This window comes from Bradyrhizobium sp. 41S5, assembly GCF_011516665.3.
In the GTDB taxonomy this organism is placed as follows: domain Bacteria; phylum Pseudomonadota; class Alphaproteobacteria; order Rhizobiales; family Xanthobacteraceae; genus Bradyrhizobium; species Bradyrhizobium quebecense.
On the sequence record NZ_CP083721.1, the window covers coordinates 1,074,854 to 1,304,986 of the forward strand.

Sequence of the window (230,133 nt, forward strand, 5' to 3'; positions counted from 1 at the left end):
AGGCCGGTGGTCGAGTTTTCCAGGAAGCTCGGGATGAACAGCGTGTAGAGCCACGTCGCGAAGCCGACCAGCATGCCAGCCATGGCGCCGCGTGCGGTGGCGCGGCGCCAGAACAGGCCGCCGAAAAACGCCGGCGCGAGCTGGGTGATCGCGGCAAAGGACAGCAGGCCGATCGCGACCAGCTGGGTGTTGCCGAGCGCGCGGTAGTAGAAATACGCCATCACCATGATGGCGAAGATCGAGAAGCGGCGCGCCTTCAGCAGGAAATCGCCAAAGTCCTTCTGGCCGGCGCGGGCGTCGTCGCTGCGCGGCAGCACCAGCGGCAGCACGATGTCGTTGGAGACCATGATCGACAGCGCGACGCATTCGACGATCACCATCGCGGTCGCCGCCGAAAGTCCGCCGACGAAGACCGCGAGGCTGAGCAGTGGCGAATTGCCCTCGATCGGCAGCGCCAGCACGAACATGTCGGCATCGACGGCGCCGAACGGGAAGATGACGAGGCCCGCGATCGCGATCGGAATCACGAAGATATTGATGACGACGAGGTAGAGCGGGAACAGCCAGCGCGCCCGGGTGACCTCGGCGCCGGTCGAATTCTCGACCACGCTGACATGGAACTGGCGCGGCAGCAGCATGACCGCGCAGAACGACAGCAGCGTCATGATCAGGAAGTTGCCGATCGACGGGACATATTCGATCGCGCGTACCGCCTCCGGCGTCTTCAGGGCGCGCTCGTAGAGCTCGACCGGCGAGAACATCCAGAAGGTGACGAAGGCGCCGGCGGCGATGAAGGCGACCAGCTTGACGATGGATTCGGCGGCGATCGCCAGGATCAGGCCGTGCTGGTGCTCAGTCGCGTCGGTGTGGCGGGTGCCGAACAGCACCGCGAACACCGCCATTGCCAGCGTCACCATCAGCGCGATGTCGCCGATGATCGGGATTTTCGAGAACGCCTGATCCTCGCTCAGGATGGTTTCCAGCGATGAGGCCATCGCCTTGAGCTGCAGCGCGATGTAGGGCACCGAGCCGATGATCGCGATCAGTGCCACGGTGGCCGCGACCGCCTGGCTCTTGCCGTAGCGCGCGGCGATGAAGTCGGCGATCGAGGTGATGTTCTGCGACTTGGCGAGCGCGATGACGCGACGGAGCAGTGGGGTGCACAGCCCGATCATCACGATCGGGCCGACATAGATCGCCAGGAAGTCGACGCTGGTGCGGGTGGCGAAGCCGACCGAGCCGAAGAAGGTCCAGGAGGTGCAGTAGATCGCCAGCGACAGCGGATAGATCCACTGGCTGGCACGGCCGCGCGCACCCGCCGACCTGCGGTCGCCGCGGCTGGCAATGAAGAACAACAATCCGATGTAGGCGAACGCCGTGGCGATGACGCCCCAGTCGTGCAGCATCGCTGCTCATCTCCTGTCCCGGCCGCTGGGAGGGCCGGGTGCCAGGATTATAACGCAAAGGGCCGGCCGCGCGATGCACGGCCGGCCCAAATTCGGGGGTAGGAAAGGATAGGGTTACTCGGCGGCCAGCGACTTCTGGTGCAGGGGCAGGCCGAGCCGGTCCCAGACCTGGAGCAGGGCCTCGGCCAGCGCGTCGATCAGGCCGTCGTCATGGTACGGCGAGGGCGTGATGCGCAGCCGCTCGCTGCCCTTGGCGACCGTCGGATAGTTGATCGGCTGGATGTAGATGCCGTGGTCCTCCAGCAGCAGGTCGGACGCGCGCTTGCACTTCTCGGGATCGCCGACGAACAGCGGCACGATATGGGTGTCGCTCGACATCACAGGCAGCCCGGCGGCGGTCAGGATCGCCTTGGTGCGGGCGGCGCGGTCCTGGTGGCGCTCGCGCTCCCAGTTCGAGGTCTTCAGATGGCGGATCGCAGCGGTGGCGGCCGAGCAGATCGCCGGCGGCAGCGCGGTGGTGAAGATGAAGCCCGGCGCGTAGGAGCGCACCGCATCGATGATCTCGGCGCGGCCCGCGATATAGCCGCCGAGGCAGCCGAACGCTTTCGCAAGCGTGCCCTCGAGCACGTCGATCCGGTGCATCACGCCGTCGCGCTCGGCAATGCCGCCGCCGCGCGGGCCGTACATGCCGACCGCATGCACCTCGTCGACATAGGTCATGGCGCCGTATCTCTCGGCGAGATCGCAGATCCTGGCGAGCGGCGCGACGTCGCCGTCCATCGAGTAAAGGCTCTCGCAGATGATCAGCTTCGGCCGGTCGGGGCCGGCGGCGATCAGCAGCTCTTCGAGATGCGCGACGTCGTTGTGGCGGAAGATCTGGCGTTCGCAGCCGGCCTGGCGCACGCCCTCGATCATCGAATTGTGGTTCAGCGCGTCCGACAGGATCAGGCAGTTCGGAATCAGCCTGGCGAGCGTCGAGATGCCGGTCTGGTTCGAGACGTAGCCCGAGGTGAACAGCAGCGAGGCTTCCTTGCCGTGGAGATCGGCGAGCTCCGCTTCGAGCTGCACCAGCGGATGATGGGTGCCCGCGATGTTGCGGGTGCCGCCGGCGCCGGTGCCGACGCGGGTCGCGGTCTCGACCATGGCGCCGACCACCTTGGGGTGCTGGCCCATGCCGAGATAGTCGTTGGAGCACCAGATCACGACATTGCGGCTGCCCTTCGGCGAGTGCCAGGTCGCGTGGGGGAAGCGTCCCGCGATCCGCTCGAGGTCGGCGAACACCCGGTAGCGCCGCTCGTCATGCAGGCGGTTGAGGGCGGTTTGGAAAAACTGGCTGTAATTCATTGGCGAACCCAGAAAGCGGAACCTGACCGGAAAAGCTGCCCCTTCTTAGAGCTTTTCCAGCTCTAATGTCCATGCATTGGCCCACATCTGGGCATGCGCGACAGTTGGGCAAATTGCCCTAGCGGCCGTCTATCCGGCTTGATTTCGGTCAAATTGCCCGGGGCATTAGGCCCGGCCGGTCTCAGGTCGTCTTGAAGCGCAGCATGCCGTCGTCGTGCATCTCGGCCGTCAGTCGGCCCTCGACCAGCATGTAATTGACATGGGCGACCAGTTCGCCGGCGGCGAAGCCCATCTGGTGCTCGTCCAGCACGTGCTTGTGGAACACCACCGGGACCAGTTCCTTGGAGGTCTGCGGCACCTCGCGGCAGGCGTCGGCGATCAGCCGGCAGCGCTCCTCATGGTGATCGGCAAGCTGCTTGATCCGGGTCTTCAGCCCGTAGAACGGCACGCCATGGCCGGGCAGCACCATCACGTCATAGGGCAGGGTGGTGGTCAGGCTCGCCAGCGAGGCCAGATATTCGCCGAGCGAGTTCTGCTCGGGCTCGACCGCCCAGACGCTGACATTGGGCGAGATCTTGCTTAGCACCTGGTCGGCGGACAGGAACAGCTTGTCGGCCGCGCAATACAGCATCACCTGGTCGAGCGCGTGTCCGCCGCCGGTGATCACCTTGAATCGCCGCGTGCCGATCACGACCTCGTCGCCATGGGTGAGGCGGTGATAGGACGGCGGCAGCACCGACACGCGCTTCAGGTAGTCCTGGCCGCGGCCGAGCAGCTTCTCGGTCAGGTCCTCGTCCATGCCGTGGCGGCGGAAGAACAGCCGCTGCGCGTTGCGCCGTTCTTCGGTGCCGCGGTTCTGGTGATAGACCGATTGCAGGTATTCCACCTGCGACATGAACAGCGGGCAGTCGAAGCGCTCGGTGATCCAGCCGGCGAGACCGACATGGTCGGGATGCGAATGCGTCACGATCAGCCGCCTGACCTTGACGTGCTTGAGCGGGCCCTCGAACAGCGTGGTCCAGGCCGCGATCGATTCCTCGTTCCCGAAGCCGGCATCCACCATGGTCCAGCCGTCGCCGTCGGCGAGCAGATAGATGTTCACATGGTTGAGGCGGAACGGCAGCTTCAGCCGCGCCCACAGCACGCCGGGAGCCACCTCCACGACCTGGTCGTGGCCCGGATGGTTTTCCCAGGGGTATCGCAATGCCTCCGCCGAGGAGGGAAGGCTGTCGGTCTTCGTATGCATGCTACCGACTTAGCGGGACCCGGGCCGCCGCGCCAGCCGAAAAATCAGATAGCCGTCCGGAGAAAAGGGGACCGCCTGAGCCCGAATTCCGTAGCCCGGATCAAGCGAAGAGCCTTTCTCTTCTCCTTCCCCCTGAAAGGGGGAAGGTCGGGATGGGGGTCAGCCGCAGGCAACGGCGCATGTGGAGAGAGCAGATCCCCACCCGCTTTGCTCTCACGAGCAAAGCGACCTCCCCTTTTCAAGGGGAGGTTGGGGCGCGTAAGCGGCGGGCCTACGCCGCCCTTATGTTCGACAGGAAGCCGTCGATCTCGGAGCGCAGCACGTCGGCCTCGCGGCGCAGCGCGTCCGAGGCGCCGAGTACTTCGCCGGCCGCGGCACCCGCCTCGGCCGAGGCGGTCGAGACGCCGACGATGTTGCTCGACACCTCGCTGGTGCCGCCCGCCGCATGCTGGATGTTGCGGGCGATCTCGCGGGTCGCCGCGCCCTGCTCCTCGACCGCGGCGGCGATCGCTGTGGTGACGTCGTTGATCTCGCCGATCGTGCTCGAGATGTTGCGGATCGCGGTAACCGCCGTCGTCGTCACCTCCTGCATGCTGACAATCTGCTGGCGGATTTCCTCGGTCGCCTTGGCGGTCTGGCTCGCCAGGTTCTTCACCTCGGAGGCGACGACGGCAAAGCCGCGGCCGGCCTCGCCGGCGCGCGCCGCCTCGATGGTGGCGTTGAGCGCGAGCAGATTTGTCTGCGAGGCGATGGTCTGGATCAGGTCGACCACGACGCTGATCCGCGCGGCATTGTCGGCAAGGCCCTGCATGGTGGTGTCGGTGGCACTGGCTTCCTCGACCGCCTTGCGGGCGATCTCCGCCGAGGTGACGACCTGGCGGCCGATCTCGGAGATCGACGACGACAGCTCCTCGGTGCCGGCCGACACCGTCTGCACGTTGACCGAGGTCTCCTCGGCGGCCGAGGCGACCGCGTTGACCAATGCGCTCGACTGGTCGGCGGTTGCCGACATGCTCTGCGCCGTCGACTGCATCGAGTTCGCCGCGCTCTGCAGGCTGCCGAGCGCGGTGCGGACCGTCGATTCGAACGTCGCGATCTGCTTCTCCATGCGCGAGGCGCGCTCCGCCTTGGCGGAGCGGTCCTTGTTCTGGTTCTCGGTGAGCTCGCGGCCTTCGATCATGCTCTCGCGGAACACCTGCAACGAGTCGGCCATGACGGCGATCTCGTCACGCTGGCGGCTCTGCGGGATCTCGGTGTCGAGGTCGCCGTCGGACAACAGCTGCATCGAGCGCTGCAGGCCGCGGATGCGGCGCAGGATGTTGCGCCCGACATAGAGCCAGACGAACAGGAACGAGCCGACCAGCGTCAGCGCGCCGAGCCCGACCATCACCGTGGTCGCGAGCGAGATCTGCTGCCGCGCCTGGAAGGTTGCGGAGTCGGTGTCCTTCTGCACGGCGTCGACCAGCTGCTGGACGCTGATGCCGAGCCCGACATTGAGCTTGCGGGTCTCTTCCAGGATGGTCTGGCCGTAATCGATCGAATCGAGCTCCTTCTGTCGGATCTTGAACACGCCGGTCTTGCCTTCGCCGAGCACGAGCAGTTTCTCCGCGGTGTCGCGCACGGCAACGATCGCCGGATTGTTCGGCAGGTCCTCGAGGTTGGACTTGACGCGGTCGCGGCCCTTCTTGAACTCCGCCTCGATCGCATCGAGCGTCTCGCTGGAATTGGCCGACAGCGCCGCGGTCATGTCGGCGGCCATCAAATTGCCGGCAGCGAGCACGTTGCTGATCTGGCCGACGGTGCGGGCGGCCTCGGTGGCAGCGTCAGCGGAGACTTCGGCTGCGGCGAGGATGGCGTTGAGCCGGGTCTGCGCGTCGAGCATCGCGGGACCGGCGGCGGAGACGAAAGCGCCCTGCGCCTTGCGCAGTGCGTTGTACTGCTTGTCGCGCAGTGCGCCGACGTCGAGCCGCTCATGCGCGGCGGAGATCAGGCTCTTGGTCGCCTCGTCGGTGTTCTTGACGTTCTCCTGCAGCGCGCTGACGACGGATTTGTCGGCGCCGAGTTCGATGATCTCGCCAAGCTTGGCATTGGTTTGCTGCGCGACCTCCTGCACCTTCTTGGTGCGATCGTTCAGCGCATCCTCGCTTTGCACGGCGAGCAGGCCGGGCCCCTGGGCTGCGAGCGAGGCGCTCTGCGCGGAAAGCTGCAGGCTCGCGGCGAGCCGCGGAATGTCGCGGCCAGAGAGATCGCTCATGGTGCCGCCGAGCTGATGCAGCACGATGCCGGCGCCTGCGCTGATCACGAGCGCCATGCCTGCGATCACGGCGAATGCTGCGAACAGGCTGCCCCTGACGCCCATCTGCGGCAGATGGATACGCTTGAGATTTGGTTTGCCGAGCTTGAACCGAAACGCCATTGCCCCGTACCCCCTGGCCCACTACCGCTGGCCACTACTCTTGGATGTTTCCCCGGCGCGGGAGTATCAATGCGGCGGGTTAACAAAATCGGGAAAATTGCGACGATCTGCGGGATTTTTCGGGGCTGCCGCGCGTCAGTGCCGTGTTGGTTCGCTGTGCGGAATCGATGCGCGCGATCGGACGCAAAAAGGCCGGCGTGAACCGGCCTTTCCACTCTCGGTTGCGGTGGTCGATAACCTCAGTAGCGGCCGTAGGCGGGACCGCCGACGTTGCCGAGGTTGAAGCGGTAGTTGAGGCCGGCCTTCACCCTTGGCCGACCAGTTCGGCGCGAACATGCATTCGCCGCCGCCGCCGATGGTCCAGCCGTTGTTTTGCTGTGCCTAACGAACGCTTAAGCCGGAAATGAAGGAAAGCTTAACGCTCCGCGCGCGACACCCGTCTCAAAGCCGCCTGCTAACCAAGTCGCCGCGCACGTCGTCCCGCATCTGTTCGCGAACGGCCGCCGAGGCTCATTACGAGGAAAGCTGGAATTGTGCTTTGGCTCAAGTGCTGGTCGTGCCGCGCACTTCCGAGGCGGTACCGGAGAGATCGGCCTTCCAGCTCGCCTCGCATTCCGTCAGCATGAATTTGGCCACGGGATCGCCGGGAAAGGCCATGAGGATAGAGTGATAAGCCCGCTGCGCTGCCGCAACATCACCAGCCTCGAAACAGCGCGAGGCTAGCCACGTCATCGCACAGAGCTGCTCGTCCCGGTCGCGAGCCCTCAGCTCCGCGTCAGAGCTGGCGCGCAAGGCAAGCAATTCAAAGATCATGAACTCGGTCTTGCGGCCCTTGACCTGAACCCGCTTCAAGGGTCGCGCCAATATCTCCGCCCCTACCTGGTCATAGATGCTGTCGCTGATGCAGATCGTCGTGCCAAACTGCTTGTTAATGCCTTCGAGTCGCGCCGCGACATTTACGCCATCCCCTAAAGCGGTGTAGCTCAGCCGGGCTGAGGAGCCGACATTGCCGACCAATACGTTGGCACAATTGAGCCCGATCCGGATGCGGATTCGCGGCCGTCCTTCCGCTTCCCAGCTATCGTTCACCCGCTCCATGCGCCGCGCCGCTCGCAACGCGCCCGCGCAGGCGCGCAGAACATGGTCGGGACACTGAATCGGAGCATTCCAGAACGCCATGACACCATCGCCAATGAATTTGTCGACGGTCCCGCCTTCGTCCGAGATCGCGCCGGAAACCTGCTCGAGATAGGTCGAGATCTGCACCAGCAAGTCTTCCGGGGCCAGGGTTTCCGAGTGTGTGGAGAAATTCTCCAGGTCGGAAAAGAACACGGTGAGGAACCGCGGCTCGACGCCCAGGGTCAGCGGAATGCCCGACTTGATGAGTTGGCGGACCACATCGAGCGGAACGAAGGAGGAAAACGATTTCAGCGAGTTGCGAAGTAGCGCGGCTGCCGATTCAAGCCTTGCGATTTCCCTGATGTTGGATGGCCGCGATGCCGGCGCGTCGAATTGCAGACTTTCGATGGCTTGCAATTGCTGCGATACGTTTTCTACTGGCCGCGACAGCCGGCTGGCCGCGATATAGATGAAGAACAGCTCGATCGTGGTGAGGATAATGATGACCACCATGATCAACCGATTGGTCGCCTTCAACGTCCCCACGAAATCGTCGATTGGCGTCAAGGTGAGCACCTGCCAGGGCTGGCCAAAGCCATCCGGGAAATTGGCGAAGGCCGCAATCAGATCCCGTCCGTTTGCAGGGGACCGAAAAACGAAACGGTCGGTATCGGCACCGGCGTGTCGGCGAGAAGCCTCACGGACATCCGGATCGTCGATATCGGCCAGGGTCGCGATCTTGAGTTTGCCGTTCTCGACGCGCACGCTCTTCTGCATATGCGGGAAGGCGATGATCTCGCCGCTATTGCGGTCGGCGATCAGGGTGACGCTGTGCGCGCTGGCGCGGTGCTTGTCGAGAAACCGCGACAACACGTCCATGGTGATATTGGCCGTTGCGCAGCCGAGAAAATTGACGCCGTGGAAGATTGGAACGCGCAAGAAGAGAATAGGGAACCCGGTGTCGGGATTGATTGCGGGCTCGGTCACCGCAAGGGTCCGTGTCGTCTTGGCCGTCTGATAGCCGGGTAAGGTCCTGATGTCCATGTCGGTTGCAACATCGTACCCGCCGATTAAATGCGGCCAGACGTCAAAAAATTTGCGATGCCGAACCCGCGAGAGCGCAAAGGTGATCGCATCGATATAGCTGGCGTGCCAATTCGCAGCCGCCGGAATACGGGGGTCGTTACGTCTGCGATCGTCGTCCATGCGGGTGACGACCCTATGATAACCATCCTCGAAACTGACATAGACGGCGTCGATATGCGCTGCTGAGGTCAGCGCGCGGTACAACAGATCATTGCTTTGCTCGATGCGAAAATAGCCGGGATCCGCGGCAGCCACCTCGGCGAGAAAGCGCAACGGGGTTTCGGTGCTGTCGATCAAGTTCTCGGCGCGCTCGACGCCGGAGCGGCTGGTCTGCGCGACCGCGTCGTTCAGGATCGATACCATGCCGGCGGAATTCTTGTTGTAATTGTAGATCAGGATGAAAATGAGAACGGGAATGCTGAGGCACATGAACAGCAACGACATGACAAGACTCAGCCTCGGCCGCCCTATCGTGGCGACCGGCGGAAATGCCCCGAACCGGGCTAATGCCGTCCGCAGGGAGCGGCTTCGGTACAAAGCCAGCGCCATAATCGCCAATCCGGCAACCACAAACAAAACTGCGATCAGCCAGTGCCCTTCGATGTCGTCTTCGCCAGTCCATATCAGTCCCGCGGGCAGCGTATCGTCAGCCAGCAGCCCGAGCTCGTGATAGGTCGTGGCGATGAGTCGCCAATGGGCAGCATCCTGCTCACCGATCCGGCCGGGGCCCGGCCTGACCAGGGTATCCATGCGGGCAGCTTCGAACAGCAGGGCCTCGCGGCTCTTCTTTGCCGAATAGGTCTTAAGGATGAGATCGACCGTCGCCTCCTTGTGCGCCAGCGCATAGGCCCAGCCCTTCAGACTCGCAGTCCTGAATGCCGCCACACGTTCTGGGTGGGCCTTCACCTCGGCTTCGGAGGTGCACAGATTGTCGCCGTAGAAATCGACCCCGTATGCCGCGGGCGAGAAGGTGCGATACGCGGCGCCGAGCTGTTCAAGGACGAATGGCTCGTTGGTGTTGTAGGCGACCATCGCGTCGGCCTTGCCGGCCAGGAGATCGCGTGGATCGCCCCGGTGGTCAATGCGCGGCATCGCCGCATAATCCACACCTTCGTGCTTCAACATGGCAGCGATTTCATCGCTGCCCGGCGTGTCCATCAGCGTGCGGCCCCGCAAGTCCGAGACGCTTCTGATGTCGGCCCGGCGCGGCACCAGAATGATCGCTGGGGACTGCTGGAAGATGACGGCCAGCACGACCAGGTGGCGGCCCATCACCCATTCGCGCAGCACGCTGGAGGTGCAGACGCCGAAATCCGCTTGGCCGCCGGCAACCGCTGCGGCGGCGTCGATATCGGGACCGCCCTCGCGGATTGTTACGTCGAGACCGGCGTTGCGGTAAAAGCCCTGCTCGACGGCTGCATAGTAGCCAGCGAACTGAAACTGATGCTTCCATTTGAGCTGCAGGGACACTGGATCGAGCGCAACGGCAGGATGCGATGCAAGCAGGATCAGGCAAATGGCCATGGCCAGCTGTCTCAACATGTTCGGCTGCCGCGCAAGCGCGGCGAGCGGCCAAGCTGCCGCTGCACCGCCCAAGCGTTTGATGAACTCGCGCTGTCGCATCGGACCCCACTGAGGACATGCCTTGCGCAATCCCCGAACTATAACAGCCTAGAGCCGTCCGCGGTAATAAATGGCAGCTTCAGTCCCACGCCGATCAGGTCTCATTTCGGGATTGGGTCTTGGTCGTGTGAAAACGGCTTGAGAGGGACGTCAGTACCGGAACGAAAACCCGAGTGGGTCTCAGGCCGTGATCGCGGCTATCAGCGGCCTATCGCATCGTTTAGACCGCGCGTCGGTCATCCCTGGACAGCGTTACAAGTGAAACGGGTGCAATCCTGATAAACGCCCCGACACTCGGAAGATGGTATTTGTTTCGTGGCGAGGCAGTCGCGATATCGCGCACGACAGGTATTCACGCATTGCCGCTTGGCGGTCTGAGCCGCCGCGAACACGCGTGAGGAGAGATCGGTGTCGCGTGCATCAAGTGTTCCCATACTTGCGACCGGCGAAAGCAATGACAGAAGCACTGCGCAGAGAGCGCAAACGGCGTTGTTCGATCTCATAACTTGTTTCCTCCCTGCACAACGCACCTGAATGGTTATCGGTTCAGTGATGGCGTCTCACCGGCATATGGCTCGTCGCACAGCAATCGAGCGGCTTGCATTGTTGCTTCATTGATTACACGGTTTGTTTGCTTCGCCCGCCACCGAAATTCTCTCGGCAGTGGTATGGCCTCTTTTGCAGCCTGCAAGCAGGTCAGGCCACGAGACGCTTGTCATGACGGGCGCGCAGGAACGCGGCCCGCCCGCCATGACCCTCAAGCGTACCTACTTGGCGATGGCTGCCTGGGCTGCTGCGATTTTCGCTTTCACGGCATCGAGATTGAAGCTCGCGCCCCTTTGCATCGGCGGAAACTCGATCGCCGTCATGGCCAGTTTTTCCACCTGCTGCTGGACAAACACGAAGCGCCAGAACTCGTATTTGAACCAGTCGAAGTATTGCTGCGCGCCGTATTTGGTCCCGCTGTCGGGCCAGCCCGTGCGCTCGAAAGGATCGAGGCGAAGGTTGATCAAATAGGGCACATCAGGTTTGGTTTTTTCACCAAGCCAGCCTGCGGGCTGGTCGATGAAACGATACTTGAAGTCGTCGATGCGCACGGCACCGAGTTCGCTTTCGCCGAAGTAAAAGATCTCGTGCCGGTTCGACGGGCCCTTTCCGGTGATCATGTCCATCTGGTTATAGCCGTCCAGGTGACACTTATAGGTGGTGTCACCAATCTGTTTGCCCTTCTTCAGCTCCTCCGCGATGTTCGGGTTGCCGGCCGCCGCGACGAAGGTAGGGAACCAGTCCAGCCCGGAAATAATGCCGTTCTCGACCCTGCCGGCCGGCACTTTGCCCGGCCAGCGGATCATGCAGGGCACGCGGAAGCCACCCTCCAGGACAGTGCCCTTGCTCTGCGCGAATGGCGTCTGCCCGCCGTCCGGCCAGGTGAAGACCTCGGTGCCGTTATCGGTCGTGAACACCACGATAGTATTGTCGTCGACACCGATGTCCTTGAGTTTCTGCATCACGATGCCGACATCGTCATCGAGTTGCGCCATGCCGGCCTCGTGGATGGTCCAGCCATTCTTGGAGTTGCGCAGCGCCTCGTACTTCGGCGACAGATGCGTGACGATGTGCATGCGCGTCGGATTGAGCCACACGAAGAACGGCTTGTTGTCGGCCTTGGCCTTGTCGATGAACTTCAGGGCGAGGTCACGGATTTCGTCGTCGACGGTTTCCATCCGCTTGGGATAGAGCGTGCCGGCGTCCTCGATCCTCTGCTTGCCGACCTTGCCCCAGCGTGGGTCCACGGTGGGATCGTCGACATTGGTCGCATAACAATGGAGCATGTTGCGTGGACCGACGGTGTTCAGCAGCTCCTGCGGATAGCCGGGATGTGCAGGGTCCTCCATCGCGTCGAGGTGATAGAGATAGCCGAAGAATTCGTCGAAGCCGTGCACCGTCGGTAAAAATTCGTTCTTGTCACCAAGGTGGTTCTTTCCGAACTGGCCGGTAGCGTAGCCCATACCTTTGAGTGCGGTAGCGATCGTTGCTGCCTGTGCGGGTATGCCTGTGGATGCGCCGGCCTGACCGACCGTGGTCATGCCGGTTCGGATCGGCAGCTCGCCGGTGATGAAGTTGGCGCGACCCGCTGTGCAACTCGCCTCTGCGTAGTAGTCGGTGAACATCATGCCTTCCGCGGCGAGCTTATCGAGATTCGGGGTCCGGCCGGCCATCAAGCCGCGGTGGTAGGCGCCGATATTCCACATGCCGATGTCGTCACCCATGATGACGACGATGTTGGGCCGTTGCCCCGTGGGCGCAGGCGCTGCCGTTTGTTGCGCTTGCGCGGGGCTTGTTAGCCCGGCAGCAGAGAGTGCTGAAGCCGCGACGAGGGAGCTGGCACTCAACAAGAGTTCGCGGCGCTTCAATCCGTCGCCGACTGGCTCTGTGCTGGTTTCGGACGTTCCTGGAAACTTATCCTTGGTCATGACGTGATCCTCTTGTTACGCATCTGAAGCCGAGATGACTGGTCGAGGTATCCACCGCCTCGGCATGGCGCGCGGCCGGGCGGTAGCGTCGGCAGTAATTCGGCGCGCACAAATGCGAGCCGCCTTTGATGACCTTGCGGGGAATCCTGATTCGCTGCTGGCAGGGGTCGTAGCTCTCCTCCTCGCGCCCGCCGCGTGGATTTTCCGGAACGCAGCACGCCTTCGGCGCGTCGGCTTCGTGCTTGGGCGCGTACCAATCGGATGTCCATTCCCAGACGTTGCCGATCATGTCGTAGACGCCGTAATTGTTAGGCGGGAAGGCGGTCACCGGCGAGGTCCGCTCGTAGCCGTCGAGTGCAAGGTTCTCGTGCGGGAATATACCTTGCCAGGTGTTGGCCATCTGCCGGCCCTCAGGCGTGAATTCCGCACCCCACGCGAACTCGGCGCCGTCCAATCCGCCGCGGGCGGCGCGCTCCCACTCAGCTTCACTCGGCAGTTCTTTCCCGGCCCATTTGGCGTAGGCCTGCGCATCGCGATGACTGACGTGCACCACAGGGTGGTCGCCTAGGCCGCTGATTGACGAGCGCGGTCCGTAGGGGCGGCGCCAGTCGGCGCCAAACTTGAACTTCCACCACTGGCTCCAATCGGTCGTGTCGACGGCATGCTTGGGCGGCGTGAACACCAGCGAGCCGGCCTTGAGCATATGCGGCAGCGCGCCCGGGTAATCCCTGGGGTCGGGCGCGATCTCGGCAAAGGTGACGTAACCGGTGGCATTGACGAACTTCCGAAATTCGTAATTGCTGACCGGCGTTCGATCGATCCAGAAGCCGTTGATTGCGACGCGATGCGCGGGGCTCTCCTCCGGATAGTGCTTGTCGGACCCCATGCGAAACGTCCCGCCGGGAATCCAGATCATGTCCGGATGAGGTGCAGGCTCCCCCGGCCGCGGCAGTGCAGCGTCCACCTCACTCATGGAGCAGTTCCTTCCAGAGATCAGGTAAGACGCTTTCGCCGGCGGATAGACATCGCGGCGTTGCGAGAGACCTAGCGGTGCGGTCTCGAATCCTTCGGAGGCATGGGTGGGCTGATCCGGCGCCTGTCGCGCCGTTGACGGTCGTAGGTGCGCAGCCCCCTCGACAAACGAGGATCGTGATTGCCGCTTGCATTGCCGGGCCCCTGCATCCTGCACGCCGCGTCGTTGATCCGCGCGGCGACGGTATCGGCCAGCATCTCTTATCGATTATCTCGATTATCGCTCACGCAGCTTCATCCGTTCCCTTTGGGCGGTCAACCAGTAATTGATCGGAAGCCGAAGCGGATTGTGACACGCCCGGTGCGTTCATGGCTGAAATTGCGTTCACAAAAATGGCAAAAATGTCTTTGAGTAAATAAGGCTAGCTGTGGCCGATCGGTTATGGATTTCGACGTCATTTGTGGCCTGCTATCTTGGGGTAGTCCAATAGAACTCCGATGCGCAAAAAGGCCGGCGCGAGCCGGCCTTTCCACTCTCGGTTGCGGTGGTCGGTAACCTCAGTAGCGGCCGTAAGCGGGACCGCCGAGGTTGCCGAGGTTGAAGCGGTAGTTGAGGCCCGCCTTCACCGTGTGCTCGTCATTGTGGAAGCTGCCGACCGGCACCAGCGCGCCCGGTGCGGTGAAGCGGCTGTCGCCGAAGTCGTAGTACTGGTACTCGACCTTGGCCGACCAGTTCGGCGCGAACATGTATTCGGCGCCGCCGCCGATGGTCCAGCCGTTGCTGTGGTTGTCGCTGAGCGCGAAGGGTACCTGCGCGCCGCCCAGCGTCACCGTTTCGTTGTTGTCGGAATAGGCGTAACCGCCCTTCACATAGATCAGGCCTGGACCCCAGGTGTAGCCGACCCGGCCGGTGATCGAGGCGATACCGCGCTGGTTGTTGTTGTAGACGTAACCGCCCGGGAAAATCGCGTTGAGCTGGTGGCCGCCGACCCAGGAATACTGGCCTTCGAGGCCGATCACCCACATCGGCGACAGTTGCCAGTCGTAGCCGCCCTGGACGCCGCCCATGAAGCGGGCGCTGGAGTCGGACAGCGCGAGGCCGTTGAACGTGTTGTTCTGCGAGAACGCGCCGCCGAGATGGCCGCCGAGATAGAAACCGGTCCAGTTGTAGAGCGGCGCGGCGTAAACAGGCGCAGGCGCCTTCTGGTAATAGCCACGGGAGCCGAGGTCGGCGGCCTGGGCGGTCGCGCCAAAGGCGGCGACGGCAACAGCTGCGGCTGCGGTTGCGAGCAGGAACTTCTTCATGGGGCAGTCTCCGGACAAGTCATGAGGCGCAGCGTGAATGGCGCCATCCATGGCGATGCGTTAGACGGCATTTGAATAAAATTTCTCACCGAAAGGCGGCTTGGAGCGTTAAGTCGCACCCTTTGCGGCGAAACGTTTTGTTGTGCCTAACGAACGCTTAAGCGGGAATGACGGAAGGCTTAACGCGCCGCGCGCGACGCGCTTGATCCGTTAACCAAGCCCTCTGCTAGTCCAATCGCTTGCGCACGTCGTCGCGCATCTGCTCGCGAAACGCCTGGCGGCGTGCGGCGCGATCCCCGACCGGAACGTCGTGGCGATCGAACACGTCGAACTTCTCCAGGATCGGATAGTGCTCGCTCGCCATCGCCAGCACGCGCAGCAGCGCGGCGACCTTCGGGGTCGGGCCGGTGACCTCCCACTTGCGGAGCTTTTCGGCGCCGCCGGCCGCCGGCAACCCGCACAACTTCGCCATGTCCGCCGCCGTCAGATTGCGGCCAAGTGCCTCGCCGAGATGTTCGCGCAGTTTCTTCAGTTCTGGGCCAGTCACTCTTGGGTCCGTTCCGCGACTTTGAAGTGTGAAGTGAGTCACATGAGGTGATCGAGGTGCAGGCTATACGCCGCGCATGCGACTTCTCAAGGAAACCATCATGCACGGCATCATCGAAAGCCTCAGCCCCGAGCACGGACAGATCGATTGGAAATGGGTCGGCAGTGTGTTCGCGATCTACGTCGTGCTGATGATCGGCGGAGTGAGCCTGCTGCTCGGGCGCTGATCCGTGGCACGGCGCACTGCGTGCTGACGACGACCATCGTTTGCAAAAAGATCCTGGTGCTGCCAGACAGGATTGAACTGAGGGCGAGATCCTGTGCAGCGTTGATTTTATTGAATTTTTCGGTCCGACGATCTGTTCTTGTGTGGCACTTTTGAGCGGCGCTGCGCAACGAAATTTATCACATTGGGAGCGAGTTCGTCACGTCCGAATCTCCCGTTTAGTTGGCGTGTCCGCACTTCTCCCTTAGGGGAAAAGCGGACTCGGGCTGGGTCTCGTGGGCCAGCCACGGGCCAGAACCTCAGCTGGTTGAGTGCTCGACTCCTAGTCGAAGAAATTATCGATCACGTGCAGGTTCAGCTGCTGTTGGGTTTGCGCCGGGGTGAGCAGTCTTTTGATGTCATCAAATACGGCCTTCATGTCGGCCAGATCCTTGTCGGTGTAGATCAGCACGATGATTCCGAATTTCTTGAAGTATGCCTTGTGCTTCGCCATCTCCTTTTCGAAGTTCGCCGCAACTTCTTCGTTGATCTCCTTCTGCGTCTTCGATTTCGTACCTGTGATAGCGGTATGCGACGACGAAGGGGAGAATTCGAAGCCGATGCGCTCCAGTGTGATGCTGTCGATAATGCAATAATCGAGGCGATACTTGTGCTTAGCATCGCGGCCGCCGTGCCGAAGCTCGGGGATCAACAGCGGAACCGCAAGGGGGTCGGGGGCATCGAGCACAAATTTGCGGTAACGCGCCGCAATATCCATCTGGTACTTCGACTTGCTGTGACGAACGATCACATGCTCGAAGAAGTCGAGGTACGCCTCGATGGTGGCGAAGGACATGATTTTGTTGGCGCCGGGAATAACCAGCCCCGTCTCGAGCACATGGCCGATTGACCAGTATCTCGGCTTGAAATGCCTAATTTCGCTCTTGTCGTTCTCCCATTCGCCCTTCGCGAACCGAGGCGAGACCAGCAAGCCATAGTCGGCGGCATTTTGGCCAATCCAAATCGCGGCTTCTTCCACGCTTGGACGATGCTTCGAAAGTTCCTCGAAGTGTTTGAGGTAGCTGCGTTCGAGGAAAAGCATAAAATATTGCTGTGCGGCCTTGGAGGCCTTCAGCGTGTCGTACAATTCGTCGTAAGCGTTCTTGTAAAACTTGGTTTTGCTGCGGCGACGCGCGAAACCCTCAAGGTACTTGGCCGCATAGTCGGTTGGCGAGTGAATGATTTCGTTCTTAAGATCGATGAAGTCGTCCGCTTTTCCACCAATCTTGGCGTTGAGCGACGCTTCATCCGCGAACCCTGTTTCCTTCAGAACCGTCGGCAACAGCTTGCGCAGTTGCTCCTTCATATCCTTGATGCGTTTGTTGCGCGCTGTCTTGGCAGGATCACGTTTCGCCATGGCGTGTCTTCACTCTTCGTCCACGAAGGCCGACGAGGCGCGGAGCGGATCAATGACGATCTGCTCCCATACCGCTGCAACCTGCGCCTCAGTCTTCTGAGCGGCGGTCATCGCCGCTGGGTCGTTTTCGAATTGATCTTGGAAGATCGAGGAGACATCGACCCGATAACCGGCGCCGCCGCCGTAGCGGGCTTCACACTTTTCCCACATCTCGCTGGCCTGCCCGAGATAGGGAGAGAACATGTTGCGACCGGCGAGCGCGACGCGCGTCAGGAATTCCTTGCGCCATTCCTCCACGTCCTCCTTCAGGTTTTGCAGGAACTGGACAATATCATTGAGGTGCGAGAAATCGTCTATGAGACGCTCGATCGCCTCGTCGATCCGGATGAATGTGTCCTTGGTACGAAGGTTCGCGTCGATACGCGCGCCCTGTCCAAGAATGTGTGCGATGGGGAAGTTCTCCCAGTTCCCCTTGCGGTTAACAGACGCCGCGATTGAATTTTGATGCGTCTTTTTGGCCTCCGCGACGAGATTCAGGTGGGCTGGGCGTATGATGCTGCGTAACGGCCGGAAGCGCTCGGCCGCCTTCGCCACTGCGTCCGCGATCGTCCGGCGTGCCTCGCGCGTTTTCGCCACATCGGCGTGGGTGACGAGGTTCTCGGCCGCCGCGACATGACGTTTGATGCGCTCGACCTTGGCGACGCGGACGGCCTCGATGCGTGAAGTGAGCCAGTGCCACACGTCCTCGGGTTCATCCGCACCAACCTGGAAGAAGTTGACCGGAATGCTCGGCAGGCCGTCAGTCGCGAATTGTTGGTCGATCTGCCCTTCGCGGATCGCGTAACCCTCGCTTCGGTCTGCGGGCGTGTCACCGGCATCATTTACTATCTTCAGTGCTTCGTCGTTGCGCGGCAACACAAGGAGGCAAAGTCGATCGGCATCGATGGCGTCGGAACCGGCGTCCAGTGTTTCGCGAATGATGGAGAGGGGAACGCTGCCGGGAGCATCAGGAAAACTGCAGCAGAGGACGGTGACGGTTCTCGGGTCTTCGATCTGCGCCATCAGATCCGGCCGCTGGGTCGTGCCTTCAACGCCCTTTGTATCGATCACGCTGATTAGGAAGGGGGTGTCACGAAGTGCTTCGAGCGGCAGCAGGACGGTAATGCGATGAGGCACCGAAAATTTGGGGTGCTGCCCATAATTGATCTTGCTGATGTTACTAGACAGCCATTCCATACTTCCTTCGGTATCCTGCGACATGATCATCTGGTTTTCGGTGCGGCTATCGAGCTTCATCCGTGCCATCACTTCGCCGATGACGGTGTCGACATCCGCGGACTTGTCGATCAAGTTCTTGAGATGATCGACCGTCGTCGGCTTTTCAGATGGCTTCTTCGCGCGGACGGTAACGCGACGGAGGTCGGCCATGCTACGGATGACTCGCTCAATTTCGCTGGGCAGTCCGCTCTTTCCGTGTTTCAGGCCGGTGACGAGATCGGTGACCAGCCGGCGAATTTCGTCTTCGGTGAGGCAGTCCACCGCGATGCCAAATGCCGGGGCTATCTTGATCGCAACTTCGCACACTGTGGTGCGGCCGCTGCCAGTTGGGAAGATGCTCTTGGTCTCTTCGTCCTTGCTCTTTGTGATCAGGTTCGTCACGAACGAGAGCGCCGTTGTCTTGCCGACGCCGATCTCGCCGATGAAAGCGATGCCGTGTTCCTTCTGACGAATAAAGTCGACTTCCGAAACGATGCGGTTGCGCAGCTTCGTCAGTGGGTCTTGCAGGATTGGGTCAAATTCGTTGCTCTTTTCGAACGCTTCGAGCGTTTGTAACGCGCACTCGGCGTTCCAAAGCACTGCTCGGTCGGGATGTAGGAAGTCCGGTCGTTCGATGTGTCGCCAGCGGTCGGAATAGAAGGCAATGATCTCGTTCGCAAAATCCGACTTCAGAGCGACAAGATATCGCTCCGCCATTTTGCCGTCAGCGTGCTCCGAGGCCTCCAGGCGGGAGACCACGCTGGCGTTAACCCCCAGCTCAGCTGCGAGAACCGTCTGGTTCACTCCAGCCTTCTCCCGAGCGAGCTTCAAAAGATGGGTGGGAATTTGACCGTTCATCGCCTAGTTCCTCTGATGGGGGCATTTATGACAACAAAATATGATAAGTCAAATCATTTATGACCAATGTGTGCCGTATTTATGCGTCATTTATGACGTAACACGCGAGGCGTGTGTTTGGTTTTGTTCATAATTTTATCGGATATGTGAAACGATTGTGCTACAATCAAAGTCCTGCAGAGATGAATTTCTTCGTTTGAGATGCGCGGATGTCTTGCCATGAGGCAATACGCTTTTCTGCACGCTTTTCTGCGAGCCCAAGGCAAGCCGCCAATGCCAATTGGCGGCCACGTACGACGGCGATCTTGCGCACAGACTTTTACGAAAGCGCTGAGCCGGCGCGGTGTGGCCAGCTGCAACCTCTTGCGACCCCGCACCACGTTGGCGCCCGGTCAAAGACCACTCAGCCACCCGAGGTTGCAGGTCCGCGCACACCCGTGGTGATGTTTCCGGGAAGTTGAGACCGATTCGTCGGCATACCGTCGGTCGCAAACCTGTGCCCGTTGTTGGGCTCCGATCATACGACCTGCGAGCTTGACTGTTTTGTCTCTTCTGATCCTCAAGTCTCCTCCTAAAGGCCTGTTTTGGGCTGCTCCCCCCGATGGAGATACTGACTTCACGCCGGAGGATCCGCTTGCGCTGGACTATCTCGGGCAGCAAGTCGGGCTGTGGCTTTTCCGGGACCTCACCACGCGCACTAACCGTGCGCAGAACTATGCTGTCGTGCTCTACGGCCTGTATCTCGCCGATAAAGCCGTGAGTGAATATGGCTATCGCGGCGATGACGAAACACGTGTCCGACTTTTCGAACGCTGGGAAAAATTCTGGGCTCTGGCGACGCTGGAATATCGAAGGGGTAACATACCTCTAGGCGATGCGGACTCGATGAGAGGTATATTGGGTGCGAAACGGAATTGGACGCCGGGTAACAAGCCACTGCCTCTCGATTTCACCCTCATATCCCGCCAGAGCGAACTGGGCGGACTCGGCGCTTACCTGTCGTCGCTGCGACGATACGGCCTGGTCGGCGAGGGATCTCTACGAGTCACGGACAGGGCACGCGCTATCCTCGACAGCTTCTGGTCTGAACAGGGATCCGCGAAGCTCTACGAAGCCTACGCGCTGCAAGCTTTAGATATCAGCCAGACCGTCATTGGCCGTGCAAGCGGGTCTCTCACGCTCGAGGGACTGGGTCGTCGGTCTCGGTTGTCGGCGCTAGTCGAGTCCGGCCGGACGCAGCAGCAGGACCGGCTATGGGACGCCCTATTCGAGCAAGCAAGGGACGGAACTACGCTCCCTCTGGCGCAACAACTGATAAAAGCGAGCGGGCACGGTGTTATCGATACCGAGACGCTGATCGAGGGGATGCTCGCTGAACGCTGGGGCCCTCTCGCTGCCGGCGTGTCGGCCAAGCTGCAAGCCGCGCGCGCTTTCGGAAGATTGGCAAAAGAGGTGCTCGGCAGATTCAACCGAGCTTATGGATACGTACACGACCACGGTTGGACAGCCGACGCGGCAGATGTCGCGCTCGAGGCGTTTCCGAGCGGCGAGACGGGAAGGCTACATTCCCTCTGCGCAGACATGCTTTCGGTCGCGGATGTCGCACGCTTCAGAAAGCTGCAATTCCACGGACCGGACTTCGTCACGCTGATCGGAAAGCTGGCCAGCGCGTCGGATCCGTCCAGTGCGCTCGATCACCTCCTTACTTACCATCGCGTGGTACAGCGGACCCGCAGAGGCGGCGGTGCTTGGCTGCGGGACCAACAGGGGAAGCTTCTCCTTCAGATCGCAGACTACGGCGGGTACAGATATGGGACCGTGTTTCCGGACCTAAAATTTGGGGTGGTCCGAAGGCTGCTCTCCGACCTGGGGAGGATCGCATGAAGATCGAGAGCGGCCGCGTGCTCGATCGACTTCCGGCCGAAGAACGATGCCGCGGCGCGATATTCACCTCCTACAGCTTCGATCCGGCTTTCTTCGAGGAGAACGTGCTACGAGCGGTTCTCCGGTTGACATCAGATCCCATCGAACAGGCTGAGCGTTACCATAACGAAGCGCGTCGCGCGCTACAGGAGACGCCCGTCGCCGTCGTGGTAGATGCCGGCGAGCGTAGAGCCGGCCGCCGGCTCCCGTACGACCTTCTTGAAGTCTCCGAAGTCGTCTTCCACCCCAAATCCGTCCTACTCCTCTATCGCGACTTCGCCCGGCTGCTCATCGGATCGGGCAATCTAACGCGACCTGGCTTCGGCGAGAATACGGAGCTTTTCGTGAGCACCGACCTCATCTACGCGAGCAACGCCGACATGTCGTTATTGGACGGCTTCGACCAGCATCTCGGAAGGATAGAGGCGCTGGTCCGCCGGACCGGGACGCAGCTTCAGCAGATCAGGGATGAAATTCAGAGAAAATCGCGCTCGGCTTCCCCGAGTCCATCAGCCGGATTGGCATTCCTCGATTCCACGACCGGTCCCATCATGGATCAGTTCGCCGCACTCATCCCCGCTGACGCTCTCGTTACCTCCGTCGGAATGTTGGCTCCATTCTACGAGACGGACGATGTGGAGGATGCTGGCGTTCCGGACGAGAGTTCGGTCTTCGGTGCGTTCGCGGGACGCATCGCCCCTGAGTCGACGCTCGACGTCGGCCTTCGATGGGAAAACCCGCAAATCCAGCCCACCGCACCTGCGGATCTGAATAATGGCTTGAACCGCATCTGGGCTTTCAAGAGTAGTGAAAGCGATAACGTTCTCGCATTTCGAATTCCGACAGAATTGACGCGGAACACGATGTTTTATCTCGACGGAGCGGGTCAGCGCCGGCGCATGCCTCTCGAAGAGGCGATCGCTTCAGTCGAAAACCGGACGTCCTGGATGCAGCCCGATCCGCTCGTGTTCGCTCCTCGCCAAACGATCGCGAACGCAGCAAAGCGATTTTCGAAAGTGCTCTATTGGCTACATCCTGCCAGTCGGATTGCCGACGGGCGGGTCGCCCATCGGCCGCTGCATGCCAAGATGTTGGCGGTGGCATATCGGGCGGGTACGGATGAGGCGACTCTTATCTTGATGGGGTCGCCCAACATGTCGCGACGAGCGCTTCTCCTGCAATCGGGCAAGGGGCTCGGTAACGTCGAAATCGGGCTCGCCTTCTCGATCGAGGGGCGCTTTGAATTGCGCGACTTCGTTCCGGACCTCGTCCATGTGCCGCCTTCGGCGTGCACTCCAGCGGAGCGAGAGTTTCCGGCCAAGGACCGGAACTTCGCGCTCGCGATCGACGAAGCCAGCCATGATCCGGGGGCCAAAACGCTTCGTGTTTCATGGGCATCGTCGGCAACGGGACTTCCGCCGTGGCGCCTATCTTACGATGGCCGCGACATCGCGTCCTCTGTCGAGCCGCCATCTGCAACCGTCCACGTCGGCGATTTCACTCTCAAACCCTCGACAGCCGAAGTCGTGCTTCACGTGAACGGGAAGGAGTATCCTGCGCCCATACTCGTGACCGACCTCGTCGGACTACCTGTTACAACTTCGGGAACCCGCGTCGGGCTTGATGAACTTCTGATGCTTCTGTCCCGCCGCGTAGGCACCGAAAGGGCCTTGCTTATTGCCGAACGCCGGAACTCCAAGAGCGAAGACGGCCTGACGGCCCTTTTCGGCGAAGGCTTCAGTCCGACGGATGTCTTCAAGGCCTGGTGGTGCGCGGCCGAAGATATTGCGGATGCGGACCTCTCCGTACAAGGGTTCCGTCTGCGTCTCGAAGGTGCGCTCGGGATCGGGGCCGCATGGTCATGTATGCTGGACGCGGTACAGCACTCGACGATGGCACGTGAGGAGGCGTGGCTGTTTGGGGCAGAACTTCTTCGGAGCCTATCCGAATTCAACTTGCCGCAGTCGCCAGAGCTTGATGCGAAGATGCTGATAATGACCGCTTTCAAAGCTCGCGTTAGGTCGGATATGGAGGCGTTCCACCTATCGGCGGGAACACGATCCTGGAAGGATCTCGTCCTCCGCTTCTATGGGGAGACGACGGCGTGAACACGATGACACGTGAAGACCTGCGGGCATTCCTCCAGCTGGGAGCGCGAGCGCAGCGCGACGGGATCACAGCTTCCGAAATCGAACGGCAAGAAGACACAGTCATCCGTGCGCTCGGCATGCTCGATGACCGACCCGGCATCCTCTTGGCCGATGAGGTCGGAATGGGAAAGACGTTCGAGGCGCTGGGAATAATCGCAGCATTCAAGCATCGCGAACAGCGCAGCAAGATCGTGATCGTCACTCCCGGACCGGACCTGAACCAGAAATGGTTCTCAGAGATTGAACGGTTCGGCGAAATGTTCGACTTCCGCGGCGAAGCGTGCAAAGCGGGTACGCTCACCGAGCTCATAGAAGGAATCCGGAAGCATTCGATAGTCGTCGCGCCCGTGACGGTCTTCCAGAGCGGCCGGGGGACAGGGGATCAGACCTATCTTCTGTCGCTTTACTGCTGGTGGAAGGAGCTTCACGGCCATACCGCAAATGCTATCCTCTCGCGATTCAGGGATGGCGAGCACGACCGGGTCGATGTGACCGATGAGAAGTTTCTCGGCATATTCGATTTAAAGCGTCTGGAGCCGCATCTGCGCGCCGCCTTCCGAAGAGGCAAGTCGGTGGGCGCGGCCGGCCTCGACGACCTCTTCGAGAGTGGGAAGCTTTCGGCCTTCGAAAATCGATACGCCGTTCAACAAGCGCTTTATCGCGCCCGTTTTGTGCTGAGCGGAAAGCTGCTTCCTAGCATCGATCTCCTGATCGTCGATGAAGCCCATAAGCTCAAGAATCCCGGATCGCTGCGGACTAGGGCGATGCGGAGCGTGTTTGACCACCGCTTCCGGAAGGCCCTCTTTCTAACCGCGACCCCGTTTCAACTGGACGTCACCGAACTACGAGAGATTTTTTCCTTGTTTTCTGGTGCGAAGGACGCTCCAGAAGATCTCGCATCTCGCATCGAAACGCTCCTCGCATCAGTAAACGACTATCAACGGCAATACGACGAGTTCCAGCGAAGTTGGTCTGCGCTGGATCGGGAAGCGGCTGCACGTTTCTGCGCTGCCTACGATGGCGGTGCCGACGTCCTCACCGCGACCGACGATCCCGCCCTGGAGATTGTGATCAAGCAAGTAACCGCGCTGACGAAGCTAAAGGCTGAAGCCATCGAACCCGGCTTTCGGGAATGGATGATACGGAGCCTTCGCGAAGACAAGCGTATCTACCGGCGGCAAGAACGGAAGCTCGTCGCCCCCTCCGGCGCGAACGCCCTCCCTTTCTTGATCTATGAGCGCTACATAGCCGAACTATTCCGGAGAGGTCGCTCGACGCACAAGGCCGCCGTCGAGATCAACATGGTTTCGTCTTTCGCGGCTGCGCGTCAGGGAAGCCTCCTCGCGGAGGAACCAGAACACATTCCTGCGGAGGCCAAGCCCTACAAGACCCTTTTGGGCGAAATACTCGGCGAAGTAGACGACGACGAGCATGAACATCCCAAACTCATGGCTACGGTCAAGGAGGCACTCGACGCGGCAGACAGGGGCGAGAAGACGCTGATCTTTTGCTCGCGGGTCGCAACGCTGGCGCAGCTGCGCAAGGACCTCGAGGCCATCTGGGAGAGACGTATCCTGGAGCGATGGCGTCGTGTCTACCCGGGCGCCGCAGCCTCCGAAATCTTCGACACGCGCGAGGGGGACGAGAAGCGGCACATTGGCCGCCATTCGTTGTTGCAGGCGCGCTTCCGACGGTCGCAGGACGTGCTCTATCTCGCTCTGCGCGAGTCGTACCTGGGTGACGCACCCTTCGGTCAATCGACATCCGACGACCTTGGCCGCGTCGTGAAGGAAGCCAACGTCATTCTGCAGATGCAGACGACCGGAAAGACAATTGCAGAACGAATCGACTACCAATTGGCGAAATATTGCGTCGAGCTCGCCGTGCTTCGACTGCGCAGTCCGGGAGGCGGCCCCGAGATCGACAGGCGCGAGCAAATCGAAACGCTCCTGAAGTTAACCCAAAATCGCCGCGGAACGGATTCGGGCGAAGAGCCTATAGCGCAAGACGGTGCCCGTGAACGGCCCCGCTGGACCATCTCAGAGCGCATGGCCGAAACCGTACTCGGTCGTGCGGGCTCGCTTTGGGCTGCGCTGTCCGACCTGCTCGGGCAATTGCGCTTACCTCTAAGGATCGCTGTGACCGAACAGCTTGCTAGATACCTGACCTACAAGCAGGTGCCTTTCTTCGCTGACCTTTTGGAGGCAGCTGGGTCGGCGGGAATTGCGACGGATACCGTGGAATCGGCCGCCCTGCTTGACCACCTTCCTCAATTTTGGAAGTCCCAGTCAGGCATTCACTGGTCGAGCCTTGTCCGGACATTCCTCGCGTACTTCGTCGAGCGGACAGAACAACAACAAGCGGACATTCTCGACGGGCCAATAAAAAGCGCCGATTTCGCGCGACATACCCTAGACGTAGAGCATCGTGATCGGCTGCGCGAGGCGTTCAATACGCCGCTCTACCCGATGATCCTCATCGCGAACGAACTCATGCAGGAGGGTATTGATCTGCACAAGCACTGTAGGAGAGTCGTCCATCACGACCTCACCTGGAACCCCGCACAGATCGAGCAGCGGATCGGACGAATTGACAGACTGGGATCGCTTACGAGCCGACTACGGATGGACAATCCGGAAACGAAACTTGACGTGATCTATCCGGTGATCCGCGGCACAATCGACGAGCGATTGTACCGGACCGTCAAGGCTCGGGAAAAATGGCTGGAGTTCCTGCTCGGCGCCTCGCCCGATTTCAGTGAGTTCGCCTTCGGCGATGAAGATCCTCCTCCTCTTCCCGACCGACTAGGAAAAGAGTTGTCGGTCGATTTGGCTCCCAAGCCGTCGCAGGTCGCTGACGAGAATGGGACGAGCCAACGACGAACCATCGGGAGGCCTCTCGATGAGGCAGAGATTTGACGCGTTTGTCACGTTCGCAACAGGTCTGGACGTGCGAAGTAGTTGATGAGGCATCAGGCCGCTCGCGCACGCCGCTTCTGACGAAGATATCGGGTGATCTCCGGCAAATCCATCGCGTTCAGGATCCGGTCCGCCGGCACGCCGCCCTTGCGAGCCATCTCGATACCCCTGTGTATGTGGTCGAGCTGGGGAGCTGACTGCTCGTCCGAATTGATGCTCATCATACAGCCGAATTCGAGCGCCGCTTGGTGCCAGCGCAAATCAAGGTCGAGTCGCCATGGATGGGCGTTGATCTCGATAACCACGTCATTCTCGACGTCGATTTCGTAACCTGGCCGCCGCTTGAGCTGTCGCCCGGTGAACGCAAGCAGGACAGCGGCCGGCCGTCGAAATTTTGAAGAATTCATCGGACGGAAAGCGCAAGACGTAGCAGGGCAGCCCCCAAGTTCTTATTGCCCACCGCGATGCACGATCTCCGCAACCGGATCGGAATCTTTCGCAGAGCGGATACCTGTTTTCATGCGAACTTGTAAAGGACGCTCGTTGTGACGTCGCTATCACCAGTCCAGAGAACCATCACAACGGACGCGGTCGGCTCTACTGGTGTGCCCGCTGAGAATTCAAAGCCCCAGCTTTTGCTTGATCAGCGTTATCCGTACCGCGCGGTTCTCACCCGTCCAGCGCGGTTCGTTGCTGAATCCGAAGTGGTGCAGGCCAAGGACTTCATAGTCTTCGGAAAGGACGGGCGAACCCGAACTGCCACCTAACGTGTCGCATTTGTGCCCCAGATCGCTCTGCGATTTGCGCCCATCGGCCAGGAGCGTCGTAATCGAACAATCGAGACGCGAGACCTGTTTCGGTTCGCCGGCTGGATGCTCGACCACGATAACGGGCTCGCTTTGAGAAGGCTCTCTGGAGGCTAACTTCAGCGTCCCCCACATCAGGCCAGGTTTCCCGGACAGCTTCAAGAGCGCGAAATCGAGATCCGCGTCCGAGGAGATCAATTGCTCGCATGCATATCGCCGGCCGGGACTGGTGGATCCAGTATCGGTATCTTCATATCCGAAGGTGGAAGCGGCGGTCTCGCAAATCGCGGCGGAATTGACGCAATGTTCGTTGGTGATGAACTGGTCTTCGGAGATCAGAAAGCCGGTGCAACTATAGGGGACGTCGTCGGCGATAAAGGTGAGCTTTCCGACCGCTCGTCCCTTGTCGTAGAGCGCGGGCAGGTCCTTCTTGTATTTTATGATGGCTTCGCGGTCGTCAGGTATGGTGATTGAGAAGGGAACACCCGACGTTCTCTGGAAAACGTATTTGTCGATCGTGAAAGTGAGGCCGACGGGACGTTTTCCTGAAATCTCGACGCGCGCAAGACTGCTGGGAATCGGCACCGACCAGAACGACGATTTGGCGGAGAACTCGGCCTTCGTGAACGTTTGCACCACGGCATTGTTACGGTCGAACACGCTGACGACGAAATCCTCGCTGGACTTGTCTTCAATGCCGCTGAAATGCAGCCGCAAAAATCTGCTGCCCGGTCGTTCGACGGTACGTGCCCAGACCACGGTGCCTGGAACCCCGGCCTCGGTTTCAAACGACGCTTTCAAGTCGAGATTTGCGCCGCCTCCTTCCAAGAGGCGCTGCGCATGCGCCGGTATCGATAGTAAGGCAGTGAAAGCGAAACAAAAGGTCAACAGGCGCCTCAACATCCGCGCTCCTCTAATTGATGGACGAAACGTACTTGTCAATGTCTTTTACGAAAACCTGTACGGATTGAACGCCGGGGCCTGCATCTGTTCGATCGAACGTGACCGTTTGGCCGACACCGTCCAGGACCAAATTGTCTTGACGAAGTAGCGCGGTCTTGGAGTCGCTGCGGTCGAAATTGTAAAACACGATAAACTTGTCGTCGCCGGCTGCGTGCAACGCGCGGATCTCGGTCGCTTTGAACACGTAGGGTTTACCTGAGACCCTGTGCTTGAACGATATGCTGTCTGCTGCGTTCAAGGTGCCCTTCATCGGTGGTGGATCCGGCGGATCGCTTTTCCTTTTTAGCCTCGCGTTCCTATAGTCGAGCACACACTCCGCATTAATGCGGCCACCAAGGAGTTGGTTTTCGAATTGGTCGACGAAGTCGGAACACGCTATGAACCGGTTCTTCACCTCGATGGGATCAAACCGCTTCGCCGAAAAAAGAAGGGATGCGATCGCTGTGACTTGCGGCGCGGCCTGAGAAGTCCCTGAAAGGCGGCCGTATCTGTCGTAAGAGATCGTACTGAATACACCTTCTCCAATCGCACCCACATGAATTTTGGTCCCATAGTTAGTCTTCTTGTTGTCGCCATCGGCGAGCAACTTTGGAGGTGTTTTGGCGTCGAGAGCCGCGACCGAAATTACGTTGGGCAAATCGAAGCAGGCCGGCCGCACATCGCATATGTAGCTAAGCCGTTCGCCTTCGTTACCCGCTGCCACAACGAACAGTATGCTGTTGGCGCTCTCGAACGCCTCACCAAGATGGTCGATGATCTTGATGTCCTTGAAATAGCCCCAACTGACGTTGACGGCGACGGGAGCATCCGTCGCGGCCAATTCGTCAATCGTGTTCTTGATCTTTTCGACGTTCTCTGGATCTTCCGTGTTCAGATCGACCTGCCTCACCAGCACTTTGGCGTATGGGTTTAGACCAAGGACGCCGTTCACAGCGTCCCGCGCACCGATGATTCCCGCGACATGCGTGCCGTGGTCGAAATCCGGATTGGCGGCGTCGTCCTGGCGGTCGCATGGATATTTCGGCGCGCCGGCCCGCGGAGGCGCATCGATGTTTACGATGTCGTAGTTGGCCGGCACGGCGAAAGCGCAATGTTCTTTATCGACCCACTTGTCCAATACGGCAACATTGAGCTTTTGCCGCATGTTGTTCGGATATTCTCCCATTGTCTTCCATGGGAATTTGATCAGGTCGACCAGTTTCGCGTTCTGGAATTCCGTGGGCGTTATTTTCTTTGTGGTGAAGGGGCTCGCGATCAGTTTGCCGATCAGATTCTTGTCCAACGAGCGGATAGTCGTTTCGATGTTGCCATTGACGCCGTTTGCGATGGAGGATTTTTGGGCTTCGCTGGCCGGAAACTGCCGGAGCTTGTAGTACGCTTCGTTTGATCCGCTCGTATTTCGATTGTCGAGTGGTTGCAGAACGGGACCAGAGCCGTAGGGATTGCTCTCCAACTGCGTCTTTTGCTCGGCGGCAGTGGAAAGGTCGACCCGCGATCGCACGCCAAGGACAGGTAGAGAAATTCTTCCCCCGAATTCCGGATCGAACAAAGTGTCCTCAGGGACCTTCGCGTTGAATTTCGCGATACGGCTCCTGCAACTATCGTCAAACTCCGCGCATCCACCAAGTTCGTTGACAACCACATCCTTGATCAGCGTCTTCGGTAATTTGTCATACAGCACCCAACGTTGAGTTCTCTCCAGGCGGGCATCCGGGAGCAGTAATGTGCCGTCGATAGGGAAATGCCATTTTCCCGGGGAAGGAATGTATCCTGACACGTGCGTGGTGACCGCGCTCAGCTGCGAAGGTGGAACGCTATCCTTGACCCTGGAGCAGAGGGGAACGGGGCTTACGATCGGACTCTCGTTTAGATCGCAGACCAAGCTATCCATTTCGAGCGAGAGCTTGTCGCCGAAAAGCAGGTTATTCTGCCGAAGAATTGAATCGAGGCTGCGACCTTCCGCAGCCACCTTTCGCACCGACAGGCGCCCTGTGTTTACGAGTGTTAGATAGAGATCAGTGACCTGCTTATCGAGTTCAACCAAGTTCTTGTTCGTGGAAACGAAAAGAACGGCGGCCGATTCCGATGTCTCCGGAGCCTTGCCGGCATCGCTGGGCTTCAAGAAATCCGATGGCGCTTTTACGGGAAGTTCACCCGCAATGGTCCTCGCTATCGATAGCGCGACCAGCATCGCGGATCCGATGGCTCCCCGCACGATCGGTAGCGGAAATCTTCGGTGTTGGCTGCCGCGAATAAGGGGGGCATTCGTCATCTCAATGAGCCTAAAACAATAGTTGGGCCCTTTACCGATGGGCAATCTATGGTAGTATCAGCGCATAATATGCCTAACGCATTTCTTGTAAAGCAGGACCTGGACATTCGCTCGCCGATCGATACGGGATCGCAGCACGCGATCGCGCTCGGGCTGGCACAGGATCGATAGCAATCTTATTTTTTAGCGAGGAACATTCGTGGCCAGCAGCTGGAGACGAAGATTTCTTTCCACCGTTTTCTGCTTCATTGCCGCGCAATGCCTCGACCCCTTCGAAGCGCGGGCGGACGATATTCCCCTTCCAAAGGCTTACGTCGCGCTAATAGCCAGTACTAAGGCGCTGTTGGCATCCAGCGATGAATTCAGCGACATGCAGCGGACGACCGAGAGACTAAAAGTTATTCGGATCGAGTTTGCGACGAAGCTTCGCGCAGCGGCTGGGACGAGCAAGTTCCAACTGAACGGACTATCCGATGAAAGAAAGTTGCTGTGCGATCCGCGCGTCTCGCGCCTGACGACATTGGCGCAGTCAAATTACCTGAAGTCCCTGTTGTCGCAGCTTGATGAAACTAGCAAGCAAACGAAACCCGACGGGCTTCTGTCGGCTGTGAAGCTTTTGTTTGCCAAGTATTCGATCGATGGCTCGGCGAAGGCGCTCGATCCCGCGATGTTGTCCGCGCTCGGGGATAGGACGCGCGGTCGGTGCGAACAGGACATAAAGGGGTTCGACGTTGCTTACTACGGGATCGAAATAAAGCCCACGTTAGCTGCGGGGCCTACTGAATCGACCAAGGAAGCCGAATCGACTGAATCGATCAAGGAGGAAAGTTTCCCTGGCCTGGCGGCGCTGGGGCCGCTGGGTGTGCTGATAGATACCTTTCTCAGCACGATAGAACCCGTCATCATTGGCGCGGCCGCGATCGTGGATGAAGCAAAACGCGAACAAGCGGTCCAAGAGTTTCTCAACTCTCCCACAAACCAGGCGAACCTTAAGAAGTACGGTGAGCAAATCGGCGCTGCCGCATCGCGGTTCAATTGGGATAAGCGGCTCGAGCGGGCAGGGCAGTTCGTGGAAGGTGTCCGGCTCCTACAGACGAACGAGATTGATCTTTCGAAGATTGATGAATGTAAGAATTTGAACGGTGCCAGTCTTCCGCGAGCCGATAGCGGCGCCCCTAACGCGGCGTTCATGCTCTGTTGGAAGAAGGCGTGGGCCCAACTGGAGCCGCTCGTTCTATCGACGCTCAAAGCCGGCGCAGACTATGATCAGCTGGCGGACGCCGGAGATAGCGCGACCGCCCTCAACGGCTTCAAGAAGGTGACGAGCGACTTGAGCGCGATTTCCAACAACGCGATCACGGATCCGGCCGTGCTCTGGTCGTTCGTAACGCAGGTGCTTACCTTCGCGACGACTGTTCAGACCGCATTCTCGCAGGAGAACCGCGATAAGCTCCACAAGGCGATCGATGCGGTTGTGAAATCGCAGTAATCGTTGCCGGCGGCGAAGAGATGCTAGGAGAGGGGCGGGATGTATGCTTCGATGAGCCGCTTTGTTGCGGTGGTGGGGCTGTTTCTCTGGTCAGCTCATGCTGTTGCCGCGACGTGTGGCCAGGATCTGGGGCAAGGCTGGACCAAATGCGACCGCGAGTGGTGGTACACGGTATCGCAAGGTTCGCGGTTGTTGCCGCTCGACTGGATGCAGGCGCTTGAGATTCCCGGCGCCACGGACAAGGTGCTGTCTAAACCGAACATAGTGAAGTTCAACTACCTGCCGAATGACAAGGTGGATGGGTTGCCCGTCGGATTCGCGATCGACAAGGGGGTGACTGGCCATGCGCCGGCTATGTGCCGCACTTTTCCAAGCTTGTGCGCTAACGGAACGATGGCACGGCCTTGGGTTGGCATGAACTGCTCCGCATGCCACAGCAACGAGATCACCTATAAAGGGAAAAGTCTCCGTATCGACGGCGCGCCGTCTCTCGCCGATTTCCAAGGGTTCTTTGAGCAAATTCTGGCGAGTTTGACGCAGACGCGGTCCGACCAAGTGAAATTCGACAGATTCGCGAAGTCGGTCCTTGGAACGCAGGTCAATTCCGCGGCAGTCGCCAAATTGCAACAGGAGCTCGACGAGGTCATAGCTTGGGAAACGCGGCTCGCGAAGAAGAATGACGCTCCAATTCGCTACGGCTTTGGAAGACTCGACGCGCAGGGGCACATCTTGAACAAGATCGCGCTATCCGTGGGCGCGGCGGATCCGCTCATCGATACTCCGGCAAACGCACCGGCGAGTTATCCGCATATCTGGAACGCGCCCCAACACGATCTCGTTCAATGGAATGGTATCGCGCCGAATAGGACAGAGTACTCGATCGCGGGCCTGAAAACCAATGTCGGTGCGCTGGCGAGGAATACGGCGGAAGTCATCGGCGTTTTTGCCCAGATCGACTCCAACAGCAGCGACTGGCTTGGCGGCTATTCGTCGAGTCTTCAGCTGCAGAACATGGTCGACATCGAGCGGAAGTTGGGGATGCTTCGCTCGCCCAAATGGCCCGAAGATATGCTGGGGCGGATCAATGCCGAACTCCTGCCTCGGGGCAAGCAAATCTACGAGTCGGCTTGCTCTGGTTGTCATACGGTCATCGAGAGTAATGACCTGAAGACGAAGATCACGGCCGACATGAGATCGTTGTGGTCGTCCGGGACCGATCTTGCGCTCGCCTGCAATTCATTCTTCCATCGATCGAAGTCCGGGGACGTTGTAGGTCGGCCTACTTGGGTCGTCTTGGGGGAGCCTATCAAGTCTGAGGATTCGACCCTTACTCTGCTGAAGCACATGACCGCGGGCGCGATCGTCGAACAGCGCGGCGAGCTCGCCAAGAAGGCGCTCGCCGACCTGCTGACGCCACTCAGCCCTTTCCGGGAGTTTTTCGAGCAGTCTGTGACCACCGGTGAAATTGAGTTTCTGCCTGGTGTGAGCGACGCGGAGCTCAAACAACGCGCTAAAAGGTGTCTCCTGGAAGCAGGGCCAGACTTCAAGCAGAAAAACTTGGCTTATAAGGCGAGGCCGTTGAACGGTATCTGGGCGACGGCTCCCTTCTTGCACAATGGGTCCGTGCCAACACTTTACGATCTTCTCCTGCCATCAACTGTGCGCAATACGATTCGACCGGGAGAGACAGGTCCCGCGAACGGTCAACCGGTTCGTCCCGAGCTGTTTTACGTCGGTAGCCGCGAATTCGATCCGGTGAGGGTCGGCTTTGTCCAAATGCCGAGTGAGTCTCAGTTCAAGTTCAGAGTCCGAGATGATGCGGGCGTTCCGATCATGGGTAATTATAATTCGGGACACGACTACGGCACTCAAATGAATGAGGCGGACCGCCGTGCCTTGGTTGAGTACTTGAAGACGCTTTGATTACCTCCTTAGCTTTGGGAGGACGGTTAGAGAGCTGACGTTTAAATTGTCGGTCGGAAGGAGCGAATTCCATGCAAGGCACGCCGACGCTTACAAGACCGTCGATGAGGCGCGGCATATCTCGGCGCCGTGCTTTACGAAATTTGGTATCGAGCGGGCTCGCATTCGCGGTACTGCCGGACCTAGCCATAGCGCAAGAAGTCCCCGACGATTTCAATGAGGCTCTCCTGCGGTTTACCCCGTCTGTGGTGGAGGCGACGCGCGAGTACCACGATCAAGAGTTCATTCCGGCCGAGCTCGGACTTGAGCGTCAGCCGATCCGGGCGCGAAAGTCCGACACGGAGATCTCTTCCAAAGCTATCCAACTGATTATCAATAGCGAGGTCAGCGGTGAAGCGGCATACAAGAATGCTTATCGAAGGCCGACTTGGCCCGAAGGTCGTTCGGGCATAACGATTGGGATCGGGTATGATGTCGGGTACGTCGACGCGTTTTCCCTCGAGCAAGATTGGAAGGATTATACGTCAGCGGAAAACATAAAGCTCCTGAGCAACTGTTGTGGCAAGGTAGGCGAAATCGCGCACAAACTGATGCCGGATGTGCAAGCTGTCGTCATCGACTATGAGCCAGCGAGGGACGAGTTCTTAACGAACGAAAAGAAAAGATATGTCGGCTTGACGGAGGACTCGTTGCCGAACAGCAAATTGCTACGGCCTGACTCGCTTGGTGCGCTCGTCTCTCTCGTCTACAACCGGGGAGCTTCCTTCAGCATACCACCGGAAAGGGACCCGGAGGGTCGATACGCCGAGATGCGGGCGATCAAGGCACATATGGCGAACAAGGATTGGAAGAAGATTCCGGGCGAGTTACGTTCGATGCAACGGATCTGGAGGGGGACGGGCCTCGATGGCCTGCTTATCCGGCGCGAACTCGAAGCCAGACTCTTCGAACAGGGAATGCCAACGGGCTAGGTCAGGTTGCGGTCGAGTATGCGAGCATCCTTTTTTTCGGTCCTAAAGCCGTTTCTCTGGCGAATGCAACTCAATCTGCGGCCAAGTTGCCGTTCGATCGTCATTCTTGTTTGCGCGCTTGGTGGGGCGACCTACGCATCCGATCAGTCTCAGCAACAAGACAAGGAGTCGCTCGGATCGCCGCCCACTGCTGGCTATGAACAGATCGAGAGATTTGCAAAGCAGTCGCCCTTCTATCGCGCGTCGGAACCGGTCGGAGAGATTGTTGTAACTCTCAAGGATGGTTCGAGCCTTCCGCGATGCACCGGGATCGTGCTGAGCGAAGACGTCGTTCTTACCGCTCGCCATTGCTTTGATAACGTGGAATTCGCGATGACGGAGGTAACGTTCCTTTTGGACTACCGGACAGTTTATTCCGGTGTACCGCACAAAATGAATCTTAAGCCGCGCGAGGTCGGTAGGGCTCAACAGGACGATTATATGCTCCTGAGCGCGATTGATCGTTTTGACGTCTCGAAGATTAAGATACCGAAAATCGGCGATGACCCGTATCCGAAGCAGGATCTCATCATCTATCATCATCCTGTTGGACAGAGCCTTATGATTTCACTTCAAGGATGCCGGGCGGCCGTTGAGCCGACTGATGGCGTGGCTCTGCTGCATTATTGCGATACGGATAAAGGTAGTTCGGGGGCTCCGATCTTGGACCTTGAGTATAACCTTGTGGGCATCCACGTGAGTGGCGGTCGACGTCCAAAGGAGGAAGCCAGCACCAACCGCGGTCTACTAATCTCCGAGGTGTCGAAAGCCAGTCCCCTTTTCCGTGAGGTGATGGCTCGTCAAGCAGGTTCTAATCGGCCCACGGTGGCCGTTGCGCCTCCTACGTCGACCAAGACTTACGTTTTCAACGACGGGAAGAAGATCACTGTTGCTGATGGCAAGTGGTTCTACTCGGAACGGGGCGGGGACGATCTTGGTAAGAACCTGACGCCGCAATTGGGCGGCGGCGCATCGCAGATACTGTGGGACTCGACCACAGACTCTTTGTTTGAGATCCCAAAAATCGGAGGGCCTGTTCGAATGAAACACGGGAATGACGAATGGCTCGCCTTCGGTACGGTTTCAGTTCGATGAGACGACCTGATGCTCCTCCATCGCGCTGTCTCTATCTGACGCTCGTCATGACAATTGCCTTGATCGCTGTCGCGTCAGCGGCCCCGACAAAGGCTGAACAAGTTGGACCGAATGACTATTTGTTCAAAGGAAATATCAAGGACACGGACCTGCCCCCTGGATTGTCGAAGCGTCCACCTCCAGGCTCGAGCGCCGAACAGGTCGATGAAATTCTAAAGGCCCAGCCGAACATCGTCCTCGATGGTGCGACATTGGAGATCACGGCGCCAGCGGCCGGATCGACGCGCACACTTATGATCAACACTCTCGAACTCCGTAATGGGGCCGCGATCAGATTGCGTGGGACGAGCCTAGAGCTTGATGCGCATCTTTTGGTCTCGGACGGTGGAAAGTTTGAAGGGTTCTCCAACGCTGATGATTTTCCAGCAGTCGCGCCGGACGGTCAGGCCGGCATGACGGGCCTTAGCGCGGGGACACTCGTGCTGGAAACTGCGATCAACCGCAACGACCTCGTGTACGTTTCCCTTGGCGGTCAGAATGGTCAGCCGGGCGGGAAGGGGTTGAGAGGAACGCAGGGGGCGAAAGGGCCGCGAGGTGATAACGGCGCGGATCATCTCTTCGATTGCGCTCGCGGCGGCGGCTCTGGCGGTACAGGGTCTCGAGGCGGCACAGGTGGGACCGGAGGAAGGGGAGGTTCGGGCGGAAACGGTGGCAAGCTCATTTTGAGGGGGCAAGTCGCGGCGCAGCGGTCCCAAATAACGTTCACCGCGCCGGGTGGTCATGGGGCCAAGGGTGGTCTTGGAGGCTCGGGAGGACCCGGTGGTCCTGGCGGCGACGGAGGAGGGGGCACTACTTATTGCCGCGGCGGTGCTGCGGGCAATCCGGGTGTAGAGGGTCCAAGTGGAGAAGAGGGGCCCAATGGCGAAGAAGGTGAAAGAGGCTCGATCTTTGCCGGATAACCCAGTTATGGTCACCCTGGAGCGCGTTTGCTGCTATTCGATAGCCAACGCCCGCGAGGTCCCGAGCAGGCGCGGTCATCCAGGTGTCGACCTCTTCGGCGGTCGTTAGGATCAGTAGCCTTCGCCTTCCGATGGATTGGGATGACTTCGGCATTCGCCTCCGTCGTAAGGAATCCGTAGAGACCGTTGGTCGTGTCGCCTTCGTTGACCTTTCGGACCGAGTCCAATTAGCCCAAATGCCGGCAAAGCAGGCGAGTGCCGGATCTCTTCCACACGAACTAAGTGCCGCCGCCTTCAATGTTGTAGTCGCTGTAGCTATTGAACGGCACCACCCAGTGGTGCTCCCGACCGAGCCAGCGCGTCCAGCGCTTCGAGTTCACGTTTCGGATGTTAGTGGTGCCATTGTCCACCCACCATGTGTGGGGCGGCGATGCAGCTGGCGAAAAAGGGGCGGTCTATTGCCTTGACGCGAGGCAAACGCTGCCTTGGACAGCCAGCTGCCAGCCAGTATTGAACTAATGTGGCAACCCTGGATGATACTGATTTTATTGTATTTTTCGGCCCGGCGATCTGTTTTTGTGTGGCACCCTTAAGGGGCGCCGCGATGCATCTAACACAATCATGTATGGTCGTCGCGGTTTTGTTGCTTGTGGGATGATCTCCGAGAGACGCGCGGCGGAAGTGGTGGGGACCTTGCGCCAAACGAGAATTGCGAAGAAGACGAACTCGCCTTCGTCTCATTGCATCCCAAACAGCTGGTCTTAACCAGCGGGGTTCGCAAGCGGTTGCGGCCACCGGGAAAGGTCCATGTCAAGGTGCAGACTCGACGCGGCGAGAAGTTCCTTAATTTCGTGCAGGGACTTCCTTCCGAAATTGGGCTTCCGGAGCATCTCGGCTTCGGACTTTTGCACCAATTCGCCAACGTAATTGATCCCGTCGTTCTTCAGGCAGTTCGCCGATCGCACGGACAGTTCGAGTTGGTCTATGCGCTCCAGCAATTTGGCGGCCTGCTTAGACAGAATCTCGATGTCCGACGGGGGCCAGCCCGGGATCGCCAGGCCGAGATGCAGCCCGAATTGCGCCAGGACCTCCTTCAATTCATTGAGCGACTTGCGTCCGAAGTTAGGGATGCGGAGTAGTTCGGCCTCGCTCATCCGCGCGAATTCGCCGAGAAAACGGATGCCTTCGTTCCGCAGACAAAGGTATGTCCGGACCGAGAGCTCCATCTGTTCGATATCTCGGTAGAAGTGGACCGTCGTCGGGATTCCGACCGGTGGCGCATAGGGCGGTGGATCGAGTGCGGGCGGCGGAGGCGGGCTCCATCCGAATTCGTACTCGCTCGCCCGCCACGACTTGGTGCCGTCAGCGCGCTGCGCCTCGTCGAGCAGGCCGGTCAGCGCCTCGAGCGCGATCCCGAACCTGCAATTGACGATCTCACGCCCCTTCTGGCGATGGCCCTCCTTGTTGTACATCCGAAGTTGGCGGTAGCGCTTGAGGGCGCGCCGGGCGTCATGCTCGATCCGACCTCCCTCGTCGACCCACACGTAGTACAGCAGGACCCAGTCCGCGATGCCGCCGTACGCTGTCCTTCGCAGCCGCCGTTCCTGCTGCAGGATGTTCACGGTGGTGCCAATCTTCAACACGCGATGGGAGAGCGACCCGGCGATGTAGACGTAGCCGGGGTCGTAGTATCTGTCGCGGAAGGTGTCCGACCAGTCGGTCATGGTCGATCTCAATCGTGGAGGTGCGATGCCGGTATCCTAGTCGCGCTTGGATCAGAAAGCGGTGACGTCAATGGAATGAGTTATTTCGGGGAATTTGTACTCGCTCCTCCGCACGATCTCCACCGAAAGGAGCGCTTTCGGGGAGGATGGGTACGCGAGCCATGAAGGCGGAAGAAGACGCTACTCCACTTGCCGCCCAGTATCATCGTGTTTCGTCATTGCGCTGATATTACTTGGTCGGCCCGAACTGCCAGGTCGCAGTACGCGGGGCGCGGCACATGATCTTGGCCTTTTACAGAAGCAGTTCCGCGCCAGCTGCCGCAGCGAGACCTCGGGCTGCGGGCCATGGGCGTGAGGTGTCGCCGTCGCGGCAGCTGGGATTAGCAGCCTTGGAGGTGCTGAGGGCAACATCGAACGCTCATTCAGGGCACCCATCAATGAGCTTCAAGCCATGGCCGGCGAGCGCTTCCTGCAGTAAAAGCACCTATTCAGCGTGGGGGCTATGATGAAGGTGATCTTTGCGGCGGTGGCGGCAATCGCGTTGAGCGGAGTCGTCCGAGCAGCTGACGACGTGACCGAGGAGCAGACTCGGGGAGTAGTGCGGGCGGTGTGCTTCGCCGGTCGCGTGGGGATGAAGATCACCGAGGTGATGGAAGACATGCATCTCACCAAGGCGAACTTCCCGCAACGGTTCAGGGACATTTGGGAAGGATGTCGTCAGGAGTCGGTCAAGGACCTCTCCTGCTACCCCTTCACGATCAACGGCAATGACCGGACGATCTTCCTGCCAGGTGATCAGCCAGCCGATGCGCGCATCGAGCCGCTGACCGCCGATTGCAAGGGCCGCATCGGCCGCTGGCCGATCTGGAAGCCGGCGAGGGAGGACAAGGCTGAGACGATGCGTATGGGGATTTTCTACGCGAAGAACCCGCCTGGCGAATTGCCGGAAGGCGCTTCGCGCTGACAGGAAGACAGGGCGATGAAAACAATCGGATGGCTCACGGTAATTGCTGGCCTGCTCATCGGCCTGCTTGGCCTGTTCGTGCTGGTCGTCACTGTGATCATCTGGTTTAAGTTTGGCACCTGGAGCCCGCTTGGTTTGAACGCCTTGTGGGGCGGCGGTGACCTCTCAACCGATTGGGTCGGCCTAGACCGGTTGGCCAAGATGTTCCACAACTTCCCGATCGGGATGCTGATCTTCTTCGCAGGCCTGGGCATCGTCCATCTCGGCATCAGCCTGGTCGAACGGGCCGACTGGATCGCGACGAAGGAATGGCGAAGTCGCATTAGCCAGTGAGTAGCGAGCGAACCGCGCTTACCTCGCAACCGTTCCGGCTGGTCACCATATTCGCTGCCTGGATTTCATAGGAGTTCCATATGTCGCTGAGCAATGAGTGGACGGACTGGCACCTGACCCCGAAGGGCTGGGAGCGCGGTACCGAGAAGGAGGACTTTCGGACGGTCGAGCGTGAGCCGCCGCCCGATCGCGTCAAGACGGTTCGCTGGCACGACCGCCTGTCGTCCAGCTTCTCCAAGCCCGACCGGTATCACAGCGAGATCTGGGTCTCGCCCGACACGGCGGCGATCGCAACCCTGGTGGCTAAGTTCGGAGACCCGCCGAGCAACCTGTAGATTGGCGCCGCCGGTAGCGAGGGCTTCGCCCTATTTCTGCAGGCATGGCATCTTGCTTTCTTCCGGGTACTCGCATGGGTGCATGACCTTGTAGCGGTAGTCTCGCTGCGGCAGCCCGCTGTCGGGGGTCGAGGTCACGGCAACGAATATCCCGACCGCCACGATGGCTACGGCAACGCAGCTCAGTCCGGTGACGTCGACCCGGGTCAGGCGATCCCGCTTCACACGGCACCTTGGCCGAAGGCGACGTTCGAGGACTACAGCATCGTCGCCGAGCAGCTCGAACTGGCCGGCAACCGAGTCGACTGGGAGGCCGAGAAGTTCTCAGACGAAGAGGTCGACGCCTGCGAATAGCGGCGAGGGCTTCGCCCTGAAGAGTCCCAGGTACGCGCCGACTGCCGCAGCGAGACCTCGGGGCTCGGGGCCGTGGGGTTGAGGTCTCGCCTTGTGCGGTAGTTGGGATTCTCAGCCTTGGAGTGCTGAGGATCTGATCGAATGCCCTTTCGGGCCGTGCGTCAATGGCCGTGGGTAGCGAGGGCTTCGCCCAAGACAGTCCCAATCAGGCTGCGACGGCCGGCAGGGCGCGCCCTGGTCTCAAAGCTGTGCTGCGTAAGTGGCCATTGGGAAGCGCTTGCGGTATGACGGAGCGCGCGGCCAGTCGCCGCCGACCCTGATGGAGTTTCAACAGTGAGATTGCACCTCGGGATCCTTGCTGCATCTGCGGTTTGCTCAAGCTTGGCATTTGCCGGAAAGCTGGATCTGTACGGCTTTCAGCCGGGCGAAAGCGAGGAGCAAGCGATGCAAACAACAACGGTCATCTGTTCGCCTGGCGGTCCTCAGACGACCAAGGGCATGATCGAGCCCATTGGGCAGAAGCTCTGCAAACATCGAGAAAATAATGGCCAGGTTGACCTGTACTTCGCCATGGACCTACCTGGGAGACCGCTGGTCAGGGTCAGAGCTATCGTTTCCGGCATGTCAGACCGACTGCAGGATGCGGTGACAGAGCAGTACGGCGTCAAGCTAAAGCCCATCGGGAAACCCGGGACGCTCACAGCAGGTACGTTCGCCGACACGCTCTCCAATGGAACGACGCTCGAACTCCAAACGGGTATGTTGTCGTTGACGGATTATCGATTGATGGAGCAGGCCCAAGAGGCAACGCGGCGCAAAAGCATCCAGCAAAACCCAGTGCCGAAGTTCTGAATTGGCGAGACCGGAGAGTGCCTGCGGCACGAAGAGTCCAAGTTCCGCGCCGGCCGCCATGTCGATCAGCAGGACGAAGTCCGCCGGTGGTGAGCGCTCCGCGCTCCCTTACTGACCAGGTGGCCTGCGGAATGGGATCACGTCACCGTCCGCCGCCCGCACCACCACCCGCGCCAGCTCCATGACGTCGAAGCCGAGGTTAGCCACAGCTTCCGCGACACCTTGACGATCCATCTCTCGAACGATCGCCTCGGCGATCTTCATCAGTCGGGCCATCTCGGCAGTGTGGTCGATCATGGGGCATGGTCTCGGTGAGACCGAGAGCATATCGACGGCGGGCGTGGGTAGCGAGCGCTACGCGCTGAGGACAGTCACATCTGCGGCCGTGAAGCCCCAACGCTTCCAGTCCGCCTCGGGGACCTTGATCTCGAGTCGCGGCCCGTCGCGTTCGATGGTCGCGTTGTCGAACAGGTCGATGTGCCGCCAGCCGGCGCGCTGCCGCTCAGACGTGATCCGCTTGATGGCCGCCTTGATGGTGTCGACCGTGGCCGCGGTGACCGGCTGGCCGTGAAACTGCTTCCTCAGTCCCTCGATCAGGTCCTCGACTAAGGCCTCGGCTTCGATCAAGGCCTGCGAGGGCTTCGATCAAGGCCTGCGAGCGCTCGGCGCTGATCTCACTGACCCGCAGCCCCCGCGCCGCGGCGTGCTTGAGGGCGGGGGCCTTAGTCTCCTTGATCGAGCCGAACGTCAGCATTGAGCGAGCCCGCCGCAGGGAGTCGCCGGACCTTGTCGCACACCTCGTCCCCTTCTCCGCTCGCTTTGTCCAAGACCTCACGAGCCGAAGAAGCCAGAGAAGACTGCGATGTCGCCGCAGGTGTAGTCGTCGAAGTGCGGGTTCCATATGCCGGTGGTCATGCGCCGACACCTCTGCCGGGGCGACGCAAGCGACCGAGTCTCGTCGAGCCGTAGCTTCAGCACCAGCTCCCGACGCTTGTCGGTCCGCCTTGTCTAAGCGCCGCCATGCGGGCCGCTTCGGAGTTGGCTGACCCTCGAACGGGATGAAGTCGGCCGCGCACTCGGCTCACGAGGCGACCGGTCTGCCAACAAGCCATGGCGGCTGCGCCACCAGACGCCTGCGCCCAGCTCGCACTCGCGCATGCCTCGCATCAAAGCGCGGCAGCATCCGCTCGGCAAACTACCAATCCGTTGGGGCCCCGGCAGTCCTGCGACATAGCTGTGGTCCGGGTGTTGGTAGCGGATGCCGCACGCGCAGCAGAGGCGGTCCTAAGCGACCGCCTTGCCCGAACTGCCCTCGCGCTCTAGTCGGGACTTGATCATCTCGTTGATCTGGCGCGTCGAGTTGACCACCCTCAGGCGGTGCTTCAATTCCGCCAAGGGCCACCTTGTGAGCAACTGCACGAAAGCAAGGTTGGCAAACGACGACGTTGCGGTGGTGATGCTCTGAAAATCCAGCTCGACGACAGCATCCCGCCGCGCCAGTGCGGTGCACAGGGCGTCGTAAAGGCGGCTGCCTTGCTCGGCAGTATCTGCGCGGCCCGAAGTGCGAGCTACTACTATACGCTCTCGCATTTTCATCACCATTCGAGGTCTTCCCGGTCATCGGGAAGGCGTTCAATCGTATCCGTTCTGAGCACAATGTCGATAGTCGTCCCCGGGCAGAATCCGACGTTCGGGACGATGAACGGGCCACCTTGGGGCGGGAACCGAACTATCGCATTGAGCGAGTAAATCGAGACAGTTCCGCCGTTAACCTTGACGGCGTTGAGCAGGTAGGCAAGGCCGATCCCTTGGTTTCCGGGGGTCGTCTTGGTGGTGAACCCGGCCTCGGTTGCCTTGATGATGGCCTGCGCGTCCGACAACTGCGGCAACTTGGTCCGGACCCGGCCGGGGATGCCGAGCCCCATGTCCGACAACGATATGTAGACCAAGGACTCCCGGGGGAAGTGCTGCGCGCAGATGGTGCCTATGTCGAGCTGGGTGTGGTCCTGAATATTGTTGAACAGCTCGGCCACGCAGTTTTTGAACATGTAGAGCGACGAGGGAGAGATCGACAGCCGCGAGACAAGCCAAGGAACGAGGTTGTGCTCTAGCCAAGCGTGGGAATTCTGGTGGGCGATCCGCATCAGCGGCTGCGTTGTCGACCTCGGCGATGCGTCGGGGCGGAGCTTCGCCCCGCAATGCTGTTCGAAGAAAAGCGAGTCGTCCAAGAACCTGACCGCGTCACCATTGCCGCCGACGTTGACGAGTGTGATCTTGGTGCCCTTTGCCTGCATCCACGCGAACAGGTTGCTGAGAAACACGATGCCCGCCGGTCGGACAAAGCCGAGATTGCCGAAATCGATGTTGACCTCCGGCGGCCATCCGTTCACGGCATGCGCCGCGAGATCGGCTGCAACCTTCGACAGGGACAGTCCATTGAATTGATACGGCAGCCTTACAATCGGCGCAGGCAACACGACCTCGAATCGAGCTTTAAAAACCGCGGTAGTATAATCGTGACTCAGCAACCTGCGCCAGCGCATTAGAGAGGGAAGGGCTTGCGCAACACAAGTGAAAACACCGGGCCGAACCTGACTGCCTCCGGCGTGGTGGCCACCTTGATCACGGTCGAGGACAGCATAGCAGCGCTCTCTGTTGACTTTGACCCAAAGCGGCCTTGACCTTCTGGCTCCGAGAGGAGGGCGCTCTTGGTGTCTCCCGGCGGCGAGGCGGCATGCTGGCGATCGGCCCGATGTCGCGCCGTGGTGGCAACGGTCCGGCAAGCTGCATCGGATCAAAGCGTGGCGCTAACTGAGCACGTGACGCCGCTCAAATGGCCATCCAGCGGCTCGCGTAGCAGGTGGTCGAGCACATCTTGTCGGTCAACAGTTTTGTAATGGTTGAGTCTATGCTTCTTCGAAGAAATCTTCATCCAAGCGCCTGAACTCAATGGTTCGGCTCGTTCGAACTCCAATGCCGTGCTCGATCATCAGATCTGCGAGACTCGCGCCGTCGAGAAGGACGACGCGCTGCGAAAGATGCTTCACAAAATCGCGTGCCTGAGCGCTGAAAGTGGAGGTGGTGACGAAAACACCCTTGCTTGCGCCGAGCCCTACAAGGCTGCCCACAAAAGCCTGCACGTCCGGCCGACCAACTGCATTCCCGGCCGCGTAGCGCTTGGCTTGAACGTAGACGCGATCGAGCCCAAGCCGATCCTCATTGATCACGCCATCAACGCCTCCATCGCCAGATCGGCCAAGCTGAGCGGCGGCGTTCTTATGCGATCCGCCGTATCCCATAGCGACGAGGAGGTCGACAATTAATTGTTCGAAGAAGGCTGGACTGTTCTTCGCTATCCTATCGAGGAGGTCGGCGCGAAGGGTGCCTTCAAGAGTTTGATAGGCAGCCTCTATCTGCTCTTCAGGCGTCGTCGTCGCGGTGTCGGTCGAGCCCGTCCCGGAGGCTGTCTCTGCGGTACTCGATGCCGGACCCTCATTTCGATAGAATTCTCGGAACTCGGGTTGCTTCATCAGCACGGAGACATCAATCCGAGTCGGCTTCTTGTCGAGCAACGCCTTGCCAGCTTCAGTAGCGGAGAACCGTCCGCGTCCCGGGGAACTAAGGAATCCTGCTTTGGTCAGGTAGAATTTGGCCCAATGGATACGATTGTGCAGAATGCGCTGGCGCCCACTCGGCAGAAGCTTCTGCCTCTCCTCCTCAGTCAATCCAAGCCGGTCCGCGAGAAGATCGACTACGTCGGCGACGCGCTGCTCACCCTCGCTTGCAAGCTCCAGCACCGGCAGCATCAGGGTTTGGTAATCTGGGATAGCCATGTCACAAAAATCTCAATTGAAAGTCGTGTTCCGTTGTAAGGCACCTAGGTCCTGATGAAAACACGATCGATCAGGTCCGAAAGGCTATCACAGCGGTCGGTGGTCAGCGGGGATTGTGGCCGACTCCCTCTTGCGCCTGCGTCGACAAGTCGACAAAGTGTTTTTCATGTCGACTCAGGCAAATGAACGAGATCGTAAGGGCACCCGGCAGATAGTCGGCATCAGCCTCTCGCCGGACATGGCGCGAGAGGTAAAGGCTGAGGCTGCGCGTCGCGGGATCAGCCTTCGCAGATTGTTCGAAGAGCTTTGGGCACTCTACGAAAAGAACAAGCCGACAAAGGCAGCACCATGATTGCGAGCGAGAGCGAACTAGCGGCACTTGCCGGTGCGCTGATCGGCAAGGCCAGACTTCCCGCGCCGGAGCGCCGTCTGGTGCTGCCGTCCGTCAAGGTTTCGCGTGAAGAGCTTCGGCAGGTCCGGACTCTCATTCGCGCCGGTCAGGACCCGCTCGGCGACTATTTCAGTGAGGTGCGCAGTTCGGAGGCCCGTCGCGAGCAGGGTCAGACCTACACCCCCAACGCGATCGTTGACGCAATGGTCGCTTGGGCCGCAGCGGAGGCTGTAGGCCCTCGGCGCGTGGTCGATGCTGGCGCCGGCAGCGGTCGCTTCCTCATGGCTGCCGCCAAGGCGTTCCCCGGAGCTGAGCTGATCGCGGTTGAGGTTGACCCCTTGGCAGCTCTCATGGTGCGCGCCAACGCGACCGTGCTGGGCTTCGCGGATCGCCTCACGATCGAATCCATTGACTATCGTTCGCTTGACCTGCCGCCGATCGACGGCCCCACGCTCTTCATCGGCAACCCCCCTTACGTCCGGCATCATGAGATCGGCCCCAAGTGGAAAAGCTGGTTCTCGAATGCTGCCCGAGAGTTGGGATTCGAGGCGAGCGCGCTGGCCGGCCTGCATGTCCATTTCTTTTTACGCACGCGGCAAATTGCCAAGCCCGGAGATTTCGGCGCGTTCATCACCGCGGCCGAGTGGCTGGATGTGAACTACGGCAAGGTGCTGCGTCGGATGCTGGCCGATGGCTTGGGCGGCACGGCTCTGCACGTCATCGACTCCAAGGCGCTTCCGTTCAATGGAACGATGAGCACCGGCGCGATCACGTGTTTCCGGGTCGGTCATAGGCCCGATCAGTTCACCGTTCGCCATGTTGACTCCATTCAGGACCTGATGCCGCTTTCGGCTGGCCGCAGTGTGCCGTGGAGCGAGGTCGCAGGCGCTTCACGTTGGTCTATCCTGGTGCGAAATACGCCCCACGTTCGCCACGGAGAGATCGAGTTGGGCGAACTCTTCCGCGTCCACCGCGGACAGGTAACCGGCTGCAATGAGGTTTGGATTGCAGGCGACGAAGCGGCTGATCTGCCGGCGCGTTTCCTGTTCCCTTCGATCACCAAGGCGAGAGAGCTGCTGGCTGCCGGAGAGAACCTCACCACTGTCGCCGGGCTCCGCAAGGTCATTGACCTGCCAGTCGATCTGGACGAGCTGAACAGCGACGAGCGCCGCAGGGTTGACGCCTTTCTCGCTTGGGCGAAGCAGGCGAAAGCACACAAGAGTTACGTCGCCACGCATAGGCCCGCTTGGTGGTCGGTCGGGCTCAAGCATCCGGCCGCGATCCTCTGCACCTACATGGCGCGGCGTGCGCCGGCATTCGTGCGCAACCGAGCGAAGGCGCGGCACCTCAACATCTCGCATGGCCTTTATCCGGTGCAGCCATTGTCTGACGGTGTGCTCGATGCCATCGCCAAGCACCTCCGCGAGACGGTTTCGCTCGCTTCCGGTCGGGTCTACGCGGGCGGTCTGGTGAAGTTCGAACCGGGCGAGGTCGCCCGCCTGCACATTCCGGAACTGGCGTCACTGGACGTGCAATGACGGTCTCCAATACAAGCCCGACGCCGCGGGTCTGGACTGATATAGAGCTGGCTGAAGAGGCACAGAAGGCCCTTGAGGAGTTTGTTGATCGCCGACTGGCTGAGCCGGGCGGGAAATATCTTGCACACATCAAGGCGCGGCGCTCGGCGATCTTGAAGCTGTTCAAGAGGTTGGCCGGCGTTGATCCCAACAACCCTGATGCGAAGATCGTCCAAAGCGTGCTGCTCGATGAAGAGCTGTTCGATGCATTGCGCTACGTGACCGGACCTCCCGTCTCTGAAGACGACCTCGGTGTGCTAGTCACGCGCAAGATCGAGGGCATCAGTAAGACCGAGCTGGCAGGGAACAACGCCCTGCCGGTCCAGGTGCTGAACCTAATCTGCAAGCTGGCCGATCCACTTCGCTTCCCCTGGGTCGCAGCGAAACGACCACCGACGCGGCGCGAATTGGCGTCTGCGATTGCCATGACTACCGCTCTGCACGCGACCCAGTCCCTCCAGACCGAGCGTCGCGGTCATGGCAAGGTCGTCGAACAAAGGTTGGTGGCACGCCTAACAGAACTCGGCTTCGTGAAGGTCACCGGGTCGAAAAGCAAAAAGAAGGACGTGACCACCGCGACCAATTTTCCACCGAAAGGACGGATAACACAGCCGAGTCATCATCCGACTTACCCCCACTTCTATGGCGAGTGCGTGGTCTACAGCCGCAAAGTGGACCTCTTCATCGCTCTTGCCACGGGCCGCATGGTGGCGCTTGAAGCCAAGGATTCCAGCTCGGGTCTCAACAGCACAAAGCGACTGTTGAACGACACCGCCGCGAAGGCGGAGGCATATCGGAACGAGGCAGGGAAAAACATCATCAGTGTCGCGCTGCTGTCTGGCGTGTTCAAGCTCGCCGATCTGCAAACCGCTCAAAAGCGGGGTCTGTATTTGGTGTGGGCGCACGACATGGATGGCTTTATCGACTGGATCAAATCGCAGGCAGCATAACGCCGATCGGGCGCAGCTCTGCCGCAGCGACGAGCGCCCCGCCCCATGCCGGGGGGATGCAGAACACACCCTGCTCACCCCCTCCCGACAGACTGAAATTGTAAATACCAAAAGATGCAACCTATAGTTTATTGACGCGGGCCGGGGGATGGGGTAGTACAAAACAAGAACATGGGCGGGCACCAAGCGCCGCCGTCTGTAGTTTTTGAAACGCCTCGCGGCTCTGCTGTGGGGCGTTTTCCATTTCGGAGAACGAGAACCATGGCGAAGATCGATCCAAACTCCAAGTTCGGCACGATCACCTCATATCGAATTTCGCAAGGAACCCGGGCCGCACTTGACGCAGCAAGTCTCCGGCTAGGAGTCAGCCGGTCACGACTGATCGATCAGGCGATCATCGCCTACCTGGTAGCCGAGGAGCGCTCCGCAGCAAAGTAGACCAAAAAAGGAAAAGCCCCCGGCGTTGGCGCGCCATGGGCTTCAAATCTCAATCCACACATCCGACCGACCAAGATCGAACTTCACAAATGACACTACACGAAAAAACCGAAAAAGAAAACAGCAAGAGCAAGTTCTACATCTCGCCCACCGAGCGCCTGGACCTGCTATCCGCTCTGACGAAGGCGCAGGCGAAAGAAGAGGCGAAGGGCAAGAAACAGAGGAAACTCCTGCAAGTTGACCTGTTCGTCATGATGGCTCTGATCGGCCATCGCAACAACAAAACCGGTCAGTGTGACCCGTCCCATGCGCAGATCGCCCGTGAGATTGGGGTCGCGGAGTCGACAGTGAAACGTTCGTTCAAGCGACTCACCAATGCCGGCTTCATCACCACGGCCGCCAAATACTTCAGGGGTCTCAAGACCAGCAGCCAAGTCGATATCCAATTCCAGAAGGGTGAACCATGGATCACCAAGCCCTTTAGCGATGGGTCAATGACGACCAATCGATCGGTCACCGACGACCCAACGATAGGTCATGGATGCTCGTCACGCTCGGTCACCGATGACCTCAACGATAGGTCACCGATGACCCATAAACACAGTGAATTGAACCCAGGGAATGAACACAGTGAAGAGAACACACAGAACGCCCCGCGTTGGGATGGGCCGGCTGGTGTTTTGGATGTCGAGATCAAGCAAGGCAGCGTAGCCCAAGACAACGAGCCGGCCGATTGGCCCACGGACTGGCGCGATAAGTTTTGGAACGCCTTGCCGGAACGCAAGAACGTAGCGGCGACGGAGAAAGAGCTGGGTGTCATCGCTAAGGCCGGAGTAAAGTTCGAGTCGGTCCTGACTGCCGCTCGGCGAAAGTGTCGCACGGAGACCGTGGGTTATTACCGCGATCCGGTGAAATGGTTGGCCGATGAACCGTGGAAGGATAACGGGAAGCCGGCACTGAGGCCCAGAAGTAAAAAGGGGGTTGCGATCTGACCAGCGTGGACCCGCCGGTCAACTTTCCATGGTGGTGCCGGCGGGATCTGATCTAGGGTGGCTCAATAAGCCCCATCCGGATCGCCCTGGCGCGCGTCGCCACTTCCGTATAGCGCTGCGCAGCCTTGATGGCACGACGCCGGTCCGGGTCGTTCGCCTCGATGTCGGGATCGTTCATCAGACGTTGAAGTCGAGCACGGCGCCATGCCTGCACTCTACGCAGTCGGGCGAGCAGCGGTTGCTCGTCTGGATGTCGCAGGACTCGCTCATTCGGATTGGACATAGCCCCTCCCTCTTGGGTTGTGAGACTAGCTCACCTCCCCCGGCTTGTCCTGTTAGCCGCAGTGCGACCAGTCCCGTCCCACAACTGACCGTAGGGTGGAACAAGGCCACGCCATGGATCAGCCGCGACCGTAGAGCGCGATAGTCCATACGGGCATAGGGTATCTACCCGCCACACAGCAAATCCTCTCCAGCGCCCTCCCTGGGGCTACTAGAGCCATGCGACATTCCGACATCGTGCGATGGGGATCATGAAAACAAGGTACGATCAGGGAGAATGAAGTCGTGTTGGCTGATGCGTCGAACCTGTACACCCCTTAAAAGGACAGGATTATTTTCCGACTCCGACACAAGGTACCCTGATATGGTTGACATATACCCCCTGGGGGTAGTACGTAGTTCGGCAGGATAGCACTTCTATACACCAGCCCCCACGCTCCCATGTGGGGCCACAATCATATCTAGACAACCGCAGCCCGCTTGGCATCCGCCTTGCGGGCTTTTGCTTTTTGGAGACCACCCTATGAAGAAGAACGAGCCTTTCGCGGCGGACGAGTTGATCACGTCGCCAATGACTCACGTCGCGCTGCGACTGCCCAAGGTCCTCGTTGACCGGATCGATGCAGCTGCCGCTGTCGATGATCCGAGTTCGCCCAATCGCAGCAGCCTTGTGCGACGCTTCATCGTTCAAGGCCTGCGCCGCCAGGTGGAGGCAGCGTGATGTCAGACGATCATCTGGAGGATGCGTTCATTGCGGAATGCCGCCGGCAGGGCTTCCAGCCCAACCAGAACGTCATGCGAGAGGCCGCAACCATCCTTGCTGGCGCCACCTTGACCCATGGCCTCATCACCTTGCCGTCCAAGGGTAGCATCAGCCCGGCTGACCTCGCTCGTTCACTCCGTGCTGCCATGCCGGAATCCTTCGACGGAGTCGAGGACAGGCCGGACAGCAAACCCACCGTCAATCTGACCGAGTCCATGCGTCGGGAGCTAGAGGCGCACCCCAGCAAGCGAGCGTTACCCAGCGATTGGCAAACCGTTCGGTCGAAAGCCACGGGAGTTACGGCTGAGCACCTCGCTGAACGTGAAAGGCATTGGAAGTGAGCAAGCGCCATCTGCCGCAATTCGATGCCCCAACCCTATCGAAAGGGCCGCGTGTTGAGCGTCTACAGGAGCGCCTTGCCGCAGCCCGGGTAGCCGCGGTCACCGCGCCCCCGGAGCGACTGCGAGAGGTTGCCGACGAAATCGACTTGATCGAAACTCTCTGGAATGAGGAAAATTAGAAATGAAGCCTGGAATTATCGCTCGCCAGCACGCCGCTCGGCTGAAGGCTGAGCAATATCTCGTTGACGACGATGTGCGAGAGGCGCGCACAGCCGCGTTGCTAGACCTTGATCGGCGTCGCCGCCTATCGAGCGCTGAGCAGGCTGTGTCGGAGGCAGAGGATCGATTGCGGTACGCCCGTCGCGACTTTACCGCACAGGAGGTGGCGCTGGCCGATGCACAGGCTCGCTTAAAGTCTGTTCGGGACGAAATGGCCAGCTAAGATCGGACGGTAGTGTGGATCGCTACACTGCCGTTCATAGGGAGGCGCGACACATGGTTTTGAGACGACTCGCCGGCACGATCGCGTTGGCTCTCATGATCGCGCCTCCCGCCGTTGCCGACCCCTATCCAACACCGACCCGCGAGGGCCGAGAGCGCATCCCGCGCACCGGCACTTGCCCCACGGGGTTTGTAGGCCTTGGCAACTTCTGCGAGGCGCTGCACCGGGACACGCCCCGCGCCTACCCGCACATCCCTGGTACAGCCTGCCCCTCCGGGACGTTCCGGAGCGGCGACGCCTGCAAGGAGTTCCGGTGAACGATCAGGCTGCCTTGAGGACACGCCAGACGGTCGGCTCCGATACCTCATACTCGCGGGCAAGTTCCGCCATAGTCTCACCATTCGCGTAGCGCTCCGCGATCTTGCGGCGTTGTCCTGCATCGAGGGCCTTGGGGCGTCCGAACGTGGTGCCCTTGGCCTTAGCCCGCTCTATGCCAGCCTCGCACCGGGACCGGATCAGCCCCCGCTCAAACTCCGCGATGCCGCCCATGATCGTCAGCATCAGCCGGCCGACATCGGTCGTGGTATCGCACCAAGACTCACCCAACGAGACGAGGCCAGCGCCCTTCTCTTGCAAGGTATGGAGGATGTTGTGCAGGTCGCGGCTGGAACGGGCGAGTCGGTCGAGTTTGGTCACCACGATCACGTCGCCGGCTCCGATGGACTTCAAGAGCCGTTCGAACTCGCGGCGCCCGGTTACAGACTTGCCCGATTGCTTCTCTGCAAAGACCCGCTCGCAGCCGGCGGCCTTCAAGGCCTCGATCTGAGACTCATGGTCCTGTGTGGTCGAGGAGACGCGGGCATATCCGTATTTCATGGTCCGAAATCTCACTTTTGAAAGTCTAACTTATGAAAGTTCTAAAGCCTTGGTTTTCAGTGGTCAAGAAAAACTTTCACAAGGTACACTTTTTGAAAGTCCGGACCTGTTTGGTCACCGCCCTGCTGCGCGGTGGTCCTGCCTGCCTCCTGTGCTGGCTGCACCATCGCGAGGGCTGCTGCGAAGCCACAGCCATGGCTGCACCGCGCTCGGTCGTAGCAAGCAGCTCTCGACCAGTCGGTTAGCACGTCACCGCCCGCGTGCTGGCTCTCATAACCCTAGGCGCGGTGCAGTCGTGCCGGGCAGGTGACAGCCATCCCCCGACCGTCCAGGTCCCCGACGCGGGGCAGGTCCCGCACAGGTGACAGACCACGAGCCGGCCGGTGCGCCTGCATCGCGGCACCGTGATGGATCACGATCACCATCGTCCTCACCGTCTCCGCCACGCCGCGGTCTGGCGAAGGTTTCCCAGCACCGAGAATGCCGCGTGGGGCGAAACTTTTGTACGGCATGGCCGCCACCATCGGTCACCAAGCTCAGATTATTTTTCCGGAAAAAGCGAATTCCTCCGGACCCCTTCCGATGTACCGCCTTGACGTTTGGGAGACCCCCACCCCCAAAGAAATCGGGCGGGTGCATTCGAATGCATTTTCTCAGCCGCAACGCCAAAAGGGGCCTTTTCCCTCCGTTGCTCCAAACCACAACCACAAGAGACCTAAATGTCCGAGAACCTCGATATCCGCGCCAGACTCATTGGCTCGGACGAATTGTCACCCGTGCTCAAGAAATTCCTTTCGAACCTGCGAGAGGTCGAAAGCGTAACGAGGCGCTTCAACGCCAACATGGCCGGCCTGGGCCGCGTTGGCCAGCAATCGTTCGACGGCGTTGGCCGTGCGGCGAAGGCGGTTTCCGCTCAGATGCAAGGCCTGCAGAATCTCAGCCGGTCCGCCGCTCGCGGCTATTCGGCGGATTGGGGCAAAGCGTCCAGCCAGCGCCTCAATGACGCTCGGCGGCTCTATGCCAACCTGGAGCGGCTCGAGTCCTCATATCAGCGCCAGATCGAACGCCGCGTTGCCGCAGAACGTCGGGCCGCATCCGGCAGGTCCTACGGTGGTGTTCGTCTGCCCGCGCCGAACATCCGCACCATTGCTGCCGGCGCCGCCATCACTGGAGCCGGCGTTGTGTCCGCACTCCGAAAGCGGATGGAGACGCAAGCCGCTGAAGTGCGGGCACAGATGTTCGGAGACCTCAGCAGTGGCGAGGTCGTAAAACTCCGGAAGGACTTCGCGGACAAGGCCGGCATCAAATACGGCATTGGTACAACCAAGGTTCTCGACACGGCGATCGAGGGACTCAAGGCCGGCGTGGCACGGCAGTACGCTGCCGAATTTGCAGACCTCGCTCTGAAGGCGCAAGCTGGTCTGGACGTGAACCCGGAAGCTGTTGGCAAGCTGCTGGGCCGCCTCTCGACTCAGATGCCGTGGGACACCGGCCGCTTCAGCAAAATCTTGAATGCTGTCGCGGTGGCGAACAACTCGACGGCCGCCGATGGAAACGAGATCATCGAGGCCATGCGCCGCAGTTTGTCTGCGCTCGCGACCACGAAGATGACGCCGGAGCAGCTTGCTGCACTCGACGCAACGCAAATCAGTCTGGGAACTCAGAGTTTCAAATCTGGCACTTTCGTTTCTTTCTTGACCTCTCAGCTTGCCGGTGCCGACTCCGCTCGTGGTCAGCAAGCGAAGGACCTTGGCTCCGCCGCGAACACCCTAGGCTTTGGTAGTCGTGGTGCGATGGCGAAGGCCATGCGTGAACGGCCGATGGAAGCAATCCAGCAAATCCTTGATGGTCTCGCCCGCCTCCCAGAGAAGCTGCGGACGAAGGTAGCAAAGCAGATCGGTGGTCGCGAGTGGATGGACGAGTTGTTAACTTTGGTCCTCGGTCGCGACAAACTGAAGGACGTAGTACGGGATATCGAAAGCAAACCGGGTTTCCTCGACCGCACGGCGTTGCAGAAAATCCGTTCGATGCAGGGCCGGTGGGCCTCGATCAGCGCCGCGCTAGGTCTCGTTTGGGAGCGTGTCGGTGCGGGCCTTGAGGACTGGTTCGAAAAAATCTCCGACTCCATCATCAGCCTCGCTGACAAGTTCAACTTCGACACGATCCGGGAACACGTCGCAGCGCTGATCGATGGCGCTCGCGAGGGCTTCGGACTCAAGGATTGGGGCGAAATCGTCAAATCCGTGGCCGACAACTTCGATGCCGGGACCGTCGCGAAGTGGCGCGAGTTCGGCAAAGGATTCGCGGAAGGGGTTCGCGAATTTGCCAGCGGACTGAAGACAGCATTCTCAGCGCTTGGAATCCTCGCCGGGAAGAATCCGGCGGATGCGCGAGAGATGGGCAACTTGGTCGCGCAGCTGACTGGCCTCACCGTTGCCTTGGCAGCGCTGTCGCCAGTGCTGAGCGTCGTCACGACGCTCGCCCTTGGACTGACCGGCCTTGGTCAAGCGCTCACCTTCATAGGCAGCAGCGCCGCCGCTGTTGGGTTGCTCAGCCTGTTCGCTGCACGGAATCAGGATCGGGGTGTTGCAGACGAACACATCCGCAGAACTGATCCCAAGACCGGCCGTCGCGAGTCCTACAAAGATTGGCAGGAACGCATTGAAGAGAAGAAGAAACTTCGAGGCTACAAGCCATCAGGCGATCCGCTGTTCCAGCCGACGAGCTTCGGCGGAGCGACCGACTTCTCTGGCATGCGCCGTACTAGCGACCTGTCGGATAACCTGAACAAGTTCACCGGCAAGATCGAGCGCGCGGCGTTCGTCAGCAACGGCACCGGCGGGTTGCAGTATGCGGCCCTTGGTGGCGGCTCCCGCCGTGGTCTGTCTGGTGGCGGATACATCGGTGGTTTGCCGGCGATTGTGAGGAGTGTTCCTGGCCAAGCCCTTCCGGATTTTGGTGTCGGTCGCAGCGGCAGCATCATCAGTCGCGACAAGATCCCGTCCTTCGGCGATGGCGGTGCGGCACCTCGTGGTGGCTCTGGGTTCACCGGCTCTAGCATGAGTGTGGCGAAGAAGGCCGCGATGGACCAGCTCCGTAGGGAGGGAGTCCCCGAGGCGAACCTGAACCATGCGGCCTCACTGCTGGTGGGGCAGGCAATCGCTGAGAGCGGTCTCAACCCGAACCTCGTCCACGATCGTGGCACGGGCTACGGCATTTACGGCGCCCGATTGGGACGTCGTGACAAGATGCTCAAGTGGTTGAGCGCCAACGGCTATGCCAAGAACAGCTTGGAAGGCCAGATGCGTTATATGGCTCACGAGGCCATGACCGATAAGGCCTACGCGCCGTCTCGCAGCGCTCTGATGGGCGCAAGCGACGATAACATGCGCCGGGCCACCTCCACGCTGACCAATAACTTCGAGTCTCCCAAGGTCGACAACTCGCCAACCAGGTATGGAAACAGCCTGGACGCGCTGAGGTACAAGCTGGACGGAGATGCCGGTGCGGCTGGCGGAGGTGTTGGGACTGGCAAGATCGTCAAGGGTGTGGATCGTCGTTTGCAAGAGATCGTGAACGCTGCATCGACGCACTTGCCGGCCGGGTACAGGGTCGAGATGTCCTCGGGCTTCCGAGGCGCCGGACAGCTCAACCACAACGGCAGTGCAGCCGACTACAAGATCATCGGCCCGGACGGGAAAGCAATCTCGAACCGCGGCGAAGATCCGACCGGCATGTACACGCTGCTCGCTCGCCACTCGTACGGAGAAATGCTCGCTCGGTACCCGAACCTGAAGGGCAAGTTTGCCTGGGGCGGCGCCTTTGGAACGCAGCTCGGCGGCGGCGGTCGGCGCGACCTAATGCACTTCGATGTCAACGGAGAGCGCGGTCGTTACAGTCAGTACCAGTTGCACAACATGGGCTCCGTTCCGGGGACGAAGTACGGCATCACCGACAACGTGCCGTCCAGCGTGATCCAGAACGTTCCTGCGGCTCAGGCGCCTCCGAGGCTCGGTCCGGGACAGATGCGTGGGGGCTCGACAGGACCCATCAACATCCACATCAACGGTACATCTCACGATCCGGAAGCACTGGCGACGCTGGTGCAGCGCCGGATCGACGAGTCGATGAACTGGCGCACCCACGACACCGCGTCCGAGTACACTTGATCAGAGTGAGGTGCCTGCGGCGTCTGTTCACTTCCGCGACATTTGCGTCAATGCAAATGGCTACGCAAAGCGTAGCTGAGTATCGTCGGCATCGTCTGATTTGGCCCAAGCGAAGGCGACGATGCCGACGACGCACTTGTCGAATTTGATAGTCCAGCCCGCAAAGCTGGACACGTTCGCAGAAGCTCTCAGGCTGCAGATCGAGCGCCACGGAGAAACGCCGTACAGCCTCCATCGGGCTATGACATCAGTGGGATACACCCTGGACAAACGCGCATTTATTCGATGGGCGACCGGCGAAAAGGTTCCGCGTTCTGTCCAGAGCATGGAGATTTTGAACTGGATCGAGCGCCGCTATCAACTTGCGCCAGGCTATTTCAAAGCCAAGATTCCGAACCAAGTGCGAGCCGCACGCGGGCATATTCTCAAAGATAGATCAGCCGCTGAGCGAAGACGCCTTTCATGGCATTTGCCAGATGATTTCAATTTTCGGACTCCTGAGGAGCAGGCGGAAATCCTTAGTTGGATTCATAAGGTTATTATTACCGGATCGACTGGTTATCGAAAGTTCCATGCTGCAGCGATAAAAACAAGATACGCTGTGAGATTTGGAGCGCTGCAATTGCGCCGTCGACGGGTATCGGTTGAAAAGTCCGAGGATGTAGAATCCGATATCAACGAAGAATTAGTTTCGTCAGTCGTCGATGCACCGGCGGCCCTCGACGAAGAGATGCGGGACTTGTTGTGCTTTAAGACATCGACGCTCACCCACCGCGGGCTTCAACGCAGCGGCGTCTGGAATGAAGAAACCGCGTCGCAGAAACTGGAACATTTGGGTCTGCTGTTCGGTGCTCTGACGGCCTCGCCCAAGGCAGCTGTGCGCGGCTTCGGTGCAGGTCTTGATTGTGTCTGCTTCGCCATGTTGGTCTTTCCGGCGGTATGGGATTGGTATCTTCGATGGCGTGAGCGCAGACGTGGTTTCTACACGCATTGGGAGCTCGATATGCTCGGTGTCGCTCTCGCTATGGTGCGAAAGGAGACAGGTTGGCTTCGACAAAATCCTTCGCTCGCTGATCGGCTCAAACCCATTCCGGGTTTGGTTTCTGAAGGCGACATCGTAGCCGCAAAATGCGATTGGGACGACGTCTGCGATGTCATGAGCAAGCACGGTAAAAACCGTGTCAAGGAGATCAGCCGTGTAGTTCGGATTCATCGTGACCCGTTTGAGCCGATCTTGACGATACTTGAGGCTGAGAGTCCGGTGGGCGAATATAAGAAGATCACGGAAGAAATCGCTCGTTTGACTCCTGATGAACGAAGGTACCCTCGCTCCGCAGCAGAAATGGTGCGATCGTTCCTGATGTTGAGGCTAGGTCTTCATTTAGGGTTACGGCAGAAAAACCTTCGCGAACTTCGCGTGTGTTTCCGTGGGCGAATACCAACCTCTGAAAGACAACTTGAGGATATGAAATGTGGCGAACTGCGCTGGAGCGATAAAGATTGCGGATGGGAAGTTTTTATTCCGTCCGTCGCTTTCAAAAATGCCTCATCCTCTTTTTTCGGGTCGAAGCCGTTCAGGCTAATATTGCCGGATCTGGGTGGCCTCTATGAGCGTATCGATGCCTATCTTGATCGCCATCGAGCGTGGCTGCTTGGTCCCGCCGCCGATCCCGGGACCTTCTTCGTAAAGACTGCTAAGAAAAGCAGCACGAGCGCCGCATACGATCAGTATACCTTCTATGAAGCATGGCGGCTGATTATACAGCGGCATGGGATTTATAATCCTCATACCGGGCGTGGCGTGATAAAAGGACTTCTGCCGCACGGGCCACACAACGTGCGAGACGTTCTGGCTACCCATATCCTAAAACAGACGGGCTCGTACGAGCAGGCGAGCTACGCAATCCAAGATACGCCCGAGATGGTGGCGAAACACTATGGGCGCTTTTTACCACACGATAAGTCCGCGATTGCCGCGCGCATACTGAAACGCGTCTGGGAGGTGTCCTAGGCGGTTTGGGTTAGGTTGAACGTTTGGTTGTAATCCGCGGAATCGCGGCAATTGCGCGAGCCATCGCCTGGATCGAAACGTCTCCATAATCCTCACCAGCTGTTCGCGGCGCGTGCCCTTGGATGCAATCAACGATGCGGTGATCCATCCCAAGATTGCGGCTGATCGTTTTGAAACGGTGCCGCCAGCCGTGATTTGGCTGGACACGTCCGTCCGTCACCACTGTTCGGACGAAGTCAACCACGCGCTTGTAGCTGCCCTTTGCGAAAAGAGCGCCATCACCAGACTCCTCGACAAACCGCAGCAGGCCCAAAGCGATTAAGTGTTGATGTACTGGCACAAGCCGGTACGTCCCTGATTTGATGCTGCCGGCTAGTGGGTTGAGATCGAAAACGTGGTGCCCGGCCTCCTTACGAATGTCTTCCTTCCGAAGCTGCAACGCCTCGGCAATCCGGCAGCCTGTGTATGCCGCTATAAGCGGAGCCCATCTCTTAGCTGCTGCGGTCTTTGCGTCCTCTTTCGGCTTCTGAGCGTAGCTGAGGCAAGAGTTGAAAATTGCTCCAGCTTCCTGATCCGTGAAACCCTTAGACCGTGTCCGGATTTTCTTCTCGGCCTTGATCTTGATGACATTAGCCGGATTATTGGACAGCTTGCGATTATCAACCGCCCATCCGAATACTGATCGTATGCCAGGCAGATCACCATCCTTCAAGCTCTTGGCAGTCACCACCTCCAGCCGGGCAGCCTTGAACGACAGCATGTCCTGCTCTGTCACGCGGCCGGCATCGTCATGACCCAAATGTTTGATCAGTCGGTCTATGGCGCCCTTATAGACGTCGTGGGTTTTTTTGGAGCGGCCGGTGGCCTTGGCCTCCTGCCACCACGCACCAAATAGCTCGGTGATTTTTAATTTTGGTTTGATCGCCGTTACGGTTTCGATGGACGGGAAGCGTTGCGCCTTTGGATCGGGCGAGTAATCGCCTTCAGCGTTACGGCGTAGCTGCCAGCCTGCATCCAGCGCAGCGGTGCCGACAAGATGCAGGAATCGGCGTCGGTCACTCTGAGCGAGATGGATGCGCTGTCGGATCAATACCCAATCACCGATCAACCCAAACCGCTCCTCCAGGCTATCAAACTGGCCTGCTGGAAGGGCATTCACAGCCGCGGTGAGATCGCCTTCGCCAAACACCGCCAGTGCGGTCATCGCTTCATTCGGCATAAGCGCGGCTGGTGGCGGGGACTGTATGCGGCCCTCCAGAGCCGCGCGATGTAGGGCCTTGTGAAAGCTCCACGGACCCGGGTCGCCAGGACTATCGGAATGGATTTCGTTGTAAATCCGGTACGCCTCGCCAGACAGAGCGACCAGCGCCTTGTGCGAGAGGGTGACGGGCTCAGCTTCGGTCAGTTCGAACAGTCGGCGGAGATGATCCAGTGCGTTCGCCTGCCGAGCCGCGGCAAGGAGTAGATCATCCGTTTCTAGGCTGAACGAAACGTCGCTCCCGATCTTCACCACCTTGATGAAGGGTCGTTCGGTGCCAAGACTGAGCAGCACGCGCTTGCCGCGCAGCGGAGCGACGACTTTGGTGGGGACGCGAACACGGAACTGGGGGATGCTGGATCGGGCGCGAGTGGACATTGAGAAGTTCAAGGAAACCATTGGTCTGTGTGGCACTTTCGTGTGGCACTCAGGACCGAATTTCCAATAAAATCAACACATCCAATAGGATAGATGGTGCTGCCAGACAGGATTGAACTGTCGAAGGAAGTCCCTCTTTCACTGAAATAGTCGAGCTTTTCGCTCCGGCCATTGCTTGCTGAACATCAGCCGAGTAAGCGCCCGTCACGTCGCGGTCGGTTCGCGCCAAGCATCCTTGCAGGTCAGTGATAGGTGCGGCTTGAAGGACTTTGCGCCTCCCCCTTTGCCTGCTTGGCTGCGCTAACGAGCTGCTTTGCCAGCATCCCGTCCAGCAGTTCTTCCAATGCGCTCACGTCTGTTGCTCCCTCAGTGAGGCGTTGATCAGCCGCTTCAAGGGCATCGTAATAAGGCTTCTTGTTTCCAGCGATCTGTTCGGGAATTGTCGGAGCGCCTGGTAGTAAACTGTCCAGTTTGATGCTCATCACGACGTACGACACAGCACGGGCTGTGCGACCGTTGCCGTCGGCAAAGGGATGTATCCAGTTGAGCCGCCACAAAACATACGCAGCGAGATGCACAGCACTCATCGACCAGTTATCGTTTACGTAGTCGCAAAGATGCTCGATCTCCTCGGAGACGAACGGAGCTTCCGGCGGTTGATGCTTGCTGCCATGGATTGTCACATTCGTGTTGCGCCACGTCCCCGCCAAGGGATGGATGCCGTTCAAAGCAGCTTGATGCAACTTAAGGACTAAGCTGGATCGCAGACGGAACGGGCGTTCCGGTTCTTTGACAAATGACCGGATCATCTCAAGCGCGAGATCAAACTGGCGTATGCCATTTTCCGCTTCGCGCCGCGCAACTTCATCTGGATCGCTAAGAAGTGGCGCTGTCTCGGCTACGCTATGCCGGTCATCTGCCACGCTTCAGCTACTCGCTCGAATGGAGCTTCTTGTCGAGCGCTGCAACCATCTCCCGCGTGATCCGCTCGTTCTCGATGTGGGTGTTGCCGTACGCGAAGCTGCGGCGCTGCTCGCCCAATTGATCCGGAGTCATCTCGATGTGGCGAGCTCGCTCAATCAGTTCCTTAAGGTCATCAGTCATCGAGCCACTCCCCTTGTCGAAGCGATCATAGCGAACGGCTCACGTTCCTGTAAAGTTCCTAATCGCTGGTAAAAGTACGTATCGTTTCCGATGCGGCGTTTAGGTGACTCGTGCAGTCGTGTCGAGCTGCCAAGGACGATTTCAAGTCGTCGTGGCCCTCGACCACGAGCAGTCGGCCACGTACGGAGATGTGGCCTCTGAGCGTGCGTGTGGCAAGGGGCTGTACACGATGAGTTCTGGTATTGGCGGTCAACGCTAAGCGAGGGGAGAAAAGAGATGGCAGTAGGTCCTGTAGAACCGTTCATGTTGGAGTATGAGAGCGAAGTAGACGAATATCTCAACGACCTTCTAAAGCGTCCTGAGTGCCGTTCGATGGAGGAAGTCGAGAGGCGTGCGAACATGCTTACCAAAGACACTGCCCTCAGAGCATACTTCATCAATAGGGCGAGGCAGACTTCGGGGTGACTCCGATGCGCCCTTCGTGACGGGCTGGCGCATTGCGTTGCCGGTGCCCCGCAGTGCGCGTTTGCCGCGGCTCTCGTCAGTGGAAGGTCCTGGTGCTGCCAGACAGGATTGAACTGTCGACCTCTCCATTACCAATGGAGTGCTCTACCACTGAGCTACGGCAGCGTGCCCGGGAAAAATTGAATCGGCCCCATGGGCCCGTCCAAGCGGGCGGTTCTTGCCACAGGCCTCCCGTTGGTGCAAGCGAAACAGCGCCCCTGTTGGCGGCGAAATCGGCAGAAATCGGCGTTCCTCGCCAGTGATTCCGTCCAATCCGGCCGATTTCGGTCCGATCGGGTTCCGTTCCAGCCGGAAAGCTCCTGATCCGTCCCGCCGCCGAATCATGGCATCGCGCGCAACTGGCCGACCGGGCAGGGTGCGCGGGCGGCGGCCATTGGCTATGGTCGGCCTCGCGCAGGACGTCGGCGGTTTGAGAGTTTCGGGAATGACAGGCGATCAAGGCAAGGGCGGCGGGCAGGCCGGAGCCCGCGTGAAGGATTCACGACAGGATCGTCTCAAGCTGGCGCTGCGCGAAAATCTGAAGCGGCGGAAATCGCAGGCGCGCGGTCGCGAGGATGGGGCCTCTTCCGAACCGGCCCATGGCTCACTAGATGGCGGCTCGCTAGATGACGCCGATGGAAACGAGTCGGGCCGCTAAGCCGGCTCGTGTGTGTTGCAACAAGAAGCGAGTCGCCGAGATGGCCATGGATGAGACGACGATCGATCGGCTGAACGCCACCGCCACCGCCTTCCCGCGCCATGAGCAGACCTTTCCGACCCTGACCGCGCATGAGATCGAGCGAATGCGCCGCTTCGGCGAGCCGCGGTCGTATGGGGATGGCGAGGCGCTGTTCGAGACCGGCAAGCCGGGGCCCGGCATGTTCGTGGTGCTGTCGGGCCATGTGTCGATTACCCAGCGCGATGGTCTTGGCCGTGTCACGCCGATCATCGACCAGGGGCCGGGGCAGTTCCTTGCCGAGATCGGCCAGCTCTCCGGCCGCGCCGCGCTGGTCGACGGCCATGCCGAGGGCCCCGTCGAGACGCTGTTGCTGCCGCCCGAGCGGCTGCGCGCGCTGCTGGTCGCCGAGGCTGATCTCGGCGAGCGCATCATGCGCGCGCTGATCCTGCGCCGCGTCAGCCTGATCCAGGGCGGCGCCGGCGGGCCGGTGCTGATCGGCTCCGCGTCGGTCGGCAACATGGCGCCGCTGCAGAATTTCCTGGCGCGTAACGGCCAACCGCATCACGTCCTTGATCCCGGGACTGACAAGGATGCCGCCGACCTCGTCGCGCGCTATTCGCCGACGCGCGCCGAGCTGCCGCTGGTGGTCTGTCCGAACGGCACGGTGCTGCGCAATCCGTCCGAGACCGCGCTTGCGATGGCGCTCGGCATGATCGGCAACAGTGCGCAAGACAAGGTCTACGATGTCGCGGTGGTCGGCAGCGGGCCGGCCGGACTCTCCACCGCGGTCTACGCGGCTTCCGAGGGCCTGTCGGTCGCGGTGTTCGATTCCCGCGCCTTCGGCGGCCAGGCCGGCGCCAGCATGCGGATCGAGAACTATCTGGGCTTCCCGACCGGCATCACCGGCCAGGCGCTCGCCGGGCGCGCCTTCAACCAGGCGCAGAAGTTCGGCGCCGAGATGCTGATCCCGGTCTCGATCAAATCGCTCGACTGCTCGAAGGCGTCGGGCGCGTTCACGCTGGCCACCGGATGCGGCCACACGCTGCGCGCCAAGTCGGTGGTGGTCGCGAGCGGCGCGCGCTATCGCCGGCCGGCGATCGACAATCTCGAGAGCTATGAGGGCCGCGGCGTCTGGTACTGGGCCTCGCCGATCGAGGCGAAGCTCTGCGCCCAGCAGGATGTCGTGCTGGTCGGCGGCGGCAACTCCGCCGGCCAGGCCGCGGTTTATCTCGCGGCGCATGCGCGCCGGGTCAACATGATGATCCGCGGCGGCGGGCTCGGGGCCAGCATGTCGCGCTATTTGATCGAGCGCATCGAGGCGACGCCGAACATCGAGTTGATGTTCAACACCGAGGTGATCGGGCTCGAAGGCGCGGAGACGCTGGAGCGCGTGCGCTGGCGCAGCCGGCTCGCGCCCGAGGAGTTCATCATGGATATCCGCAATCTCTTCCTGTTCGTCGGCGCCGATCCGGCGACCGGCTGGCTCGAGGGCTGCGGCGTGCAGGTCGACCACGGCGGCTTCGTGATGACCGGTGTGCAGAAAGGCGACGGCGCGCCCGCCGTGCCGCTGCTCGAGACCACGGTGCCCGGCGTATTCGCGGTCGGCGACGTCCGCTCCGGTTCGGTCAAGCGCGTCGGCGGCGCGATCGGCGAAGGCGCGCAGGTCGTTGCGGCGCTGCACGGGTATCTCGCCGATGACGGCAGCCCGTCGCTGTAGGGATGTCGATACGACACTATCCCCGTCATCCTGAGGAGCGGCGAAGCGGCGTCTCGAAGGATGAATCGGCCATAGTGCGGCCGTGCATCCTTCGAGGCTCGCCCAGCGGCGCAATTGCGCCGCAAGGCTCGCGCCTCCAGCGACAAAGGCGAAGCCTTTGCGCGGGGATGACGGGTCAAAAACGGCGGACAAGGTAAGAGGTCGCAAATGACAAAAGGCTGCACCCATATCGCCGGCATCCAGGACGTCACGCCGAGTGCGCTTGGCTGCGAGGAATGCCTGAAGAGCGGCAGCCGCTGGCTGCATTTGCGGATCTGCCGGACCTGCGGTCATGTCGGCTGCTGCGACGACTCGCCGAACCGGCATGCGACGGCGCATTTCCACGCCACCGGCCATCCCGTGATCGAGGGGTACGATCCGCCGGAAGGCTGGGGCTGGTGCTATGTCGACGAGGTGCTGTTCGACCTGTCGAAGCGCAAGACGCCGCATAACGGGCCGATCCCGCGCTATTATTGATTCAATTTCTCACGAGGCGCACGCGTCGTCGGCGCGTGACGGACGCAAGGACCATCCCCGTCATCCCCGCGCAAAGGCTTCGCCTTTGTCGCTGGAGGTGCGAGCCTTGCGGCGCAATTGCGCCGCAAGGGCGCGCACCTCAGGATGACGGGGCAACTAAAATCCGGCGCCGGCCAATTTCGCATGACATGTCGGCCATCCTGCCATCGAACCATGTAGCAATTTTCAAAGACGCATCGTAACGTGGTGCGGGTTTCTCAACGGGGAGTGGGCCACATGACGACGCTCGTGCTTGTGCACGTCATTATCAGCCTGATTGCTATCGTCGCCGGTGTGATCGTGATGTTCGGCCTGCTCGGCTCGCGCGCGATGCCCGGACTGACCTCGATCTTCCTCATCCTCACGATCCTGACCAACGCCACCGGCTTCGTGATCCCGCCTCTGGTGACCGAGAAGCTGCTGCCGTCGCACATCATCGGCGGCCTCTCGCTGGTGCTGCTCGCGATCGCCTGCATCGCGCTGTATGCGATGCAGCTCAAGGGCGCCTGGCGCCCGATCTATATCGTGACCGCGATGGTCTCGCTTTATCTCAACGTCTTCGTGCTGATCATCCAGAGCTTCCTCAAGGTGCCTGCGCTGCAGGCGCTGGCGCCGGCCGTGCCGCCGAACCCGCCGTCCGGGCCGGTATTTGCCGTGGTGCAGGGCATCGTGCTGGTGTTCTTCGCCGTGGTGATCATCGGTGCCTGGCGCCGGTTCAGGCCGGTCACGTTCGCCTGATCCGGGCCGGATGACATCATTTCGCGGCGACGCACGGCATAGAAGATGATGTGCGGTGGCGTGTCCGGGATGCGCCGTCGCCCGAGGTGCGCTCACGCCTGGCGTGGGCGGACCAAAAAATCAGCAACAAGAGGAGCAATCAAATGCCCACCATCACCACCAAAGACGGCGTCGAGATCTTCTACAAGGATTGGGGTTCGGGCCAGCCGATCGTGTTCAGCCATGGCTGGCCGCTGTCGTCGGACGACTGGGACACCCAGATGCTGTTCTTCGCGAGTCACGGCTTTCGCGTGGTCGCCCACGACCGCCGTGGCCACGGCCGCTCCGCCCAGGTCGCCGACGGCCATGACATGGACCACTATGCCGACGACCTAGCGGCCGTCACCGCGCATCTCGACCTGAAGAATGCCATCCATGTCGGCCATTCCACCGGCGGCGGCGAGGTGGTGCATTACATTGCCCGCCACGGCGAGAGCCGGGTGGCGAAGGCCGCGCTCCTGAGCGCGGTGCCGCCCCTGATGGTGCAGACGGCGGCCAATCCCGGCGGTCTGCCGAAGTCGGTGTTCGACGGCTTGCAGGCCCAGCTCGCGGCCAACCGCTCGCAGTTCTACCGCGATCTCCCGGCCGGCCCGTTCTATGGCTACAATCGGCCCGGCGCAAAGCCGTCGGAAGCCGTGATCCAGAACTGGTGGCGGCAGGGCATGATTGGCGGCGCCAAGGCGCATTACGACGGCATCGTCGCGTTCTCGCAGACCGACTTTACCGAGGATCTGAAGAAGATCACCGTGCCGGTGCTGGTGATGCATGGCGACGACGACCAGATCGTGCCCTACGCCGATTCCGCTCCGCTGTCGGCCAAGCTCCTGAAGAACGGCACGCTGAAGACCTACAAGGGTTTTCCGCACGGCATGCCGACGACGGAAGCGGAGACGATCAACAAGGATCTGCTGGCGTTCATCAAGGGGTGAGGCGGCTGGCGCTGCGCGTCGTACCGCTTGTCTCAACGCCGCGCAGCTTCATCCCCTCCAAAGTGAGGCTGCCACCGACGGCAAGGTTCCCGCCTTGGCGGGGCCATTGCGAGCGAGGAGAAATTTCGGAATAATGGAAATTTATCCCTGATTTGCCCGGCGTGTCAAGTTGCCTTGCCGATCCCGGGTGCCGTCGGCATGCTTTGCATGGGGTTGTTTTCGATATTTTGCCTGTGCGCTTGCCGGTTCCCCTGAGCGGGGGGGGGCCTTGAGGCCATGCGGTACCGCCGGCGGCCGCAAGGCGTTATAAGGACCGTCATGTCCCCGCCCGCCCCCCTGAAACTGATCGCCCTCGATGCCGATGACCTCGCGGTCATCTCCGCCCATGTGCAGGACGCCCGCGTCCAGCCCGCCGACATCGTCTGGCGGCAGGACGAGAAGCGCCTCGTGGTCGGTCTGAACCGGCTGGACTGGGAGCAGACCCTGGCCGGTGCCACTTCTTCGCGCCGGCTGATCGCCGCGCTCAGGTTCGACCGGGTGCTGGCATGCAAGGCGCGCAATATCGACCTGGAGGCGCCGGAGGCCACCCTGGAACTGCTCGGGATCGAATTCCATGCCTCCGACCCGCCGGGCGGCAGCGCGCTGCTGATGTTCGGCCAGGGTGCGGCGCTGCGGCTCGATGTCGAGTGCCTGGAGTGCGAATTGACCGATCTCGGGCCCGACGATCTCGGGGTGGGGCCGGCGTAAATTTGGTGTCGTCCCGGCCTGGTGCGCAATTGCGCACGACGGGGAGATTGCGCGCCTGCCAAGGGTTGACGGCCATTATCCGCCGCGCCATTGAGCAGGGACCCAAAGTCCTCTTCAGAAAGCCGCCATGCCCGTTCGCCTGGACCGACAGAGCGCCGATTTCGAGCAACGCTTCCGCGAATTCCTGGCGGCCAAGCGCGAGGTATCGGCCGACGTCGAGCGCGCCACCCGCGCAATCGTCGACGATGTGGCCGCCCGCGGCGATGCGGCGCTGCTCGAGGCGACCAAAAAGTTCGACCGGCTCGAACTCGACGCCGCCGGCCTGCGCATCACCGCCGCCGAGATCGACGCCGCGGTTGCGGCCTGCGACGCCAAGACCGTCGAGGCGCTGACATTCGCGCGCGACCGGATCGAGACCTTTCACCGCCGCCAGCTGCCGAAGGACGAGCGCTTCACCGATGCCGCCGGCGTAGAGCTCGGCTGGCGCTGGAGCGCGGTCGATGCGGTCGGGCTTTACGTGCCCGGCGGTACCGCGGCCTATCCGTCCTCGGTGCTGATGAACGCGGTGCCGGCCCGGGTCGCCGGCGTGCCGCGGGTGGTGATGGTGGTGCCGGCGCCGGACGGCAAGCTCAACCCGCTGGTACTCGCAGCCGCCCATCTCGGCGGTGTCTCGGAAATTTACCGCGTCGGCGGCGCCCAGGCGGTGGCGGCGCTGGCCTATGGCACCGCAACGATCGCGCCGGTCGCCAAGATCGTCGGCCCCGGCAACGCCTATGTCGCCGCGGCCAAGCGGCAGGTATTCGGCAAGGTCGGTATCGATATGATCGCCGGCCCTTCCGAGGTGCTCGTGATAGCCGACGACACCGGCAATGCGGACTGGATCGCGGCCGATCTCCTGGCGCAGGCCGAGCATGACGTCAGCGCGCAGTCGATCCTGATCACCGACAGTGCGCGGCTCGCCGCCGACGTCGAGCGCGCGGTCGAGGCGCAGCTGGCGACGCTGCCGCGCGCCGAGATCGCCCGCACCTCGTGGAACGACTTTGGTGCCGTAATCAAAGTGACAAGACTCGACGACGCGGTCGAGCTCGCCAATGCGATCGCGGCCGAACATCTGGAGATCATGACCGCGGACGCCGAGGGCCTGTCGAAAAAGGTCCGCAACGCCGGGGCGATCTTCCTCGGGCCCCATACCCCGGAGGCGATCGGCGACTATGTCGGTGGCTCCAATCACGTGCTGCCGACCGCGCGCTCGGCCCGGTTCTCCTCGGGCCTCGGGGTGCTTGACTTCATGAAGCGAACCTCGATCCTGCGGTGCGGGCCGGATCAGCTTCGTGCGCTCGGGCCTGCCGCGATGACGCTCGGTCAGGCCGAGGGTCTCGATGCTCATTCACGTTCCGTCGGATTGCGCCTCAACCTCTCATGAACAAGCCACCAGACGACGAGGATTCCGACAATCGCATCGTCGCGGTGACGCTCGACGAGGAATCGATCGGCCGTTCCGGGCCCGACATCGAGCATGAGCGGGCAATCGCCATCTACGACCTGGTCGAGCAGAACCTGTTCGCGCCCGAAGGCGCAGCCAGGCCGGGGCCCTATACCCTGCATATCGCGATCACCGGCAACCGGCTGATGTTCGATATCAGGAGAGAAGACGGCACGCCGGTGGTGGCGCATCTGCTGTCGCTGACGCCGTTCCGCCGCGTCGTGAAGGACTACTTCATGATCTGCGACAGCTACTACCAGGCGATCCGGACCGCGACACCGGACAAGATCGAGGCCATCGACATGGGCCGCCGTGGCATCCATGACGAAGGCTCGCGCACGCTGCAGGAGCGGCTCAAGGGCAAGGTACGCGTCGATTTCGAGACCGCGCGGCGGCTGTTCACGCTGATCACTGTGCTGCACTGGAAGGGTGAGGGCGGGCAATGATCGGAATGACACTTGACGGGGGCGTACCCCGGTCGAAAAAAGCCTGATCGCATGGAAGCGCCGCGCGCGCGCACCCCGCAGGCCGTGCTGTTCGCATGCGGTCACAACGCCGTGCGCTCGCCGATGGCCGAAAGCCTGCTGCAGCAGATGTTCCCGCAAGGCGTCTATGTCCGCTCGGCCGGCGTGAAGAAGGGCGAGCTCGATCCGTTCGCGGTCGCCGTGATGGCCGAGTTCGGCCAGGACATTTCCGGCCACAAGCCGCAGACGTTCGAGGAGCTCGAGGATTGGGAGGGGCTGAACTTCGACCTCATCATCACGCTGTCGCCCGAGGCGCACCACAAGGCGCTGGATCTGACCCGGACGCTCGCCGCCGATGTCGAATACTGGCCGACCCATGATCCGACCGGCACCAGCGGCAATCGCGAGCAGAAGCTCGCGGCCTATCGCGAGGTCTGCGACGGCCTGTTGCTGCGCATCCGCCGCCGCTTCACCAAGGCCGGCGCCGCGAATTTGTGAGGCTCCGCGCAGGGACCCGCGTGTTCCGATTCGCACGGTCCGCCCCTTGTCGCCAGACTGACAAACAGCTGTGCTTATGGGGCCTTGTCGCCCACGGGGAAGCGCGATTCGCGGCCGGTTCCAAGGTTGTGCATCCATGCCCCATCCGATAGGTTCCGCCCGCGTCCGTCCCCCCGATTCAGCCCAAAAGCCCGCATGCTAGGCCGTCCCAAATTCGTTCTTGCTTCCGGTTCGCCGCGGCGGCTGGCCCTGCTCAACCAGGCCGGCATCGAGCCCGACGCGCTGCGCCCGGCCGATGTCGACGAGACCCCGCGGCGGGGCGAGTTGCCGCGCGCCTGCGCCAACCGCCTGGCGCGTGCGAAAGCGGACGCGGCGCTGAAGTCGGTGCAGCTCGACGACGATCTGCGCGGCTCCTTCATCATTGCCGCCGACACCGTGGTGGCGGTCGGCCGCCGCATCCTGCCCAAGGCCAATCTGGTCGATGAAGCCGCGCAATGCCTGCGGCTGCTGTCGGGCCGCAATCACCGTGTCTACACCGCGATCTGTGTGGTGACGCCGCGCGAGGCGTTCCGCCAGCGCCTGGTCGAGACCCGCGTGCGCTTCAAGCGGCTCAGCGACGACGATATCCAGGCCTATATCGGCTCCGGCGAATGGCGCGGCAAAGCCGGTGGCTACGCCGTGCAGGGCATCGCCGGATCCTTCGTGGTCAAGATGGTCGGCTCCTACACCAACGTCGTCGGCCTGCCGCTCTACGAGACCGTGACCTTGCTCGGCGGCGAGGGTTTTCCGATCCGCCACGGCTGGCTCAACGCCGTCGCGGTGTGAGATCAATCCTGATGTATCGGCATTCGCGGTGCACCTCTCCCCTTGTGGGAGAGGTCAAATCGCATCGCCGGATGCGATTTGGGTGAGGGGTCTGTTTCCGCGGATAGAGACCCCCTCATCCGGCGCTGCGCGCCACCTTCTCCCACATCCGCCTCCGTCAAGGCTTCGGCGGACAAGAGGGGAGAAGGGAAGAGGAGCCGGAGCATAGCGGAACAAGCGATCGCCTCCTCAATTGCCAACTGGTGTAAACTCCGTCCCAGCCATGACTGACCAAGCCCGAACACCCCCGGCCACAGCGCGCACCTGCCCGATCTGCGGCAAGCCCGCCCAGCAGTCCTTTCTCCCGTTCTGCTCGTCGCGCTGCCGCGACGTCGACCTCAACCGCTGGCTCAGCGGCCGCTATGTCGTTCCCGGCCGCGAGGACGACGTGGAGGACCCGGAATAGCCAAGATTTCCCAACAAGTTGGGGAAACAATGCCAGGCGGGGCCGTCGCGCCGAAGCCTTTGGCGAAGGCGGGTGGACACAGCGCCCCGACCTCTCTATAAACCGCCCGCTCGCTGCGGCCTTTTCGGCCCCGCGGGTTTGCCCAGGTAGCTCAGTTGGTAGAGCATGCGACTGAAAATCGCAGTGTCGGTGGTTCGATCCCGCCCCTGGGCACCATTCCCCTCATGGCAAGCTTGATCGGCTCGTAGCCCGGATGCACGGGGCGCCGCATCGACATCGGCGTGAAGCGACCTAGAGCATTTCATTGCTTAACTGAATCGGAGGGGATTCCGGTTTTTGGCGGTTTGTGATTCAAGATGCTGACTGGATTGGAGGCCAGCATCGCATGACCCGACCTCTTTCCCTGGATCTTCGCGAGCGTGTGGTGGCGTCGGTTTTGGCGGGCGAGAGCTGCCGATCTGTGGCGGAACGGTTTGGTGTTGCGGTCTCGTCGGTTGTGAAGTGGTCACAGCGGCAGCGGGCGACCGGCTCGGTTGCGCCCGGCAAGATGGGCGGTCACCGCAAGCCCTTGCTTGATCCGCATCGTGCCTTCATTGTCGAGCGGATCATTCAGACGCCGCACCTGACGCTGCATGGTCTGAAGGCGGAACTGGCAGCTCGTGGGGTCAAGGTCTCACACAACGCGGTCTGGCTGTTCCTGCGCCGGGAAGGGCTGCGGTTCAAAAAAAACACTGTTCGCCCTCGAACAAGCGCGCGCCGACGTCTCTCGTAGGCGCCAGCGTTGGCGATCCTGGCAGGCCGGACTTGATCCGGGCCGGCTCGTCTTCATCGATGAGACTTGGATCAAGACCAACATGGCCCCTTTGCGGGGCTGGGGCCCCAAGGGCGCACGCCTGCGCGGCTTCGCCCCGCACGGTCACTGGCGTACCCTCACATTCCTCGGCGCGCTCCGCCATGACCAACTCACGGCACCCTGCGTCTTCGACGGCCCGATCAACGGCGAATGCTTCTGCGCTTATGTGAAGCACCTTCTCCTGCCAACCCTGCGCGAAGGCGACATCGTCATTCTCGACAACCTCGGAAGCCACAAGTCGAAAGCTGTCAGGCAAATGATCCAGGCTGCTGGCGCCAGGCTCTGGTACCTGCCGCCATACTCGCCCGACCTCAACCCGATCGAACAGGCCTTCTCCAAGATCAAACACTGGATGCGGCAGGCTCAGAGGCGCACCGTCGAAGACACTTGGCGCCACATCGGTCACCTCGTTCAGGACATCCAGCCTCGCGAATGCGCAAACTACTTCGCAAACGCCGGTTATGCTTCAGTCAAAATGTGAAACGCTCTAGCGATAGTCCTTGTTGTCGATCACCTTGCCGTCCTTGCCACCACCAGCGTCGGTCGGCATGCATTCGACCTGCACGAGGTCGGGATAGAGCTCCCAGGTTCGCACCAGGAATTTCCTGCGGATGCCGTAGGAGGTGATGACACAGCGGTTCAGCACCGGGCTGACCGCCGCAGCGACGTAGCCGGGATAAAACAGCGAACCATGGTGGAGGACGCTCCAGATCTCGTTGAACCAGGTCGAACGCACCCGGAACGTCACGGTGTTCTGCTCGGTGCAGGGCAGGGTCTCGCAACCGTAGACCTCGTGGATCTCCAGGCCTTCGGTTTGCGAGCCTGAGAGGTTCTGCGAGTTGGAGAGATACAGCTGCTCGTCGTGCCGCACGGTGGCAAGGTACCAGGGCAAGGTCGCTGCGACCGTCGCTGCGCCGTAGACGAGGTAGCAGACGGCGATCGTCGCCAGGATCATGATTCCGCCGCGCGCCTTGCTGAATTCCGGATCGCCATAGGCGTCCTTGGCGTAGACGGAGCGCGCCCACAGCGCGCGGTATCGCGCGAACGCCCATCGCACGAAGCGGTAGATTCGCCAGGTGACCGGCGCGATCAAGGTCAGATAGATCCACCCGCAGGAACGGACGAACTGCGACCAGAACCGGCCGAGCATGCTCAGTTCCCGGTGGGCGCGTCCGAGATCCGACTGGTCATAGGACTTCTTGGCCTCATAGGCCTTGGTCTTGAAGTCGGACAGCGTCTTGTCGATGCCGTCCAGCAACGCGTCGGCGTCGTTATGCGGCTTTTCTGTCATGGGGCATCCAGCTCGACGTGAAGTTGCGGCTCGTAGCGTCGAAGCCGATGTCGAGCGTACCGCTGAAGGCGGCGTCCGCCATCGTCTTCTCGACGATCATGGCCTCGATGCGCTTGATGCGGCCCGGCAGTCCGCGGGCTCCGATCTCGGGCGAATAGGTCTTGTCGCAGAACTCCCGCAGCTGCACCTCGGGGAAGCGCACCTCGATCGATTGCGCCGCGTAGAAGGCGTTGATCCGTGAGATTTCGCGGAACACGATCTTCTCGATCGTGTCCATATTGAGCTTGTGGAACAGGATGATGTTCTCGCGTCCCTCAAAGCGGTTCAGGAATTCCGTCCGGAAGGCCTTCTTCAGGTCGCGGATGGTGAGTTCGTAAGCCTCATCCTGGGTCAAATCGCCGGGACCGGTGCCGACCCGCAGCGCATGATCCGCGCCGATGTTGGTGGTCATCGGCATCACCACGTCGCCGAACTCGACCTTGCGGCCCAGATTGTCGCGGCAGCGTCCGTCATCGAGGATGTTGAGGCAGATGTTGAAGATGTCGGGGTGAGCCTTCTCGATCTCGTCCCACAGCATGACCTGATACGGATTGGCCCGCACCGAATTGGTCATCTCGCCGCCGGCAGCGAAGCCGTCATAGCCCGGAGGCGCGCCGATCAGCTTGGTGACGTCGTTCTTCTCCATGAATTCGCCCATGTCGTAGCGGTTCAACGCCTTGTCGGTGTCGAACAAGGCCTCCGCCAACCCCTTGGCGACCTCGGTCTTGCCGACGCCACTGGCGCCGCAGAACAGGAACGGCAGCGGCCTGTCGGTGCGCCGTCCCCGCCGCCAGACCTTGACGGCACGATCGACGTGATCGAGCACCGCGTCCTGACCGAACACGCGCCGCTTCAGCGAGCCGTGGAGATTGAGCAACTTGACGGCGTCGTTCTGCTTGAGCTTGGAGGCGCCGATGCCGGAGATCAGCGAAAATTCATCGATCACCATAGCTGCGGTGAACAGCAGCCGATCGTTGATCTCCTTGGTGACGGCTTTGTATTTCACCCGATTTTCGTCGACGGCCGCCTGGGTCCGCGCGATGTCGCCGCGCAGTTGGAGAATTTCGGGCGTCGCATAGCCGGACGCCCTGGCGATCAGATCGAAGTCGGCATCGCTTGCTGAGGCCTTGTCGGCGGGCTCATCGAGGTGCCGCTTCTTTTCTTCTTCCTCGAGCCCGCGCAGCTGGGCCTCCATGTGCGCGATCGACTTCTCGCCCTCGCGTTGTGCAGCATAGTAGCCCTTGATCTTGGCCTGGTATTCGGCGAACTCGGCCTTATGGCGCGCGATGGCGGCGCGCACAGCAGCGGCTTTTTCCTCGTTTCCGGAAGCCGGCCCGCTGGCCGCAAGACGCGCGAGCTCCGCCTCCAGCTCCGAGAGCAGCGGCGGCGTCGAGTGCGCCCGCAACAAATAGCGCGCCATGCCGCGATCGAGCAGGGTGCGGGTGCGCGCAGGCTGCGCCGCGGTGAGCCCGGTGTCGAGCGAACGATACTTGCTCGACATGTCGATGGCGGCCTTGACCGCCGCCGGATCGATTCGGACCTCGTAGTTCTCCTCGATATCCCTCGCGCCATGCAGCGCGATCTCCTCGAGCTCGGCGCCGACCGGCTCGGTCAGATCCATCAGCGTGAAGTGATCGCGGAAGTCGGAATGGCATTTGAGGACCTGTGTCAGGTCGGCCTCGCGCACCTCGAGGAAGACCTGCGTCTTCTTCGCCTTCACCATCGCCGTCAACGCGTTGACGATGTGCATCAGCCCGCTGTTGCGCAGCGCATCGATCAGATCGAGCGTATCCTCGACAATCAGAACGCTATCGGGGGTGCGGTTCAGGATGGCAAATATCGCCTTGAACTGCTTGACGATCGCGTCGTTGTCGCCGAGGCCGAACAGGCCGTCGGTGTCGAGCCAGAACAGCCGCTTGTTGACGATGTCGAACGGCGCGTCGGGGTCGGCCTTGCGCGCCTGCAGCGCCAGCGCCAGCGTGGTGATGCCGACGCCGCTCGGACCGGAGACGATCACGCTGTTCGCTTCCATCCGCGTCAGGATGGTGCACAACTCCTCGAACTTCTCCGCGCGGCCAACCAGCTTGAAGTTCTTCCGGCTGGCGAGCTTGTCGCTGCCGGTGATCAGGAAGTTGTCGGCCATTTGGGGATTTCCATCAGTCAGGCTTGCGGTCAGTCAGGCTTGCGGTACGGAAGGCCGGACCGGCAGTCCCGGTCCGGGGCGGGCCTCAGATCTGCCCGAAAGTGATTTCCTTGTCGTCGACCGGTTTCGGCGCCGCGGAAGCGGCCGACGCGCCGGGATCCTTGGCGTCCATGCCGATGCTCTCCTGCAGCCGCGCACGTACGGTGGCGGTGACGTCGGTGAGCTCCCCGAGTCGGCTCTGGATGTTGGACAGCCCGTCCTCCCGCAGCTTGTTGGCGGCCTGCAGCGATTCGGCGATGTTCGACATCGACTCGACCTTCTCCATGATCCGCTTGGATTGCTCGTCGACCTGCAGCGCCTGGCGGATGACCTCCTTGTTGGCGACGTCGTCGGTCACCGCATTCATCGCCCGCATCGAATCGCGCACGCTCTCCGAGGCCTCATTGAGCGCCGAGTTGTTGAGCGCCTGAATGGTGGTGTTCAGGCTGGTGGCGACACTCGCGATACCGTCGCTGGAGAGTTCACGCAGGTTGACATTCTGCTTGCCGAGGGCGTCGTGGAAGGTGTTGGCATCGACCGCATCCTTCCCTAGATCGGCCACGGTCTTCTTGGTGCCGCGCCCGCTGTCGAGCAGAGCGGTGACGTGGCGCTCGAAATCGTTCTTCTTGCGCTCGCGCTCGAGCCGGGCAAGGGTGTCCTCGCCCTCTCGCGCGGTCGACAGTGCCTGCACCTTGTCCTTGTTCGCCGCGCAGGCGAGGTCTATGCCCTTGTCGAGAATCGCGACCACCGTGATCATCTGCGAGTTGATCTTGACCAGCTTGTCGGCTTGCCCTTCGATCCCGCCGAGTTCGTCGCGCAGCTCCGAGACCGTGACCTGCGACTTGTCGATGTAGTCGAGCGCCGCCTTGATGATGCCTTCGACGCGCTTGACGTGCTCGGGACCGGAGATGTCGAGCATCTTGCGGACCTGGTCCTTCTCGGCTTTGAACTTGCCCTGCTTGGCGTCGCGCTCGGCCTTCTCCACGATGATCGCCTGCGCCTTGTCGCGGCAGGTCTTGAGGTCATCGATCCGCTTGGCGATCAGGAGTTCCTTGGCGGCGATTTCGGCCTGTGCGGATTTCTTGATGCCGCCGAACAGGCCGGTCTGCGTCTTCAGCTTGGCGATGTCGCGCTCGAGCATCTCCTTGTCCGAGGTAATCTGCCGCGCTTCGGATTCGACTCCCGACGTGCGGCGGTCCCAATCGGCCTCGCGCTTGCGATCCTCCTCGATCTCCGCGAAGGTATCCAGCACGACATTGTCGCCGGCGGTGCGCAGCGTGTAGAGCGCATCGAGATTGTCGACCAACGGCCGGATCATCTCGCGGAAGTCGAGAACGCCCTTGTTCATGTCCGCAAAGGTCTGCTTCATCTTGGCGAAGACGGTCGTCGACGACAGCTCGATCAGCTTGCGCTGCATCAGCGTGCGCTGCTGCGCCAGATATTCCTTGTAGGCCTCGAGCTGCTTGATCGACGCCTTGCACTCCTCGGCAAGGTCCGGCGAGAGCAGGGCACCGATCTGGCGGCTGCGCTCTTCCGGCGCGGCCTCGGGATTGAAGACGATCTTGGCCACAGGATTGGCGGTGATGTCGACGGGCGCGGCCTGCGTCGCCTGCTTCGGCGCCATCCGCGCCTTGATGGCTTCGTTGACGGCGGTCGATTCCGCGAGTTTCGGGGATGCAGGGGTAGACATTGCAGTCGTCTCCAGGTCTGGCGACTCCGGAAAAGGAGCCGCATGGGCGGCGCAGGCGTCAGGCCGCGTCGCGGGAAATTGTCCTTAGGGGGCTTGCATCAAAATCCGGCTGGCGCCGACGCTAGATGCGACTCCTTAGCCGCACAACCATAGGGAGGCTCAATTCGGACCGTCAACCAAACGAAATCGTGACATTCTTTACGCATCGTTCTGCGCTTGCTGTAAGTTTCAGCCCGGAAGGAAGCTCATTGTTTTCAATCGGCGTTTTGTCCCTTCATGACCGGCTGGCTCGATCGAGCCTGGGCGGGAGGCCGGCCCCGACGTAGGGTCCTTCGCATTCGTCGCATGAGGTGGCCCTTAGGTTGACGTCCGCAAGGTTCGCACGGTGATTTGAACTCAAGGGTGCCGCGATACGAAGAAAGCGAGCCTCTTCACGGCCTAAATATTTGAACCTTCTCTTGAAATGCCCGGTCCCCATGACGAGTCTGGCCGCGCGTGATCGCGTTCTCACCATTCGCAGTTTGAAAAATCCGATAGCAATTTCAATAGTATGCGAGCTCGGAATTTCCTTCCGAGTGACTAGACTAGCTTCCCACTTCCCAGCCGCTTTTTGACCCTCCCTGCTCGCCGCTCGCAGGGAAGAAAGCAGCCGCAACCGCGGGGTCAGCTGCCCGGCCGCGCCTTCAGACAGGGCTGGAGCACGTGCCTCAGTCGCCGCGCGACCGCCGGCGCGTCCTGTTCGGCCACGTTCGTGAAGCCGACCAGCAGTGCCTCGACAGACTGCTGCGTGATGGTTCGTGCCGACAGCGCCTCGGCGCCGAAGCCGGCAGCTTTCGCAAGCTCCGCCAGCGCGACGTCGCGCACGCCTGCGGTGAACTGAACGACGAGATGCATGCCGCCCGGCTTGAGCGCGATCGCGATCTCTTCGCCGAATTCGGCCTCGAGCGCATCGACCAGGGCGGCACGGCGGGCGGCATAGAGCTTGCGCATGCGCTTCAGGTGCCGCGAGAACTGTCCCTCGGCCATGAAGGCCGCGACCATGCGTTGCTCGAACAGGCCGTGTCCCGCGGACCGCGTGGCGCTGGCGTCAACGAAATTTCCGAGCAACCGGTCGGGCAACACCGATAGCCGAGCCGCAGGCCGGGAAACAGCGTCTTGCTGAAGCTTCCCGCATAGATCACCCGCTGCTCCCGATCGAGACTCTTCAGCGCCGGCAGCGGGCGGCCGACGAAGCGGAATTCACTGTCGTAATCGTCCTCGATCACATAGGCGTCGGCGGTGTTGGCCCAGCCGAGCAGTGCCAGCGGCCGCGGCAACGAAGTGCCGATCCGAGCGGAGATTGATGCGATGGTGTGACCACGACGATGCGGGCCTTGCGCGCCTGCCTCATTCCATCGGCAACCCGCATCCCGTCAGCGTCAACGCGAACCGGAATGAGCCTGGCGCCCGCCATGTCCAGCGCGGCGCGAACCGGCGGGAAGTAAGGGTCCTCGATCCAGGCCCGGTCATGGCGTCGTAGCAGCACCCGGAGCGCCAGATCGAGGCCGTCCTGAAAGCCGCTGGTGATCACGATCTGCTGCCACTGGCAGACGATCCCGCGCGAGGATGCGAGATAGGCGACCTCCTGGCGCAATGGCTGGAGGCCGGCCGTATCAGGATATGTCATGTCGGCGGACGAGATCCGGCGGCCGGATCGCGGCGGCTTCGGCTTCGGGCTGGCGGTCGCGGTGCGCACCAGCGAGGGGCTGTCGTCGGTGCCGGGCAATCCCGGCGAGTTCACCTGGAACGGCGCCTACGGCACGCAGTTCTTCTGCGATCCGAAGGAGCGCCTCGTCGTGGTGGTCGGAACCGCAGCGCCCGGCGAGCTGCGCAAATATTATCGCGAGAACGTGCAGGACATCGTCTACGGCGCGATGGTGAAGTGATCGTCCTCCAAATTTCTGGAGAGTCGTTCACAGATGTCGGCTCGCCGAAATAGCAAAAGGCCCATCGCTCAATCCGGGCGACTGGCCTTCAAATTTGCGTGGGCTACCACTGCCGGTAGACGCCGGTCAGCGTGCCGTTGTTGTTCCCTTCCGGACCAACGTCGCCCTGTGTCGAGCTGGACGCCGGATGGTTGCTGCCGTTCATCGCGCCATACCAACCGGGTTCATTGTACATGACCGGCGGCTGATAGGTCTCGTAGCGCGGGCCGCCGTAGCATCGCGGGCCGGGGTTCCCGTAAGGATGGTAGCCCTGCGCGAACCCACCGGCCGTCGTTGCGATCAGCGAGCCGCGGCCAGAGCCAGGATCTTGGTCTTCCGTTGCATTCATACACTCCTTGCTGGTGTCACGACCAAGGCCGCCGCGGACCGGCGTTCCTGATCCGCCATGCAGCTGACGAAGGTGAATTTGCACGGAGGTCGATCAGGATTTGGTGAAGAGCCTTGCGCTGTGGGATCGGCGCGCCGGCTCTGCCCGGTCGCATGCATTCGCTGGATCGCTATGCTTTTCCAGCTATAACGGTCCACAGCAGGCTGCGCCCAAGCCGGGCGCTTCGTAAAAGGAAGCCCGCCGACCGGGGCGGGCAAGGTCTCAGGGAGGAAAACGCTCTGACAAGGGAGCGTACAGCCAGTTTCGTTGATTCGATGGCGGCTGCGAAGATCGTATAACTACTGTCATCAGGGCCGGCATTATGCGAATGCTCGTGCGGGCCGCAGGCGGAAATGCGTAGCAACACGGCGCAATTACAGGGGAAGTTCATGAGCACGTCTGGAGTTTTTGCGCGCGTCGTCGCGGCGATCGGAGCCGGCGCCGTGGCGTGGCGGCGGATGCAGGGCGCCGAGCCCGCGCCGGCCTGGGGCAGCGCGCCGCAAATCCCGGCGGCGAAGTCGCAGGGCGCGATCCCGACGCTGAAGATGCCGACCGCACGGGGGTGGGACAAGGGCCAGCTTCCGACCGCTGCGCCAGGGCTCAAGGTGAACGCCTTTGCGGCCGGGCTCGATCATCCCCGCTGGATCAACGTGCTGCCGAACGGCGACGTCCTGATCGCGGAGGCGACGCAAATCGCAGGCACCCCGCGCAGCGTCTTCCACTATGCAATGCAGGCGACGATGCGCCGCGCCGCAGCCCTCGGCGTCAGCGCCAACCGCATCACGCTGCTGCGCGACCGCGACGGCGACGGCGTTGCCGAAAGCAGCAGTGCCTTCATGGAAGGATTGCGCCAGCCGTTCGGCATGGCGCTGATCGGCGACACGTTCTATGTCGGCAACACCGACGGGGTGGTCGCGTTTCCCTACGCCGCGGGCGCGGATCGCATCACGGCGGAGGGACGCAAGCTCGTCACGTTCAAGCCCGACGGGCACTGGACGCGCAGCCTGCTGCCGAGCGCCGACGGCAAGAAGCTCTACGCCGGCGTCGGCTCGCTCAGCAACATTGCCGAGAACGGCATGAGGGTCGAGGAAGGCCGTGCCGCGATTTACGAGCTCGATCTCGCAGCCGGCACCAGCCGCATCTTCGCCGGCGGCCTGCGCAACCCGGTCGGGCTCGCATGGGAGCCGACCACCAATGTGCTGTGGACCGTCGTCAATGAGCGCGACGGCATCGGCGACGAGACGCCGCCGGACTATCTGACCTCGGTACGCGACGGCGGCTTCTATGGCTGGCCCTATTGCTACTGGGGCAAGACGGTGGACGATCGCGTGCCGCAGGATCCGGCGATGGTCGCCAAGGCGATCCAGCCGGACTACGCGCTCGGCGGCCACACCGCCTCGCTCGGCCTGTGCTGGATGCCCGCGGGCACGCTGCCGGGTTTCCCCGATGGCATGGCGATCGGCCAGCACGGCTCGTGGAATCGCTCGACGCTGTCGGGCTACAAAGTGGTGTTCGTGCCGTTTACGAACGGCCGCCCCTCGGGGCCGGCACGCGACATCCTGTCGGGCTTCCTCGCGCCCGACGAGAAGGTGTCGTACGGCCGCCCGGTCGGCGTTGCGCTCGGTCCCGACGGCTCGTTGCTGGTGGCCGACGATGTCGGCAACGTGATCTGGCGCGTCACGGGAGCGTAGTGGCAAGCGAGCTAGTTCTTGGGCGGCGTGTACCCGTCCGTCAGCGCTTGCATGAACGCGACGAGCGCATTTTCCTCCTGGTCGGTGAGGCCGAGATGGCCGGTCTTGCTGGTGTTCATGTTGTCGGCGGTCTCCGGCACTGGCCAGCAGCCGGTGCCTTCGCGCGGATCATGCACGGCGCAACGCGGCAGCACGTCGCGCGTGTTGTAGAAGTGGACGATCTCTTTCAGGCTCTTGAAGTAGCCGTTATGGCCGTAGGCCTTGACGAAATCGGGCGACGGCCGCTTGTCGACATTGCGCAGTGTCGGCACCTGGAATCGACCGCGGGTCTGCGGCGCCAGCGGTTTCCAGCGCGCGTCGACTGCGGAGGGCTGACTGAGCGGATGACCGTTCGCCAGGAAGGCGCCGACCCCGCCATCGACGAACGCAGCGCCATCCTTGTTCGCGACATAGCCGCGATCATCAGGCGTGTTTTCCGCGTAATATGGCAGCTCCGGGTTCGCGGGCGTCCCGATATTGCTGGCGGTGAAGTCGGTAAACAGCGGATCTTCTCCGGGGCCGCCGTCGCGATGACATTCGTTGCACCGGCCCTTGCCGCGGAAGACCTCGTATCCCTGCTGCTCCACCGGAGTGAAGGTGGCTTTTCCAGCCTGTACGGCATCGTATTTCGAGGAAAACGCCGTGACCTCGTGCGAGGCCTCGTAGCCCGCGATCGACTGCGCCATCTGATCGAAGGTGGTCGCAGCGCGGCCGCGATCCACATTGCTGAGATGCACCGGGAGCGGATCGACGGCGGATGGAGGTCCCGGCGCGTTGCAGACAGTCTCAACGTCGGCAGGCCAGTCGATGGCGAACGCCTGTGCGCCCCAAACGGCCTCGAACAAGCTGCGATAGGGGCGCTGCGAGACGCGATACACCGCGCAGGCGATATCGGGCAGGCCCATCTCGACCGGATTGGTCGGCGGTCCTTCGGCCTGCTCGGCAGCGGGATTGCCGAGGCGCCGTCCGGTCGCGCGCATGTCCCAGAAATTGCCGCCGACCAGATCACCCTGGCCTTCGTTGTAGTGCAGGACCGGCGCCAGCGGCGCGTAGGTGTGGGTCTGTGGCTTGCGTTCGCTGAAGCGGGTGCGGACCGAGCCGGGATAAGAGCCCGTGGTCCGGTTGATCTCCGAGATCGGTCCGGTGAATCCGGTCTCCGGCGTATGGCAGAAGGCACAGGCTTCGTTGCGATTCACCGACAGCTGCTTGTCGAAGAGCAGCAACTTGCCGAGCAACTCGATCTGCTGCACCTGATTGTCGGGAGCGGCTGTCAGATGAGTCAACGTATCGCCTTCGATCCGGTCGATCTCGGCTTCCACGCTGGCGATCTCGGCAAGCGTGGCCGGCGACAACGGGCCCGCGCCGTCTCGCGCGAGCAGCAGCGGAATCGCCGTGCATGTCGCCGCGACGGCAACGGCGATCCCGGCCAGAACCCGAAAGCTCATCTCGTCCCCCCAAGAGGTCTTCGCGATGCAACCCGCCCGCGTTGTCGGCGCAGGACCGGCAGCCTACAAGTCGAGTCTGCGGCACTCAATGGGCCTCGATGGGTCACTCGTAGTCTGACCGGGTCAAGACGCATCTGCCGCGCACCTTCGCGAAGGTCTGGTGAAGGCATCCGGACGCGGTGCAGAGCCTTGGCTGGTTGCCGCATTGCAGGGCTGAATAATCGAGGTGGATGACGGTGGCATCATTGTCGAAGGTCGCGAAATAGTGACCGCCCTCGGGTCCCGCGGCGCACCTCGCCTGGACAGCATGTTGAACTTCGGCAGGCAACCGTTCGATCCGCTCGGTGCTCCAGACCGGGTCGACGGCGGCAACCGCCGTTGCCTTCGCGGCGAGGGCCTGTCCAATAAGAACTGCGCCCATCGCCAATGCTGGTAATGCTCTTATCGGACTCCTCTCGAGGCCTGAAACGGCGTCGTGCCACGCGAACGCACCCTCGATCCAGGAACTAGTTTGACGAACTGCGGAAGATAAGTTGGCTAAGACTGGATGGACTTTCCAGTCAGGCTGTAAAGTGCGATCCGGCGCCACCAGGCGCACGCCCGATTGCTCCCATCTTGCGCACCGCCTCGCCCACCGGGCTGGCGATGGCCGCAGGCGCTTCAACGCCGCCTGGCGATCGATTGCATAAAGCTGCGGTCCGCCTCCGGCAGCGCCGCGGTCCAGGCCGGCTCGTCGCCGGGCTCGGGCAGCACATGGCCGAACTCGATCATCTGCCGTGGCTGCAACTCGTTGAGATAGACCCAGACCGCGCGCTTGCTGTCGGCATTGGCGGCTGCTCCCACCGCGTCCGCCATCAGTTTGATCATGCGCGTCTTGTCGACCGCGGCGCGGCCGGAACGGATGTGGCCGTAGACGAAGATGTGGTCATGCGCGACCGGGACGCCGCCCATGAACCAGTTGCCGGGATTGACCTCGCTGAAGATCACCTGCGCGAAATAGCTCGGCGCGCCCGTCACCTCGGCGTGGATCCGGGTGATCTCGCCCGCGATCCGGCCCTTCTGTTCCGCGCTGAGGCGGCCTTGCGCACTGATGCAGGCATAGGTTGGCATCTGCGTGACCTCGCTTGGATGTCGATCGGGTCCAGCTTCCGCACCGAATCCGTGCCGTCAAGCGCAAGGATCACGCAGGCGTCAGTGGCCCAGGAACTCGCGGATGGCTTGCGCGATCTCGGCGGCGTGGGTTTCCAGCGCGAAGTGTCCGGTGTCGAAGAATTTGACCACCGCCTTCGGATTGTCGCGCTTGAACGCCTCGGCGCCCGGCGGCAGGAAGAACGGATCGTTCTTGCCCCACACCGCGAGGAACGGCGGTTGATGGGAGCGGAAGTAGGTCTGGAAGGCCGGGTAGAGCGCGACGTTGCTCTTGTAGTCGCCGAACAGATCGAGCTGCACGTCATGCGCGCCCGGTCGCGTCATGTAGTAGTTGTCGAGGTTCTGGCCATCAGGCGACACCGCTTGCGGATCTGACGTGCCGTGGGTGTACTGCCAGCGCGTGGTGTCCGGCGTCAGGAAGGCGCGCAGCGCGGCGCGGTTCGCTGGCGACGGGTCTTGCCAATAGGCCTTGATCGGCGTCCAGCCGTCGCTGAGGCCTTCCTCATAGGCGTTGCCGTTCTGCGAGATGATCGCGGTGATCCGCTCGGGATGCTTGACCGCGAGGCGGAAGCCGGTCGGCGCGCCGTAGTCAAACACATAGACCGCGTAGCGATTGAAACCGATCACTTCGGTGAAGCGGTCGATCACGCCGGCGATGCCGTCGAACGTGTAGTTGAACTTGTCGCGAGGCGGCATGTCCGACTGGCCGAAGCCGGGGAGATCAGGCGCCACGATATGGAATTTGTCCGCGAGCAGCGGGATCAGATCGCGGAACATGTGGCCTGCGCTCGGGAAGCCGTGCAGCAGCAGCAGTTTTGGCGCGCTGGGCGAGCCGGCCTCGCGATAGAATACCTTGAAGCCGTCGACATCGGTCGTGCGGTATTTGATCTGAGACATCTGTCACTCCTTGTGGCCGTGATGGTGTGGTGAGGTTTGGGAAGTCAGGATTAGGTCTGCCAGACAAGCGCCCCGATCGCTTCCCGGATGATGTCGGCGACGAGCTTTGGCGCCGTCACGATCGGGGTGTGATCGACCGCATGTGAGCGCACGGCAGCCTTCATCCGCGCCGCCATGCTGCGCTGGGTCCCGGGCGCGATCATCCGGTCGTCCTCGGCAACCAGGAACCAGCTCGGGACGTCCTTCCAGAGCGGGCGGCCGACCGGCACCGTGATGCAGGCGGTCGAAATCGGCCGCTGCACGGCGGCGAGCACCGCGAGGTCCTCGGCGCGCGCGCCTTGCGCGAACGCCGATGCGAAGGCAGGCTCGGGCAGCCAGATCAGGCCGTTCGCGTCGGGCGCGAGCTTTGGCGCGAACGGATGCGGCGGTGCGCGATAGAACATTTCGGCCACCGTCTCGCCCTCGTCCGGCGCCAGCGCCGCGACATAGGCCAGCGCCTTGACGCGCGGCGAGCGGGTTTCGGCGATCACGGCGCCGGCATAGGCATGGCCCGCCAACACGATCGGTCCTTCGATGCGGTCCAGCGTGCGGTTCAGCGCGGCGACATCGTCGGCGAGCGAAGTCAGCGGCAACGGTGCCGCCACCGCGGTGATGCCCTCGGCATCGAGCGCGGTGATCACCCGCGCCCAGCTCGACCCGTCGGCCCATGCGCCATGGGCAAGCACCACGCTGACATCCTTGTTCGACATCTTGAGCTCCCTCGTTTCAGTTGGAACCGACGGTAACCTCTAAAATAGGATTTGACAGGTTATGATCCCTATGATCCAGTGTTCGTAACTTGTCAATAGGCTTTAAGCAGGTTATGGCGGCGAGGTCGCACAAGCCGTCCAGGAGAGCGTCACCGTGCAATCCCACCCGCCTGCGATGTTCATCGCCGATAGCTTGGGTCTCGATTTCATGAATTCGATCGCGACCCCGGTCGATACGCCGGTCGACTGGATCGCCGAAGGCGATGGTCTGCTGCGCTGGCTCGCACAGGCGAAGCTGGTGCCGTCAGATGTGCTCGACGAGCTGAAGGCGCGCGCGGCGCCGGGCGAACTCGACCGCGTCGCCGGTCAGGCGCGCGATCTGCGCGAATGGTTCCGCGGCTTCGTCCGCAAGCATATGGGCCGGCCGCTGACGCCGCGGGCGCTCAGGGAATTGGAGCCGCTGAACCGGCTGCTCGAAAGCGACACTGGCTTCAGCAAGATCGTGCCGCATCGTCACGATGATCATGATGGTTTCGCGCTGGAGCGAACGCGACGCTGGCGCTCCGCCGAAACATTACTCCTGCCGATCGGCGAGGCGATGGCCAGGGTCGTCTGCGAGGAAAGTTTTTCCGACATCAAGGCGTGCGAGGGCCCGGCCTGCACGATGATGTTTGCCGATCATACGCGGGCGCGTGCACGCCGATGGTGCAGCATGGCGGTCTGCGGCAACCGCGCCAAGCAGGCCGCGCATCGCAGCCGGGTCAAGGACAGAGGCTGAGACCAGCATCGAGATCCCTCCAGGCCCGATCGCTCGGAAGCGCCTAAAACCGGAATGAAATCCGTAGCGGTTCTCAACCATGCACCTTGAGCCTTCCTCAACTTCCCGGGTCGATGCTTTGCCCGCCGCACAGGACGGACCAGGGATCGACAAGGAGCTTGAGCATGCCGGCCAAAGGACGAGCGACCGCGAGCAACGCCACCGCGCAATCGCGCGAGGATATCCTGAACGCGCGGGCCATCAGCACGCTGGGCGCCGGCGTCGTCAACGCGATGAGCGCTGTCGGCGCCGCCGTGATCAAGAAGCACAAGCCGGCGCTCGGCAAGAGCCCGGATTGGTTCTGGCACGTGTTCGCGAAATGCGAGGCCAAGGCCGCGCGCGTCGCCGAGCAGGCCGCGCGGGATCCGGAGGCCTGTGGCGATGCCACCTTCATCGAAGTCTATGCCGCGCAATTGCCGAAGCTGATGGCATCCGCACTCGAGAGCCACGACAAGGCGCTCAAGGCGAAGTGAGGTCGCGTCAAGTGGAAGCTGGCAACGGCGATCGTGCAGTTGTCGTTCCCCCGATCTCTCTCTGCCGCGTCGCAGCGCAAAGCAGCCATGCGCCTGAAACCATAACCCGCCGCCGTTCGTAACCAACGGGTGGCGGAAGTCCGCGCCCGCGGGCTTCCGGATTCTTCAATCCAAGGCGGTAGATGGTGAAGCACCTTGTTTCCGATGAAGAGAAGTGTGACGCGTGCAACGGGACCGGCTTTCCAGCGGTGAAGCAGCCGGGCGAGCCGGGACGGAAGATTTATCCCGAGCCCTGCAAGAAGTGCGGCGGCAAGGGGCGGATCAGGAAGGCAACGTGGGGGAAATAGCCGCCTGAAGCAATCAGTCCTGTAGGGCGGGTTAGCGTTAGCGTAACCCGCCGCAACGCGATGCGCTGGAGCGATGGTGGGGTTACGGCTTCGCCTAACCCGCCCTACGTAGTTGCGGTGATCGCGCGGTGCGACCGCGTGTGACGCGCGTCACGGCGGCCACGCGCGCAGCGAGCCATTGATAGCGCCATGAACGGGCGGTTCTCCCGTCAATCATGGAGCTGAAGATGACGTCCTCCCTTGCGATCAGTGTTTCCGATGACGGCCTTGCTCTGGTGCCGGAGCATGATCAAGTCGCCGCGTCCCTCGTTCCCGCCGATGCGGCCGGCGCGCCGCAGCGCCAGTTCTGGGAGACCGAGCACACCCGTCCGGATTTCCAGCCCTCCAACGAGGCAGCACCCGAGCTGGTCGCGGCCACCGCCAACTATCTCGGCGAATGCATGCGGCATCCCTATCTGCCGGTGTCGGAAATCCGCGCGCGGCAGTTCGCCCGGATCAAGGAGCTGGTCGAGCTCGCCTACCGCGACATTCCGGTCTACCGCGCCAAGTATGATGCGGCAGGATTCAAGCCAGAGCATCTGCGCGACTATAACGACATCCAGAAGATCCCTGTCATCACCAAGCCCGAGCTGGTCGCGGCCTTCCCGGACCAGTGCGTCAACAAAAAGTACAAGCCGGAGAATCTGTTTCCGACGCGCTCATCGGGCTCCTCCGGCCAGACCCTGCTGATCCGCGTCGATTACGATGCGGTGATCACCGACACCATCCAGGGCGTCCGCCAGTTCGCGATGCAGAGCGGCGGCAATTACCGCGCTGATGATCTGCTCGCCCATGTCTACACGGTGCCTTGGTGGTTCGATTCGATCGGCGGCGACTATCCGACCGCCTTCATCTCGAACCTGATCCCGCCGGCGCGCGTCGCCCAGCATCTGCGCTATCTCGGGCCGAAGATACTCTCGCTCTATCCGTCGAGCCTCGATGCGCTGATGCCGCATGTCGACGAGTTCCGCTCTTCGCTCAATCTCGCGGTGACGCATTCGGAATACTCCTCGCGTACTGCCCGTCAGGAATGGTCGCGTCAGCTCGGCGTGCCCGTGCTCGACGAATATTCCTCCGAGGAGGCGACGCGGATCGCGCTCGAGATGCCCAACGGCCAGTATCACGTCTGCGAGGACACCGTGCATCTCGACGTGCTCGACCCCGTCACGATTCAGCCGCAGGCTGCCGGCCAGTCCGGCATCGCCGTGATCACAAATTTGCTCAACGAGGCGATGCCGTTCATCCGCTACGTGCAGGGCGACTACATCACCCAGCCCGCCAATCCCGCGCCGTCTGATATCAACTGGTCGCAGATCGCCAGCATCGACGGCCGGCTCAACGACGCCTTCGTCAACCGCGACGGCCGCAAGGTCCCGGCCGGCAGCATCCTGGATGCGACCTATCGCTGGATGTTCGATTGCAATCTGCATCTGGCGCAGTTCGAGATCGTGCAACGCGGCGTCGACCTCGTCGAGGCGCGCGTCGTGCTCGGCCAGGATACGCCGATGTCACGTCTGCACGGCTCGGTCGCGCATCTCGAGGATCTGCTCGCGGCCTGCCTCGAACATCCGGTCCGGGTGCAGGCCAACGCGCTGCTCGCGTTTCCGCCCAAGGTCGGCAAGCGCCGCCCGATCCGCCGCGAGATCGACGAATGCCAGCCGCACGGGTGGATGCCATGACACAGTCGCTGAACCGCATCGCCGCCATGACGGCGCGCTATTACTACATTCTGCGCTCGTCATGGCTCCGGCTGCTCGAGATCGTCTACTGGCCGGCGATGCAGATGCTGGTGTGGGGTTTCCTCTACACCTACCTCTATCAAAGCAAGTCGGCGATGGCCTCCACCGCCGGCCTGCTGCTCGGCGCCGTCCTGCTCTGGGACGTGCTGTTTCGCGGCCAGCTCGGCTTCACCTTCACCTTCCTGGAGGAGATCTGGTCGCGCAATCTCGCCAACCTGATGATGAGCCCGTTGCAGCCTTTCGAGCTTGCGGCCTCGCTGATGCTGATGAGCCTGATCCGGCTCGTGATCGGCACGCTGCCGGTGACATTGCTGACGCTGCTGCTGTTCGGCTTCAACGTCTATGCGATGGGGCCGGGGCTGATCGCGTTCTTCCTCAACCTGATGCTGACCAGCTGGGCGATCGGGCTCGTCGTGGCCGGCCTCGTGATCCGCCAGGGCCTCGGCGCTGAAAGCCTCGCCTACTCGATCATGATCGTGCTGCTGCCGCTGTGCTGCGTCTACTATCCGGTGGAAGCGCTGCCAGCCTGGCTGCATCCGGTCGCCTGGTCGCTGACGCCGACCTATGTGTTCGAGGGTATGCGCGCCGTGCTGCTCGACGGCACCTTCCGCACTGACCTGATGATCGAATGCCTCGCGCTCAATGCCGTCTATCTCGGCGTGGGCTTCGCCACATTCGTCGCCCTGTTGCAGAGCGCCCGCCACAAGGGCGGCCTCCTCACCATGGGCGAGTAAGGGAGACATCCATGAGCCGCATCGAACGCTTTTTGCCCCGCAGACATCTGACATCGGTTTCGCCAAACACCACGCCCGCGCAGGACAATGCGCCCGACAGCCTCGGTATCGATGAGGCACCGGCCATCGCGGTCGAGGACCTCTGCAAGAAGTACCGCACCCATTGGGCCGTCGACGACGTGAACTTCAACGTGCCGAAGGGCTGGACCGTCGGCCTGCTCGGCGGCAACGGTGCCGGCAAGACCGCCACCATTGCCATGATCATGGGCCTGGTGGTGCCGAGTTTCGGCCGCGCCATGGTGCTCGGCCACGACATGGCGACCGAGCGTCACAAGGTGCTCAGCCGGATGAATTTCGAAAGCCCCTATGTCGCGTTGCCGGGACGGCTCACCGTGCGGCAGAACCTCACCGTGTTCGGACGGCTGTATGGTGTCGCCAATCTCAAGGCGCGGATCGAGCAGCTGATCGAGGATTTCGAGCTCGGCGACGTGCTCGACCGTGTCACCGGGCGGCTCTCGGCCGGGCAGAAGACCCGCGTCGCCGTCGCGAAGGCGCTGATCAACGATCCGGACGTGCTGTTGCTCGACGAGCCGACCGCATCGCTCGACCCTGACCGTGCCGAGTGGGTGCGCAGCCGGCTGCGCGCCTATCAAAAGCGCCGCGGCGCCACCATCCTGCTGTCCTCGCACAACATGACCGAGGTCGAGCAGCTCTGTGACTTCGTCGTCATCATGAGCCACGGCCGCGTCGTCGCGATGGGACGTCCGGGCGAGCTCGCCGAGCGCTTCAAGTGCCGGGACCTCGACGAGGTCTTCATCTATCTGGCGAGGGTCGCGTGATGCCGCTGCTTGGTTCCCCGAACCGCGAACGGATCGCGATCCGCCGGGAGCGCCGTTCCGACGTGGCGGCGCGCGAAGCCCTGCTCGATGCCGCGTTCGGCCCTGGCCGCTTCGCCAAGACCTCGGAGCGGCTGCGCGAAGGGCGCAAGCCGGCGCGCGGCCTTGCCCTGGTCGCGCGGCGCGGCGGCCGGCTGGTCGGCACGTTAAGGCTGTGGCCGGTCGTGACCGGCACCGGTCACGCCTGCCTGCTGCTCGGCCCGCTAGCTGTGGCGGAGGAGGCGCGGTGTCTCGGCATCGGCGCAGCGCTGATGCGGCAGGCCTTGCAGCGGGCGCAGCGGCTCGGCTACCGCGCCGTCATCCTGGTCGGCGATGCAGCCTATTATGACCGCTTCGGCTTCTCGGCGGCGAAAACCGGCGCGCTCCGCATGGCCGGCCCGTATCAGCGCGACCGCCCTTTGGCCTGCGAACTCGTGCCGGGCGCGTTGCGCGGGGCGGGCGGCCTGATTGCCGCAGCGAGCCCGCCGCCGTCGCGGCTGTCCGGATTGATGGACCGGATCGCCGGCAGCCAGGCCCCGGTCGGGCAACCGGCCTGATCCGGCACCTTTTCCGGCTTGGGGGGCCTTGGGGGCATGGCGGTTTGGTTGTTCTTGGCGTAAAGCAGCCCAAATCGTCATGCGGCTGTGCCGCCTGCCGGGTACGCAGCCTCAGGTCGTCCCGCTCGACGTTCTGCACCCGGACCAATCAAGGTTTCCCATTCCGTGCCCTTTCCGACCACAAGTTCGCCGCTCGCCCGCGCCTTGGCTGAGCGCAACTACGAACAGCCGACCCCCGTCCAGCTCGCTGTGCTCGCGGACGACGCCGTCGACCGCGATCTGCTAGTTTCGGCCCAAACCGGCTCGGGCAAGACCGTTGCCTACGGATTGGCCATGGCAAAAGATCTGCTCGACGGCGCCGAGCGGTTCGAGCCGGCGGCCGCGCCGCTGGCGCTGATCGTCGCGCCGACCCGCGAACTCGCCTTGCAGGTTCAGCGCGAGCTCGCATGGCTCTATGAGCATGCGGACGGTCGCGTCGTCTCCTGCGTCGGCGGCATGGACCCGCGCCGCGAGCAGCGCGAGCTTGCCGCAGGCGCCCACATCGTGGTCGGCACGCCCGGCCGGCTGTGCGACCATTTGCGGCGCGGCCGTCTCGACATTTCGGGGTTGCGGGTCGTCGTTCTCGACGAGGCCGATGAGATGCTCAATCTCGGCTTCCGCGAGGACATGGAATTCATCCTCGAGACCACGCCGGACACCCGTCGCACCTTGCTGTTCTCGGCGACGTTTCCGCGCGGCATCGTCGCGCTGGCCAAGCAGTACCAGCAGCAGGCGTTCCGGATCGAGGTCGCGGGCGACGAGGGCGGCCATGCCGATATCGAGTACCGCGCCATCCGGGTGGCGGCCGACGATGTCGAGCACGCGGTCGTCAACGTGCTGCGCTTCCATGAGGCGCCGAGCGCGCTGGTGTTCTGCAACACGCGAGAAGCCGTCAGGCATTTGCAGGCGGCGCTGCTGGAGCGCGGGTTCTCCGTGGCCTCGCTGTCAGGCGAAATGACCCAGAACGAGCGCACCCAGGCGCTGCAGGCGTTGCGCGACGGACGGTCCAGGGTCTGTGTCGCGACCGACGTGGCGGCGCGCGGCATCGACCTGCCGAGCCTCGACCTCGTCATTCATGCGGATCTGCCGAAAGATCCGGAGGTCATGCAGCATCGCTCGGGCCGCACCGGCCGCGCCGGCCGCAAGGGTGTCAGCATCCTGCTGGTGCCGCCGGCACGGCGGCGGCGCGCCGAACTGCTGCTGGATCTCGCCGGCATCGATGTGGTCTGGGGCTCTGCGCCGCAGGCGGACGAGATCCGCAAGCTCGACCATGACCGCCTGCTGCAGGACGCGGTGTTCTCCGAGGAGGTGACCTCCGACGATCAGGTGCTCGCGCAAGCCTTGCTTGCCGAACGGCCGCCCGAGGCGATCGCCGCGGCGCTTGCCCGGTTTTATCGCGCGCGGCTGCCTGCGCCCGAAGACATTCTCGATCCCGGCGAGGGCCGGGGCCACGATCGCCGCGGCGAGCGCGCCTCGCGCCGCGATGATCGTCCCGCCGGGCCGCGATCGAATACCGGCAAAGCTTCCCCGCGTCACGGCATCGAGGAGGCTACCGTCTGGTTCCGCGCCTCGATCGGACGCAGAAAGAATGCCGAAGCCCGCTGGCTGTTGCCGATGATCTGTCGCCGCGGCGGCATCGACAAGCACGACATCGGCGCCATCAAGATCCTGGATACGACCACCGAGTTCGAGATCGCCGCGCGGGTCGCGGATTCCTTCGCCGTCAAGATCAAGCGTCCGGACAAGGAAGACACCATCCGCATCGAGCCGCTGGCGGACGCTCCGCAGCGGCAGGCACCCTCCGACAAGCCGGCGCGCAAGCCCAGGCACGATCCTTGGCGTGACAAGGATGACGGCGGCCACAGCGCACCGCGCCGCCACGAGTCGCGTGACGATGTGGCCGCAAAACGACGCGGCAAGCCGGACCGCGAGGCGAGAGCGTTTTCGAACGAAGGCGCGAGCCGTTCGCGCGAAGACTACGCGCCAAGACAAGAATCCGGAGCTCCGTTCCGATTCAATCGGGACGGAAAGGGCGCGAAGCCGAAATTCGACAGCGAGCCGGGGTTCGGCAAAAAAAAGAAGCATCGGAGCAAGCCCGGCCAAACCGGACACTGGCCAGACGTGTCGGCGGCGAAGCCGAAGTTCGGCAAGAAGCCAAAGAAGAAGCATCGCGGTTGAGTTGGCGCCAGCGGCGCCGCTGCGCGTTCAGAACGTCGATGTATGGGTCTCGAGCGCTGCAACAAGTTCAGTGTCGTCCCGGGCAAGCGCAGCGCGACCCGGGACCCATAACCACCGATGCTCGTTGTTGCATCGTGCTCGGGCCGTAGCTCGCTTCAACGACGAAGGCCCGTGGTTATGGGTCCCGGCCTTCGCCGGGACGACGATGCGGAGAGACTTGCGCGACGAACCTGACTGCGTGTGCAGCCCCGTGTCTTGCCGCGGCCCACAACGCCCTCACGCCACCAGCGCGATCTTCGGCACGGCGGCGAGCACCGACTGGTTGCGGCCGTTGGCCTTGGCGGCGTAGAGCGCCTTGTCGGCGGCTTCGATCAGGTCGGACCATTGCTGGCCGGCGAGCGGCCGCATGCTGGCGACGCCGATGCTCACCGTCGTGATCTGCTCGCCCTCGCACCATTGCTGGACCTTGCCGCGGATGGTCTCTGCCAGGTTGAAGGCCTCGAGCGCGGTCGTGTTGGGCAGCAGCACGGCGAATTCCTCGCCGCCGAAGCGCGCCGGGCAATCGCCGGCGCGGCGCACCGCATCCGAAATGCAGATCGCGATTCCCACCAGCACCTGATCGCCGGCCTGATGCCCATAGGTGTCATTATAGGCCTTGAAGTGATCGGCATCGATCATCAACAGCGCGACCGGCTGGCCGTACCGGCCGGCCCGGCGCCATTCGCGGTCGATCTCGGCATCGAACTTGCGCCGGTTCTTCAGGCCGGTGAGGGCGTCGGTGGTCGCGAGCTCCTCGAGCTTGTCCTCGGCGTCGGCGCGGCGGACGATCTCGCGGGCCAGCACCAGCGTCGCGCTGAGCACGAACAGCACCAGAACGGCCATGATCGTGCCGATCCGGATCGCCTCGGTGCGCCACAGATTGAAGACGGCTTCGAGCGGCTTGCCGACCACGACGTAAAGCGGCCCGCTGTTGCTGCTGCGCCTGACATAGAGCCGCGGCGTGTCGTCGACCGGGCCCTTGCCGGAGAACGCACCGCCCCCCTTCAGGTTCTCGGAACTCCAATCCAGCTGCTCGGCAAGGTTCTTGCCGATCACGTCGAGATCGAACGGCGTCCGCATGATGATGGTGCGGTCGTTGCGCAGCACCGTGATGGTGTCGCCCGGCGTGAGGTTCAGCCGCCCGAACAGATCGTGGAAATAACTGAAGCGGATCGAGCCGACCACGACGCCGAGAAAGCGGCCGTCGTCGCCGGTGATGCGCCGGCTCAACACGATGGCGTAGGCGCCGCGATGCAGCATCGGCTGACTGACATACAGCCCGGTGTCGGGATGGTCGCGCTGGATGGTGAAATACTCCTCGTCGCTGCGGTTCTCCGGCTGCGGATCGAGGCTCGCCGCGTCGATGGTCAGATTGCCCTTGGTGTCGAACACCTGGATCGCGCCGAAATGCTTTGCGGTCGCGGCGTGATCGAACAGGATCAGCTGGCGCAGTTCCCTGCTGACGCCGCGGACCTCCGGCACTTCCAGATTGCTGGCGACCGCGCGCAGCGACAGGTCGTAGAGCTCGATGTTGCGGCTGATGTCGGCCTCGATGCCTGACGCCAGATTCTCCAGGGTTCGGCGGGCCAGTTGCTCCTCGCCGCGGCGCATGTCGAACATCACGCCGGCGCAGACCGCGGAAAAGCCGAGGACGGTCGCAACGGATGCGGCGATCAGCAGCTTTGCCGATAGCCGCCAGCGCCGCCTTGCGTCGTTTCCCCGTTGAAATGGCACGTCCCGCTCCAAAGCGCTGTCATGCAACGGGAAATCTTGTTGTCGTCTTAAATGGCGACAGCGGCCGCCGAATGGGTTAACGGGTGGTTGCCGGACCCTGGCTTTTTGTCATCGAGGATGTTGTGAACGACTACGACGCGCTGCGCGACTATCTGAAAAAGCAGCATTTGCCCGAATTCGTGCTGACCTTCGACGAGATCGAGGCGATCATCGATGCGGCGCTGCCGCGCGCCGCGCACCGGGCGTCGTGGTGGGAAACCCTGCGCAGCCCGCAGGAGAAGATGCCGCAGCGCGAAGCCTGCCTCGACGCCGGCTACATCGCCACGCGTCAGGCCGACGGCAAGAGCGTCAGGTTCAAACGAATGCCCAACCGTCGTCCCGGCGAACGCCGGGACCCATAACCACAGGGCATTGTTGTTACGAAGGCAACTGGCCCCAGCGCGTCATGGATGGGGCGCGGCGTATGGGTCCCGGCTCAAGACCGGGACGACAAGTTAGCTTGCGGCTTCCAGCCGTTCCTCGGTGAGGAGGCGCGTGGCGGCGTCGGCGTCCATCGGCTCGCCGAAGGCAAAGCCCTGTGCGTATTCGCAGCCGAGCTGGTAGAGCTCGACGGCGTCCGAATCCGTCTCGGCGCCTTCCGCGACCACTTCCATGCCGAGATCGTGCGCCAGCGCGATGATCGATTTCAGGATCACCGGGCGGGTGCCGCGGCTCGTGGTGCGGACGAAGGACTGGTCGATCTTGATGGTGTCGAACGGGAAGCGCTGCAGATAGGACAGCGAGGAGTGGCCAGTGCCGAAATCGTCGAGCGACAGCCCGGTGCCGAGCTCGCGGATTCGCGCCAGCATCTGCGCGGCGTGCTCCGGGTTCTCCATGACAAGCGATTCCGTCAGCTCCAGCTTCAGCGTGCCGCGCGCCACCGAGGAGCGTGACAGCACGGTGCGGATATCGTGGATCAAATCGTGGCGCAGCAATTGCCGCGACGACACGTTGACCGAAGCGAAGATCGGCTCGCGCGCCCGCATCGCGCGCTGCCACACCGCGAGCTGGCGCGCGGTCTGGTCCATCACGAACATGCCGAGATCGACGATCAGGCCGGTCTCTTCGGCAACGTTGATGAATTCCGACGGCGACATCCGGCCGAGCTTGGGATGGTCCCAGCGCGCCAGCGCCTCGAAGCCGGCGATCGCGCGATCTTCCAGCCGCACGATCGGCTGGTAAAGGATCGTGAGCTCCTGGCGCTCGATGGCGCGGCGCAGGTCGCTCTCCAGGGTCAGGCGGTCGGTCTTCCGCGCCCGCATCGCCGGCTTGTAGACGTCGATGCGGTCGCCGCCGATCCGCTTGGAATGATACATCGCAAGCTCGGCGTCCTTGATGATCTCGTCGGTCAGCGGCGCCGCCGGATCGGACAGCGCAAGGCCGATCGACGCGGTCAGGAAGATCTCGCGGTCGTTGAACGCGATCGGGGCGCGGATGGTTTTGCGGATGGTCTCGGCGAAGTTGGTGATCCGCGCCGGGTCCTGCTCCGACAGCAGGATCAGGCCGAACTGATCGCCGGCCATGCGCGCCAGCGTGTCCTGCGGCTTGAGGATGCGGGTCAGACGGCGCGCCAGCGTCAGCAGGATGGAGTCGCCGACCGCGATGCCGACGGAATCGTTGACCTGCTTGAAGCGGTCGAGGTCGATCACCATCAAGGTCGGCCGCAGGTTCGGCATGGTTTTGGCGAGGTTCGCCACCGCGCCGAGGCGGTCCATGAACAGCCGGCGGTTCGGCAGGCCGGTCAGATTGTCGTGCACCGAGTCATGCAGCATCCGCTCTTCGGAGTTCTTGAACTCGGTGACGTCGGTCAAGGTGCCGACCACGCGCGAGACCTCGCCGTCGGAGCCGACCACGGGCCGCGCCTTCAGCGCGAACCACATGAAGTGGCCGTCGGGCGTGCGCAGCCGGAAATCCTGCACCAGGCGGCCGCGGCGCTGGTCGAGCACGCTGTCGAGCGCGGCGCGGAAGCGGTCCTGGTCGAGCGGGTGCAGCACCTCGAGCCACTTCGCCGCCGGGCCCTCCAGCGTGCCGCGCTTCAGGCCGAGCAGCGCCTCGGTCTCCGGGCTGGTGAACACCTTGTCGGCGGACACGTCCCAGTCCCAAATCAGATCGCCGGAGCCGGTCAGCGCCAATGCGCGGCGCTCGACATCGGAGACCACGCCGGTGGTGGCGCCGCCGCCGGCGAAGGCGTGCTGCATCACCGTGAAGCCGATCAGCATCACGATCAGCACCAAACCGCCGAGCAGCGCCGGACCGACGATGTCGTTGGTGACGGAGCCCGCGACCGTCATGCCGGCCGCGACCACCCAGACCACCAGCAGGAACCAGGTCGGGATCAACAGCACCGCGCGGTCGAAGCCGTGGGTCGACAGATAGACGATCAGCGCGAAGCCGGCGAAGGCGATCATCACCAGCGACATCCGCGCGATGCCGGAGGCGACCGCGGGATCGAACAGCGCCAGCGCAACCAGCGAGCCGAGGAAGACGAGCCAGCCGATCGTGATGTGCGAGTAGCGGACGTGCCATCGACTGAGATTGAGGTAGGCGAACAGGAACACCAGCAGCGTCGCCGCGAGGATTGCCTCGCCCGCCGCGCGCCAGACGCGCTCGGCGTTGTTCGACATGTCGAGCACCTTGCCCCAGAAGCCGAAGTCGACGCCGATATAGACCAGCACCGCCCAGGCCAGCGCCGCGGCGGCCGGGAACATGATGCTGCCCTTGACCACAAACAAAATCGTGAGCACGAGCGCGAGCAGGCCCGAGATGCCGATCACGATGCCTTGGTACAGCGTGAACGAGTTGACCTTGTCCTTGTAGGCGTCGGGTTCCCACAGATAGAGCTGCGGCAGCTTGTCGGTGCGCAGTTCCGCGACATAGGTGACGACGGCGCCGGGATCGAGCGTGATGCGGAACACGTCGGCTGTCGGGCTCTCCTGCCGCTCGGGACGATCACCGACCGATGGCGTGATGGTGGCGATGCGCGACAGGCCGAGGTCGGGCCACAACAGGCCTGATGACACGATGCGATAGTGCGGCGCGACGATCAGGCGGTCGAGCTGGTCGTCGGTGTTGTTGGCGAGCGCGAACACCACCCAGTTCTGGCCGCCTTCGCGGGCGCGAACTTCGATGCGGCGCACGATGCCGTCGGTTCCCGGTGCGGTGGAAACCTGGATGCGGTCGGTTTCGCTGCGCTGGTGGTCGAGAACCGCGGTGAGGTCGATCGCCGGCGCATCGCTGCGCACGCTGACCGCGTCGATCGCATACGCGTCAGGCGCAGCGGCAAACATCATGAGGCCCAGCGCCAGCAGCGCAAGGCACCTGATCAGACGCAATGTCAGTACTCCGCGATCGACAAACTGCCCGGGCCCGGCGACCGGCCCGGAGGTGGCGCGATAAATGACACGAAAGCGAAGGGAATCAAAGGGTTTCCGCCCCTGCTTCCGCTTCGAGAGTTAAACCGCCAACACAATTTTGCCAATATGTTCGCTGGTCTCCATGCGCCGGTGCGCATCGGCGGCCTTTTCCAGCGGGAATGTGCTGTCCATCAGCGGTTTGACGCGACCTTCGCGCAGCAACGGCAGCACCTTTGCCTCGATCGCCGCGACCATTGCCGCCTTGTCCGCATTACTACGGGGACGCAGGGTCGAGCCGGTGTGGTGCAGCCGTTTGACCATCAGCTTGGCGAAATTGGCCGTGGCCTTCGGTGTTCCCGACAGAAACGCGATCTGGACGATACGGCCCTCGACCGCCGCGGCGTCATAGTTCCGGTCGATATAGTCGCCGCCCACCATGTCGAGGATGACATCGGCGCCGTTGCCGCCGGTCGCCTTCTTCACCGCCTCGACGAAATCCTCGGTCTTGTAATTGACGGCGTGATCGGCGCCGAGCTTGAGGCAGGCGTCCGCCTTGTCCTGCGAGCCGACGGTGACGATCACCTTGGCGCCGAATGCCTTGGCAAGCTGGATCGCCATCGTGCCGATGCCCGACGAGCCGCCATGGATCAACAGCGTCTCGCCGGCCTGCAGCGCGCCGCGCTCGAACACGTTGTGCCACACCGTCATCAGCGTTTCCGGAATCGCGCCGGCTTCCTGCATCGACAGCGAGGGCGGCACGGTCATCGCCTGCGCGTCCTGCGCGATGCAATATTGCGCGTAGCCGCCGCCGGCGACGAGCGACATCACCTTGTCGCCGATCTTGTGCCTTGCGCCTTCGCCGAGCGCGACCACTTCGCCTGCGATCTCGAGGCCGGGCAGATCGCTCGCGCCGGGCGGCGGCGGATAGGAGCCGGAGCGCTGCGCGACGTCGGGGCGATTGACGCCGGCGGCCGCGACCTTGACCAGGATTTCGCCGGGACCCGGGACCGGCAGCGCGCGGGTCTCCGGCACCAGCACCTCCGGGCCACCGGGCTTGCTGATGGCAACGACGGTCATTTGCGCGGGCAGGTTTGGCATGGTTCGTCCCTGGTCAGTGAAGAGGATTGGCTTGTGGCATACCGCCTTTTCCAACGAAGCGAAACGTCATTAAGTCCCGAACCGCCTCGTCAGATGGTCGGCTTTTTCGGGGGTGATCTTCTCGACCAGCGGGCCGAGCCTTGCGACTGGTGTGTCTGCGCCCGCGCTCCGGCAGCGGAATGAGTGAGCCGCTGGGATCAGCGCGGCGCGGAAGCGTCAAATGTTGCGCGCACACGAAAGTCACTGCAAAATTCTCCTGCGCGCGGGTATTCACTTTCTCTCTGAACCCGAGGCGCCAGATCAGCATCGCCGGGAGGACACATGCCGATTGAGGATGAAGACCGGCCGCGGAAGAAGATCACCCACGAGATCGGACAGGAACTCTCGCTGCTGTCGGTCGAGGAATTGACTGAGCGCATCGCGCTGCTCACTGCCGAGGTCGATCGCCTGAAAGAGGCGATGACGAAGAAGCGCGCGTCGAAGGACGCAGCGAACGCGTTCTTCAAGTCGTAGCCAGCGATATCATCCGGGCTACGCAACTCCAAACCTCCCCTTGAAAAGGAGAGGTCGCTTTGCTCGCAGAGCAAAGCGGGTGGGGATGCGCTCTCCACTTGCAGCGTCGCCCGCGGCTGACCCCCATCCCGGCCTTCCCCCTTTTCAGGGGGAAGGAGCAGAAGCGCTGCCCGAGCTACGCGCTGGCGTGCACACGTATCTGTCCCAAACTAGGTCAATGGCCGACATGGCAAACAAAGCCTGAAGAAATCCGTTCATTTACGATCGGTTAAGCTTTCTCGATTATGACTGCATTGTCCTCGTTTGGACACCGAGTGGCTCCTGTCCACTCTGTTTGACGCCTCCCTGTTATCAACTTCAAAGCCGCCGGAAACGGCGGCTCTTTTTTGTGCGTCTTATCCGTTGGAAACCATAAATCCGGTTGCGGCTGGACTCTTCGGCGCGCCCGCGCAATGATTTGTTCATCATAAGCTGGCGCGTCAGATGCCAGCGGGCGTTACGATGGTGTGAGGGCGTTAACCATGGCGGATCGTTCCCAGAACGAAGCCGGGCTTGTGCTGTTCAGTGAACGGCTGACCAATTCTGCGGCATTTGGCGTGCTGTTCCGGGAAGGCATGGACCTGGTCGAGCAGACCGCCGCCTATCTCGACGGCGACGGCCGTGCCGAGGCCAAGGCGCTGGAACGCTCCGTCAGCCTGACCTATGCCACCGAGAGCATGCGCCTGACAACGCGGCTGATGCAGCTCGCGTCGTGGCTGCTATTGCATCGCGCGGTCAAGGAAGGCGAGATGACGCTGACCCAGGCCAATCGCGAGAAGACCAAGGTGAAGCTGTCGGCCGCCGATCCCGGCCCGGTCGACATGGTGACCAAGCTGCCGGAGCAATTGCAGCAGCTGATCGCCCGCTCGATGGATCTGCAGGCGCGCGTCCGCCGCCTCGACACCACGATCCATGCGCCGGCGCCGGATCGTTCGTCGATCGGCAACCCGCTGGTGCCGCAGCTCAACCGGCTCAAGGCTGCGTTCGAGCAGTGAGTTCAGCGTCGCTGTGACGCGCTTGAGTCTCGGAAGCCACAATAGTCAATGATCTGGTCGTAGCTGCCGAAGCAGTTACTGACGAGCGGTCGTTCATTCGTCTCCTGCAATTGATGGCGCTTGATAGACAGGACGAGCAGCAAAAGGAATTGGCGAGACCGAGTCCGCCATATTCACCTGGAGCAAACGGTTGGGAAAACGGTTCGATAGAAGCTTTCCTGGACGCTGCGGCAGCATGGGCCGAAGCCACATCACGGGCAACCGACCCCAGCACAGAAGCATCTGATGCTTGGCGTCGCGCAGCAAGGATTGTTGTTGCGGGTGCGTACTACGAGTGAATGCCTTTCAGCCGCTGCGGCGTGTGCTGATCGAACATCCGCCGCAGCCGTATCGCTGCCGCCTCCAGCTCCTCCGGTTCGAAGCCGCCGAAGCCGAGCATGAGGCCGGGCCGTGCTGCCGCCTCGTACATCGGTGAAATCGGCCGCACGACGATGCCGCCGGCAAGTGCTGCCTTCGCCAGTTGCACATCGTCGAAGCCCTGCGGCAGCCACAGCAACAGATGCATGCCCTGGTCGCTCGGCTGCAGCGTCACGTCATCAGGCATGTGACGCGTAAGGGATGCGATCAGTGTCGCGCGGCGCGCGGCGTAGACGCCGCGGATGCGCCTGATATGCGCTTCGAACAGTCCCTCGCGCATGTAGGCCGCCAGCACATGCTGGTCGGCGGTCGGCGAATGCCGGTCGAGCAGCGCCCGCGCGCCGGCGAAGGCGTCGATCAGCGGCAGCGGCGCCACGACGTAGCCGAGCCGCAGCGAAGGAAACAACACCTTGCTCAACGTGCCCAAATAAATCACGCGTGACGGCGCGAGTCCTTGCATCGACGGGAAGGGATGACCCGCATAGCGCAGCTCGCTGTCATAATCGTCCTCGACGATCCACGCATTGCTTCGCTGCGCCCACGCCACCAGCGCGTTGCGGCGGGCCATGCTTATCGGCATGCCCAGCGGATATTGATGCGAGGGCGTCACGAAAGCCGCGCGCGCATTCGGGCACGCGGCAATCGCCGCATCGATGTCGATGCCTTGTGCGTCGACCGGAACGCGCGTGGTAACGAGATCGAGGTCGTCGAGCACGGCCGTCATACCGGGATAGGCCGGATCCTCGGCCCACACCCGATCGCCCGCCGACAGCAGCACGCGGCCGGCGAGATAAAGGCCCTGCTGCGTGCCGGCCGTGATCACGACCTGCTCGGGCTCGCAATGCACCGCGCGGGATTTGCGCACATAGTCGGCGATCGCCTGCCGTAGCTCGATCAGGCCGCGCGGATCGCCGTAGCTTGCAGGTGCTGCCGCGCGCGATGCCCGCACGCGGTTGCCGAGGCGGCGCCAATTGTCATCAGGGGCGACGGCGCCTCCGGGGACCGCAATCGCAAACGGGACTTCGGGCATCGGCGTGAAGGCCGCCACAACCTTGGCAAGTCGCACCGCGCGCGGCGGCAACTCGATCGGCGCAGTCTTGTTCGGGCTGCGGCCAGCGGGTGGGCGGGGTGGCGGTGCTTGTTCTGCAAGCGGCGCGACGCGGGTGCCGGCGCCAACCTGCGACTCCAGATAGCCCTCGGCCTGCAATTGCTCGAAAGCTTCCGTGACCGTACCGCGCGCCACGCCGAGCGAGGTCGACAGCGCGCGCGTCGAGGGCAGATACTCGCCGGCCTTCAGCTCGCCGTTGGCGATGGCGGTCCGCAGGGCCCGCGCGATCTGACGTCCGACTTGTCCGGCGGCGCGGTCGACCGTCCGCAGCGAGGGGATGCTGATGGTGGCGCGCAGGCGGGGCATAGTGGACCAGTCATGATGGTCGAAAGTGGCTCTTACCATAGGCCACTTCAGCGCTATCGTGCGAGCAACAATTCGATGAGGCTTGCCAAGAGGTCCGCCATGTACCTGCCGCCGCATTTCAAGATGGATGAGCTCGGCCCGATCCACGCCGCGATGCGGGCCTCAAAGCTCGCGACACTGGTCACCGCGACCGCGGACGGGCAGATCGGAACGCCGCTGCCGCTGATCCTCAGTGAAAACGAGGGCGATTACGGCACGCTGTACGGTCACGTCGCGCGGCCCAATCCGCAGTGGAAGCTGCCTGCAGTCGGCGAGGCGATGGCGATCTTCACCGGGCCCGACGCCTATGTGACGCCGTCCTGGTATGTGACCAAGGCCGAACACGGCAAGGTGGTGCCGACCTGGAATTACCTCGCCGTCCACGCCTATGGCCCGACTGAATTCTTCGAGGATGCCGACCGTCTGCTCGAAATCGTGACCCGCTTGACCGAGTTGCATGAGAAGTCGCGCAAGGAAGCCTGGCAGGTCAGCGATGCGCCTGATGATTTCATCAAGACGCAGCTGCGCGGTATCGTCGGATTCCGGATGCCGATCACCCGGATCGACGCCAAGAAGAAGATGAGTCAGAACCGCAAGCTCGAGGATCGCGCCGGCGTCATCGCGGGCCTTGGCGCGAGCGACAATCCTGCCGACCGCGAGGTCGCGGCGATGATCTCGGCGAATTGACGAAAGCCGCCGATGGAACTGTACCTTGCCTTTGCGGTCACGACCGCAACCTTCGCGTTGATTCCCGGTCCGGCCATGCTCTACGCCGCGGCCCGCACCCTGGCGGGTGGCCGGCGCGCGGGGCTGATGGCCTCGCTCGGCCTGCATCTCGGCGGCTACGTCCATGTCATCGCCGCGGCCGCCGGCCTCGCGCTGCTGTTTCATGCGGTGCCGCCGCTATTCATGGCGATGAAGCTTGCCGGTGCGGCCTATCTGGTCTCGCTCGGGCTGTCGCTGTTTCGCGATCGCGACAGTGCAAAGCGCCCCGAGTTGGCGCCGCTCTCCGCGGAGCGCGCCTTCGCGCAAAGCATCATCGTCGAGGTGCTCAATCCGAAGACCGCGATCTTCTTCCTGGCGTTCCTGCCGCAGTTCGTCGATGCGTCGGCCAGCGTGCCGGTCTGGGCCCAGCTATTCCTGCTCGGCACCATCGTCAACCTGACGTTCTCGGCAGTCGACATCGTCTGCGTGTTTTTCGCCAGCGCCGTGATGGCAAGGCTGCAGCGCTCCCGCAGGTCACAGCGGATCATGCAACGGATCGGCGGCAGCATCCTGGTCGCGCTCGGCGCGCGGCTCGCGTTTCAGGATCGCTAGGGTCACCCAAATGCGCGGGTGATGACACCGCGCTGTTTGACGTCTTGAATTGCGACCCATCCTTATGGTCGTCCTGGCGAAAGCCAGGACCCATTACCCCAAATCTCAATTGCTGCGCGACACCGGGGCCATGATCCGGTCCATCGCTGAATGCGGTGGCTATGGGTCCCCCTTTTTTCGCAGGGACGACGCATGGAGAGAGCCGCGCGCTCGTCCGTGCGGCCGATCCGCAGCAGCCCAAAACGAAAACGCCCCCGAGACGGAGGCGTTTTGCGTGTGATCGCGAGGGCGATCCCGAAGCGGACCTTAGTCCTTCTTGAGGAAGCCCGAAAACTTCTTCTGGAAGCGCGAGACACGGCCGCCGCGGTCCATCAGCTGCTGGGTACCGCCGGTCCAGGCCGGGTGCGACTTGGGGTCGATGTCGAGGTTCAGCGTGTCGCCTTCCTTGCCCCAGGTGGAGCGGGTCAGGTACTCGGTGCCGTCGGTCATGACGACCTTAATCGTATGATAATTCGGATGAATATCGGCTTTCATGACAGTTCCTTCGGCGCGCCAACGCCCGTCTCAAGACATCTAGGTACGGCATTTGGGCGGCTCTATAACCCATGAAGCCCGCCAAAACAAGCCAAGAAAGGGGAGCTTAAGTCCATCACCGGATTGGGACTTTGCCGGATTTGCCAGCCGGGGGTCGGCGGGCCTATGTGGGGGTAATAGAACCGGTCCAGATAAATGAGCGTAGCCGAACACCTTGAGCCCCCTCGCGGCCCCGCCGAGCCGCCGCGTGATGCGTTGCTCGATGAGGAAGCCTTCATCGAGAGCCAGATCACGGAGCCGGCGAAGAGCCGTGCCCGCTTGCGGCCGCTGCTCGCGCTCGCGCCCTATGTGGCGCGCTACAAGGGACGGGCGATCCTCGCGCTCATCTCGCTGACGATCGCGGCGATCACCACGCTGATCGTGCCGGTCGCGGTGCGGCGGATGATCGACCTCGGCTTCACGCCCGAAGGCATCGCGATGATCAACAGCTATTTCAGCGTGATGCTCGCGGTCGTCGCGGTGCTCGCCTGTGCCAGCGCCTCGCGCTACTACCTCGTGATGACGATCGGTGAGCGGATCGTCGCCGATCTCAGGGCTGACGTGTTCGCACATCTGATCTCGCTGTCGCCCTCGTTCTTCGATTCCGCACGAAGCGGCGAATTGGTGTCGCGGCTCACCGCCGACACCACGCAGATCAAATCCGCGGTCGGCGCCTCGGTGTCGATCGCGCTGCGCAATGTGATGCTGTTCTTCGGCGCCGCCGCAATGATGGTGATCACGAGCCCGCGGCTCTCGGGCTTCGTGCTGCTCGCGATCCCGATGATCGTGATTCCGCTGGTCGCGTTCGGCCGCTGGGTGCGGCGGCTGTCGCGCAACGCCCAGGACACGCTAGCCGATGCCAGCGCCTATGCGAGCGAACTGGTCAATGCGATCCGCACCGTGCAGGCCTATACCGGCGAGCGGCTCGCCAGAACGCGCTTTGCCCGCGAGGTCGAGCAGGCCTATGAGGCCGCGCGCAGCTCGACCAAGGCGCGCGCGGTGCTGACGCTGATCGTGATCTTCATCGTGTTCGCCAGCGTCGTCGTGATCCTCTGGGTCGGCTCGCACGACGTGCTGATCGGCGCCATCAGTCCCGGCCGGCTCGGCCAGTTCATTCTCTACACGGCCTTCGCCGCGAGCGGCCTCGGCCAGCTCAGCGAGGTCTGGGGCGAGGTCTCGGCCGCATCGGGCGCCGCCGAACGACTGTTCGAGATCTTGCGCGTCAGGCCGCAGATCGCAGCTCCCGCGTCGCCGCGCGCACTGCCGCAGCCCGCGCGCGGCGATGTCGGCTTCGACAATGTCAGCTTCGCCTATCCGACCCGGCCCAACGCGCTGGCCGTCGACGGCGTGTCGCTGGAGGTGCGCTCCGGCGAGAAGGTCGCAATCGTCGGCCCGTCGGGCGCCGGCAAGAGCACGCTGTTCCACCTGCTGCTGCGCTTCTACGATCCGAAATCGGGCACCATCTCGCTCGACGGAGTGCCGATCCGGCAGGCCGATCCGGCCGACGTGCGCGCGCGGATCGCGCTGGTGCCGCAGGATTCCGTGGTGTTCGCCGCGAGCGCCCGCGACAACATCCGGTTCGGCCGGCCCGACGCCACCGACGCCGAGATCGAGCGCGCCGCCGATCTCGCCCATGCCACCGAATTCCTGCGCCGGCTGCCCGACGGCTTCGACGCCCAGCTCGGCGAGCGCGGCGTGACGCTGTCCGGCGGCCAGCGCCAGCGCATCGCGATCGCGCGCGCGATCCTGCGCGATGCGCCGCTGCTGCTGCTCGACGAGGCGACCTCGGCGCTCGACGCCGAGAGCGAGACGCTGGTGCAGACCGCGCTGGAGGAATTGATGCGCCATCGCACCACGCTTGTGATCGCGCATCGCCTGGCGACCGTGCTGTCCTGCGACCGCATCCTGGTGATGGACCAGGGCAGGATCGTCGAGCAGGGCACCCACGCCGAGCTGGTCGCCGCGGGCGGCCTCTATGCGCGGCTGGCGCGACTGCAGTTCGAGGGAATTTGAGCGAATTGGGACCCTGTGCGCTTCGCCTATGCGATTCCTATGCGATCGAGCGCGCGCTCCCCTCGAAAACCTATTCCCGCGCAAGGATAGTCGCGCCGCGCCTGACTTCCCTCGACGGCCGAAGGAGCGTCGGCGCGCGGGGTGTTCGACTGATGCGCGAGGACGCGACCAAACCAGAGAGCAGGCTGCTCTGTGCCTGGCAGCTTGCAGTGCTGCGCTTCGCAGTGACGCTCGACGACGACGATCGGATGCAGGCGCTCGGTTTGGCCGGCGAGGTCGACCGGCTGGGCGGCGCGGCCGATGACGCCTTCCACTTCTTCCGTCGGACGACCGCGGAGCTGTGCGCGGCGATCTCCGGTCGGGGCGCGGATCAAGATGCCGTCATCCGGCGATTCCTGGCACAAATCGACAATGTCAGGCTCAAGCGCGCGGTCGAAGCGGCGATCGCCAGGGACCGCACGCCGCCGAAACTCGTGGCGAGCCGCATGAAACCCGGCAACGATCTCTGGCGGGGGCTGCCGTCACGGCGTGCAACCGGAACGTAACAAGGGGCTCTCTGCAATCGCCGTCACGGCGCGGCGGATATTCCGCCACAGCATGTCGCCACAGCCCTGGCCGGGTTGCTGCGATGAGCGCGATGCGCTTCTCTGTGCTCGAAAGAGATCGGTCGGTGTCGGACAATGCGGGGAGTGGCGAGATGGGTGGTTTGGTGATCAGCGGCGGCCGGGTGGTGGATCCGGCCAGCGGGATGGATGCGATCGGCGACGTCGCCGTCGTCGACGGCAAGATCGCCGCGGTCGGCACCGGCCTCGGCGGCGCCGAGCGGCAGATCGACGCCACCGGCCTTGTGGTGGCGCCCGGCTTCATCGACCTGCACGCGCATGGCCAGACCATTCCGGCAGATCGCATGCAGGCATTCGACGGGGTGACGACATCGCTCGATCTCGAGGCCGGCGTGTTGCCGGTGGCATCCTGGTACGAGCGCCAGGCCGAGAAGGGGCGGGTGCTGAACTACGGCGCCGCCGCCAACTGGGCGTTCGCGCGGATCGGCGCGATGACCGGCTCGAATTCGGAAAGCTCGCTGGAATCATTCGGTGCAGCGATGCGCGATCGCCGCTGGATCGAGAACGTGGCGACCGAGGACGAGGTCGGCGGCATCCTCGCGCGCCTTGCCACCGGACTGAATGAGGGCGGCATCGGCATCGGTATTCTCAACGCCTATGCGCCGGGCGCCGGCGTGCAGGAACTGACCGCGGTGTGCCAGCTCGCCGCTGATCATGCGGTGCCGACCTTTACCCACGTCGCTTACATGTCCCGCATCGATCCCGAGAGCGCGGCCGAGGCCTATATCCGCCTGATCGGCTATGCCGGCGCAACCGGCGCGCACATGCACATCTGCCATTTCAACTCGTCGAGCAAGACGGACATCGAGCGCTGTGTTGCGCTGATCGCCAAGGCGCAGGCGCAGGGCCTGCCGATCACGGTAGAGGCCTATCCCTACGGCACCGGCTCGACCGTGCTGGCGGCGACCTTCTTCAGCGATCCCAAATTCGAGGAGCGCAACGGCCTCGGCTATGATTCGGTGCAGCGCGTGACCGACGGTCACCGCTTCGGCAGCCGCGAGGAACTGCTGGCGGCGCAGGCCGCGGAACCCTCGACGCTGGTGCTGTGGCATGTGCTCGATATCGAGAACAACGCGCATCATCGCGATCTGCTCGACATGGCGGTGCTGTATCCGGGCGGTGCGATCGCGTCCGACGCGATGCCGTGGACGCTATCGGACGGCCGCCCCTACACCGGCGACGCCTGGCCGCTGCCCGACGATGCCACCTCGCATCCGCGTTCGGCCGGCTGCTTCACCCGCTTCATCCGCGAATGGGTGCGCGAGCGCCGGAAGGTGTCGCTGCTCGAGGGCATCCGCAAATGCGCGCTGATCCCGGCCGAGATTCTGTCGGCGAGCACGCCGGCGATGCACGCCAAGGGCAGGTTGCAGGTCGGCGCCGACGCTGACGTCGTGGTGTTCGACTTCGAGACGCTCAGCGACCGCGCGACCTTCTCCGCGATGAACCGCCCGGCGGAAGGTGTGCGGCATCTCGTGGTCAGCGGCCAGCCGCTGATCAATGATGGCGTCCTCGACGTCGCGGCACGGCCCGGCCGGCCGGTGCGCCGGCCCGTCGCTGGGGGTTGACGTGCCGGTCCCGATCCTGCTGGTCGCGGGTTTTCTCGGGGCGGGCAAGACCACGGTCGTCAACCATCTGCTGGCGCATGCGCAAGGCCGCCGCATCGCCGCCGTGGTCAACGATTTCGGCGCGATCAATATCGACGCGGAACTGATCGCGGGCGCCAGCGACGGCGTGGTCAGCCTGAGCAATGGCTGCATCTGCTGCACGCTGGAGGGCGATCTGCTGCGCACCCTCGCAACCTTGCTGCGGCGTGATCCGCGTCCCGAACTCATCGTGATTGAGACCAGCGGGATTGCCGATCCCGCCGACATCGTGCGCAACCTGATGGATCCGGTGATCTGGAAGGAGGCGCCGCTCGAGACCGTGCTGTGCGTGGTCGACGCGACGCAGCCTTCGGCGATGCTGAACGATGTGCTGCTGCGTTCGCAACTACGGGCAGCGGATGTGGTGGCGCTGAGCAAGGTCGACTTGGCCGATGCAGCCGCGTGCGCCGCGATCCGCGACGCGGTACGGGCAGCGCGTCCGGCGGCCGTGGTCGTTGATGCCTTGCATGGCGAGGTGCCTGCAGCGCTGCTGTTTCCCGCGGACCTCGATCAGTTGCCGGCGCCGCGCGAGGCCGCGCCGCGACGGCCGGTATCGGACCGGTTCGAGACGCTGAGCTGGACCTCGGAGCGGCCGGTGCGGTTGCCGCGCTTGCAGCAGGCGATCGGCAGACTGGCGCCGAAGCTGGCGCGGGCGAAGGGATTGTTCGAGACGGTCGAGCAGCCCGGACGGCTGACGGTGTTTCAACTCGCCGGCGGACGCGCGACACTGGCTGCCGGCGGCGTGCCGGCACCCGGTGTGCCACGCACGCGAATCGTGTTCATCGCCGAGATGGGCGCTCTGTCGCGGGCCGAGATCGATGAGGTGATGCAGGGATGTGTCGGAGCAGGGTGATGCGAATTAGGTATTCCGTCATCCTGAGGAGCCGCGAAGCGGCGTCTCGAAGGATCGACGGCCACCAGCGTGGCCGTGCATCCTTCGAGGCTCGCTCCGCTCGCACCTCAGGATGACGGAATAGAGAATCCTCGCGTCGGCCGGCGCTGTCGCCGCGTCATCGCAGCAGCATCATCCCGCAACGCATGAGTGCGACAATCGCATCGAATTGACAGCCCATCCCGCACCACCTATCGTTTCTGTCGACGGTTCCCTTCGGGGATCAAAAGGGAATGCGGTGCGAGGGTAACCCCAATGCCGCAGCTGTCCCCGCAACTGTAAACGGCGAGCCTTTCGTCAATTTGCCACTGGGCCACTCCGCCCGGGAAGGCGTCGACAGGCGATGACCCGTGAGCCAGGAGACCTGCCGTCAGTCGTGGTCACACGCGAGCATATCGGGCGGGGGCGTCCTGGTGGGATCGGAGCACTGCCTTTGGGGCAATGCGCCAGTCCGCGTTCGCGGTGACGTGCCACGTTACCGCGAGTCCTTTCATGTCTCCGTCCTCTCCCGCTGCGCGCCGTTGGCGCCTCGGTCTCGTTTGCTCCCTGTCATCGCTGCTGCTGCCGGCTGAAGGTTCGGCACAAACATCTCCACCCACGACGCTCGATCCGATCGAGGTCGCACCCTCGACATCCACAAAGCCCAACCCCGCGGCGCGAAGCCGCAACTCGGCGACGTCGTCGCGGCCGCGCGCTGCGGCGTCAGGTGCATCGGGATCGGCATCGCCGACGCTCAACGCCACCACGCAGGGAGGTGCAGGCAGTCGTCTCAACCTGACGCCGCTGCAGACGCCGGCCAGCGTCGAGATCATCACGGCGCAAACCATCGCCGAACGCGGCCAGCACAATGTGCTCGATGCCGTCACCCAGAACGCGGCCGGGTTCATCGCAACGCCGGCGCCCGGCAATGGCGGCCTGTCGTTCAGCACCCGCGGCTTTGCCGGCAGCAACTCGGTGATGACGCTGTACGACGGCACGCGCTTCTATATCGGCTCCGGCACCCTGACATTCCCCTACGACACCTGGTCGACGCAACGCATCGAGGTGCTGCGCGGCCCGGCCTCGGTGCTGTACGGCGAAGGCGCGATCGGCGGCGTCGTCAACGTCGTTCCGAAGAAGCCGCAGGGCACGCCCTATAATGAGGCCGAGGTCTCGCTCGACAGCAACATGACGCGGCGGCTGTCGGTCGACAGCACTGGTCCGATCAATCCCAATGTGTCCTACCGCATCAACGCCACCGGCAACATGTCGGACGGCTGGGTCGATCGCGACAAGACCTCGAATGCAGTGGTCTCCGCCGCCGTGCGCGTGCAGGCATCGGACAATCTCGCCTTTACGCTCTCTGAAGCTTACGGCGACCGCAGCCCGTCGCGCTATTTCGGCACGCCGCTGATCAACGGCACGATCCAGGACGCGCTGCGCTTCAAGAACTACAACGCATTGGACGGCGCGATCCGCTATCAGGACGGCTGGACCCAGTTCAAGACCGAGTGGGACGTCGCCGACGGCATCAAGATCAACAACACGCTGTATTATCTGACCAGCGAGCGGCACTGGCGCGATATCGAAAACTACACCTGGAACCCGAAGACCCAGCTGATCGACCGCTCCAGCTACATCGAGATCTTCCACGACCAGAAGCAGCTCGGCAACCGGATGGATACGACCTTCAGCGGTCACGTCCTCGGGCTCGCGAACCAGTTCGTCGCCGGGTTCGACGTCAACCGGATCGACTTCACCCACACCAACAATTCGCCCTATGGCGGCGCGTCGTCGGTCAATCCTTACGTGTTCGATCCCGGATCGTTCTTCGCGACGACCACGGCGACGACGCCTGGCTTCAACGCGATCGTCAATCAATACGCGCTGTTCGCCGAAGATCGCCTGTCGCTGACCGATCAATTGTCGCTCGTCACCGGCGTCCGGTACGATCGTCCCGAGGTCGATCGCACGGACTACAAGACGCCGGCGAACAATTTTGAGACCACGCTGTCGGGCACCAGCAGGCGAACCGGGTTGGTGTACGAGCCGATCAAGAACCTCGCGTTCTACGGCCAGTATGCGGTCGGCGTCGATCCGGTCAGCAACTTGATCTCGCTGTCGACCTCACAGAAAACCTTCCAACTCGCGACCGGCAAGCAGACCGAAATCGGCGTCAAGCAGTCGTTCTGGGGCGGCCGCGGCGAGTGGACGCTGGCGGGGTACGAGATCGTCAAGACCGGCCTGACCATTCCCGATCCCAGCAATCCAACTGCCGGCCTGGCACTGCAGATCGGCCAACAATCATCCCGCGGGGTCGAAGGATCGATCGGGCTCGCGCTGAACGACGGCTGGCGCGTCGACGCCAATCTTGCGCTGCTGCGTGCCCGATACGACAACAACAGCCAGGTGGTCGGCGGCAAGGTCGTCAGCTACAACGGCAATGTCCCGGTCAACGTTCCGCAGCAGGTCTCGAACGTCTGGCTGACCTGGGACTTCGCGCCGAACTGGTCGGTCTATGGCGGCGTCCAGATCGTCGGCGCGATGTACTCCGATCTCGCCAACACCCAGCTGCGGCCGGGCTACAATGTGGTCAATGGCGGTATCAGGTGGAAGCCGGATGATCGCACCACGGTCGCGTTCCGCGTCTACAATCTATTCGACAAGGTCTACGCGGTGACCTCGAACGGGACGGGGCAGTGGCTGCTCGGTATGCCGCGCACCGCCGAATTGTCCGTCAACGTGAAGTTCTGACCATGCGCAACGCTCTGATCCGGCGAGCGCGTCGATGGCTTTATGTCGTCCATCGCTGGATCGGCATTGCGACGTGTCTCTTCTTCGCGATGTGGTTCATCTCCGGCCTCGTCATGATGTACGTGGCGTTTCCGCGTCTCACCGACAGCGAACGCCTGTCCGCGCTCCCCGTCATTCTCTGGAGCAAGGTGCAGGTCGCTCCTGATCGCGCCATGGCGATCGCGGGCGCGGAGCAGTATCCGCGCGATCTACGGCTCTCGATGATGGACGACGTTCCGGTCTATCGCGTAACTGGATGGAAGGGAGGCGCCGTCACCATCTCGGCGATCGACGGCAGCGTGATCGACGGAATCACGCCGGACCAGGCGCTTGCCATTGCGCGGCATCACCCGCGGGCCGCGCAGCCGCAACTGCTCGATACCGTGACGCGCGATCAATGGTCGGTCACCGCACGCTTCGATCCGTTGCGGCCGCTCTATTTGATCGGTCTCGGCGACGCTGACGGCACCGAGCTCTATGTCTCCTCGCGCAACGGCGAGATCGCGCTCGACACCACGCGACGCGAGCGCATCTGGAACTGGCTCGGCTCGATCCCGCACTGGATCTATCCGACCGTGTTGCGCAAGGATGGTCCGCTGTGGCGGGACGTGGTGCTGTGGATCTCTGGTGTGTGTCTGGTGGTCGCTGTCACCGGTTTCTGGATCGGCATTCTCCGCCTGCGGCTGACGCGCCGTTACGCCAGCGGTGCCGTCTCGCCCTATCGCGGCTGGATGGCCTGGCATCACATCGGAGGTCTCGTCGGCGGCATCTTCATCTTCACCTGGATGTTCAGCGGCTGGCTGTCGCTCAATCCCGGCGGCGCGTTCTCCGGCCGCGGCGTTATGCGCGCGATCGCGGCCGTATACAGCGGTCACGACACACCCGATATCGTTGCGGGCTTCCGGGCCGCACCATCCGCGCAGGCCGTGGAAGCGCGCTACGTCTGGATCGGCGGCCGCCCCCTGGTGATGCTCGACGACAGCAATGGCCGTCGAAGCCTTGCCGATCCCGTGACCGGCGCGCCCGTGGTGCTCTCGCGCGATGAGATCATCGCAGCCGCCCGGCGCGCAATGCCCGGAGCAGCGCTGATATCGGTGCGACAACTCGACGAGCCGGACGCCTATTGGTACACGCTGCACCATGAGCGTGAGCTTCCGGTGCTGCGGATCGTCTTCGATGATCCGGCGCACACTTGGCTGCACATCTCTCCGTTCAGCGCCGAGATCCTCGATCGCAGCGACGACAGCCGCCGGTCCTACCGCTGGTTGTTCAACGCGCTGCACAGTCTGGACTTCCCGCTGCTGCTGCGCATCTCGCCGGCGCGCGACGTCGTGGTCTGGCTGCTGTCGGCGGTCGGCACGATCGTTTCGATCAGCGGTATCGTGATCGGCTGGCGCCGACTCTCGCGGCGCAAGGTGCGGAGGGGACACGCGCCTCCCAGCTTGAAGCCGGCGCGGGGAGCTACTTGACCGTCAGACGCACATCCGGCGCCGGCCGGCTGGGGACCCATCCCAATGCAAACCGCTGGCCGGCGACGATCTCATACCTCGAGAGCTTTGAGGCAACCGCATCGCGGAATCGGAGATAGGCATCGCGCTGCCGCCCGCCGGTGCGGGCCGCCGCCAGATTGAGCCATTTGTAGGCCAGCACATAGTCGTTCGGAACGCCGTGGCCCTTGTCGTACATCAGGCCGAGCATGGCTTGCGCGAACGGATCGCCCTGCACCGCGCCGCGATAGTAGAGATCGGCGGCGGCGTCATAGGCCTGCGGGACGCCGAAGCCGTGCTCGTACATGAAGCCGAGCAGGCCGAGGGCCCTTGGGTTGTCGCGGTCGGCGGCCGGCGCGAGCTCCCGGGACGCCCTGACATAGTCGCCGCGATGGAAGGCGGCCGTTCCGCGCGCCACGTTGTCGGCGCTCGCGACGGACGCGGTCATGCCCCAAAGCGCGACCGCAAGCGAGGCGCAGAGGGCGGTCCGTTGCGTGAGCACGCGGCGCACCGTGCGGCCCGGCTCAGTGGTAGGCGGTGGTGATCGGCGCATTGGTCGATGTCGTTGCGATGTTGCCGCGCAATTTCGATCGCAGCTCCTCGGCCACGATCTGGGCGTCGGAACCGTTGCGGATGATCTGCGGGCGAATGAAGATGATCAGCTCGGTACGCTGGGTGCCGTTGCTCTGATGTCCGAAGGCATCACCGAGGCCGGGAATCTGGTCAAGCACGGGTAGCGCATTGCGGTTGCCGCTCTGCTGTTCGCTGATCAGGCCCGCCAGCAGCACGGTCTGGCCGTTGGCGACCGCGATCTGGCTCTTGACCCTCCGCTCCGACACCGTCGGGGTCAAGCTGTTCGCGCTGGTCTGCGGAACGTTGCTGATCTCCTGCTCGACATCGAGCCGCACGGTGCCGTTCACACTGACGCGCGGCGAGACCCGCAGGATAATGCCGGTGTTGCGATAGTCGATGGTGTTGACCACCGTGTTGCTCCCGGTCAGCACTGTCGCGCTGCCGGTCGACACCGGGACGACGTCACCGACCTGCAGCGTCGCGACCTGGTTGTTGATCACGACCAGCGATGGATTGGAGAGTACCTTGACGCTGGTGACGGCATGCAGCGCATCCAGGATGAGGCTCGGCTGCGTCTCGGATCCGATCAGGAAATTGAAGCCCGGGAAGGCGCGGTTAATGAAGGCGTTGGTGACCGAGCCGGCGACGGAGACGGCACCGGTGGTCGCGTCCGTGGTGGTCGCGGGCGCCGTGGTGGCTTGGGTGCCGAGGATCGAGCCGGTGTTCGGCTTCAGGCCGAGGTTCCGGCTGGTGAGATAGGTCTGCACGCCATAGGACAAAGTGTTGTTGAGCGTGACCTCGGCGATCGTCGCATCGATCGCGACCTGGAGCTGCGGCTCGTCGATCTGCTGCAGCGTCGCCTCGATGATGCGGTAGTTGGCTTGGTCGGCGTAGATCAGCAGATTGTTGTTCACGACATCGGGCGTGATCCGCACGTCCTGCATGACGGGCTGGCCGTTGCCTGAGCCCGAGGCAGCGCCGCGTCCGCTATCCAGCGCGGCGTTGTTGCCCTGGCCCTGATTGGGATTGTTCGCTTGCCCGCCGGCGCCAAATCCCTGGCCGAGGCCCTGGCCCGTTGCGCCTGTCCCTGACGTGCCGCGCGACGCAAAGCTGTTCGAGTTCGAGCCCGAGTTGCCATTCGCCGACAGACGATCAGCGACGCTTGATGTCGACGAGGTGCCGGAGCCGGGCGCGAGCTGGCTGTCGGCGCTGTCGAGCAGGTTGCCGGACGATCCGCCGAGGAACATGTCGGTCAGAACCCGCGCGATCTGGCGCGCATCACCGTATTTGACGCGGTAGACATGGACCGAGGTGCGCGCGGTGTCGTTGCGGTCGAGGCGCTTGATCCAGGTCGCCGCCGTGTGCAGCATGTCCGGCTTCTTGGTCACCACCAGCACCGCGTTGAGGCGTGCGATCGGCATGAACTTGATGACGTTCTGGCTGAGGCCGTTCTCGCCGGAATCGACGATCTTCTCCAACTCGGCGATGACGGGTGCGGGCGAGCCGCTCGAGATCGGGAAGATGCCGACCGATTGGCCGCGCATCCAGTCGACGTCGAAGCTGAGCACGGTGTCGACCGCGGTTCGGCGCTCGGCGCCGGTGCCCTGGATCAGAAGCAGATTGCGTGTCGTGTCGGCGCGGATCGAGCCCGCCCTGGTGGCGAAGCTGTCGGTCAGCTTCAGCAGGGTCTGGGCCGAGACATATTGCAGGGGAACCACCGAGATGCCGAATCCGGGTTCGGGATTGGCCGCAGCGGCATCGACGCGGCCGCCGCCGACGGCGTCGCCGAGCGGCGTCAGGCGGTAGCCCGCGGTATCTTTCAGCAACACCACGCCGCTCAGGCGAAGCGCGTTTTCGAGCACGAAGACCATGTCGGATTTCGGCACCGGTCGGACCGACACCAGGCTCACCGTGCCCTGTACCCGCGGGTCGATGGTGTATCCGACATGCAGGATGTCGCCGAGCACGACCTTGGCGACGGTCGCAACCGGCGTGCTCTCGAAATTCAGATCGAAGCCATTGCCGTTCGAGGCCGGCTGTGGCCGCGCGTCGGCGACGGCAGTCACTTCGCTTCCCTCGTACATCGCCGCGCGGACGCTGCCGCCCTGGCTGCCGCCCGTCGCCGCCAGCCCGGTCACCGGTTGCGGCTGGCGCGGCAAGAGATCGAGCCATCGCACCTTGTCGGTGACGTCGATCTGGGACGCGTCCACGCTTTCGCCGACCGTCGCGGAATTGCAGGACGCCAGCAACCCCAGTGACGTCAGGGCAAAAATGGCTGCCAGGCCGCCGCGGATCGTCGGGCAGCGGCCCACTGTGCCTACGCGTTGCATGAAGGCCCTTCGCTCTGACTAACTGAAATTTCGATGGCTTGCGACGATCGGTCCTACCCCGCTGGGACTCTTAGCGATCGAACATGACAGAAATAAATTGGTTACATGATCGGCGTTCGCGATCCGTCCATCGCATCACAACTGTGCAGCCGGCGCGCGGCCGTGTCCGCGATGCCACGTCAAGGTTTCTTGAGCGAGGCGAACGATGTGACTTCGCACAGCTGTCACACTTCGGATCGATAACCGCAGAATTGCCGGCAGCCGAACGCGACGGCGGATGGCACGGACTGATCCGGGATAGTGTGGCGGGATATTGAGAATGGCCAACGACCTGTCCATTCGGTTCGTGGACTATCTCCGTCAGAACAATCATTTGGCGCCGATCGACGGATCGCCTGAGCGGAGCGGGCAGGGCGCCGACGCCAGGCAACTGAAGCTGTGGGAGATCACCAGTCTCTCACCGAGCGAATTCGCCGACCAGGCCGCGCGCTTCTTTGCGCTCGGCCGCCTGACGCTTCAGGAGATGACCTCGGCCGAACCGCTGGTCGGGGCGTTCTCGCCGCGCTTCCTGCGTGAGACCATGGTCTATCCGTGCCGAACGGCCGATGGGAGCACCGTCCTCGCTGTCGTCGATCCGACCGACCAGGCGACGCTGCGGGCGGCGCAGATCGTGCTCGGCGCCGACATCGATGTGAAGGTGGCTTCGTCGGAAGACGTCGCCATCGCGCTGAACAACTCTTCCAGCGCCGAGGAGGCCGAGACCGCCGATACGGCGGCGACGCTGCCCCGCGAGGACGACATCGAGAGCCTGCGCGATCTCGCCAGCGGTGCGCCGGTGGTGCGCGCGGTCAACGATCTGATCGAGAAGGCCGTCGAGCTGCGCGCCAGCGACATCCATATCGAGCCGTTTTCCGCCGGCCTCATGGTGCGCTTGCGCATCGATGGCCTGTTGCGGCCGGTCGCGGCGCTGTCGGGGGTGTTGCCACAGGCGGTGGTCTCCCGCATCAAGATCATCGCCAACCTCAATATCGCCGAGCGTCGCTTGCCGCAGGACGGTGCGGCGCGGCTGCGGGTCGGGCGCACCGACATCGATATCCGCGTCGCGATCATGCCGATGCAACACGGCGAATCCGCCGTCATCCGCATCCTGCCCAAGGATCGCGGCCTGCTGATTGTCGAAAAGCTGGGATTCTCGGAGAATGACGAAGCCAAGCTGCGGCGGCTTCTGAAGCTGCCGTACGGTATGGTCGTGATCACGGGGCCGACCGGCAGTGGCAAGACCACGACGCTGGCGACGATCCTCTCGATCCTCAATGAGCCCAGCCGCAAGATTCTGACGATCGAGGATCCGGTCGAATACGAGATCCCCGGCGTCAACCAGTCCCAGGTCAAGCCGGCGATCGGCCTGACCTTCGCCACTGCGCTGCGGTCCTTCGTTCGTCAGGACCCTGATGTCATCATGGTCGGTGAAGTCAGAGACTCCGAGACCGCGCATGTCGCGGTGCATGCGGCGCTGACCGGGCATCTGGTGCTGACGACGCTGCACACCGAGACGGCGGCTGCCGCGGTGCCGCGCCTGCTCGACCTCGAGGTCGAAGGCTATCTGCTGCGTTCGGTGTTGCGCGGCGTGATCGCGCAGCGCCTTGTCCGGCAATTGTGCGAGCGCTGCAAGACGGCGCGGCCGCTGGCGACGGCCGATTTCACCGAGGATCCGCGGCTCGCCGCACTCGGGTTCCGGGAAGGGGAGATCATTCAGGAGCCATGCGGCTGCGAACGTTGCGGCGGGACCGGTTATCGCGGCCGTCTCGGCGTGTTCGAGCTGCTCGAACTATCCAACGAGCTGCGTGAACTGATCGGAGAGCGAACCGACGGAATGAAGATCGATACGATGGCGATCAAGGCGGGCATGACCACGATGCTCGATGACGGGGTCGCCAAATGCCGCGCCGGATTGACCTCGCCCGCCGAGATCCTCCGCGTGGCGACGGTGCGGTGACGCCGTGCCGAATTATCGCTATCGCGCTTTGACCCAGGCCGGCGAGATCGTGAACGGTACGATCTCGGCTCCGACGGCGGCCGAGGTGGCGCGGCGGATCGAATACCTCAAGCTGCTGCCGATCGAGACCACCGAGGACAAGCGGGCATCCGGCGCAGCCGGTGGCCGCAGCCTGTTCGGCGGACCGAGTGCCGCGGAGGTCACCACGTTCACGCGCGATCTCGCCCTTCTGCTCAAGGCCGGAGCGCGTCTCGATGACGCGCTGGAGCTGCTGTCCGGCGATGCCGATGTCGGCCGGATGCGTCCGGTAGTGGCCAAGATCCGCGCAGCTCTGCTCACCGGCGAGAGCTTTGCCGATGCGGTGGCGGATCATCCGACCCTGTTCCAGCCGATGTACATCGCCCTGGTCCGGGTGGGGGAAATCTCCGGCACGCTCGACTCCGTGCTCGAGATGCTGGGGACCGAGCGCGCGCGTTCCGAGCAGATGCGACGGAAGCTGACCGACGCCATGCAATATCCGGCCTTCGTGCTGTTCGCGGCATCCGGCGTGATGCTGTTCTTCCTGCTGTTCGTGCTGCCGCAATTCTCGACCGTGCTGGGCGATTTCGGCGGCAAGTCGGATACGGCGCTCGCCAGCTTCATCGCGGTGTCGGATTTTCTGCGCGCCAATGCCACGGCGGCGAGCCTGATCAGTGCGGCGGCGATTGCGCTCGCATGGTGGCTGCTGCGGCAGGCGCGCGTGCGCGCCGCGCTGGTCAGCGGGATCTCGCGGGTGCCGGGCATCAGCAGCGCCTTCCAGTTCTATCGCGCAAGCCTGTTCTGCCGCAATCTGGGCGTCCTGCTCGGCAGCGGCGTCAACCTCACGGCCGCGTTGCGCATCCTCGTCGACATCATGGCGGTAACCGGGAGCGGGGCGAACTGGACCGCCGCCGCCGACCGCGTCCGCCATGGCGGAAAATTGTCGGACGCGCTCGCCGTGGCGGACAGCCTGCCGCCGATGGCGGTCCGGATGCTGCGGCTCGGTGAAGAGACCGGGCAGCTGCCGGTGCTGGCCGGGCGGGTCGCGGAATTCTACGAAGCAAAATTGCAGCGCAGCCTGGACCGTGTCGTCGGCATCGTCGGTCCACTGGCGATCATCACGATCAGCACCGTCGTCGGCGGACTGATCGTATCGGTCATGACGGCGCTGCTCTCGGTCACGCAGCTAGTCGGTTAGAGCAGGGGTCATCGGTCATGATATCGCGCAACACGATCATCGAAACATTCTCCATGCGAGCGGGACGCGATCCGGCGCGCTCACAACGGCCAAGGCGTTCGGGGCAGGAAGGCTTCACGCTGGTCGAGATGCTGGTGGTGATCGCGATCATCGGCCTCATCATGGGGCTGATCGGGCCGCGCGTGCTCAACTATCTCAGCGAATCCAAGGTCAAGACCGCGCGCATCCAGTTGCAGAGCTTCTCCAGCGCGCTCGACCTGTTCTACCTCGACGCCGGGCGCTTCCCGTCCACGGCGGAGGGACTTGCCGCGCTGGTCCGGCGCACGCCGGGCGTCGCCGCCTGGAACGGCCCCTATCTGAAGGGCGGTAACGTTCCGAACGATCCCTGGAACCATCCCTATCTCTATCGTTCGCCCGGCGAACACGGGCCTTACGACATCGTCTCATATGGCTCCGATGGTCAGGAGGGCGGCAGCGGCACCTCGGCCGACATCTCGCTCGAAAAGACGACAGCCGCCAACAACGACCAATAGGATGCATGGCGAGCATGAATGACGCAGCGCAGCGCGGTTTCACCCTGCTCGAGATGGTGTGCGTGCTTGCCATCATCGCGCTGCTGGCGGCCGTGCTGCTCCCGTTCATTCCGCACCAGACCTCGCGATCGCGCTTGCAGGCCTATGCGTTGCAGACTGCAACATTGCTGAAGGCCGATCGCAACGCCGCCATCGAGCGCAGCGCCAGCGTTGCGACGCTGGTCGACGCGGCGAGCCGGGTGATCCACTCCGGCGCGTCACGCATGACGGTGCGAATCCCCGATGACGTGCGGTTCGATGCGGTGCTGCCGCAGAGCTGTCAGCGCCGCGCCGCACTGTCCACTATCCGCTTCTTCGCCAATGGCGGCTCCTGCGGCGGCTCCATCGCGCTGACGCGGCTCGATGCAGGATATGAGGTCCGCGTCAACTGGCTCACCGGAAGGGTTGAAATCGTTGCTCGCGACGTCGCCGCCAACTAACCGCGCTGACGCGGGGTTCACCATCATCGAGGTGCTGGTGGCGCTGGCGCTGGTGGCTGTCTCGATCGTTGCGATCGGCGCCGTCATGGGCGTCAAGACGCGCGGCGTCCGGGCCATGGAGCAGCACGTCGCGCTGATGCAGGCGGTGCGCACTTTGATGACGGTCGGCATTCCGCCGCGCGCCGAACTGCAGACGGGCACGTCGACGGGGCAGGCGGAGGGCTACCGCTGGACCATCGAGGTCAGTCCGCTTGGTGGCGACTGGACCGTGCCCGAGGGCAACGTGCCCTGGGCGCCTGAACTGGTGCGAATTCGCGTCAAATCTCCGGGCGGTGCGTTGTCCGACATTCGCACCGTGCGCCTGATGCCGAGGTCTTCGGAATGACCCCGGCAAGGACAGCACAGCGAACGGGCGAGCGTGGCTTTACGCTGATCGAGACCATCGTCGCGCTGGCGCTGATGGGGCTGTTGCTATCGGCGCTCGCCAGCATCACGGGGCAATGGTTGCCGAGCTGGAACCGGGGGCTCGACCGGATCCAGCGCAGCGAATTGATCGGGATCGCGCTGGAGCGGATCGGCGCCGATCTCGCCGCGGCGGAGTTCGTTGCCGCCAACCGCGATACCCACAAGCCGCTGTTCGACGGATCGGAATTGTCGGTCACGTTCGTGCGCACGTCGGTGGGGCCGAATGCGGGGCCGGGGCTCGACGTGGTGCACCTTGGTGAAACCCGGGATCGCAGCGAGTTCGTCACGGTTCGTTCGCAGGCGCGCTTCACGCCGCTGGCCGACGGGGTGTCGCTGTCGGAGCAGGTGCATCTCGGCAGCCCGGTCGTGCTGCTGCGCGCACCTTATCGCCTGTCGTTCGCCTATGCCGGTCCTGACCGCGCCTGGAAGAGCGTGTGGAAGGATGCCAACAAGCTGCCGGCGATGATCCGGTTGACCGTGCGTGATGCGGCGAGCCAGCGCGTCCTGTCGGTTTCGACCATCGCCCCGGTCCATGTCCAGATTCCGAGCGACTGCACCAAGCCGGACGGCAATTGCGGCGACAAGCAAAGTTCCGACGGTGCCACCGATCAGGGGAAGACGTAATGGGCGCGTCCGGCAATCTCGGCCGATCGCCGCACAATCGCGGCTTCGTCATCGTTGCAGTGCTCTGGATCCTGCTCGCGCTGTCGTCGCTGGCGATCATTTTCTCGGCCTATCTTGCCGCGTCGGCGCGCGCGTTGGCGGCCAGCGACCTGTCGTTGCAGACCGAGGCGCTGGTGTCGGCCGGGCTCGAACTCACCGCCTATCAGCTGACGCTGACGGATGAGAAAACGAGGCCGCAGCACGGGGCGTTTCATTTCGGGCTGGACGACGCCAGCGTCGCTGTCTCCTTCACGTCGGAGGCCGGCCGGGTTGACCTGAACTACGCGTCGAAGGAAATGCTGATCGGCCTCTTTGTCGTGCTCGGCGCCCGGAAGGACGCGGCCAGCGAGTACGCCGACCGGATCGTCGGCTGGCGAACCCGGCCTGTGCCGGGCAGCGAGAATGTGGAGGCCGCGCGCTACAACGCGCTCGGCTATTCGCCGCGGCAGGGGCTGTTCACCCATGCCAACGAGTTGGCGCTGGTCGCCGGCATCCCCGAAGCCTTTGTCGATCGTGTGTTGCCGTTCGTGACGGTGTTCAATGGCAGTCCGGATGTCGATCCGACCATTGCCGCGCCGGAAGTCGCTCTTGCCGTGGATAAGGCAGCGGGGAAAGACCAGGACAGCTTCGGGTTGGCTGTTCCCTCGCCGAACGGCGGCCTCAGTGCCGGATCGCAGGCGCCGAACCCGCAAACTGCGGCATCGACGGCGCAGAGCCCTTGCTACCGGATCGCAATCTCGATCCGGTTCCGCAACGGTCACCGCACCACGTCTGAGGCGGTAATTGCGCTCGGCGACAAGGTCGAGCCATATCGTGTGTTGTCCTGGCAGAACGATGTCGAGCCGCGAAGCACGGTTCTGCCGCGGAGGAGAGGTTGATGGCAATACTCGCCGAAGCACGGCAATGGTTCGAGCAATGGATCGGCGCGGTCGCGACTGCCGTCGACGGCGTTGCGGGCAGGTTCATGCGCCGGCGCAGCATCGAGCTCGACGAAAATGCCGACGGCACGTTCACAGCCCGCGCCACCGCGGCGAGAGATGGCTCGCCGTCGGCTCCGGTTTCGTTCCGGCTCGATCACGATGCGCCGCAGCCTCCGCTGTCAACAGAATGGAAGACCGCGTTCGACGGCAGCCGCATCGAGGTGCGATTGCGATCGGATCACGTCGTCAGCCGCGTGCTCGATTTCCCGAGCCAGGCGGGCGACTTCCTCGGTGGCATGATCCGCGCGCAGGTCGACCGGCTGACGCCATGGACCGCCGCCGATGCGGTCTTTGGCTGGGGGGCGCCGCGGCCGATCTCCAACGACCGTATCGAAGTCGCGTTCAGTGCGACCGCGGCGACCAAGGTCGATCCGCTGATCCGGATGGCCAGGATGCTGGGCGCCGCCACCGTTGCGGTCTCGGTGCCGGCCGTTGGCGGCGACGGCGCCCCGCAGCAGGTGACGCTGCTCGATAGATCGTTGCGCGGCCTTGCCGGACCTGCGGTTCCGCGCCTGTTGCGCATCGGTCTGACCTCGACGGCAGCGGCGGCCGCGGTGTCCCTGCTTCTCAACGTCTATCTCGGCGGATGGCTGCAATCCGAGCAGGAGGACCTGCAACACCGCATCTCGCAGCGCCGCGCCGCGCTGCGTCTCGATGCCAATGGCGACTCGTCCGGTCTCGGCCTGCTCGCCAAGCGCAAGCAGACGACGCCGTCGAGCGTCATGGTTCTGGAGGCGATCTCGCGCGTCCTGCCCGACACGACCTATGTGACGGAGCTCCGCATCGAGGGCAACAAGGTGCAGGTGGTGGGACTGACCCAGGATGCGCCATCCCTGATCCGCCTGCTGGAACAGTCGCCTCAATTCACCCGCGCGACATTCTTTGCGCCGACGACCCGCGCCGCGAATGAATCGGCGGAGCGGTTCCATGTCGAGGCCAATATATCCGCTTCCTTTGGGTCCGGCTCGTGAGCGCAGCATCCCGATCGCTGACAGCCGTCAGCACTTCGCCACTGGTCGCGACCGCGAGCTATCTCGGCCTCTTCGTGCTGCTGCTCTTAGTCGTCATCTCGTCGCTCTCGGATATCATCGGCCTGCGCAGCGATGTTGCGGCATCGGCCGGAATGCTGGAACAGCTGGAGGGACGGTCCAAGGCGAATACCGCGCCCGGTCAGTCCCCCATGCCGACCGGTTCCGCCTATCTCGAGGGGGTGACCGTCACGGTTGCCGGCGCCACGCTGCTGCAGCGCGTGTCGGGCGCGGTGATCAAGGCCGGCGGCAATGTGCTGTCGACGCAGCTCGACGTTCCCAACGCGCCGGCCAAGGCCGGCTTCATCAGCATGGTCGCGAGCAGCGAGATCGAACAGGCGCAGTTGCAGCAGGTGCTCTACGATCTCGAAGCCGGCATGCCGTTCCTGTTCATCGACCAATTGGTCGTGCAACCCGTCGCCGACGAGGCGGCGAAGGGCGCCGATCCCGGCAAGCTGCGCGTGCTGCTCGGCGTATCCGGACAATGGCGAGGAGCCAAATGATGCGACGCTTCGCTGCAACCATCGTGCTGCTGGCGGTGTCGGCCTATTCGGCGCCGGCTGCGGTGCCTGACCCATCCGGCGATGCACTGGATGCCGGGATGCTCGACGATACCCGTCTGGGTGGGCCGGTGCTGAGTTCACCGCCGCCGTCCGAACCGGTGACATCGGTCCGGGTGGCGCCTTCGCCGGCGCCGACGCCCCGGCCGCTCAGCGCAAATCCGCTGTGGGGCATTCCGCTCAAGACGCTGTCCAACACCCGCGACCGACCGGTCTTCTCGCCGTCGCGGCGGCCGCCGCCTGCCGTCGTTGCGGAACCGGAAGTCAGCAAGCCATTGCCGCCGCCACGCAAGGTCGCGCTCGAGCCGCCGCCGCTGTCGCTCGTCGGCACGATCGCGGGAGACGATGAAAGCTTCGGGATATTTCTCGACCAAGCAAACAAGACCGCATTGCGGCTGAAGCTCGGCGACAATTTCCAGGGATGGAAGCTGCGAGCCATCAGCGGACGCGAAGTCACGATGCAGAAAGACGAGCACGATGCCGTGCTCACATTGCCCCAGCCGGGCACCGAGCAGAGCGGCGATGTCCGCCTCGTTCCGGTCAGTGCCGACAGGAGGCCGTTGGCTGCGCGGATCCAGCGGTGATCCCGCGCTAGTTCAATCCCAGCCAGCTTTGCAGGGCCGGCGTCAGGAGAAGACCAAGCGCAAGAAAAGGACCGAACGGGATCGACGTCTGGCGCTTCATCTCGTGTCCTGCGAGTTGCAGGCTGCCGGCGACAGCAAGTGCCGCGAGCGCCGCGATCAGCAGCAACGTCGGAATTGCCGCCGCGCCGACCCAGATCGTCGCGGCGGCAAGAAACTTGACGTCGCCCAGTCCCAACCCGTCCACGCGCCGCAAGGCGAAGTAGAGGCGCTGCAACAGAAAGAACAGGGCGCCGACGAGAGCGGCGATCGCCATCGCACTGAACGCGGCTGTCGTGCTTTCAGTGATGACGACATGTGCAAGACCGAGTGCCGCGATCGCAAGATTCAGCCAATCGGGAATGATGCCATGGCGCAGATCGATCAGCGCGACGGTGCAGCACAGCACGCAAAGCGCGCCGTAAGATGCAATGAAATAAAGAGCTTCGCGATCGATTGGCATGTTGGCGGGACAAGTGTGACGCGTGAACACACTGTGTTGCAACAACTCGCGCGCGTTGAACAGTGCATTTTCATTCGAGCAATGCGTTTGCAGGAATGTGATCTTCGACAACGATCGCGAAGCAGAAAAGATGCGACAAAAAGTCTGCGCTGTCACAAATCCGCATAGGACACCGACAATAGTTCGGCCGATTACGTGCCGCGAGCCCTTTGCGGCAGACGAGTGGGTTGGCTATGCACAAGATGCGAGTGGCGGCGTGCCTTGCTTTGCTGGCAGCGTCGGCAGGCATGCGCGCCGCGAACGCGGGCGCTCTCGACGACGGCGCCGAACGCTATCGGCCGTATTTGATCGACGGCGTTGCCAGCGCGCTGGCGGGTGCGCGTGCGTTGCGCGAGCGCGCCGCTGCGGCGGATTTGCCCGGTGCACGGAAGGCCTGGCTGTCGGCGCGCGCCGGCTGGGAGCGCTCGGAAGTGTTCACCGCAGGATTCGTGCCTGAGCTCGATGCGCAGATCGACGCCTGGCCGAATGCGGACAGCGGGTTTCACGCCATCGAGGCGAAACTGTTCGGAGCGGGTAGTACCGACGTCGCTCCCGATGCGACTGGCCTTGTCGAGCACCTGAACGATCTTCACGGCAAGCTCAAGGATATCAAGCTGACGCCGCAGGGCCTGCTGGATGGCACCGTGCGGCTCGCTTACGAAGTCGGCGAGAGCAAAGCCGACGGCGGCGAGTCGCGCATCAGCGGCACCTCGCTGGACGATATGCGCAACAACATCGCCGGCATCGACTTCGCCTATCACACGATTTTCTCCGCCGCGCTCAATACGGTCGACGGCAAGCTCGACGAGATGGTGACGAACCGGATCGAGCAGCTCGAGGCGATCGTCGCCGCGCCCGACCTGCCGCATGTCAATATCGCCGATCTGCGCCAGACCAGCGAGGAGCTGGTCGTCGCGTTGCAGAGTGCCTCGGCGAAGCTCGGGCTACAGCGCCCGACCCTGGAGGCGCAGGCGCGATGAGATCGCTTCAGCTGCTTCCGGCTGCGCTGTTGTCCGCGGTCATCGCCCTTGCGCTGCTCGGGCGCGCGGCGGCGTTTCCGGTCGACGGCGACAAGACCGTGCTGCCGGTTGCGACCGAGCTCAATGAGGATGCGCTCGACAAGCCGCGCGAGGTGTTCCAGTCCGAGCGCACCGGAGCCAAGTCGTATCTGGTAAATCTCGGCGATCTCGCCTTCAATTCGCCGGGGCTGCTCGGCGAGGTGGCGCGGCAGGCCGGCGTGAGCTGCGGGACCTGCCACGTCAATGGTGCGAACAACGCCAAATTCTTCATGCCGAAGATGTCGAGCCGGCCCGGCACGTTCGACACCACGGGCCCGCTGTTCAATCCGAAGGCCAACAACCTGGCGTTCGATCCGGTGCGAATTCCGAGCCTGCGCGGCGCCCGCTATCTTGCACCCTACGGCGCCGATGGCCGGTTCGCCTCGCTGCGTGACTTCGTCCATAACGTCATCACCAGCGAGTTCGCGGGTCCCGAGCCGTCGCCGGCAACGCTCGATGCGATCGTGGCCTACCTTCACGACATCGATTTCCTGCCCAACCCGAGCCTTGGTCCCGCCGGGCGGCTGGCCGGCAGGATCACCGACGCGGAGCGCCGCGGCGAAACGCTGTTCGCGAAGCCGTTCCCGCACGATCCGGCGCTGAGCTGCGCGGGGTGCCACGTGCCATCGTCCGGCTTTGTCGATCACCGGCCGCATGATGTCGGCTCGGGTGGCCTGTTCAAGACGCCGACCCTGCGCAACGCCGACTTCAACTCGCCGTATTTCCACGATGGCCGCTTCGACAATTTCAACCAGGTCGTCGAATATTTCGACCGGACCTTTCAGCTCGACCTCTCGGCGCAGGACAAGGGCGACCTCGTCGCTTATCTTACGGCCGTCGGCGACGGCGTGCAGCCTTATGAACGCGACGATGCCGGTGCAACGCTGAAGGAGATCAACGATTTCTCGACGGTGCTCGCGACCGCGCTTCCCGCCGGCGACAAGGACATCGTCGCGCTTGCAGTCGATACGATCGGTCGCGAGCTGCGCGAGTTGACCGAGCAATATCCCGACCGCAAGAACACCAGCGTGTCTGGCGGCGAGCAGCAGCGCGTGCTTGCGCGCAGCGGACTAAAGGAGCTCGTGCTCACGCTGCGGCGAATCGAGATGGCCGTTGCCGGGGGGCGCAACGCGGATGCTGCAGCCGAGTTCAGGAATTATCGCAATCTGATGGCGGCTGCGGTGCCTGCGTTGCTGGCGAGTGCCGAGCCGTGGTCGTTGTTCAATCAAGATGTGCATGATCAGCATTACGCCGCGCTTCGCGAGGTGATGCGCTCCAGGCACATCTCGCATTGATTGAGCTGAATTGTAAGGCATTTGCGATCCGCGTCGCTGCGTGGAGCGCTTCATCTACTTTTGGTCTTTAATTGAAGAGTCGAATCGTTGAGATGCAGCGTGAAGCAGCAGATGTCTCCACAGAATGTTTGAACGTTTCGAAATTTCTCGCTTGCTTTCACGCAAGCGAAAATCATGCGTCATATTGTCGCATTAAGCAGGGTGTGTTGCTAACCGCAAACACCCTGAGGTCGACAATGAGTTTGAACTACAAAAAGTACTGGCGAACCAGCACCGCGCTCTGCATCGCGTCAACGGTGCTCGTCGCAACAGCCGCATATGCCGCTCACTATCCGGGCGGGCACAGTGATTGGGACAAGCGTCCGCATCACAATCACCAGGCGCATCAGGAAGCCGATCGCGTCAAGCATGACCACGATCATGACGACAAGGATCACGGCGGCAAGGGCAAGACCGCTTCGCCGATCAAGCATGTCATCATCCTGATCGGTGAGAACCGCGGCCTCGATCACACCTTCGGTGTGTACAAGCCGAAGGGCAAGGGGCAGACCATCTCCAACCTGTTGTCGAAGGGCATCGTCAACGAGGACGGAACGCCGGGACCGAACTTCGCGCTGGCGCAGCAATACTCGGTCGCGGGCCAGCCGTCCTTCTACATCGGCGCGCCGGCGATCGCGAAGTCGCCCTACAACGCGACCAACGTGATGCCGCAGCCGAACACCAACGGCACGCCGACCGCGCAGAGCGACACTTCGCCCCCGTTCAAGACGATCGCCGAAGCCAGCGTCGAGAAGGACATGGACCCGGCCGATCTCGACATCCTGACCACCGGCTTCAGCGGCCTGCCGACCGGTGTGCTTGATACCCGCGTTCCCGGTGCCGGTGGTCTCAACGGACCGTTCCCGCTGCAGGGCGAGCAGATCAGCGACGACGACTACACCGGCGACTCGACCCATCGCTTCTATCAGGACTGGCAGCAGGAAGATTGCAGCGCCGCCAGCGCCACCAAAAAGAACAATTCGGGCTGCCTGAACGACCTGTTCCCGTTCGTGATGGCGACCTATTCGGCGTCCAACAAGAGCATGGCCAACTCGATGGGCTTCTACAATGCCCAGCAGGGTCAGGCCCCGATCCTGAAGATGCTCGCCGATCGCTTCACGCTGAGCGACAACTTCCACCAGTCGTTCCACGGCGGCACCGGTGCGAACCACTTCATGCTCGGCACCGGCGATGCGGCCTTCTGGAGCGACGGCAAGGGCAATCCGGTGACGCCGCCGGCGAACCTGATCGCCAACCCGAACCCGGTCGCGGGCTCGGTCAACCGCTACACTGTCGACGGCAATTGGAGCAACTGCTCGGACGTGTTCCAACCCGGCGTGAAGCCGATCGTCACCTACCTCAACAATCTGCCGTACGCGGCGGAGCCGAACTGCAAGCCGAACCACTACTACATGCTCAACAACGTCAATCCGGGCTATCTGCCGAACGGCGCGCTGTCGGGCGGCAACAACGTCCCGCCGTCGTCGGTTCGTACGATCGGTGACGCTCTGATCGAGAAGAACATCAGCTGGGCGTTCTATGGTGGTGCGTTCAACGACGCCGTGGCGCTTTCCAACGCCGCGGTTGCCGCCAACCCCTCGAACCCCAACCTCGGCGCCGCCGCGGTCGCCGATCCGGCGCACGCGCTCGGTGTTGCCTACTGCCAGATCTGCAACCCGTTCCAGTATGCGACCTCGATCATGGCCAATCCGGCGGTGCGTCAGGCTCACATGAAGGACACGGCGGATCTGATCACGGCGATCCAGCACAACACGCTGCCCGCGGTGTCGTTCGGCAAGCCGGACGGTCTGCTCGACGGTCATCCGCAGAGCTCGAAGGTTGATCTGTTCGAGGCCTATGTCCTGAACGTGCTCAACGCGCTGGACAACAATCCGGAACTGAAGGCCGACACCGCCGTCTTCATCACCTGGGACGAGGCCGGCGGCTACTGGGACTCCGGCTACACGCAGTCGATCGACTTCTTCGGCGACGGACCGCGCGTTCCGACCTTGATCCTTTCGCCCTATTCGACGGGCGGCAAGGTCAACCACAACTACGCCGACCACGTTTCGCTGCTGAAGTTCATTGAGCGCAACTGGGCTCTCGAGCCGCTCACGCACCGCAGCCGCGACAACTTGCCGAACCCGACCTACTCGAAGAACAATGAGTACGTCCCGACCAACAGCCCGGCACTGTCTGACATGTTCGACGCGTTCGACTTCAGCAAGCCGGTCACGTTGTCCTTCACCGAGTGATCGAGCTCTCGTCCAGGACGAGGTCTTGAGTCCATCCGAGGCCGGCGCCGATCGAACCATTGGTTCGGTCGGCGCTGTCATGTTCTGCCTGCCAGTGGATCGACCGGGGATATGCGATGAAACGCGACGAGACGACGTGCAAGAAGATGTGGAAGGGAAGCAGGAGCGCCATGGCCTGCCTGTTCGCAATGGCCATCCTGGCCAACGCACCGATGCCGGCCGCGGCGCAGCAGTTTTCCGCCGATCTCCTCGCGCGGAAGGACGATACGGCGACCACGATGGGAACGCTGCGGGTCTCGGGCGGAAAAGCGCGGATCGATGCAACCGCGCTGCCGGACGGCTTCTTTCTGCTCGATACGGCCAAGCCCGCCGCCTATTTCGTCCGCCCGGCCGCCCGCATCTATATGAAGGCCATGCAATCGAGCCCGCTCACCCAGCTGTTCATCCCGGTCGATCCGGACGATCCCTGCCGGCAATGGCTGGCGATGGCACAGCTTTCCGCGCCGGTCGATCTCGCGACATGGCACTGCCAGCGCGATGGAGAGGATGTGATCGCGGAGCGCAACACCGACGTCTATCGAATCACGGCACCGTCTGGTTTGAGCTTTGTTGGCTGGATCGACCGCGCGCGCGGGTTTCCGGTGCGGATCAAGACCGCGGATGGGACGGTGATCGTCGCCGATCACATCCGCGACGAGTCGCAGCCGGCGCAAACCTTCGAAATTCCCGCAGGTCTGCGCAAGTTCGACCCGCAAGCGCTGATCCGCCGGATCCAGCAGAGCGATGTATGGGTCGCGCCGCCGGCCTCGCAGTGAGCGCATGCGCTACTGCGGCTGCTGGCTTGTCACCGGCAGTATCCGGCCGAGCGCCGCGTAATGCGACTGATGCACGTTGCCGTTGAAGAGGGACCAGGGCTCGGCCTTCTTCAGCGCGACCGGAACGTCGAAATTCACCAGCTGGGCAAATTTGCGGTATTCCGCCATCGCTTCGTCGATCCGGCCGGCGCCGACCTCGAGGTCGATACGGCGCAAGGTCAGAACAAGATCCTTCAGGATCGCGCGCGCGGCGAGCCGCTCGTCCTTGCCGCCGACCGAGGTGTTCCTGATGTCGGGGATGTGCTCGGTCAATTCGCGCAGTTCGGCGCCGACCCCGGTTACGGCCAGCGACACCACCGCGGTGTCGGCGGCCGGGATCGCGACCTCGAGCACGCTCGAGAGCTCGAGCACTTCCTTCATCCGGAGCACGACGCCGTCCTTGTCGAAGGGGCGTTCGCCGTCCCCGACCGCATTCAGATAGGCCACGAGGTCCTGTGTGTCCTGGGTCGACAATTCGAGGTCGAACACGCGATCGAAATGATCGACGACCTGCTCGTAGCTGTCATAGCGGCCGTCGTGGAAGTAGGGCGCATTGAAATTGGCGTTCAGCAAAGTGGGGGTCTTGACCAGCCCGCCCGACCCGACGTCATGACGCAGCTGGTCGTTGAAGGTTCCGGCTGGAATATGACAGCCGGCGCAGCTCAGCTCGGCCTGCTTCGAGAACGGTTTGAAGAACAAAGCCTCGCCACGACGCTCAGTGAGGCTTGCCTGCGCGGCAAGCCTGCCGCCCGGCGCAATCTTCGGATTGGGGAGGAAATCGATATCGTTGATATAGGCCACAAGCCCGTCGAGGACCTCGTCGCGCGGCCGCGGTCCGGAAAACTCATTGACGATGACATTATAGACAAAGTCGCGCAGCGAGGTGATGCGCCCGTCATGTCCGTAGGGGGCGAGGAAGCGGGCGCCCCGCAGGCTCGGGATCCTGACCGGATCGAGGATGCTGTTGAACGTCTTCGCGTTGAAGACAAGACTGGTCGTGTCGAAGGTGCCGGGGCGGGAGGATACGCCCGGAACGAACAATTTCGGGTTCGATGCGCCGTTGACGTGACAGGTGCCGCAGCTCATCTCGGCCTGGCGGGCCTTGCCGCCCAGGATGGAAGGCGAATTGAACGCGAGATCCCCGAGATTGACCAGATAGGACTTGCGCCCGCCCATCGCTTCGGAATGAAAGATTTCGCGTGGCCGTGCCAGCGCGTCCTCGAAAAATTCAGTGCCGGCGGGCAGCACGGTCTGGTCGCCGCCGAGCGGGAATCCCATCGCGCGCAATGGGAGAAGCGCAACGACGACTGCCAGCAACGCGACCCGTGCGCTTCGAACGCCAAGATCGGCCGATGCCGCACGACATTTCCCTGAGCCGGACGCCAGAATATCCCAAACCATTGCGAGAAAACGCCCCCGTCCACAATGCATTTGCGCTGCCGTACCTCGGAAGATGTCACGGAGGCGACGGTTTCCTGTCGTCAGGATCAATGACCATCTATTTGGATAGACGATCGTTGATTGCGGTTTGATGACGATCGATCAACGAGACGCAGGCCGATCTGAATTGCACAGAACGAAGATCTATCGGTGCGTGCATCTTTTCGCGCGTTTGTCCGCGCGTCGAAAAACGGTCATCCCGGCGAAATGTGTTTTGCATAGCGTGTAGCTCCATTTCTATTTCTTTCTGAAATCAGGAGAGCACTATGCGGCTTTGGGGAGCCATTCCGGCGCTCGCAGTTGTTGCTGGCGCTGTTGCCATCTCGCCGGTGGCAAACGCCGAGAATTTGGTCGAAAAGATTGTTGATGAGTTCAAGCACGAGGTCAGGGACGAGCTGCGTGACCTGCGCGACCGCGGCCATGAAGGTGTGCATCAGTACAAGCACATCGTCGTCATCTACCAGGAGAACCACAGCTTCGATAACCTCTATGGGCACTGGGGCGATGTCGGTCGTGACCGGATCAATGGCACCTCCGACGCCGACCAGGCGCATACGTTGCAGGTCCGGCAGGACAACCAGACCGTCTACGCCTGCCTGTTGCAGAATGACGTCAACCTGACCTCTCCGTCGCCGCAGCCGACGACCTGCACAGACAATACGGGCTCGGTCGCCATCCTCAGCGCCTTCAAGAACAAGCCGTTCGAGATCAACGACTTCATTCCGACCTCGGCGACCACCTGTCCGAAGCCGCTCGGGTCCTTTGCGGCGCACGGCTTCCTCAACGGCACCGGCGCGCCCGGCGGCTGCACCGAGGACATCGTGCATCGCTTCTACAGCGAGCAGTACCAGCTCAACGGCGGCCGGCAGAACCGCTACGTGACCGGCAGCGACGCCGAAGGTCTGGTGATGGGCTACTACGACACCAAGAAGCTGCCCATCTACACCTATCTCCACGGCCACGGTGCGCCGAACTATGTGATCGCCGACAGCTTCTTCCAGGGCGCCTTCGGCGGTTCGTTCCTCAACCACCAGTTCCTCGTCGCGGCGGCGGCGCCGCAGTTCGTCGGTGCCTTGAACGATGGCAGCGCCAATGACTTCCACTCGATCGTCGACGCCAACGGCATGCCGACCAGCACGCCGCTCTATACGCCGGTCTCGACCGTGAAGGACGCGCAGCTGACGGCGAAATGCAACCAGGCCGGCCTGCCGGCTGGCCTCGCCTGCGGCGACTACGCGGTCAACACTACGCAGCCGACCTATCAGCCCTATTCGCCGGGCACTCCGGACATCAAGCGCCTGCCTCCGCTGCACACGCCGAACATTGGCGATCGGCTGTCGGCCAAGCATGTTGACTGGGCCTGGTATTCGGGCGGCTGGTCGAACGCCAATGGCGATGTCGGCGCGTCCGGCTGGACCAACGGCAACGGCACGACCTGCACCGATCCGAACCATCTCTCCACGGCGGTGTTCCCGAATTGCCCGGATGTGGACTTCCAGTTCCACCATCAGGCGCTCAACTACTTCGCCAGCTACGCGCCCGGAACGCAGGCCCGCAGGGATCACCTGAAGGACGAGGCGGAGTTCATCCAGGCGGCCAAGAACGGCCGGCTGAAGCAGGTCAGCTTCATCAAGCCGATCGGCGAGGAGAACGAGCATCCGGGCTACACCAGCGAATCCGAAGGCAGCCAGCATCTCGTCGATCTCGTCAAGGCGATCGTCGAAGGGCCGGACGGCAAGGACACGCTGATCGTCATCACCTATGACGAATTCGGTGGACAGTGGGACCACGTTCCGCCCCCGCCGCACAACCGCCGCGGTGCCGAGGCCCGTGCTGCGGACCAGTGGGGCCCGGGCACCCGCGTTCCGGCGCTGCTGATCGCCAAGCGTTTCAACAAGTCGGGCGTCGCGCATGAGGACTTCGACACCACGTCGATCCTCCGGCTGCTCGAGAAGCGCTTTGATCTCGATCCGCTGGTGACGCGTCCGGTGCGCAGCCTCTCGGCGGCGCTGAAGGCCGGCGAAGGCTGGCACTGACCCGAGAAAAGGCTCTGGCCCGCGTCGAGATCTGACGCGGGTCAGATGCCGGCCGGGAGCGCGGGGATAGCTAGAGCATTTTCGAGCGAAGTGGATACCGGTTCGCGAAAAGAAAGCGCGTCAAAACCAGAATCTAAAGCATGATCCGGAAAACCGCTTCGCACTTTTCCGGATCATGCTTTAGACGATCAGATCGTGAGGGGTATGGGTCACGACGGCGTCCGGCATGTGGACTGAGAAATAATCTGGCTGGTGCGCCGGGATCGTCGGCCCGGTTGCGGGCAGTCCATCTGCAGCCCCTTGTGCCAAGCGAAATCCAGCGGAATCCTGGTGTTGACCGAACCACGTGGCGGTTTGATCGAATTGTGGAGGAGGCGAAGCTCCCTGCTGTTCAAGGCTCGGAAGCGCCTCCGCGAAGTGAAAGGGTTGCTCTGTTGTTCCGGACGTTCCGCCGCCGGCGAAGGGCACCACGGCCTGTGACCCCGCTGCGCCTTCGTGGCCGCTCGTTGACGTAGCGCTGACGTCGGGCGCCGGAGCGCTGGTGTTGCCGCCGACCGGTGGTGCCGCATTGTCCGGGCTGGGCGCGAATGTGAAGGCGTCCATCCCCGCCGTGTGGCACTGAATATCGAACTGAAGATTGGTCGTAGCCGAGTCGCCATCTCCGTCGACCGCAGTTACATTGAACAGCAGATCCGTGTTGATACTCGTCTTTTCAGTATAGTTGATGTTGTTGACCGCGAAGGTGGGGTGCCCTGCCTCCGGCCGATCGTAATCGACCTGGACTTGATTGAAAGCCTTGTCGACATACAGCGTGTACGTCGTCGTCGTGGCATCAAAAGTGTAAGTGTCGATCAACGAAGCATCCGATGTCTCCTGGACCACGAAGCTGGCACTGCCGCACAGCGGCTTGGGAACATCGATGCAGAAGTCGTGAACGTCGGCACTGCCGTCAAGAACCTTGAGGATCACGCCGGCGGTGCCATAACCCTGCCATTGCGTGAGATCGAAACTGACCTGCGACTGCTTCCCGGAGAACGCGAGATTCAACTGCTCGGTGGGGTCCATTTGCAGGCCGCTGTCGCCGACCGCGATACCGCACTCCGACGCCTTGACATCGAGCGGATGGCCGGCGCAGTCGGACCCGGTAATCACCAATTGTCCGTCCGGCGCGGTTAATGATGGCGTGCCGCAGGCCGGGGCGTCGAAATCGGAGCCGCTAACGGTGACGTTCTTCGACAGTCCGGCGTGCTCAAGATCAAAGCAATAGGTTCCATCCGGATCGATCAGCAACTTGAAGTACGGATCGGCCAGCGTACCACCGCAATCCCTGAGGTACGCGTCGAGCTCGACACCGCCGCCCACTTCATGGGTCGTATAGTAGAAGCTGTAGTCATCGCCATGTCCGGTGACGTGTACCGAGGTGATGCCGTCACCCAGGCATGACGTGGACAGATCGTATCCCGTGCAGCCGACTGCACCATTGTGGACGGCAACGAGCATCGCGGCGTCGCCATCCGCGCCGAAATCGACATGGTAAGTGCCGTTTGCGGTCTGATTGTCCTGAGCGGCGACGAAGGTCTCCGGGAAGCCGCTAATGGTCGGGTGATCGTCCGTGATCGTCAATTGCTTGCCGAGGTCGATGCTCGCGCTCTGGGTATCGCCATCCTTGTCCGCGATGGTGGCAACCAGGTTCACGATGCCGGCGGTCAGCGACACGGCTTCGTCGGCGCTGGTGCAGGACGGATGCGTCACCGCGCGATACTCGGTGAAAGTGACGCTCCCCGTGGCCGGATCAAGCGCGATGGTGAATGCCAGCTCCCCGCTTGCCGTGCCGACATGGCCTTCAACGGTGTTGCCGTGCTGAACCAGCACGTCGGCGCAGCCCGTGTGCGAGTCGATCAGGCCCGACGCTGTGCCGTTACCGCCGTTGATCGCCAACGCATAGTGGGTCGTCGCGCCATCGGCGCCTTGAACCGAAGTGAACGCCGTCGAGAAATCGGCCGAAATCGTCGTCAGCGCCGCGCACGGCGCCGAGCCCGCGATGTGGTCGTCCAGCGCCGTTGCCGTCAGATGCGTTTCGCTCAGCGTCAGCGACGGGGCGGTTGCGTTCGCCTTGATGCTCGGCCCATCGTCGGTGATCGTCAGCTGCTTGCCGAGATCGATGCTTACATCCTGGTACTGGCCGTCGCTGTTCGTCACCGTCGCGATCAGGTTTACAATGCCTGTCCCCAGCGCGATCGCTTCGCCGCTGTCCGGGCTGGTGCCAAGCGGTTGTTCCACCGCTCGGTGTTCGACGAAGGTTACGCGTCCGGTGGCCGGATCGACCGTGATGGTGAATGCGAGCGTGCCGCTTGTTGTGCCGACATGGCCTTCGATGGTGTTACCGTTCAGAACCAGCACGTCGGAGAGGCCGGTGTGCGAATCGATCAGTCCCGACGCTGCACCGTTGCCGCCGATGATCGTCAGCGCGTAGCTGACCGCCAGACCCGCTTCGGTAACGAATGCCGCCGAGAACTCGCCAGAGGTCGTCGTCAACGCGGCGTCCGGTGCCGAGCCGGCGATGTTGTCGTCCAGCGCCGTCGCTGTCAGATGGGTCTCGCTCAGCGTCAGCGACGGCGCCGGTCTGGCCTCGATCAGCGGGCCGTGGATGGTGATTGTCACCACCTGCGGGGTTCCGCCTATCGTGGTCACCGTGAAGCTGTCGTTCAGCGTGTCGCCGACATGGAGGGCTTGCACGGAGCTGTCGGCGTTGTTGAGCGTATAGGTCCACACGCCGCCCGTCGTCAGTGTGAATGTGCCATGGCCGCCCGCACTTGTCGTCGGCACGTTCACCGCGGTGAAGGTGTTGGCGGGGTCGTCGACATCGGTGTCGGTGAGCGTGCCGCTTGCGACGAGCAGACCGGGCGAGGCACCGCTGACGCCGACTGCCCCCACAACCGCGCCAGCCTTGGCGCCGGAGATGATGGAGGCATCATCGACGCCAACAATGGTGATGTTGAAACTCTCACTCGTCGAGAGCGTGCCGTCCGATACGGTGATAACGAAATCCTGGCTCGAGTTGACCTTCAGTGCGTTGATCGCGGCATTGTTCGGAACGAACGTGTAGTTTCCCGTCTCGCTGTTGAGGTAGAGCGTGCCAAACTGTCCGGTGCTCGACACGTTGTACGTCAGCTGGCCCAGCACCATATTGCCGGCAGTTCCTCCGCTGATGCCGAATGTCACTGCACCGTTCTTGCTGCTCGCGGAAAAGGTCCCGCTCGCCGCACGGAAGTCGTCAAATTTCGCCGTGTCGATTTCTGTGAGCCCTGCTCCGAGGTTCAGGCTCGGCGGCACCGGCGGTGGCTTGAAGGTCTCAATGGTGGCGAAGATAACCTCCGGCACGGGCGCGAGCGGATCTTGCGTCAGCGGCGGGGCGCCAGGCTGAAAATTGATCGGTTGCAGCAGCGGCGACCCTTCGGAAGCGGGCATGCCGGACCCTTTTGATCCTGCTCCCTTCTCGAAATTGGCAAGTGCCTCCTGTTGGGCCTCCCGCAGTTCTTCCATATGGGCCGGGCTATTCGTGACCTGGTTCACCCCGACCGACGACCCCTTGGCGCTCAAGATGATTGTCACTCCGGGATCGTCGACGACGATGTGCCGGGGGATTGCCTCCTTGGTCACGAGCTCAAACACGCCGTGGTGGAGGTCCTTGTAGGTGATGCTGTCGTCGTCCAGGAACGTGACGTTCGGCTCCGCAGCCCGGGCGTCGTTCAGGAGCGAGAAGGTCAGCGCGGTGAGCGACAGCGTGCCGAAGCCGCCCGCCCGAATGTTGCCCACCGACGGGGCCGCTGTCGGAGTGCCCGACCTCGCCAGCCAACTGCCAATGGAACGGAGGATGCCCCTGGTCTTCGCGAGCAGGCTCGGTTGCACGATGTCGTTGGGGTCCTGCGCGTACGCATTTAGCTCGAGGCAGGTGCCGCCTGGCAGGTCGAGCACCCCGCCATCGATCAAGCGTATCTCGATCCGCCCGCCGGCTGCGACCTCGATGACGTCACCCTCCCGAACGGGGTCGCCAATCGCGCCGCGAACCGCGATGCCGCTTGCACGCCTGATAGTGCCGCAGCCGATCGCCGTCTCAATATTGCCGATCAATCGGGGCGGCTGGCCCAAAGCGGCCACGCACACGCCCCCGAACTCGACGCCGGACGCAACTGACATTGGCTTTTCGCCTGCTAAGCAATTCAGACGGAACGTGGTTGCCGTAGTTTTTTGGTTTGGCTCGCCGCGAGGTGAAAAATCCTCGCGTCAGCAGCCATAGGCTTGCCCGCCGAAACGTCCTGATTGAAATTATATTCGGTAGTGGAAATCGAATTCCAGTGCTGCGCGGAGCCTTACGAAAATGGCAGAACAGCTGTCCTTTATCGCGCGTGCAGCCCCGCAAAATTAATAGTATAGTTACCAACGAAATTGTCTACTTATTAATTTTTAGTCTAGCTGCGTCAGGTACTTAGGCCTGTCCGCGGCAACTTAATTGGCACTCCAGGTCCTGCGGTCTCGGCCCGACGGTCCGGTTACCATCGCGCTGCGACACGACGAAATCTTCTCAAAGGAGGGGATCGTGCGTATCCATTTGCTTGTTCAATTGCTTGCAGGCTTCGTCCTGGCGCTTGCAACTCTCGCGCCCGGCCAGGTGCAAGCGCAAACCGAGCCGGCGCAGCCCGCGGTCCAGAATTCTCCATTAAAATTCATCGGGAAAGTCGTGGCGGCCACCGGTTCGGTCACGATCGAGCATGAGAGTGCAGTCGTCGTTCAAGCGGGGCTGCCCGACAAACCGCCTCAGACGCATGTTGGCGACCCCGTCTATTTGGGCGATGTGGTGCAGACCGGGGCCGATGGTCGGGTGGGGATCAACTTCACCGATGGCACCTCGTTCAATCTGTCGAGCAACGCCAAGATGGCGATGACCGAATTTGTGTACGACCCGAACGGCAAGTCGAACTCGACCTTGTTGAAGCTGGCCAATGGAACATTCACCTTCGTTGCCGGCAATATCGCGAAGACCGGTGACATGAAGATCGACACGCCCGCCGCGACGATGGGAATTCGAGGCACCACGCCACGCATCGAAATATCCGACGATGGAACGGTCAGGTTCGCGACGCTCGTGGAAGAGGGCAAGAGCAAGGTCAGAAAGACCGGGATACGAACGACGCAGCAACCTGAGCAAAACATCCCCCACAAGTTCAATCCAAACATCTGTCGAGGATGCTAGGTCAGGCGTGGGCCTTTTCGAGCAAGCAAGGGCCGACATGAAATCTCGTGCAAGCGCGGGCGCACTTGTCAGTCTGATATCGCTTCTCGTTGCGCTCTTTGCGTTGCCGGCGGTCGCGCAGAAGCCGAAGCCAAAGGACAGCTATCTGCGGAACGTCGAACTGTGCAGCGGCCGAGGCAATGCGCCCCTGGACGCGCGCATTGACGGATGTACGGCGCTGATCGATGCGGGGCAGGACGTGACGCCGGCCGGCCTCGCGATCGCCTACAACAACCGTGGCAACGCCTACGCCGCCAAGGAAGACTATGACCGCGCCATCCGGGATTTCGATCGATCCATCGAGCTCAATCCAACCTACGCCAAGCCGTTCAACAACCGCGGCGTGGCTTACTTCAGGAAGCGCGAATACGATCGCGCGACCGACGCGTTCGATCAGGCCATCAGGCTCAACCCGAACTACGGCGAAGCCTTTGCCAACCGAGCCGGTGCCTACCTGAAGAAGAATGAATATGCCCGCGCTGGGCAGGACTACGATCAGGCCATTCGCCTCGAGCCGAACCTGGACGGCGTGTGGAACGGACGCTGCTGGAGCCGGGCTATCCTTGGTTCGTTGCAGGAGGCGCTGCAAGATTGCAACAAGGCGCTGCAATCGGGGTCCGCCAACGCTGCGACCTACGACTCGCGCGGCCTAATCCATCTGAAGACCGGCGAGCTTGGCGCGGCCATCGACGACTATAGCTCCGCGCTCGGCATCGACCCGAAGCTGGCAAGCGCACTCTATGGACGCGGGCTGGCGAAGCTGAAGCAGGGCGACAAGGCCGGCGGCAATGTCGACATCTCGGCGGCCAAGGCTATCCAGGGCAGCATCGGCGACGACTTCGCGCGCTACGGCGTGCAATAGCGAGATGGTCGCCGTAGGCGGCGGCCGGGTCGGCTTGGTGCCGCCGCCAGCGCGTCCGCTCCGGCCCGGCTAGTCCATGATCTCCACCGTTGCCGAACGGCCGGCGACCAATGCGATGCGATCCGGCAGGTGATCGAGCGCGATGCGCACCGGGACGCGTTGGGCGAGCCGGACCCAGCTGAAGGTCGGATTGACGTTTGCGAGCAGGTTCGCGCCGTCCGTGCGATCGCGGTCTGCGATGCCGGCGGCAATGCTCTCGACATGTCCGGTGAGCCGTACCGGCTCGCCCATCAGCCGAACCTGCGCCTTGTCGCCGACGTGAATGCGCGCGAGCTTGGTCTCCTCGAAATAGCCCTCGACATGCAGCGTATCGGTGTCGACCAGCGCCATCACGCCCTTGCCCGCGGTGACATAGGCGCCGGGCCGCAGCTCCATGTTGGTGATGGTGCCGTTCACCGATGCGTGCACCTCGCTGCGATCCAGATTGAGCTGCGCGACAGCGCGATCGGCCACCGCCTGGTCATAGGCGGCCTTGGCCTGGAGCTGCGTGGCCAGGATCTGCTCCTGCTTCTGCTGCGATACCGCGTCGGTGGTCAGCGCGCTGTAGCGTTTGAGGTCGGCGTCGGCCTGATCCAGCGTCGCGCGATGACCGGCGACCGCCGCATCGGCCTGCCGCAACGCCAGGGCAAACCGGGCGCGATCGATCCGGAACAGGATATCGCCGCGATGCACTTGCTGATTGTCCTTGACCAGCACGTCGGTGACGAAGCCGGAGACGTCGGGAGCAACCTGCACCACGTCGGCGCGGACCTTGCCGTCGCGGGTCCACGGCGACTGCATATAGTAGACCCAGAGCGCGCGGCCGACAGCGAGCGCGGCAACGAGCGCAATCGCGGTCAGTGCAACCCGGCCGAGCCAGGCGAAATTCCCCTTCATGGCAGAAACTCCGAAAGATAGACGACGACGCCCAGCAGGCATACGTACAAGGCAAAATTGAACAGCGCGCGATGCCAGACCAGCCGGTAGAGCCCGAAGCGTTGCATGATCCGGCTGATCCCCGCGCTCAGCGCATAGGCAACGATCAGCCACAGCAGCAGCGCCGGGACCAGGACACCGTAGATGTCGAGCTCATATCTCATGCAGCAAAACTCTCCTGGGGCTGCGATCGATACGCAGGTGCATCCGGAAACAGGCCGCGGCGAATGCCGACGAGTCCGAGTAATGCATCGTCCCGCGCGCGCTCATTGGGATCCTTGACGACCGCGGTCAGCGCCGCATCGATGCATGGCAGCAATTCGGCCGGCATCGCCTCGTCCGCATGGGCGCGAAATGCCGCCGCGAGGTCGTCCAGCATGTCGTCGATGGCACGCACGGTCGATGCGGCGAGGCCGTAACGAGCCCGCCTGAGGTCGATGATGTTGAGCCCGATGCGCAGCTGGACCAGGCTGTCGGCATCGCGGCGGTCGCTTTCGGAGATGAAGGCGATGCGCTGTACCAATAGGCCGAGCCGATGCAGCATCAGGCCGGCAAACTGCGCACGATCGCCGTGGCCGCGCCGCTCCGCCGCGGCCGCAAGCGTCTGCCAGCCCGACGTCATCAGCCGTTTGGCGATCCATTCGGCGCCGACACCGCGCGCGACCCGCGTCACGATCTCGGCGATGACGACGCCGAGGAAGAAGGCGACCGAGGTGTTGGCAAAACTGGCAAAATCTGCGCTGTAGGTCGATTGCAGCGCCAACAGCGTCGCGGTGTTGGCGGCGAGCGCCATGCCGATCGGCGCGGTGTTGGGCCGCGCGATCAGGAAGCCGTATAGCAGGAAGGTCGGCGCCAGCGCGGCGATCAGAACCTCGACATGGGAGATGCCTGGCACCAGTGCGAATTGATAGATCGCGACGACGACGATCGCAACCAGCGAAAACAGGCCGAAGGCCCGGATGCTGCGCGCCGGCTCATCCTGCGCGGCGAAGAATGAGCAGGCGACCGCCGCCATCATCGGCGCCGAGGCGCCATCGGCCCAACCGGTCGCAATCCAGAGTCCGCAGCAGATCAGGATGGCCACTGCCGCCCCCGCGGCTGACCACAGCGCCATGCCGTGGTCGCGATGACGGACCGGCGCGGCCCCCGATTCCGGGTGGAACGCCAGCGGGACGGTGGAGATATCCTGGCCCGCGGCGATCGCATCGCCGATTGCGCGGCAGTCGGCCGAGATGTCGACAAGCTCGCGGAGCCGGAGCAGCAGGCTAATCGTGATGATACGCTCGCGCGGCGCGAGGCCGTCGAGGGCAGATTGCCGCTCGGCGATCGCAGCGCGGATCTCGTTGCCGGATTGCCGCTGGCGATCCTCGTCCACGATCCATGCGGCGAGATCGCCGATCAGGCGCCGCAGCTCCGGCTGCCTTTGCAGCGCTGCTTCGCCGAGTGCGGCAAGCCGGTCTTCGATCGACGTGATGATCGGCAACAGCATCAGCATGCGCAGCCGGACCTCGCCGAGGCCGCGCGCGGTGCCGGCATCGGCCAGCCGATCATAGGCGACATGGGTTGCCAGCGTATCGATCTCGACGATGTCGGTCGCAAGGCGAAGGCGTTGGGCCCGGCGCATCTCGCTGGTTCCGTGATCAAGCAGCACGTCGCGGGAGAGGCGGCGCGCATCCGACAGCCAGCTTCTGATGCGGCCGCCGACCGCCGGCGCGACGCTGCGCGGAAACACCACGGTCGAGACCAGGCTGGCACAGATGATGCCGAGCGAGATCTCCTCGACCCGCGCCAGCGCGACATCGAAGATGCTGCCCGGGTCGGCGACCGACGGAAAGCCGATCAGTGCGACGGTATATCCGCCCAGCATGAAGACATAGCTGCGCGGCGTGCCGTCGAGCAGCGACAGATAAAGGCACAGTCCGACCCAGAGCGCGATCGCGAGGCACAGCAGCTCCGGTGCATTGACTAGGTTCGGCACCAGGGCGACCGTCATGCTCGCGCCGACCAGGGTGCCGATCACGCGGAAGAACGCCTTCGAGCTCGTCGCGCCGGCCAGCGGCTGCGACGTGATATAGACCGTCGCCATCGCCCAATAGGGCCGCGGCAGATCGATCGCCAATGCGATGACAAGCGCCAGCATCGACGCGGCGAACGTCTTCAACGCGAAGATGAGGTCCGCATGGCGGACCAGGAACGGCTCTTCCGCGCGCATGACTATTTCGCCTCTGCAGCGGTCTTGGCTAGAGCGGTCTTGGCTGCAGCGCTCTTGGCGTCTTGCAGGCGGCTCGCCCGCGCCTCGATGCGCTGCAGCGTCTCGAAGGTTACCGCAAGTTCCTCGCTGCCGATATCCTTCAGCACGCTGGCCCGCACGCGGCGCAGCACCCGGTTGGTCTCCTCGACCTTGGCTTCACCGGCCGCGGTGAGATGCAGTGTCTTGGCGCGCCGATCGGTCGGGTCCTCGCGACGCTCGACCAGGCCTTCGAACTGCAGCAGATCGATCAGTCGCACCAGCGAAGGCCCCTCGATCCCCAGCTCGTCGGCAAGCACGCCCTGGCGGACGTTCTCGCCCTGCCGCGACAGCACCAGCAGCGGAATTGCCGTCGCGTAGGACAGGCCGTGATCAGACAGAGCCAGATCCGACTCGCGCCGCCAGATCCGCCCAAGCCTGGTGATCAGGCGGCCGATCTCGGCGTGGATATGGGATTGCGAAGGAGGCATGCAAATTAGATAGGATACAAACTATTAGGCTGCAATAATATTGCTTCGAACGTTGCTGATGATCACGCAAATGCGATCTCCGCATGGGCGTCAATATCTCCGCACGGTTGATCGGAAGGCGATCCGGATGCGACCGAGCCAGCACCGATCGCGCGGGAACGCGGAAAGTTAGGAACCTCGCTCCGATGGCAATGTTGAGGCTTCTTTCGGAGGCGCGCCGACGCGCAGCACTGCTTGCGCTAGGAGGAGACGATGGGACTGGCTCAATACGCGGTGATCGCGGCTGGCGAGGAATGGGGCGTTCTGCATGACGGCAATCTCAATGCCGGATACGCGACCAAGGAAGCTGCATTCGAGGCGGCGGCGGCCGCCGCGTCGCTGGCGATCAGGCTGGGGCATGAAGTTCACGTCAGCGTTCCCGGGCGTGAGGAGGGGGAGGCGGCCCTTACCAAGCGGCGGACATAGCCCAACTGCGGTTGTGCCTGCACTGACGCAGCGCGCTGCCCGCTCTCAACCGCAGTCGTGCATCAACCGGCTCCAGTCCTCGCCGGCGAGGCCGCCGACATGGATATCGCCGCGCACAACGGCGTCGTTCACATCAGGAACGCGTGTCAACGCCATCGCGAAGCCGCGGTGCCGGAATACGAGCCAGCGCTGCAGCCCCAGCCCTGCCATCAGGGCGGGCTGCGCACGGCCGCGGGCTTCGGCATGGCCGGTGCGCTCAAGGTGGCGGAACATCGCACAGACCACGCCGACCTCCTGGCCCGGAAGCGACAGGATGTTGATAACATGCGCGGTCCGCCCCGGCGCCGCATAGTAGACAAAGCCGCCGATCACCGCGCCGGAACACGGTCTTCGATCGCGCGGATCGTGAATGCGCCAAGCTTGGTGTTCTGCGCTGCCAGGCTGACCAACAGCACAGCGCGTCTTACGGATCGAGCTCAGTATCCCAGTAGAGATAATCGAGCCAGCTCTCGTGCAGATAGTTCGGCGGGAACAGCCGGCCGTTGCGGTGGAGCTGATGCACCGTCGGCGCGTAGGGTGTCTGCTTCGGAAACATCTTGGCCTGCTGCGGCGTAAGATTGCCCTTGCGCAGATTGCACGGCGAGCAGGCGGCGACGACGTTCTCCCAGGTGGTCTGGCCACCCTTGCTGCGCGGAATGATGTGATCGAAGGTGAGGTCGTCGCCCGACAGGCAATATTGGCAGCTGAATCGGTCGCGAAGGAAAACGTTGAACCGGGTGAAGGCGGGGTGGGTGGTCGGCTTGACGAAGGATTTGAGGGATACGACGCTCGGCAACTGGATTTCGAAGGAAGGACTTCGTACCGCCCGGTCGTAATATTCGACGATGTTGACACGATCGAGGAACACCGCCTTGATCGCGTCCTGCCAGGACCAGAGCGACAGCGGGTAATAACTCAGCGGCCGGAAGTCCGCATTCAAGACCAGCACCGGCCAACCGCCTTGCGAGACATGTGCGTTCAAATAACGCTCCTGATCTCCCATTAGCTGCGAAGCAGCATGCACTCACATACTACAGGCAGCGTGACGGGATTGTGAAGAGCAATGAGCGGCTTATCCGCCATGCCCTGCCATGTTCCTGCCCCGATTGCCTCCTGCCCGCGAGGCCCGTAAAGGGAGCCGCAAGGCCCTGTCGGCCAGTGACGGACCCTGCCGATGACCATGACCACAAGCTATCTCGAGGCGCCACGCCGGTTGCGCGCATTCGTGCGTGCGCACGAGACGAGCCTCGTGGTGCTGGCACTGCTGATCGGCGCCATCGGCGGTCTTGTGGTGGCGGTCATGAGCGGCCTCGTCACGGTGCTGCATTCGGTGCTGTTCAATCTGCCGCTGGGCGATCGGCTGTCGAGTCAGCCCAGCATCGATCCCGTGCGCGCCCTCGTGGTTCCCACGGTTGGCGGACTGGTGCTTGGAGTAGCGTTCCTGCTGCTGCTCAGGGTCCGGCCGGCCCGGGAAATCGACCCGATCGAGGCCAACGCGCTTTATGGCGGGCGGATGTCGTTCCGCGGCAGCGTGATCGTGGCGCTGCAGACGATCTGGTCGAGCGGCGTCGGCGGCTCGGTCGGGCTTGAGGCCGGCTACACCCAGCTTTCGAGCGGCCTGGCCGCCTCGCTGGGCCGCGGCTTTCATCTCCGCCGCAACGACCAGCGAATCATGGTCGGCTGCGGCGCGGCTGCGGCGATCGCGGGGGCCTTCAGCGCGCCGCTGGCGGGCGCGTTCTACGCTTTCGAACTTGTGATCGGCGGCTATACGCCGGCGAGCCTGACCCCGGTCGGTGTGGCGGCGGTGGCCGGCTATTTCGTCGCCCATGCCTTCGAGCCGCTGCCGCTCGGCGTCGGCGTCGGAACCGTCGGCGACGTGCTCGGACGGGATCTTGCGATCGCGGCGCTGCTCGGGGTGGTCGCGGCCCTGACCGGGATTGCGATCATGCGCGGGGTGGCGCTGTGCGAGACGCTGCTCGCCAAGACCCGGCTCTGGCCGCCGCTGCGGCCGGCGCTGGGCGGCCTTGCGGTCGGCGCCATGGCGCTGCTGACGCCGCAGGTGATGTCGTCGGGTCATGGCGCGCTGCGCTTCGCCGGCATCGTGGCCATGCCGCTCACCTTCATCGCCGGCGTGTTCGCGCTGAAGGCGGTGGCCTCGATCGTCTCGCTCGGCTCCGGCTTCCGCGGCGGATTGTTCTTCGCCACGCTGTTCATGGGCGCGCTCGGCGGCCGGCTGTTCGCGGCCGGCGTCGACATCGTGTGGCCGGGGCTCAATCTCGATCCCAACGCCTATGCCGTGATCGGCATGAGCGCGCTGTCGGCCTCGGTGATCGGCGGTCCATTGACGATGTCGTTCATCGCGCTGGAATCCACTGGCAATCTCTGGCTCACCACCGCGGTGCTGGTCGCGGTCATCATCTCGACCACGATCACGCGCGAGCTGTTCGGCTATTCGTTCGCGACCTGGCGGCTGCATCTGCGCGGCGAGACCATCCGCAGCGCCGCCGATATCGGCTGGATTCGCGATCTCACGGTCGGCAAGATGATGCGGCAGGACATGACGACGGTGAACGCCGCGATGCCGATCGAGGCGTTTCGCGAGGAATTCCCGCCCGGCTCGAAGACCCAGGTCGTCGCGGTCGACGGCGAGGGACGTTATGCCGGGCTCGCGCTGGTCGCGGAGGCGCACGCGCCCGACCTCGAGGCCGACAAGGGACTTGCCGCCATCCTGCGCTACGCCGACGTGGTGCTGCATCCCGGCATGAACGTGCAGGAGGCGATCGCGGTGTTTGACGCGGCGGAAGCGGAATCGCTCGCGGTGGTTGAGGACGACGGCGACCGGCGGCCGATCGGCCTGCTCACCGAAGCGCACGCGATGCGGCGCTATGCGGAAGAATCCGAGCAGCGCCGCCGCGAGGTGATCGGCGAGATTTGATTGCGGCGGGCGCTTTCGACCCGTCATCCTGAGGCGCTCGCGAAGCGAGGCTCGAAGGATGCACGGCCGCGCTGCGGCAGTGGGGCCGTCGATGCTTCGAGACGCGCGTTCCGCGCTCCTCAGCATGACGGGGAAAAACCGGGGCGGGCGCTACACCGTCACCCGCTCCAGCTTCTGCAGGCAGCGCGTTACGCGCACCGCGGCCGGCATCTCGGTGTCCGGAAAGCTGGTCTTCCAGTCGGTGACGCCGACTTCGCCGACATAGATGTTGCCGTGCGAGTCCAGCGCGATGCCGTGCGGCGCCAGGAACTTTCCGGTCTCGACGCCGGGGCCGTGCTCGCCGCCGAGCCGGGCGATGCGCTTGCCGGTGCCATCCACGATCGACAGCCGCGGGCCGAGATTGGGCACCTTGCGGTTGACCGTCATGCCGGGGCCGAGCTCGCCGATCACGAAGCTCGGCTGCTTGCCGCTCCCGCAGCAGCACAGCGCGCAGGGCCGGTGCAGATTGTTCCACTGGGTCTCGTATCTGCCGTTGCCGTCGAACACTTGAACACGATGGTTCTCGCGGTCGGCGACATAGACCCAGCCGTCGGCGTCGGTCGCGATGTTGTGCACGATGTTGAATTGACTAGGATCGGTGCCGGGCTCGCCCCAGGTCTTGATCAACTTTCCATCCGGCGTGTATTTGTGGACGCAGGCATTGCCGTAGCCGTCGGAAACGTAGATCTCGCCGTTCGGCGACAGCGCGGTATGGGTGCAGCGATGGAACGGCTCGCCGCTCATGAACGGCGCCGGCTTGTTCGGGATGCCGATCGTCAGCAGTACCTTGCCGTCGGTCGAACATTTACGCACAGTGTGGTCGCCGTCGTCGGTGCAATAGAGATTGTCGTCGGCATCGATGTGCAGGCCGTGCGCGCGCGCGAACAGGCCTTCGCCCCAGCTCCTGATGAAGTTTCCTTCGCGGTCGAGCACCACCATCGGATGTTCACCGCGGTTGAAGACATAGACGCGGTCCTTGCTGTCGACAGCGACGGAGGCGACATCCGTCAAGCTCCAGCCGCCGGGGAGTTTTGCGAAGTTCTCCACCACGCGATAGCGGTGCTCGCCGGTGCCGAGGATGGTTGGCATTGTTCGTCCTCTCTCTTCTCGTCATTCCGGGCTCGCGCTACGCGCGCCCCGGAATGACGGCGGATCAAGTTAGCTTCGCCACCGGCCCGACATCGCGCGGCAACCGGCCTTCCTCGATCGCCTTGATCTGCAGCGCTAGATAACGCGAGTTGATGCGGCATTGCGCGAGGCTGCCGGCGATGAACCACAGGCCGGGCTGCGGCGTGCGGGTGTACATGTTGCGCAGCTCCTGGCCGTCGCCAAAACCCCAGATCGGGCCAACCCGCGCAGCCATCGCCTCGCCGAACAGTTTCTTCACCAGCTCTTCCTGCGGCCGGTAGCCGGTCGCGAGCACGATCAGGTCGGCGGCAACCGTCTCGCCGGTCTTCAGCCGCGCGCCTTCGCTCACGAAGGTCTCGATGTCGGCAAATTGCCTCAGGGCAATCGCGCCGCTCGCGACGAGATCGGAGCAGCCGACGTTGAAGTAATAGCCGCCGCCGCGGGTCAGGTACTTGAACTGCCAGCCGGTGCCGCCGTCGCCGAAATCGAGCTTGAAGCCCTTGCGCGCGAGACCGTCGAGCAGCAGTCTGTCGAGTTCCTTCGACTGCTCGGTCATCAGCACATGGCTGCGCTTGGCGAGCGCGAGCGGCATCGAAGTCGCGATCAAATCGTTGTCTTCGAGCGAGCCTTCATTGTAGGCGGCATAGGCGAGCTGCGCCGACGGCTCGATATTGGTGACGAGCGTCGAGGAGCGCTGCACCAGCGTCACCTCGGCGCCGGAGGAGTGCAGATCCTGCGCGATGTCGTGGCCGCTGTTCCCGGTGCCGATCACCAGCGCGCGCTTGCCTGTCCAATGCTCGCCGTCTTCATAGCCGCTCGAATGCAGCACCTTGCCGGAGAAAGTCTTCAAGCCGGGGATATCAGGCACGCTCGGAATGCCGCTCACGCCGGTCGCCATCACGACATGGCGCGGCTGCAGTTTCCGCGTCGTCCCGTCGGCGCGGCGCAGCTCGATGGTCCAGCGTCCTTGTGCGTCGTCATAGCTGCCCCCGACGAATTCCGTGCCGGTCCAGAAGTTCAGCTCCATGGCATCGACATAGGATTCGAACCAGTTGGCGAGCTTGTCCTTCGGGATGTAGGTCGGCCAGTTCGGCGGGAACGGCATGTAGGGCAAATGATTGACCTGCACCTGGTTGTGCAGGGTGAGCGCGTGGTAGCGCTTGCGCCAATTGTCGCCGACGCGCGCCTCGCGGTCGACGATCAGTGCATCGATCTTGAGCTGTTGCAGACGGGCGGCGATTGCAAGCCCGGCCTGCCCGCCGCCGACCACGAGCACATCGGGATCCCGGTCGGCATATTCGGCGGATGCCTTGCGCAGGTCGAGCCAGTTGGGACCGCGGAAGTCGCGGGAATAGGCTTGTCCACGCGGCCTTGTGTTTCCTTGCTGCTCTTCAAAACCCTTCAGTTCCTCGAGCGCGGTCAGCAGCGTCCAGGCCTTCAACCGATCGCCGTCGGCGGCGTCAGGAATCAGCCGCACGATGCCGTGGCCGCGGCCAGTAGCCGTCTCGAACTTGAAGATCGCCTCGATCGCGCTCGTGCCGGCGCGCATCACCCGGCGGGGCGGCGCGCGCTCGGCATCGATGCGGAAATCATGCGGCGCGCTGCGACGCGCATGCGCGGGCAGTTCCTCGATGATTGCAAAAGCGCGGTTGACGGTCTGGATGTTCCAGCTCAAGGCCAGCACGTCGCGCCAATAGCTTTCGGGATGGAACAGCGGCTTCAGCAGCACATCGTCGGGCCCCGCCAGCGCATCCTCGAACTGCACAAGCCAATTGTCGGCGGCGACCGAAATATCGTCCGTCTTGTCGAGCATTGAGCGTTTCTCGTCATCGGCCGCCCTTGGTGACGTTTTCTTGGCGGCGTTCCCTTGGCCGCAAGCCTATACCCATTGGCGAGGCCGCAGAAAGGGCGTGACGGGATATCGCCTATTCGGCCAGCGACAGGATCAGGCCTTGATCCGGCGGAACGCGGCCCTGCAGGGTATCGAGATAGGCCTCGCGCACCGCCGCCGGGCCGCGCCGCTCGACGACATCGAGCCAATCGGGCAGCTGCGGCACGAGCTCCGTCCATGCAGCGCCAAAACGCTGGTCGATGCCACCGGGACCCCATTCCCTGGCGCGCTTGCGGATCTGGTCCGGCGCGAAGAACCACACCGGCTTGGCGCCGGGCAGCGTCGGCTCATCCGGCTCGCTCGCGCGATGCGTGAGCCCGACCCGGCCGGAATAGACCATCTGCGCGCCGAAGTGCCGGTGCAGGGTCTCGCGCAGCGCGCTGTTGCCGGCCATGTCGACATAGGCGACAGGCTCGGCCGCCGGGATCGCGGTGACCTGGTCATAAGTGACGACGTCGTCATAGCAGCCGAGCGAGGTGACGAAATCGACATTGCCCTTCGAGGTCAGCCCGCTCACGCGGATACCGCGTTTGTGCAGGAGATGGGCGAGCCCGAACGCCGTCTTGCTCGAGGCCGACGACAGGATGACGCGACGAGCACCGTAGAACTCATTCTCGGCCAGGAAGTCGTCGACCAGGAACGACAGCATGAACAAGGGCAGCAGCAGCGCGCGGAAATCGCCCTGCTGGCCGGCATAGGTCGGATCGCCGGAGACACGGGCATAGGCGTTGTAGACCGGCGAGACCTCCTGCCGGTGCGCGGCGCCGTCGCGCAAGCCGCGCTTGCTGACATCGGCGGCCTCGATCACCAGATGGGTCGCCATCGGGAAATAGCCGAACAGCGTTTCGCCGGCTGCGATGGCGGGATGCTTCGAGGCCAGCACCTCGCCAAAGCCCCACACCGGGATGATGCCGTAGCCGTCGGGCGCCGGGAACAGGTGCCAGTACTTCAGCTGCTCGCCGATCACGGCGTAGGTGATGTTGTTGGCGGTGAAGGCGAAGCGGGTCACTTTGACCAGCAGCGCGTCGGCCGGCAGCGCCGCGGCATCGGGCAGCTGTGTCTCGATCACCTTGCAATGCTGCAGATCGTTGCGGATGACGATGAAGTCAGTGGAGTTCATGGCGATGATCCCGGCGTCGGATGCGCCGGCATCGTTGCGTCGATCGCCGGCTTTTTGCAACAGCAACTAAGTTTCAAACGCCGTTCGCTCCACCATCACCTTGGTCAGCGAAGCTGTCCTTCGCGGTAGAGATCGCGCAGCTTGCGCTTGAAGATCTTGCCCGTCGCCTCGCGCGGCAGCGCGTCCATGAAGCGGATGTCCCGCGGCACCTTGAAATTGGCGAGCTTGCCGCGGAGAAATTCCTGGATCGCCGCGACCGACAGCGTGCTGCCCGCTTCCGGCTCGACGCAGGCGAACAGCCGCTCGCCATATTCGTCGTCGGGCACGCCGAATACGGCGCAGTCGCGGACGCCTGCCATGCCGATCAGGGCATTCTCGATCTCGGCGGGGTAGATGTTGACGCCGCCCGAGATCACCATGTCGCGCTTGCGGTCGCACAGGAACAGATAGCCGTCCGCGTCGAGATAGCCGACATCGCCGACGCTGACGAGGCCGTCGCGGTCGGCCTCGGCGCGCGCCTTGGCGTTGCCGTGGTAATCGAAATCCGACGTCGCGGTCTGGCGCATGAAGATCTCGCCGGGCTCGCCGACGTCGCATTGCGTTCCGTCGGGCCGGAATATCTTGACGATGCCGCCCTCGATGGCGCGGCCGACGGTGCCGGGCTTGGCCAGCGCCTCGGCCGATGAATGCCAGACCGGGATGCCGGTCTCGGTGGAGCCGAGATATTCGTTGATGACCGGTCCCCACCACTCGATCATCGCGCGCTTGACGTCGACCGGGCAGGGCGCCGCGCCATGCACGATGAAGCGCAGCGACGACAGGTCATAGCGGCGTCGCGTCTCTTCCGGCAGGCGCAGCAGCCGCACGAACATGGTCGGCACCATGTGCATGTGGGTGACATGGTGGCGCTCGATCAGCTGCAGCAGATCTTCAGGATCGAAGCGCGGTTCGAGCACGATCACGCAGCCATTGCGGAATGCGAGCATGCCGTAGGAGTGCGGCGCCGAATGATACATCGGGCCGTTCATCAGGATCACCTGGCCCTCGTTCGGCTTGACGCCATAGGTGATGGCGCCGACGCGCGCGGCCGCCGCCTGCTGCTCTGATGGCATCGGCTTGCGCTTGACGCCTTTCGGCAGGCCCGTGGTGCCGGACGTGTAGAACATCGGCGCTGCGCCGATCGGCGCGTCGGTCAGCGGTTGATGCGTTTCACGCCAGATATCCCAATCGGTCATGCCGTCGGGCACACGCGTGGACGCTGGCGCCACGCCATAGGCCGCGGCGATCTCCGGCGATGTGGTCACGACCAGCAGCTTGATCCCCGGCGGCAGCCCGTCGCGGATCTGCGGCAGCAAATCGGCGTGGCAGACCAGCGTGTCGGCCCCGCTGTCGGACAGGATGTAGGCGACCTCGTCGGCCTTTAGGTGCCAGTTGATCGGCACCACCGGACTGCCGAGCGCGGCTGCGGCCGCGACCACCTCGAACAGCGCAAAATCGTTGCGCAACATCATGCCGACCGGCTTGCCGCCCTGAACGCCGAGCGCGCGGAAACCGGTCGCCGCCCGCGCGATGCGGGCGTGAATGTCGCCGTAGCTGATCTGTCTGTCGCCGCTGATGATCATATTCCGTTCCGTTTCCTCGCAATCGTCCAGCCGGTGTTCGATCTTAGCAGTTTTCCGGCCAGCGCCGCTCACATGGTCTTCGCAAACGCGATGATCGATGATCGGATCGCACAGGGCAGCTCCAACGGCAGCCGGCGCTTCATCCTGCGCCCCTGCGAGATGTCCGGGATTGCGGATCAGGCGCTGAGCCGCGTCGTGAAGCTGTCGCGTGCCTGCGCAAGCTCCGCCTTCATCCGAACCACCAGTTCGGCGACCGGCGGGGCGTCGGTGATCTGGCCGATGCCCTGGCCCGAACCCCAGATATCGCGCCAGGCCTTGGCCTTCGTGTTGCCACCGGAGCCGAAATTCATCTTGGATTTGTCGGCGACCGGCAGGTTGCCCGGATCGAGGCCCGCGGCCGCAATCGACGGTCCGAGGTAGTTGCCGTGCACGCCGGTGAACAGGTTCGAATAGACGATGTCATGCGCGGCGTATTCGGTCAGCGCCTGCTTGTACCTGACGTCGGCGTTGGCTTCCTCGGTCGCGATGAAGCGGGTGCCCACATAGGCGAGGTCGGCGCCGAGCGCGAGCGCGGATGCGATGCTCCAGCCGTCGGAGATCGCGCCCGACAGCAGGATCGTGCCCTTGAACCACTGCTTGACCTCGCGCACCAGCGCGAACGGCGACAGCGTGCCGGCATGGCCGCCCGCGCCGGCGCAGACCAGGATCAATCCGTCGACGCCCTGCTCGGCGGCCTTGCGGGCGTGCTTCACGTTGATGACGTCGTGGAACACCACGCCGCCGTAGGAATGCGCGGCCTCGACGATTTCGGACGGCGGGCGCAGCGAGGTGATGATGATGGGCACCTTGTGCTTCACGCAGGTTTCCATGTCATGCATCAGCCGGTCGTTGGAGGCGTGGCAGATCTGGTTGACCGCGTAAGGGGCGACCTTCTTCTCCGGATGCTTAGCCTGGTGCTCGCCGAGCTCGTTCTCGATCTGCGTCAGCCATTCGTCGAGCTTCTCGACCGGGCGCGCGTTGAGCGCCGGGAATGAGCCGACGATGCCGGCCTTGCACTGCGCGATCACGAGCTCGGGCCCCGAGACGATGAACAGCGGGGAACCGACGACCGGCAGTTCAAGCCTGTTGGCGAGCGAGGCGGGCAGCGACATTGTTCGGATCCTCCATGTGCGCCGCCCGGCGGGTGCCGGGCGGATCGCGATTTGTTGTGATGGCTGGAGCTGCGGCTCCCTTGGAGCGGCAATATAAGGCTGGACGGTTGCGTCATGACGTTCAATATTGAACAGCTGATTGACCAGAAATGAACAAAGGCGCGAGCGGGCGGCATGGACTGGGAGCTTTGCAAGACCTTCGTCGCGGTGGCTGAGACGCGCAGCTTCGCCGGCGCTGCGCGGCGGCTGCGCATCAGCCACCCCACCGTCAGCCGCAACGTCGCGGCGCTCGAGAAGCAGCTCGGGACCCGCCTGTTCGCCCGTTCGAATGACGGCCTGTCGTTGACATCGCATGGCCGCAAGTTCCGCGAGCACACCGAGGTGATGGCGGCGGCGGCCCTGCGCGCGGAGGCGGCTGCGTCCGCCACCGGCGCGCAGGCCCGCGGCGTCGTGAAGCTGTCGATCGGCGCGACGCTGGCGGCGCATTGGCTGATGCCGCATCTCGGACCGTTCCTGCGCGATCACGCCAACATCCAGCTGGAGATCATCACCCACCCGTTTCCGGCGAGCGTGCGGCGCCGCGAGGCCGACGTGGTGCTGCGGCCGGTCGATGCCGGGGACGAGAACCTGATCGGACGCAAGATCGGACGGCTCGGCGCCGGTTTCTACGCGTCACGCGGCTATGCGGCCGGGCGCAAGCTGCCGGAGCGGCCGGACGAATGGCGGGGGCATAGCGTGATCGGGTTTGCCGACCAGGCCTCGAATGTGCGGCTGGCGCGGTGGAGCGATGTCATCACGCGGCAGGGCACGCTGGTGATGCGCTGCTCCTCGCAGGGCGACATGCTTGCGGCGGCGCGGGCCGGGCTCGGGATTTGCGCGCTGTCCTGCCTGGTCGGGGCCGACTATCCCGATCTGGTTCGGGTCGCTCCGCAAAAGCTGTCGAGCCTCTCCGATCTCTGGCTGCTCGCGCATCCCGATCTGGTCGAGCTTCCCCCGGTGCGTGCCGTCATCGGCTTCGTCACCGATTGCGCGCGCGAGGATCGCGTCAGGCTGCGCGGCTAGAGCCGGTTCTCAGGCTCGCGCCCGCCACAGCGTCACCGCAAGCAGGATAAAGACGGCGCACGTCCACAGCGCCTGCCAGTTCTCCGGTCCTTCGTTGAAGCCCACGTAGATGGCGGCTGCGACAAAAATGCCGGCAAAGATCGATTCCGCCAGAGGGCGGACTCCTTTCGTAGCAGGATTGAGCAGTGTCATGACCGCAAACGGCACCGCCGCCAGGGTCAGAGGCGCGAAAGGAAAATCGATAAAGCGCGGGTCAAATATGAGGCCCAGTGCGGCCGCCGTGCCGATCACCGTGGTGACGATCAAGGCCAATCCGTGCAAGGTCACCAGCACCGATCCAGTGTGGTAGCCCTTCGGACCCAGCAATTCCTGGAAGCTGGGCGGCGCGCGACCGGACATCAGGGCATTGGCGCCGAACACCGGCGAGGCCGTTGCCGCCACCAGAAGCGAGCCCCACACAAGCCAGCCTCCCGTTCCATAGCTTTCATAGACGAGTCTTTGCGCGGCCACCCCAAACAGGATTCCGGCTGTGGTCGCCGATAGTCCGACCGCAAGCCATGACACGAGTTCGGGCTCCTTCGGCTTGCGCCGCGAGGTCAGCCAGGCTGCGCAGAACACCAGGATCGCCAGCGCCATTCCGCTGCACATCTGCAGTTTCCAGAACGGAAAATTGCTGATCGGCAGGCCAGGCGGATATTTCAGTGTGCGCGCTTCCGAATCGAACAGGCCCCAAGATCCGCCGACCGTACCCTCGATCTCCCGCTTCCATCCTTCGTCATAGGCCTCGAACAGGTTGACGCGGAAATGCTCGCGCCGGGCAAGGTCGAGCACCTCCGAGACCACCCGCGCCTGATTGACGCGCGAGGGCAGCGCGGATTCGCGCATCCGCCCCTCGCTCGGCCAACCTACTTCTCCGATAAAGATCTCCTTGCCTGGGAAGACCGCCGCGACCTGCCGGCGCATCTCGTCCGCGTGCGCGGCGGCACGTTCCGCGGGGATCGGGATATTCTCCCAGTATGGCAGGATGTGAATCGTGATGAAGTCGACGACGTCGGAAAGTTCGCGATTGCTCAGCCAGAACTCCCAGACGTCGGCGTAGGTGACGGGAACGCTGACCTGTGCCTTGATCGCACGGATCATGGCGGCGAGGTCGGACGCCGACATTTCCTTGCGCAGCAGGACCTCGTTGCCGACCACGAGCGCAATGATCGTGTCTGGATATTCTTTGGCGAGGCGTATCGCCGTTGCGACCTGCGTCGCATTCTTCTTTCGGTCCCTGTCGAGGAAAATGCCCTGAATGACTTTCAGCCCCGCCTTGGCTGCGAGCCCGGGAATCTGGTCGAGACCGAGATCGGTCGCATAGGTGCGGATGCAGTGCGATATCTTCGCGAGTTGCGCCAGATCTTCCGCGATCTGTTCCGGAGTGACCTGCGTCGCGGCAGCAAGTGATGTCTGATTGTTGCGGAATGGGGCGTAGGAGATGCACTGCACCTTATCATTCGGATCGATCGGTGCGCGCGGCAGGCTGACCGGGATGCCCAGCCACCACCACGCCGCGGCGATAGCCCCCAAGGATATCAGGAGAAGCGTCAGCGGGGTGCGAAGCGAAGCCAGGTCCGTCCTCCTTGCAGGAAGGATGTGCTGGGCGTCATCATCAATGCGCCAGGCCGGAAAATTGAATAAGTATTCGTCAGGTTTTATTATATCATGCGATCACGTAGATGGGATGTTTTCTCGACGACCTACTTCGCGCCGGCGATCACGCCTTCGCGATTCCTGAGCACGCGATAGTACGCCCACCATAGATGCGCGGCGGCGCCGCGCAGCGGCCGCCACGGCTCGGCAAGCGGTGCCATCTGCTTCGGTGTCGGCCGCTCCTTCAGCCCGAGCCCGACCTTGACCGCTTCCTGCACGGCGAGGTCGCCCGCCGGCCACGCATCGCCATGGCCGAGGCAGAACAAGAGATAGACGTCGGCGGTCCACGGGCCGATCCCGGGCAGCGCGGTCAGCGTGTTGTGCGCGGCATCGGCCTCTTCGTTGGCGAGCACGTCGAGGTTCAACCGCTCCTCGGCGAGCTCGCGCGCGATGTGCTTCAGCGTCTTGATCTTGGCTGCCGAGAGCCCGAGCCGGCCGAGTCGGTCGGCCCGAGCCTTGCGGATCGCATCATGGTGGAACGGGTCGAACGCCTTGCTGACGCGGCCCCAGATCGCGGCAGCACTCGCGGTCGACAGCTGCTGGCCGCAGATGATCGCGGCAAGCCCTGCAAACCCCGGCTCGCGCTGCCGGATGGCCGGCATACCGGTCAGTTCGAGGATCGGGCGCAGCCGTCGATCCTGGTCGACCAGCTTCTGGATGGCGTCGTCGAGGTCAGCCTGGGTTTCGAGATGGATCAGCATTGCGGGATCTGCATCGGCTTGTCATGCGCGGGCTTGACCCGCGCATCCATCTCCTATCGTAACAGAGTCTTGTCCAGCCGCATGGTCCGGAAGAGTGGAAACCGGTTTTCGCTTGCGACAAACGCAAGGCGTTTGCGCGAAGATCATGCCCGAACAAGGATCGCCGGGTCGAGCCCGGCAATGACCCGCGATCGAACGCCATGCCACCCGTTTTCCGTTTTGCCCCGAGTCCGAATGGCTACCTGCATCTCGGCCATGCCTATTCGGCGCTGCTCAACCATGACCTCGCGAAGCGGTCGGGTGGACGCTTCCTGCTGCGGATCGAGAACATCGACGCGACGCGCTGCCGGGCAGAGTTCGAGCAGGCGATCTACGAGGATCTGGCCTGGCTCGGCATCGCCTGGGAGACCCCAGTGCGGCGGCAGTCGGAGCATTTTGCCGCCTATCGCGCGGCGATCGACCGCCTGTCGGCCGAGCGGCTGGTCTATCCGAGCTTCGAGAGCCGCGCCGATATCGTGCGGCTGGTTGCGGAACGTGAGGCCGCTGGCGCGTGGCCGCGCGATCCGGACGGCGCGCCGCTCTATCCGGGAGCGGCGAAATCGCTGTCGGCCGAGCAGCGCGACCGGCTGATCGGGCAGGGCGCGCCGTTCGCGTTGCGGCTCGACATGGCCGCGGCATGCGCGCGCAGCGGCGGCCTGCGCTGGCAGGAGGCCGGCGAGGGTCCGGCCGGCGAGACCGGGGACGTGGCGGCCCGGCCGGAGGCCTGGGGCGATGTGATCCTGGCACGAAAGGAGACCCCAACCAGTTACCATCTCTCTGTCGTGATCGACGACGCCCTGCAAGGCGTCACCGATGTGGTCAGGGGCGTTGACCTGTTCTGGTCGACCAGCGTGCATCGGCTGCTGCAGGATCTGCTTGGCCTGCCCGTGCCGGCCTACCGGCACCATGCGCTGATCCGGGACGCCACCAGACAAAAGCTGTCGAAATCGACCCAGGCGACCGGGCTGCGCGAGCTGCGGGCGGAGGGCGCCAGCCCGGCCGATATCCGCCGCTTGGTCGGCTTGCTATAGATCTCGGCCGCATTTCAATCGCGAAGCACGGTGGTTGCCATCACGGGGCACCGCTGCGGCGAGCCGCAAACGGCGCCGTGACTCCGGCACGCCGGGCATGCCATGTTGTTATCAGGGGCGGGGATCACCGAGACCATGGCGTCAAAATCGCGCGTACGGCGCAGCAAGCGGCAATCCAAGCGGATGCCGCCGAAGCCGCGCGCCGGCAAAGCGCGCACCGCCAACGCGGCGGCCCAGCCGGGCCGCAAGCGGGCTGCCCCGAAGGCCTCCCCGAAGGCCGGTCCCGGCCTGATCGAGACCGCGCTTGCCGCCTTTGCCCATGAAGTGCGGACCCCGTTGACCGGAATCCTGGCGATCAGCAACCTGCTCGCGACATCGGATCTCGACGAGCGCGAGCGGCGCTGGGTCGATACCATCAAGGCCGGCGCCGAGCATCTGGCGAGCCTTGCGACCCTGTTCGTCGACGCTGCCCGGAGCGAGGGGCCCGGGCTCGAGATCCGGCAGGATTTCTTCGACCTGCGCACGCTGGCGCGCCACGCCGGGGATTCACTGGCCGGCCGCGCCGCAGCCAAGGGATTGCGGGCCTCGGTCGAGATCTCCGCCAAGCTGCCGGCGTTTGCGGTCGGCGATCCCGTCCGGCTGCGGGCGGCGCTGGAAAATCTGATCGACAACGCCGTCAAGTTCACCGAGCAGGGCAGCATCGAACTGCACGTCGCGCCGGCGCGCGGGGGCAAGGGAAAGGCGGACGGCAGGATCGGCGTTGTCTTTGCGATCTCCGACAGCGGCATCGGCCTGACGCTATCGGAGGTCAAGCGCCTATTCCGGCCGTTCTCGCAGGCCAATGTCTCGATCGCCGCGCGGTTCGGCGGCGCTGGGCTCGGCCTGTCCTCGGTCAAGCAGCTCGCGCGCGCCATGGGCGGCGACATCGTCGTGGCCCAGCGCGCAGGCGGTGGCACCATCTTCACGCTCAACGTGGTGCTGGCTTCAGCCGCAGGACCGGCCGGTGTGTCCCCGAGCGAAGGCGCGGCGATGCCGTCATCGCAGGGGCTGCGGCTGCTCAGCGTCGAAGACAATCCGTTCGGCCGCGTCGTGCTCAACACGATCCTGACCGAACTCGGTCACCACGCCGAATTCATCGGTCAGGGCGAGGGGGCGCCCGACCGGCTCGGACAAGGGGCCTTCGACGCCGTGCTAATGGACATGGTCCTGCCCGGCGTCGGCGGTGTCGAGGCGATCAGGCGCATCCGCGCGCTGCCGCCACCGCACGGCCGCATCGTGATCGTCGGGATCTCCGGTCGCGCCGAGGACGAGGCCGCGGCGCGCGCCGCCGGCGCCGACGCGTTCCTGGTCAAGCCTGTTTCTCCGCGGGCACTCGCGACTGCGCTGCTTGAAGCGACACGCCGTGCGGCAGCCGCGACTTGATGATCGCCGCGTTCAGCTCGCCGCCGAACACGAAGATCGCGGCGATGAAATACAGGAACACCAGCGCGATCACCACCGAGGCGAGCCCCGCATACATCGTGACGTAATTGTTGGCGAAGCGCGCCAGGTACATGCCGAAGCCGATTCCCGAGATCAGCGACGCCACCACGGTGAAGATGATGCCGGGCACGATCTGCGTGAAGCCGCGGCGGCCCGCCGGCAGCCAGGCATGCAGGATGAAGAGCGCGATGACCAGCGCCAGCACCGTGATGCCGTAACGGGCGGTGTTGAGCAGGCTCTCGTTCGATTCGACGAAGAACGGAATATAGCGCCGCCCCGCCTCGATGATCAGCGGCCCGAGCACGATCAGGAATGCCATCGCGAGCGAGGTGAACGCCGCCACCAGCGTGTAGCCGATCGATTCCAGCCGCAGCCAGTACCAGCGCCGCGGCTCGATCACGGCGTAGGCGCGGTTCAGCGCCACCCGCAGCGCCTCGACGCCGTTGGAGGCGAAGTACACCGCGAACACCGCGCCGATGGTCAGGATGCCGCCGCGGGTGTTGGTTAGCACGTCGTGGATCTGGCCGGACAGCGCCTCGGCGACCTGCTCCGGCCAGACCTGCAGCAGCAGTCCGACGGCCTGGTCGGCAAGCTCCTTGGAGCCGAAGAAGCCGGCCACCGACGTCAGCACGATCAGGAAGGGAAACAGCGCCATCAGGGTCGACAGCGCGATGTGGCTCGCGATCGCCCAGCCGTCGTCGGCGAGGAACGTGTAAAAGGCATCCATCACGACGTGGTAGACGTAACGAAGCTGTTTCACATTCCACCCGGCATTGTCGAAAACCGCTCGGTCCGAGCACGGACCCAGCATCTGATATTACGCATTGAAAAGCCAGTTGGTTGCATGCGTCGCCTGTGTGGAAGTCCGCGTCCTGCGGTGTTATGTACCGCAGATGACATCTGTCCTCAGCACGATCATTCTTCCCATCGCCGTCGGCGCCGTCGCGCTGGTGCTCCTGCTCGGCCTCGTCAACATGATGAAGGGCGGCTCGCCGAACACATCGCAGAAGCTGATGCGGCTGCGCGTGCTGCTGCAATTCGTCGCTATCGTCATCGCGATGTTCGCGGTCTGGGCGATGGGGCGGTAGACGCGATGCGCAAACCTTAAGGGATCACGGCCATGGTCGTTCTCAATCGGATCTACACGCGCACCGGCGATGACGGCACCACCGCGCTCGGCTCCGGCGAGCGGCGGCCGAAATACGATCTGCGGGTCGCTGCCTATGGCACGGTCGACGAGACCAATGCAGCGATCGGCGTGGTGCGGCAGCACCTGGCCGACAGTCCCGAGGTCGATGCGATGCTCGGCCGGATCCAGAACGATCTGTTCGATCTCGGCGCCGATCTTGCGGTGCCCGAGCGCGAGGGAAAGGCTGAACGTCTGCGGATGCTGGCGAGCCAGGTCGAGCGGCTCGAGCGCGACATCGACAGCCTCAACGACCAGCTCGCGCCGCTGACCTCGTTCGTGCTGCCCGGCGGGACGCCGGCTTCGGCATATCTGCATCTCGCCCGGACGATATGTCGCCGCGCGGAACGGATGATGGTGGAACTCGCCGCCCGGCCCGACGAACCGGTCAATGAAGCTGGCATTCAGTATATGAACCGGCTGTCCGATTTCCTGTTCGTTGCCAGCCGCTTCCAGAACAATAAAGGGGGGGGGGACGTGTTGTGGGTGCCGGGCCAGAACCGCTAAACTGGGTTAAAATCGGGGGACGGTTTTTTGGCTTTGCCGCGTTGACCGGGGGGTACGGGACCTTTAGGTTCCGCGCCAGCCAACCGAAACCCATAAAATCAAAGCGAAAGAGGATCGATGAAGGTTCTTGTGCCGGTAAAGCGGGTCGTCGACTACAACGTCAAGGTCCGCGTCAAGAGCGATGGATCGGGCGTGGAGCTCGCCAACGTCAAGATGTCGATGAACCCGTTCGATGAAATCGCCATCGAGGAAGCGCTGCGGCTGAAGGAAGCCGGCAAGGCGACCGAAGTGGTGGTGGTGTCGATCGGACCGGCACAGGCTTCCGAGACCATTCGCACCGGGCTCGCGATGGGCGCCGACCGCGGCATCCTCGTCAAGGCCGAAGGCAATGTCGAACCGCTCGCGGTTGCCAAGATCCTCAAGGCGGTCGTCGAGGCGGAGCAGCCCGGCCTCGTCATTCTCGGCAAGCAGGCGATCGACGACGACTCGAACCAGACCGGCCAGATGCTGGCCGCGCTGCTCGGCTGGTCGCAGGCGACCTTCGCCTCCAAGCTCGAGGTCGAAGGATCTGACTTCAAGGTCACGCGCGAAGTCGACGGTGGTCTGCAGACCATCAAGCTCAAGGGCCCGGCGATCGTCACCACCGACCTGCGTCTCAACGAGCCGCGCTATGCGTCGCTGCCCAACATCATGAAGGCGAAGAAGAAGCCGATCGACGACAAGAGCGCGTCGGATTACGGCGTCGATCTCACGCCGCGTCTGGAAGTGCTGAAGACCGCGGAACCGGCAGGCCGCAAGGCGGGCGTCAAGGTCAAGGACGTCGCCGAACTCGTGAACAAGCTCAAGACCGAAGCCGGGGTTCTCTGATGACGACGCTGTTGATTGCTGAACACGACCACGAGACCCTGAAGGACTCGACCAACAAGGCGCTGACCGCGGCGAGCCAACTCGGCGGCGACGTCCATGTGCTGGTTGCCGGTGGCGGCCAGGGCACCAAGGCGGCGGCGGAATCAGCCGCCAAGCTTGCCGGTGTCACCAAGGTGCTGGTGGCCGAAGGCCCCGCCTATGAGCACGACCTTGCCGAGCCGCTGGCCGCGCTGATCGTCGCGCTGGCGCCGAACTATGACGCCTTCGTCGCGCCCGCGACCTCGCGCTTCAAGAACGTGATGCCGCGCGTCGCAGCGCTGCTCGACGTCATGCAGGTCTCCGAGATCATCAAGGTCGTCGCGCCCGACACCTATGAGCGGCCGATCTATGCCGGCAACGCGATCCAGACCGTGAAGTCGAAGGACGCCAAGAAGGTGATCACGGTCCGCACCTCGACCTTCGCCGCGGCCGGCGAGGGCGGCAGCGCCGCGATCGAGAACGCCGCATCCGCCGCCGATCCGGGCCTGTCGACGTTCGTCGGCGAGGAAGTCGCCAAGAGCGACCGTCCGGAACTGACCTCGGCCAAGATCATCGTCTCGGGCGGCCGGGCCATGCAGAGCCGCGAGAACTTCGCCAAGTACATCGAGCCGCTCGCCGACAAGCTCGGCGCCGGCGTCGGCGCCTCGCGCGCCGCGGTCGATGCCGGCTATGCGCCGAACGACTGGCAGGTCGGCCAGACCGGCAAGGTGGTGGCCCCGGAACTTTATGTCGCGGTCGGCATCTCCGGCGCGATCCAGCATCTGGCCGGCATGAAGGACTCCAAGGTGATCGTCGCCATCAACAAGGATGAGGACGCACCTATCTTCCAGGTCGCCGATTACGGCCTGGTCGCCGACCTCTACCAGGCGGTTCCGGAACTGACCGAAGCGCTAGGCAAGCTCGGAAAGTAAGCGACAAGACACCGGCCGGGTGGGTAAGCTCCGGCCGGTGTTACTATTCTTGGGACGCAAAGATCCGGAAACGGTTTTCCGAAAGGATCGTGTCCCGCAGGGGAGATGGATCGGGTGCGATTACGTCGTAATCACATCATGGTCCCGGGAAACGTTTTCCGGCGGATTGGGCAACCCGGAAGGCTTCACTTCGGGTATCGTTGGAATTGGGCAGGTGCGACATGCGCGCCGTTCCGGTGGATGACAAGATGACGGTGGCAATCAAGAAGGTCGGCGTGATCGGTTCGGGCCAGATGGGCAATGGCATTGCCCATGTGGCGGCGCTGGCCGGTTTCGACGTGGTGCTCAATGATGTCTCCGCGGACCGGCTGAAGTCGGCGCTGGCGACCATCAACGGCAATCTGACCCGCCAGGTCGCCAAGAAGGCGATCAGCGAGGGCGAGCGCAAGCAGGCGCTCGACCGCATCACCTCCGCCGAGACGATCGATGCGCTGGCCGATTGCGATCTCGTGATCGAAACCGCGGTCGAGAAGGAAGAGACCAAGCGCAAGATCTTCCACGACGTCTGTGCGGTGCTGAAGCCGGAAGCGATCGTCGCGACCAACTCGTCGTCGATCTCGATCACGAGGCTCGCCGCCTCGACTGACCGCCCGGAGAAATTCATCGGCATTCATTTCATGAATCCGGTGCCGGCGATGGAGCTGGTCGAGCTGATCCGCGGCATCGCCACCGACGACACGACCTTCGACACCGCCAAGGCGTTCGTCGCCAAGCTCGGCAAGCAGGTCGCGGTGTCGGAAGATTTCCCCGCCTTCATCGTCAACCGCATTCTGCTGCCGATGATCAACGAGGCGATCTACACGCTGTATGAGGGCGTCGGTAACGTCGAGGCGATCGATGCCGCGATGAAGCTCGGCGCGCACCATCCGATGGGCCCGCTCGAGCTCGCCGATTTCATCGGCCTCGATACCTGCCTGTCGATCATGCAGGTGCTGCACGAGGGGCTCGCCGACTCCAAGTACCGGCCGTGCCCGCTGCTGGTGAAATACGTCGAGGCCGGCTGGCTCGGACGCAAGAGCCAGCGCGGCTTCTACGACTATCGCGGCGACAAGCCAGTCCCGACGCGGTAATTCACGCGCGCTCGTCAGATCAGTGTCCGCAGCAGTGCAAGCGTCGCGGGCACCAGACCGACAATCATCGTCACACCCATTCCGAGCCCGAGCAGATGCGCGGTTAGCGCGAGGCGCTGGCTCTGCCCGTGCGCCGTCATTGCAATGCCTCGCAGGCGCGCTTCAGCCGTCTGCCGGCTTCCTCAATGATCGCTGACGGGCTGGCGAAGCTGAGGCGGATAAAGGGCGACAGCCCGAGATCCTCGCCGGGAAACACCACCAGATCGGCTTGCTCAAGCAGGTAGGTCGCAAAATCGCGATCGGTCGCAATCAGCTTGCCGTCGGGAGCGCGCTTGCCGATCACGCCGGCGCAACTGACCAGCAGATAGAACGTGCCTTCGGGCGGCGTGCAGGAGAGCCCGCTGCATCCGTTCACGCGTTCGGCAAAGCGGTCACGCCTCGCGCGAAGGATGGCGGCTCGCTCGGCCAGCGCATCCTGCGCGCCATCGAGCGCGGCGACCGCGGCGGCCTGGCTGATCGACGAGGCGCCCGACGTGGTCTGCGACTGGATCGTGATCAACTCGCGGATCAGCGCCGATGGACCGGCGGCATAGCCGATGCGCCATCCCATCATGGCGTAGGTCTTGGCGAGGCCGCTGACGGTCAGCGTGCGCGGCTTCAGGCGCAACTCGATCTGCGCAAGCGTCGGGGCAGGTCGCCCATTGAACACGACGTGCTCGTAGAGCCCGTCGGCAAGCACCCAGATATCAGGATGCTGCAGGAGGACCGCGGCGAGCTCAGCCAAATCCTCCGTCGAATAGACCGCACCGGAAGGATTGACCGGATTGTTGATCACGATCCACTGCGTCCGCGCCGATATCGCCGCCTGCAAATCCTCCGCACGCAGCTTGAAGCCGTTGTTCTGCGCGCACGGCACAATCACCGGCGTCGCGCCCGCCAGTCGCACCTGATCGAGATAGGGCGCCCAATACGGCGCCGGGACGATCACCTCGTCTTCAGGCGCCAGCGTCGCGAGCAGCGCGTTGAACAGCGCCTGCGTCGAGCCGTTGGTGATGACGATCTCATCCAGCTGATAGTCGAGGCGATGGTCGCGCAGCAGCGCGGCCCGCACCGCCCGCTTCAGCTCCGGCGTGCCGTCGACATCGGTGTAACGGGTTTCGCCGCGCAATGCCGCTTGATGCGCCGCCGCGATCACGTGATCCGGTGTCGGGAAGTCCAGATTGCCCGACGACAGCTCGATGATGTCGCGCCCGGCAGCGCGGAGCTCGCGGGCGCGGCGGCGCAGCACCGATGCGGGCGAAGCCTTGATGCTGCACATGCGCGGCGAGAGGATCGGTGTCGCGGTCATCGGACGTACTGCGCCTCACCGTTGCCGAACGACCAGTTTTCCGGAAGCACCTCGACAAGGTTGATGAAGATGTCCTCGGCGCGCAGGCCCGGACTCTCCGTCAGCAGGTCGGTGATGCATCGGTAGAGCCTCTGCTTCTGCGCCACCGGGCGGGTGTTGCTGACCGTGATCTGGATGATGACCAGATCATCGCTGCGCCTGATGCCGAGATAGTCCGCGCCATAGGCGAAATCGTCGTCGTCGTGCTCGGAGATCGTCATGAAGCGATCGCCTTCCGGCACATCGAAGGTTTCGCGCATGGCGCGATAGAGGCTCTCGAGAATGGCCTTGCGGTAGGCGGCGGGCTTGCCCCGCCGCAGGGAGACGCGGGTCAGCGGCATGATGATGGCTCTCCTGGAGGCGTTACGTGCGCCAATCCTAGGGGCTCCTTGATCATTTAAAAACGGTATGATATGATATTTCAATGATTGTTAATTTAAATAGATGGCCATGAAAGCACTCGACGTCGAGGCGGTGCAGGCCTTTGTCCTGGTCGCGGACCTCAGCAGCTTCACGCGCGCGGCGCAGGCCATGGAGACCACGCAGTCCGCGGTCAGCCTGAAGATCAAGCGGCTGGAAGATGGGCTCGGCCGGCGGCTCCTGGAGCGGACGCCGCGGCTGGTCCGGCTGTCGGCGGAGGGCACCGCCTTCCTCGGCGCTGCGCGCAATCTGGTGGCTGCGCATCAATCGGCGATCGGGGCGTTTGCGGTCGAGCATCGACGGCTTGTCGTCGGCATCAGCCATCACATCGTCGGATCGGAATTGGCCTCGCTGTTGAAGCGGATGAACGCCACCGATCCAGGACTGGTGATCCAGTTGCATGTCGATACGTCACGTTCGGTGCTCAGCGCATTTGACGACGGCAGGGTCCATGCTGCGATCGTGCTGCGCCACGACGCCAAGCGCCGCGATGGCGACGTGCTGTTCGAAGAACCTTTCGGCTGGATGGCCGCGCCCGATTTTCACCATCGGCCCGGCGAGCTGCTGCGCCTGGCGACGCAAGCCGAGCCCTGCAGCGTGCGCGCCATGGCGGTTGAGACTCTCGACGCCGCCGGCATCGCCTGGACCGAAGCGTTCGTCGGTGGCGGGCTTTCGACGATCGGGGCCGCGATATCCGCAGGGCTCGCCGTCGCCGCGCTGGCGCGCCGGGTAGCGCCTGCGGATACCGTCGACCTGGGGCCGCGGCTTGGCCTGCCGCCATTGCCGTCGCGCGACGTCATGCTTCACTCGAAGTTGTCGGACGCGCGGACACGGCAGGCGCTACGCACCCTCGGTGCGGCCTTTGCCGCGAACGCGGCCTGACCTCGCAAGCATTGGCCGCTCCTCATTCCGTCAGGCGGCATCCTGCGCGTTTGAGCATGTCGCGGATGATCAGCGGCGTGGCCGGTGTCTCGGTCGCGGCAGTGGCAGCCGCGCTTGCGATCGCCTCACGGGCCTGCTGCGCGTCGAGCGTCAGCCGCCGCGCGCAGGGCGGCAGGCCGCGCGCGGCATCGAGCAGCCAGCCGGCGGTTTCGCCGGTACCGGCCAGATAGGCCGTCAACGTCTGCCGCGCGGTCGGATTGGTCGCGGCCTGGTCCAGCATGGCCCAGACCTGCGCAACCGAGATTTGTCCGCGCGATGTCGAGGGCTGCGCATGCGCCGTTGTCGTCAATAGAAGCACGGCGCTGATGGCGTGAGCCGGACGAATGAGCATGACTTCATCTCCTGAGGTATGTTGACTTGCAGATATTAATTATCGTAAAACAATAATATTGGATCAGCAATCCCGAGGTCGAGCCATGTCCGTGTCCCTCTCGTCAGAGCTTTCCCCATCCGCGCGGCCGGCCCGCCTCGAACGCATCCGCGCGGTTAGCCGGGTGCTTGCGTATGCGTGCACCGGCATCTCGTTCGTGCTTGCGGTCGGATTGCCGGCCTATTGGCTGGCGAGCCCGGATGAGGCGATCCTGCGCGATGCAGGGCTGACCGGCATTGCGTTCCATCCGATCGGTTGGCTTGTCCGCCTGATGAGTCTCGTGGTGTCGGCGTTGCCGCTCGGCTGTCTGATCTGGGGCTTGTCGCGCGTGCGCCGCGCTTTCACGTCGTTCGCGGCAGGGCGCTTCTTCACGGCCGCAAACGTCGCGGGGTTGCGTGACCTTGCGATTGCGATGCTGCTGTCGACCCTGCTGAAGCCGGTGATCGGCGCGTTGCTTTCAATCCTGCTGAGCTGGCAAACCTACGCGCAGGGCAAGTCCATAGTCATCGTGCTCGGCTCCGACACGCTGCTGGCGCTGCTGTTCGCCGGTCTGGTCGCGGTGACGGCCTGGGTGATGGCCGAAGCCAGTGCGATCGCCGACGAGCACGCGCAATTCGTCTGAGGCCGTTGCGATGCCGATCCGGGTCCGGCTCAACGTGATGCTCGCCGAGCGCAACGTGAAATCGAAGGAGCTTGCCGAATATGTCGGGATCACCGAGGCCAATCTGTCACTGCTCAAGCAGGGCAAGGTGAAGGGCGTCAGGTTCGATACGCTGGAGCGGATCTGCAACTATCTGAAGTGCCAGCCCGGCGATCTCTTGCGCCATGAGGACGACGATGCGTCAGCCTGACGCGGCAATCCGTTACCCAAGCATTAACTTTCACGCGCTACGCAAGGGCAAGTTTGGGAGTGCCGCGTATGGACATGATGAGCATGGTGTCGAGCATCCTGTCGATGCAGCAGGGTAATTTGCAGGGTGAGATCGCGACCCGCGTGACCAAGCAGAACCTCGATGCGGAAAAGTTCGCGGTTCAAACCCTGCTCGGTACGCCGTCGACCGCCAATCTCGGTCCCGGCGTCGGCGGCAACCTCAACGCCGTCGCCTGATCAGAACCCCGCCGGGGCCGGGGCTAACGCCGCCTTCACCAGCTTGATCGCATCGTCGCTCGCCCATTCGGCGGGACCGGCGATATTGGCGATTTCGCAGCCCTTGCCGTCGACCAGCACCGAAGTCGGCATGCCCAGCGCCTTGCCTATGTTCTTAAGGTCCTGAAAGACCTTGGCTTTCTGGTCGCTGAAATAACCGAGATTGGTCAGATTGGCTTCCTTCAGGAAGTTCTTCGGCTTGTCGGGGTCGCGGGTATCGATGTTGATCGCGACCACCTCGAAATCCTTGCCTCCGAGCTTGGTCTGCAGACTGTCGAGCGCCGGCATTTCCTTGCGGCAGGGCACGCACCAGGTCGCCCACAAATTGACCAGCACCGTCTTGCCGCGCCAGTCCGAGAGTTTCTTCGGCTGGCCGTTGGCGTCCTCGAAGGTCAGGTCGGGAAGCCTTAGCGGAGTGGTCGCCATGGTCAGCGCCGCGACCTCGCCATGGGCGAGCGGGGCGATCTTCTTCGCCAGGTCCACCGCGCTGTTGCAGGCGACGTCGCCGCCGGCGGGATGCCTGAGGCCGGAGACTCCGACATAGCCGATCACGGCCCCGGCCAGCACGGCGCCGATCACCAGCGGGATGCGCCATTTGGCCGTCGGCTTGGCGGTCGGTTCGGATGGGGTCGTCTCGGGCATATCGTTTGTCATCCTGGGTCAGATGTGGCTAAGCAGTGGCTGGAGCATGATCCGGAAAAGTGCGAAGCGGTTTTCCGAAAAGATCATGCCCAAACAACGGACTAATACGATCGGAACCGCCACGCTGTTTCGCCGCTCCGGCGATGAAACCGCAAGGCCTGAAATACGAATTCGTGAGCGAGATGTCATGAGCAACAAGATGTGGGGCGGCCGGTTCTCGGAACGTCCCGACGCCATCATGGAGGAAATCAACGTCTCCATCGACGTCGACCGTCACCTTTACGCCCAGGACATTGCCGCGTCCAAGGCCCACGCCGCGATGCTCGCCGCGCAGGGCATCATCACGTCAGCTGATGCGAAAAATATCGGCAAAGGTCTAGACACGATTTTGTCAGAAATCGGCAAGGGCGATTTCGACTTCAAGCGCGCGCTCGAGGACATCCATATGAATGTCGAGTCGCGGCTCTCCGAATTGATCGGGCCCGCCGCAGGCCGGCTGCATACCGCGCGCTCGCGCAACGACCAGGTCGCGACCGATTTCCGGCTCTATGTCCGCGACACGATCGACGAGACCGAGGCCGCGCTGGCCGCGTTCCAGCAGGCGCTGGTCGATCGCGCGCTGGAGCATGCCGGAACCGTGATGCCGGGCTTCACCCATCTGCAGACCGCGCAGCCGGTGACCTTCGGTCATCATCTCTTGGCCTATGTCGAGATGGCCGGCCGCGACCGTGGCCGCTTCGCCGATGCGCGCAAGCGGCTGAACGAATCACCGCTCGGCGCCGCCGCGCTCGCCGGCACCTCGTTTCCGATCGACCGCACTGCTACCGCCAAGGCGCTTGGCTTCGACCGGCCGATGGCCAATTCGCTCGACGCGGTGTCCGATCGCGATTTCGTGCTGGAAACGCTGTCGGCGGCCGCGATCTGCGCGGTGCATATGTCACGCTTCGCCGAGGAGATCGTGATCTGGACCTCACCGCTGGTCGGTCTCGTCAAGCTCAGCGACAAGTTCACGACCGGCTCGTCGATCATGCCGCAGAAGCGCAACCCGGACGCCGCCGAGCTGGTACGCGCCAAGACCGGCCGCGTGATCGGTGCGCTGACCGCGCTCCTGATCGTGATGAAGGGCCTGCCGCTCGCCTATCAAAAGGATATGCAGGAGGACAAGCAGGGCGCCATGGAGGCGTTCGAGGCGCTGTCGCTCGCGATCCGCGCCATGACCGGCATGGTCGAGGATCTGGTGCCGGACGAAGCCAAGATGAAGGCCGCGGCCGGTGAGGGCTACGCCACCGCGACCGACCTGGCCGACTGGCTGGTGCGCACCCTGAAAATGCCGTTCCGCGACGCCCACCACGTGACCGGGCGCATCGTCGGCCTGGCCTCGGCACAGGGCGTGGCGCTGCACGAGCTGCCGCTTGCGGCCATGCAGGAGGTCGAGCCGAAGATTACGGCAGAGGCGCTGAAGGTGCTCAGCGTCGAATCCTCGGTCAAGAGCCGGACCTCGTTCGGCGGCACGGCCCCGAAGAATGTGATGGCGCAGGCCAAGGCCTGGGCCAAGCGGCTGGAAAAAGAGCGAAAATTGGGCTGATCCGGAAAATTTGGCCGTGATTTCATGGCGCTCCGCCTCTCGCCAGAGCACGCCAATGTTTGTATGGTGCCGCCCAAATTGGGGAATTCGTCGTGATTAGCAAGAACCGCCTGACCCCCTCGGGATGGGCCATCATTGTGCTGAGCGCTGCAACGCTTGCGCTCGGCGGCTGCGGCCGCAAGGGACCGCTCGACCTGCCGCCGACCGCGAACGCCGCGCCGGCCACAGCACCGGGCGACACCGAGAGAGAGCGGGCGGCACAGCCCAGCGTGTTCAATCCGACCTATGGCTCGGATGCCGCGCCGGCCGCGTCGAAAGGCAATAAACGGTCCTTTGTCCTCGATCCGCTGCTCGGCAACTAGTATCTAAAAGCCTGTCATGAACCATTTCGACTATCGCAACGGCGTGCTGCATGCCGAGGCGGTCAATCTCATTGAGCTGGCGGAGGCCGTCGGCACGCCGTTCTATTGCTATTCGACGGCGACGCTGGAGCGGCACTACCGCGTCTTCACCGAGGCCTTCGCCGGCGAGAAGGCGCTTGTCTGCTACGCGATGAAGGCCAACTCCAACCAGTCGGTGCTGCGCACGCTGGCCAAGCTCGGCGCCGGCGCCGACGTGGTGTCCGGCGGTGAGTTGAAGCGGGCGCTCGCGGCGGGCATCCCGCCGTCGAAGATACTGTTCTCCGGCGTCGGCAAGACCGAGGGCGAGCTGCGCGCCGCGCTCGCCGCCGACATCCTCTGCATCAATATCGAGTCCGAGCCCGAGCTCGAGATGCTGTCGCGCCTTGCGGTCGAGATGAAGACGACCGCGCGCATCTCGGTGCGGGTCAATCCCGACGTCGATGCCGGCACCCACGCCAAGATCTCGACCGGCAAGTCGGAGAACAAGTTCGGCATTCCGATCGCGCGCGCCCGCGAGGTCTATGCCCGCGCGGCGAAATTGCCGGGGATTCAGGTCACCGGCACCGACGTGCATATCGGCAGCCAGATCACCGATCTCGGCCCGCTGGAGGCAGCGTTCCGGCTGCTCGCCGAATTCGTGCAGACGCTGCGCGCCGACGGCCACAACATCTCGCATGTCGATTTCGGCGGCGGCCTCGGCATTCCCTATTACATGGATCGCGCCGCGCCGCCGCCGCCGGCCGCCTATGCCGCGATGGTCAAGCGCGTCACGCATAATCTCGGCTGCACGCTGATGTTCGAGCCGGGCCGCCTGATCGTCGGCAATGCCGGCATCCTCGTCACCCGCGTGATCCATGTGAAGCCGGGCGATGCCAAGAACTTCGTGATCATCGACGCCGCGATGAACGACCTGATCCGGCCGACGCTGTATGAAGCGCATCACGATATCCTGCCGGTGCGCCAGCCTGCACAGGGCACGCCGACCATGGTCGCCGACGTGGTCGGCCCGGTCTGCGAGACCGGCGATTATCTCGCGCTCGACCGTTCGCTGCCGCAGCCGAAGGCCGGCGATCTGCTGGCGATCATGACCGCCGGCGCCTATGGCGCGGTGCAGGCCGGCACCTACAACACGCGGCCACTGGTGCCGGAAGTGCTGGTCAAGGACGATCAGTACGCCGTGGTCCGCCCGCGCATCGACGTCGACGCGCTGATCGCGATGGACAAGCCCGCGCCCTGGCTGTGAGCCGCCAGCGGCGCTCCATAATCGGTGTCGTCCCTGCGAAAGCAGGGACCCATAACCACCGCTCTTGATTGTTGTGCTGAGCTGGGGCTCCAGCTCAGCCAAGCCACGAAACTCTGTTATGGGTCCCGGGTCGCGCGGAGCTTATCAACGGGCGGCGCTTCGCGCCGGCCCGTTGGCTTGCCCGGGACGACAGTGTTTATTTCGGCGAGAACGTTACTTCGCTGCGTGACTGCCTTTTCCGCCACCACCCACGATCACGCCCGCGGCCTTTTCGATCGGCTTGATCGCCGCGGTGAAATCCGACTCCGGTCCCTCGTCGCGGATGATGACTTCCCAGAGTCGGCCGACCGCTTCGGCGACTTCCATCGACAGCCCGAGCGAGCGCATTTCCTCGACCGCGAGTCGGACGTCCTTCACCATCAGGCCGGTGGCGAAACCGAAGTCGAAGCTGCGCGGCAGCACCGAACGCGGAAACTTGTCGCGGCTCGCGGTGTTCAGCCCGGAGCCTGCGTTGATCACGTCGATCATCACGGCCGGATCGAGCCCGGACTTCACGCCCATCACCACCGCTTCCGAGGTCGCAACCATCGCGGTCGCCGACAGGAAGTTGTTGGCGAGCTTCATGGTCTGGCCGGAGCCCGGCTTGGTGCCGATGAAGAACACCTTGCCGATGACGTCGAGCGCGCCTTTCACCAGCTCGAAATCGGCGCGCGGGCCCGACACCATCACCGCCAGCGTGCCCTTCTCGGCGCCGGAGACGCCGCCGGAGACCGGGCTGTCGATCTGCACGATGTTCTTCTTGGCCAGCAGGTCGTGGATCTTCACCGCCATCTGCGAGCCGACGGTGGAGAGATCGATGAAGCGCTTGACGCGCTTGCCCTCGATCACGCCGCCTGTGCCGGTCGCGACCTCGAGTGAGGCTTGCAGCGAGGGCAGGCTCGCCATCACGGTCTCGACGCGGTCGGCGATGTCCTTCGGCGACGTCGCAACCGCGGCGCCGAGCGCAGCCAGCCGATCGAGCGCGTCCTTGCTTGTGTCGAACACGGTGAGCTTGTGGCCGGCCTCGATGAGCCGGCGCGCCATCGGGAAGCCCATCTTCCCGAGGCCGATGAATCCGATTTCCATGAGTCGCTTCCTCTACGTCGTTATGTGCGATGCGCGTGCCCTAATCGATGTCGTCCCTGCGAAAGCAGGGACCCATGACCCCAAGATTAGGTAGTTTGGTTCAGATGAGGCCACAGCCGTCGTAACCACGGCGAGCTGTGGTTATGGGTCCCGGCTCGCGCTTCGCTTGGCCGGGACGACAACGAGTGGGGTTCTCTCACGCCTTGTTGTCGAGTTCGGCGAACACTTCGCGCGCGATGCGGAAGCTGTCGACGCCGGCCGGGATGCCGGCATAGATCGAGACCTGCATGAAGATCTCGCGGATCTCGTCGCGCGACACGCCGTTGGTCAGCGCGCCCTTGATGTGCGCCTTCAGCTCGTGCGGGCGGTTCAGGATCGAGATCATGGCGAGGTTGAGCATGCTGCGCGTCTTGCGCGGCAATTCCTCGCGGCCCCAGACCGCGCCCCAGCAATATTCGGTGACGAGTTCCTGGAACGGCTTGTTGAAGCTGTCCGAATTCTTCAGCGCATTGTTGACATAGGCCTCGCCGAGCACCGCCTTGCGGATTTCGAGCCCCTTGTCGTGCGTCTTCTGATCCATGTCGTTTCCTCATGCGTAAGGCGTTGGTTCGGCCGGGACGTTACGGGGTCGAACCGCCGCAGTCACGCCTTCGTGTTATGCGTATTTCCCAGTGTGGGTTACGCCCCGGAACGGGTGCCTCAAAGCCGCCGCTGTGCTAGGGTGACCTGCCGGCTACCCCGGAGATCTTATTGAGCGGAGCCAACATCGACCCGTCTGAGAACCCGTCACGCGCCGTCAACGACAGCGATGCGGACGCGCGGCTGAAGCTGACGCAACTGAAGCTGACCGAGGCTCTGCAGCGGGCGAAATTTGCGATTGCGTGGGAGCGGGCGTGGCCACATCTGGCGCGGTTCCTGACAGTCGCCGGTTTATTCCTGGTCGCGTCCTGGGCCGGGCTGTGGCTGGCGCTGCCGTTTGCCGCGCGCGTGGCCGGAGCCGCCCTGTTTGGCATTGTCGCGCTCGTGGCGCTGGCGCCGCTGCTGCGCTTCCGCTGGCCGAGCCGCGAGGAGGGCCTGAGCCGGCTCGACCGCGGCGCCGGCGTCCGCCATCGCCCGGCGACCACGCTCTCCGACACGCTCACCAACAAGGATCCGTTCGCGCTGGCGCTGTGGCAGGCTCAGCGCGAGCGCACACTGGCCTCGATCAAGCGCATCCGCGCCGGGCTGCCGCGGCCGCGCGTCTCGTTGCACGATCCCTGGGCGCTGCGCGCGCTGGTCATCGTGATGCTGGTCGCGGCCTATGTCGCCGCCGGCGACGAGCGCGGCCTGCGGGTCGCCTCCGCGTTCGACTGGAACGGCATCATGGCGCCGGCGAATGTCCGGGTCGACGCCTGGGTGACGCCGCCGAACTATACCGGCAAGCCGCCGATCATCCTGTCCAACGCCAACAAGGACGCCGCCGCGGCCGACGCGACGCCGCTCGCGGTTCCGGCCGGCAGCACGCTGCTGGTGCGCTCCAGCGGTGGCACCATCGACGTCGTGGTCGGCGGCGGCGTCGCCGAGGTCGCGCCGGAGGGGCAGGCGCCCAAGGGCACCAATGAGCGGCATTTCAAGATCACCGGAGACGGCACCGCGCATGTCCGCGCGCCGGCCGGCCAGCCGCAGTGGAAATTTACCGCGACGCCGGACCGCCCGCCGTCGATTGCGCTCGCCAAGGATCCGGAGCGGCAGGCGCGCGGCGCCGTGCAGATGTCCTACAGGCTCGAGGACGATTACGGCGTCACCGAAGCGCGCGCGCAGTTCGCGGCACGGCCGGCCGATGCGCCGAAAGATGCCGACGGCAAGGCGGCGCAGCCGCGTCCGCTGTTCGAGCCGCCGCAATTTCCGCTGGTGCTGCCAAATGCGCGCACCCGCAACGGCGTCGGCCAGACGGTCAAGGATCTCAGCGAGGACCCTTACGCCGGCGCCGACGTGACGCTGACGCTGACCGCCAAGGACGAGGCCGGCAATGAGGGCAAGAGCGAGCCGTTCAACATGCGGCTGCCCGAGCGCCTGTTCACCAAGCCCCTGGCGCGCGCGCTGATCGAGCAGCGCCGTATCCTGGCGCTCGATGCCAACCAGAACGGCCAGGTCTATGCCGCGCTCGACGCGCTGATGATCGCGCCGGAAATGTTCATGCCGGAGACCGGCTATTATCTCGGCCTCCACACCGTGAGCCGCCAGCTCGAGGCGGCGCGCACCGACGACCAGCTGCGCGAGGTCGTCGCCAGCCTGTGGGCGCTCGCCGTCACCATCGAGGACGGCAACATCACCGATGTCGACAAGGCGCTGCGTGCTGCGCAGGATGCGCTCAAGCAGGCGCTGGAGCGCGGTGCGAGCGACGAGGAAATCAAGAAGCTCACCGACAATCTGCGCGCGGCGCTGGACAATTTCCTGCGCCAGCTCGCCGAGCAGTACCGCAACAATCCGCAGCAGCTGGCTCGGCCGCTCGATCCCAACGCCAAGATGCTGAGTCAGCAGGATCTCAAGAACATGCTCGACCGCATGGAGCGGCTGTCACGCTCCGGCGACAAGGACGCGGCGCGGCAGTTGTTGGAACAGATGCAGCAGATGCTGGAAAACCTGCAGATGGCGCAGCCCAACCAGGGCGACGACGACATGCAGCAGTCGCTCAACGAGCTCGGCGACATGATCCGCAAGCAGCAGCAATTGCGCGACAAGACCTTCAAGCAGGGCCAGGATTCCCGCCGCGACCGGATGCGCGGCAAGCAGGGTGACCAGTCGATGGGCGACCTGCAGCAGGATCAGCAGGCGCTGCGCGACCGCCTGAAGAAGCTGCAGGAAGAGCTCGCGAAGCGCGGCATGGGTCCGGAGCAGCGCGGCCAGAAGGGCCAGAAGGGGCAAGGCCAGAAGGGCGATCAGGCGCAGCAGGGCGACCAGGGCGGCGATCAGGGCGATGACGGCGACGGGCTCGACCAGGCCGATTCCGCGATGGGCGATGCCTCCGGGCGGCTCGGCGAAGGCAATGCCGACGGTGCGGTGGATTCGCAGGGCCGCGCGCTGGATGCGCTGCGCAAGGGCGCCCAGAGCCTCGCCGACGCGATGCAGCAGGGCGATGGCGACCAGCCCGGCGACGGCCCGGGCAACCGCGCCGGCCGCCAGCAGAGCGGCGGCAACCAGACCGATCCGCTCGGCCGTCCGCTGCACGGCCGCGAATTCGGCGACGACTACACGGTGAAGATCCCCGGCGAGATCGACGTCCAGCGCGTCCGCCGCATCCTCGAAGAGCTGCGCCGCCGTCTCGCCGACCCGTCACGGCCGCAGATCGAGCTCGACTACATCGAGCGGCTGCTGAAGGATTACTAGTCTCTCCGCACTCTCCACTGTCATGGTCCCGCTTGTTCGCGGGGAATGACACAGAATCAGAATGTGAGGCGAGTTGCTTCGCCCCGCAATGACGCCCTAACTCGCCTTCCTTGCCGCCAGCGCGTCGGCAACCGCGGTGCGGATATCGGCGATCGAGAACGGCTTGGTTACCACGTCATGCACGATCGCCTCGAGGCCTGAGGCGCGTTCGCGCTGATGGGCGAAGCCGGTCATCAGCAGGATCTTCAGCTCGGGGAAATCGCGGGCCGCGGTCAGCGCCAGAGCGATGCCATCCATGATGGGCATCTGGATGTCGGTCAGCAGCAGGTCGAACGCGCCCTCATCGCGCGTCAGCATCTCCAGCGCCTCGGCGCCGTCCTGCGCGGTCACGGTCTCATGGCCGTCCATCGCGATGGCGCGCGCGACCAGCGAGCGCATCGAGTCTTCGTCGTCGGCGATCAGAACACGCGTCATGGTGATGGTCGGTTTCCGAAACTGCTAGCCGGCGGCTCAGGCGCGGCCGCCGGTGAGATCATGCTTGTTGAAGAAGCGTACGTCGATATTGCGGCCTTCGGGCGGCGGCGAGGCGAGGCGCGACTTGAAGAAGGCACGCTCCCCGGGATTGAGCACCGGCTGCTCCAGCACCGCATTCCAGGCATAGATTTCGGCGCCCTGGGCATCACGGACCGAGAAACGCAGCCGTGGCAATTCGACCGGCTTCCTGGTCTGGCCGACGATCATGCCTTCGATCACCAGCACCGGCTTGCCGTCCACGGTCTCGTTGGTGATCTTGAGGTCCTTGAAGGCGAGGCCGCGCAAATTCACGTCGAGCCCGACCATCTTGTAGAACAGCGCGGTCTGCGGCAGCAGCCGCACCACGTCGTTGCGCCAGACGAACAGCGCAATGATCAGTGCGCCCATCGCGGCGCAGGTGGTCGGCAGGGCGCCGATCACGGGAATGAAGGGAATCCGGGGCAGGGAGGGCAGGCGGAACAGGCGGGGAAGCCGCAGGCGGAAGCGGCGCTTTCCGGCGTCCTGGGTGCCGGCGTGGGCGGCGGCATCCGCCTCGGCCGCCGCCGGCCACGCCGTGGCGGCGTCCTCGTCGGCGGGTAAATCGGCCGAAATCGAGGGGCTCTCGACCATCGGGGTCGCGTCAGCCTCCTCGCGGCCCATCGCCTCCCATTCGGCGGCGAGATTGGAGCCTGCGGCCTCGTAGGCCAGAGTGGGTGCGGTCGCCCCGATCGCGTCCTCCGGCCGGGCCAGCCAGACCTCGCGGCAGCGGGAACAACGGACCGTGCGTCCGGCCTCGCCCAGGGTGGCCGGATTGATGGCATAGGATGTTGTACAATGCGGGCAAACGATATGCATGGAGCCGAATCTCCACCGTGTGGTATGCCCGGATGCTACTGAGCGACCGTTAACGAATCGGAAACCATAACCGACGCACAAGCTTTCTGTGCGGTTCGCGGCCGCTCGGCGGGGGTTCGGGCCGTCTTTGTTGGGTATTGGGCCACAGGCCCTCTCGAACGGAGCTAGCGCATTGGTTCGGTTCGAAAATGTCGGTCTGCGCTACGGGCTCGGCCCGGAGATTTTGCGCGACCTCTCCTTCATGATTCCGGCCCATTCGTTCCAGTTCCTGACCGGGCCGTCCGGCGCGGGCAAGACCTCGCTGCTGCGGCTGTTGTTCCTGTCGCTGCGGCCGACCCGCGGGCTGGTCAACTTGTTCGGCAAGGACGTCTCCCTGCTGAGCAAGGACCAGGTCGCCGACCTGCGCAAGCGCATCGGCATCGTGCTGCAGGATTTCCGCCTGCTCGACCACATGACGACCTATGAGAACGTCGCGCTGCCCTTCCGCGTGATGGGCCGCGAGGAATCGACCTATCGCCGCGAGGTGATCGACCTCTTGAAATGGGTCGGCCTCGGCGAGCGCATGGATGCGCTGCCGCCGATCCTGTCGGGCGGCGAGAAGCAGCGCGCGGCGATCGCGCGCGCGGTGATCTCGCGGCCGCAATTGCTGCTGGCGGACGAGCCGACCGGCAGCGTCGATCCGACGCTCGGGCGCCGCCTGTTGCGGCTGTTCATCGAGCTCAACAAATCGGGCACCGCGGTTATCATCGCGACCCACGACATTACATTGATGGATCAATACGAGGCGCGGCGGCTGGTGCTGCATCAGGGACGGCTGCACATCTATGAGTAGGAGCGGCGACGAGAAAGTGTCGTTGGTCGATCTCGGGCGCGAGCGCCCGCAGGTCCCGGCCACCGCGCGCAACATGTCGCCGATCGTGCCGCGCGCCTCGATCTCGGGCCGCGCGCTGGTCGCGGTGGTCGCGATCATGACCTTCCTCGCCTCGCTGACGACGGGCACCGTGCTGCTGGTCAGCGCGTCGGCGGCCGAATGGCAGTCCGAAGTGTCGAGCGAGATCACCATCCAGGTGCGGCCGGCACCGGGCCGCGACCTTGATCGCGACGCGCAGGCCGCCGTGGAGGCGATGCGGTCGCAGTCCGGCATTCTCGAGGTCCGTCCGTTCAGCAAGGAGGAATCCGCCAAGCTGCTGGAGCCCTGGCTCGGCAGCGGGCTTTCGATCGACGAACTGCCGGTGCCGCGCGTCATCGTGGCGCGGGTGCAGCCCGGCACCACGCTCGATCTCGCCGGCTTACGCGCGCGGGTGACGCAGGTGGCGCCGACCGCAAGTGTCGACGATCATCGCGCCTGGATCGAGCGCATGCGCTCGATGACCGGCGCCACGGTATTTGCCGGCGTCGGCATCCTGATCCTCGTGATCATCGCCACCATCATCTCGGTGTCGTTCGCGACCCGCGGCGCGATGGCCGCCAACCGTCCGATCGTCGAGGTGCTGCATTTCGTCGGCGCCGGCGACAGCTTCATTGCCAACCGCTTCCTGCGGCATTTCCTCCGGCTCGGTCTCGAGGGCGGGCTGATCGGCGGCGGCGCGGCGATGCTGGCGTTTGGCTTCTCCGAGTCGATCGCCAACTGGTTCTCCGGCACGCCGGTGGGCGACCAGTTCGCGGCCCTGCTCGGCACGTTCTCGCTGCGTCCGTCGGGCTACCTCGTCCTGGCGTTGCAGGCGGTGCTGATCGCGGCGATCACCGCATGGGCGTCGCGGCGCACCCTGTTCGCCACGCTCGACGACATCGACTGACGCCCCGCGGCGTCGCAATCATGGGGCCGGTTTCGTGATCGCTGTACGTCGCCCGAGTGTGATTTCGCGAGTATCCGCGCCGCCCGGGCCGGGCAAAACCGGTTTCCACTTTTGCGGATCATGCTCTAAAATCCCCGGGGGGGAAGGATATCAGCATCACATGAGTTTGCAGCCCGACGATACGTCGCCGAAAGGCCATGCCGCGCAACCGCGCGGCTGGCTGCGCGTCGTCATCGTCGTGCCGCTGGCGCTTGCCTTCGTCGCCGCTGCGGTCGGCTTCATCGACTTCCTGTCGCAATTGCGCGGCGTCGAGACCGACCCGCCGCACAACGCCGACGGCATCGTGGTGCTGACCGGCGGCTCGTCGCGGGTATCCGACGCGATGGAGCTTTTGGCGGCGGGTTACGGCAAGCGCCTGCTGATCTCCGGCGTGCATCCGACCAACGACGCCAACGACATTTCGCGCTCGGTGCCGGACAGCCAGGGGCTGATGCGGTGCTGCGTCGATCTCGACCGCTCTGCTGTGAATACCCGCAGCAATGCGGCGGAGACGCGGCGCTGGGCGCACGAACGCGGCTTCAAGTCGCTGATCGTGGTGACCTCGAACTACCACATGCCACGTGCGATCGTGGAACTGTCACATGCGATGCCCGATATCACGCTGATCCCGTTCGCGGTCGTCGGCGACAAATGGCGCGACGAGCCGTGGTGGACGAGTGGCGGAACGTTCCGTCTCTTGCTATCGGAATACGCCAAATATGTCGCCGCGGAGATGCGGGTGCGGCTGGCCGATCTAGGCCTCGACCTGACCTTCGATCTCGCCGAGCCGCCAGCCGCGCCACATCGCCCGGCGACGGCGCAGGCGAACAAGGACTAGGCATGTTCCGGAAAGGTGCGGAGCGGTTTTTCCTCGCGACCGACGCGGAACGCGTTTGCGCGGAGATCATGCTCAAACAAGGACCGAAATGATTTTTCTGCGCTCGCTGATCTTCAACGTGCTGTTCTATCTGGTGCTGGTGGTGCTCTGCATCGTCGCGCTGCCGGCGCTGCTGCTGCCGCGCGGCGCGATGATAGCGATCGAGGCCGCGTGGGCCAACACCAGCCTGTTCCTGATGCGGGTGATCTGCAACATCAGGATCGAGTTTCGCGGCGTCGAGAAGATTCCGAGCGGGCCGCTGGTCGTCGCTTCGAAGCACCAGTCGTTCTGGGAGACGTTCGCGCTGGTGCGCTTCTTCGAGCATCCGCTGTTCATCCTCAAGCGCGAGCTGATGATGATCCCGGTGTTCGGCTGGTACCTGAAGAAGGTCGGCATGATCTCGGTCGAGCGCGGCGGCGGCCCGCGCTCGCTGGTCAAGACGCTGAAACGTGCGGCGGCCGAAGTGAAGCTCGGCCGGCAACTCGTGATCTTCCCGGAAGGCACCCGCACCGCGCCCGGCGCTGCGCCGAACTACAAGGCCGGCGTCGCGCAGATCTATGCCGAGAGCGGCGTGCCGTGCCTGCCGATCGCGCTCAATTCCGGGCTGTTCTGGCCGCGCCGCACCTTCATGCGCTATCCCGGGACGCTGGTGGTCGAATTCCTCGATCCATTGCCGCCGGGCCTGCCGCGCGACGAGTTCATGACCCGCCTGCGCGACCAGATCGAAACCGCCACCACCCGCATCGTCGAAGCCGCCCGCGCCGAGCAGGCGCAATTGTTCGGCGGTGTGCCGAGTGCGGCGAAGGGGTAGGGCGCGAGCTGCGACGCTCCGCGCCGGCGGGCACATCCGAGGTTGGTCAATCGATGCCGGCGGAAGGCAGGCGTATCGCGACCTGGAGTCCGCCGAGCGAGGACCGGTCCAGAGCGAGGGAGCCGGCATAAAGCTCGGCGAGTTCACGCGTGATCGACAGTCCGAAGCCGAATCCGGGAGAGCTCTCGTCGAGCCGTCGGCCGGCCTGCGTCGCCGCCGACATCTGCTCCGGCGAAAGTCCCGGTCCGTCGTCTTCCACGACGATGACCGCGCTCCTGCCGTCCTCGCTCGATCTGACCAGAACCTTGCTTCGGCACCAGGAGAACGCATTCTCCAAAACGTTTCCGAGCATCTCGTCGATGTCCTGCTGCTCGCACGCCACCGAAAGCCCGGGCGGGATGGTGTTGACGAAGGTTGTCGCCTTATCGGCGTTCACCTTGCCGAGGACCAGGGCAAGATCGGCGACGCGTGATGCGACTGCCGTTCTGGTCCGGACCGGACCGCCGAGTGCAGCCGACCGGGCGCGCCCCAGATGATGGCGAATGCGGCGGTCCATCAGCACGACGAGATCGTGAAGATCATCGGATCCCGGCGTCTGCTTCTGCAGCGCAATGGCCAGCGTAGCGAGAGGCGTCTTCAAGCCGTGTGCCAGGTTGGAGACGTGCTTGCGCGCCCGATCGAGGTTTGCGGCATTTTGGACCAGCAGCGCATTGAGTTCGGTCGCCAGCGGCTGTACCTCGCTTGGCTGAGCATCCGGCACACGTTCGCGAAGCCCTGATCGTACGTCGGCGACCGCGCGACGAAGCCGCTCGAGCGGTCGCAGTCCGAGGCGAACCTGGATCAGCATGGCACCGATCAACGCGATGCCGAGCACGGCAAGCGACAGCGCCAATGTGCGCATCGCTTCCCATAATGGTCCGAGCACCGCATCCCTGGGCGCTGACGCGACGATCGTAGCCGGAACGCCGGATGCCGACACGTTCAGGATGCGGAAGTGGAGCCTGCGGTCGTCCGGACCCACGCCGTCGGCCGGTGCCGGGCGGCCTCGTGAAGGCGGATCGTCGGCCCGACGAGGCGGCGGAGGCGGCGGGGGCCTGTCACGGATGTCGGGAGGCGACAGGTCCGCGCCATCGAGCGACCGGGACCGCAGTACGTTTTTTGGTCCGGAGATCTTCCAGTACCAGCCGTGTCGGCGCCGATCGAAAGGCGGGCCGTCGGCGGATCCTGCCAGGCGCAGATTGCCGCTACCATCGACATCGAGCATGGAAGACAGAAACTGGATCTGGGCATCGAGCCTCTGATCGATCTGCCCTTGCACGAAACGATGCAGAACGAACGAGATCAGGACCGCGGCGACGACGAGCGCGGCGGTGATGAATATGCCGGCCCCGATCATAAGGCGTCGGCCGAGCGACGTGCTCTGGCTCATCATCAAGATCCCGAGTTGAGCTTGTAGCCGCGGCCTCTTTCGGTCTCGATCAGCGTCTTCCCGATCTTGCGGCGCAGCCTGGCGACGATCACTTCGATCGAATTCGAGTCCGTCCCGATGTCCCCTTCGTAGACCTTCTCCGACAGCAGGCCGCGCTCGACCACGGTATCCTTGCGCAGGACAAGGCATTCGAGAACGCGCCATTCCAGCGCAGTCAGCTTCAACGGAAGGCCGTTGAACTCGAACACCCCGGTCTGTGTTTCGAAAGTCAGAGGGCCACATGAGATGCGCGGCGCGGCATGCCCGGAGGCGCGACGGACCAGCGCACGAAGGCGCATGACCAATTCCTCGGTCCGAAACGGCTTCGTCAGATAGTCGTCGGCTCCTGCCTTGAAGCCCTCGACCTTTTCAGTCCAGCCGTCGCGCGCGGTCAGGATCAGCACCGGCAGATGCCGGTCGTGCTTTCGCCATCGACGCAGCACCTCGACCCCGGGCACCCTGGGCAATCCCAGATCGAGCACCGCGACGTCGTAGGATTCCGTCTCGCCGAGATGCTGTCCGTCCTCGCCGTTCGCCGCCACATCGACCGCGAAGTTTTCCTCACGCAAGGCGCGGGCAATCTCTTGCGCGAGCAGGCGATCATCTTCCACCAGAAGGATTTTCATGCCGCTTCCACCTCGGACGGGACCTATGCCCGGGAGCTTAACCCAACCTGAACGAAACGGTTCAGGCTGGATTGGGGGCGGTGTCCTAGGCTTCGGTCATCGCAATCGATGAAGGGACCACTCGATGACCGAGAGCCATTCACATCCAGACGCCGCCCCATCGCCCCCGGCGCGCCGACAGCCGCGGCATCGAGCCCTGCTGGCAGGTGTCGCGCTCGCCGTACTCGCTGTCGGTGCTGCCGCCGGCGCGGGTGGGGTGAGACTCGCCCAGAATTGGCAGCCGCGCAGCGTCATGCTGTTGCAGCCGACCGCCATCAATGCGCTGCAGCCTGGAAGTCCGTCCGCGGTGCGCGGCAGCGTCGCCGAGATCTTCGGCAACAAGTTCATCGTCGACGACGGCAGCGGTCGGGCCCTGGTCGACCTCGGACCGCGCGGAGAACGTGCCGGCTTGGTGACCAAAGGCGAGACCATCACGGTCGAGGGCATATTCGAGCGCGGGATCGTCCACGCTCAGATCGTTTCGCATGCCGACGGCAGGGCGGAAGCCTTCGGTCCCCCGCCGCATCCGCCTCGCGGGGCGCCACCTCCGCCGCCGCGGGCGGACGCGCCGCCGCCGCCTCCTGGAGCACCCCCGCGGGCCGATGTACCGCCCCCGCCGCCACCTCCGGGGCCCAAAGCGCTGTGAGCGAATGACGAATGAATGGAAATCAGGAGACCAGGATGTCCGAAGACCAGATCAAGTTATCCGGGAAGATCGTGCACGTGTTCGCGCACCGCTTCGTGGTTCAGACCGCGAAGGGTGCGGTGCTTGCCGATCTCACGCCGCACGGAGCGGACCTCGTCGAGCTCCGGATCGGAGCCGACGTCGAGCTGGAAGGCGAACAGAAGCCCTCCGAGCTCAAGGTGACGCGTTTCGCCTGCGGCCGCGAGAGCGTGACGATCCGGCACAAGAGGAAGCCCGATCACGGCCATCACGAACCCGCGGACTCCGCCACGGCGATCGAGGCCGCGCGCGCGGCCGGGTTCGAGCCGGTCGGCGTGCCCCGTCGCAAGCCCAAGCACTTCGAACTCGAGGGCCGGCGAAACGGCGAGACCTACGAACTGCACGTCGAATTGGGCGGTCGGATTCGGAAGGCCAAGCTGGTCGGCAACGGACACGAAGCTGCCTGAGGCTTGGGGCTTCGCCCTGGGAGCGACCCGGCGTCAGAAAAGGCGGCCGGAGCCGGAACTCAACCGGCTCTGGCTCCATTGAGGAGCCGGCGAGCGGACAGATCAATCACACATTGGGAGATGTTGTGTCCAATTCACGCGAAGAGATTCCGTTGCGGTTCGTGCAGATGGGCGACCTGCATCTGACCGAGCAGGGATTGCAAAACCATCAAGACTTCATCCGCATCGCGCACGAACTCAACCGGAACGTTGGTGGTGACGTCGATTTCGTTTATCTGCCGGGCGACAACGCCGACGACGGCACTGACGATCAGTTCGGCCTGGTGCGCGGGGGGCTCGACGAACTCCGCCTTCCATGGCGCGCGATTCCGGGCGATCACGACTTCAAGCCGCGATCGCTCGCCAGCTTCTATCGCGGACTTCGCGTCCCGCAATTGCCTTATGCCGAGGAGATTCGGGGGCACCTATGTCTGTTCCTGGACGTCGTCTCGCAGGGGGCCGGCGGTCCGGATTTCAGGTTGGGCGCCGAGCAGTTCGACTGGCTGAAGGTTCGGCTTGCCGAAGCGCAGTGCGACGGGAAAGCCTGTGTCGTCTTCATGCACGCCTATCCGGCCGATCTCGGTGAAGAAGCCGAGCGACTGTCACAGCTGCTCGACCAGAGCTGTGCCCGTCTCGTCGCCATGGGCCACACGCATTACAACGAGATCGCCCATGACGGACGCACCATCTATGCCGCGACGCGATCGACGGGACAGATCGAGGAGGGGCCCGTCGGCTTCAGCTTCGGCGCGCTCGACGGCGATGTCGTAAGCTGGCGCTTCAAGCCGCTCGATTCCCCTTGGCCCTTCGTCATGATCACGTCGCCCGCGGACCGGCGGCTTGATCTCCGTGAGGCCGAGGCCGCACCGACGCGTCACATCCGTGCCCGCGCCTGGGGTGCTGCAACTGTTACGTCCGGCGCGTTTCGCGTCGACGACGGTCCGTGGAGCCCGATGTTTCCTGGCGATCGCGGCATCTTCACGGCACGGATCCTTGCCGGCCGTGGAACGCTCCGCCTCGAAGTGCGCGTGACAGACGAGAACGGCGCAACGGACAGCGACGTCATCGAATGCGACACGACGGGCGTTGGCCGCGCCGCCACGGGAAGCGATGCCGGCTCGATCGGCGCATGGCCCGAACGCCATCTCTTCGGAACGCAACTGGGGCCGAACCGTAACGGGCGGAAGTGGTGACGATGCAGAATCTCGGTGCAGTCTGGCTTTATCCGATCATCCTCATTGCGGGCGCGCTCCAGGCCTGGGGTCCACCCATGAACAACGCCTTGCGCAACTCGATGGAGAACCCGTGGCTGTCGAGCATCGTCTCGTTCCTGCCGGTGGTCGCGTTCCTGTCTGTCATCTGGATGTGTCAGCCGCATCCGTTCCCGACCCGCGAAAGCATCGCGGCGATGCCCTGGTGGGCGCCACTCGGCGGCCTCATCGGTGCGTTCGCCGTGGTGGCCGGTCTTCTCTTCGTCGGACAGGTCGGTGCAGGAACGTTCGGCGGCCTCACCATCACCGCGAACATCCTGATGTCTCTGCTCATCGACAAATATGGCTGGTTCGGCATGACGGTTCACCAGCTCACGCCGGGCCGCGCGGCCGGCGCGGTTCTGATGATGGCCGGCATCTTCCTCATTTCGCGTTTCTGAGGAGCGGCGCCGGTGACCACACACAAGGCAAATCGAGATGGCGCGCTGCGTCCGTTGCTCGCCCTGAACTTCTTCATGGCAGACATGCAGGCCGGCATCGGCCCGTTCCTGGGCGTATTTCTGCTCGCGCATGGCTGGCAGAGCGGCTGGATCGGAACGGTGATGACGGCGGGCGGCATCGCCGGGATGCTGATGACGACGCCGGCAGGGGCCCTGATCGACGCCACGCGCAGCAAGAAGCTGTTCGTCATCATCCCCGGCGTCTGCACCGTCATTGCATCCGGCATCGTGCTGCTGTCGCAGGAGTTCTGGCTGGTGGCCGCCTCCCAGGTCGCGACCGCGATCGCCGGCGCCGCGATCGGCCCGGCCGTCGCCGGCATCACGCTGGGCATCGTCCATCAGGCCGGCTTCAATCGGCAGAACGGCCGCAACCAGGCCTTCAACCACGCCGGCAACATGGTGGGGGCCGGGCTGTCCGGACTAGCCGGCTGGATGTACGGCTTCACGGCGGTGTTCTGGCTCGCTGCGGTCTTCGGCGTCCTCTCCATCATTTCCGTGCTGATGATCCCGAGCGCTTCCATCGACGACGACGCAGCGCGCGGGCTCGAACACGAGGCCGGTGACAACAGGCCCGCCAGCGGGTTGCAGGTGCTGGTCGAGTCGAAGCCACTGCTGGTCCTCGCCGCAGCACTGCTGTTCTTCCACCTCGGCAATGCAGCGATGCTTCCGCTCTACGGATTGGCCGTCGTTGCCGACAAGCAGGCCGACCCCGCGAGCTTTGTCGCCATGACCATCGTCATCGCCCAGGGCACCATGATCCTGACCGCGCTGGCTGCGATGCAGATGGCCGAAAGGGAAGGCTACTGGCTGGTCTTGCTGGTATCGTTCATGGCCTTGCCGATCCGGGGTATCATCGCGGCCTGGCTCTTGAACAGATGGGGTGTCTATCCGGTGCAGATTCTCGATGGGGTTGGGGCGGGCCTGCAAAGCGTCGCGGTGCCGGGCCTCGTCGCGCGGATCCTCGACGGCACCGGGCGGATCAACGCCGGTCAGGGCGCGGTCATGACGGTGCAGGGCATCGGCGCCTCGCTCAGTCCGGCGATCGGCGGCTGGATCGCGCAGGAGTTCGGCTACGGGCCGATGTTTCTCATCCTCGGCGGCTTCGCCGCGATCTCGGTCGCGCTGTGGAGCGTCTTCGCTCCGTTGCTGAAACCCGCCTGTGCGACGAAGCCCGGGCGGGCATCGGGCGCAATGGCCTCACACGTCGCAGGTGTCGCCTGATGTTCGCCAACAATGCCGCGACCTGGGGAATCGCGGGTCTTGCGACCCTGGGCGTCATCGCCCGTCCGTGGAATCTGCCGGAATACATCTGGGCGGTGACCGGCGCCGTCTTGCTGATCGCCTTCGACCTGCTGCCATGGCGGGATGCCGTCGCGGCCGCAGGGAAAGGCACGGACGTCTATTTTTTTCTGATCGGCATGATGCTGCTGGCTGAGGTCGCACGGAAGGAGGGGCTGTTCGACTGGCTCGCCGAACAGGCCGTCAGGCATGCGCACAATTCGGCGTCCCGGCTGTTCTCGATCGTCTATGCGGTCGGCACGCTGGTCACGATCTTCCTGTCGAACGACGCCACTGCGGTCGTGCTGACGCCCGCGGTCTATGCCGCGACCCGTACCGCGAAGGTCGAGCCGCTGCCGTATCTGTTCGTCTGCGCGTTCATCGCCAACGCTGCCAGCTTTGTGCTGCCGATCTCGAACCCGGCCAACCTCGTCCTGTTCGGCGCCCGGATGCCGACGCTGCCGGAGTGGCTGCACTACTTCCTGCTGCCGTCGATCGTGGCGATCGCGGTGACCTTCATCATGCTCCGGATCAGCTTGCGCAAGAGCCTGTTGGGCGACGTCGATCAGCGCGACGGAGAGTCGGCCATTCTGACGAGGAGCGCTACGATCGTCGCGGCCGGCATCGGCGCGACAGCGGTGGTGCTGCTCGCCGCATCGGCTTTCGGCCTTGATCTCGGAATCCCGACGTTCGCCTGCGGTGCAGTCGTAACCGCGATCGTTCTCCTGCTCGGCCGCAAATCGCCGCTCTCTGTCGCCCGCGATATCTCCTGGTCGGTCCTGCCTCTCGTCGCCGGGCTGTTCATCCTGGTCGAAGGGCTCAACCGGACCGGCGTCCTGCCGGCGCTCGCCGAAGAGCTCAAGCGAACCGCCGCGCTGTCGCCGCACGCAGCCGCATGGGGGGCCGGCATCATCACGGCGATCGCCTCGAACCTCATCAACAACCTGCCGATGGGGCTGATCGCGGCGACGACGACGCAAGCTGCACAGGTGTCGCATCACGTCACCGGCGCGGTCCTGATCGGCGTCGATCTCGGACCTAATCTGTCGGTCACGGGCTCGCTTGCGACCATCCTGTGGCTGATCGCGCTGCGCCGCGAAGGCGAACACGTCAGCGCGCTGCAGTTCTTGCGGCTGGGCATCCTTGTAACGCCTCCGGCCCTGATCTTGTCGTTACTGGCACTTTCGCTGGTTGCACCGTGACGTCGGCAGTTCTGTGAGTCTGCAGGCTTGATGAACCTCTTCCACCGGAGAAAGGTGCATGTCGGACCATTTTCACCGCATCACGAACGGATTCGCCGGCACGTCCGTCGCGGTCGAGATCCAGACGCTCTTGGTCTCCTGATATTCGCGCACGGCGTCGATGCCGGAATGCTTCACGCCAAGCCACTCAGTCTGCTTCGCGGGTCGTCAGCATTCCCCAAAACTCGACTCGCAAACTTGCGAGCGAGTTGCATCTGCGGTGCCGAGAGGATCACTATTGATCTATCGCAATCGTCACCACGGCAAAACGACGCAGGCTTCAAAAGATGCGTGGCGGAGACGTCGATGCGAAAAGTTAGGGGGACAGATCTGAACAATGGCCTGCGGCACGGCGATAGCGTCTTTATGACAGTCCGCTACGTTTCCCGGTCCGTCACGGAACTTTTCGACAAGGCGCTTCGGCCGTTTGGCGTCAGCTCGACGCAATTCGTCCAGCTCTCGATGATCGATCAGGCCGGCTCCATCACGCGCGCTGAGATTGCCCGCCTGCAGCATCTGGACCGCTCGACGCTTACCCGAAATCTGAAATTGATACTCTGTGAAGGATGGATTGAAGAAATCCGCGACAACGGCCGACGGCCGGAGCAGACCGATTGCGTTGACGGGCGCAGGAAAGGATCTGCTCTTCAGCGCTCAGCCGGCGTGGCTGGCGGCGCAAGCCGAGGCCAAGGCGCTGCTCGGCAAAGAGGGCACGCTGGCGCTGATCAGTATTGCAGATCGCATTACGCATCCGGTCGAGCGATTTTCCGAACCGCCGTCCGCGGCGCTGGTCAATTTAGCTGACTGACGTAGGCGGCGACCGCCTTTACTTGGGTGTCGGTCAGATCGTGCGCTATAGGCTGCATGATCGATGAGTTGTCGGGCTGGTCCTTCTTCTGGCCACGCTCCTTGTCCCAATTGGCCAGCTTGCGCTGGACGTAGTCGGGAAGCTGACCGGCAAGGCGCGGAAAAGCGTCGGCGCCTTTGCCGTCGGGGCCATGACAGGATGCGCAGGCCGGAATGTTGGCGCTCGGCACACCTTCTTCGTAGATTGTCTTGCCTTCGGACGAAGGCGCTTTGGCTCCGCCTCCGAGCGGCTTCGGATTGAGGTCCTTGAAATAGGCGGCGAGCGCCTTGACCATCTCCGGGTCGAGCACGTGCGCGACGTTGTTCATCACGGGATTGGTCCGCCTGCGGTCGATGAATGCCTGCAGCTGGCTCGCGAGATATTCCGGCTGCTGGCCCGCAAGCCGTGGCATGGGAGCCGATCCACGAAATCCCTGCCCGTCGATTCCGTGACAAGTCTTGCAGTAATCCGTCTTCGCTTTGAGAACCTGCGCTGGAATGTTTTCTGCCGCGGCGCCGTATGCGCCGATGGACGTGGAAGCGAACGCAAGAACAGTGGCGAAAGCAGCGCGCCGGTTCAATCGCAAATTCATTGTCGTGCCCCTTCAGATGCGCGCGCAAAGCTACGCTGCGCCGCGCGTATCGGTCCACTTCAAATTTTCAAATCAACTTCGGCGCACGCGATATCGTTGTACATGCAACGTTTGCTGTTGCAGATGCAACGCTCGTTGCTGAAATGGCGCGCGTCGTATGGAAACGCAATCGCTTGCGATGAAGCTGCTTCACAGCGAGCGCAGCCATTGCATTATCTCGTCTGCAGCGCGTCGTTCTCTATTTTGAAATGAAGTCGCGCGCTAGACGGAACGAGATGCGATGCGGGACGGACATTCCGATCGAGTGTTGACCAAAAGCGGCGTTGCCGCCCTCGGGGCCATTTTTGTCGCCGTCGTTCTGCTCATGATGATCGGCGGACCCACGCCGGCAAGCGCTTTGCCGAGCTTCGCGCGGCAGACCGGGCAGCCTTGCGGCACCTGTCATACAAGCTTCCCCGGGCTGACGCCGTTCGGCCGCCGCTTCAAGCTTCTCGGCTATACGACGGGCGGCGGCCTCTACAAGACGACGCCGTTCGGCAACAGCAACGGACCGCAGGAGGCTTATGCCGCGCTCCGCAGCTACGCCAACCGCACCGACGGCGGCGGTGACACGCCGGCCGCCACATCGAGCGGCGAGCGAGGCTGGGTGCCCCCGATCTCTATGATGGCAATTGCGGGCTTTACCCACACGCAAGCCGATATCCCCGCTCCGACCGATCCCTATCGACCTAACGACAACGCCGTGCTGACGCCCTTCAGCGGTTTCTGGGGTGGCGCGATCACCAGCAACATCGGCGCGTTCGCTCAAGTCACCTACAACGCGCCCGATCCGGTGTCCGGGTTGAGTGGCACTCCAGCGGACAAATTCCTGCATACCTGGACTTGGGACAATACCGACGTGCGGTTTGCGAGCACGACCAGGATCGGGCCGCTCGATATCATCTACGGCATCACAGCCAACAACAATCCGACCGTTCAGGATCTCTGGAATACGACGCCGGCCTGGACGTTTCCCTATGCCGTTTCGAACCTTGGTTCTACGCCCAGCGCCAGCACGATGATCGAGGGCGCCTTCGCTGCGCATGTCGTGGGTGTCGGCGGTTATACGATGATCAATGACATGCTCTATCTTGAAGCGACCGGCTACCAGACCCTTCGCTTCGGGCAGCAGAACTCGCTCGGCGTGGATCCGTTCGGGGCGCCGGGCCTGTTCAGCGGAGTGGCGCCCTATTGGCGCGTGGCGCTCGAGCCGCACTGGGGTCCGCACACGTTCATGTTCGGTACCTATGGCATGATCTTCAACGTCAATCCGTGGATCGATTCGACCTTCGTGCAGGGAACAACCGGTGTGCTCGGCATCGCGGACAGGTTCACCGACGTCGGCTTCGACTCCCAATATCAATACCAGGGCTCCAACTACTGGATCACGCTTCGCGCCAATTATCTCCGCGAGTTCCAGCAGCTCAATGCGAGCTTTCCGACGGGCGCGTCCGCCAACCCGAACAATCTGCTGAACACGCTTCGCCTTACCGGCGAGGTCACCTTCGGCGGCGACAATCGCTTCGCGCTGACCGGTCAGTATTTCAAGATCTGGGGAACGCCTGACGCCAATCTCTATTCGGTTGGCGGCGGCTTCGCCAACAACAGTCCGAACAGCAACGGCTGGATGGTGGAGCTCGACTACATTCCGTTTGGAATGGGTAAAGCGCCGGGCTGGCCGTGGTTCAACGCCAAGATCGGCTTGCAATACGTCTATTACAACAAGTTCAACGGCACCACGCTTGCAGCCCAGGATAACAACACTCTTTTCCTTCATGCATGGTTTGCGATGTAGCGGCGCAACGGAGATCGACTCATGAGCAAATTATCTTTGTTCGGAATTGCAGGGCTGGCCCTCATTGCTACCGCGCCGGCGTTCGCCGCTGATCTACCGACCCAGATGCCGGTCAAGGCGACGTTCGTGCAAAGGTTCACCTGGACGAGCTGCTATATCGGCATGCACGGCGGCGGATCCTGGATGAGCAACACCGTCACCGATCCAGTATTGCTGGTGCAGGACAACGTCAATCTGGGTGGTCCGGGTTTCACGACGGGCGGCCCTACCACTGTCGGCCTCGACCAGCGCGGCGCGGTTGTCGGCGGCCAGCTCGGTTGCGACTACCAGACGTCGTCGAATTTTGTGATCGGTATAGAGGGCGCGGCTTCCGGTTCCACGATGAAAGGAGAGCGGCTGCTCGCACTTCCCGATAGTCCGCCCGACACAGCGCTCCTGACCATCAAGACCGACTTCATTCCGACGGTGACCGGCAGAGTCGGTTATGCGGCCGATCACTGGCTGTTCTATGCGAAGGGCGGCGTCGCCTGGGCAAACAGCAAGTACAGCCTCACCGGAAATTTCACGGCAGCTGGCGCTGTCGTGCCCGCGATCCCCTTCGACTTTGAGGGGCTGGGTGACCGCTTGGGCTGGACTCTGGGGGCTGGCGTCGAATGGGCGTTCAGTGACGATTGGTCGGCGCGACTCGAGTACGACTATTATGACTTCGGCACCCATACCGCGATGATGAACGACGTCAACAATGGGGTTAGCCCACTGAGCTTCAAGACGACCCTGCAGACGGTGAAGCTCGGCGTGAACTTCCATGTGTGGAATTGGCAATAGAACGCTTCGAAAGCGGACGATGAGCAGCTTGGGCTCCTATTTGACGATACGAGCGGCGATCCTTGCCGCATCATTGTTGGCAGGTCTCTCGACCGCAAGCCGGGCTGATGAGCTGCAGGCCAAGCTCGACTATTGCAAAACGTGTCACGGCCTGTCGGGTCAGGGCTACCGCGGCTACTTCCCGATGCCGCGACTGTCGGGCCAACAACAGGAATATCTCGAGAACCAGCTGCGCGCCTTTGTCGAACGCCGGCGCATCAATCCGGTCATGGCCAATGTCGCGCATGCGCTGAGCCCATCGATGGTTTCGGCACTGGCGTCGCATTTCCGACATCTCAATCCGAGGCCGATCGGGGGCGCGCCTTCGCACTCGCTTGCCGCGGGCAGACAGATCTTCAACGAAGGACTGCCGGAAGCCAACGTACCGGCCTGCGCTGCCTGTCATGGCAGCGACGGACGCGGCCAGAACGAAATCCCGCGGCTTGCCGGACAGCTCTACGAATATACGGTCGGTCAGCTGGCTGGCTGGTCGAAAGTGCGAGGCCAGGGAACGTCAGTCGATACCTCGGCGGTCATGGTGCCGACCGCGCACAATATGTCGAGATCGCAGATCGAAGCTGTCGCCGCCTATGTGAGTACGCTGCCATGAGCATCATCATGCGTTCCGCCTGGACGGTCGCGCTGCTGATAGCGCTCTCGGCGCTCGTCGCCCCGACTGCCGCGGCCGTGGCCGGCGAGCAGACCGTGTCGGTTCAGAATTGCGCCTGGTGTCACGGCACATCGGCACAGGGCTATGCGATCGCGCCGCGGCTGGCCGGTCAGCGACCGGCCTATCTGGAAACGCAACTCAAAAGCTTTCACGAGCATTTCCGTGACGCTCCGCTGTCGAAGCAATATATGTGGAACGCGACGGCCGTTCTCGGACCGCAAGCCGCTCGCGATCTTGCCGCCTATTTTGCGACGATCCCGCCGAGGCCCGCCAATGACGGCAACAGGAACCTCGCCGCGACGGGCCGCACAATCTACATGGAAGGGATTCCAGAAGCGAATATCGCGGCCTGCTACGCCTGCCACGGCCCGGACGCCGAGGGCATCCGTGATATTCCCCGCCTCGGCGGACTCTCGCGGTTCTATCTGAAAGCACGTTTGGAGCAATGGGGCCAAGGCTACCACTCCGTCCCGGGATCGCCGATGCCTCTGGTCGCCCGCCCGTTGGCATCCGCCGAAATCGAGGCGTTGGCATCCTACCTCAGCTTCATCAGGTAGCCGATCTTCCGCCGCCTGTCGGCGCCCGGACGGGGGAGGTGAGCAGACGGCGGTCGGGGCGCACTCTCACCGCATCACGAACGGATTCGCCGGCACGTCCGTCGCGGTCGAGATCCAGACGCTTTTCGTCTCCTGATATTCGCGCACCGCGTCGATGCCGCTCTCGCGGCCGACGCCGGAATGCTTCATGCCGCCGAACGGCATCATGTAGCTGATGGCGCGATAGGTGTTCACCCAAACCGTGCCGGCGCGCAGCTGCTTCGGCACGCGGATGGCGCGCGCCAGGTCCTTGGTCCAGATGCCGGCGGCAAGGCCGTAGATCGTGTCGTTTGCGATGCGGATGGCGTCTTCCTCGGTGTCGAAGGAGATGATCGACAGCACCGGGCCGAACACCTCCTCGCGCGCGATCCGCATGGTGTTGTCGACATCGGTGAAGATGGTCGGTTCGACGAACTGGCCGCCCTTGATACCCTCGCCGGACGCAGGCTTGCCGCCGAGCAGGCAGCGCGCGCCTTCGGCTTTCGCGATATCGATGTAGTCGAGCACTTTCTTGTACTGCGCGGGCGTCGTGATCGGGCCGACATTGGTGTCGGCTTGCATGGGATCGCCGATCTTGGCGGATTTTGCCAGCTCCAGCACGCGCGCGACGAACTTCTCCTTGATCGAGCTCTGCACCAGCAGGCGCGATCCGGCGATGCAGGTCTGGCCGGTCGCGGCAAAGATGCCGGAGATCGCGCCGGCCGCAGCCGCCGTCAAGTCGGCATCCTCGAACACGATGTTCGGCGACTTGCCGCCGAGCTCGAGCGAGACCCGCTTCAGGCTCCTGGCGGCAGTCTCGTAGACCTTTGCGCCGGTGGTGTCCGATCCCGTGAAGGTGATTTTGGCGACGCCGGGATGCGAGATCAATGCGGAGCCTGCCTCGGGCCCGAAGCCGGTCACCACGTTGAAGATGCCGTCCGGAATGCCGGCTTCCTTGGTCAGCGCCGCGAATTCCAGCGTGCTGGCCGAGGTGAATTCCGAGGGCTTGACGACCACCGCGCAACCGGCGGCGAGTGCTGCGGCGCATTTCCAGGCGACGAACAGCAGCGGCGAATTCCAGGCGGTGAGCGCCGCGACGACGCCGACCGGCTCATGCGTCGTGTAGGCGAAGGTGTCCGCCTTGTCGATCGGCACCAGGCCGCCCTCGAGCTTGTCGACCAGGCCGCCGAAATACCACCACCACTCCGGATGGTAGCGGAGCTGGCCCAGCATCTCGGCCATCAGCTTGCCGTTGTCGCGCACTTCGATCTCGGCGAGACGCTCCGCGTTGGCCGCGACGAGATCGCCGAGCTTGCGCATCACCTTGCCCCGCGCGGACGCCGTCATCTTCGCCCACGGGCCGCGCCACATCGCCTCATTGGCTGATTTCACCGCCTTATCGGCATCGGCCGCCGAGCCGCGCGGAATCCTCGCCCAGGCCTCGCCGCGATAGGGATCGATGGTGTCGAACCACTCGCCGTTGGCGGGGTCGACATACTGGCCGTTGATTTAGAGCTGATAGGTCTTCATGACATCCTCCAGCAAGGCGATGGTTATGGTCGGCGCAAGGCTAGAACTTCAGATTGAGCCCGGTGCGGAACGACTGGTCGATGAGGGCCCCGGAGATCTGGCTGCTGTAGGAGAGATTGATCGTCGCGTCCACCGACACCCGCGCGTCGAGCCCGGCCTCGAGCACGGCGGCGTCGCGGGCGAGCGGCGTACCGGCGATGGTGAAGGGGTCGCCATTGGCGAAGCTGACCATGGTGATCGGCGTGACGGCGCCGAACGCATGCCGCCATCCGACGGTCGCGCGGGCGGTGGTGGAGACGCCGGCGAGGTCGAAGCCGGTCGCGGCATGCGCGCCAAGGGTGGTGAACGTCGCCTCCATCGTTGGATTATAGCCCGTGAGCGCTGCGGCGCCCCCCGTCTCGCGGAAGGCGTCGCTCGCCACATTGACGTAGGCGGCACCCGCGAAAGGCTCGAGATCGAACCGGCCGACACGCAGGCGATAGCCGAGTTCGCCGAACATCTGCGTGGTCCAGGCGCCGTACGAGGAGGTCAGCCGATCGGCGAAATTGGGAAGTATGATGGTGCGACTCGCAGCAAGTTCCTGCCAGCTGCCGGCGACGCCGGCGCGCAGCGCAAGCGCATTCCATTCGGTGCCAGCATAGAGACCGACATGGGCGTTGTCGCTGGTGCCCGAGGCACCGAGCCGTGCTACGTCGAGCCGTGTCTGGCTGTAGCCGCCGACGAAGCCGACCCGCCAGTCGCCGTCGCCGATGCGGGCATCGGCGCCCGCCAGCACACCACTGGTAGTGCGGTTGATGCGCGAGGCATTGCCGTCACCAGCCAGATGGCCCCACGCGCCGAGCGCCTGGCCCCATACTACGATGTCTTGGTTGGGCGTGCTTGCCGGCTGCCCGCTATCGGCCGCCGCATAGGCCATCATCGGCAGCGACGGTGCGCCGGCGGTGGCGAAGGCGTTGCGCAGACGGTCCATCACCGTGTCGCGTACGACGTGGCTGTCCTGCAGCAGCACGGCGCGGCTCGAGGCATGGATCTCGCCGGAGAACTGGTCGAATGCGCGGCGCGCGGTGGCTTCGTCCATCTGGAGGACGGCGCTCCACACCGGGCTGCCGATGTCGAGACGGTCGATCGCCGCGCCCGTGGCGCGCTGGTTCGGCGTCGCGCCGACAGCGGCGAAATCCGTGCTGTTGCGGGTCAGCGTCAAGGTGACGCTGTGCGGATCGTAGGCCAGGCTTGGCGTCAGGAAGGCGAGGTTGGAACTGACGTCCGCGAAGGTTCCGGAGAGCCCCCCGGCCGCGGTGAGGATTGTGTAGCTGGTCCGTAGTCCGTAGTTGCCGCTCCCGGCTAGGACGTTGACCCTGGCGCCGGCCAACGTCGCCAAGCCGCTCGCGACGACGCGGTCGCTTTGTCCGCCGGCATTGACCTCGGTCTCGTAGATCGCGCCGGGCGCGAACGCGAGATTGCCGGCGACATTGAGCGTGCCGATCGAGTTTCCCGGCGCGATGGTCGCGCCCGCGGCGAGCGTCGCCGGTCCGACCGTGCCGTTGCCTTGCAGCCGCGCGCCGGCGTCCACCGCGAGCGTGCCGCCGAGAACGCCGTTGACCGCCAGCGTGCCGGCCGCCACCGTGGTCGCGCCGCTGAACGCACTGCCGTCGCCGCTGAATGTCAGCCGGCCGTCGCCGCTCTTGGTGAACGGACCGCTGCCGCTGACGGTGCCGCCGAAGTCGACGACCGTGCCGCCGCCGGTTGTGATGGAGCCCGCGCCGGTGAAAGCCAGCCCGCGAGCAGCGGTGAAGCTGCCTTGCGTGCTCAGTGTGCCGCCATCGAACGTGACGCCGCTGCCAGCCGCCCCGAGGTTGTTGTCTGCAGCGACCTGCAGCACGCCGCCGCTGATCGTCGTGCCGCCCTGATAGGTATTGGCGCCTGCCAGCACCAGCGTGCCCGCGCCGGATTTCGTCAGGCCGCCGGCCCCGGTGACGGCCTGGTTCAGCGTGAACGTGTTCGCCGCGTCGGCGATATCGAACCCGCCGCCGCCTGCCGCAAGCGTGACCGCGCGGGACGTCGTCGTAAATGACGTGCCGGTAACCTGCAGCATGCCGCCCGTGAATGTCAGCGCGCCAGAAGCAAGCCCCAGATTGGCATCCGACGAGACCGAAAGGGTGCCGCCGGCGAGAATCGTGCCGCCGCTGTAGCTGTTGCTGCCGGTCAGCACCAGGGTGCCGCCTCCGGCCTTAGCCAGCGCGGTGCCGCTGCCATCGGCGATCGTCGACGCGATCGTGGCCGAGATGTTGCTGTCGACATTGAACACGCCGGCATTGCCGCTGGCCGGCGCGATCGCCAGAGTGCCACCGCTCAGCGTGTAGCCATTGGTCGAGAACTGCAGCGTATCGAAGCTCTGTGTGCCCGCCACCACCACCGTGCCGCCGGCCGCGCCGGCGAACACGCCGACCGATCCGCCCCATGTGCCGTTGATCGCCGCCTGTCCGGGTTTGCCGGTCCAGTTGGTGCCGCCGGCGCTCCAGGTTCCTGCACCGCCGTCGACGGTACCGTTGCCGGTGCTGTCGGCGCCGTCCCAGAACTGCAGGTTCTGTCCGGTGCCGAGCACCGAGAGGTTGACCTGGCCAGGAATCGTGGTCTCCAGCTGCGCGCTGGCGATGGTGAAGCCCGAGGTGGTGGAACTGAGGGCCTTGGCCGCGAAATCGCCGGACAGCGCGCCGCCATAGGTGAACAGGCGATAGAAGCCCGCCGCGGCGATCCGCGCGTCGAGGGTACCGCCGAGCGTGAGGTTGTTGCTCACGTTGACGAGATCGTTCCCGGTCCCCTGATTGCTGCCGCCGACCACGCCCGGCGTGTTCAGCTCGAAGATCGAGGTAGCTCCCGCATTGAGAGCGAGGTTGCCGGCAACCGTCAGCGTGCCGGGCGAGTTGCCGGCCGAGAGCGTTCCGTTCACCACGGTGGAGGACACCGTGCCGGAGCCGCCAAGCAGTGCGCCGGCTGCGACGGTGACACCGGAGGAGGCGGCGATCGAACCGTTCACATAGAGCGAGCCGCCGCTCACCGTGGTGGCGCCGCTGTAGGTGTTGTGGCCCGACAGCGTCAGCGCGCCGGTGCCGACCTTGGTCAGCGCGCCGTCGCCGTCGATACGGCCGGCGAACACGGCGTTGCCATTGCTGGTTCCTGTGGTCAGCAGGCTTGCTGAACTCAGCTGGACGAAAGAGCCGTCGCTGCCGGCCAGGGATCCAATCGTCTGATTGACCCCCTGCATCAGACCCGAACCGGCATCATGCAGCGTGATCCCCACGGACGTTGACAGCCCATTGGCCGTCCCGAGGATGAAAGTGCCGCCGTTGTAGACGTCGATGGTCGGCGTATTGAGCAGAGTGCCGCCGGTGGTCAGACGCAGCACGCCGTCGTTGATGACGGTCGATCCGGAGTAGCTGTTGATGCCGTACAGATCCTGGTAGCCCGTGCCGGTCTTGATGAGGCCGCCGAAGCCGGTGATGTTGCCGAAAAAACCCGAGTTCTGGTTGGCGCCCCCGACCGTCAGCGTCGCCGAGTGCAGGGCGATCGTTGTCGCGGAATTGCCGTTGATGCCGCCGACGCTCTGGTCGAAGTTGTTCAGGTCGTAGGTGCCGCCCCACACGACGAGTGTGCGGCTGTTGGCTATGGCATTGGCGGTGCCCATCAGCAGCGTACCGGCGTTGATCGTGGTGTCGCCGCTGTAGGTATTGGAACCGCTCAGGGTGAGGGTGCCGGTGCCATTCTTGGTCAGGCCGCCGGGACCGGAAATGACGCCGGAGAAGGTGGTGGTGGTATTGTCGTTGCCGGAGGTCAGTGTCTGCCCCGCGGCGACCGCCACGTTGCCGGTTCCGGCCAGCGAGCCGACGGTTTCGCTGGTGTTGAGGTTGTATGTTCCGTCGACCGTGAGCCGAGCAGTGGCCAGCATGGTTGTGCCGCCCGAGGTCGTCAGCGTCGCGCCGCTGTTCACATGATAGGCTTGGATGCCGCTCGCGGTCCCGCTCCAGATTGTGGTTCCATAGAATTCGAGCAGGCTTGCACCGAGGATGCTGCCGGCATAGTTGCCACCGTCCACGGTGATCGGGGCGTCGAGGCTTCCGATCGTACCCGCTCCCTGCAGGTTGCGGACACTCCCGGCATAGACATTGAAGTCAAGGACAGCATTCGCGGCCACCGTCGTGCCGGCGAAGGTGGAGGGCGCTGCGCCGAACTGCGAGGATCCCGCCCGCACATAGCCGCCGTCGATGTACAGCGAGGGTGGACTGCTAACTGCATTGCTGGCGAACCCATTAATGACGACGGTGCCTTGCTCGCTGGCGGAGCCGAGGTGCAGCACCGCGTTCCGGCCGAGCCTGCCGATGTTGATGCCGACAGAGCCGCCATTCTGGGCCGAGAGTGTGCCCGACTGGTTGTCGTCGACGTTGATGGCTCCCGCAATGCTCGCGAGCGAGGCCGCCGCACTGAGTTGGCCGCCCTGCAGATAGATCGGTGAGGCAAACTGGTTGGCGCTGGAGATTACCTGATAGTTGGTGATGTAAGTCTGCGCATAGCCGGCGCTGGTATCGACGACAAGCCAGGTTGCGCTCGCCAGCAGCACAGCGCGCCACGAAGGCACACATCGCTGTCCGTGAAAACAAGAATTGCGGGACGTTGATGGGCCCGTCATCGGCATTCGCGCCATGTTGTCAACCACGTCTTCTGAAGGTCCGCGATCGCACCTCCACCACGAACACTTGTTACTTGAGCTCCGTCCGGCAAGCAACGCATGGTGAAGAACATGCAGCGATTGGACGATGTCGTACCAAGGTACCGTGAACGGCTCCCGGTCAGGGACCGTCAGGCGCGAAACACGCACCGGGAATTACAGCAGGAAGCCGCACGCCGCGTTCGTAGAAGCTCTCGCGAATTGCTAGGGCGGCTCAGCTTGTCCCATTCGCATCGCGAAGGCTCGCATCAGCCGTGCGGCGCGGCAAGCTCGGCCGCGATGATGGCGCCGAGCGCCATGTCGCTCTGTTGTCCGAAACCGTGATGCACGATGTTGCCGTCGCGGCCGATCAGGATGCTGGTCGGGGTTCCCTGCATGCCGTAGCGCTGCATGGTGACCGGGATCGGCGTGCCGTCGCCGGCTTCGTCGACGCCGATCGGGAAGGTCAGGCGGTATTCGTGGATGAAGACTTCCAGCGCGACCTCCGTCATCGCCGCGTGGTGCTCGAACACGGTGTGCAGCCCGATCACCTGCAGGTCCGAATGCTTGAACAGCTCGAACGCGCGTTGCGTCTGTGGCGTGCCGTGGCCGACGCAGCCGGGACACAGCATCTGGAACGCGTGCAGCAGAACCGGGCGGCCGCGCAGCGCGGCCAGGGTCAGTGGCTCGCCGGTGTTGAACCAGCGGGACGCGGCGATTTCCGGTGCTGGAGTCACGGCCTGGTTCCTTGCGCCTGCCACCTCGCGGGAAGGTGACAAGACCGGCGCGGGCCTGTCAACGGCGGGCGATCAAGACGCGCTTGCCGCGGCCCGCCGTGCGCGCCGCGCGGCGCGGCGGCGCTGGGTCCAGAGCCTGGCGCGGTCGAGATAGAGATAGACCACCGGCGTGGTGTAGAGCGTCAGGATCTGGCTCAGGATCAGCCCGCCGAAGATCGCGATGCCGAGCGGCTGGCGCAGCTCGCTGCCTTCACCGAGGCCGATCATCAGCGGCACCGCGCCGAACAGCGCGGCGAGCGTCGTCATCATGATCGGGCGGAACCGCATCAGGCAGGCCTCGTAGATCGCATCGCGCGATGACAGCCCGCGCTGGCGCTCGGCGTCGAGCGCGAAGTCGATCATCATGATCGCGTTCTTCTTGACGATGCCGACCAGGAGGATCACCCCGATCATGCCGATGATGTCGAAATCGGTGTGCGACAGCATCAGTGCCGCGACTGCGCCGACGCCGGCCGAGGGCAGGGTGGAGAGGATGGTCAGCGGGTGGACGTAGCTCTCGTAGAGCATGCCGAGTGAGATGTAGATCGTCGCGAGTGCTGCGAGAATCAGGAACAGCTCGTTCGCCAGCGCCTGCTGGAAGATCTTCGCGGAGCCCGCGAACCCGCCGGAAATGCCCGCCGGCATGCCGAGCGCATGCATCGCGTTCTCGATCGTGGTGGTCGCGGTGCTGAGCGAGACGCCTGGCGGCAAATTGAACGAGATGGTGCTGGCGACCAGCAAATCCTGGTGGTTGACCGCAAGCGGCGTCTCGCCATGCTCGAAGCGGGCGACGCTCGACAGCGGGATCATCGTCTCCGCGCTGGTCGAGACCGCCGTTCCGGTCGAGGCGACGCCCTTGCCGGTGGCGCCGATCGAGTTGGTCGCCTGATTGCGCACCACATTGGCGGCGACCGAGCTGATCGAGCTCTTCTGCGACGACGATGCCACCGTGCCGGCCACCGCGTTGGTGCTCTGCGTGCCGCTCGCCGATCCGCCCGAGGTCGAGATGTAGACCTCCTTCAGGGTCTGCGGGTCCTGCGAGAAGCGCGGCGCGACCTCCATGATCACATGATACTGGTTGCGCGCGACGAAGATGGTTGAGACCTGGCGCTGCCCGAACGCGTCATAGAGCGTGTTGTCGAGCTGGCTGACCGTGATCCCGAGCCGCGAGGCGGCGTCGCGATCGATGACCAGATTGGCCTGCAGCGCCTTGTTCTGCTGGTCGGTGTTGACGTCGGCGAGCGTCGGCTCCTTCTGCAGCGCCGCAACGAGCTTGGGCGTCCACTCGTTCAGCTCCTCGAAGGTCGAGCCCTTCAGCGTGTATTGATACGCCGCGTTGCCCGAGCGCCCGCCGGCGCCGAGATCGCCGATCGATTGCAGGAACAGGGTGGCGCCCGCCACCTTTGCCAGGGGCGCGCGCAGCCGCTCGATCACCTTGTCGGCGCGCAGTTTGCGTTCGTCCATCGGCTTCAGCGAAGCGAACACGGTGCCGGTGTTGGTGCCGCCCGGACCGACGCCGCCGCCGCCGGTGAAGCCGACCGCGGTATCGACCGCCGGATCTGACTTTACGATGTCGATGAACTGGGTCAGCTTCTGCTGCATCAGCTGGAACGAGGTGCTCTGGTCGGCCTGGATCGAGCCGATCAGCAGCCCGGTATCCTGTTGTGGAACGAAGCCCTTGGGCACCACCGTGTAGAGATGGACGTTCAGATAGAGCGTGCAGCCCAGGATCAGCATCACCAGCAGCGGATGCCGCAGGGCGAGGCCGAGCGTCGCGCGGTAGCCGCTCAGCATCAGCTCGAAGGCGCGCTCGTTGATCCGGTAGATCCAGCCATGCGGCTGGCCTTCCTCCTTGCGCAGCAGAACCGCGCACATCATCGGCGTCGTCGTCAGCGAGACCACCAGCGAGATCACGATCGCGATAGTGATGGTCATGGCGAATTCGCGGAACAGGCGACCGACCAGGCCGCCCATCAGGAGGATCGGCACGAACACCGCGATCAGCGACACGCTCATCGAGAGCACGGTGAAGCCGACCTCGCGGGTGCCGACCAGCGTCGCCTCCAGCCGCGACATCCCGGCATCCAGGTGACGGGCGATGTTCTCCAGCACCACGATGGCGTCATCGACCACGAAACCGGTCGCCACCGTCAGCGCCATCAGCGAGAAGATGTCGAGCGTGTAGCCGAGCAGGTACATCACGGCAAAGGTCGCAATCAGCGACACGCCGACCGCCACGACAGGCACCAGTGTCGCCCGCGCATTGCGCAGAAAGGCGAACACGACCAGAATCACCAGGGCGACGGCGATGAGGAGCGTGATCTCGACGTCGTGCAGCGAGGCCCGGATCGTCTTCGAGCGGTCCATCGCCAGCGTGATGTCGATCGCGGGCGAAACCGAGGCCCTGAGCTGCGGCATCAGCCCTTTCACGCTGTCGACCATCTTGATGATGTTGGCGCCCGATTGCCGGTACACGATCATCACGACGGCCGGCTTTCCGTTGGAAAGGCCGAGCGTGCGCACATTCTCCACGGAATCGATGACGTCGCCGACATCGGTCAGGCGCACCGCCGCGCCGTTGCGGTAGGCGACGACGAGCGGCTTGTAGTCGGCGGCCTTCCGCGCCTGGTCGTTGGCGTAGATCTGGTAGCGCTGGTCGCCGACGTCGATGCCGCCCTTCGGGCTGTGCGCGTTGGCGCTCGACAGCGCGGCGCGGACGTCCTCGAGCCCGATGCCGTATTTGTAGAGCGCCGGCGGGATCAGCTCGACGCGCACTGCGGGCAGCGAGCCGCCACCGACCGAGACCTCGCCGACGCCCTCGACCTGCGACAGCTTCTGGGCCAGCACGGTCGAGGCGGCGTCATAGAGCTCGGCCGGCGTCAGCGTGTCCGAGGTCAGGGTGTAGATCAGGATCGGCGCCGAGGCCGGGTTGAACTTGCGGTAGGTAGGGTTGGCGCGGAGGTTGGTCGGCAGGTCGGCGCGCGCGGCGTTGATCGCCGCCTGCACGTCGCGCGCGGCGCCGTTGATGTCGCGGTCGATGTCGAATTGCAGCGTGACGCGGGCAGAGCCGAGCGAAGACGTCGACGTCATTTCGGTGACGCTGGCGATCTGGCCGAGATGACGCTCGAGCGGGCTCGCCACGGTGGAAGCGACGTCGGCCGGGCTGGCGCCGGGCAGGGTCGCCTGCACCATGATGGTCGGAATGTCGACGTCGGGCAGCGGCGACACCGGCAGCTTGAAGAACGCAATGATGCCCGCCACCACCAGTCCAAGAGACAGCAGCGTGGTGCCGACCGGCCGGCGGATGAAGGGTGCGGAGAGGTTCATTGCATTTGCGATCGGCGTTTGCCGATGAGCTTCTATCCGTCCGCGCTGCGATGCAAAAGCCTAAATGTCACAGGGCAATGCCATACACCCGCCGCGATTTGTCTTGCCGCAACAAAGCGCCAGATGGCGGCCATGTTCCCGATCGTGTGGTTCTCGACCATGCGGATGCGGACTACTTCGTTGCATTCTGGCTCGCGCCGACAAAGTAGAAGTCCTCGCTTCCCGGCACCGAACCGTAGCTGAAGGGCTGCTGGCGCCGATCCGTCGCCGCCATGACGTCGTCGCGCACGAGGTCGAACAGCTTGCGGATCTCGATCCGCGGGGTCTGCATGCGCTTGATCAGGGCGGTCACGAACGGGCTGTGGCCGCCGTCGCCGTCGAGCGCGACCTGGCCGTGCTTGGCGGCGTAGACCACAAGCGTGCCGCTGTCGGGTTCGACCTGGGCCAACCCCCTGCCGATCGAGCGTGACGCGACGGTGCGCTTGATCTGGTTGGCGAACGGATTGTCGCGGCAGGCATCGAGAATGACGAGATGCAGCTTGCGCGCCCCTTCTGTGGCGCCCATCACCTGGGTCAGGGCGACGGCCTCGAACGACACGTCGCGGTCGGTCGCGAGTTTGGCGTCGACCGGCACCAGATAGTTCTCGCCCGCCATCTCCATGCCGTGCCCGGCATAGTAGATCACGGCCCAATCGGCGCCGTCAGCCGCGTTGGCGAATGATTTGAGGGCTTCGACCAGGCTGTCCCGTGAGGCGTCGGTGACGAGACGGACATCCTGGAAGCCCACCGCGCGCAGCGTGTCGGCAATCGCCGCGGCGTCCTGGCCGGGATTCGGCAGCACCGGGACCGAGCGATATTTCGAATTGCCCACGACCAGGGCGACGCGCCGTTCGCTCGTTGCCTTCGGGCCTGCGCCGATCGGCGGGACCGGAACGGCCGCGGCGAGCGCGGGGACAGGATTGGCTGGGCCAGGTTTGGCCGCGCCGTGATCCGCGTCGACGCTCTTCTCCGTGGTGGCGACCTGATCCAGCCGTTGCAGGCCTTCCCTGGCGACGCGCTGGCCCTGGGTGCGGTCGAGCTGATCGAGGCCGATGACTTCGAGCGCATGCCGGAAGTCGGCGCGCGCACCCTCGACATCGCCCTTCTTCTCGTCGGCGAGACCGCGGCGTGCGTAATTCAGCGCGCCCTGTGCGTTCAGTTGCGTGGCGTGGTCGTAGTCGCGCATGGCCTGGTCGAGCTCGCCTCTGCTGGCGAGCGTGAGGCCGCGCAGCGAGTAGAACTCGGCTTGCCCGTCCTGGATCGCGATCGCGCGGTCGATATCGCGTGCCGCATTGTCGAGATCGCCGGCGCTGATCTCGACCACGGCCCGGCAATAATAGGGGCCGGCAGCGCGCGGCGCGAGCTTGATCGCATCCTGGCAATGCAGCGCCGCGAGCCGGTCTTTGCCGCGGAAATCATAGACCAGCGCGCGATTGACATAGGCGTACCATGAGCTGGGATCGAGCTCGATGGACTTGCCGTAATCGGCCAGCGCGCGATCATAGTCCCCGGTGGCAACGAACAACTCGGCGCGATTGTTGAACCAGCCGGCGCTGAACGGACCGGCAGGCTTGAGCCGGATCGCCTGATCGAAGTCGCTCAGCGCGCGGTCATAGGCCTGGTTCTGCAGATAGACCTTGGCCCGCTGGCCGTAGGAGGGCGCAAACGACGGATTGATCGCGATCGACTGATCGTAATCCGCCTTGGCTTTCTCCAGATCGCCCTTGTTATGCCAGGCCAGCGCCCGGTTATAATAGGTGATCGCGAGGTCGCGTCCTCTGGGATTGGCCGCGATCAGGCGGGTGCAGGCGGGGATCGCGAGCTCCGGGTGCGGCTCTTTGGCGTCGCACGCCGCGCCATCCTCTCTCAGACCGGCATGAGATGGTGAGTTCAGCAGCAACAGCAGGCCGAGCGCGGCGAGCTTCAGCAATGAGGGGCGCATTCCAGTCATTCCATTCCAGCGACCGGAAATTGAAACCACAATATTGTTCGCGCCGTGGCAAAATTCCGCGAACCGGTTCCTCAATGCGCGAGATCGACGCCAATGGCGCGGCCGCACTCAGACCGAATCGAGCCCGTCCGCCGCACGTGCATCGCGATGCAGCGGGCCGGAATCATGCAGCACCGTCGCGAGCTGGTGCAGTTGCGCGTCGCGAAAGCCCTGCTTCTCGATCGCCGCGACGGTCGAGAGCACGTAGTCGCGGTTGTTGCCGGAGCGGCCGTGGCCCTGCTGCACCAGGCGCAGTTGCTCGGAGAGCGACAGTCGTCCGGCATATTGCACATGGCCGCGATCGACCACATAGGCCAGCGCGGAGACGCGATCGCGCGCCGCATTCTCCAGCCACACCGAGCGCATCACCTCGCGGTAGACGTTGGTGGTCTGCTCGCGCGCCCGCAAATAGGCGATGGTGTCGTGGCGCTGGCGGGCGGCGACGCGGAACGCGATGCCGCGGCAGGCGCCGCCGCGGTCGAGGCCGAGCACCAGGCCCGGCTTCTCCGGCGTGCCGCGGTGGTCGAACGAATAGACGCAGAGCGCGCGATGCTCGCCGATCAGCCGTGCCGGCACCTGCTCGAGGAACTCGAAGCCCGGTTTCCACATCAGCGAGCCATAGCCGAACACCCAGAGGTCGCCATCGGTTTCGGAATGGGGAGGATTTGCTGACATCGCGCAGATGGGCTAGCAGAACACGCCGTCGAAGCGAAGCAGATTCCGTGACGCTTCCAAGGGTTACGTAAGGGTTACGCAAAGGTTGCGCGAGGATTGCGCAAGAGGTGCGTAAGGGTTGCCCGCGGCTTGCTGCCGCTTCGATTTTGACAAATTCGCCCGCCAAAGGACGCCGCATGTCCGATTTGAACTCCGCCCCCAGCCGTCGCTCGCGCTTCGGCCTCTATGCCGTCCCTGTCGTGGTCCTGATCGCCGCGGTGCTCTGGAGCGGCTTCTGGTTCTTTGCCGCCTCGCAGGTCGGCGTGCAGGCCGATGCCTGGCGCGCGCAGGAGGCGAAGGCCGGCCGGGTCTATGATTGCGACAAGCGCTCGGTGGCGGGCTACCCGTTCCGGCTCGAAATCCGCTGCGAGCAGCCCAGCGTGATGCTGGTGTCGCAGACTGCCTCGCCGGAAATGTCGTTCGTGGCGCGGCTGGTCGAGATCCTGGTCGTGGCGCAGATCTATGATCCCAAGCTCGTGATCGCGGAGTTCAAGGGCCCCGCCACGATCGCCGAGCGCAACGCACAGCCGACGCTACAGGTCAACTGGAGCCTGGGCCGCAGCAGCGTGGTCGGCCTGCCGGCGGTGCCGCAGCGCGCCTCGCTGGTGTTCGACAATCTCGCCATCGACCGCACCGGCGGTCCCGCGCCGACACCGCTGATGCGCGTCAATCACATCGAGCTGCACGGCAGGCAGGTCGACGGCTCGGCGCCGGACAGCTCCGCGATCGAGACCGTGCTCCAGATCGCCGGCGGCACCCTGCAGGACGTGCATCCGCTGCTCACCCAGCCGTTCAACGCCGACATCCATGCGCGGCTGAACGGCCTGAAGGATTTCGCGCCCAAACCGTGGCCGGATCGTTTCCGCGAGATCCAGGCGGCTGGCGGCAGCGTCGAGATCCAGCAGTCGCGGATCGAGCAGGGCGACGTGCTTTCGGTCGCGGCCGGCACGCTCCGTCTCAACGCGCAAGGCCGCATCGAGGGCGAGTTGCAGATGACGGTCGCCGGCCTCGAGCGCGTCATCCCTGCGCTCGGCATCGACAAGATGCTGGAGGAGGGCGTGCCGCAGTCCACGCTCGACCGCGTCGCACCGGGCGTGAAGAGCCAGGACCTCAGCAATCTGTTCGGCGCGCTGGATCGCGCCGTCCCCGGCCTCGGCAAGGTGATCAAGCAGAACGCCAATGCCGGCATCTCCGCCGGCATCAATTCGCTCGGCACCGAGGCGACGCTCGAAGGCAAGAAGGCGCGCAGCTTCCCGCTGCGCTTCTCCGATGGCGCGGTGTTTTTGGGGCCGCTGAAAGTCGCGCAGATTCCGCCGCTGTTCTAAGGGTGACGCTGCGAAGACATCCGTCATTGCGAGGAGCGACAGCGACGAAGCAATCCATGCGTCCGCATATGCGGCGCGATGGATTGCTTCGCTTCGCTCGCAATGACGGAGTGAACTCGCGGGGCGGGTTAGGCGAAGCCGTAACCCGCCGTTGTTCACCGCCAGCCGTACGGCGGATTACGCTACGCTAATCCACCCCACGCCCGTTACGCATGCTCAAACGGGCCGACTTCGCGGATCACCTTGCAGATCTGCAGGAAGCCGCTGGCGTAGAATTCGGCATGTCCGCGCTGCATGGTTTCGACGTGGTCCGGATGATGGCGCCAGGCTTCGAGCGCTTCTTCCGAGGCAAAGCGAAACAGGGTGAGCTCCTCGCCATCTGCCGCCTTGAACGATTTCACTGACAGGAGTCCCGGAAGGCGGCTGACGATTTCGTACATGCGTTCGCCCAGCCGGTTGTATTCCTCGAGCGAGGCGTCATCCCGTAACTTCAGGTCACCGACCACAATGACTTCACCGATCATCTTGCTGTCCTTCGTCCATCGCATGTCCGTGGCAGCCTGAAACGGGTGCCGAACGACAATTCGGTCTTGCGACCGGTGTTGTTACACGTCCGCCATCGTTCACCGCGGGCTGAGAGGCGAATTGTGCTGCGCAAAATCCACCCTCCGCACTGCGCGGACACCTTATTCCCTCGCGCACGATATCGTCCGTCGCGGCAAAACATTCCCGCGGCGACGATGAGAAAAACGTAACCGGAATATTGCGGGCCGCCGCGAATATCAGTCCCTGAATACCGCTCTCTCTCGCCTGAGGAAACAACCTCGTGTGGAGGGAAGCGATGCGAATTCTCGGGGGGATTCTGCTCGGCAGCGTGCTGTTGTCGGCAGGTCCAGCGTTGGCGGACGACGATGCGTCGGAGCTGAAGGCGTTGAAGGCACGCCTCAGGCAGCTCGAACAGAAAATGGAAGTGCAGGCGCGCAAGGAGGAGGCGCTGGCGGCAAGACAGAGCGCAATGCAGAACACGCACATGGCGGCCAAGGCGCCGGTGCCGTTCGATCCCTGCGCATCGGGCAAGCTCTGCTACAAGGGCGTCACCTTCACCTTCGGCGGCTGGGTCGATCTCACCGGCATCTATCGGACCCGCAATCTCGCCTCCGACACCGGCTCGGTCTACGCCTTCATTCCGTTCCCGCAGAGCAAGAACTTCAACACCGGCGAGTCGCGCTTCTCGGCGCGGCAGACCCGCTTCTCGGTGCTTGCCGAAGCCGAAGTCTTCGCCAACACCCGCGTCGCCGGCTACGGCGAAATGGATTTCGAAGGCGCGGCGCAGACCGCGAACTCGGTCGCCACCAACTCGTTCAACCCGCGGCTGCGTCAGGCCAGCGTCGAGGTCAGTCGCACCGATCTCGGCCTGCACGTGCTTGCCGGTCAGAGCTGGTCGTTGAATGCGCCGAGCAAGGCCGGCATCGATCCGCGCTCGGTCGATGCCCCCGGCGTGATCGATTTCGAATCGGTGCCCGGCTTCCTCGCCGCGCGGCAGCCCGGCATTCGTGTCTGGCAGGACATCGGGCCCGAATTCAAGCTCGCGGTGTCGGCGGAAAATCCGCAGACGTCGTTCTTCGGCGGCAACACGCCGCTGGTCGGCACGCCGGCGGTTGGGCCACAGGGCGTGCTCAATCCGAACCTCCTGGTCAACCTCACCGGGCCGGGCGGCAGCTTCTTCAACAACGCCAACAATGTCAGCCTCAATCACGTGCCTGACTTCACCGTGAAGGGCGCGTGGGATCCGCGGCTTGGGCCCTACAAGCTGCATGTCGAAGGCTGGGCGATGTATCGCGACTTCTACGATCGCTTCAACTTCGCCAATCACGACGTCAACACGGTGAGCTTCGGCGGGCACTTCTCGGCGGAGATCGTGCCGAAGCTCTTGGAGCTGCAAGGCTCGGCGTCGCACGGTGCGCTCGGCCGCTTCACCGCCGCGCCGTTCCCGGATGCGACGGTGCGCCAGGACGGCTCGATCCAGCCGCTGCCGATCACGGCGTTCCTGCTCGGCACGGTCTGGCACACCACGCCGTCGCTCGATCTCTATGCCTATGCCGGCCTCGAGAAGACCAAGGCGACGTTCTCCAATGTCGGCACGGTGCCGTTCGGCTACGGCAACCCGCTCTACAACAATCTCGGCTGCAACATCGAGAACTCGCCGGCGGCGACTTGCAACGGCAACACCTCGGAGGTCAGGCAATACACCGCCGGCTTCTACGACACGATCTTCAAGGGCGACTACGGGGCGATCAAGGCCGGCATCCAGTACTCCTACAACCAGCGCTTCGCTTTCGCAGGTGTCGGCGGCGCGCCGAAGACCGACGACCACATCGTCATGACCCAGATCCGCTACTACCCGTTCTAGGACTCTGGTTACCTCGCCCCGCGTGCGGGGAGAGGTCAGATCGCATCGAAGATGCGATCTGGGTGAGGGGGAGTTTCCGCGAGTTCGCTAGCCAGCATTGTTGCGGAGACGGCCCCTCACCCCAACCCTCTCCCCGTAAGAACGGGGAGTGGGAGCGTAGAGCTGGAAAGGAACATGCAGATGAGGATCGTGAGCAGAAAGGAGAGGGCCGTGATCGCCCGCGAACTGATGATGGTCAGCCGCGCCGCGCATGTGTTGCAGCGAACCGGCCTGGCGATGGCCGGTGCTATGGCCGGCACCTTCGTCGCCGCCCAGCTCGCGAAGGGACACATCGCTTTCTTCGGCACGCTTGCCTTCATCGTGACGACGATCGTGATCGGCGCCGTCGGCTTCTATCTCGGCATCGATATTCCAAGGCCCGCCTTGCGCGCCACGGGGCGCATTGATGCCGTCGAGCTCATGAGCGCGGGCGGCATCTTCCTCGCCGCGCTGGCTGCGCTGGTGTCGGTCTATGGCATCGTGTTCGACGAGATCCCGCCGCGCGCCTGGGAGTTCGTGATCGGCTCGTGGTGGTTCGGCGGCGATGTCATGCTGGCAACCGCCGGCCTCGTCGGCCGCCAGCGGCTGACCCAGAAGGTTGCGCCGATATCGGCGGCGGGGCCGATCCGGGATCAGCGACTGCGGCGATGAGGATCGGCGCTGCAGACTGTCTGCGCGAGAGGCAAGACTCGGACAAATCATGTCGCGAGAATGCGGTAGTTTGACTCACAAGCGGCACCGCACACTCCCGGTCGTCCCGGCGAAGACCGGGACCCATAACCACAAATGCTGATTGTCGTGCGATGCGAGAATGACGAGTCCCGATCACAACATTCGCCGCGGCGTATGGGTCGGCTTTTCGCCGGGACGACGAATGGGCAGATCCCGGCTACTATGCCTACTTCTTCAAATTCGCATGCGGCCGGCCGAAGTCGGGCGCGGCGGAATCCTGGCCGATCTCGACGATGCCGCGGCGGATGGCGCGGGTGCGGGTGAAGTGGTCGAACAGCGCTTCGCCGTCGCCGCGCCGGATCGCGCGCGTCAGCTTCGACAGATCCTCGGTGAAGGTGCCGAGCATCTCGAGCACGGCGTCCTTGTTGGCGAGGAACACGTCGCGCCACATCGTCGGGTCCGACGCCGCGATGCGGGTGAAGTCGCGGAAGCCGCCGGCGGAGAACTTGATGACCTCGGATTCCGTCACTTGCGCCAACTCGTCGGCGGTGCCGACGATGGTGTAGGCAATCAGATGCGGCAGATGGCTGGTGATCGCGAGCACGAGGTCATGATGATCCGGCGTCATGATCTCGACCTTGGCGCCGAGCGCGGCCCAGAACGCGCGCAGCCGGTCGGTCGCGGCGGGGTCGGTGCCTTCGGGCGGCGTCAGGATGCACCAGCGGTTGATGAAGAGCTCCGCGAAGCCGGAATCCGGTCCCGAATGCTCGGTGCCGGCCACCGGATGCGCCGGGACGAAGTGCACGCCGCCAGGCAGATGCGGCGCCATGTCCTTGACGACGGCGCCCTTCACCGAGCCGACGTCGGAGATGATTGCGCCGGGCTTGAGATGGCCGGCAATCTCGGCCGCGACCGGACCACAGGCGCCGACCGGAATGCAGAGGATGACGAGATCGGCGTCCTTCACCGCCTCGATATTGGTCTCGACGACGCGATCGACGATGCCGAGCTCGGCGACGCGCGCGCGCGTCTTCTCCGAGCGCGCGGTGGTCACGATCTCGCCGACCAGGCCTTGCGCGCGTGCGCCGCGCGCGATCGAGCCGCCGATCAGGCCGAAGCCGATCAGCGCGATGCGGTTGAAGAGCGGAGCCGTGGTCACGTCGGTGTTCACTTTCCAGCCAGGAAGTCGCGCAGGCCCTCGACCACGAGGCGGTTGGCTTCCTCGGTGCCAATGGTCATGCGCAGCGCATGCGGCAGCTTGTAATTGTTGAGCGCGCGCAGCACGAGGCCGCGCCGGGTGAGATAGGCGTCGGCTTCCGCGGCGGTCCTGCCCTTGTCGGCCGGGAAGTGGATCAGCACGAAATTGGCGACGCTCGGCGTCACCTTGAGCCTGAGCTTGCCGATCTCCTCGGTCAGCCAGTTGCGCCACTGTTCGGTGTGCGTCCGCGACATCTGCACATGCGCAGTGTCCTCGATCGCCGCCACCGCGGCCAGCATCGCCGGCGTCGTGACGTTGAACGGACCGCGGATGCGGTTGCAGGCATCGACGATATGCGCCGGGCCGAACATCCAGCCGACCCGCAGCGCGGCCAGGCCATGGATCTTCGAGAAGGTGTGCGTCACCACCGTGTTGTCCGTGGTTGCGACCAGCTCGATGCCAAGCTCGTAGTCGTTGCGCGAGACATAGTCGGCATAGGCGGCGTCGAGCACCAGCAGCACATGCGACGGGAGTTCAGCCCGCAGCCGCTTGACCTCGTCGAACGGGATATAGGTGCCGGTCGGATTGTTCGGGTTGGCGAGCCAGACCAGTTTCGTGCGCGGCGTCACCACCTTGAGGATGGCATCGACGTCGGCCGTGAAATTGCTCTCGGCCGCAATCACGTTCTTGGCGCCGTTCGCCATCGTGGCGATCGGGTAGACCAGGAAGCCATGGGTGGTCGAGATCGCCTCATCGCCGGGCGCGAGATAGGTGTGCGCGAGCAAATTGAGGATCTCATCGGAGCCGGCGCCGCAGATGATGCGGTCCGGATCGAGCCCATAGGCGCGGCCGATCGCCTCGCGCAGCACGCGCGAGGTGCCCTCCGGATAGTCCTCGAGATGGTCAGCCGCGCCCTTGTAGGCCGCGATCGCCTTCGGAGACGGACCGAACGGCGTCTCGTTGGCGGACAGCTTGAACACCTTGCGCCCCGGTTCCGGCACCGGGCTCTTGCCGGGCGTGTAGGGCGCAATATCGAGGATGCCGGGATTCGGCACGGGGCGGGACATCATCAACTCCGGATATACTACGGGCGGCCGGCTCTTACTTCAGGTCCTGGCCGATCCGTTAGAGGGCACCGTATAGCGCGTTGCGTGGCTGCCGACGAGGGCCGAAGAGCGCACCGAGGCGCCGGCCTCGATCAAGGCGAGCTTGATCTTCTCGAAACCCTTGTTGGTCAGGTCTTGCCCGGTGACCGACACCAGCAGGGCCGCGCCGTCGAACGCGGTGTCGGGGACCGCGACGATCTCGGCGAGCGGCGCCAGGGCGCGGGCGACATCGGCGTTCCAGCCGGAGACGCGCACGCTCCAGGTCTGCACCTCGGTCACCATGGCGTCGTCGGCGACCCGCGAGATCACGAACACCGGCAACGCGGCGGGATGGTCGGCGCGTTCGAGGAACGGCAGCCGTGCGATGATCTTCGGCGCGCCATCGGCTTCGAGCGCATTCCACCACGGCGTGCGGCTCGCGATCGCGGAGACCAGCGCGAGGTCGCCCTTCGACTTCGCCGCCGCCTCGACCGCGGCCTGGGCGCTGAAATGCGACACGTAAGGCACCACGAAGCCGAAGTGAAACCGCGCCGAGTCGCGCATTGCGGACTCGCCCACGGAAACATCGGCATGCACGGCGAACGGCGCCTGCACATAGGTGAAGGTCGAGATGATGACGCGCCAGATGCTCTCGATGGTGTCGAGCGGCAGGATGCCGCGATGGCGCTGCACGAGTTCGCGCATCATGCTGGCCTCGCGCGCCGGGCGGAACGCCGAGCCGACCTCCTGGGTCTTCTTGACCTGGATCAGGCGGTCGATGATGTCGCCGCGCGCCATCAGCAGGCGGTGAACCTGCTCGTCGATCGCGTCGATCTCCTTGCGCAGCTCCTGCAGCGAGGGCGGCGACGGGGGTGGGTTGGACATGCTCTCAAACCTTGTCGTCCGGGCGGCCCGATGCCGTGCCAGACAGGGTCCCTGATTAGGAAAGACGGCCAGCGAAAGCAAAGAGAAACGTCGCAGGCGTGCCTTGCGCATTCGGTTAACCATTGGCGCCCGGCAAGGGGAGGTTCGCGGGCCGCCTTGACGACGGGGGGCCTGGGGACTAGGTTCGCTGCACTCCGTGGTCATTTGAGCCGGCCGGCTTGCAGCCACGTTAAACAACTCGCTAAACAGGCCGGGGACAGATCAGCTCCCGGCCGAACCTTGTTCAGGCCGGGTTTTTTATGGCCTGATTTTCTGTTCGAGCCCTCCCACGCGAGGGCAGGGTCGCCTAGATGAGCAACGTGCGTCCGATACCGAGCCCGCAAACCCCGAGCGATGATCGCGCCCATGAGGCCGATCACCCGTCGTCATTGGTGGCGAAGTTCGGCATGGATCAGCCGCTGAAGCTCGATTGCGGCGTCGATCTTGCGCCGTTCCAGATCGCCTATCAGACCTATGGCCAGCTCAATGCTGACAGGTCCAACACGATCCTGATCTGCCACGCGCTGACCGGCGATCAGCACGTCAACAACACCCATCCCGTCACCGGCAAGCCCGGCTGGTGGGACACCATGGTCGGCGCCGGCAAGCCGATCGATCCCGAACAATACTTCATCATCTGCTCCAACGTGATCGGCGGCTGCATGGGCTCGACTGGCCCTGCGTCGCTGAACCCTGCGACCGGCAAGGTGTGGGGGCTCGATTTCCCGATCATCACGATCCCCGACATGGTGCGCGCGCAGGCGATGCTGATCGATCGCCTCGGCATTGCGACGCTGTTCTGCGTGGTCGGCGGCTCGATGGGCGGCATGCAGGTGCTGCAATGGACCGCGGCCTATCCCGAGCGCGTGTTCTCGACGCTCGCGATCGCCTGCTCGACGCGGCACTCGGCGCAGAACATCGCGTTCCACGAGCTCGGCCGCCAGGCCGTGATGGCCGATCCGGACTGGCGCGGCGGCCGCTATGTCGACGAGGACACGCATCCGCATCGTGGACTGGCGGTGGCGCGGATGGCGGCGCACATCACCTATCTCTCGGACGCCGCGCTGCACCGCAAGTTCGGGCGACGGATGCAGGACCGCGAGCTGCCGACCTTCTCGTTCGATGCGGATTTCCAGGTCGAGAGCTATCTGCGCTACCAGGGCTCGTCCTTTGTCGAGCGCTTCGACGCCAACAGCTATCTGTATCTCACGCGCGCGATGGACTATTTCGACATTGCCGCCGACCACAATGGCGTGCTTGCGAAAGCGTTCACCGGCATCAAGACGCGGTTCTGCGTGGTGTCGTTCACCAGCGACTGGCTGTTTCCGACCTCGGAATCGCGTGCCTTGGTGCATGCGCTGAACGCGTCGAGCGCACGGGTGTCGTTCGCCGAGATCGAGACCGATCGCGGCCATGACGCGTTCCTGCTCGACGTGCCGGAATTCCTCGAGATCTCCCGCGCCTTCCTGCAGGCCGCAGGCAAGGCCCGCGGATTGAGGGACAACGGCCAGTCATGAGCATGCAGCAAACCTTGCCCTTGCCGGGCGTCGCGCCGGAGCGGACCGGCGGCTATCGCACTGATCATCTGCTGGTCGCCGACATGGTGCGGCCGGGCTCGCGCGTGCTCGACGTCGGCTGCGGCGACGGCGAGCTGCTGCAATTGCTGGAGAGCCGCGGCATCGACGGCCGCGGCATCGAGCTGTCGCGCGAGGGCGTCAATGGCTGCGTCGCCAAGGGTCTCGCGGTGGTGCAGGGTGACGCCGACACCGACCTCGTCAACTATCCCGATGACGCCTTCGACTACGTGATCCTGTCGCAGACCTTGCAGGCGACGCGGCAGCCGAAGGTGGTGCTGGAGAACCTGCTGCGGATCGGCCATCGCGCGATCGTCTCGTTCCCGAATTTCGGGTTCTGGAAAATGAGGCTGCAGCTCCTGATCGGCGGCCACATGCCGCGGACCGAGAATCTGCCGGCGAGCTGGTACGACACCGCCAACATCCATTTCTGCACCATCAAGGATTTCGTGCAGCTCTGCGAGGAGATCAACGTCAAGATGGAGCGCGCGGTGGCGCTCGATCTCTACGGCCGCCCGGTGCCGCTCAACCTGCCCTGGTGGGTGTGGAACATGTTCGGCGAACAGGGCGTGTTCCTGCTCAGCCGGGGTAGCAAGGCGAGCGACAAGACCAAGTGACAGCCATGTGACGTGTCGACCCGGCGCCGCCACCTGCGACATCGTATCGCGCACCGCAGCGGCCCGCGGCCGATGCTCAACCCTTCAAAGGAACACATGGAAGCTCCGCTGATGCAGATCGTCGGCCATGACAGGATTGGGTTGCCGATGTACAGCTTTCCTGTTCGCGCTCGCCGTGTAAAAATGGTTCATGCTGATTAGAGATGATTCAATAGTGAGGTGATGGTGGGCATCGCGGACTGACACGCAATGGTCACTTGCTGGGGGAAGGCAATGCGAACAGGTATCTCGATTGCGCTCGCCGTCGTTGCGGCAGTGTCCGCAGCCGTCTGGGCTGTCGGTATCATCGAACCCGCTGGACACCAGCATCATCTCGCGCGATCGCAAGGCGCCTGCGACCCGAGCGCGTCCAAGCATGCTGCGGGTCACGCGGCCAATCTGGCGCGCCATCGCGAGCATGCCGCGGCACTCGAACTTGTGGCCCTGTGCTCGGAGACCCATGTCGCCGTGAAGTCGGGTGACTGGAGCGCCCCCGCCACCTGGGCTGAGGGCAAGCCGCCCGCCGCCAGCGCAAGGGTCCGCATTCCATCCGGAGTGACCGTCAAGGTCGATCAGGAGGTCCCTGCCAGGATCGACTGGATTCGCGTCGATGGAGCCCTGGTCTGGAGCACCGATCACGCAGCCTCCGTCAATGCCCGGACGATTGTCGTCACGCCTGAAGGGGCGCTCGAGATCGGGACCGAAGATCATCCTGTGCCGAAGTCCGTCGTCGCAAAGCTCACCTTCGCCGCGCGAACGTTCCGAGACCGAAAGCATGATCCGTTCGACATGGCGGGCGGGCTGATTTCGATGGGTGCCATCCGGATTCATGGCGCCGAGAAGACGGCCTGGAAGATACCGCAGAGCCAGCTCCTATCCGGAGCGAGAGAATTCAAGTTCGATCAGCTGCCGTCGAACTGGGCCGTCGGGGATGAATTGATCGTGCCCGGGACAAGCGACACAAGCAACGAGGACGAGACGCCGACCATTGCCGGCGTCGATGGCGACCAAATCCGGCTCGATCGGCCGCTCAAACATGCGCATCTGACGCCGGACGGCACCTCCGTTCCGATGGGCAACCTCACGAGGAACATCCGTATTGCCTCCGAGGCCGCTGCGCCCTTATCGGCGCGCGGCCATATCATGTTCCTGCATCAGCAGACCGGTGTGAGCATCGACGGCGCCGAGTTCCGGGATCTCGGCCGTACCGACGCGAAGCGGGCCCAGACCGCACCTGATCTCGACGAGACTGGAAAACTGGTCCCCGGATCGGACGACAACACTGTCGGTCGATACGCGCTTCATTTCCACGTCGTCTCGGGCGCGCGCATCGATGTCCCGCCTCATGTGGTGCGCAACAGCGTCGTGCGGGGAAGTCCGAAGCATGGAATCGTCAACCATGGCGGTCACCTCCTGGCAGAAAACAATGTGACATTCGCGATCGCCGGCTCGCATTTCTTTGCGGAGAACGGCACGGAGGTCGGATCATTTCGCGGGAATCTCGCCGTCCGATCGACCGGATCAGGCGATGATCTCGTCAGCCGGATGGGAATCTTCGACAATGGTCATCAGGGGCACGGCTTCTGGATGCAAAGCGCCGGCGTCCGGGTAACGGACAATTGGGCTTTTGGACACGCCGCGGGTGCGTATGTCGTGTTCGGTTATGCGTTCGCCGAAGGAGGCAACCGTACCTAGTTCGATGCGCGCAATACCGACAATCGCGTCAACGCCGATGCGGAAGGCCGCATTTCGACGTCCGACGTCGATTTGTACCTCGCGCGCAACTACGCCGCCGGCTCGACCGATGGGGTCGAGATCTGGAATCACAAGCTGCTTGCGCCGCATCCTTCCCGGAGCCTCATCGAGGATCTCACGGTTTGGAATGTCAGCCGGCACGCGCTCTTCATCCCCTACGTCCGGGACACGCTGATCCGCAACGTCCACGCCTATGGCGGCGAACATCACATGGATACCGATTTCGCGATCGGCGGAAATTCCCAGACCGAGAACATTACCTTCCAGAATGTTACGGCCGAGCGGTTTCCCACCGGACTGCTGCTGCCCCGGCGCGGTATCAATACCGTCGATGGCGCGTTCCTGCGCAACCAAACAAACATCATGATCGAATCGGCGAATCGTCCGTTCCGCATGGTTACGCTCAGGAATATTCACGTTCCGTCCGGGGGAGCGACAACGATCCTCGATCTCAAGGATATGGCCGTGCCGGCGAATGGCGACGTCGCTATGCTCTTCGAGAACGACCGGATTTTCTGGAGCGATGCGTCCGGCAAGACTTTCCGGCTGTATTTCGGATCGCAGAACGAAAACTTCGTCCCCTTTGCGGACAACGGACCACCTGATCTCAAGGGGCTGACCAGCGGGGAAATCAAGGCTCGGTTTGGCGTCGCGTTCGGTGGCCAGCTGGCGCCGGTCGATGCGAAGCCGCTGCCGGGCAGCAACGCGACAATGGCGTTGGTCGATGCGGACGGTCTGGCGCCGACGTCGAAGGAATTGGAGTTTGCGCAAAATCCCTCGAACGAGCTCTATCCTTTGGCGGGACAGCATATCGTCAACACGGAGGACCAGGCCGCAAAAAGCCGCTGGACGTTCGCAGGCGCGGCATCCGGTTCCGAGCCCCCCAACTTTGTCTTCGTCAAGAAGACCAGCCCAAAGCTGATCGTGCATCCCTTGCTTCGCAAGCTGGTCATTCACCCTGACGACGTGCGCTACGGCTATCGGCTGGAGGGAATCGTCGCCGATATGGTCGACAACCGCATCACCAAAATGGCGTTCATCCAGGACTTCCCGGCATTGCGCCCGGACGGGCAAGGCCATATCGCGCTCGACGTGAAGTTTCCGGATCCGGCCGGGGACATGACATCGCTGCCGTTGTCGCTCACCGTGACGAAACAGGCGGTCAGGCGTGGAAAGAACTTCGAATTCTACAAGCAGGCGCAGTATTGCGGGAAGTGCAATTTCGAACAGGAGATGGAAAGAGACATCCGCGCCACGCTTGCTCAGGCGGCAGGCGGCGAATGATTTCGGCGGGCGCGTGCGAATCGTTCGCGCCTTCGTCGATCGCCGCGCGTCATCGAAGAGGCGCCGGTGCTACTCGAGGAATAACGCCACACGGTCAGACGCCGGTTGTAATTGAGTTGCGGTGGGTTGTACGTATTGCCTGCGTTGAAGAACTGAAGCTTGCGCACCGAATGCATGCCGTTCTTGTCGGTTGGGCGACGGATATGCTGTATCCGGGGCCGTAGAGCGTCAGCAGATAAACCGGCTCGGAGAATGTCCGGAGATCCTTCGACCAAATGACGCCGATCTTTGAATAGGTCATGGCGGGATTATCGTCGCGGGCGTTGGCGAAGATGACGAATTCTCCATTGTCGAGACGGGTCATCGTCATGGCGTGGATGTGACAGGCGCTTTGCGGAGTGTAGCAAGGATGCTGCGAGTCGGCGAAATATTGCGAGAAATGGACTGCAAGGTCGGGCACGATCAGGCTGCCCTCGCGATAGAGCTTGAACGTCCGTGAGAAGCGGACGTTCGAGGCCACCCTGTTCGCGGCATCGACCTTGTCGAGGTCGGCGCTGCGTACGATCGAATAGATCGCGCGCGACTGCTTGTCCCAAAAATGCGCCAGCGGGTAGCGATCAGCCCCGAACAGGCAGCTGTCGCCGTGGTTTGCCGGATCGGCTACGGTGTCTGCCGTAGCGTCGCTCCACCGCGCGGCGAAAGGCCCGCCATAACGGCCTTCGAAGGCGATGACGTTCTTGTAGACTGAATATGTCACCTGACTCTCTGGGCATGGCGTGTAGTTGGCGAGCACGGTCAAAATGCTGATGCTGCCGTCGTCGCGAGTGGCGACATGCGGATATTCCGGTGCGTAGGCCGGCGAGGGATATTCGGCGATGAGCTGCTTCGGCATCCAGGGCCCGGTGTATGGCGGAAGTATTTTTGTTATTTCGAGCCGGTGGCTTCGTGCAGGTCCACCGGTCCCATATCCGGCGATCACGATTTCGCCGGCAGGGCCCATCGCTCCTCCGAGGTAGCTCAGAAGCTCGTCACCACGGTTCTCGAACCTCGATAGCAACGTCCAAGGAGCCGGAGCTGACGCCTTCGGATCGAGCGAGAGCAATTGGATGATGGAACGGTGATCCTTCGCGCGGACCCAGTAAGCGACCAGCAGCCTGGTTCCGTCGGTAAACAACAGCGGGGGATGATAGGCGAGCTCGGCCTGAAAGCCGTGGGGCGCGAAGGCGTGCCCCATATCCAGCGGTTCCGAGAACGTCGCGCCGTTTCTCAGGATTTCAACGCAGTACAGACCTGGATTGGCAGGATCGCAAGGAGCGAAAATGGGCGCGTACTGATCGTCGCCGATGACGACGATCATTGGGCTCATCACGGCCCAGCCGATCGGGATCGAAGGCTGTGGCTTCCCATCCAGGAGATAGGACGTGTTCGCTGCGGCGCCCGCGGCCTCCAGTTTCATTTCCTCAACGAGGCCTTCCGCGCAAACCGCCCTGGAGACGACGGCAAGCCCGATTGAAACAGCGCAGAGCAGAAGAAGGCAACCTGCTCTCATCGTTCGCCCGGTGCCGTGGGAACGTTGATGGATTTCGTCCCAAATTCCGGACGCAGACTGCGCGTGCTGTCTGCATCTATCCCGCAGGCTCTGGCTGCGTCCTGCGCGCGGCGACGACACGGGACAATCAGCCCGCCACCAGCGACCGCGGATCGCGCACCGGCCAGCGGCCGGCTTCCACCAGTGCGATGAAGCGCTCCACCATCTCGTTGAACAGTGCGGGCTCCTCGAGGTTGAGCACATGGCCCGACCTCGGAAAGAAGGAGAGGCCGGCGGCCGGCAGATGCTGCTTCAGGAACATGCTCGGCGCGATGCAATTGTCGTCCTCGTCGCCGCACAGGATCAGCGCCGGCGTCGCCGCGCGCTTGATGGCGTCGGTCATGGTGTAGATCGAGGGCCTGCCGCCCTGGAAGCTCCGCATCGTGTTGGCCGAGCCCTTGGCGTCATGGCGGGCGAGCGCGGCGTAGAAATCGGCGTGGCCGCGCGGGTCCTTGACCAGGAACGGAATCCGGCTCGGCGCCTCGCGCGTCACCTTGGCGACCTCGACCGAGCCGATCGCCTCGTATTGCTCGGCATTGGCGCGGCACTGCGCGCGGAAGGCATCGAGATTCTCGAGGCTGGAGCCGGAGCCGACCGCAGCCAGCGTCATCGACAGCGCGCGCTCCGGCGCGTTGAGCGCGACCTGCAATGACGAATAGGAGCCCATCGAGAGACCGACGAAATGCGCGCTTGCGATGCCGAGATGGTCGAGCACCGCGAGCGCATCGGTGTAGAAGTGCGTGTAGGTGTAGACGTCGGCACTCGGAGGCACGTCCGACGGCGTGTAGCCGCGCGCGGAATAGGCGATGCAGCGGTGTCCGCGCGAGAAGTAGCGCATCTGCGGTTCCCAATTGGTGTGATCCGCTGCGAACTCGTGCAGGAAGATGATCGGGGTGCCACTGCCTGCCTCTTCGAAATGCAGGCGGACATTATCTTTCGTGATGGCATGGGGCATTGAAATTCTCCTCTCGTTGGCCGCCCCCAGATTTGCAATTGATTTCCGCGGCTGCAATGCGGCAGTTCTGGCTATTTTCGTCATGGAATTTGCGAGGAATGCCCCCGAAATCGTTCTCCCTGCGCCGCACGAAGTCTTCCTCGCGCCACATCCCGATTTTCAAAACCACCGCCGCATTCCCTTGGGAACGCGACGGGGAGTTGGGGGGCGTTTCAGAGGATCTCGTGAAGTATGGTTCAGTTGCTTGCGTATCGCCGGTCGCTTCGAGTTTTGGCGCTGGCTCTGTGTTCGCTCACACTCGCCGTGATCTCCGCTGCTCCGGCGTCCGCCCGTCCGCATCATTCGCGTCACGCGCATTCGGCCCATGCCGGCCATCACGCGCGGCATTCCGCTCATCATCACTACCGGCACACAGCGCGGCTGTCGAGCGCCGAGCGCCGCGCCCAGATGCAGGCGAGCGGCTTCGGCGAGGCCAATGCGGCCGTGATGCCCGGCGCTGAGGCCGCGTCCAACACCGATATGAATGCGACAGGGGGCTTCGGCTCCTCCGGCATCGTCGACACGGCGCGCCGCTATCTCGGCGGCAACCCCACCGGCCGCTCCAGCCTGTGGTGCGCGCGCTTCATGAACATGGTGCTGCAGCAGACCGGCCATCGCGGCACCGCCTCCGACATGGCGAGCTCGTTCGCCAAATACGGCACGCGCGTTTCGGGGCCGCAGGTCGGCGCCATCGCCGTGATGGGTCGCCGCGGCGGCGGTCATGTCGGGATCGTCACCGGCGTCGATGCCAAGGGCAATCCGATCATGATCTCGGGCAACAGCAGCCATCGCGTCCGCGAGGCGCCGGTCTCGCGCGGGCGGATCTACGCCTATGTGATGCCGACGAACTGAGCTGTCGAAAGCTGGGCAGGGCGCATCCGCGTCTTGCCCAGCCTGCGATGCTACAGGCTATTCGGCGGCAATCGTGTCGCCGACAGCCGCGCCGCCGTCGCTGATGATCTCGGCGTAGATGCCGCATTCATTGTTCCCGAAGCGCTGCATCAGCGTGTTCGGGACCGAGAGGTCGCGCGCGCCGGTATCGGGATCGACATTGACCGCGGCGCAGCGGGTGATGCGCTTCACCACCTTGGCCCGCGCGCTGCCGATCGCAATGGTCTGGTCGAGCAGGCTGGCCTCATGCCAGGCCGGCCAGCCCTCGACGTAGAGATTGGCGCGGAAGCGCAACGGATGCACCGGCGCCTGCACCATGTCCTCGATCGCCCGCAGGCTCGCCAGGTTGATGATCGAGACCACCTTGCGCGGCACGTCGGAAAAACTGTGCCCGGGGCTCACCAGCACCTTGGGCGGTCCCTTGATCTGGCCGGCATAACGATCGGCGAAATAACTCTCGATCGCCGCGCGCCCGGCTGCCGTTTCGAGATCGCCCTGGGCGACCATCGCGCCGTCCCGGCGCAAGGTCAGCACGTGGCTCTCGTCGTCGAAATGGGCGCGCAGCGGCGCCAGCCACTCGTCCCGCTGCAGCATCAGGAAATGCGGCTTCGCCAGCCACTTCGGCGCCGACGGATCGAAACCGCTCGGGCCGTTCTCGATCGCGTAGCGGCGATCCGAGCGGAGCGTCTCGCCGATCTTGAGCTCGGCGCGGGGCAGGGGCTCGGGCGTCAGACCCTTGACGGGATAGCGGTAGATGCCGGTGATCCGGGCGGAGGAGGTGTGCGTGGCGTCCATGCGCCTGCTCTAGCCTGTTTGGCGCGCGAGGAGAACCGTCGCCGAAGCGAAGGCAGCTAGTCGGGCCGCGCCGCGCCTGCGGCATCCAGCACGCGCTGCATGAAGACGAGGTCAAGCCAGCGGCCGAACTTGCGCCCGACCTCCGGCATCCGCGCGACCTCGACAAAGCCGGCCTGCGCGTGCAGCCGAAGCGAGGCGGGATTGCCGCCGTCGATGCCGGCGATCATGACGTGCTTGCCCAGCGCGGTGGCAGCCGCCACGAGCTCGTCGACGATGACGCGGCCAAGGCCGCGGCCGCGATGATCGGCATGGATATAGACGCTGTGCTCGACGCTGTAGCGGTAGCCCGGAAAGGCCCGGAAATCGCCGAACGTGCCGTACCCAAGCACCGCGGGTCCTTCGGCTGCGACCAGGACCGGGTAGCCCAGCGCCAGCCGGGCCGTCATCCAGGCCAGCCGCTCGGCCTCGGAATCCTGCTTCTCGGTCCAGATCGCGTTCGAGTAGGCCACCGCCTCGTTGAAGATCGCGGTGATCGCAGGAATGTCCTGCTCGGTGGCGGGGCGGATCATCATTGGTCGTTCCTCGACAGGCCTCTTGAACAACCCCGATCGTTCACTATATAAGACAATATGTCAATTATAGAAGACGATGCCGATGAAGCTCTCGGGCGGCGGGTTCGCGCCGAGCGGGAAGGCCGCGGCTGGTCGCTGGCGGAACTCGCAGGGCGGGCAGGCGTGTCCAAGGCCATGCTGAGCAAGATCGAGCGGGCGGAGGCCAGCCCGACGGCGGCGACGCTGTCGCGGATTGCCACGGCCTATGGCCTGACCATGGCCGCGTTGTTCGAGGTTGCCTCACACACTTCCCGCCTGCAGCGGGCCAAGGATCAGCCGGTGTGGCGCGATCCGAAAGCGGCCTATCTGCGGCGGCAGGTGTTCCTGCATCCGGCCAATCCGCTGGAGCTGGTGGAAGTCGAGCTGCCTGCCAGGCAGGAAGCCGGTTTCCCCGCCAGCGCCTATCACCTGATCCGTCAGGTGGTCTGGGTCATCAGCGGCCGCCTCACCTTGCTGGAAGGGACGGAGCGCCATGAACTCGCTGCCGGAGACCGCGTCGAGCTCGGGCCGCCGTCGGACATCGTCTTCCGCAACGAAACTGCTCAGCCCTGCCGCTACCTTGTCGCCATCGTGCGGCGCTGAGCTTCATCGGGCGAAATCGCAGACCGTTGCTCTTCCCTTTCGGAACCAAGTGCCCACATCTGCGGCAAGCCTGAAAAATGACGGCGACGACCAGAGGCTGGGTTGATGAACGTCAACGCGGCCCGCGGAAACCCAATGAAGATGCTGTTGTCATGCCTGAATGGGTGACGATGGCAGGCCGAGGGAAAACGAATGAACATTGAGAAGTACACCGAGCGCTCGCGCGGATTCATCCAGTCTGCCCAGTCGCTCGCAATGCGCGACGGTCACCAGCAGTTCTCGCCCTTGCATCTGCTGAAGGTGCTGCTGGACGACAATGAGGGGCTCGCCGGCGGTCTGATCGACCGTGCCGGCGGCAATTCCAGAGCGATCCTGAAAGCGACCGAAGAGGCGCTGAACAAGCTGCCGAAAGTGTCGGGCAACGGTGCCGGACAGGTTTACCTGTCGCCGGAGCTGGCGCGCGCCTTCGACGCGGCGGAAAAGGCCGCCGACAAGACCGGCGACAGCTTTGTCACCGTTGAGCGGCTGCTGCTCGGGCTCACGCTCGAGAAGGGCAGCGAGGCGGCCTCCATCCTGAGCAAGGGCGGCGTCACGGCGCAGAACCTGAATGCGGCGATCGAAGCGCTGCGCAAGGGCCGCACCGCTGATTCCGCGACGGCCGAAAACGCCTACGATGCGCTGAAGAAATATGCCCGCGACCTGACCCAGGCTGCGCGCGACGGCAAGCTCGACCCGGTGATCGGCCGTGACGAGGAGATCCGCCGCACGATTCAAGTTCTGTCGCGGCGGACCAAGAACAATCCCGTCCTGATCGGTGAACCCGGCGTCGGCAAGACCGCGATCGTCGAGGGCCTGGCGCTGCGCATCCTCAACGGCGACGTGCCGGAGAGCCTGAAGGACAAGAAGCTCTTGTCGCTCGACATGGGCGCCTTGATCGCCGGCGCAAAGTATCGCGGCGAGTTCGAGGAACGGCTCAAGTCGGTGCTGCAGGAGGTGACATCCGCCGAGGGCGGCATCATCCTGTTCATCGACGAGATGCATACGCTGATCGGCGCCGGCAAGGGCGACGGCGCGATGGACGCGTCCAACCTCCTGAAGCCTGCGCTCGCGCGCGGTGAGCTGCATTGTATCGGTGCGACCACGCTCGACGAGTACCGCAAGCATGTCGAAAAGGATGCGGCGCTGGCCCGCCGGTTCCAGCCGATCTATGTCAGCGAGCCGACGGTCGAGGACACCATCTCGATCCTGCGCGGCCTGAAGGACAAATACGAGCAGCATCACGGCGTGCGCATCACCGACTCCGCATTGGTGGCCGCGACCACGCTGTCGAACCGCTACATCACCGACCGCTTCCTGCCCGACAAGGCCATCGACCTGATGGACGAGGCGGCAGCGCGGCTGAAGATGCAGGTCGATTCCAAGCCTGAAGAGCTCGATTCGCTGGATCGCGACATCATCCGGCTGAAGATCGAGCAGGAGGCGCTGAAGAAGGAGAACGATGCCGGCTCGAAGAGCCGCTTGCAGACCCTGGAGAAGGAGCTCGCCGGGCTCGAGGAAAGGTCGGCGGCGCTGACGGCGCGCTGGAGCGCGGAGAAGAACAAGCTCTCCAACGCCCAGAAGCTGAAGAGCGAACTCGATGCGCTCCGCGTCGAGCTTGCCAATGCGCAGCGGCGCGGCGAATACCAGAAGGCGGGCGAGCTGGCCTATGGCCGGATTCCCGAGCTGGAAAGGAAGCTTGCCGACATCGAGGCAGCTGAAAGCGGCAAGCAGAACGGCGGCGAGATGATGGAGGAGGCGGTCACCGCCAACCACATCGCGCAGGTCGTCTCGCGCTGGACCGGCGTGCCGGTCGACAAGATGCTCGAGGGCGAAAAGGACAAGCTCCTGAAAATGGAGGACGCACTCGCCAAGCGCGTCGTCGGCCAGGCCGAAGCCGTGCGTGCGGTGGCAACCGCCGTGCGCCGTGCCCGCGCGGGCCTGCAGGATCCGAACCGCCCGACCGGCTCGTTCATGTTTCTGGGGCCCACCGGCGTCGGCAAGACCGAGCTGACCAAGGCGCTTGCCGCTTACCTGTTCAACGACGAGACCGCGATGGTCCGCCTCGACATGTCCGAGTTCATGGAGAAGCACTCGGTCTCGCGGCTGATCGGAGCGCCTCCCGGCTATGTCGGCTACGATGAGGGGGGTGCACTGACCGAAGCCGTGCGGCGCCGGCCCTACCAGGTCGTGCTGTTCGACGAGATCGAGAAGGCGCATCCCGACGTCTTCAACGTGCTGTTGCAGGTGCTCGATGACGGCCGCCTGACCGATGGTCAGGGCCGCACCGTCGACTTCCGCAACACGCTGATCATCATGACTTCGAATCTCGGTTCGGAATTCCTGGTGAATCAACCGGAAGGCGAGGACACCGCGGCGGTCCGCGATCAGGTGATGGGCGTGGTGCGGGCGCATTTCAGGCCGGAATTCCTGAACCGCGTCGACGAGATC

The 230,133-nt window shown here is 63.5% G+C and carries 201 protein-coding genes, 2 tRNA genes, 5 pseudogenes and 2 riboswitches (2 of these 210 only partly in view); of the genes and pseudogenes, 116 read left to right on the forward strand and 92 right to left on the reverse strand.

Annotation, left to right across the window (positions count from 1 at the left end):
• From HAP47_RS05115 to HAP47_RS05155, 9 genes are all read right to left on the reverse strand, one after another.
• Window positions 1-1,406 carry the start of a PAS domain-containing hybrid sensor histidine kinase/response regulator gene (locus HAP47_RS05115; RefSeq protein ID WP_173639166.1) on the reverse strand. Its footprint begins 2,104 nt before the window's first position, so the window shows 1,406 of its 3,510 coding nt (coding positions 1-1,406); the start codon lies at window positions 1,404-1,406; the stop codon falls past the left edge of the window.
• Window positions 1,407-1,520: 114 nt separating this feature from the next.
• Complete coding sequence (gene hemA, locus HAP47_RS05120; protein WP_173639165.1) at window positions 1,521-2,750, reverse strand: 5-aminolevulinate synthase; 1,230 nt, start codon at window positions 2,748-2,750, stop codon at window positions 1,521-1,523.
• A gap of 181 nt (window positions 2,751-2,931) precedes the next feature.
• Window positions 2,932-3,996: an MBL fold metallo-hydrolase gene (locus HAP47_RS05125; protein WP_173639164.1), complete on the reverse strand. Its 1,065-nt coding sequence runs from the start codon at window positions 3,994-3,996 to the stop codon at window positions 2,932-2,934.
• Window positions 3,997-4,267: 271 nt separating this feature from the next.
• Window positions 4,268-6,412, reverse strand: coding sequence for a methyl-accepting chemotaxis protein (locus tag HAP47_RS05130; RefSeq protein WP_173639163.1), 2,145 nt, complete (start codon window positions 6,410-6,412; stop codon window positions 4,268-4,270).
• A 543-nt stretch (window positions 6,413-6,955) separates the two neighbouring features.
• Window positions 6,956-10,240 carry an ABC transporter substrate-binding protein gene (locus HAP47_RS05135; RefSeq protein WP_173639162.1) on the reverse strand — a complete coding sequence of 1,095 codons (3,285 nt, stop codon included), beginning with the start codon at window positions 10,238-10,240 and terminating at the stop codon, window positions 6,956-6,958.
• Between the two features lie 767 nt (window positions 10,241-11,007).
• Complete coding sequence (locus tag HAP47_RS05140; RefSeq protein WP_173639161.1) at window positions 11,008-12,714, reverse strand: arylsulfatase; 1,707 nt, start codon at window positions 12,712-12,714, stop codon at window positions 11,008-11,010.
• On the reverse strand, window positions 12,701-13,687 hold the full coding sequence (locus HAP47_RS05145) for a formylglycine-generating enzyme family protein (RefSeq protein WP_173639160.1): 987 nt from the start codon (window positions 13,685-13,687) through the stop codon (window positions 12,701-12,703). The genes HAP47_RS05140 and HAP47_RS05145 overlap by 14 nt, the downstream gene beginning before the upstream one ends.
• Window positions 13,688-14,244: 557 nt before the next feature.
• A complete protein-coding gene (locus HAP47_RS05150) occupies window positions 14,245-14,991 on the reverse strand; it encodes an outer membrane protein (RefSeq protein ID WP_173639159.1) in 747 nt (248 codons plus the stop codon).
• A gap of 226 nt (window positions 14,992-15,217) precedes the next feature.
• Complete coding sequence (locus HAP47_RS05155; protein ID WP_173639158.1) at window positions 15,218-15,538, reverse strand: hypothetical protein; 321 nt, start codon at window positions 15,536-15,538, stop codon at window positions 15,218-15,220.
• A gap of 76 nt (window positions 15,539-15,614) precedes the next feature.
• Between HAP47_RS05155 and HAP47_RS05160 the strand changes: the two genes are divergently transcribed.
• Window positions 15,615-15,764, forward strand: coding sequence for a hypothetical protein (locus tag HAP47_RS05160; RefSeq protein ID WP_173639157.1), 150 nt, complete (start codon window positions 15,615-15,617; stop codon window positions 15,762-15,764).
• Between the two features lie 321 nt (window positions 15,765-16,085).
• On the opposite strand, the gene HAP47_RS05165 is transcribed toward HAP47_RS05160, so the two are convergent.
• Complete coding sequence (locus HAP47_RS05165; protein ID WP_173639156.1) at window positions 16,086-17,159, reverse strand: topoisomerase; 1,074 nt, start codon at window positions 17,157-17,159, stop codon at window positions 16,086-16,088.
• Between the two features lie 9 nt (window positions 17,160-17,168).
• Entirely contained in the window at window positions 17,169-19,274 is a 2,106-nt protein-coding gene (locus HAP47_RS05170) for a helix-turn-helix domain-containing protein (RefSeq protein ID WP_173639155.1), read from the reverse strand.
• A 534-nt stretch (window positions 19,275-19,808) separates the two neighbouring features.
• Between HAP47_RS05170 and HAP47_RS05175 the strand changes: the two genes are divergently transcribed.
• Genes HAP47_RS05175 through HAP47_RS05185 form a run of 3 tightly spaced genes read left to right on the forward strand, consistent with a single transcriptional unit; the run spans window position 19,809 to window position 26,265 of the window.
• Window positions 19,809-21,158, forward strand: a complete 1,350-nt coding sequence (locus tag HAP47_RS05175; RefSeq protein ID WP_173639154.1) for a hypothetical protein — start codon at window positions 19,809-19,811, stop codon at window positions 21,156-21,158.
• A complete protein-coding gene (locus tag HAP47_RS05180; RefSeq protein ID WP_173639153.1) occupies window positions 21,155-23,305 on the forward strand; it encodes a hypothetical protein in 2,151 nt (716 codons plus the stop codon). The genes HAP47_RS05175 and HAP47_RS05180 overlap by 4 nt, the downstream gene beginning before the upstream one ends.
• A gap of 5 nt (window positions 23,306-23,310) precedes the next feature.
• Window positions 23,311-26,265, forward strand: a complete 2,955-nt coding sequence (locus tag HAP47_RS05185; protein WP_231168947.1) for an SNF2-related protein — start codon at window positions 23,311-23,313, stop codon at window positions 26,263-26,265.
• A 53-nt stretch (window positions 26,266-26,318) separates the two neighbouring features.
• Here the strand turns inward: HAP47_RS05185 and HAP47_RS05190 are convergent.
• From HAP47_RS05190 to HAP47_RS05200, 3 genes and pseudogenes are all read right to left on the reverse strand, one after another.
• Window positions 26,319-26,624, reverse strand: a pseudogene (locus HAP47_RS05190) (DNA polymerase/3'-5' exonuclease PolX); the annotation flags it as partial.
• Window positions 26,625-26,885: 261 nt separating this feature from the next.
• Window positions 26,886-27,974 carry a trypsin-like serine peptidase gene (locus HAP47_RS05195; RefSeq protein WP_173639151.1) on the reverse strand — a complete coding sequence of 363 codons (1,089 nt, stop codon included), beginning with the start codon at window positions 27,972-27,974 and terminating at the stop codon, window positions 26,886-26,888.
• Between the two features lie 10 nt (window positions 27,975-27,984).
• Window positions 27,985-30,306: a S8 family peptidase gene (locus tag HAP47_RS05200; RefSeq protein ID WP_173639150.1), complete on the reverse strand. Its 2,322-nt coding sequence runs from the start codon at window positions 30,304-30,306 to the stop codon at window positions 27,985-27,987.
• 199 nt (window positions 30,307-30,505) lie between these two features.
• Here HAP47_RS05200 and HAP47_RS05205 point away from each other — a divergent pair, with 199 nt between their 5' ends.
• From HAP47_RS05205 to HAP47_RS05225, 5 genes are all read left to right on the forward strand, one after another.
• Window positions 30,506-31,795, forward strand: a complete 1,290-nt coding sequence (locus HAP47_RS05205) for a hypothetical protein (RefSeq protein WP_173639149.1) — start codon at window positions 30,506-30,508, stop codon at window positions 31,793-31,795.
• A gap of 39 nt (window positions 31,796-31,834) precedes the next feature.
• Window positions 31,835-33,718 carry a di-heme-cytochrome C peroxidase gene (locus HAP47_RS05210; protein ID WP_173639148.1) on the forward strand — a complete coding sequence of 628 codons (1,884 nt, stop codon included), beginning with the start codon at window positions 31,835-31,837 and terminating at the stop codon, window positions 33,716-33,718.
• A 71-nt stretch (window positions 33,719-33,789) separates the two neighbouring features.
• The gene (locus HAP47_RS05215; RefSeq protein ID WP_173639147.1) at window positions 33,790-34,689 is read left to right on the forward strand and encodes a hypothetical protein; all 900 of its coding nucleotides are present in this window, start codon (window positions 33,790-33,792) and stop codon (window positions 34,687-34,689) included.
• A gap of 63 nt (window positions 34,690-34,752) precedes the next feature.
• Window positions 34,753-35,823, forward strand: coding sequence for a trypsin-like serine peptidase (locus tag HAP47_RS05220; protein WP_173639146.1), 1,071 nt, complete (start codon window positions 34,753-34,755; stop codon window positions 35,821-35,823).
• 47 nt (window positions 35,824-35,870) lie between these two features.
• Window positions 35,871-36,782: a hypothetical protein gene (locus HAP47_RS05225; protein WP_173639145.1), complete on the forward strand. Its 912-nt coding sequence runs from the start codon at window positions 35,871-35,873 to the stop codon at window positions 36,780-36,782.
• Here the strand turns inward: HAP47_RS05225 and HAP47_RS05230 are convergent.
• From HAP47_RS05230 to HAP47_RS41525, 3 pseudogenes are all read right to left on the reverse strand, one after another.
• Window positions 36,673-37,189, reverse strand: a pseudogene (locus tag HAP47_RS05230) (SOS response-associated peptidase family protein); the annotation flags it as partial. The gene HAP47_RS05225 and the pseudogene HAP47_RS05230 overlap by 110 nt on opposite strands.
• A 354-nt stretch (window positions 37,190-37,543) precedes the next feature.
• Window positions 37,544-37,777 (reverse strand): annotated as a pseudogene (locus HAP47_RS05235) (DNA-directed RNA polymerase subunit alpha C-terminal domain-containing protein); the annotation flags it as partial.
• A 144-nt stretch (window positions 37,778-37,921) separates the two neighbouring features.
• A pseudogene (locus tag HAP47_RS41525) lies at window positions 37,922-38,506 on the reverse strand (DNA-directed RNA polymerase subunit alpha C-terminal domain-containing protein); the annotation flags it as partial.
• Window positions 38,507-39,008: 502 nt separating this feature from the next.
• Here HAP47_RS41525 and HAP47_RS05245 point away from each other — a divergent pair.
• The 5 genes from HAP47_RS05245 (at window position 39,009) to HAP47_RS05265 (ending at window position 41,344) form a co-directional block, all read left to right on the forward strand.
• Complete coding sequence (locus HAP47_RS05245; RefSeq protein WP_231168766.1) at window positions 39,009-39,470, forward strand: hypothetical protein; 462 nt, start codon at window positions 39,009-39,011, stop codon at window positions 39,468-39,470.
• Between the two features lie 15 nt (window positions 39,471-39,485).
• Window positions 39,486-39,803: a hypothetical protein gene (locus HAP47_RS05250; protein WP_173639142.1), complete on the forward strand. Its 318-nt coding sequence runs from the start codon at window positions 39,486-39,488 to the stop codon at window positions 39,801-39,803.
• Window positions 39,804-39,883: 80 nt separating this feature from the next.
• Window positions 39,884-40,138: a hypothetical protein gene (locus tag HAP47_RS05255; protein WP_173639141.1), complete on the forward strand. Its 255-nt coding sequence runs from the start codon at window positions 39,884-39,886 to the stop codon at window positions 40,136-40,138.
• Between the two features lie 78 nt (window positions 40,139-40,216).
• Window positions 40,217-40,492 carry a hypothetical protein gene (locus HAP47_RS05260; protein WP_173639140.1) on the forward strand — a complete coding sequence of 92 codons (276 nt, stop codon included), beginning with the start codon at window positions 40,217-40,219 and terminating at the stop codon, window positions 40,490-40,492.
• 333 nt (window positions 40,493-40,825) lie between these two features.
• Entirely contained in the window at window positions 40,826-41,344 is a 519-nt protein-coding gene (locus HAP47_RS05265) for a hypothetical protein (protein WP_173639139.1), read from the forward strand.
• A gap of 108 nt (window positions 41,345-41,452) precedes the next feature.
• On the opposite strand, the gene HAP47_RS05270 is transcribed toward HAP47_RS05265, so the two are convergent.
• The 5 genes from HAP47_RS05270 to HAP47_RS05290 all read right to left on the reverse strand — a co-directional run bounded on the left by HAP47_RS05270 (window position 41,453) and on the right by HAP47_RS05290 (window position 45,177).
• Window positions 41,453-41,641, reverse strand: a complete 189-nt coding sequence (locus HAP47_RS05270) for a hypothetical protein (protein WP_173639138.1) — start codon at window positions 41,639-41,641, stop codon at window positions 41,453-41,455.
• A 57-nt stretch (window positions 41,642-41,698) separates the two neighbouring features.
• Window positions 41,699-41,971 carry a hypothetical protein gene (locus HAP47_RS05275; protein ID WP_173639137.1) on the reverse strand — a complete coding sequence of 91 codons (273 nt, stop codon included), beginning with the start codon at window positions 41,969-41,971 and terminating at the stop codon, window positions 41,699-41,701.
• Between the two features lie 657 nt (window positions 41,972-42,628).
• Complete coding sequence (locus HAP47_RS05280) at window positions 42,629-42,946, reverse strand: STAS-like domain-containing protein (protein WP_173639136.1); 318 nt, start codon at window positions 42,944-42,946, stop codon at window positions 42,629-42,631.
• Entirely contained in the window at window positions 42,940-43,818 is an 879-nt protein-coding gene (locus HAP47_RS05285) for a hypothetical protein (protein WP_173639135.1), read from the reverse strand. Before HAP47_RS05285 ends, HAP47_RS05280 begins: the two co-directional genes overlap by 7 nt.
• Before the next feature lie 432 nt (window positions 43,819-44,250).
• On the reverse strand, window positions 44,251-45,177 hold the full coding sequence (locus tag HAP47_RS05290; RefSeq protein WP_173639134.1) for a restriction endonuclease: 927 nt from the start codon (window positions 45,175-45,177) through the stop codon (window positions 44,251-44,253).
• 348 nt (window positions 45,178-45,525) lie between these two features.
• Here HAP47_RS05290 and HAP47_RS05295 point away from each other — a divergent pair, with 348 nt between their 5' ends.
• From HAP47_RS05295 to HAP47_RS05310, 4 genes are all read left to right on the forward strand, one after another.
• Window positions 45,526-47,106, forward strand: coding sequence for an Eco57I restriction-modification methylase domain-containing protein (locus HAP47_RS05295; protein ID WP_173639133.1), 1,581 nt, complete (start codon window positions 45,526-45,528; stop codon window positions 47,104-47,106).
• Window positions 47,103-48,095: a XamI family restriction endonuclease gene (locus HAP47_RS05300; RefSeq protein WP_173639132.1), complete on the forward strand. Its 993-nt coding sequence runs from the start codon at window positions 47,103-47,105 to the stop codon at window positions 48,093-48,095. Before HAP47_RS05295 ends, HAP47_RS05300 begins: the two co-directional genes overlap by 4 nt.
• A 261-nt stretch (window positions 48,096-48,356) precedes the next feature.
• Window positions 48,357-48,533, forward strand: coding sequence for a ribbon-helix-helix domain-containing protein (locus HAP47_RS05305; RefSeq protein WP_173639131.1), 177 nt, complete (start codon window positions 48,357-48,359; stop codon window positions 48,531-48,533).
• 89 nt (window positions 48,534-48,622) lie between these two features.
• A complete protein-coding gene (locus HAP47_RS05310) occupies window positions 48,623-49,525 on the forward strand; it encodes a helix-turn-helix domain-containing protein (RefSeq protein ID WP_176396235.1) in 903 nt (300 codons plus the stop codon).
• Window positions 49,526-49,577: 52 nt separating this feature from the next.
• On the opposite strand, the gene HAP47_RS05315 is transcribed toward HAP47_RS05310, so the two are convergent.
• Window positions 49,578-49,808 carry a hypothetical protein gene (locus HAP47_RS05315; protein ID WP_173639129.1) on the reverse strand — a complete coding sequence of 77 codons (231 nt, stop codon included), beginning with the start codon at window positions 49,806-49,808 and terminating at the stop codon, window positions 49,578-49,580.
• Window positions 49,809-50,330: 522 nt separating this feature from the next.
• Here HAP47_RS05315 and HAP47_RS05320 point away from each other — a divergent pair.
• The 3 genes from HAP47_RS05320 to HAP47_RS05330 all read left to right on the forward strand — a co-directional run bounded on the left by HAP47_RS05320 (window position 50,331) and on the right by HAP47_RS05330 (window position 51,353).
• Window positions 50,331-50,528, forward strand: a complete 198-nt coding sequence (locus HAP47_RS05320) for a hypothetical protein (protein ID WP_173639128.1) — start codon at window positions 50,331-50,333, stop codon at window positions 50,526-50,528.
• Window positions 50,528-50,911 (forward strand): hypothetical protein, encoded by a 384-nt coding sequence (locus HAP47_RS05325; protein WP_173639127.1) that lies wholly within the window; start codon window positions 50,528-50,530, stop codon window positions 50,909-50,911. Before HAP47_RS05320 ends, HAP47_RS05325 begins: the two co-directional genes overlap by 1 nt.
• 181 nt (window positions 50,912-51,092) lie before the next feature.
• Window positions 51,093-51,353: a hypothetical protein gene (locus HAP47_RS05330; protein WP_173639126.1), complete on the forward strand. Its 261-nt coding sequence runs from the start codon at window positions 51,093-51,095 to the stop codon at window positions 51,351-51,353.
• A gap of 321 nt (window positions 51,354-51,674) precedes the next feature.
• Here HAP47_RS05330 and HAP47_RS05335 read toward each other — a convergent pair whose 3' ends face one another.
• Window positions 51,675-52,229, reverse strand: coding sequence for a recombinase family protein (locus HAP47_RS05335; RefSeq protein ID WP_173639125.1), 555 nt, complete (start codon window positions 52,227-52,229; stop codon window positions 51,675-51,677).
• A gap of 719 nt (window positions 52,230-52,948) precedes the next feature.
• On the opposite strand from HAP47_RS05335, the gene HAP47_RS05340 reads away from it, so the two are divergent.
• Complete coding sequence (locus tag HAP47_RS05340; protein ID WP_173639124.1) at window positions 52,949-56,398, forward strand: phage tail tape measure protein; 3,450 nt, start codon at window positions 52,949-52,951, stop codon at window positions 56,396-56,398.
• Window positions 56,399-56,519: 121 nt separating this feature from the next.
• Entirely contained in the window at window positions 56,520-58,409 is a 1,890-nt protein-coding gene (locus HAP47_RS05345) for a hypothetical protein (protein ID WP_173639123.1), read from the forward strand.
• Between the two features lie 10 nt (window positions 58,410-58,419).
• Here HAP47_RS05345 and HAP47_RS05350 read toward each other — a convergent pair whose 3' ends face one another.
• The 4 genes from HAP47_RS05350 to HAP47_RS05365 all read right to left on the reverse strand — a co-directional run bounded on the left by HAP47_RS05350 (window position 58,420) and on the right by HAP47_RS05365 (window position 61,779).
• Window positions 58,420-60,045: a hypothetical protein gene (locus HAP47_RS05350; RefSeq protein ID WP_173639122.1), complete on the reverse strand. Its 1,626-nt coding sequence runs from the start codon at window positions 60,043-60,045 to the stop codon at window positions 58,420-58,422.
• Window positions 60,046-60,287: 242 nt separating this feature from the next.
• The gene (locus HAP47_RS05355; RefSeq protein ID WP_173639121.1) at window positions 60,288-60,968 is read right to left on the reverse strand and encodes a Fic family protein; all 681 of its coding nucleotides are present in this window, start codon (window positions 60,966-60,968) and stop codon (window positions 60,288-60,290) included.
• Between the two features lie 7 nt (window positions 60,969-60,975).
• Complete coding sequence (locus HAP47_RS05360) at window positions 60,976-61,149, reverse strand: hypothetical protein (protein ID WP_173639120.1); 174 nt, start codon at window positions 61,147-61,149, stop codon at window positions 60,976-60,978.
• Window positions 61,150-61,704: 555 nt separating this feature from the next.
• A tRNA-Thr gene (locus HAP47_RS05365) sits at window positions 61,705-61,779 on the reverse strand.
• Between the two features lie 274 nt (window positions 61,780-62,053).
• Here HAP47_RS05365 and HAP47_RS05370 point away from each other — a divergent pair.
• The 13 genes from HAP47_RS05370 (at window position 62,054) to HAP47_RS05430 (ending at window position 72,106) form a co-directional block, all read left to right on the forward strand.
• On the forward strand, window positions 62,054-62,311 hold the full coding sequence (locus tag HAP47_RS05370) for a hypothetical protein (RefSeq protein ID WP_371821799.1): 258 nt from the start codon (window positions 62,054-62,056) through the stop codon (window positions 62,309-62,311).
• A gap of 40 nt (window positions 62,312-62,351) precedes the next feature.
• Window positions 62,352-64,049: an FAD-dependent oxidoreductase gene (locus tag HAP47_RS05375; RefSeq protein WP_173639119.1), complete on the forward strand. Its 1,698-nt coding sequence runs from the start codon at window positions 62,352-62,354 to the stop codon at window positions 64,047-64,049.
• Between the two features lie 207 nt (window positions 64,050-64,256).
• Window positions 64,257-64,565 carry a UBP-type zinc finger domain-containing protein gene (locus HAP47_RS05380; RefSeq protein WP_057018148.1) on the forward strand — a complete coding sequence of 103 codons (309 nt, stop codon included), beginning with the start codon at window positions 64,257-64,259 and terminating at the stop codon, window positions 64,563-64,565.
• A 276-nt stretch (window positions 64,566-64,841) separates the two neighbouring features.
• On the forward strand, window positions 64,842-65,342 hold the full coding sequence (locus HAP47_RS05385; protein WP_173639118.1) for a hypothetical protein: 501 nt from the start codon (window positions 64,842-64,844) through the stop codon (window positions 65,340-65,342).
• 143 nt (window positions 65,343-65,485) lie between these two features.
• Window positions 65,486-66,310 carry an alpha/beta fold hydrolase gene (locus HAP47_RS05390; protein ID WP_173639117.1) on the forward strand — a complete coding sequence of 275 codons (825 nt, stop codon included), beginning with the start codon at window positions 65,486-65,488 and terminating at the stop codon, window positions 66,308-66,310.
• A 318-nt stretch (window positions 66,311-66,628) separates the two neighbouring features.
• Complete coding sequence (locus HAP47_RS05395) at window positions 66,629-67,057, forward strand: DUF2948 family protein (RefSeq protein WP_176396234.1); 429 nt, start codon at window positions 66,629-66,631, stop codon at window positions 67,055-67,057.
• A gap of 127 nt (window positions 67,058-67,184) precedes the next feature.
• Window positions 67,185-68,480, forward strand: coding sequence for a histidinol dehydrogenase (gene hisD, locus HAP47_RS05400; protein WP_173639116.1), 1,296 nt, complete (start codon window positions 67,185-67,187; stop codon window positions 68,478-68,480).
• Window positions 68,477-68,986 carry a UPF0262 family protein gene (locus HAP47_RS05405; protein ID WP_173639115.1) on the forward strand — a complete coding sequence of 170 codons (510 nt, stop codon included), beginning with the start codon at window positions 68,477-68,479 and terminating at the stop codon, window positions 68,984-68,986. Before hisD ends, HAP47_RS05405 begins: the two co-directional genes overlap by 4 nt.
• A gap of 51 nt (window positions 68,987-69,037) precedes the next feature.
• On the forward strand, window positions 69,038-69,502 hold the full coding sequence (locus HAP47_RS05410; RefSeq protein ID WP_173639114.1) for an arsenate-mycothiol transferase ArsC: 465 nt from the start codon (window positions 69,038-69,040) through the stop codon (window positions 69,500-69,502).
• A gap of 195 nt (window positions 69,503-69,697) precedes the next feature.
• Window positions 69,698-70,327, forward strand: coding sequence for a Maf-like protein (locus HAP47_RS05415; RefSeq protein WP_050403368.1), 630 nt, complete (start codon window positions 69,698-69,700; stop codon window positions 70,325-70,327).
• A 262-nt stretch (window positions 70,328-70,589) separates the two neighbouring features.
• Window positions 70,590-70,772 carry a DNA gyrase inhibitor YacG gene (gene yacG, locus HAP47_RS05420; RefSeq protein ID WP_173639113.1) on the forward strand — a complete coding sequence of 61 codons (183 nt, stop codon included), beginning with the start codon at window positions 70,590-70,592 and terminating at the stop codon, window positions 70,770-70,772.
• 140 nt (window positions 70,773-70,912) lie between these two features.
• Window positions 70,913-70,988, forward strand: a tRNA-Phe gene (locus HAP47_RS05425).
• Window positions 70,989-71,157: 169 nt separating this feature from the next.
• A protein-coding gene (locus HAP47_RS05430) for an IS630 family transposase (RefSeq protein WP_173637148.1) occupies window positions 71,158-72,106 on the forward strand; the annotation gives its coding sequence in 2 pieces (ribosomal slippage) (window positions 71,158-71,493 and window positions 71,495-72,106; 948 coding nt in all).
• A 6-nt stretch (window positions 72,107-72,112) separates the two neighbouring features.
• Here the strand turns inward: HAP47_RS05430 and HAP47_RS05435 are convergent.
• From HAP47_RS05435 to HAP47_RS05460, 6 genes are all read right to left on the reverse strand, one after another.
• Window positions 72,113-72,916, reverse strand: coding sequence for a hypothetical protein (locus HAP47_RS05435; protein WP_173639112.1), 804 nt, complete (start codon window positions 72,914-72,916; stop codon window positions 72,113-72,115).
• Window positions 72,897-75,098 (reverse strand): AAA family ATPase, encoded by a 2,202-nt coding sequence (locus HAP47_RS05440; protein ID WP_173639111.1) that lies wholly within the window; start codon window positions 75,096-75,098, stop codon window positions 72,897-72,899. Before HAP47_RS05440 ends, HAP47_RS05435 begins: the two co-directional genes overlap by 20 nt.
• An 85-nt stretch (window positions 75,099-75,183) precedes the next feature.
• Window positions 75,184-76,827: a hypothetical protein gene (locus tag HAP47_RS05445; RefSeq protein WP_173639110.1), complete on the reverse strand. Its 1,644-nt coding sequence runs from the start codon at window positions 76,825-76,827 to the stop codon at window positions 75,184-75,186.
• A gap of 663 nt (window positions 76,828-77,490) precedes the next feature.
• Complete coding sequence (locus HAP47_RS05450) at window positions 77,491-77,868, reverse strand: hypothetical protein (RefSeq protein WP_231169060.1); 378 nt, start codon at window positions 77,866-77,868, stop codon at window positions 77,491-77,493.
• Window positions 77,823-78,143 carry a hypothetical protein gene (locus HAP47_RS05455; RefSeq protein WP_231169061.1) on the reverse strand — a complete coding sequence of 107 codons (321 nt, stop codon included), beginning with the start codon at window positions 78,141-78,143 and terminating at the stop codon, window positions 77,823-77,825. Before HAP47_RS05455 ends, HAP47_RS05450 begins: the two co-directional genes overlap by 46 nt.
• The gene (locus tag HAP47_RS05460) at window positions 78,089-78,493 is read right to left on the reverse strand and encodes an aminotransferase class I/II-fold pyridoxal phosphate-dependent enzyme (protein ID WP_371821740.1); all 405 of its coding nucleotides are present in this window, start codon (window positions 78,491-78,493) and stop codon (window positions 78,089-78,091) included. Before HAP47_RS05460 ends, HAP47_RS05455 begins: the two co-directional genes overlap by 55 nt.
• A 22-nt stretch (window positions 78,494-78,515) precedes the next feature.
• Between HAP47_RS05460 and HAP47_RS05465 the strand changes: the two are divergent.
• Window positions 78,516-78,752: pseudogene (locus HAP47_RS05465) on the forward strand (serine hydrolase domain-containing protein); the annotation flags it as partial.
• Between the two features lie 103 nt (window positions 78,753-78,855).
• On the opposite strand, the gene HAP47_RS05470 reads toward HAP47_RS05465, so the two are convergent.
• Entirely contained in the window at window positions 78,856-79,140 is a 285-nt protein-coding gene (locus HAP47_RS05470) for a hypothetical protein (protein WP_371821741.1), read from the reverse strand.
• A gap of 428 nt (window positions 79,141-79,568) precedes the next feature.
• Here HAP47_RS05470 and HAP47_RS05475 point away from each other — a divergent pair, with 428 nt between their 5' ends.
• The gene (locus tag HAP47_RS05475) at window positions 79,569-80,870 is read left to right on the forward strand and encodes a PQQ-dependent sugar dehydrogenase (RefSeq protein ID WP_173639106.1); all 1,302 of its coding nucleotides are present in this window, start codon (window positions 79,569-79,571) and stop codon (window positions 80,868-80,870) included.
• Window positions 80,871-80,881: 11 nt separating this feature from the next.
• On the opposite strand, the gene HAP47_RS05480 is transcribed toward HAP47_RS05475, so the two are convergent.
• The 5 genes from HAP47_RS05480 to HAP47_RS05500 form a co-directional block, all read right to left on the reverse strand.
• On the reverse strand, window positions 80,882-82,354 hold the full coding sequence (locus tag HAP47_RS05480) for a cytochrome-c peroxidase (RefSeq protein WP_173639105.1): 1,473 nt from the start codon (window positions 82,352-82,354) through the stop codon (window positions 80,882-80,884).
• Window positions 82,355-82,457: 103 nt separating this feature from the next.
• Window positions 82,458-82,781: a hypothetical protein gene (locus HAP47_RS05485; RefSeq protein WP_173639104.1), complete on the reverse strand. Its 324-nt coding sequence runs from the start codon at window positions 82,779-82,781 to the stop codon at window positions 82,458-82,460.
• A 233-nt stretch (window positions 82,782-83,014) separates the two neighbouring features.
• Complete coding sequence (locus tag HAP47_RS05490; RefSeq protein WP_173639103.1) at window positions 83,015-83,464, reverse strand: tautomerase family protein; 450 nt, start codon at window positions 83,462-83,464, stop codon at window positions 83,015-83,017.
• 81 nt (window positions 83,465-83,545) lie between these two features.
• Window positions 83,546-84,400 (reverse strand): alpha/beta fold hydrolase, encoded by an 855-nt coding sequence (locus tag HAP47_RS05495; RefSeq protein WP_173639102.1) that lies wholly within the window; start codon window positions 84,398-84,400, stop codon window positions 83,546-83,548.
• Window positions 84,401-84,450: 50 nt separating this feature from the next.
• On the reverse strand, window positions 84,451-85,149 hold the full coding sequence (locus HAP47_RS05500) for an alpha/beta fold hydrolase (RefSeq protein WP_173639101.1): 699 nt from the start codon (window positions 85,147-85,149) through the stop codon (window positions 84,451-84,453).
• A gap of 175 nt (window positions 85,150-85,324) precedes the next feature.
• On the opposite strand from HAP47_RS05500, the gene HAP47_RS05505 reads away from it, so the two are divergent.
• The 7 genes from HAP47_RS05505 to HAP47_RS05535 all read left to right on the forward strand — a co-directional run bounded on the left by HAP47_RS05505 (window position 85,325) and on the right by HAP47_RS05535 (window position 92,947).
• On the forward strand, window positions 85,325-85,927 hold the full coding sequence (locus HAP47_RS05505; protein ID WP_173640647.1) for a CGNR zinc finger domain-containing protein: 603 nt from the start codon (window positions 85,325-85,327) through the stop codon (window positions 85,925-85,927).
• Window positions 85,928-86,091: 164 nt separating this feature from the next.
• Window positions 86,092-86,439, forward strand: a complete 348-nt coding sequence (locus HAP47_RS05510; protein WP_173639100.1) for a hypothetical protein — start codon at window positions 86,092-86,094, stop codon at window positions 86,437-86,439.
• A gap of 574 nt (window positions 86,440-87,013) precedes the next feature.
• Window positions 87,014-88,504 (forward strand): phenylacetate--CoA ligase family protein, encoded by a 1,491-nt coding sequence (locus tag HAP47_RS05515; protein ID WP_173639099.1) that lies wholly within the window; start codon window positions 87,014-87,016, stop codon window positions 88,502-88,504.
• Window positions 88,501-89,298 carry an ABC transporter permease gene (locus HAP47_RS05520; protein WP_231168767.1) on the forward strand — a complete coding sequence of 266 codons (798 nt, stop codon included), beginning with the start codon at window positions 88,501-88,503 and terminating at the stop codon, window positions 89,296-89,298. The genes HAP47_RS05515 and HAP47_RS05520 overlap by 4 nt, the downstream gene beginning before the upstream one ends.
• A gap of 11 nt (window positions 89,299-89,309) precedes the next feature.
• Window positions 89,310-90,137: an ABC transporter ATP-binding protein gene (locus HAP47_RS05525; protein WP_173639098.1), complete on the forward strand. Its 828-nt coding sequence runs from the start codon at window positions 89,310-89,312 to the stop codon at window positions 90,135-90,137.
• Window positions 90,137-90,730, forward strand: a complete 594-nt coding sequence (locus HAP47_RS05530) for a GNAT family N-acetyltransferase (RefSeq protein ID WP_173639097.1) — start codon at window positions 90,137-90,139, stop codon at window positions 90,728-90,730. The genes HAP47_RS05525 and HAP47_RS05530 overlap by 1 nt, the downstream gene beginning before the upstream one ends.
• A 165-nt stretch (window positions 90,731-90,895) precedes the next feature.
• Window positions 90,896-92,947: a DEAD/DEAH box helicase gene (locus HAP47_RS05535; protein ID WP_173639096.1), complete on the forward strand. Its 2,052-nt coding sequence runs from the start codon at window positions 90,896-90,898 to the stop codon at window positions 92,945-92,947.
• A gap of 276 nt (window positions 92,948-93,223) precedes the next feature.
• Here HAP47_RS05535 and HAP47_RS05540 read toward each other — a convergent pair whose 3' ends face one another.
• Complete coding sequence (locus tag HAP47_RS05540) at window positions 93,224-94,720, reverse strand: sensor domain-containing diguanylate cyclase (RefSeq protein ID WP_173639095.1); 1,497 nt, start codon at window positions 94,718-94,720, stop codon at window positions 93,224-93,226.
• 122 nt (window positions 94,721-94,842) lie between these two features.
• On the opposite strand from HAP47_RS05540, the gene HAP47_RS05545 reads away from it, so the two are divergent.
• Window positions 94,843-95,121 carry a DUF7662 domain-containing protein gene (locus HAP47_RS05545; protein ID WP_173639094.1) on the forward strand — a complete coding sequence of 93 codons (279 nt, stop codon included), beginning with the start codon at window positions 94,843-94,845 and terminating at the stop codon, window positions 95,119-95,121.
• 93 nt (window positions 95,122-95,214) lie between these two features.
• Here the strand turns inward: HAP47_RS05545 and HAP47_RS05550 are convergent, their stop codons facing one another.
• Together HAP47_RS05550 and HAP47_RS05555 are read right to left on the reverse strand one after the other, a co-directional pair.
• Entirely contained in the window at window positions 95,215-98,091 is a 2,877-nt protein-coding gene (locus tag HAP47_RS05550) for an EAL domain-containing protein (protein ID WP_173639093.1), read from the reverse strand.
• 120 nt (window positions 98,092-98,211) lie between these two features.
• Window positions 98,212-99,210, reverse strand: a complete 999-nt coding sequence (locus HAP47_RS05555) for an NAD(P)H-quinone oxidoreductase (protein WP_173639092.1) — start codon at window positions 99,208-99,210, stop codon at window positions 98,212-98,214.
• A gap of 321 nt (window positions 99,211-99,531) precedes the next feature.
• Here HAP47_RS05555 and HAP47_RS05560 point away from each other — a divergent pair, with 321 nt between their 5' ends.
• Window positions 99,532-99,723: a DUF1192 domain-containing protein gene (locus HAP47_RS05560; protein ID WP_092123177.1), complete on the forward strand. Its 192-nt coding sequence runs from the start codon at window positions 99,532-99,534 to the stop codon at window positions 99,721-99,723.
• Between the two features lie 521 nt (window positions 99,724-100,244).
• Window positions 100,245-100,757: a protease adaptor protein RcdA gene (gene rcdA / locus HAP47_RS05565; protein WP_092123179.1), complete on the forward strand. Its 513-nt coding sequence runs from the start codon at window positions 100,245-100,247 to the stop codon at window positions 100,755-100,757.
• A gap of 328 nt (window positions 100,758-101,085) precedes the next feature.
• On the opposite strand, the gene pdxR is transcribed toward rcdA, so the two are convergent.
• A complete protein-coding gene (gene pdxR, locus HAP47_RS05570; protein ID WP_173640645.1) occupies window positions 101,086-102,588 on the reverse strand; it encodes a MocR-like pyridoxine biosynthesis transcription factor PdxR in 1,503 nt (500 codons plus the stop codon).
• A gap of 99 nt (window positions 102,589-102,687) precedes the next feature.
• Between pdxR and HAP47_RS05575 the strand changes: the two genes are divergently transcribed.
• Together HAP47_RS05575 and HAP47_RS05580 are read left to right on the forward strand one after the other, a co-directional pair.
• On the forward strand, window positions 102,688-103,314 hold the full coding sequence (locus tag HAP47_RS05575) for an FMN-binding negative transcriptional regulator (protein ID WP_173639091.1): 627 nt from the start codon (window positions 102,688-102,690) through the stop codon (window positions 103,312-103,314).
• A gap of 12 nt (window positions 103,315-103,326) precedes the next feature.
• The gene (locus HAP47_RS05580) at window positions 103,327-103,944 is read left to right on the forward strand and encodes a LysE family translocator (RefSeq protein WP_173639090.1); all 618 of its coding nucleotides are present in this window, start codon (window positions 103,327-103,329) and stop codon (window positions 103,942-103,944) included.
• A gap of 306 nt (window positions 103,945-104,250) precedes the next feature.
• On the opposite strand, the gene rpmE is transcribed toward HAP47_RS05580, so the two are convergent.
• On the reverse strand, window positions 104,251-104,478 hold the full coding sequence (rpmE, locus tag HAP47_RS05585; protein ID WP_016845230.1) for a 50S ribosomal protein L31: 228 nt from the start codon (window positions 104,476-104,478) through the stop codon (window positions 104,251-104,253).
• Window positions 104,479-104,673: 195 nt separating this feature from the next.
• Between rpmE and HAP47_RS05590 the strand changes: the two genes are divergently transcribed.
• From HAP47_RS05590 to HAP47_RS05615, 6 genes are all read left to right on the forward strand, one after another.
• Complete coding sequence (locus tag HAP47_RS05590; RefSeq protein ID WP_173639089.1) at window positions 104,674-106,530, forward strand: ABC transporter ATP-binding protein/permease; 1,857 nt, start codon at window positions 104,674-104,676, stop codon at window positions 106,528-106,530.
• Between the two features lie 152 nt (window positions 106,531-106,682).
• Complete coding sequence (locus HAP47_RS05595; RefSeq protein ID WP_231168768.1) at window positions 106,683-107,075, forward strand: hypothetical protein; 393 nt, start codon at window positions 106,683-106,685, stop codon at window positions 107,073-107,075.
• Between the two features lie 152 nt (window positions 107,076-107,227).
• Window positions 107,228-108,718: an amidohydrolase family protein gene (locus HAP47_RS05600; protein ID WP_231168769.1), complete on the forward strand. Its 1,491-nt coding sequence runs from the start codon at window positions 107,228-107,230 to the stop codon at window positions 108,716-108,718.
• 1 nt (window position 108,719) lies between these two features.
• A complete protein-coding gene (locus HAP47_RS05605) occupies window positions 108,720-109,649 on the forward strand; it encodes a CobW family GTP-binding protein (protein WP_173639088.1) in 930 nt (309 codons plus the stop codon).
• 229 nt (window positions 109,650-109,878) lie between these two features.
• A riboswitch (cobalamin riboswitch) is annotated at window positions 109,879-110,074 on the forward strand.
• 106 nt (window positions 110,075-110,180) lie between these two features.
• Complete coding sequence (locus HAP47_RS05610; RefSeq protein WP_173639087.1) at window positions 110,181-112,421, forward strand: TonB-dependent receptor; 2,241 nt, start codon at window positions 110,181-110,183, stop codon at window positions 112,419-112,421.
• Window positions 112,422-112,423: 2 nt separating this feature from the next.
• Window positions 112,424-113,929: a PepSY domain-containing protein gene (locus HAP47_RS05615; RefSeq protein ID WP_173639086.1), complete on the forward strand. Its 1,506-nt coding sequence runs from the start codon at window positions 112,424-112,426 to the stop codon at window positions 113,927-113,929.
• Here HAP47_RS05615 and HAP47_RS05620 read toward each other — a convergent pair.
• The gene (locus tag HAP47_RS05620; protein WP_173640642.1) at window positions 113,922-114,395 is read right to left on the reverse strand and encodes a tetratricopeptide repeat protein; all 474 of its coding nucleotides are present in this window, start codon (window positions 114,393-114,395) and stop codon (window positions 113,922-113,924) included. The two genes, HAP47_RS05615 and HAP47_RS05620, sit on opposite strands and share 8 nt — an antisense overlap.
• A 76-nt stretch (window positions 114,396-114,471) precedes the next feature.
• Window positions 114,472-116,850, reverse strand: a complete 2,379-nt coding sequence (gspD, locus tag HAP47_RS05625; RefSeq protein ID WP_173639085.1) for a type II secretion system secretin GspD — start codon at window positions 116,848-116,850, stop codon at window positions 114,472-114,474.
• Window positions 116,851-117,169: 319 nt separating this feature from the next.
• Here gspD and HAP47_RS05630 point away from each other — a divergent pair, with 319 nt between their 5' ends.
• The 10 genes from HAP47_RS05630 to HAP47_RS05675 are packed head-to-tail and all read left to right on the forward strand — an operon-like array spanning window position 117,170 to window position 125,354.
• Window positions 117,170-118,846 (forward strand): GspE/PulE family protein, encoded by a 1,677-nt coding sequence (locus tag HAP47_RS05630; RefSeq protein WP_173639084.1) that lies wholly within the window; start codon window positions 117,170-117,172, stop codon window positions 118,844-118,846.
• 4 nt (window positions 118,847-118,850) lie between these two features.
• Window positions 118,851-120,062: a type II secretion system F family protein gene (locus HAP47_RS05635; RefSeq protein WP_173639083.1), complete on the forward strand. Its 1,212-nt coding sequence runs from the start codon at window positions 118,851-118,853 to the stop codon at window positions 120,060-120,062.
• A gap of 53 nt (window positions 120,063-120,115) precedes the next feature.
• Window positions 120,116-120,595, forward strand: coding sequence for a type II secretion system major pseudopilin GspG (gspG, locus tag HAP47_RS05640; RefSeq protein ID WP_171947980.1), 480 nt, complete (start codon window positions 120,116-120,118; stop codon window positions 120,593-120,595).
• 14 nt (window positions 120,596-120,609) lie between these two features.
• On the forward strand, window positions 120,610-121,074 hold the full coding sequence (locus HAP47_RS05645; RefSeq protein ID WP_173639082.1) for a type II secretion system protein: 465 nt from the start codon (window positions 120,610-120,612) through the stop codon (window positions 121,072-121,074).
• A complete protein-coding gene (locus HAP47_RS05650) occupies window positions 121,040-121,459 on the forward strand; it encodes a prepilin-type N-terminal cleavage/methylation domain-containing protein (RefSeq protein WP_231168770.1) in 420 nt (139 codons plus the stop codon). The genes HAP47_RS05645 and HAP47_RS05650 overlap by 35 nt, the downstream gene beginning before the upstream one ends.
• Entirely contained in the window at window positions 121,456-122,163 is a 708-nt protein-coding gene (locus HAP47_RS05655) for a PulJ/GspJ family protein (RefSeq protein WP_173639080.1), read from the forward strand. The genes HAP47_RS05650 and HAP47_RS05655 overlap by 4 nt, the downstream gene beginning before the upstream one ends.
• Entirely contained in the window at window positions 122,163-123,080 is a 918-nt protein-coding gene (locus tag HAP47_RS05660) for a general secretion pathway protein GspK (RefSeq protein ID WP_173639079.1), read from the forward strand. Before HAP47_RS05655 ends, HAP47_RS05660 begins: the two co-directional genes overlap by 1 nt.
• Window positions 123,080-124,153 carry a PilN domain-containing protein gene (locus HAP47_RS05665; protein ID WP_173639078.1) on the forward strand — a complete coding sequence of 358 codons (1,074 nt, stop codon included), beginning with the start codon at window positions 123,080-123,082 and terminating at the stop codon, window positions 124,151-124,153. Before HAP47_RS05660 ends, HAP47_RS05665 begins: the two co-directional genes overlap by 1 nt.
• Window positions 124,150-124,713 (forward strand): type II secretion system protein GspM, encoded by a 564-nt coding sequence (gene gspM / locus HAP47_RS05670; RefSeq protein WP_231168771.1) that lies wholly within the window; start codon window positions 124,150-124,152, stop codon window positions 124,711-124,713. The genes HAP47_RS05665 and gspM overlap by 4 nt, the downstream gene beginning before the upstream one ends.
• A complete protein-coding gene (locus tag HAP47_RS05675) occupies window positions 124,710-125,354 on the forward strand; it encodes a hypothetical protein (protein ID WP_173639077.1) in 645 nt (214 codons plus the stop codon). The genes gspM and HAP47_RS05675 overlap by 4 nt, the downstream gene beginning before the upstream one ends.
• 7 nt (window positions 125,355-125,361) lie before the next feature.
• Here HAP47_RS05675 and HAP47_RS05680 read toward each other — a convergent pair whose 3' ends face one another.
• Window positions 125,362-126,009, reverse strand: coding sequence for a prepilin peptidase (locus tag HAP47_RS05680; protein ID WP_231168772.1), 648 nt, complete (start codon window positions 126,007-126,009; stop codon window positions 125,362-125,364).
• Between the two features lie 131 nt (window positions 126,010-126,140).
• Here HAP47_RS05680 and HAP47_RS05685 point away from each other — a divergent pair, with 131 nt between their 5' ends.
• The 4 genes from HAP47_RS05685 to HAP47_RS05700 all read left to right on the forward strand — a co-directional run bounded on the left by HAP47_RS05685 (window position 126,141) and on the right by HAP47_RS05700 (window position 131,354).
• The gene (locus HAP47_RS05685; protein ID WP_231168773.1) at window positions 126,141-126,872 is read left to right on the forward strand and encodes an EfeM/EfeO family lipoprotein; all 732 of its coding nucleotides are present in this window, start codon (window positions 126,141-126,143) and stop codon (window positions 126,870-126,872) included.
• Window positions 126,869-128,245 (forward strand): cytochrome c peroxidase, encoded by a 1,377-nt coding sequence (locus tag HAP47_RS05690; protein ID WP_173639075.1) that lies wholly within the window; start codon window positions 126,869-126,871, stop codon window positions 128,243-128,245. The genes HAP47_RS05685 and HAP47_RS05690 overlap by 4 nt, the downstream gene beginning before the upstream one ends.
• Window positions 128,246-128,481: 236 nt before the next feature.
• Entirely contained in the window at window positions 128,482-130,539 is a 2,058-nt protein-coding gene (locus HAP47_RS05695; RefSeq protein WP_231168774.1) for a phospholipase C, read from the forward strand.
• 116 nt (window positions 130,540-130,655) lie between these two features.
• Complete coding sequence (locus HAP47_RS05700; RefSeq protein WP_231168775.1) at window positions 130,656-131,354, forward strand: hypothetical protein; 699 nt, start codon at window positions 130,656-130,658, stop codon at window positions 131,352-131,354.
• Window positions 131,355-131,363: 9 nt separating this feature from the next.
• Here HAP47_RS05700 and HAP47_RS05705 read toward each other — a convergent pair whose 3' ends face one another.
• The gene (locus HAP47_RS05705; protein WP_231168776.1) at window positions 131,364-132,671 is read right to left on the reverse strand and encodes a cytochrome c peroxidase; all 1,308 of its coding nucleotides are present in this window, start codon (window positions 132,669-132,671) and stop codon (window positions 131,364-131,366) included.
• A gap of 428 nt (window positions 132,672-133,099) precedes the next feature.
• On the opposite strand from HAP47_RS05705, the gene HAP47_RS05710 reads away from it, so the two are divergent.
• On the forward strand, window positions 133,100-134,869 hold the full coding sequence (locus HAP47_RS05710; protein WP_173639073.1) for an alkaline phosphatase family protein: 1,770 nt from the start codon (window positions 133,100-133,102) through the stop codon (window positions 134,867-134,869).
• Between the two features lie 180 nt (window positions 134,870-135,049).
• Here the strand turns inward: HAP47_RS05710 and HAP47_RS05715 are convergent, their stop codons facing one another.
• A complete protein-coding gene (locus tag HAP47_RS05715) occupies window positions 135,050-139,066 on the reverse strand; it encodes a DUF5801 repeats-in-toxin domain-containing protein (RefSeq protein WP_173639072.1) in 4,017 nt (1,338 codons plus the stop codon).
• Between the two features lie 400 nt (window positions 139,067-139,466).
• On the opposite strand from HAP47_RS05715, the gene HAP47_RS05720 reads away from it, so the two are divergent.
• Window positions 139,467-140,120: a FecR family protein gene (locus HAP47_RS05720; RefSeq protein ID WP_231168777.1), complete on the forward strand. Its 654-nt coding sequence runs from the start codon at window positions 139,467-139,469 to the stop codon at window positions 140,118-140,120.
• A 37-nt stretch (window positions 140,121-140,157) separates the two neighbouring features.
• Window positions 140,158-141,021, forward strand: coding sequence for a tetratricopeptide repeat protein (locus HAP47_RS05725; RefSeq protein WP_173639071.1), 864 nt, complete (start codon window positions 140,158-140,160; stop codon window positions 141,019-141,021).
• A gap of 69 nt (window positions 141,022-141,090) precedes the next feature.
• On the opposite strand, the gene HAP47_RS05730 is transcribed toward HAP47_RS05725, so the two are convergent.
• Genes HAP47_RS05730 through HAP47_RS05745 form a run of 4 tightly spaced genes read right to left on the reverse strand, consistent with a single transcriptional unit; the run spans window position 141,091 to window position 144,714 of the window.
• Window positions 141,091-141,957, reverse strand: a complete 867-nt coding sequence (locus HAP47_RS05730) for an efflux RND transporter periplasmic adaptor subunit (RefSeq protein WP_173639070.1) — start codon at window positions 141,955-141,957, stop codon at window positions 141,091-141,093.
• Window positions 141,954-142,160 (reverse strand): DUF1656 domain-containing protein, encoded by a 207-nt coding sequence (locus tag HAP47_RS05735; RefSeq protein ID WP_173639069.1) that lies wholly within the window; start codon window positions 142,158-142,160, stop codon window positions 141,954-141,956. The genes HAP47_RS05730 and HAP47_RS05735 overlap by 4 nt, the downstream gene beginning before the upstream one ends.
• Complete coding sequence (locus HAP47_RS05740; protein ID WP_173639068.1) at window positions 142,157-144,208, reverse strand: FUSC family protein; 2,052 nt, start codon at window positions 144,206-144,208, stop codon at window positions 142,157-142,159. The genes HAP47_RS05735 and HAP47_RS05740 overlap by 4 nt, the downstream gene beginning before the upstream one ends.
• Window positions 144,209-144,210: 2 nt before the next feature.
• Window positions 144,211-144,714 (reverse strand): MarR family winged helix-turn-helix transcriptional regulator, encoded by a 504-nt coding sequence (locus HAP47_RS05745; RefSeq protein WP_173639067.1) that lies wholly within the window; start codon window positions 144,712-144,714, stop codon window positions 144,211-144,213.
• Window positions 144,715-144,966: 252 nt separating this feature from the next.
• On the opposite strand from HAP47_RS05745, the gene HAP47_RS05750 reads away from it, so the two are divergent.
• Entirely contained in the window at window positions 144,967-145,179 is a 213-nt protein-coding gene (locus HAP47_RS05750; RefSeq protein WP_173639066.1) for a hypothetical protein, read from the forward strand.
• A gap of 45 nt (window positions 145,180-145,224) precedes the next feature.
• Here the strand turns inward: HAP47_RS05750 and HAP47_RS05755 are convergent, their stop codons facing one another.
• Together HAP47_RS05755 and HAP47_RS05760 are read right to left on the reverse strand one after the other, a co-directional pair.
• Window positions 145,225-145,551, reverse strand: a complete 327-nt coding sequence (locus tag HAP47_RS05755; RefSeq protein WP_173639065.1) for a hypothetical protein — start codon at window positions 145,549-145,551, stop codon at window positions 145,225-145,227.
• 91 nt (window positions 145,552-145,642) lie between these two features.
• Window positions 145,643-146,200: an HNH endonuclease gene (locus HAP47_RS05760; RefSeq protein WP_016845270.1), complete on the reverse strand. Its 558-nt coding sequence runs from the start codon at window positions 146,198-146,200 to the stop codon at window positions 145,643-145,645.
• A gap of 192 nt (window positions 146,201-146,392) precedes the next feature.
• Here HAP47_RS05760 and HAP47_RS05765 point away from each other — a divergent pair, with 192 nt between their 5' ends.
• On the forward strand, window positions 146,393-148,153 hold the full coding sequence (locus tag HAP47_RS05765) for a chloride channel protein (protein WP_173639064.1): 1,761 nt from the start codon (window positions 146,393-146,395) through the stop codon (window positions 148,151-148,153).
• Window positions 148,154-148,303: 150 nt separating this feature from the next.
• Here the strand turns inward: HAP47_RS05765 and HAP47_RS05770 are convergent, their stop codons facing one another.
• From HAP47_RS05770 to HAP47_RS05790, 5 genes are all read right to left on the reverse strand, one after another.
• Window positions 148,304-149,281 (reverse strand): peptidyl-alpha-hydroxyglycine alpha-amidating lyase family protein, encoded by a 978-nt coding sequence (locus tag HAP47_RS05770; RefSeq protein ID WP_173639063.1) that lies wholly within the window; start codon window positions 149,279-149,281, stop codon window positions 148,304-148,306.
• A 64-nt stretch (window positions 149,282-149,345) separates the two neighbouring features.
• The gene (locus HAP47_RS05775; RefSeq protein ID WP_173639062.1) at window positions 149,346-151,133 is read right to left on the reverse strand and encodes a flavin-containing monooxygenase; all 1,788 of its coding nucleotides are present in this window, start codon (window positions 151,131-151,133) and stop codon (window positions 149,346-149,348) included.
• Window positions 151,134-151,245: 112 nt separating this feature from the next.
• Complete coding sequence (locus HAP47_RS05780) at window positions 151,246-152,331, reverse strand: DUF2855 family protein (protein WP_173639061.1); 1,086 nt, start codon at window positions 152,329-152,331, stop codon at window positions 151,246-151,248.
• 104 nt (window positions 152,332-152,435) lie between these two features.
• Window positions 152,436-153,953: an acyl-CoA synthetase gene (locus tag HAP47_RS05785; RefSeq protein ID WP_173639060.1), complete on the reverse strand. Its 1,518-nt coding sequence runs from the start codon at window positions 153,951-153,953 to the stop codon at window positions 152,436-152,438.
• A 176-nt stretch (window positions 153,954-154,129) separates the two neighbouring features.
• Window positions 154,130-155,104, reverse strand: coding sequence for an NAD(P)H-dependent flavin oxidoreductase (locus HAP47_RS05790; RefSeq protein ID WP_173639059.1), 975 nt, complete (start codon window positions 155,102-155,104; stop codon window positions 154,130-154,132).
• Between the two features lie 174 nt (window positions 155,105-155,278).
• Between HAP47_RS05790 and HAP47_RS05795 the strand changes: the two genes are divergently transcribed.
• On the forward strand, window positions 155,279-156,166 hold the full coding sequence (locus tag HAP47_RS05795; protein ID WP_173639058.1) for a LysR family transcriptional regulator: 888 nt from the start codon (window positions 155,279-155,281) through the stop codon (window positions 156,164-156,166).
• Between the two features lie 9 nt (window positions 156,167-156,175).
• Here HAP47_RS05795 and HAP47_RS05800 read toward each other — a convergent pair whose 3' ends face one another.
• Both HAP47_RS05800 and HAP47_RS05805 read right to left on the reverse strand, forming a co-directional pair.
• Window positions 156,176-157,738 carry a glycoside hydrolase family 17 protein gene (locus HAP47_RS05800; protein WP_173639057.1) on the reverse strand — a complete coding sequence of 521 codons (1,563 nt, stop codon included), beginning with the start codon at window positions 157,736-157,738 and terminating at the stop codon, window positions 156,176-156,178.
• 170 nt (window positions 157,739-157,908) lie between these two features.
• Window positions 157,909-158,562: a DNA-3-methyladenine glycosylase family protein gene (locus HAP47_RS05805; RefSeq protein WP_173639056.1), complete on the reverse strand. Its 654-nt coding sequence runs from the start codon at window positions 158,560-158,562 to the stop codon at window positions 157,909-157,911.
• A 200-nt stretch (window positions 158,563-158,762) separates the two neighbouring features.
• Here HAP47_RS05805 and gluQRS point away from each other — a divergent pair, with 200 nt between their 5' ends.
• Complete coding sequence (gluQRS, locus tag HAP47_RS05810; protein WP_173639055.1) at window positions 158,763-159,632, forward strand: tRNA glutamyl-Q(34) synthetase GluQRS; 870 nt, start codon at window positions 158,763-158,765, stop codon at window positions 159,630-159,632.
• Window positions 159,633-159,767: 135 nt separating this feature from the next.
• A complete protein-coding gene (locus tag HAP47_RS05815; RefSeq protein WP_173639054.1) occupies window positions 159,768-161,054 on the forward strand; it encodes an ATP-binding protein in 1,287 nt (428 codons plus the stop codon).
• On the opposite strand, the gene HAP47_RS05820 is transcribed toward HAP47_RS05815, so the two are convergent.
• Window positions 160,981-161,841, reverse strand: a complete 861-nt coding sequence (locus tag HAP47_RS05820; protein ID WP_371821800.1) for a YihY/virulence factor BrkB family protein — start codon at window positions 161,839-161,841, stop codon at window positions 160,981-160,983. The genes HAP47_RS05815 and HAP47_RS05820 overlap by 74 nt on opposite strands.
• Window positions 161,842-162,007: 166 nt before the next feature.
• On the opposite strand from HAP47_RS05820, the gene HAP47_RS05825 reads away from it, so the two are divergent.
• The 5 genes from HAP47_RS05825 (at window position 162,008) to HAP47_RS05845 (ending at window position 165,754) form a co-directional block, all read left to right on the forward strand.
• Window positions 162,008-162,202 carry a twin transmembrane helix small protein gene (locus HAP47_RS05825; protein WP_173639053.1) on the forward strand — a complete coding sequence of 65 codons (195 nt, stop codon included), beginning with the start codon at window positions 162,008-162,010 and terminating at the stop codon, window positions 162,200-162,202.
• 32 nt (window positions 162,203-162,234) lie between these two features.
• On the forward strand, window positions 162,235-162,807 hold the full coding sequence (locus HAP47_RS05830; RefSeq protein ID WP_176396233.1) for a cob(I)yrinic acid a,c-diamide adenosyltransferase: 573 nt from the start codon (window positions 162,235-162,237) through the stop codon (window positions 162,805-162,807).
• A 117-nt stretch (window positions 162,808-162,924) separates the two neighbouring features.
• Window positions 162,925-163,674: an electron transfer flavoprotein subunit beta/FixA family protein gene (locus tag HAP47_RS05835; protein WP_173639052.1), complete on the forward strand. Its 750-nt coding sequence runs from the start codon at window positions 162,925-162,927 to the stop codon at window positions 163,672-163,674.
• Window positions 163,674-164,624 carry an electron transfer flavoprotein subunit alpha/FixB family protein gene (locus HAP47_RS05840; protein WP_173639051.1) on the forward strand — a complete coding sequence of 317 codons (951 nt, stop codon included), beginning with the start codon at window positions 163,674-163,676 and terminating at the stop codon, window positions 164,622-164,624. Before HAP47_RS05835 ends, HAP47_RS05840 begins: the two co-directional genes overlap by 1 nt.
• Before the next feature lie 248 nt (window positions 164,625-164,872).
• Entirely contained in the window at window positions 164,873-165,754 is an 882-nt protein-coding gene (locus HAP47_RS05845; RefSeq protein ID WP_173639050.1) for a 3-hydroxybutyryl-CoA dehydrogenase, read from the forward strand.
• Between the two features lie 14 nt (window positions 165,755-165,768).
• On the opposite strand, the gene HAP47_RS41285 is transcribed toward HAP47_RS05845, so the two are convergent.
• Genes HAP47_RS41285 through HAP47_RS05855 form a run of 3 tightly spaced genes read right to left on the reverse strand, consistent with a single transcriptional unit; the run spans window position 165,769 to window position 167,482 of the window.
• Window positions 165,769-165,894 carry a hypothetical protein gene (locus HAP47_RS41285; RefSeq protein WP_256459940.1) on the reverse strand — a complete coding sequence of 42 codons (126 nt, stop codon included), beginning with the start codon at window positions 165,892-165,894 and terminating at the stop codon, window positions 165,769-165,771.
• The gene (locus HAP47_RS05850) at window positions 165,891-167,102 is read right to left on the reverse strand and encodes a pyridoxal phosphate-dependent aminotransferase (RefSeq protein WP_231168778.1); all 1,212 of its coding nucleotides are present in this window, start codon (window positions 167,100-167,102) and stop codon (window positions 165,891-165,893) included. The genes HAP47_RS41285 and HAP47_RS05850 overlap by 4 nt, the downstream gene beginning before the upstream one ends.
• The gene (locus tag HAP47_RS05855; protein ID WP_173639049.1) at window positions 167,099-167,482 is read right to left on the reverse strand and encodes a tautomerase family protein; all 384 of its coding nucleotides are present in this window, start codon (window positions 167,480-167,482) and stop codon (window positions 167,099-167,101) included. Before HAP47_RS05855 ends, HAP47_RS05850 begins: the two co-directional genes overlap by 4 nt.
• A 103-nt stretch (window positions 167,483-167,585) precedes the next feature.
• On the opposite strand from HAP47_RS05855, the gene HAP47_RS05860 reads away from it, so the two are divergent.
• Entirely contained in the window at window positions 167,586-168,443 is an 858-nt protein-coding gene (locus HAP47_RS05860; protein WP_210285262.1) for a LysR family transcriptional regulator, read from the forward strand.
• Window positions 168,444-168,465: 22 nt separating this feature from the next.
• On the opposite strand, the gene HAP47_RS05865 is transcribed toward HAP47_RS05860, so the two are convergent.
• On the reverse strand, window positions 168,466-168,834 hold the full coding sequence (locus HAP47_RS05865) for a chlorophyllide reductase (RefSeq protein WP_173639047.1): 369 nt from the start codon (window positions 168,832-168,834) through the stop codon (window positions 168,466-168,468).
• An 85-nt stretch (window positions 168,835-168,919) separates the two neighbouring features.
• Between HAP47_RS05865 and HAP47_RS05870 the strand changes: the two genes are divergently transcribed.
• The 3 genes from HAP47_RS05870 to HAP47_RS05880 all read left to right on the forward strand — a co-directional run bounded on the left by HAP47_RS05870 (window position 168,920) and on the right by HAP47_RS05880 (window position 169,981).
• On the forward strand, window positions 168,920-169,495 hold the full coding sequence (locus HAP47_RS05870; RefSeq protein ID WP_173639046.1) for a DUF2975 domain-containing protein: 576 nt from the start codon (window positions 168,920-168,922) through the stop codon (window positions 169,493-169,495).
• A 10-nt stretch (window positions 169,496-169,505) separates the two neighbouring features.
• The gene (locus HAP47_RS05875; protein WP_173639045.1) at window positions 169,506-169,724 is read left to right on the forward strand and encodes a helix-turn-helix domain-containing protein; all 219 of its coding nucleotides are present in this window, start codon (window positions 169,506-169,508) and stop codon (window positions 169,722-169,724) included.
• Between the two features lie 68 nt (window positions 169,725-169,792).
• Window positions 169,793-169,981, forward strand: coding sequence for a putative motility protein (locus HAP47_RS05880; RefSeq protein WP_097673948.1), 189 nt, complete (start codon window positions 169,793-169,795; stop codon window positions 169,979-169,981).
• Here HAP47_RS05880 and tlpA read toward each other — a convergent pair whose 3' ends face one another.
• The gene (tlpA, locus tag HAP47_RS05885) at window positions 169,982-170,662 is read right to left on the reverse strand and encodes a thiol:disulfide interchange protein TlpA (protein ID WP_231168779.1); all 681 of its coding nucleotides are present in this window, start codon (window positions 170,660-170,662) and stop codon (window positions 169,982-169,984) included.
• 187 nt (window positions 170,663-170,849) lie between these two features.
• Here tlpA and argH point away from each other — a divergent pair, with 187 nt between their 5' ends.
• The 3 genes from argH to lysA all read left to right on the forward strand — a co-directional run bounded on the left by argH (window position 170,850) and on the right by lysA (window position 173,891).
• Complete coding sequence (gene argH, locus HAP47_RS05890; RefSeq protein WP_173639043.1) at window positions 170,850-172,247, forward strand: argininosuccinate lyase; 1,398 nt, start codon at window positions 170,850-170,852, stop codon at window positions 172,245-172,247.
• Window positions 172,248-172,339: 92 nt separating this feature from the next.
• Window positions 172,340-172,609: an LPS translocon maturation chaperone LptM gene (gene lptM / locus HAP47_RS05895; protein WP_173639042.1), complete on the forward strand. Its 270-nt coding sequence runs from the start codon at window positions 172,340-172,342 to the stop codon at window positions 172,607-172,609.
• Between the two features lie 16 nt (window positions 172,610-172,625).
• A complete protein-coding gene (gene lysA / locus HAP47_RS05900; protein ID WP_173639041.1) occupies window positions 172,626-173,891 on the forward strand; it encodes a diaminopimelate decarboxylase in 1,266 nt (421 codons plus the stop codon).
• 213 nt (window positions 173,892-174,104) lie between these two features.
• On the opposite strand, the gene HAP47_RS05905 is transcribed toward lysA, so the two are convergent.
• On the reverse strand, window positions 174,105-175,016 hold the full coding sequence (locus HAP47_RS05905; protein WP_173639040.1) for an NAD(P)-dependent oxidoreductase: 912 nt from the start codon (window positions 175,014-175,016) through the stop codon (window positions 174,105-174,107).
• 196 nt (window positions 175,017-175,212) lie between these two features.
• Entirely contained in the window at window positions 175,213-175,596 is a 384-nt protein-coding gene (locus HAP47_RS05910) for a carboxymuconolactone decarboxylase family protein (RefSeq protein ID WP_018268955.1), read from the reverse strand.
• A gap of 170 nt (window positions 175,597-175,766) precedes the next feature.
• Between HAP47_RS05910 and HAP47_RS05915 the strand changes: the two genes are divergently transcribed.
• Window positions 175,767-178,382, forward strand: coding sequence for a TIGR02302 family protein (locus HAP47_RS05915; RefSeq protein ID WP_371821742.1), 2,616 nt, complete (start codon window positions 175,767-175,769; stop codon window positions 178,380-178,382).
• A 96-nt stretch (window positions 178,383-178,478) separates the two neighbouring features.
• On the opposite strand, the gene HAP47_RS05920 is transcribed toward HAP47_RS05915, so the two are convergent.
• A complete protein-coding gene (locus HAP47_RS05920; protein ID WP_173639039.1) occupies window positions 178,479-178,856 on the reverse strand; it encodes a response regulator in 378 nt (125 codons plus the stop codon).
• A 36-nt stretch (window positions 178,857-178,892) separates the two neighbouring features.
• Entirely contained in the window at window positions 178,893-179,750 is an 858-nt protein-coding gene (locus tag HAP47_RS05925) for an MJ0042-type zinc finger domain-containing protein (protein ID WP_173639038.1), read from the reverse strand.
• 172 nt (window positions 179,751-179,922) lie between these two features.
• On the opposite strand from HAP47_RS05925, the gene ftsE reads away from it, so the two are divergent.
• From ftsE to HAP47_RS05945, 4 genes are all read left to right on the forward strand, one after another.
• Window positions 179,923-180,582: a cell division ATP-binding protein FtsE gene (gene ftsE / locus HAP47_RS05930; protein ID WP_021079468.1), complete on the forward strand. Its 660-nt coding sequence runs from the start codon at window positions 179,923-179,925 to the stop codon at window positions 180,580-180,582.
• The gene (locus HAP47_RS05935) at window positions 180,575-181,546 is read left to right on the forward strand and encodes a cell division protein FtsX (RefSeq protein ID WP_173639037.1); all 972 of its coding nucleotides are present in this window, start codon (window positions 180,575-180,577) and stop codon (window positions 181,544-181,546) included. The genes ftsE and HAP47_RS05935 overlap by 8 nt, the downstream gene beginning before the upstream one ends.
• A gap of 160 nt (window positions 181,547-181,706) precedes the next feature.
• Window positions 181,707-182,423, forward strand: coding sequence for a YdcF family protein (locus HAP47_RS05940; RefSeq protein WP_173639036.1), 717 nt, complete (start codon window positions 181,707-181,709; stop codon window positions 182,421-182,423).
• An 88-nt stretch (window positions 182,424-182,511) separates the two neighbouring features.
• Window positions 182,512-183,273, forward strand: coding sequence for a lysophospholipid acyltransferase family protein (locus tag HAP47_RS05945; protein WP_173639035.1), 762 nt, complete (start codon window positions 182,512-182,514; stop codon window positions 183,271-183,273).
• Between the two features lie 46 nt (window positions 183,274-183,319).
• Here the strand turns inward: HAP47_RS05945 and HAP47_RS05950 are convergent, their stop codons facing one another.
• The gene (locus tag HAP47_RS05950; RefSeq protein ID WP_231168780.1) at window positions 183,320-184,294 is read right to left on the reverse strand and encodes a sensor histidine kinase; all 975 of its coding nucleotides are present in this window, start codon (window positions 184,292-184,294) and stop codon (window positions 183,320-183,322) included.
• A 165-nt stretch (window positions 184,295-184,459) separates the two neighbouring features.
• On the opposite strand from HAP47_RS05950, the gene HAP47_RS05955 reads away from it, so the two are divergent.
• Window positions 184,460-184,729 (forward strand): hypothetical protein, encoded by a 270-nt coding sequence (locus tag HAP47_RS05955; protein ID WP_231168781.1) that lies wholly within the window; start codon window positions 184,460-184,462, stop codon window positions 184,727-184,729.
• Here HAP47_RS05955 and HAP47_RS05960 read toward each other — a convergent pair.
• Together HAP47_RS05960 and HAP47_RS05965 are read right to left on the reverse strand one after the other, a co-directional pair.
• Complete coding sequence (locus HAP47_RS05960) at window positions 184,705-185,367, reverse strand: response regulator transcription factor (RefSeq protein ID WP_173639033.1); 663 nt, start codon at window positions 185,365-185,367, stop codon at window positions 184,705-184,707. The genes HAP47_RS05955 and HAP47_RS05960 overlap by 25 nt on opposite strands.
• 139 nt (window positions 185,368-185,506) lie before the next feature.
• Window positions 185,507-185,893, reverse strand: a complete 387-nt coding sequence (locus tag HAP47_RS05965) for a hypothetical protein (RefSeq protein WP_173639032.1) — start codon at window positions 185,891-185,893, stop codon at window positions 185,507-185,509.
• A gap of 194 nt (window positions 185,894-186,087) precedes the next feature.
• Here HAP47_RS05965 and HAP47_RS05970 point away from each other — a divergent pair, with 194 nt between their 5' ends.
• The 5 genes from HAP47_RS05970 to HAP47_RS05990 all read left to right on the forward strand — a co-directional run bounded on the left by HAP47_RS05970 (window position 186,088) and on the right by HAP47_RS05990 (window position 190,767).
• Window positions 186,088-186,537 carry a hypothetical protein gene (locus HAP47_RS05970; RefSeq protein WP_173639031.1) on the forward strand — a complete coding sequence of 150 codons (450 nt, stop codon included), beginning with the start codon at window positions 186,088-186,090 and terminating at the stop codon, window positions 186,535-186,537.
• A gap of 125 nt (window positions 186,538-186,662) precedes the next feature.
• A complete protein-coding gene (locus HAP47_RS05975; RefSeq protein WP_231168782.1) occupies window positions 186,663-187,769 on the forward strand; it encodes a metallophosphoesterase family protein in 1,107 nt (368 codons plus the stop codon).
• Window positions 187,770-187,771: 2 nt separating this feature from the next.
• Entirely contained in the window at window positions 187,772-188,227 is a 456-nt protein-coding gene (locus HAP47_RS05980) for a DMT family transporter (protein WP_173640633.1), read from the forward strand.
• A gap of 75 nt (window positions 188,228-188,302) precedes the next feature.
• Window positions 188,303-189,508 (forward strand): MFS transporter, encoded by a 1,206-nt coding sequence (locus HAP47_RS05985; RefSeq protein ID WP_173640632.1) that lies wholly within the window; start codon window positions 188,303-188,305, stop codon window positions 189,506-189,508.
• Window positions 189,508-190,767 carry an arsenic transporter gene (locus HAP47_RS05990; RefSeq protein WP_173639030.1) on the forward strand — a complete coding sequence of 420 codons (1,260 nt, stop codon included), beginning with the start codon at window positions 189,508-189,510 and terminating at the stop codon, window positions 190,765-190,767. The genes HAP47_RS05985 and HAP47_RS05990 overlap by 1 nt, the downstream gene beginning before the upstream one ends.
• A gap of 294 nt (window positions 190,768-191,061) precedes the next feature.
• Here the strand turns inward: HAP47_RS05990 and HAP47_RS05995 are convergent, their stop codons facing one another.
• The gene (locus tag HAP47_RS05995; RefSeq protein ID WP_231168783.1) at window positions 191,062-191,322 is read right to left on the reverse strand and encodes a hypothetical protein; all 261 of its coding nucleotides are present in this window, start codon (window positions 191,320-191,322) and stop codon (window positions 191,062-191,064) included.
• Here HAP47_RS05995 and HAP47_RS06000 point away from each other — a divergent pair.
• On the forward strand, window positions 191,269-191,610 hold the full coding sequence (locus tag HAP47_RS06000; protein ID WP_371821801.1) for a hypothetical protein: 342 nt from the start codon (window positions 191,269-191,271) through the stop codon (window positions 191,608-191,610). The genes HAP47_RS05995 and HAP47_RS06000 overlap by 54 nt on opposite strands.
• Here the strand turns inward: HAP47_RS06000 and HAP47_RS06005 are convergent.
• On the reverse strand, window positions 191,598-192,245 hold the full coding sequence (locus HAP47_RS06005) for a c-type cytochrome (RefSeq protein WP_173639028.1): 648 nt from the start codon (window positions 192,243-192,245) through the stop codon (window positions 191,598-191,600). The two genes, HAP47_RS06000 and HAP47_RS06005, sit on opposite strands and share 13 nt — an antisense overlap.
• 304 nt (window positions 192,246-192,549) lie before the next feature.
• Between HAP47_RS06005 and HAP47_RS06010 the strand changes: the two genes are divergently transcribed.
• From HAP47_RS06010 to HAP47_RS06025, 4 genes are read left to right on the forward strand one after another with little or no spacing between them, the layout of a single operon-like run.
• Window positions 192,550-194,079 carry a cytochrome C gene (locus tag HAP47_RS06010; RefSeq protein ID WP_231168785.1) on the forward strand — a complete coding sequence of 510 codons (1,530 nt, stop codon included), beginning with the start codon at window positions 192,550-192,552 and terminating at the stop codon, window positions 194,077-194,079.
• A gap of 21 nt (window positions 194,080-194,100) precedes the next feature.
• Complete coding sequence (locus HAP47_RS06015) at window positions 194,101-194,904, forward strand: outer membrane protein (RefSeq protein WP_173639027.1); 804 nt, start codon at window positions 194,101-194,103, stop codon at window positions 194,902-194,904.
• A gap of 19 nt (window positions 194,905-194,923) precedes the next feature.
• Window positions 194,924-195,553 (forward strand): c-type cytochrome, encoded by a 630-nt coding sequence (locus HAP47_RS06020; RefSeq protein WP_173639026.1) that lies wholly within the window; start codon window positions 194,924-194,926, stop codon window positions 195,551-195,553.
• The gene (locus HAP47_RS06025; RefSeq protein WP_231168786.1) at window positions 195,550-196,170 is read left to right on the forward strand and encodes a c-type cytochrome; all 621 of its coding nucleotides are present in this window, start codon (window positions 195,550-195,552) and stop codon (window positions 196,168-196,170) included. The genes HAP47_RS06020 and HAP47_RS06025 overlap by 4 nt, the downstream gene beginning before the upstream one ends.
• Before the next feature lie 66 nt (window positions 196,171-196,236).
• On the opposite strand, the gene HAP47_RS06030 is transcribed toward HAP47_RS06025, so the two are convergent.
• The 6 genes from HAP47_RS06030 to HAP47_RS06060 form a co-directional block, all read right to left on the reverse strand.
• Window positions 196,237-197,697 carry an aldehyde dehydrogenase gene (locus tag HAP47_RS06030; RefSeq protein WP_231168948.1) on the reverse strand — a complete coding sequence of 487 codons (1,461 nt, stop codon included), beginning with the start codon at window positions 197,695-197,697 and terminating at the stop codon, window positions 196,237-196,239.
• A 61-nt stretch (window positions 197,698-197,758) separates the two neighbouring features.
• Window positions 197,759-202,348 (reverse strand): autotransporter outer membrane beta-barrel domain-containing protein, encoded by a 4,590-nt coding sequence (locus HAP47_RS06035; protein WP_305879377.1) that lies wholly within the window; start codon window positions 202,346-202,348, stop codon window positions 197,759-197,761.
• Between the two features lie 338 nt (window positions 202,349-202,686).
• On the reverse strand, window positions 202,687-203,154 hold the full coding sequence (locus HAP47_RS06045; protein WP_173639024.1) for a peroxiredoxin family protein: 468 nt from the start codon (window positions 203,152-203,154) through the stop codon (window positions 202,687-202,689).
• A gap of 72 nt (window positions 203,155-203,226) precedes the next feature.
• The gene (locus HAP47_RS06050) at window positions 203,227-206,520 is read right to left on the reverse strand and encodes an efflux RND transporter permease subunit (protein WP_173639023.1); all 3,294 of its coding nucleotides are present in this window, start codon (window positions 206,518-206,520) and stop codon (window positions 203,227-203,229) included.
• Window positions 206,521-206,692: 172 nt separating this feature from the next.
• On the reverse strand, window positions 206,693-208,501 hold the full coding sequence (locus HAP47_RS06055) for a caspase family protein (RefSeq protein WP_173639022.1): 1,809 nt from the start codon (window positions 208,499-208,501) through the stop codon (window positions 206,693-206,695).
• A 117-nt stretch (window positions 208,502-208,618) separates the two neighbouring features.
• Window positions 208,619-209,224 (reverse strand): gamma-glutamylcyclotransferase, encoded by a 606-nt coding sequence (locus HAP47_RS06060; RefSeq protein ID WP_173639021.1) that lies wholly within the window; start codon window positions 209,222-209,224, stop codon window positions 208,619-208,621.
• 176 nt (window positions 209,225-209,400) lie between these two features.
• Between HAP47_RS06060 and HAP47_RS06065 the strand changes: the two genes are divergently transcribed.
• Window positions 209,401-210,588 (forward strand): DUF2125 domain-containing protein, encoded by a 1,188-nt coding sequence (locus HAP47_RS06065; RefSeq protein WP_173639020.1) that lies wholly within the window; start codon window positions 209,401-209,403, stop codon window positions 210,586-210,588.
• A 206-nt stretch (window positions 210,589-210,794) separates the two neighbouring features.
• Here HAP47_RS06065 and HAP47_RS06070 read toward each other — a convergent pair whose 3' ends face one another.
• Entirely contained in the window at window positions 210,795-211,112 is a 318-nt protein-coding gene (locus HAP47_RS06070; protein WP_173639019.1) for an antibiotic biosynthesis monooxygenase family protein, read from the reverse strand.
• A 317-nt stretch (window positions 211,113-211,429) separates the two neighbouring features.
• Here HAP47_RS06070 and HAP47_RS06075 point away from each other — a divergent pair, with 317 nt between their 5' ends.
• Window positions 211,430-212,998 carry a hypothetical protein gene (locus HAP47_RS06075; protein ID WP_210284314.1) on the forward strand — a complete coding sequence of 523 codons (1,569 nt, stop codon included), beginning with the start codon at window positions 211,430-211,432 and terminating at the stop codon, window positions 212,996-212,998.
• 210 nt (window positions 212,999-213,208) lie between these two features.
• Window positions 213,209-213,688 carry a hypothetical protein gene (locus tag HAP47_RS06080; protein ID WP_224924647.1) on the forward strand — a complete coding sequence of 160 codons (480 nt, stop codon included), beginning with the start codon at window positions 213,209-213,211 and terminating at the stop codon, window positions 213,686-213,688.
• A gap of 247 nt (window positions 213,689-213,935) precedes the next feature.
• Here HAP47_RS06080 and HAP47_RS06085 read toward each other — a convergent pair whose 3' ends face one another.
• Genes HAP47_RS06085 through HAP47_RS06095 form a run of 3 tightly spaced genes read right to left on the reverse strand, consistent with a single transcriptional unit; the run spans window position 213,936 to window position 216,877 of the window.
• Window positions 213,936-214,868, reverse strand: a complete 933-nt coding sequence (locus HAP47_RS06085) for a prephenate/arogenate dehydrogenase family protein (RefSeq protein ID WP_173639018.1) — start codon at window positions 214,866-214,868, stop codon at window positions 213,936-213,938.
• 8 nt (window positions 214,869-214,876) lie between these two features.
• Window positions 214,877-215,974: a histidinol-phosphate transaminase gene (gene hisC, locus HAP47_RS06090; RefSeq protein ID WP_173639017.1), complete on the reverse strand. Its 1,098-nt coding sequence runs from the start codon at window positions 215,972-215,974 to the stop codon at window positions 214,877-214,879.
• Between the two features lie 39 nt (window positions 215,975-216,013).
• Window positions 216,014-216,877: a chorismate mutase gene (locus HAP47_RS06095; protein WP_173639016.1), complete on the reverse strand. Its 864-nt coding sequence runs from the start codon at window positions 216,875-216,877 to the stop codon at window positions 216,014-216,016.
• 186 nt (window positions 216,878-217,063) lie between these two features.
• Window positions 217,064-217,143, forward strand: a riboswitch (SAM riboswitch).
• Window positions 217,144-217,227: 84 nt separating this feature from the next.
• Between HAP47_RS06095 and metX the strand changes: the two genes are divergently transcribed.
• The 4 genes from metX (at window position 217,228) to HAP47_RS06115 (ending at window position 222,185) form a co-directional block, all read left to right on the forward strand.
• On the forward strand, window positions 217,228-218,433 hold the full coding sequence (gene metX / locus HAP47_RS06100; protein WP_173639015.1) for a homoserine O-acetyltransferase MetX: 1,206 nt from the start codon (window positions 217,228-217,230) through the stop codon (window positions 218,431-218,433).
• Window positions 218,430-219,107 (forward strand): methionine biosynthesis protein MetW, encoded by a 678-nt coding sequence (gene metW, locus HAP47_RS06105; protein WP_173639014.1) that lies wholly within the window; start codon window positions 218,430-218,432, stop codon window positions 219,105-219,107. Before metX ends, metW begins: the two co-directional genes overlap by 4 nt.
• A 273-nt stretch (window positions 219,108-219,380) precedes the next feature.
• Window positions 219,381-220,841: a G8 domain-containing protein gene (locus tag HAP47_RS06110; protein ID WP_173639013.1), complete on the forward strand. Its 1,461-nt coding sequence runs from the start codon at window positions 219,381-219,383 to the stop codon at window positions 220,839-220,841.
• A gap of 72 nt (window positions 220,842-220,913) precedes the next feature.
• Window positions 220,914-222,185, forward strand: coding sequence for a hypothetical protein (locus HAP47_RS06115; RefSeq protein ID WP_173639012.1), 1,272 nt, complete (start codon window positions 220,914-220,916; stop codon window positions 222,183-222,185).
• A gap of 94 nt (window positions 222,186-222,279) precedes the next feature.
• On the opposite strand, the gene HAP47_RS06120 is transcribed toward HAP47_RS06115, so the two are convergent.
• Together HAP47_RS06120 and HAP47_RS06125 are read right to left on the reverse strand one after the other, a co-directional pair.
• Entirely contained in the window at window positions 222,280-223,641 is a 1,362-nt protein-coding gene (locus tag HAP47_RS06120) for a hypothetical protein (RefSeq protein WP_173639011.1), read from the reverse strand.
• A 220-nt stretch (window positions 223,642-223,861) separates the two neighbouring features.
• The gene (locus HAP47_RS06125) at window positions 223,862-224,728 is read right to left on the reverse strand and encodes an alpha/beta fold hydrolase (RefSeq protein WP_173639010.1); all 867 of its coding nucleotides are present in this window, start codon (window positions 224,726-224,728) and stop codon (window positions 223,862-223,864) included.
• Between the two features lie 231 nt (window positions 224,729-224,959).
• Between HAP47_RS06125 and HAP47_RS06130 the strand changes: the two genes are divergently transcribed.
• Entirely contained in the window at window positions 224,960-225,619 is a 660-nt protein-coding gene (locus HAP47_RS06130) for a TIGR02594 family protein (protein ID WP_173639009.1), read from the forward strand.
• A 57-nt stretch (window positions 225,620-225,676) separates the two neighbouring features.
• Here HAP47_RS06130 and HAP47_RS06135 read toward each other — a convergent pair whose 3' ends face one another.
• Together HAP47_RS06135 and HAP47_RS06140 are read right to left on the reverse strand one after the other, a co-directional pair.
• Complete coding sequence (locus HAP47_RS06135; protein ID WP_173639008.1) at window positions 225,677-226,453, reverse strand: MOSC domain-containing protein; 777 nt, start codon at window positions 226,451-226,453, stop codon at window positions 225,677-225,679.
• Window positions 226,454-226,509: 56 nt separating this feature from the next.
• Window positions 226,510-227,025: a GNAT family N-acetyltransferase gene (locus HAP47_RS06140; RefSeq protein ID WP_173639007.1), complete on the reverse strand. Its 516-nt coding sequence runs from the start codon at window positions 227,023-227,025 to the stop codon at window positions 226,510-226,512.
• 57 nt (window positions 227,026-227,082) lie between these two features.
• Here HAP47_RS06140 and HAP47_RS06145 point away from each other — a divergent pair, with 57 nt between their 5' ends.
• On the forward strand, window positions 227,083-227,646 hold the full coding sequence (locus HAP47_RS06145; RefSeq protein ID WP_173639006.1) for a helix-turn-helix domain-containing protein: 564 nt from the start codon (window positions 227,083-227,085) through the stop codon (window positions 227,644-227,646).
• A gap of 192 nt (window positions 227,647-227,838) precedes the next feature.
• A protein-coding gene (clpB, locus tag HAP47_RS06150; RefSeq protein ID WP_173639005.1) for an ATP-dependent chaperone ClpB crosses the window boundary here: on the forward strand, window positions 227,839-230,133 show its 5' portion. Its footprint extends 357 nt past the window's final position; 2,295 of the gene's 2,652 nt are visible here — the first part of the coding sequence; the start codon lies at window positions 227,839-227,841; the stop codon falls past the right edge of the window.

Coding starts and splice junctions, on each gene's coding strand:
- HAP47_RS06055 (WP_173639022.1), bottom strand. CDS start 208,501: ATGCGCCCCTCATTGCTGAAGCTCGCCGCGCTCGGCCTGCTGTTGCTG.
- HAP47_RS05445 (WP_173639110.1), bottom strand. CDS start 76,827: ATGTCTACCCCTGCATCCCCGAAACTCGCGGAATCGACCGCCGTCAAC.
- HAP47_RS05200 (WP_173639150.1), bottom strand. CDS start 30,306: ATGACGAATGCCCCCCTTATTCGCGGCAGCCAACACCGAAGATTTCCG.
- HAP47_RS05325 (WP_173639127.1), top strand. CDS start 50,528: ATGTCAGACGATCATCTGGAGGATGCGTTCATTGCGGAATGCCGCCGG.
- hisC (WP_173639017.1), bottom strand. CDS start 215,974: ATGTCCCGCCCCGTGCCGAATCCCGGCATCCTCGATATTGCGCCCTAC.
- HAP47_RS05610 (WP_173639087.1), top strand. CDS start 110,181: ATGTCTCCGTCCTCTCCCGCTGCGCGCCGTTGGCGCCTCGGTCTCGTT.
- HAP47_RS05290 (WP_173639134.1), bottom strand. CDS start 45,177: ATGGCTATCCCAGATTACCAAACCCTGATGCTGCCGGTGCTGGAGCTT.
- HAP47_RS05925 (WP_173639038.1), bottom strand. CDS start 179,750: ATGCATATCGTTTGCCCGCATTGTACAACATCCTATGCCATCAATCCG.
- HAP47_RS05165 (WP_173639156.1), bottom strand. CDS start 17,159: ATGGCGAAACGTGATCCTGCCAAGACAGCGCGCAACAAACGCATCAAG.
- HAP47_RS05705 (WP_231168776.1), bottom strand. CDS start 132,671: ATGGGATTCCCGCTCGGCGGCGACCAGACCGTGCTGCCCGCCGGCACT.
- HAP47_RS05775 (WP_173639062.1), bottom strand. CDS start 151,133: ATGCTCGACAAGACGGACGATATTTCGGTCGCCGCCGACAATTGGCTT.
- HAP47_RS05185 (WP_231168947.1), top strand. CDS start 23,311: ATGACACGTGAAGACCTGCGGGCATTCCTCCAGCTGGGAGCGCGAGCG.
- HAP47_RS05280 (WP_173639136.1), bottom strand. CDS start 42,946: ATGGTGATGAAAATGCGAGAGCGTATAGTAGTAGCTCGCACTTCGGGC.
- HAP47_RS05500 (WP_173639101.1), bottom strand. CDS start 85,149: ATGTCGAACAAGGATGTCAGCGTGGTGCTTGCCCATGGCGCATGGGCC.
- HAP47_RS41285 (WP_256459940.1), bottom strand. CDS start 165,894: ATGACGGCGCACGGGCAGAGCCAGCGCCTCGCGCTAACCGCGCATCTG.
- HAP47_RS05310 (WP_176396235.1), top strand. CDS start 48,623: ATGACACTACACGAAAAAACCGAAAAAGAAAACAGCAAGAGCAAGTTC.
- HAP47_RS05520 (WP_231168767.1), top strand. CDS start 88,501: ATGACACAGTCGCTGAACCGCATCGCCGCCATGACGGCGCGCTATTAC.
- HAP47_RS05920 (WP_173639039.1), bottom strand. CDS start 178,856: ATGACGCGTGTTCTGATCGCCGACGACGAAGACTCGATGCGCTCGCTG.
- HAP47_RS05615 (WP_173639086.1), top strand. CDS start 112,424: ATGCGCAACGCTCTGATCCGGCGAGCGCGTCGATGGCTTTATGTCGTC.
- HAP47_RS05770 (WP_173639063.1), bottom strand. CDS start 149,281: ATGCCAACCATCCTCGGCACCGGCGAGCACCGCTATCGCGTGGTGGAG.
- HAP47_RS05340 (WP_173639124.1), top strand. CDS start 52,949: ATGTCCGAGAACCTCGATATCCGCGCCAGACTCATTGGCTCGGACGAA.
- HAP47_RS06120 (WP_173639011.1), bottom strand. CDS start 223,641: ATGAAACTGGAGGCCGCGGGCGCCGCAGCGAACACGTCCTATCTCCTG.
- HAP47_RS05740 (WP_173639068.1), bottom strand. CDS start 144,208: ATGCGCGCGGAAGAGCCGTTCCTGGTCCGCCATGCGGACCTCATCTTC.
- HAP47_RS05210 (WP_173639148.1), top strand. CDS start 31,835: ATGTATGCTTCGATGAGCCGCTTTGTTGCGGTGGTGGGGCTGTTTCTC.
- HAP47_RS05940 (WP_173639036.1), top strand. CDS start 181,707: ATGAGTTTGCAGCCCGACGATACGTCGCCGAAAGGCCATGCCGCGCAA.
- HAP47_RS06125 (WP_173639010.1), bottom strand. CDS start 224,728: ATGCCCCATGCCATCACGAAAGATAATGTCCGCCTGCATTTCGAAGAG.
- HAP47_RS05135 (WP_173639162.1), bottom strand. CDS start 10,240: ATGCGACAGCGCGAGTTCATCAAACGCTTGGGCGGTGCAGCGGCAGCT.
- HAP47_RS05360 (WP_173639120.1), bottom strand. CDS start 61,149: ATGACTGATGACCTTAAGGAACTGATTGAGCGAGCTCGCCACATCGAG.
- HAP47_RS05575 (WP_173639091.1), top strand. CDS start 102,688: ATGTACCTGCCGCCGCATTTCAAGATGGATGAGCTCGGCCCGATCCAC.
- HAP47_RS05780 (WP_173639061.1), bottom strand. CDS start 152,331: ATGAACTCCACTGACTTCATCGTCATCCGCAACGATCTGCAGCATTGC.
- HAP47_RS05390 (WP_173639117.1), top strand. CDS start 65,486: ATGCCCACCATCACCACCAAAGACGGCGTCGAGATCTTCTACAAGGAT.
- HAP47_RS06065 (WP_173639020.1), top strand. CDS start 209,401: ATGTCCGATTTGAACTCCGCCCCCAGCCGTCGCTCGCGCTTCGGCCTC.
- rcdA (WP_092123179.1), top strand. CDS start 100,245: ATGGCGGATCGTTCCCAGAACGAAGCCGGGCTTGTGCTGTTCAGTGAA.
- HAP47_RS05125 (WP_173639164.1), bottom strand. CDS start 3,996: ATGCATACGAAGACCGACAGCCTTCCCTCCTCGGCGGAGGCATTGCGA.
- HAP47_RS05855 (WP_173639049.1), bottom strand. CDS start 167,482: ATGCCGCTGACCCGCGTCTCCCTGCGGCGGGGCAAGCCCGCCGCCTAC.
- HAP47_RS05295 (WP_173639133.1), top strand. CDS start 45,526: ATGATTGCGAGCGAGAGCGAACTAGCGGCACTTGCCGGTGCGCTGATC.
- HAP47_RS05875 (WP_173639045.1), top strand. CDS start 169,506: ATGCCGATCCGGGTCCGGCTCAACGTGATGCTCGCCGAGCGCAACGTG.
- HAP47_RS05905 (WP_173639040.1), bottom strand. CDS start 175,016: ATGGAAATCGGATTCATCGGCCTCGGGAAGATGGGCTTCCCGATGGCG.
- argH (WP_173639043.1), top strand. CDS start 170,850: ATGAGCAACAAGATGTGGGGCGGCCGGTTCTCGGAACGTCCCGACGCC.
- HAP47_RS05735 (WP_173639069.1), bottom strand. CDS start 142,160: ATGAGATATGAGCTCGACATCTACGGTGTCCTGGTCCCGGCGCTGCTG.
- HAP47_RS05330 (WP_173639126.1), top strand. CDS start 51,093: ATGAAGCCTGGAATTATCGCTCGCCAGCACGCCGCTCGGCTGAAGGCT.
- HAP47_RS06095 (WP_173639016.1), bottom strand. CDS start 216,877: ATGTCCAACCCACCCCCGTCGCCGCCCTCGCTGCAGGAGCTGCGCAAG.
- HAP47_RS05170 (WP_173639155.1), bottom strand. CDS start 19,274: ATGAACGGTCAAATTCCCACCCATCTTTTGAAGCTCGCTCGGGAGAAG.
- HAP47_RS05245 (WP_231168766.1), top strand. CDS start 39,009: ATGATGAAGGTGATCTTTGCGGCGGTGGCGGCAATCGCGTTGAGCGGA.
- metW (WP_173639014.1), top strand. CDS start 218,430: ATGAGCATGCAGCAAACCTTGCCCTTGCCGGGCGTCGCGCCGGAGCGG.
- HAP47_RS05850 (WP_231168778.1), bottom strand. CDS start 167,102: ATGACCGCGACACCGATCCTCTCGCCGCGCATGTGCAGCATCAAGGCT.
- HAP47_RS05380 (WP_057018148.1), top strand. CDS start 64,257: ATGACAAAAGGCTGCACCCATATCGCCGGCATCCAGGACGTCACGCCG.
- HAP47_RS05665 (WP_173639078.1), top strand. CDS start 123,080: ATGGCAATACTCGCCGAAGCACGGCAATGGTTCGAGCAATGGATCGGC.
- HAP47_RS05495 (WP_173639102.1), bottom strand. CDS start 84,400: ATGTCTCAGATCAAATACCGCACGACCGATGTCGACGGCTTCAAGGTA.
- HAP47_RS05660 (WP_173639079.1), top strand. CDS start 122,163: ATGGGCGCGTCCGGCAATCTCGGCCGATCGCCGCACAATCGCGGCTTC.
- HAP47_RS05345 (WP_173639123.1), top strand. CDS start 56,520: ATGCCGACGACGCACTTGTCGAATTTGATAGTCCAGCCCGCAAAGCTG.
- HAP47_RS05945 (WP_173639035.1), top strand. CDS start 182,512: ATGATTTTTCTGCGCTCGCTGATCTTCAACGTGCTGTTCTATCTGGTG.
- HAP47_RS06005 (WP_173639028.1), bottom strand. CDS start 192,245: ATGAATTTGCGATTGAACCGGCGCGCTGCTTTCGCCACTGTTCTTGCG.
- HAP47_RS05870 (WP_173639046.1), top strand. CDS start 168,920: ATGTCCGTGTCCCTCTCGTCAGAGCTTTCCCCATCCGCGCGGCCGGCC.
- HAP47_RS05745 (WP_173639067.1), bottom strand. CDS start 144,714: ATGCCTCCTTCGCAATCCCATATCCACGCCGAGATCGGCCGCCTGATC.
- HAP47_RS05395 (WP_176396234.1), top strand. CDS start 66,629: ATGTCCCCGCCCGCCCCCCTGAAACTGATCGCCCTCGATGCCGATGAC.
- HAP47_RS05805 (WP_173639056.1), bottom strand. CDS start 158,562: ATGCTGATCCATCTCGAAACCCAGGCTGACCTCGACGACGCCATCCAG.
- HAP47_RS05730 (WP_173639070.1), bottom strand. CDS start 141,957: ATGAAGGGGAATTTCGCCTGGCTCGGCCGGGTTGCACTGACCGCGATT.
- HAP47_RS05600 (WP_231168769.1), top strand. CDS start 107,228: ATGGGTGGTTTGGTGATCAGCGGCGGCCGGGTGGTGGATCCGGCCAGC.
- HAP47_RS05145 (WP_173639160.1), bottom strand. CDS start 13,687: ATGAGTGAGGTGGACGCTGCACTGCCGCGGCCGGGGGAGCCTGCACCT.
- HAP47_RS06135 (WP_173639008.1), bottom strand. CDS start 226,453: ATGGACGCCACGCACACCTCCTCCGCCCGGATCACCGGCATCTACCGC.
- pdxR (WP_173640645.1), bottom strand. CDS start 102,588: ATGCCCCGCCTGCGCGCCACCATCAGCATCCCCTCGCTGCGGACGGTC.
- HAP47_RS05320 (WP_173639128.1), top strand. CDS start 50,331: ATGAAGAAGAACGAGCCTTTCGCGGCGGACGAGTTGATCACGTCGCCA.
- HAP47_RS05630 (WP_173639084.1), top strand. CDS start 117,170: ATGGCCAACGACCTGTCCATTCGGTTCGTGGACTATCTCCGTCAGAAC.
- HAP47_RS05335 (WP_173639125.1), bottom strand. CDS start 52,229: ATGAAATACGGATATGCCCGCGTCTCCTCGACCACACAGGACCATGAG.
- HAP47_RS06110 (WP_173639013.1), top strand. CDS start 219,381: ATGCGAACAGGTATCTCGATTGCGCTCGCCGTCGTTGCGGCAGTGTCC.
- HAP47_RS05880 (WP_097673948.1), top strand. CDS start 169,793: ATGGACATGATGAGCATGGTGTCGAGCATCCTGTCGATGCAGCAGGGT.
- HAP47_RS05860 (WP_210285262.1), top strand. CDS start 167,586: ATGGCCATGAAAGCACTCGACGTCGAGGCGGTGCAGGCCTTTGTCCTG.
- HAP47_RS05820 (WP_371821800.1), bottom strand. CDS start 161,841: ATGGATGCCTTTTACACGTTCCTCGCCGACGACGGCTGGGCGATCGCG.
- hemA (WP_173639165.1), bottom strand. CDS start 2,750: ATGAATTACAGCCAGTTTTTCCAAACCGCCCTCAACCGCCTGCATGAC.
- HAP47_RS05220 (WP_173639146.1), top strand. CDS start 34,753: ATGCAACTCAATCTGCGGCCAAGTTGCCGTTCGATCGTCATTCTTGTT.
- HAP47_RS05825 (WP_173639053.1), top strand. CDS start 162,008: ATGACATCTGTCCTCAGCACGATCATTCTTCCCATCGCCGTCGGCGCC.
- HAP47_RS05250 (WP_173639142.1), top strand. CDS start 39,486: ATGAAAACAATCGGATGGCTCACGGTAATTGCTGGCCTGCTCATCGGC.
- HAP47_RS05725 (WP_173639071.1), top strand. CDS start 140,158: ATGAAATCTCGTGCAAGCGCGGGCGCACTTGTCAGTCTGATATCGCTT.
- HAP47_RS05685 (WP_231168773.1), top strand. CDS start 126,141: ATGCGCGCCGCGAACGCGGGCGCTCTCGACGACGGCGCCGAACGCTAT.
- HAP47_RS05695 (WP_231168774.1), top strand. CDS start 128,482: ATGAGTTTGAACTACAAAAAGTACTGGCGAACCAGCACCGCGCTCTGC.
- HAP47_RS05180 (WP_173639153.1), top strand. CDS start 21,155: ATGAAGATCGAGAGCGGCCGCGTGCTCGATCGACTTCCGGCCGAAGAA.
- HAP47_RS05510 (WP_173639100.1), top strand. CDS start 86,092: ATGCCGGCCAAAGGACGAGCGACCGCGAGCAACGCCACCGCGCAATCG.
- HAP47_RS05970 (WP_173639031.1), top strand. CDS start 186,088: ATGTCCGAAGACCAGATCAAGTTATCCGGGAAGATCGTGCACGTGTTC.
- HAP47_RS05300 (WP_173639132.1), top strand. CDS start 47,103: ATGACGGTCTCCAATACAAGCCCGACGCCGCGGGTCTGGACTGATATA.
- HAP47_RS05475 (WP_173639106.1), top strand. CDS start 79,569: ATGAGCACGTCTGGAGTTTTTGCGCGCGTCGTCGCGGCGATCGGAGCC.
- HAP47_RS05460 (WP_371821740.1), bottom strand. CDS start 78,493: ATGACATATCCTGATACGGCCGGCCTCCAGCCATTGCGCCAGGAGGTC.
- HAP47_RS05470 (WP_371821741.1), bottom strand. CDS start 79,140: ATGAATGCAACGGAAGACCAAGATCCTGGCTCTGGCCGCGGCTCGCTG.
- rpmE (WP_016845230.1), bottom strand. CDS start 104,478: ATGAAAGCCGATATTCATCCGAATTATCATACGATTAAGGTCGTCATG.
- HAP47_RS05515 (WP_173639099.1), top strand. CDS start 87,014: ATGACGTCCTCCCTTGCGATCAGTGTTTCCGATGACGGCCTTGCTCTG.
- HAP47_RS06015 (WP_173639027.1), top strand. CDS start 194,101: ATGAGCAAATTATCTTTGTTCGGAATTGCAGGGCTGGCCCTCATTGCT.
- HAP47_RS05490 (WP_173639103.1), bottom strand. CDS start 83,464: ATGCCAACCTATGCCTGCATCAGTGCGCAAGGCCGCCTCAGCGCGGAA.
- HAP47_RS05995 (WP_231168783.1), bottom strand. CDS start 191,322: ATGCTGCAGGCGGGCAATCTCAGCGCGCGTGATGGAGCCGGCCTGATC.
- HAP47_RS05700 (WP_231168775.1), top strand. CDS start 130,656: ATGAAACGCGACGAGACGACGTGCAAGAAGATGTGGAAGGGAAGCAGG.
- HAP47_RS05160 (WP_173639157.1), top strand. CDS start 15,615: ATGCGACTTCTCAAGGAAACCATCATGCACGGCATCATCGAAAGCCTC.
- HAP47_RS05580 (WP_173639090.1), top strand. CDS start 103,327: ATGGAACTGTACCTTGCCTTTGCGGTCACGACCGCAACCTTCGCGTTG.
- HAP47_RS05990 (WP_173639030.1), top strand. CDS start 189,508: ATGTTCGCCAACAATGCCGCGACCTGGGGAATCGCGGGTCTTGCGACC.
- HAP47_RS05935 (WP_173639037.1), top strand. CDS start 180,575: ATGAGTAGGAGCGGCGACGAGAAAGTGTCGTTGGTCGATCTCGGGCGC.
- HAP47_RS05375 (WP_173639119.1), top strand. CDS start 62,352: ATGGCCATGGATGAGACGACGATCGATCGGCTGAACGCCACCGCCACC.
- HAP47_RS05620 (WP_173640642.1), bottom strand. CDS start 114,395: ATGACCGCGTCCGTCGCGAGCGCCGACAACGTGGCGCGCGGAACGGCC.
- HAP47_RS05655 (WP_173639080.1), top strand. CDS start 121,456: ATGACCCCGGCAAGGACAGCACAGCGAACGGGCGAGCGTGGCTTTACG.
- metX (WP_173639015.1), top strand. CDS start 217,228: ATGAGCAACGTGCGTCCGATACCGAGCCCGCAAACCCCGAGCGATGAT.
- HAP47_RS06020 (WP_173639026.1), top strand. CDS start 194,924: ATGAGCAGCTTGGGCTCCTATTTGACGATACGAGCGGCGATCCTTGCC.
- HAP47_RS05560 (WP_092123177.1), top strand. CDS start 99,532: ATGCCGATTGAGGATGAAGACCGGCCGCGGAAGAAGATCACCCACGAG.
- HAP47_RS05480 (WP_173639105.1), bottom strand. CDS start 82,354: ATGAGCTTTCGGGTTCTGGCCGGGATCGCCGTTGCCGTCGCGGCGACA.
- HAP47_RS05195 (WP_173639151.1), bottom strand. CDS start 27,974: ATGTTGAGGCGCCTGTTGACCTTTTGTTTCGCTTTCACTGCCTTACTA.
- HAP47_RS05795 (WP_173639058.1), top strand. CDS start 155,279: ATGGACTGGGAGCTTTGCAAGACCTTCGTCGCGGTGGCTGAGACGCGC.
- HAP47_RS05675 (WP_173639077.1), top strand. CDS start 124,710: ATGATGCGACGCTTCGCTGCAACCATCGTGCTGCTGGCGGTGTCGGCC.
- HAP47_RS05525 (WP_173639098.1), top strand. CDS start 89,310: ATGAGCCGCATCGAACGCTTTTTGCCCCGCAGACATCTGACATCGGTT.
- HAP47_RS06145 (WP_173639006.1), top strand. CDS start 227,083: ATGTCAATTATAGAAGACGATGCCGATGAAGCTCTCGGGCGGCGGGTT.
- HAP47_RS05830 (WP_176396233.1), top strand. CDS start 162,235: ATGGTCGTTCTCAATCGGATCTACACGCGCACCGGCGATGACGGCACC.
- HAP47_RS05865 (WP_173639047.1), bottom strand. CDS start 168,834: ATGCTCATTCGTCCGGCTCACGCCATCAGCGCCGTGCTTCTATTGACG.
- HAP47_RS05385 (WP_173639118.1), top strand. CDS start 64,842: ATGACGACGCTCGTGCTTGTGCACGTCATTATCAGCCTGATTGCTATC.
- HAP47_RS05815 (WP_173639054.1), top strand. CDS start 159,768: ATGGCGTCAAAATCGCGCGTACGGCGCAGCAAGCGGCAATCCAAGCGG.
- HAP47_RS05150 (WP_173639159.1), bottom strand. CDS start 14,991: ATGAAGAAGTTCCTGCTCGCAACCGCAGCCGCAGCTGTTGCCGTCGCC.
- HAP47_RS05450 (WP_231169060.1), bottom strand. CDS start 77,868: ATGGTCGCGGCCTTCATGGCCGAGGGACAGTTCTCGCGGCACCTGAAG.
- HAP47_RS05255 (WP_173639141.1), top strand. CDS start 39,884: ATGTCGCTGAGCAATGAGTGGACGGACTGGCACCTGACCCCGAAGGGC.
- HAP47_RS05840 (WP_173639051.1), top strand. CDS start 163,674: ATGACGACGCTGTTGATTGCTGAACACGACCACGAGACCCTGAAGGAC.
- HAP47_RS05765 (WP_173639064.1), top strand. CDS start 146,393: ATGACCATGACCACAAGCTATCTCGAGGCGCCACGCCGGTTGCGCGCA.
- HAP47_RS05750 (WP_173639066.1), top strand. CDS start 144,967: ATGGGACTGGCTCAATACGCGGTGATCGCGGCTGGCGAGGAATGGGGC.
- HAP47_RS05405 (WP_173639115.1), top strand. CDS start 68,477: ATGAACAAGCCACCAGACGACGAGGATTCCGACAATCGCATCGTCGCG.
- HAP47_RS06050 (WP_173639023.1), bottom strand. CDS start 206,520: ATGAACCTCTCCGCACCCTTCATCCGCCGGCCGGTCGGCACCACGCTG.
- HAP47_RS06140 (WP_173639007.1), bottom strand. CDS start 227,025: ATGATGATCCGCCCCGCCACCGAGCAGGACATTCCTGCGATCACCGCG.
- HAP47_RS05305 (WP_173639131.1), top strand. CDS start 48,357: ATGGCGAAGATCGATCCAAACTCCAAGTTCGGCACGATCACCTCATAT.
- HAP47_RS06075 (WP_210284314.1), top strand. CDS start 211,430: ATGCGAATTCTCGGGGGGATTCTGCTCGGCAGCGTGCTGTTGTCGGCA.
- HAP47_RS05415 (WP_050403368.1), top strand. CDS start 69,698: ATGCTAGGCCGTCCCAAATTCGTTCTTGCTTCCGGTTCGCCGCGGCGG.
- HAP47_RS05225 (WP_173639145.1), top strand. CDS start 35,871: ATGACAATTGCCTTGATCGCTGTCGCGTCAGCGGCCCCGACAAAGGCT.
- lysA (WP_173639041.1), top strand. CDS start 172,626: ATGAACCATTTCGACTATCGCAACGGCGTGCTGCATGCCGAGGCGGTC.
- HAP47_RS05835 (WP_173639052.1), top strand. CDS start 162,925: ATGAAGGTTCTTGTGCCGGTAAAGCGGGTCGTCGACTACAACGTCAAG.
- HAP47_RS05370 (WP_371821799.1), top strand. CDS start 62,054: ATGGTCGGCCTCGCGCAGGACGTCGGCGGTTTGAGAGTTTCGGGAATG.
- HAP47_RS05590 (WP_173639089.1), top strand. CDS start 104,674: ATGAGCGTAGCCGAACACCTTGAGCCCCCTCGCGGCCCCGCCGAGCCG.
- gspD (WP_173639085.1), bottom strand. CDS start 116,850: ATGCAACGCGTAGGCACAGTGGGCCGCTGCCCGACGATCCGCGGCGGC.
- HAP47_RS05715 (WP_173639072.1), bottom strand. CDS start 139,066: ATGTCAGTTGCGTCCGGCGTCGAGTTCGGGGGCGTGTGCGTGGCCGCT.
- HAP47_RS05130 (WP_173639163.1), bottom strand. CDS start 6,412: ATGGCGTTTCGGTTCAAGCTCGGCAAACCAAATCTCAAGCGTATCCAT.
- gspG (WP_171947980.1), top strand. CDS start 120,116: ATGCGAGCGGGACGCGATCCGGCGCGCTCACAACGGCCAAGGCGTTCG.
- hisD (WP_173639116.1), top strand. CDS start 67,185: ATGCCCGTTCGCCTGGACCGACAGAGCGCCGATTTCGAGCAACGCTTC.
- HAP47_RS05710 (WP_173639073.1), top strand. CDS start 133,100: ATGCGGCTTTGGGGAGCCATTCCGGCGCTCGCAGTTGTTGCTGGCGCT.
- HAP47_RS05960 (WP_173639033.1), bottom strand. CDS start 185,367: ATGAAAATCCTTCTGGTGGAAGATGATCGCCTGCTCGCGCAAGAGATT.
- HAP47_RS05985 (WP_173640632.1), top strand. CDS start 188,303: ATGGCAGACATGCAGGCCGGCATCGGCCCGTTCCTGGGCGTATTTCTG.
- HAP47_RS05980 (WP_173640633.1), top strand. CDS start 187,772: ATGCAGAATCTCGGTGCAGTCTGGCTTTATCCGATCATCCTCATTGCG.
- HAP47_RS05645 (WP_173639082.1), top strand. CDS start 120,610: ATGAATGACGCAGCGCAGCGCGGTTTCACCCTGCTCGAGATGGTGTGC.
- HAP47_RS05435 (WP_173639112.1), bottom strand. CDS start 72,916: ATGACAGAAAAGCCGCATAACGACGCCGACGCGTTGCTGGACGGCATC.
- HAP47_RS05790 (WP_173639059.1), bottom strand. CDS start 155,104: ATGTCGCTGCCCGCCTCGCTCGCCAACAGGCTTGAACTGCCGGTCGTC.
- HAP47_RS06060 (WP_173639021.1), bottom strand. CDS start 209,224: ATGTCAGCAAATCCTCCCCATTCCGAAACCGATGGCGACCTCTGGGTG.
- HAP47_RS05410 (WP_173639114.1), top strand. CDS start 69,038: ATGGAAGCGCCGCGCGCGCGCACCCCGCAGGCCGTGCTGTTCGCATGC.
- HAP47_RS06070 (WP_173639019.1), bottom strand. CDS start 211,112: ATGATCGGTGAAGTCATTGTGGTCGGTGACCTGAAGTTACGGGATGAC.
- HAP47_RS05270 (WP_173639138.1), bottom strand. CDS start 41,641: ATGATCGACCACACTGCCGAGATGGCCCGACTGATGAAGATCGCCGAG.
- HAP47_RS06000 (WP_371821801.1), top strand. CDS start 191,269: ATGATCGATCAGGCCGGCTCCATCACGCGCGCTGAGATTGCCCGCCTG.
- yacG (WP_173639113.1), top strand. CDS start 70,590: ATGACTGACCAAGCCCGAACACCCCCGGCCACAGCGCGCACCTGCCCG.
- HAP47_RS05530 (WP_173639097.1), top strand. CDS start 90,137: ATGCCGCTGCTTGGTTCCCCGAACCGCGAACGGATCGCGATCCGCCGG.
- HAP47_RS05910 (WP_018268955.1), bottom strand. CDS start 175,596: ATGGATCAGAAGACGCACGACAAGGGGCTCGAAATCCGCAAGGCGGTG.
- gluQRS (WP_173639055.1), top strand. CDS start 158,763: ATGCCACCCGTTTTCCGTTTTGCCCCGAGTCCGAATGGCTACCTGCAT.
- tlpA (WP_231168779.1), bottom strand. CDS start 170,662: ATGCCCGAGACGACCCCATCCGAACCGACCGCCAAGCCGACGGCCAAA.
- HAP47_RS05690 (WP_173639075.1), top strand. CDS start 126,869: ATGAGATCGCTTCAGCTGCTTCCGGCTGCGCTGTTGTCCGCGGTCATC.
- HAP47_RS05785 (WP_173639060.1), bottom strand. CDS start 153,953: ATGATCATCAGCGGCGACAGACAGATCAGCTACGGCGACATTCACGCC.
- HAP47_RS06025 (WP_231168786.1), top strand. CDS start 195,550: ATGAGCATCATCATGCGTTCCGCCTGGACGGTCGCGCTGCTGATAGCG.
- HAP47_RS05315 (WP_173639129.1), bottom strand. CDS start 49,808: ATGTCCAATCCGAATGAGCGAGTCCTGCGACATCCAGACGAGCAACCG.
- HAP47_RS05440 (WP_173639111.1), bottom strand. CDS start 75,098: ATGGCCGACAACTTCCTGATCACCGGCAGCGACAAGCTCGCCAGCCGG.
- HAP47_RS05350 (WP_173639122.1), bottom strand. CDS start 60,045: ATGTCCACTCGCGCCCGATCCAGCATCCCCCAGTTCCGTGTTCGCGTC.
- HAP47_RS05845 (WP_173639050.1), top strand. CDS start 164,873: ATGACGGTGGCAATCAAGAAGGTCGGCGTGATCGGTTCGGGCCAGATG.
- HAP47_RS05505 (WP_173640647.1), top strand. CDS start 85,325: ATGTTCATCGCCGATAGCTTGGGTCTCGATTTCATGAATTCGATCGCG.
- HAP47_RS05965 (WP_173639032.1), bottom strand. CDS start 185,893: ATGCGAAACGATCTGAGCGTGGACGATCCCGCGCTCGAATATGCCCTC.
- HAP47_RS05140 (WP_173639161.1), bottom strand. CDS start 12,714: ATGACCAAGGATAAGTTTCCAGGAACGTCCGAAACCAGCACAGAGCCA.
- HAP47_RS05215 (WP_173639147.1), top strand. CDS start 33,790: ATGCAAGGCACGCCGACGCTTACAAGACCGTCGATGAGGCGCGGCATA.
- HAP47_RS05595 (WP_231168768.1), top strand. CDS start 106,683: ATGCGCGAGGACGCGACCAAACCAGAGAGCAGGCTGCTCTGTGCCTGG.
- HAP47_RS06130 (WP_173639009.1), top strand. CDS start 224,960: ATGGTTCAGTTGCTTGCGTATCGCCGGTCGCTTCGAGTTTTGGCGCTG.
- HAP47_RS05555 (WP_173639092.1), bottom strand. CDS start 99,210: ATGCCAAACCTGCCCGCGCAAATGACCGTCGTTGCCATCAGCAAGCCC.